192 protein-coding genes and 8 pseudogenes (1 of these 200 only partly in view) are annotated in these 230,686 nt (G+C 66.2%); 84 read left to right on the forward strand and 116 right to left on the reverse strand.

Annotated features, from left to right (window positions below; genetic code table 11):
• Positions 1–110: 110 nt before the first annotated feature.
• Positions 111–1,073 carry a heme o synthase gene (locus QFZ69_RS09850; RefSeq protein WP_306917717.1) on the reverse strand — a complete coding sequence of 321 codons (963 nt, stop codon included), beginning with the start codon at positions 1,071–1,073 and terminating at the stop codon, positions 111–113.
• Positions 1,074–1,595: 522 nt separating this feature from the next.
• Between QFZ69_RS09850 and tkt the strand changes: the two genes are divergently transcribed.
• The 6 genes from tkt to pgl all read left to right on the forward strand — a co-directional run bounded on the left by tkt (position 1,596) and on the right by pgl (position 9,864).
• Entirely contained in the window at positions 1,596–3,713 is a 2,118-nt protein-coding gene (gene tkt, locus QFZ69_RS09855; RefSeq protein ID WP_306917719.1) for a transketolase, read from the forward strand.
• A gap of 68 nt (positions 3,714–3,781) precedes the next feature.
• A complete protein-coding gene (gene tal / locus QFZ69_RS09860; RefSeq protein ID WP_306917721.1) occupies positions 3,782–4,900 on the forward strand; it encodes a transaldolase in 1,119 nt (372 codons plus the stop codon).
• Between the two features lie 6 nt (positions 4,901–4,906).
• Positions 4,907–6,541, forward strand: coding sequence for a glucose-6-phosphate isomerase (locus tag QFZ69_RS09865; protein ID WP_307000080.1), 1,635 nt, complete (start codon positions 4,907–4,909; stop codon positions 6,539–6,541).
• A 14-nt stretch (positions 6,542–6,555) separates the two neighbouring features.
• Complete coding sequence (zwf, locus tag QFZ69_RS09870; protein WP_306917722.1) at positions 6,556–8,118, forward strand: glucose-6-phosphate dehydrogenase; 1,563 nt, start codon at positions 6,556–6,558, stop codon at positions 8,116–8,118.
• On the forward strand, positions 8,115–9,056 hold the full coding sequence (locus QFZ69_RS09875) for a glucose-6-phosphate dehydrogenase assembly protein OpcA (protein ID WP_306917724.1): 942 nt from the start codon (positions 8,115–8,117) through the stop codon (positions 9,054–9,056). The genes zwf and QFZ69_RS09875 overlap by 4 nt, the downstream gene beginning before the upstream one ends.
• Positions 9,046–9,864 carry a 6-phosphogluconolactonase gene (pgl, locus tag QFZ69_RS09880; protein ID WP_306917726.1) on the forward strand — a complete coding sequence of 273 codons (819 nt, stop codon included), beginning with the start codon at positions 9,046–9,048 and terminating at the stop codon, positions 9,862–9,864. Before QFZ69_RS09875 ends, pgl begins: the two co-directional genes overlap by 11 nt.
• Here pgl and QFZ69_RS09885 read toward each other — a convergent pair.
• From QFZ69_RS09885 to QFZ69_RS09965, 17 genes and pseudogenes are all read right to left on the reverse strand, one after another.
• Entirely contained in the window at positions 9,835–10,212 is a 378-nt protein-coding gene (locus tag QFZ69_RS09885; protein WP_306917728.1) for an RNA polymerase-binding protein RbpA, read from the reverse strand. The genes pgl and QFZ69_RS09885 overlap by 30 nt on opposite strands.
• Before the next feature lie 119 nt (positions 10,213–10,331).
• Positions 10,332–10,589 carry a preprotein translocase subunit SecG gene (gene secG / locus QFZ69_RS09890; protein WP_018772994.1) on the reverse strand — a complete coding sequence of 86 codons (258 nt, stop codon included), beginning with the start codon at positions 10,587–10,589 and terminating at the stop codon, positions 10,332–10,334.
• A 49-nt stretch (positions 10,590–10,638) separates the two neighbouring features.
• Positions 10,639–11,454 carry a triose-phosphate isomerase gene (gene tpiA, locus QFZ69_RS09895; RefSeq protein ID WP_306917733.1) on the reverse strand — a complete coding sequence of 272 codons (816 nt, stop codon included), beginning with the start codon at positions 11,452–11,454 and terminating at the stop codon, positions 10,639–10,641.
• A 127-nt stretch (positions 11,455–11,581) separates the two neighbouring features.
• Positions 11,582–12,808: a phosphoglycerate kinase gene (pgk, locus tag QFZ69_RS09900; protein WP_306917734.1), complete on the reverse strand. Its 1,227-nt coding sequence runs from the start codon at positions 12,806–12,808 to the stop codon at positions 11,582–11,584.
• Positions 12,809–12,818: 10 nt separating this feature from the next.
• The gene (gene gap / locus QFZ69_RS09905; protein WP_306917736.1) at positions 12,819–13,829 is read right to left on the reverse strand and encodes a type I glyceraldehyde-3-phosphate dehydrogenase; all 1,011 of its coding nucleotides are present in this window, start codon (positions 13,827–13,829) and stop codon (positions 12,819–12,821) included.
• 265 nt (positions 13,830–14,094) lie between these two features.
• Positions 14,095–14,718 (reverse strand): superoxide dismutase, encoded by a 624-nt coding sequence (locus tag QFZ69_RS09910; RefSeq protein WP_306917738.1) that lies wholly within the window; start codon positions 14,716–14,718, stop codon positions 14,095–14,097.
• 165 nt (positions 14,719–14,883) lie between these two features.
• Positions 14,884–15,864, reverse strand: coding sequence for a DNA-binding protein WhiA (whiA, locus tag QFZ69_RS09915; protein ID WP_306917740.1), 981 nt, complete (start codon positions 15,862–15,864; stop codon positions 14,884–14,886).
• Positions 15,865–15,874: 10 nt separating this feature from the next.
• Complete coding sequence (gene yvcK, locus QFZ69_RS09920; protein ID WP_306917742.1) at positions 15,875–16,894, reverse strand: uridine diphosphate-N-acetylglucosamine-binding protein YvcK; 1,020 nt, start codon at positions 16,892–16,894, stop codon at positions 15,875–15,877.
• Positions 16,894–17,817 carry an RNase adapter RapZ gene (rapZ, locus tag QFZ69_RS09925; RefSeq protein WP_306917744.1) on the reverse strand — a complete coding sequence of 308 codons (924 nt, stop codon included), beginning with the start codon at positions 17,815–17,817 and terminating at the stop codon, positions 16,894–16,896. Before rapZ ends, yvcK begins: the two co-directional genes overlap by 1 nt.
• A gap of 117 nt (positions 17,818–17,934) precedes the next feature.
• Positions 17,935–19,959 (reverse strand): excinuclease ABC subunit UvrC, encoded by a 2,025-nt coding sequence (uvrC, locus tag QFZ69_RS09930; protein ID WP_306917745.1) that lies wholly within the window; start codon positions 19,957–19,959, stop codon positions 17,935–17,937.
• A gap of 43 nt (positions 19,960–20,002) precedes the next feature.
• A complete protein-coding gene (locus QFZ69_RS09935) occupies positions 20,003–20,671 on the reverse strand; it encodes a 1-acyl-sn-glycerol-3-phosphate acyltransferase (protein WP_306917747.1) in 669 nt (222 codons plus the stop codon).
• The gene (locus QFZ69_RS09940) at positions 20,658–21,455 is read right to left on the reverse strand and encodes an HAD hydrolase-like protein (RefSeq protein ID WP_307000082.1); all 798 of its coding nucleotides are present in this window, start codon (positions 21,453–21,455) and stop codon (positions 20,658–20,660) included. The genes QFZ69_RS09935 and QFZ69_RS09940 overlap by 14 nt, the downstream gene beginning before the upstream one ends.
• 152 nt (positions 21,456–21,607) lie before the next feature.
• Positions 21,608–24,577: an excinuclease ABC subunit UvrA gene (uvrA, locus tag QFZ69_RS09945; RefSeq protein ID WP_373461874.1), complete on the reverse strand. Its 2,970-nt coding sequence runs from the start codon at positions 24,575–24,577 to the stop codon at positions 21,608–21,610.
• A gap of 89 nt (positions 24,578–24,666) precedes the next feature.
• On the reverse strand, positions 24,667–25,059 hold the full coding sequence (locus QFZ69_RS09950) for a GntR family transcriptional regulator (protein ID WP_306917749.1): 393 nt from the start codon (positions 25,057–25,059) through the stop codon (positions 24,667–24,669).
• Positions 25,056–26,946 (reverse strand): annotated as a pseudogene (locus tag QFZ69_RS09955) (ABC transporter ATP-binding protein). Before QFZ69_RS09955 ends, QFZ69_RS09950 begins: the two are co-directional and overlap by 4 nt.
• A gap of 131 nt (positions 26,947–27,077) precedes the next feature.
• A pseudogene (locus QFZ69_RS09960) lies at positions 27,078–28,827 on the reverse strand (ABC transporter ATP-binding protein).
• Positions 28,828–29,013: 186 nt separating this feature from the next.
• Positions 29,014–29,790 carry a trans-aconitate 2-methyltransferase gene (locus QFZ69_RS09965; protein WP_307000085.1) on the reverse strand — a complete coding sequence of 259 codons (777 nt, stop codon included), beginning with the start codon at positions 29,788–29,790 and terminating at the stop codon, positions 29,014–29,016.
• 147 nt (positions 29,791–29,937) lie between these two features.
• On the opposite strand from QFZ69_RS09965, the gene QFZ69_RS09970 reads away from it, so the two are divergent.
• The 3 genes from QFZ69_RS09970 to QFZ69_RS09980 all read left to right on the forward strand — a co-directional run bounded on the left by QFZ69_RS09970 (position 29,938) and on the right by QFZ69_RS09980 (position 34,421).
• Positions 29,938–32,484 (forward strand): RNA helicase, encoded by a 2,547-nt coding sequence (locus tag QFZ69_RS09970; protein WP_306917752.1) that lies wholly within the window; start codon positions 29,938–29,940, stop codon positions 32,482–32,484.
• Positions 32,485–32,503: 19 nt separating this feature from the next.
• Positions 32,504–33,004, forward strand: coding sequence for a GNAT family N-acetyltransferase (locus QFZ69_RS09975; RefSeq protein WP_306917754.1), 501 nt, complete (start codon positions 32,504–32,506; stop codon positions 33,002–33,004).
• A 133-nt stretch (positions 33,005–33,137) separates the two neighbouring features.
• Positions 33,138–34,421, forward strand: a complete 1,284-nt coding sequence (locus tag QFZ69_RS09980) for an alpha/beta fold hydrolase (RefSeq protein ID WP_306919655.1) — start codon at positions 33,138–33,140, stop codon at positions 34,419–34,421.
• Positions 34,422–34,566: 145 nt separating this feature from the next.
• On the opposite strand, the gene QFZ69_RS09985 is transcribed toward QFZ69_RS09980, so the two are convergent.
• The 3 genes from QFZ69_RS09985 to coaE all read right to left on the reverse strand — a co-directional run bounded on the left by QFZ69_RS09985 (position 34,567) and on the right by coaE (position 39,189).
• Entirely contained in the window at positions 34,567–35,595 is a 1,029-nt protein-coding gene (locus QFZ69_RS09985; protein ID WP_306917756.1) for a TerC family protein, read from the reverse strand.
• A gap of 158 nt (positions 35,596–35,753) precedes the next feature.
• On the reverse strand, positions 35,754–37,835 hold the full coding sequence (uvrB, locus tag QFZ69_RS09990) for an excinuclease ABC subunit UvrB (protein ID WP_306917757.1): 2,082 nt from the start codon (positions 37,833–37,835) through the stop codon (positions 35,754–35,756).
• Positions 37,836–37,875: 40 nt separating this feature from the next.
• The gene (gene coaE / locus QFZ69_RS09995; RefSeq protein ID WP_306917758.1) at positions 37,876–39,189 is read right to left on the reverse strand and encodes a dephospho-CoA kinase; all 1,314 of its coding nucleotides are present in this window, start codon (positions 39,187–39,189) and stop codon (positions 37,876–37,878) included.
• Positions 39,190–39,211: 22 nt separating this feature from the next.
• On the opposite strand from coaE, the gene QFZ69_RS10000 reads away from it, so the two are divergent.
• Both QFZ69_RS10000 and QFZ69_RS10005 read left to right on the forward strand, forming a co-directional pair.
• Positions 39,212–39,910, forward strand: coding sequence for a YigZ family protein (locus QFZ69_RS10000; RefSeq protein WP_306917760.1), 699 nt, complete (start codon positions 39,212–39,214; stop codon positions 39,908–39,910).
• Entirely contained in the window at positions 39,894–40,415 is a 522-nt protein-coding gene (locus QFZ69_RS10005) for a GNAT family N-acetyltransferase (protein WP_306917762.1), read from the forward strand. The genes QFZ69_RS10000 and QFZ69_RS10005 overlap by 17 nt, the downstream gene beginning before the upstream one ends.
• Positions 40,416–40,904: 489 nt before the next feature.
• Here QFZ69_RS10005 and rpsA read toward each other — a convergent pair whose 3' ends face one another.
• The 3 genes and pseudogenes from rpsA to polA all read right to left on the reverse strand — a co-directional run bounded on the left by rpsA (position 40,905) and on the right by polA (position 46,606).
• On the reverse strand, positions 40,905–42,380 hold the full coding sequence (rpsA, locus tag QFZ69_RS10010) for a 30S ribosomal protein S1 (RefSeq protein WP_306917764.1): 1,476 nt from the start codon (positions 42,378–42,380) through the stop codon (positions 40,905–40,907).
• Positions 42,381–42,611: 231 nt separating this feature from the next.
• Positions 42,612–43,898, reverse strand: coding sequence for a GNAT family N-acetyltransferase (locus QFZ69_RS10015; RefSeq protein WP_306917766.1), 1,287 nt, complete (start codon positions 43,896–43,898; stop codon positions 42,612–42,614).
• A gap of 66 nt (positions 43,899–43,964) precedes the next feature.
• Positions 43,965–46,606, reverse strand: a pseudogene (gene polA, locus QFZ69_RS10020) (DNA polymerase I).
• Positions 46,607–46,829: 223 nt separating this feature from the next.
• On the opposite strand from polA, the gene QFZ69_RS10025 reads away from it, so the two are divergent.
• On the forward strand, positions 46,830–47,294 hold the full coding sequence (locus tag QFZ69_RS10025; RefSeq protein WP_306917768.1) for a hotdog fold thioesterase: 465 nt from the start codon (positions 46,830–46,832) through the stop codon (positions 47,292–47,294).
• A gap of 34 nt (positions 47,295–47,328) precedes the next feature.
• On the opposite strand, the gene QFZ69_RS10030 is transcribed toward QFZ69_RS10025, so the two are convergent.
• The 8 genes from QFZ69_RS10030 to QFZ69_RS10065 form a co-directional block, all read right to left on the reverse strand.
• Positions 47,329–47,880: a dihydrofolate reductase family protein gene (locus tag QFZ69_RS10030; RefSeq protein WP_306917769.1), complete on the reverse strand. Its 552-nt coding sequence runs from the start codon at positions 47,878–47,880 to the stop codon at positions 47,329–47,331.
• A 42-nt stretch (positions 47,881–47,922) separates the two neighbouring features.
• The gene (locus QFZ69_RS10035) at positions 47,923–48,144 is read right to left on the reverse strand and encodes a hypothetical protein (RefSeq protein ID WP_306917770.1); all 222 of its coding nucleotides are present in this window, start codon (positions 48,142–48,144) and stop codon (positions 47,923–47,925) included.
• Positions 48,144–49,355 (reverse strand): inorganic phosphate transporter, encoded by a 1,212-nt coding sequence (locus tag QFZ69_RS10040; protein ID WP_306917772.1) that lies wholly within the window; start codon positions 49,353–49,355, stop codon positions 48,144–48,146. Before QFZ69_RS10040 ends, QFZ69_RS10035 begins: the two co-directional genes overlap by 1 nt.
• 298 nt (positions 49,356–49,653) lie before the next feature.
• On the reverse strand, positions 49,654–50,322 hold the full coding sequence (locus QFZ69_RS10045; RefSeq protein ID WP_306917774.1) for a hypothetical protein: 669 nt from the start codon (positions 50,320–50,322) through the stop codon (positions 49,654–49,656).
• A gap of 107 nt (positions 50,323–50,429) precedes the next feature.
• The gene (locus QFZ69_RS10050) at positions 50,430–51,299 is read right to left on the reverse strand and encodes a universal stress protein (RefSeq protein WP_306917776.1); all 870 of its coding nucleotides are present in this window, start codon (positions 51,297–51,299) and stop codon (positions 50,430–50,432) included.
• 141 nt (positions 51,300–51,440) lie between these two features.
• Positions 51,441–52,754, reverse strand: a complete 1,314-nt coding sequence (locus QFZ69_RS10055; protein ID WP_306917777.1) for an erythromycin esterase family protein — start codon at positions 52,752–52,754, stop codon at positions 51,441–51,443.
• Between the two features lie 599 nt (positions 52,755–53,353).
• The gene (locus tag QFZ69_RS10060) at positions 53,354–58,879 is read right to left on the reverse strand and encodes a fibronectin type III domain-containing protein (RefSeq protein ID WP_306917778.1); all 5,526 of its coding nucleotides are present in this window, start codon (positions 58,877–58,879) and stop codon (positions 53,354–53,356) included.
• Positions 58,876–60,018 carry a peroxidase family protein gene (locus tag QFZ69_RS10065; protein ID WP_306917780.1) on the reverse strand — a complete coding sequence of 381 codons (1,143 nt, stop codon included), beginning with the start codon at positions 60,016–60,018 and terminating at the stop codon, positions 58,876–58,878. The genes QFZ69_RS10060 and QFZ69_RS10065 overlap by 4 nt, the downstream gene beginning before the upstream one ends.
• 807 nt (positions 60,019–60,825) lie before the next feature.
• Here QFZ69_RS10065 and QFZ69_RS10070 point away from each other — a divergent pair.
• A complete protein-coding gene (locus tag QFZ69_RS10070) occupies positions 60,826–63,183 on the forward strand; it encodes an FdhF/YdeP family oxidoreductase (protein WP_306917781.1) in 2,358 nt (785 codons plus the stop codon).
• A gap of 1,005 nt (positions 63,184–64,188) precedes the next feature.
• Here QFZ69_RS10070 and QFZ69_RS10075 read toward each other — a convergent pair.
• Positions 64,189–64,506, reverse strand: a complete 318-nt coding sequence (locus QFZ69_RS10075; protein WP_306917782.1) for a DUF6457 domain-containing protein — start codon at positions 64,504–64,506, stop codon at positions 64,189–64,191.
• Between the two features lie 264 nt (positions 64,507–64,770).
• On the opposite strand from QFZ69_RS10075, the gene QFZ69_RS10080 reads away from it, so the two are divergent.
• Positions 64,771–67,848 (forward strand): BTAD domain-containing putative transcriptional regulator, encoded by a 3,078-nt coding sequence (locus tag QFZ69_RS10080; RefSeq protein WP_306917783.1) that lies wholly within the window; start codon positions 64,771–64,773, stop codon positions 67,846–67,848.
• Here QFZ69_RS10080 and QFZ69_RS10085 read toward each other — a convergent pair.
• The 17 genes from QFZ69_RS10085 to QFZ69_RS10165 form a co-directional block, all read right to left on the reverse strand.
• Positions 67,775–68,959 carry a hypothetical protein gene (locus QFZ69_RS10085; RefSeq protein ID WP_306917784.1) on the reverse strand — a complete coding sequence of 395 codons (1,185 nt, stop codon included), beginning with the start codon at positions 68,957–68,959 and terminating at the stop codon, positions 67,775–67,777. The two genes, QFZ69_RS10080 and QFZ69_RS10085, sit on opposite strands and share 74 nt — an antisense overlap.
• 10 nt (positions 68,960–68,969) lie before the next feature.
• Complete coding sequence (locus QFZ69_RS10090) at positions 68,970–69,539, reverse strand: phage tail protein I (RefSeq protein ID WP_306917785.1); 570 nt, start codon at positions 69,537–69,539, stop codon at positions 68,970–68,972.
• Position 69,540: 1 nt separating this feature from the next.
• A complete protein-coding gene (locus tag QFZ69_RS10095; RefSeq protein ID WP_306917787.1) occupies positions 69,541–71,490 on the reverse strand; it encodes a putative baseplate assembly protein in 1,950 nt (649 codons plus the stop codon).
• Complete coding sequence (locus QFZ69_RS10100) at positions 71,490–71,903, reverse strand: GPW/gp25 family protein (RefSeq protein ID WP_306917789.1); 414 nt, start codon at positions 71,901–71,903, stop codon at positions 71,490–71,492. Before QFZ69_RS10100 ends, QFZ69_RS10095 begins: the two co-directional genes overlap by 1 nt.
• An 82-nt stretch (positions 71,904–71,985) precedes the next feature.
• On the reverse strand, positions 71,986–73,809 hold the full coding sequence (locus tag QFZ69_RS10105) for a VgrG-related protein (RefSeq protein WP_306917791.1): 1,824 nt from the start codon (positions 73,807–73,809) through the stop codon (positions 71,986–71,988).
• Positions 73,796–74,659 carry a peptidase M23 gene (locus QFZ69_RS10110; RefSeq protein ID WP_306917793.1) on the reverse strand — a complete coding sequence of 288 codons (864 nt, stop codon included), beginning with the start codon at positions 74,657–74,659 and terminating at the stop codon, positions 73,796–73,798. Before QFZ69_RS10110 ends, QFZ69_RS10105 begins: the two co-directional genes overlap by 14 nt.
• Before the next feature lie 17 nt (positions 74,660–74,676).
• Positions 74,677–75,111, reverse strand: coding sequence for a phage tail protein (locus tag QFZ69_RS10115; protein WP_306917795.1), 435 nt, complete (start codon positions 75,109–75,111; stop codon positions 74,677–74,679).
• An 8-nt stretch (positions 75,112–75,119) separates the two neighbouring features.
• Complete coding sequence (locus QFZ69_RS10120) at positions 75,120–78,038, reverse strand: hypothetical protein (protein ID WP_306917797.1); 2,919 nt, start codon at positions 78,036–78,038, stop codon at positions 75,120–75,122.
• Between the two features lie 3 nt (positions 78,039–78,041).
• Positions 78,042–78,200, reverse strand: coding sequence for a DUF6760 family protein (locus QFZ69_RS10125; RefSeq protein WP_306917799.1), 159 nt, complete (start codon positions 78,198–78,200; stop codon positions 78,042–78,044).
• On the reverse strand, positions 78,197–78,658 hold the full coding sequence (locus tag QFZ69_RS10130) for a hypothetical protein (protein WP_306917801.1): 462 nt from the start codon (positions 78,656–78,658) through the stop codon (positions 78,197–78,199). Before QFZ69_RS10130 ends, QFZ69_RS10125 begins: the two co-directional genes overlap by 4 nt.
• Positions 78,655–79,098 (reverse strand): phage tail protein, encoded by a 444-nt coding sequence (locus tag QFZ69_RS10135; RefSeq protein WP_306917804.1) that lies wholly within the window; start codon positions 79,096–79,098, stop codon positions 78,655–78,657. The genes QFZ69_RS10130 and QFZ69_RS10135 overlap by 4 nt, the downstream gene beginning before the upstream one ends.
• Before the next feature lie 24 nt (positions 79,099–79,122).
• The gene (locus QFZ69_RS10140; protein WP_307000087.1) at positions 79,123–80,562 is read right to left on the reverse strand and encodes a phage tail sheath subtilisin-like domain-containing protein; all 1,440 of its coding nucleotides are present in this window, start codon (positions 80,560–80,562) and stop codon (positions 79,123–79,125) included.
• Between the two features lie 245 nt (positions 80,563–80,807).
• Complete coding sequence (locus QFZ69_RS10145; protein ID WP_306917808.1) at positions 80,808–84,383, reverse strand: hypothetical protein; 3,576 nt, start codon at positions 84,381–84,383, stop codon at positions 80,808–80,810.
• An 18-nt stretch (positions 84,384–84,401) separates the two neighbouring features.
• Positions 84,402–85,181, reverse strand: a complete 780-nt coding sequence (locus QFZ69_RS10150; RefSeq protein WP_306917810.1) for a DUF4157 domain-containing protein — start codon at positions 85,179–85,181, stop codon at positions 84,402–84,404.
• Positions 85,182–85,320: 139 nt separating this feature from the next.
• Complete coding sequence (locus QFZ69_RS10155) at positions 85,321–87,405, reverse strand: ATP-binding protein (protein WP_306917812.1); 2,085 nt, start codon at positions 87,403–87,405, stop codon at positions 85,321–85,323.
• A gap of 19 nt (positions 87,406–87,424) precedes the next feature.
• Positions 87,425–88,081, reverse strand: a complete 657-nt coding sequence (locus QFZ69_RS10160; protein ID WP_306917814.1) for a DUF4255 domain-containing protein — start codon at positions 88,079–88,081, stop codon at positions 87,425–87,427.
• A gap of 66 nt (positions 88,082–88,147) precedes the next feature.
• Complete coding sequence (locus QFZ69_RS10165) at positions 88,148–88,771, reverse strand: response regulator transcription factor (protein ID WP_306917816.1); 624 nt, start codon at positions 88,769–88,771, stop codon at positions 88,148–88,150.
• 267 nt (positions 88,772–89,038) lie between these two features.
• Here QFZ69_RS10165 and QFZ69_RS10170 point away from each other — a divergent pair, with 267 nt between their 5' ends.
• From QFZ69_RS10170 to QFZ69_RS10180, 3 genes are all read left to right on the forward strand, one after another.
• Entirely contained in the window at positions 89,039–89,857 is an 819-nt protein-coding gene (locus QFZ69_RS10170; protein ID WP_306917818.1) for a hypothetical protein, read from the forward strand.
• A gap of 9 nt (positions 89,858–89,866) precedes the next feature.
• A complete protein-coding gene (locus QFZ69_RS10175; RefSeq protein WP_306917820.1) occupies positions 89,867–90,184 on the forward strand; it encodes a PAAR domain-containing protein in 318 nt (105 codons plus the stop codon).
• 1,275 nt (positions 90,185–91,459) lie between these two features.
• Complete coding sequence (locus QFZ69_RS10180) at positions 91,460–92,080, forward strand: L-threonylcarbamoyladenylate synthase (protein WP_306917822.1); 621 nt, start codon at positions 91,460–91,462, stop codon at positions 92,078–92,080.
• A 14-nt stretch (positions 92,081–92,094) separates the two neighbouring features.
• Here QFZ69_RS10180 and QFZ69_RS10185 read toward each other — a convergent pair whose 3' ends face one another.
• From QFZ69_RS10185 to QFZ69_RS10200, 4 genes are all read right to left on the reverse strand, one after another.
• Positions 92,095–92,400 (reverse strand): hypothetical protein, encoded by a 306-nt coding sequence (locus QFZ69_RS10185; RefSeq protein WP_306917824.1) that lies wholly within the window; start codon positions 92,398–92,400, stop codon positions 92,095–92,097.
• A gap of 209 nt (positions 92,401–92,609) precedes the next feature.
• Entirely contained in the window at positions 92,610–92,999 is a 390-nt protein-coding gene (locus tag QFZ69_RS10190) for a CBS domain-containing protein (RefSeq protein ID WP_306917826.1), read from the reverse strand.
• Positions 93,000–93,034: 35 nt separating this feature from the next.
• Positions 93,035–93,385 (reverse strand): P-II family nitrogen regulator, encoded by a 351-nt coding sequence (locus QFZ69_RS10195; RefSeq protein ID WP_306917828.1) that lies wholly within the window; start codon positions 93,383–93,385, stop codon positions 93,035–93,037.
• Complete coding sequence (locus tag QFZ69_RS10200; protein ID WP_306917829.1) at positions 93,382–94,800, reverse strand: DUF1538 domain-containing protein; 1,419 nt, start codon at positions 94,798–94,800, stop codon at positions 93,382–93,384. Before QFZ69_RS10200 ends, QFZ69_RS10195 begins: the two co-directional genes overlap by 4 nt.
• Positions 94,801–95,362: 562 nt before the next feature.
• On the opposite strand from QFZ69_RS10200, the gene QFZ69_RS10205 reads away from it, so the two are divergent.
• On the forward strand, positions 95,363–96,601 hold the full coding sequence (locus QFZ69_RS10205; protein WP_306917831.1) for a TerC family protein: 1,239 nt from the start codon (positions 95,363–95,365) through the stop codon (positions 96,599–96,601).
• Positions 96,602–96,705: 104 nt separating this feature from the next.
• On the opposite strand, the gene QFZ69_RS10210 is transcribed toward QFZ69_RS10205, so the two are convergent.
• The 4 genes from QFZ69_RS10210 to QFZ69_RS10225 all read right to left on the reverse strand — a co-directional run bounded on the left by QFZ69_RS10210 (position 96,706) and on the right by QFZ69_RS10225 (position 100,638).
• Positions 96,706–97,527, reverse strand: a complete 822-nt coding sequence (locus QFZ69_RS10210) for a universal stress protein (protein WP_306917833.1) — start codon at positions 97,525–97,527, stop codon at positions 96,706–96,708.
• Between the two features lie 1,178 nt (positions 97,528–98,705).
• Positions 98,706–99,377 carry a hypothetical protein gene (locus QFZ69_RS10215; protein WP_306917835.1) on the reverse strand — a complete coding sequence of 224 codons (672 nt, stop codon included), beginning with the start codon at positions 99,375–99,377 and terminating at the stop codon, positions 98,706–98,708.
• Positions 99,374–99,985, reverse strand: coding sequence for an RNA polymerase sigma factor (locus QFZ69_RS10220; RefSeq protein ID WP_306917837.1), 612 nt, complete (start codon positions 99,983–99,985; stop codon positions 99,374–99,376). The genes QFZ69_RS10215 and QFZ69_RS10220 overlap by 4 nt, the downstream gene beginning before the upstream one ends.
• Positions 99,986–100,230: 245 nt before the next feature.
• Complete coding sequence (locus QFZ69_RS10225) at positions 100,231–100,638, reverse strand: helix-turn-helix domain-containing protein (protein WP_306917839.1); 408 nt, start codon at positions 100,636–100,638, stop codon at positions 100,231–100,233.
• A gap of 421 nt (positions 100,639–101,059) precedes the next feature.
• Here QFZ69_RS10225 and QFZ69_RS10230 point away from each other — a divergent pair, with 421 nt between their 5' ends.
• The 4 genes from QFZ69_RS10230 to QFZ69_RS10245 all read left to right on the forward strand — a co-directional run bounded on the left by QFZ69_RS10230 (position 101,060) and on the right by QFZ69_RS10245 (position 103,271).
• Entirely contained in the window at positions 101,060–101,737 is a 678-nt protein-coding gene (locus QFZ69_RS10230; RefSeq protein ID WP_306917841.1) for an FMN-dependent NADH-azoreductase, read from the forward strand.
• Positions 101,738–101,884: 147 nt separating this feature from the next.
• Complete coding sequence (locus QFZ69_RS10235) at positions 101,885–102,076, forward strand: hypothetical protein (RefSeq protein ID WP_306917843.1); 192 nt, start codon at positions 101,885–101,887, stop codon at positions 102,074–102,076.
• 318 nt (positions 102,077–102,394) lie between these two features.
• Positions 102,395–102,547, forward strand: coding sequence for a hypothetical protein (locus tag QFZ69_RS10240; protein ID WP_306917845.1), 153 nt, complete (start codon positions 102,395–102,397; stop codon positions 102,545–102,547).
• Positions 102,548–102,857: 310 nt separating this feature from the next.
• Complete coding sequence (locus QFZ69_RS10245) at positions 102,858–103,271, forward strand: DUF6278 family protein (RefSeq protein ID WP_306919657.1); 414 nt, start codon at positions 102,858–102,860, stop codon at positions 103,269–103,271.
• A gap of 465 nt (positions 103,272–103,736) precedes the next feature.
• On the opposite strand, the gene QFZ69_RS10250 is transcribed toward QFZ69_RS10245, so the two are convergent.
• Together QFZ69_RS10250 and QFZ69_RS10255 are read right to left on the reverse strand one after the other, a co-directional pair.
• Complete coding sequence (locus QFZ69_RS10250) at positions 103,737–104,675, reverse strand: BTAD domain-containing putative transcriptional regulator (protein ID WP_306917847.1); 939 nt, start codon at positions 104,673–104,675, stop codon at positions 103,737–103,739.
• 350 nt (positions 104,676–105,025) lie between these two features.
• Positions 105,026–106,009, reverse strand: coding sequence for a S1C family serine protease (locus QFZ69_RS10255; RefSeq protein ID WP_306917848.1), 984 nt, complete (start codon positions 106,007–106,009; stop codon positions 105,026–105,028).
• Positions 106,010–106,203: 194 nt separating this feature from the next.
• Here QFZ69_RS10255 and QFZ69_RS10260 point away from each other — a divergent pair, with 194 nt between their 5' ends.
• Both QFZ69_RS10260 and QFZ69_RS10265 read left to right on the forward strand, forming a co-directional pair.
• The gene (locus QFZ69_RS10260; RefSeq protein WP_306917849.1) at positions 106,204–106,752 is read left to right on the forward strand and encodes an HtaA domain-containing protein; all 549 of its coding nucleotides are present in this window, start codon (positions 106,204–106,206) and stop codon (positions 106,750–106,752) included.
• A 244-nt stretch (positions 106,753–106,996) separates the two neighbouring features.
• Positions 106,997–108,460: a cell wall metabolism sensor histidine kinase WalK gene (locus QFZ69_RS10265; protein ID WP_306917852.1), complete on the forward strand. Its 1,464-nt coding sequence runs from the start codon at positions 106,997–106,999 to the stop codon at positions 108,458–108,460.
• On the opposite strand, the gene QFZ69_RS10270 is transcribed toward QFZ69_RS10265, so the two are convergent.
• The 3 genes from QFZ69_RS10270 to QFZ69_RS10280 form a co-directional block, all read right to left on the reverse strand.
• On the reverse strand, positions 108,426–109,136 hold the full coding sequence (locus QFZ69_RS10270; protein WP_306917854.1) for a response regulator transcription factor: 711 nt from the start codon (positions 109,134–109,136) through the stop codon (positions 108,426–108,428). The genes QFZ69_RS10265 and QFZ69_RS10270 overlap by 35 nt on opposite strands.
• A gap of 147 nt (positions 109,137–109,283) precedes the next feature.
• A complete protein-coding gene (locus QFZ69_RS10275; protein ID WP_306917856.1) occupies positions 109,284–110,459 on the reverse strand; it encodes a zinc-dependent alcohol dehydrogenase in 1,176 nt (391 codons plus the stop codon).
• Between the two features lie 113 nt (positions 110,460–110,572).
• Positions 110,573–110,839, reverse strand: a complete 267-nt coding sequence (locus QFZ69_RS10280) for a hypothetical protein (RefSeq protein ID WP_306917858.1) — start codon at positions 110,837–110,839, stop codon at positions 110,573–110,575.
• Positions 110,840–111,249: 410 nt separating this feature from the next.
• On the opposite strand from QFZ69_RS10280, the gene QFZ69_RS10285 reads away from it, so the two are divergent.
• Both QFZ69_RS10285 and QFZ69_RS10290 read left to right on the forward strand, forming a co-directional pair.
• Positions 111,250–111,552: a DUF4193 domain-containing protein gene (locus QFZ69_RS10285; RefSeq protein ID WP_306917860.1), complete on the forward strand. Its 303-nt coding sequence runs from the start codon at positions 111,250–111,252 to the stop codon at positions 111,550–111,552.
• A gap of 60 nt (positions 111,553–111,612) precedes the next feature.
• The gene (locus QFZ69_RS10290) at positions 111,613–111,966 is read left to right on the forward strand and encodes a hypothetical protein (protein WP_306917861.1); all 354 of its coding nucleotides are present in this window, start codon (positions 111,613–111,615) and stop codon (positions 111,964–111,966) included.
• A gap of 8 nt (positions 111,967–111,974) precedes the next feature.
• On the opposite strand, the gene QFZ69_RS10295 is transcribed toward QFZ69_RS10290, so the two are convergent.
• The gene (locus tag QFZ69_RS10295; RefSeq protein WP_306917863.1) at positions 111,975–112,322 is read right to left on the reverse strand and encodes a GNAT family N-acetyltransferase; all 348 of its coding nucleotides are present in this window, start codon (positions 112,320–112,322) and stop codon (positions 111,975–111,977) included.
• Between the two features lie 135 nt (positions 112,323–112,457).
• On the opposite strand from QFZ69_RS10295, the gene QFZ69_RS10300 reads away from it, so the two are divergent.
• Positions 112,458–113,123 carry an alpha/beta family hydrolase gene (locus QFZ69_RS10300; RefSeq protein WP_306917865.1) on the forward strand — a complete coding sequence of 222 codons (666 nt, stop codon included), beginning with the start codon at positions 112,458–112,460 and terminating at the stop codon, positions 113,121–113,123.
• On the opposite strand, the gene QFZ69_RS10305 is transcribed toward QFZ69_RS10300, so the two are convergent.
• Positions 113,120–114,403, reverse strand: a complete 1,284-nt coding sequence (locus tag QFZ69_RS10305) for a cyclopropane-fatty-acyl-phospholipid synthase family protein (protein WP_306917867.1) — start codon at positions 114,401–114,403, stop codon at positions 113,120–113,122. The genes QFZ69_RS10300 and QFZ69_RS10305 overlap by 4 nt on opposite strands.
• A gap of 284 nt (positions 114,404–114,687) precedes the next feature.
• Positions 114,688–115,716, reverse strand: coding sequence for a non-homologous end-joining DNA ligase (ligD, locus tag QFZ69_RS10310; protein ID WP_306917869.1), 1,029 nt, complete (start codon positions 115,714–115,716; stop codon positions 114,688–114,690).
• Positions 115,717–115,956: 240 nt separating this feature from the next.
• On the opposite strand from ligD, the gene QFZ69_RS10315 reads away from it, so the two are divergent.
• Entirely contained in the window at positions 115,957–116,088 is a 132-nt protein-coding gene (locus QFZ69_RS10315; RefSeq protein ID WP_306917871.1) for a hypothetical protein, read from the forward strand.
• A gap of 13 nt (positions 116,089–116,101) precedes the next feature.
• Here QFZ69_RS10315 and QFZ69_RS10320 read toward each other — a convergent pair whose 3' ends face one another.
• Both QFZ69_RS10320 and QFZ69_RS10325 read right to left on the reverse strand, forming a co-directional pair.
• Positions 116,102–117,115 (reverse strand): isopenicillin N synthase family oxygenase, encoded by a 1,014-nt coding sequence (locus QFZ69_RS10320; RefSeq protein WP_306917872.1) that lies wholly within the window; start codon positions 117,113–117,115, stop codon positions 116,102–116,104.
• Positions 117,116–117,234: 119 nt separating this feature from the next.
• Complete coding sequence (locus QFZ69_RS10325; RefSeq protein ID WP_306917873.1) at positions 117,235–117,504, reverse strand: DUF6480 family protein; 270 nt, start codon at positions 117,502–117,504, stop codon at positions 117,235–117,237.
• A 148-nt stretch (positions 117,505–117,652) separates the two neighbouring features.
• On the opposite strand from QFZ69_RS10325, the gene QFZ69_RS10330 reads away from it, so the two are divergent.
• On the forward strand, positions 117,653–117,805 hold the full coding sequence (locus QFZ69_RS10330) for a hypothetical protein (protein WP_306917874.1): 153 nt from the start codon (positions 117,653–117,655) through the stop codon (positions 117,803–117,805).
• 41 nt (positions 117,806–117,846) lie between these two features.
• Here QFZ69_RS10330 and rfaE2 read toward each other — a convergent pair whose 3' ends face one another.
• The 10 genes from rfaE2 to QFZ69_RS10380 form a co-directional block, all read right to left on the reverse strand.
• The gene (gene rfaE2, locus QFZ69_RS10335) at positions 117,847–119,391 is read right to left on the reverse strand and encodes a D-glycero-beta-D-manno-heptose 1-phosphate adenylyltransferase (RefSeq protein ID WP_306917876.1); all 1,545 of its coding nucleotides are present in this window, start codon (positions 119,389–119,391) and stop codon (positions 117,847–117,849) included.
• On the reverse strand, positions 119,388–120,791 hold the full coding sequence (locus QFZ69_RS10340) for an aldehyde dehydrogenase (protein ID WP_306917878.1): 1,404 nt from the start codon (positions 120,789–120,791) through the stop codon (positions 119,388–119,390). The genes rfaE2 and QFZ69_RS10340 overlap by 4 nt, the downstream gene beginning before the upstream one ends.
• A 256-nt stretch (positions 120,792–121,047) precedes the next feature.
• Positions 121,048–121,749 (reverse strand): SDR family oxidoreductase, encoded by a 702-nt coding sequence (locus tag QFZ69_RS10345; RefSeq protein WP_306917880.1) that lies wholly within the window; start codon positions 121,747–121,749, stop codon positions 121,048–121,050.
• Between the two features lie 92 nt (positions 121,750–121,841).
• Positions 121,842–123,299, reverse strand: coding sequence for a PfkB family carbohydrate kinase (locus QFZ69_RS10350; RefSeq protein WP_306917882.1), 1,458 nt, complete (start codon positions 123,297–123,299; stop codon positions 121,842–121,844).
• Positions 123,296–123,943 (reverse strand): SIS domain-containing protein, encoded by a 648-nt coding sequence (locus tag QFZ69_RS10355; RefSeq protein ID WP_306919658.1) that lies wholly within the window; start codon positions 123,941–123,943, stop codon positions 123,296–123,298. The genes QFZ69_RS10350 and QFZ69_RS10355 overlap by 4 nt, the downstream gene beginning before the upstream one ends.
• A 44-nt stretch (positions 123,944–123,987) precedes the next feature.
• Complete coding sequence (locus QFZ69_RS10360) at positions 123,988–125,244, reverse strand: glycosyltransferase (protein WP_306917884.1); 1,257 nt, start codon at positions 125,242–125,244, stop codon at positions 123,988–123,990.
• Positions 125,241–126,257, reverse strand: coding sequence for a glycosyltransferase (locus QFZ69_RS10365; RefSeq protein ID WP_306917886.1), 1,017 nt, complete (start codon positions 126,255–126,257; stop codon positions 125,241–125,243). The genes QFZ69_RS10360 and QFZ69_RS10365 overlap by 4 nt, the downstream gene beginning before the upstream one ends.
• Complete coding sequence (locus tag QFZ69_RS10370; protein WP_306917888.1) at positions 126,254–127,330, reverse strand: glycosyltransferase family 9 protein; 1,077 nt, start codon at positions 127,328–127,330, stop codon at positions 126,254–126,256. The genes QFZ69_RS10365 and QFZ69_RS10370 overlap by 4 nt, the downstream gene beginning before the upstream one ends.
• The gene (locus QFZ69_RS10375) at positions 127,327–127,878 is read right to left on the reverse strand and encodes an HAD-IIIA family hydrolase (protein WP_306917890.1); all 552 of its coding nucleotides are present in this window, start codon (positions 127,876–127,878) and stop codon (positions 127,327–127,329) included. Before QFZ69_RS10375 ends, QFZ69_RS10370 begins: the two co-directional genes overlap by 4 nt.
• Positions 127,879–127,984: 106 nt before the next feature.
• Positions 127,985–128,815: a sigma-70 family RNA polymerase sigma factor gene (locus QFZ69_RS10380; protein WP_373461881.1), complete on the reverse strand. Its 831-nt coding sequence runs from the start codon at positions 128,813–128,815 to the stop codon at positions 127,985–127,987.
• A gap of 271 nt (positions 128,816–129,086) precedes the next feature.
• Here QFZ69_RS10380 and QFZ69_RS10385 point away from each other — a divergent pair, with 271 nt between their 5' ends.
• A complete protein-coding gene (locus tag QFZ69_RS10385) occupies positions 129,087–129,434 on the forward strand; it encodes a LuxR family transcriptional regulator (RefSeq protein WP_306917892.1) in 348 nt (115 codons plus the stop codon).
• Positions 129,435–129,673: 239 nt separating this feature from the next.
• Positions 129,674–129,952: a hypothetical protein gene (locus tag QFZ69_RS10390; protein WP_306917894.1), complete on the forward strand. Its 279-nt coding sequence runs from the start codon at positions 129,674–129,676 to the stop codon at positions 129,950–129,952.
• A gap of 29 nt (positions 129,953–129,981) precedes the next feature.
• Here QFZ69_RS10390 and QFZ69_RS10395 read toward each other — a convergent pair whose 3' ends face one another.
• Both QFZ69_RS10395 and QFZ69_RS10400 read right to left on the reverse strand, forming a co-directional pair.
• A complete protein-coding gene (locus tag QFZ69_RS10395; protein ID WP_307000089.1) occupies positions 129,982–130,170 on the reverse strand; it encodes a Rieske 2Fe-2S domain-containing protein in 189 nt (62 codons plus the stop codon).
• On the reverse strand, positions 130,088–131,479 hold the full coding sequence (locus QFZ69_RS10400) for an FAD-binding oxidoreductase (RefSeq protein WP_307000091.1): 1,392 nt from the start codon (positions 131,477–131,479) through the stop codon (positions 130,088–130,090). The genes QFZ69_RS10395 and QFZ69_RS10400 overlap by 83 nt, the downstream gene beginning before the upstream one ends.
• Before the next feature lie 235 nt (positions 131,480–131,714).
• On the opposite strand from QFZ69_RS10400, the gene QFZ69_RS10405 reads away from it, so the two are divergent.
• Both QFZ69_RS10405 and QFZ69_RS10410 read left to right on the forward strand, forming a co-directional pair.
• Positions 131,715–132,344, forward strand: a complete 630-nt coding sequence (locus QFZ69_RS10405) for a TetR/AcrR family transcriptional regulator (RefSeq protein ID WP_306917899.1) — start codon at positions 131,715–131,717, stop codon at positions 132,342–132,344.
• Positions 132,341–133,963 carry an MDR family MFS transporter gene (locus QFZ69_RS10410; RefSeq protein ID WP_307000093.1) on the forward strand — a complete coding sequence of 541 codons (1,623 nt, stop codon included), beginning with the start codon at positions 132,341–132,343 and terminating at the stop codon, positions 133,961–133,963. The genes QFZ69_RS10405 and QFZ69_RS10410 overlap by 4 nt, the downstream gene beginning before the upstream one ends.
• A 150-nt stretch (positions 133,964–134,113) precedes the next feature.
• On the opposite strand, the gene hrpB is transcribed toward QFZ69_RS10410, so the two are convergent.
• The gene (hrpB, locus tag QFZ69_RS10415; RefSeq protein WP_306917903.1) at positions 134,114–136,771 is read right to left on the reverse strand and encodes an ATP-dependent helicase HrpB; all 2,658 of its coding nucleotides are present in this window, start codon (positions 136,769–136,771) and stop codon (positions 134,114–134,116) included.
• Between the two features lie 198 nt (positions 136,772–136,969).
• Positions 136,970–137,851, reverse strand: coding sequence for a LysR family transcriptional regulator (locus QFZ69_RS10420; RefSeq protein ID WP_306917905.1), 882 nt, complete (start codon positions 137,849–137,851; stop codon positions 136,970–136,972).
• Between the two features lie 149 nt (positions 137,852–138,000).
• On the opposite strand from QFZ69_RS10420, the gene QFZ69_RS10425 reads away from it, so the two are divergent.
• The 13 genes from QFZ69_RS10425 to QFZ69_RS10485 all read left to right on the forward strand — a co-directional run bounded on the left by QFZ69_RS10425 (position 138,001) and on the right by QFZ69_RS10485 (position 152,580).
• Positions 138,001–139,017 (forward strand): tripartite tricarboxylate transporter substrate binding protein, encoded by a 1,017-nt coding sequence (locus tag QFZ69_RS10425; RefSeq protein WP_306917908.1) that lies wholly within the window; start codon positions 138,001–138,003, stop codon positions 139,015–139,017.
• Positions 139,014–139,601 carry a tripartite tricarboxylate transporter TctB family protein gene (locus tag QFZ69_RS10430; protein WP_306917910.1) on the forward strand — a complete coding sequence of 196 codons (588 nt, stop codon included), beginning with the start codon at positions 139,014–139,016 and terminating at the stop codon, positions 139,599–139,601. The genes QFZ69_RS10425 and QFZ69_RS10430 overlap by 4 nt, the downstream gene beginning before the upstream one ends.
• Before the next feature lie 6 nt (positions 139,602–139,607).
• Positions 139,608–141,140: a tripartite tricarboxylate transporter permease gene (locus QFZ69_RS10435; protein WP_306917912.1), complete on the forward strand. Its 1,533-nt coding sequence runs from the start codon at positions 139,608–139,610 to the stop codon at positions 141,138–141,140.
• On the forward strand, positions 141,137–141,529 hold the full coding sequence (locus tag QFZ69_RS10440) for a universal stress protein (RefSeq protein WP_306917915.1): 393 nt from the start codon (positions 141,137–141,139) through the stop codon (positions 141,527–141,529). Before QFZ69_RS10435 ends, QFZ69_RS10440 begins: the two co-directional genes overlap by 4 nt.
• An 80-nt stretch (positions 141,530–141,609) precedes the next feature.
• Complete coding sequence (locus tag QFZ69_RS10445; RefSeq protein ID WP_306917917.1) at positions 141,610–142,905, forward strand: glucarate dehydratase family protein; 1,296 nt, start codon at positions 141,610–141,612, stop codon at positions 142,903–142,905.
• Positions 142,899–144,056, forward strand: coding sequence for a mandelate racemase/muconate lactonizing enzyme family protein (locus QFZ69_RS10450; RefSeq protein WP_306917919.1), 1,158 nt, complete (start codon positions 142,899–142,901; stop codon positions 144,054–144,056). Before QFZ69_RS10445 ends, QFZ69_RS10450 begins: the two co-directional genes overlap by 7 nt.
• Positions 144,057–144,167: 111 nt before the next feature.
• Positions 144,168–145,082: a 5-dehydro-4-deoxyglucarate dehydratase gene (gene kdgD / locus QFZ69_RS10455; protein WP_306917921.1), complete on the forward strand. Its 915-nt coding sequence runs from the start codon at positions 144,168–144,170 to the stop codon at positions 145,080–145,082.
• 11 nt (positions 145,083–145,093) lie between these two features.
• Positions 145,094–146,725: an aldehyde dehydrogenase (NADP(+)) gene (locus tag QFZ69_RS10460; RefSeq protein WP_306917923.1), complete on the forward strand. Its 1,632-nt coding sequence runs from the start codon at positions 145,094–145,096 to the stop codon at positions 146,723–146,725.
• Positions 146,722–148,050 (forward strand): enolase C-terminal domain-like protein, encoded by a 1,329-nt coding sequence (locus QFZ69_RS10465; RefSeq protein WP_306917925.1) that lies wholly within the window; start codon positions 146,722–146,724, stop codon positions 148,048–148,050. The genes QFZ69_RS10460 and QFZ69_RS10465 overlap by 4 nt, the downstream gene beginning before the upstream one ends.
• A gap of 126 nt (positions 148,051–148,176) precedes the next feature.
• Positions 148,177–149,097 carry an AEC family transporter gene (locus QFZ69_RS10470; protein WP_306917927.1) on the forward strand — a complete coding sequence of 307 codons (921 nt, stop codon included), beginning with the start codon at positions 148,177–148,179 and terminating at the stop codon, positions 149,095–149,097.
• A gap of 100 nt (positions 149,098–149,197) precedes the next feature.
• Positions 149,198–150,325, forward strand: a complete 1,128-nt coding sequence (locus tag QFZ69_RS10475) for a mandelate racemase/muconate lactonizing enzyme family protein (protein WP_306917928.1) — start codon at positions 149,198–149,200, stop codon at positions 150,323–150,325.
• A gap of 10 nt (positions 150,326–150,335) precedes the next feature.
• Positions 150,336–151,040 (forward strand): FadR/GntR family transcriptional regulator, encoded by a 705-nt coding sequence (locus tag QFZ69_RS10480; RefSeq protein WP_306917930.1) that lies wholly within the window; start codon positions 150,336–150,338, stop codon positions 151,038–151,040.
• 163 nt (positions 151,041–151,203) lie between these two features.
• Entirely contained in the window at positions 151,204–152,580 is a 1,377-nt protein-coding gene (locus tag QFZ69_RS10485) for an MFS transporter (protein ID WP_306917933.1), read from the forward strand.
• Here the strand turns inward: QFZ69_RS10485 and QFZ69_RS10490 are convergent.
• Complete coding sequence (locus tag QFZ69_RS10490; RefSeq protein ID WP_306917935.1) at positions 152,577–152,969, reverse strand: nuclear transport factor 2 family protein; 393 nt, start codon at positions 152,967–152,969, stop codon at positions 152,577–152,579. The genes QFZ69_RS10485 and QFZ69_RS10490 overlap by 4 nt on opposite strands.
• Positions 152,970–153,225: 256 nt before the next feature.
• Here QFZ69_RS10490 and QFZ69_RS10495 point away from each other — a divergent pair, with 256 nt between their 5' ends.
• The 3 genes from QFZ69_RS10495 to QFZ69_RS10505 all read left to right on the forward strand — a co-directional run bounded on the left by QFZ69_RS10495 (position 153,226) and on the right by QFZ69_RS10505 (position 155,415).
• Complete coding sequence (locus QFZ69_RS10495) at positions 153,226–154,269, forward strand: NAD(P)-dependent alcohol dehydrogenase (protein WP_306917937.1); 1,044 nt, start codon at positions 153,226–153,228, stop codon at positions 154,267–154,269.
• A gap of 36 nt (positions 154,270–154,305) precedes the next feature.
• The gene (locus QFZ69_RS10500; RefSeq protein WP_306917939.1) at positions 154,306–154,707 is read left to right on the forward strand and encodes a cupin domain-containing protein; all 402 of its coding nucleotides are present in this window, start codon (positions 154,306–154,308) and stop codon (positions 154,705–154,707) included.
• Between the two features lie 159 nt (positions 154,708–154,866).
• Positions 154,867–155,415, forward strand: coding sequence for a heme-degrading domain-containing protein (locus tag QFZ69_RS10505; RefSeq protein WP_307000097.1), 549 nt, complete (start codon positions 154,867–154,869; stop codon positions 155,413–155,415).
• A 48-nt stretch (positions 155,416–155,463) separates the two neighbouring features.
• On the opposite strand, the gene QFZ69_RS10510 is transcribed toward QFZ69_RS10505, so the two are convergent.
• Positions 155,464–156,345, reverse strand: a complete 882-nt coding sequence (locus tag QFZ69_RS10510; protein WP_306917943.1) for an SDR family oxidoreductase — start codon at positions 156,343–156,345, stop codon at positions 155,464–155,466.
• Between the two features lie 99 nt (positions 156,346–156,444).
• Between QFZ69_RS10510 and QFZ69_RS10515 the strand changes: the two genes are divergently transcribed.
• Positions 156,445–156,852 (forward strand): helix-turn-helix domain-containing protein, encoded by a 408-nt coding sequence (locus tag QFZ69_RS10515; RefSeq protein ID WP_306917945.1) that lies wholly within the window; start codon positions 156,445–156,447, stop codon positions 156,850–156,852.
• Between the two features lie 281 nt (positions 156,853–157,133).
• Here QFZ69_RS10515 and QFZ69_RS10520 read toward each other — a convergent pair whose 3' ends face one another.
• Positions 157,134–157,805: a DUF2306 domain-containing protein gene (locus QFZ69_RS10520; protein ID WP_306917947.1), complete on the reverse strand. Its 672-nt coding sequence runs from the start codon at positions 157,803–157,805 to the stop codon at positions 157,134–157,136.
• Between the two features lie 290 nt (positions 157,806–158,095).
• Here QFZ69_RS10520 and QFZ69_RS10525 point away from each other — a divergent pair, with 290 nt between their 5' ends.
• The 6 genes and pseudogenes from QFZ69_RS10525 (at position 158,096) to QFZ69_RS10550 (ending at position 162,742) form a co-directional block, all read left to right on the forward strand.
• Positions 158,096–159,073 carry a dienelactone hydrolase family protein gene (locus QFZ69_RS10525; RefSeq protein ID WP_306917950.1) on the forward strand — a complete coding sequence of 326 codons (978 nt, stop codon included), beginning with the start codon at positions 158,096–158,098 and terminating at the stop codon, positions 159,071–159,073.
• Positions 159,074–159,083: 10 nt separating this feature from the next.
• Positions 159,084–159,724 (forward strand): annotated as a pseudogene (locus QFZ69_RS10530) (hypothetical protein).
• Between the two features lie 468 nt (positions 159,725–160,192).
• Positions 160,193–160,555 (forward strand): hypothetical protein, encoded by a 363-nt coding sequence (locus QFZ69_RS10535; protein WP_306917955.1) that lies wholly within the window; start codon positions 160,193–160,195, stop codon positions 160,553–160,555.
• Between the two features lie 41 nt (positions 160,556–160,596).
• On the forward strand, positions 160,597–161,574 hold the full coding sequence (gene trxB, locus QFZ69_RS10540; protein WP_306917957.1) for a thioredoxin-disulfide reductase: 978 nt from the start codon (positions 160,597–160,599) through the stop codon (positions 161,572–161,574).
• Positions 161,575–161,691: 117 nt separating this feature from the next.
• Positions 161,692–162,369 carry a hypothetical protein gene (locus tag QFZ69_RS10545; RefSeq protein ID WP_306917959.1) on the forward strand — a complete coding sequence of 226 codons (678 nt, stop codon included), beginning with the start codon at positions 161,692–161,694 and terminating at the stop codon, positions 162,367–162,369.
• Between the two features lie 148 nt (positions 162,370–162,517).
• Entirely contained in the window at positions 162,518–162,742 is a 225-nt protein-coding gene (locus QFZ69_RS10550) for a hypothetical protein (protein WP_307000496.1), read from the forward strand.
• Positions 162,743–162,744: 2 nt separating this feature from the next.
• Here QFZ69_RS10550 and QFZ69_RS23325 read toward each other — a convergent pair.
• The 3 genes and pseudogenes from QFZ69_RS23325 to QFZ69_RS10560 all read right to left on the reverse strand — a co-directional run.
• Positions 162,745–163,032, reverse strand: a pseudogene (locus QFZ69_RS23325) (integrase core domain-containing protein); the annotation flags it as partial.
• Complete coding sequence (locus QFZ69_RS23330) at positions 163,028–163,225, reverse strand: helix-turn-helix domain-containing protein (RefSeq protein ID WP_373461882.1); 198 nt, start codon at positions 163,223–163,225, stop codon at positions 163,028–163,030. The gene QFZ69_RS23330 and the pseudogene QFZ69_RS23325, both read right to left, overlap by 5 nt.
• 66 nt (positions 163,226–163,291) lie before the next feature.
• Positions 163,292–164,032 carry an alpha/beta fold hydrolase gene (locus QFZ69_RS10560; protein ID WP_306917961.1) on the reverse strand — a complete coding sequence of 247 codons (741 nt, stop codon included), beginning with the start codon at positions 164,030–164,032 and terminating at the stop codon, positions 163,292–163,294.
• Positions 164,033–164,105: 73 nt separating this feature from the next.
• Here QFZ69_RS10560 and QFZ69_RS10565 point away from each other — a divergent pair, with 73 nt between their 5' ends.
• Positions 164,106–164,804, forward strand: coding sequence for a YafY family protein (locus tag QFZ69_RS10565; RefSeq protein ID WP_306917963.1), 699 nt, complete (start codon positions 164,106–164,108; stop codon positions 164,802–164,804).
• A gap of 45 nt (positions 164,805–164,849) precedes the next feature.
• Here QFZ69_RS10565 and QFZ69_RS10570 read toward each other — a convergent pair whose 3' ends face one another.
• The 9 genes from QFZ69_RS10570 to QFZ69_RS10610 form a co-directional block, all read right to left on the reverse strand.
• Positions 164,850–166,415, reverse strand: coding sequence for a rhamnulokinase family protein (locus QFZ69_RS10570; protein WP_307000100.1), 1,566 nt, complete (start codon positions 166,413–166,415; stop codon positions 164,850–164,852).
• Positions 166,412–168,502: a bifunctional aldolase/short-chain dehydrogenase gene (locus QFZ69_RS10575; RefSeq protein ID WP_306917964.1), complete on the reverse strand. Its 2,091-nt coding sequence runs from the start codon at positions 168,500–168,502 to the stop codon at positions 166,412–166,414. The genes QFZ69_RS10570 and QFZ69_RS10575 overlap by 4 nt, the downstream gene beginning before the upstream one ends.
• Before the next feature lie 4 nt (positions 168,503–168,506).
• Complete coding sequence (gene rhaI / locus QFZ69_RS10580; protein ID WP_306917966.1) at positions 168,507–169,673, reverse strand: L-rhamnose isomerase; 1,167 nt, start codon at positions 169,671–169,673, stop codon at positions 168,507–168,509.
• Position 169,674: 1 nt separating this feature from the next.
• On the reverse strand, positions 169,675–170,052 hold the full coding sequence (locus tag QFZ69_RS10585) for an L-rhamnose mutarotase (protein ID WP_306917968.1): 378 nt from the start codon (positions 170,050–170,052) through the stop codon (positions 169,675–169,677).
• Positions 170,049–171,497 carry an L-fucose/L-arabinose isomerase family protein gene (locus tag QFZ69_RS10590; RefSeq protein WP_306917970.1) on the reverse strand — a complete coding sequence of 483 codons (1,449 nt, stop codon included), beginning with the start codon at positions 171,495–171,497 and terminating at the stop codon, positions 170,049–170,051. The genes QFZ69_RS10585 and QFZ69_RS10590 overlap by 4 nt, the downstream gene beginning before the upstream one ends.
• A 111-nt stretch (positions 171,498–171,608) precedes the next feature.
• The gene (rhaS, locus tag QFZ69_RS10595; RefSeq protein ID WP_306917972.1) at positions 171,609–172,670 is read right to left on the reverse strand and encodes a rhamnose ABC transporter substrate-binding protein; all 1,062 of its coding nucleotides are present in this window, start codon (positions 172,668–172,670) and stop codon (positions 171,609–171,611) included.
• A 76-nt stretch (positions 172,671–172,746) separates the two neighbouring features.
• Positions 172,747–173,829, reverse strand: a complete 1,083-nt coding sequence (locus tag QFZ69_RS10600; protein ID WP_306917974.1) for an ABC transporter permease — start codon at positions 173,827–173,829, stop codon at positions 172,747–172,749.
• A complete protein-coding gene (locus QFZ69_RS10605; RefSeq protein ID WP_306917976.1) occupies positions 173,822–174,871 on the reverse strand; it encodes an ABC transporter permease in 1,050 nt (349 codons plus the stop codon). Before QFZ69_RS10605 ends, QFZ69_RS10600 begins: the two co-directional genes overlap by 8 nt.
• Positions 174,868–176,412, reverse strand: coding sequence for a sugar ABC transporter ATP-binding protein (locus QFZ69_RS10610; RefSeq protein WP_306917978.1), 1,545 nt, complete (start codon positions 176,410–176,412; stop codon positions 174,868–174,870). The genes QFZ69_RS10605 and QFZ69_RS10610 overlap by 4 nt, the downstream gene beginning before the upstream one ends.
• A gap of 246 nt (positions 176,413–176,658) precedes the next feature.
• Between QFZ69_RS10610 and QFZ69_RS10615 the strand changes: the two genes are divergently transcribed.
• Together QFZ69_RS10615 and QFZ69_RS10620 are read left to right on the forward strand one after the other, a co-directional pair.
• On the forward strand, positions 176,659–177,669 hold the full coding sequence (locus QFZ69_RS10615; RefSeq protein WP_306917980.1) for a LacI family DNA-binding transcriptional regulator: 1,011 nt from the start codon (positions 176,659–176,661) through the stop codon (positions 177,667–177,669).
• Between the two features lie 26 nt (positions 177,670–177,695).
• Positions 177,696–178,463, forward strand: a complete 768-nt coding sequence (locus QFZ69_RS10620; RefSeq protein ID WP_306917982.1) for an SDR family NAD(P)-dependent oxidoreductase — start codon at positions 177,696–177,698, stop codon at positions 178,461–178,463.
• 68 nt (positions 178,464–178,531) lie between these two features.
• Here the strand turns inward: QFZ69_RS10620 and QFZ69_RS10625 are convergent, their stop codons facing one another.
• The 7 genes from QFZ69_RS10625 to QFZ69_RS10655 form a co-directional block, all read right to left on the reverse strand.
• On the reverse strand, positions 178,532–180,037 hold the full coding sequence (locus QFZ69_RS10625) for a mannitol dehydrogenase family protein (protein WP_306917984.1): 1,506 nt from the start codon (positions 180,035–180,037) through the stop codon (positions 178,532–178,534).
• 4 nt (positions 180,038–180,041) lie between these two features.
• A complete protein-coding gene (locus tag QFZ69_RS10630; RefSeq protein ID WP_307000103.1) occupies positions 180,042–181,043 on the reverse strand; it encodes a carbohydrate kinase in 1,002 nt (333 codons plus the stop codon).
• A 28-nt stretch (positions 181,044–181,071) separates the two neighbouring features.
• Positions 181,072–181,737 (reverse strand): nucleoside/nucleotide kinase family protein, encoded by a 666-nt coding sequence (locus QFZ69_RS10635; RefSeq protein ID WP_373461883.1) that lies wholly within the window; start codon positions 181,735–181,737, stop codon positions 181,072–181,074.
• Entirely contained in the window at positions 181,737–182,798 is a 1,062-nt protein-coding gene (locus tag QFZ69_RS10640) for an NAD(P)-dependent alcohol dehydrogenase (protein ID WP_306917986.1), read from the reverse strand. Before QFZ69_RS10640 ends, QFZ69_RS10635 begins: the two co-directional genes overlap by 1 nt.
• 36 nt (positions 182,799–182,834) lie before the next feature.
• Positions 182,835–183,752 (reverse strand): carbohydrate ABC transporter permease, encoded by a 918-nt coding sequence (locus QFZ69_RS10645; protein ID WP_306917988.1) that lies wholly within the window; start codon positions 183,750–183,752, stop codon positions 182,835–182,837.
• On the reverse strand, positions 183,749–184,717 hold the full coding sequence (locus tag QFZ69_RS10650) for a carbohydrate ABC transporter permease (RefSeq protein ID WP_306917990.1): 969 nt from the start codon (positions 184,715–184,717) through the stop codon (positions 183,749–183,751). Before QFZ69_RS10650 ends, QFZ69_RS10645 begins: the two co-directional genes overlap by 4 nt.
• Before the next feature lie 62 nt (positions 184,718–184,779).
• The gene (locus tag QFZ69_RS10655) at positions 184,780–186,129 is read right to left on the reverse strand and encodes a sugar ABC transporter substrate-binding protein (protein ID WP_306917992.1); all 1,350 of its coding nucleotides are present in this window, start codon (positions 186,127–186,129) and stop codon (positions 184,780–184,782) included.
• A 276-nt stretch (positions 186,130–186,405) separates the two neighbouring features.
• Here QFZ69_RS10655 and QFZ69_RS10660 point away from each other — a divergent pair, with 276 nt between their 5' ends.
• The 21 genes and pseudogenes from QFZ69_RS10660 (at position 186,406) to QFZ69_RS10760 (ending at position 210,162) form a co-directional block, all read left to right on the forward strand.
• Positions 186,406–187,329 carry an AraC family transcriptional regulator gene (locus QFZ69_RS10660; protein WP_306917994.1) on the forward strand — a complete coding sequence of 308 codons (924 nt, stop codon included), beginning with the start codon at positions 186,406–186,408 and terminating at the stop codon, positions 187,327–187,329.
• Positions 187,330–187,398: 69 nt separating this feature from the next.
• Positions 187,399–188,124, forward strand: a complete 726-nt coding sequence (locus tag QFZ69_RS10665; RefSeq protein ID WP_306917995.1) for a FadR/GntR family transcriptional regulator — start codon at positions 187,399–187,401, stop codon at positions 188,122–188,124.
• Between the two features lie 23 nt (positions 188,125–188,147).
• Positions 188,148–189,209 (forward strand): asparaginase, encoded by a 1,062-nt coding sequence (locus QFZ69_RS10670; RefSeq protein WP_306917997.1) that lies wholly within the window; start codon positions 188,148–188,150, stop codon positions 189,207–189,209.
• An 8-nt stretch (positions 189,210–189,217) separates the two neighbouring features.
• A complete protein-coding gene (locus QFZ69_RS10675) occupies positions 189,218–190,633 on the forward strand; it encodes an aspartate ammonia-lyase (protein WP_306917999.1) in 1,416 nt (471 codons plus the stop codon).
• Between the two features lie 13 nt (positions 190,634–190,646).
• On the forward strand, positions 190,647–192,200 hold the full coding sequence (locus tag QFZ69_RS10680) for an amino acid permease (protein ID WP_306918001.1): 1,554 nt from the start codon (positions 190,647–190,649) through the stop codon (positions 192,198–192,200).
• Between the two features lie 395 nt (positions 192,201–192,595).
• Entirely contained in the window at positions 192,596–193,618 is a 1,023-nt protein-coding gene (locus QFZ69_RS10685; protein WP_306918003.1) for a Gfo/Idh/MocA family protein, read from the forward strand.
• 224 nt (positions 193,619–193,842) lie between these two features.
• Positions 193,843–194,340, forward strand: coding sequence for a 2-oxo-4-hydroxy-4-carboxy-5-ureidoimidazoline decarboxylase (gene uraD / locus QFZ69_RS10690; RefSeq protein ID WP_306918005.1), 498 nt, complete (start codon positions 193,843–193,845; stop codon positions 194,338–194,340).
• A complete protein-coding gene (uraH, locus tag QFZ69_RS10695; RefSeq protein WP_306918007.1) occupies positions 194,337–194,678 on the forward strand; it encodes a hydroxyisourate hydrolase in 342 nt (113 codons plus the stop codon). The genes uraD and uraH overlap by 4 nt, the downstream gene beginning before the upstream one ends.
• A 104-nt stretch (positions 194,679–194,782) precedes the next feature.
• Positions 194,783–195,211 (forward strand): annotated as a pseudogene (locus tag QFZ69_RS10700) (NAD-dependent malic enzyme); the annotation flags it as partial.
• A gap of 182 nt (positions 195,212–195,393) precedes the next feature.
• The gene (gene aceB / locus QFZ69_RS10705) at positions 195,394–196,992 is read left to right on the forward strand and encodes a malate synthase A (RefSeq protein WP_307000105.1); all 1,599 of its coding nucleotides are present in this window, start codon (positions 195,394–195,396) and stop codon (positions 196,990–196,992) included.
• A 94-nt stretch (positions 196,993–197,086) separates the two neighbouring features.
• A pseudogene (locus QFZ69_RS10710) lies at positions 197,087–197,257 on the forward strand (aldolase); the annotation flags it as partial.
• Positions 197,254–198,075, forward strand: a complete 822-nt coding sequence (locus QFZ69_RS10715; RefSeq protein ID WP_306918008.1) for a bifunctional allantoicase/(S)-ureidoglycine aminohydrolase — start codon at positions 197,254–197,256, stop codon at positions 198,073–198,075. The pseudogene QFZ69_RS10710 and the gene QFZ69_RS10715, both read left to right, overlap by 4 nt.
• Before the next feature lie 168 nt (positions 198,076–198,243).
• Positions 198,244–199,029: a hydroxypyruvate isomerase family protein gene (locus tag QFZ69_RS10720; protein ID WP_306918010.1), complete on the forward strand. Its 786-nt coding sequence runs from the start codon at positions 198,244–198,246 to the stop codon at positions 199,027–199,029.
• Between the two features lie 53 nt (positions 199,030–199,082).
• Positions 199,083–199,961 (forward strand): 2-hydroxy-3-oxopropionate reductase, encoded by an 879-nt coding sequence (locus QFZ69_RS10725; RefSeq protein WP_306918012.1) that lies wholly within the window; start codon positions 199,083–199,085, stop codon positions 199,959–199,961.
• Between the two features lie 97 nt (positions 199,962–200,058).
• Positions 200,059–201,837, forward strand: a complete 1,779-nt coding sequence (gcl, locus tag QFZ69_RS10730; protein ID WP_306918014.1) for a glyoxylate carboligase — start codon at positions 200,059–200,061, stop codon at positions 201,835–201,837.
• 106 nt (positions 201,838–201,943) lie between these two features.
• Positions 201,944–203,287 (forward strand): allantoinase AllB, encoded by a 1,344-nt coding sequence (gene allB, locus QFZ69_RS10735; protein WP_306918015.1) that lies wholly within the window; start codon positions 201,944–201,946, stop codon positions 203,285–203,287.
• A gap of 397 nt (positions 203,288–203,684) precedes the next feature.
• The gene (gene phnA / locus QFZ69_RS10740) at positions 203,685–205,034 is read left to right on the forward strand and encodes a phosphonoacetate hydrolase (protein ID WP_306918017.1); all 1,350 of its coding nucleotides are present in this window, start codon (positions 203,685–203,687) and stop codon (positions 205,032–205,034) included.
• Positions 205,035–205,226: 192 nt separating this feature from the next.
• A complete protein-coding gene (locus QFZ69_RS10745) occupies positions 205,227–206,495 on the forward strand; it encodes an MFS transporter (RefSeq protein WP_306918019.1) in 1,269 nt (422 codons plus the stop codon).
• An 89-nt stretch (positions 206,496–206,584) separates the two neighbouring features.
• Positions 206,585–208,024 carry an aldehyde dehydrogenase gene (locus QFZ69_RS10750; RefSeq protein ID WP_306918021.1) on the forward strand — a complete coding sequence of 480 codons (1,440 nt, stop codon included), beginning with the start codon at positions 206,585–206,587 and terminating at the stop codon, positions 208,022–208,024.
• Between the two features lie 24 nt (positions 208,025–208,048).
• On the forward strand, positions 208,049–208,942 hold the full coding sequence (locus tag QFZ69_RS10755; RefSeq protein WP_306918023.1) for a LysR family transcriptional regulator: 894 nt from the start codon (positions 208,049–208,051) through the stop codon (positions 208,940–208,942).
• Between the two features lie 68 nt (positions 208,943–209,010).
• Positions 209,011–210,162: a TIGR03364 family FAD-dependent oxidoreductase gene (locus QFZ69_RS10760; protein WP_306918025.1), complete on the forward strand. Its 1,152-nt coding sequence runs from the start codon at positions 209,011–209,013 to the stop codon at positions 210,160–210,162.
• Between the two features lie 20 nt (positions 210,163–210,182).
• On the opposite strand, the gene QFZ69_RS10765 is transcribed toward QFZ69_RS10760, so the two are convergent.
• From QFZ69_RS10765 to QFZ69_RS10775, 3 genes are all read right to left on the reverse strand, one after another.
• The gene (locus QFZ69_RS10765; protein ID WP_306918027.1) at positions 210,183–211,766 is read right to left on the reverse strand and encodes an NCS1 family nucleobase:cation symporter-1; all 1,584 of its coding nucleotides are present in this window, start codon (positions 211,764–211,766) and stop codon (positions 210,183–210,185) included.
• Positions 211,767–211,883: 117 nt separating this feature from the next.
• The gene (locus tag QFZ69_RS10770; protein WP_306918029.1) at positions 211,884–212,627 is read right to left on the reverse strand and encodes an aspartate/glutamate racemase family protein; all 744 of its coding nucleotides are present in this window, start codon (positions 212,625–212,627) and stop codon (positions 211,884–211,886) included.
• 8 nt (positions 212,628–212,635) lie between these two features.
• A complete protein-coding gene (locus QFZ69_RS10775) occupies positions 212,636–214,204 on the reverse strand; it encodes an NCS1 family nucleobase:cation symporter-1 (RefSeq protein ID WP_373461884.1) in 1,569 nt (522 codons plus the stop codon).
• Positions 214,205–214,467: 263 nt separating this feature from the next.
• Between QFZ69_RS10775 and aceE the strand changes: the two genes are divergently transcribed.
• Together aceE and nboR are read left to right on the forward strand one after the other, a co-directional pair.
• Positions 214,468–217,218, forward strand: coding sequence for a pyruvate dehydrogenase (acetyl-transferring), homodimeric type (gene aceE / locus QFZ69_RS10780; RefSeq protein ID WP_306918031.1), 2,751 nt, complete (start codon positions 214,468–214,470; stop codon positions 217,216–217,218).
• A gap of 21 nt (positions 217,219–217,239) precedes the next feature.
• On the forward strand, positions 217,240–217,848 hold the full coding sequence (nboR, locus tag QFZ69_RS10785) for a nicotine blue oxidoreductase (protein WP_306918032.1): 609 nt from the start codon (positions 217,240–217,242) through the stop codon (positions 217,846–217,848).
• Between the two features lie 55 nt (positions 217,849–217,903).
• Here nboR and QFZ69_RS10790 read toward each other — a convergent pair whose 3' ends face one another.
• The 9 genes and pseudogenes from QFZ69_RS10790 to QFZ69_RS10830 form a co-directional block, all read right to left on the reverse strand.
• Positions 217,904–218,554 carry a uracil-DNA glycosylase gene (locus QFZ69_RS10790; protein ID WP_306918034.1) on the reverse strand — a complete coding sequence of 217 codons (651 nt, stop codon included), beginning with the start codon at positions 218,552–218,554 and terminating at the stop codon, positions 217,904–217,906.
• A gap of 8 nt (positions 218,555–218,562) precedes the next feature.
• Positions 218,563–219,546 (reverse strand): aldo/keto reductase, encoded by a 984-nt coding sequence (locus tag QFZ69_RS10795; protein WP_306918036.1) that lies wholly within the window; start codon positions 219,544–219,546, stop codon positions 218,563–218,565.
• A gap of 32 nt (positions 219,547–219,578) precedes the next feature.
• Positions 219,579–222,416 (reverse strand): molybdopterin-dependent oxidoreductase, encoded by a 2,838-nt coding sequence (locus QFZ69_RS10800; protein WP_306918037.1) that lies wholly within the window; start codon positions 222,414–222,416, stop codon positions 219,579–219,581.
• Positions 222,417–222,418: 2 nt separating this feature from the next.
• A pseudogene (locus QFZ69_RS10805) lies at positions 222,419–223,469 on the reverse strand (FAD binding domain-containing protein).
• The gene (locus QFZ69_RS10810) at positions 223,460–224,728 is read right to left on the reverse strand and encodes an XdhC family protein (protein ID WP_306918041.1); all 1,269 of its coding nucleotides are present in this window, start codon (positions 224,726–224,728) and stop codon (positions 223,460–223,462) included. Before QFZ69_RS10810 ends, QFZ69_RS10805 begins: the two are co-directional and overlap by 10 nt.
• Positions 224,729–224,904: 176 nt before the next feature.
• Positions 224,905–226,455: an NCS2 family permease gene (locus tag QFZ69_RS10815; protein WP_306919662.1), complete on the reverse strand. Its 1,551-nt coding sequence runs from the start codon at positions 226,453–226,455 to the stop codon at positions 224,905–224,907.
• A gap of 15 nt (positions 226,456–226,470) precedes the next feature.
• Positions 226,471–226,965 (reverse strand): nucleoside deaminase, encoded by a 495-nt coding sequence (locus QFZ69_RS10820; RefSeq protein ID WP_306918043.1) that lies wholly within the window; start codon positions 226,963–226,965, stop codon positions 226,471–226,473.
• 394 nt (positions 226,966–227,359) lie between these two features.
• Complete coding sequence (locus QFZ69_RS10825) at positions 227,360–227,899, reverse strand: dihydrofolate reductase family protein (RefSeq protein WP_306918045.1); 540 nt, start codon at positions 227,897–227,899, stop codon at positions 227,360–227,362.
• 574 nt (positions 227,900–228,473) lie between these two features.
• Positions 228,474–228,662: a hypothetical protein gene (locus tag QFZ69_RS10830; RefSeq protein WP_306918049.1), complete on the reverse strand. Its 189-nt coding sequence runs from the start codon at positions 228,660–228,662 to the stop codon at positions 228,474–228,476.
• A 357-nt stretch (positions 228,663–229,019) separates the two neighbouring features.
• On the opposite strand from QFZ69_RS10830, the gene pucL reads away from it, so the two are divergent.
• Together pucL and QFZ69_RS10840 are read left to right on the forward strand one after the other, a co-directional pair.
• Positions 229,020–229,928, forward strand: coding sequence for a factor-independent urate hydroxylase (pucL, locus tag QFZ69_RS10835; protein ID WP_306918051.1), 909 nt, complete (start codon positions 229,020–229,022; stop codon positions 229,926–229,928).
• A gap of 189 nt (positions 229,929–230,117) precedes the next feature.
• Positions 230,118–230,686, forward strand: the 5' end (the start) of a protein-coding gene (locus tag QFZ69_RS10840) for a nucleobase:cation symporter-2 family protein (protein ID WP_306918053.1). Its footprint extends 928 nt past the window's final position; only the first 569 of its 1,497 coding nucleotides appear in the window; the start codon lies at positions 230,118–230,120; its stop codon lies off the right edge, out of view.

A 230,686-nucleotide genomic window follows, 5' to 3' on the forward strand; every position in this document is an offset into this window, starting at 1 on the left:
GCCCCCACCGCCCGAGAGGTGCCCTGGGATGACCGCCTCAGTCCGGCGGTACAACGAAAGACGCTCCCTTCCACCTGGTGGGGGAGCGTCTTTCGTAGCGGAGGGGGTGCTTAGCCTCCGACGATGGCGGAACCGACAAACGGGTCCACGGCCACGGCGATGAACAACAGGGTCAGGTAGCTGATGGAGCCGTGGAAGACCTTCATGGCGCCCTTGTTGGACACATCCCCGCCCTGCGCACGCCGGTACAGGGCGTGTGACTCGTAGAGGAACCAGGCCCCCGCGACGGCGGCGGTGACGGTGTAGACCCAGCCGGCGCCGCCGGCCGGAATCATCAGCAGGGAACACGCCACCATGGCCCAGGCGTACAGGACAACCTGCACCGAGACGACCTTGGCGCCGGCGATGGCCCCAAGCATCGGCACGTTGGCGTTCCGGTAGTCCTCGCCGTAGCGCATCGAGAGCGGCCAGTAGTGCGGCGGGGTCCAGAGGAAGATCACCATGAAGAGCACGACGGCGGGCCACTCCACGGTGTTGGTCACGGCTGCCCAGGCAATCAGCACGGGGAAACAGCCGGCGGCCCCGCCCCAGACGATGTTCTGCGCGGTGCGGCGCTTGAGGATCATGGTGTAGATGACCACGTAGAAGACGATGGCACCGAGACCGAGCCATGCCGAGAGCGGGTTGGCCCCGAACCAAAGGATCGCGATCGCGGCGGCGCCCAGCAGCCAGGAGAAGACCAGCGCCTCGCGGGGCGTGACTTCGCCCGTCACCAGCGGCCGGTTCTCCGTGCGGTGCATGAGCTTGTCGATGTCGCGGTCGATGTAGCAGTTGAAGGCACCGGCGCTCCCGGCGGCGAAGGCGCCGCCCACGAGCGTAGCCAGGATCAACCCGATAGGCGGAAAACCGCGCTCCGCATAGATCATGGTCGGCAGCGTGCTGACGAGCAGAAGTTCAATGACGCGGGGTTTCGTGAGCGCCAGGTAGGCCTTGGCCTTGCGGGAGAAGCCGATCCCAGCGGGGATCGGAGGGGCGTTCAGCGGCGTATCGGTTGTGCTCACGATGGCAGTCACTCTGTTCTGTCTGGCTGTTCAGTCCGGCCGGTTTCGCAACGCGCGTTGCATATCGAAGGGGTCCACGCGCAACGTACGGGCGTGTCCTCGCCCCCCTGGGTAGCCACGAACCATCATACCGTGGCCCCACGGCCCCACGGCCCCACGGCCCCACGGCCCCCGGGTCCGCCCGGACGGGCCCTGATTTCCGGCCGGTTAACGCTGTCTCACCGCCGCCGGGACGGGCGGTGATTCATATAAGCCGAAATCCGGTCCAATTAGTGAGATATACGGCACCCGACAGGCGGAATAGGGCTAAGCTATCTGCAGATCAGCGCGCACGGGCGGCAGTCGGAATGCCGGCCCGGATCTGCTCAGGTGTGTGTTTGCACACTGGCAGCTGCCCACGCGACTGAATGATAGATCAACGTTTCGATGGTGAACGGCTGGTACGTACCTCAGCGGGCACCGAACTGTGCCCGGACGGAACTGCCCAGTCCACCCGCCATCAGCACAGAGAGGGGCCCGGTTTTCGTGCCACATTTGGAAGAGCAAGACCTGTCATGGACCAGCTTGGATCAGCGTGCGGTGGACACTGTCCGCGTGCTTGCTGCGGACGCTGTGGAGAAGGTCGGTAATGGCCACCCCGGCACCGCGATGAGCCTGGCTCCGGCCGCGTATTTGTTGTTCCAGAAGCTGATGCGGCATGACCCGAAGAACCCGGACTGGCTGGGACGCGACCGCTTCATCCTCTCCCCCGGCCATACGTCCCTCACGCTGTACATCCAGCTGTTCCTCTCCGGTTACGGCTTGGAGCTGAAGGACCTGCAGGCGCTGCGCACCTGGGGTTCGCTGACCCCGGGCCACCCGGAGTACAAGCACACCGCCGGCGTGGAGATCACCACCGGCCCGCTGGGCCAGGGCCTGGCGTCCGCGGTCGGCTTCGCCTACTCACAGCGCCGCCAGCGCGGTCTGTTCGACGCCGACGCCGCCGAAGGTGCCAGCCCGTTCGACCACACCATCTGGGTGATCGCCTCCGACGGCGACCTGCAGGAAGGCGTCACCTCTGAGGCGTCCTCGCTCGCGGGGCACCAGGAACTCGGCAACCTCGTCGTGATCTACGACGAGAACCACATCTCGATCGAGGACGACACCGATGTCGCGTTCACCGAGGACGTCCTGGGCCGCTACGAGGCCTACGGCTGGCACGTCCAGCGCGTGGACTGGACCCGCACCGGCGAATACCAGGAGGATGTGCAGGAACTCCACGCCGCCCTCCTTGCCGCGAAGGCCGAAACGAACAAGCCGTCCATCGTGTCGCTGCGGACCATCATCGGCTACCCGGCACCGAAGAAGCAGAACACCGGCAAGATCCACGGCTCCGCCCTGGGCGCCGAGGAAGTCGCGGCACTGAAGAAGGTGCTGGACTTCGACCCGGAGCGTTCCTTCCAGGTTGACGACGACGTCCTGGCCCACACCCGGGAAGTCCTGCAGCGCGGCGCGTCCGCCCGCAGCGAATGGCAGGCGGCGTTCGAGGCCTGGCAGGCCGGCAACCCCGAGGGCGCCGCCCTGCTCGAGCGCGTCGAGGCCCGCAAGCTCCCGGCCGAACTCGACGCCGCCCTCCCCGTCTTCGACGCCGGCAAGGACGTCTCGACCCGTGCCGCGTCGGGGAAGGTCCTGAACGCGATTGGCCCGGTCATGCCCGAGCTGTGGGGCGGCTCCGCCGACCTCGCCGAGTCGAACAACACCACGATCGAAGGCGCGCCGTCGTTCATTCCGGCGTCCCGGCAGACCGCGGCCTGGAAGGGCAACCCCTACGGCCGGGTGCTGCACTTCGGCATCCGCGAACACGCCGCGGCGTCCATCGTGAACGGCATTTCCCTGCACGGCCGCACCCGCGCGTTCTCCGGCACGTTCCTCATCTTCAGCGACTACCAGCGCCCGGCCATCCGCCTCGGCGCCCTGATGGGTGTGCCGTCACTGTATGTCTGGACGCACGACTCGATCGGCCTGGGCGAAGACGGACCCACCCACCAGCCGGTCGAACAGCTCGCGTCGCTCCGCGCCATCCCGGGCCTGGACGTCGTCCGCCCCGGCGACGCCAACGAGGTCGCCGCGGCCTGGAAGGTCATGCTGGAAAACCACGAAAACCCTGCCGGAATCGTGCTGACCCGGCAGAACATCCCGACGTACGCCCGCGGCACCGGCGAGGCCGAGGGCGATACCTTCGGCTCCACCGCCGGCGTCGCCAAGGGCGGCTATGTCCTGGCCGAAGCCTCCGCCGACGGCGCCACCGCCGAGCCGCAGGTCATCCTGATCGGCACGGGCTCCGAGGTCCAGCTCGCCGTCAACGCCCGGGACGCCCTGCAGGCCGAGGGCATCCCCACCCGCGTCGTGTCGATGCCCTGCGTGGAATGGTTCAACAAGCAGGACGGCGCCTACCGTGAGGCCGTCCTGCCCGCCGCGGTCAAGGCACGCGTTTCGGTTGAAGCCGGCCTCGCGCTGGGCTGGAAGGAATTCGTCGGCGACGCCGGCCGTTCCATCTCCCTGGAGCACTTCGGCGCTTCCGCCGACTACAAGCGCCTCTTCCAGGAGTTCGGCATCACCGCCGAAGCCGTCACCGCGGCCGCCAAGGAATCCCTCGCCGGCCTCTCCGCCTGATTTCCACCCCGTTTTCCGGGCCGCCGCCCCAACTGCCGGCGGCGGCCCCAGACTTTCAGGAGCTTCACATGACTACCACCCCCACCCAGCAGCTTTCCGACGCCGGCGTTTCCATCTGGCTCGATGACCTCTCCCGCGGCCGTCTCGCCACCGGCACGCTGCGTAAGCTGATCGAAGAGAAGAACGTCGTCGGGGTCACCACGAACCCGTCCATCTTCCACGCGGCCATCACCACCGGCCACGACTACGACGCCCTCATCGCCGCCAAGGCCGCCGCCGGCGCGAGCGTCGAGGAGACCGTCTTCGCGATCACGACGTCCGACGTCGCCGACGCCTGCGACCTGTTCGCCCCGGTGGCCGCTGCCACCAAGGGCGTCGACGGCCGCGTCTCGATCGAGGTCGACCCGCGCCTGGCCTGGGACACCGCCGGCACCATCGCCGAGGCCAAGGAACTCCACGGCCAGGTCAACAAGGAAAACGTCCACATCAAGATCCCCGCCACGCTCGAAGGCCTCGGGGCCATCACCGCCACCATCGCGGCCGGCATCAGTGTGAACGTGACGCTGATCTTCTCCCTGGAGCGCTACCGCGCCGTCATCAACGCCTTCCAGTCCGGCCTCGAGCAGGCCAAGGACAACGGCCATGACCTCGCCAGGATCCACTCCGTGGCCTCCTTCTTCGTCTCCCGCGTGGACTCGGAGATCGACAAGCGCCTCGACGCGATCGGCACCGACGAGGCCCGCGCCCTCAAGGGCAAGGCCGGCGTCGCCAACGCCCGCCTCGCCTACCAGGTCTACGAGGAACTCTTCGCCACCGAGCGCTGGGCGCTCCTGGCCGAAGCCGGCGCGCTGCCCCAGCGCCCGCTGTGGGCCTCCACCGGCGTGAAGGACCCGGCCTACCCGGACACCCTCTACGTCACGGAACTCGTCGCCCCCGGCGTCGTGAACACCATGCCGGAGAAGACCCTGGACGCCACCTTCGACCACGGTGTGGTCACCGGGAACACGATCACCGGCGGCTACGCCGACGCCAACGCCACCCTCAACGCGCTCGACGCGCTGGGCATCTCCTACAACGACGTCGTCGCGGTGCTCGAGTCCGAAGGCCTCGACAAGTTCGTGGCCAGCTGGAAGGAACTGCTGGCCGACGTCGAGGGCGCCCTTGCCGCCGCACGGAAGGACGCCTAGTCCACGATGACGACTCTCAGCTACGACGCCACGGGCGCTGCCCGCCAGGCCCACGAACAGCACCTCCCGGCCCTGCTGGCGGACAAGGTTGCCACCCGGATCTTTGCCAAGGACCCCACGCTCTGGGGTCCCGACGCCGAAGCGGAGGCTTCCGTCCGGCTCGGTTGGGTTGAGGCTGCCACGGTCTCGCAGCCGCTCGTTGCGGACATCCTGACGCTGCGCGACGCCCTCCGTTCCGAGGGCGTCCACCGGATTGTCCTGTGCGGTATGGGCGGATCCTCGCTGGCCCCCGAGGTGATTGCCGGGACCGCCGGCGTGGAGCTGACCGTGCTGGACAGCACCGACCCCGATCAGGTCGCGGCCGCGCTGGCGGACCGGCTGACCGAAACCGCGATCGTGGTGTCCTCGAAGTCCGGCTCCACCCTGGAGACGGACTCGCAGCGCCGGATCTTCGAACACGCCTTCACCCAAGCCGGCCTTGACGCCAGGAACCGGATCATCATCGTCACGGATCCTGGTTCCCCGCTGGACAAGTCCGCCCGCGCGGCCGGCTACCGTGCCGTCTTCAACGCCGATCCGAACGTCGGTGGCCGCTACTCTGCCCTCACCGCGTTCGGGCTGGTGCCCTGTGGTCTTGCCGGCGTCGACATCCAGGCCTTCCTGGACGAGGCCGAGGAAGCCGCCGAGGTTCTCAACGATGACTCCGAGGAGAACATCGGACTCGCCCTCGGTACGGCGCTGGGCGGCACCCACCCGCTGCGCAACAAGATCGTCATCGCCGAGGACGGCTCGGGCATTGCCGGCTTCGCCGACTGGGCCGAACAGCTCATCGCCGAATCAACCGGGAAGCTCGGCACCGGTGTGTTGCCGGTCGTCGCCGGACCGGATTCGCCGGAAGCCACCGCAGGCGCTCCCGACGTGCTCGTGATCCGCCTCGTCGCCGCGGATGCTGGTATCGAACTCGGTGAGAACGAGGTGGCCATCGCGGGCGGGCTCCCCACCCAGATGATGGCCTGGGAGTTCGCCACCGCGGTGGCCGGCCGCCTGCTCGGCATCAACCCCTTCGACCAGCCCGATGTCGAGACCGCTAAGGTCGCGGCGCGCGGGCTGCTGGACGCCCAGCCGGAGCCGACCCCGGCGAACTATACGGACGGCGCCATCGAGGTCCGCGGCGGGGAATGGCTTGGCGGTGCCGGCACGGCAGCCGAAGCCGTCAGCGCACTGCTGGGAGAACTTGGCCCGGACGGCTACCTGAGCGTCCAGGCCTACTTTGACCGTCTCGCCTACGCGTCCCTGGAAGGTGTCCGGGACCAGCTGGCGGCGCGCAGCGGGCGTCCGGTCACGTTCGGCTGGGGTCCGCGGTTCCTGCACTCCACCGGGCAGTTCCATAAGGGCGGACCCGCGATCGGCGTGTTCCTGCAGGTGACGGCCGCGGCTGGAACCGATCTTGCCATCCCGGGCCTCCCCTTCAGCTTCGGCGAACTGATCTCCGCCCAGGCCGCCGGCGACGCGCAGGTACTCAGCGAACACGGCCGTCCGGTCCTCCGCCTGCACCTGACGGACCGCGTCTCCGGCGTGCGCCAGCTGCAGGAACTGGTCGCGGCCCTGGCCGGCCAGGCAGTATCCTCCACCGAAAGCTAAGGCACTTACGAACAATGCCAGAAACCTACAACGGCGGTAGGAATTCCCCGGGCCGGGTGCAGAACCCGCTCAGGGATCCCCGTGACCGCCGCCTGAACCGCATCGCCGGGCCGTCGTCGCTGGTCCTCTTCGGAGTGACCGGGGACCTCGCCCGCAAGAAACTCATGCCGGCCGTCTATGACCTCGCCAACCGCGGACTGCTGCCGCCGAGCTTTGCCCTGGTGGGCTTTGCCCGACGGGAGTGGGACGATGACGACTTTGCCGCGCAGGTGAAGCAGTCCGTCATCGCGTATTCCCGCACGCCTTTCGACGAAAGGGTCTGGGAACAGCTGTCCGAGGGCATCCGGTTTGTGCAGGGCGAGTTCGACGACGACGACGCCTTTGAGCGGCTCGGCAAGACGCTCTACGAGCTGGACGAGCATCGCGGAACGCGGGGCAACCATGCGTTCTACCTGTCCATCCCGCCGAACGCGTTCGAGCTGGTCTGCCGTCAGCTCTCGAAGCACGGACTGGCCCAGGCGGAGGGTGACAAGTGGCGCCGGGTGGTCATCGAAAAGCCGTTCGGGCACGACCTCGAGTCGGCCCGGCAGCTCAACGACATCGTCGAGTCGGTGTTCCCGCCGGACGCGGTCTTCCGGATCGACCATTACCTCGGCAAGGAGACGGTGCAGAACATCCTGGCGCTGCGCTTCGCCAACCAGCTCTTTGAGCCGTTGTGGAACGCCAACTATGTGGACCACGTCCAGATCACCATGGCCGAGGACATCGGCACCGGCGGCCGGGCCGGCTACTACGACGGCGTGGGCGCAGCCCGCGACGTCATTCAGAACCACCTGCTGCAGCTGCTGGCGCTGACGGCCATGGAGGAACCGATCTCCTTTAACGCGGATGATCTCCGCGCCGAAAAGGAAAAGGTCCTCGCCGCCGTCCGGCTGCCCCGGGATCTGTCCAGCCATTCCGCCCGCGGCCAGTTCACCGGCGGCTGGCAGGGTGGTGAGCAGGTGGTCGGGTATCTGGAGGAAGAGGGCATTCCGGCCGACTCCAAAACGGAGACGTTCGCGGCGATCCGGGTGGACATCAATACCCGCCGCTGGAGCGGTGTGCCGTTCTATCTCCGGGCAGGCAAGCGGCTGGGCCGCCGGGTGACGGAGATCGCCGTGGTGCTCAAGCGCGCCCCGAACCTGCTCTTCACGGACCACGGTGAGGACGACTTCGGCCAGAACGCCGTGGTGATCCGGGTGCAGCCCGACGAGGGCGCCACGATCCGTTTCGGTTCCAAGGTCCCGGGCACGCAGATGGAAGTCCGCGACGTCACGATGGACTTCGGTTACGGCCATTCCTTCACCGAGTCCAGCCCGGAAGCCTATGAACGGCTCATCCTCGATGTGCTCCTGGGCGAGCCGCCGCTCTTCCCCCGGCACGAGGAAGTCGAGCTGTCCTGGAAGATCCTGGACCCCTTCGAGGAGTACTGGGCCGGCCTGGACGAACGGCCGGAGCCCTACGCCCCCGGCAGCTGGGGACCTCCTTCGGCGGACGAGCTGCTTGCCCGTGACGGACGAACCTGGAGAAGGCCATGATCGTAGATCTTCCCGATACAACAACCTCCAAGATCTCCAAGAAGATCATGGCGCTGCGTGAGCAGGGCGGCGTGATTGCCCTGGGCCGGGTCCTGACCCTCGTGGTCGTCACCAAGTCCGGACTGGAGGAGGAGGCGATTGAGGCCGCCAACGAGGCCAGCCGGGAGCACCCCTGCCGGATCATCGTCCTCGCCGACGCCGGTTCCTCGGCCCCGACCCGCCTGGATGCCCAGATCCGGGTCGGCGGCGACGCCGGCGCCTCCGAGGTGATCCTGCTCCGCGGCTACGGTGAACTCGCGGAGGAAAGCGAGTCGCTCGTGGCCGCGCTCCTGCTGCCGGACGCGCCGATCGTGGCGTGGTGGCCGCACGGAGCACCGAAGAACGCCTGCGAGACATCGATCGGCCGGATCGCGCACCGTCGGATCACCGATTCCGCCAACGAGCCGGAACCGCAGGCTGCCCTGGACAACATCCGGCGTACCTACAAGGCCGGTGACACGGACCTTGCCTGGACCCGGTTGACGAACTGGCGGATCCAGCTGGCTGCGGCCCTGGACCAGGTGGACGACTCACCGGTGACGGCCGTCGCCGTCGAAGGCGCCTCGGACTCCCCCAGCACGGTTCTGCTCGCGGCCTGGCTCACGCTGGCCCTGGACGTTCCGGTCACGATCGTGGCGGATCCGGCCGGCACGGGCATCCGGCGGGTGCGCCTGAGCCGCGCCGGCGGTGACATCCAGTTGTTCCGCCCGGCCCTGACGGTGGCCGAGCTGACGCAACCCGGACAGCCCGCGCAGCGCATTTCGCTGCCGCGCCGGAACCTCAAGGACTGCCTGGCCGAAGAACTGCGCCGGCTGGATCCGGACGAAGTGTTCGGTGAAGTGATTACTATGGGACTTCCACGCACGAACCTAAGGAGTGTCCGTCCCAGTGAGCGATGATCCCAGAGTAAGCATCCATCCCGACTCGACCGTTCTGATGGCTGCGATCGCGGCCCGCCTGATAACCAAGCTCGTGGATATCCAGGACAAGCACGGCGAGGCGACTGTGGTACTTACCGGCGGCACGATGGGAATCGGTTCGCTCAAGGCTGTGGCAGAGTCACCGGCGGCCCCCGCCGTCGACTGGTCAAAGGTCAATTTCTGGTGGGGCGACGAACGCTTTGTCGCCGCCGACGACGCCGACCGCAACGCGCGGCAGGCGCAGGAGGCGTTGCTCGCTCACATCCCGGTGGATCCCGCCAGGGTGCACGTACCGGGAGCGGCAGGGGAATTCGGCACTCCGGAAGAGGCCGCTGAAGACTACGCCCGCCGGCTCGGCGAAGCCGCAGCGGCCGAACACGCCGCCGACATGTCCGACGACCGGCTGGAAAACCCCGGCACGCTCCCCCGCTTCGACATCGTCCTGCTGGGTGTGGGACCGGATGCGCATGTGGCGTCCCTGTTTCCCGAGCAGGCGGGCATCCGCGAGAAGGAGCTCACGGTAGTGGGCGTCCGCAATTCGCCCAAGCCGCCGCCGGGCCGGGTCTCCTTGACCCTGCCGGCAATCAATACGGCCATGGAAGTGTGGATGGTCGTAGCGGGCGAGGACAAGGCCGGCGCCGTGGGGCTGGCACTCGCCGGTGCGAATCCGGTGCAGGTTCCGGCGGCCGGTCCCCGTGGCCGGAAGGAAACCCTGTGGCTGATCGACGAAAACGCGGCCGCACGCGTCCCGGCGCAGCTAGTCAGGAAGGGTGCGTCCGGCTCGTAGTCGCTCCAGCGCTCCAGCCAGCACGTCTTCGGCGTCCTGGCTGGAGCGCCGTTCTTTAACGTATTCCAGGTGGCTCTTATAGCCTTCCACCGGGGATTCCTCAAGGCCGAACTGGGCCTCGTCGCGCGTGGCGGTGCAGCCGCAGCGGCGGCAGTCCCAGACTCCGGGAAGCTGTTCCTCGGGCATCTGGGCGAACACGAGGGCAGTCTCGTGGCCCTTGGCGCACCGGTAGGAGACACGGAGGCGGGGCTGGCCTACGCCAGCCCCGCCCAGTGGCTCGTGGCGGGGCGGGGCCCCTTCGGTCGCACCAACGCGGATGCCCCTGAATCCGGAAGCAGAATGCAGCATCGGGAACTCCTGGCTACTGGACTGTTGCAATGTGCATGCAACCAGCGACAGTGTAGTTCGGAGTTCCCGATGCCGGGAGGGCCATAAGGGCCGCATATGGAATTTTTGGAGAAGAATTCCTAGGAATCGGCTCCGGTGCTGAAACGCATCAGCAGGCCGAGGGCGATGATCACCACACCCCAGGTGATACCCAGAATGACCGTGAAGCGGTTGAGGTTCCGTTCGGCCACACCGGACGAGCTGAGTCCGGAGCTCATGCCGCCGCCGAACATGTCGGACAGGCCGCCGCCACGCCCCTTATGGAGCAGGATGAGCAAAGTCAGCAGGAGGCTGGTAATGCCCAGGAGGACCTGCAGAATGACATGAAGAACGTCCACGACGGCCTTTCAGAAGGATTGGATTGCGGGGGTCAAAGCTGTGTCCGGACTAATCCGTCAGCAAATGACTCTCGAACCTGACAATATTAGCAAACTCGGCAGCATCAAGGCTGGCACCGCCGACCAGCAATCCATCCACGTCGCGTTCCTTGAGGATTGACGCCGCGTTGTTGGCCTTGACCGAACCGCCGTACAGCAGCCGGGTCTTCGCGGCAACGTCCGCGCCGAAGAGGGTGGCCAGTTCGGCGCGGATGGCGGCGCACATCTCCTGCGCATCCTCGGGCCCGGCGACCTCGCCGGTGCCGATCGCCCAGACCGGTTCGTAAGCGACAACCAGGTCGGCGGCCTGCTCGGGCGGAAGGCCTTCGACGTCGGTGCGGAGCTGGGCCAGGGTGTGCTCCACGTGGGTGCCGGCCTGCCGGACCTCCAGGCCTTCGCCGACGCAGAGCACCGGTGTCAGGCCATGGCGGAAGGCGGCCTTCGTCTTGGCGTTGAGCACCTCATCGGACTCGTTGTGGATGGTGCGGCGTTCGCTGTGGCCCACCAGGACATAGCGGCAGCCGAGCTTGGCGAGGAACTGGGCGGAAACGTCGCCGGTGTAGGCACCGGAGTCGAACTGCGAGAGGTCCTGGCCGCCGTAGGCAACGTCCAGCTCATCGCCCTGGACGAGGGTCTGGACGCCGCGGAGATCCGTGAACGGCGGGAACACCGCAACCTCCACCCGGCTGTAGTCGTGCTTGGCGTCGGACAAGGTCCAGGCCAGCTTCTGCAGGAGGGTGATGCCCTGGACGTGGTCCATGTTCATCTTCCAGTTGCCTGCGATGAAGGGCTTGCGGTCGAACTTGCCGTTGGTGGACGTGGTCACATGGTCTCCAAAAGGTGCGGATTAAATTAGTCAGTCAGGGAAACAGCCGGCGGCGCGCCCGTGGAGTTGCGCTCCGCGAAGTGCGGGACGGGCGCGCTGCCGGCTGGAGTGCTTAGCGGTCCAGTACTTAGCGGTCCAGGACGCTCAGGCCCGGGAGTTCCTTGCCTTCAAGGTATTCGAGGCTGGCGCCCCCGCCGGTGGAAATGTGCCCGAACTGGTCATCGGCGAAGCCGAGGGTCCGCACCGCCGCGGCGGAGTCGCCACCGCCGACGACCGTGAACCCATTCGTTTCCGTCAGGGCCTGGGCGATGGCCCGGGTGCCCGCGGCAAACGCCGGGAACTCGAAAACGCCCATCGGACCGTTCCAGAACACCGTCCTGGCGCCCTTGATCCGTTCCGCGAACGCGGCCGCCGATTCCGGGCCGATGTCCAGGCCGATGCCCTGGCTGCCGAAGCTGCTGTCCTCGATCGCTTCGGCACGGACTGTCTCGTGCTCCGCGTCGGCGGCGAATTTGCTGGCCACGACAACGTCGGTCGGGACAACGAATTCGGTTCCGGCATCCGCGGCGCGCTTGAGGTAATCCTGCACCACCGGGATCTGGTCCTCTTCGAGCAGGCTGCCTGCCACCTTGTGGCCCGCGGCGGCGAGGAAGGTGAACAGCATGCCGCCGCCCACCAGGATGGTGTCAGCCTTGCCGATCAGGTTGTCGATCACGGCGAGCTTGTCCGAGACCTTGGAGCCGCCCAGGACGACGACATAGGGGCGCTGGGTTTCCGTGGTGAGCTTGCGCAGCACCTCGACCTCCGTGCGGACCAGGTCGCCCTGGTAGGACGGCAGCCGGGTGGCGACGTCGTACACACTGGCATGCTTCCGGTGCACCGCGCCGAAGGCATCGTCCACGAAGGCGCCGTTGGATCCCGTCAGGGCCACCAGTTCCTCCGCGAACGCACCGCGCCCGGCGTCGTCCTTGGATGTTTCGCGGGGGTCAAAGCGCACATTCTCGAGCACGAGGGCTTCGCCGTCCTGCAGCGCAGCAGCGAGTTCCTTCGCCGATTCGCCGACGGTGTCCTTCGCAAGAGAGACCTTGAACGAAGCAAGCCCGGCCAGCCGCGACACGGCGGGCTCGAGCGAGTACTTCTCTTCCGGGGCGCCCGTGGGGCGGCCGAGGTGTGCTGTGACCAGTACGCGGGCACCGGCGTCCGTGAGCTTCGCCAGCACTGGCAGGGAGGCCTTGATGCGGCCATCGTCAGTCACTGTAGAGCCGTCGAGCGGCACGTTCAGGTCACTTCTGACCAGAACGTACCGCCCGCGGACACCATCAGCGATCAGTTCGTTGAGGGTGTGGAATGTCATGTGTCTTACCCTAGCCCAGCTTGGCTGCGACAAGCTCCGTAAGGTCCACGAGGCGGTTCGAGTAGCCCCATTCGTTGTCATACCAGGCAACAACCTTGACCTGGTTGCCGATCACCTTGGTCAGGCCGGAGTCGAAGATCGACGACGCCGGGTCGCCGACGATGTCGGAGGAGACGATCGGCTCGTCCGTGTAGGTCAGCAGGCCCCGGAGCGCGTCGGTTTCGGAAGCGGCCTTGAGGGCGGCGTTGACTTCCTGGACCGTGGTTTCGCGGGCCACGGTGACGGTGAGGTCGGTGGCGGAACCGGTCGGGACCGGGACGCGGATGGCGTAGCCGTCAAGCTTGCCCTTGAGCTCCGGCAGGACCAGGCCGATTGCCTTGGCGGCACCGGTGGAGGTGGGGACCATGTTGACGCCGGCGGCGCGGGCGCGGCGGAGGTCCTGGTGCGGGCCGTCCTGCAGGTTCTGGTCGGCAGTGTAGGCGTGGATGGTGGTCATCAGGCCGCGTTCGATGCCGAACGAGTCGTTGATGACCTTGGCCAGCGGGCCGAGGCAGTTGGTGGTGCAGGACGCGTTGGAGATGATGTGGTGCGCGGCCGGGTCGTAAAGACCGTCGTTGACGCCCATCACGATGGTGATGTCCTCATCGGAGGCCGGAGCGGATATCAGGACCTTCTTGGCGCCGGCGTCGATGTGCTTCCGTGCATCCGCAGCCTTGGTGAAGAAGCCGGTGGACTCGATGACGACGTCGACGCCGAGTTCGCCCCAGGGAAGCTTTGCCGGATCGCGCTCGGCGAGGACCTTGATGATGTTGCCGTCGACGACGATGTTGCCGTCCTTGACCTCGATGGTCTCCTGCAGGCGCCCGCCGACAGAGTCGTACTTGAGCAGGTGGGCGAGGGCTTCCGGGCTGGTGAGGTCGTTGACTGCAACGATCTCAAGGTCTGCACCCTGGGCCAGGGCGGCACGGAAGTAGTTGCGGCCGATGCGGCCGAAGCCGTTGATACCAATACGGGTCGTCACGTTTTCAGTCTCCTTGGTGCTTTTGCAAGCACGACTAGTTGAGCGGGCGTTCAAGCCAACTAACAGATCCCGCACGCCATTGGGCAGAGATGATTACCAGATCGGAGGGCGACCAGCCACATTGCTGAAGGCTAACCGCCTTCCGTGACCTATCTTACGTTTAACTGAGCCTGCCCCCGCAAGTGCGGGGGCAGGCTGTCCACGATTCGGGCTCGACGGCGCGAATTGTGAGCTTTGTTACAAGTCGCTACGGGCTACCTCACAGTCAGAGGCTGATGAGGCTGGTGGCGTTCCTGCGTGCGGCCTCGAAGCGCTTGGCGACGTCGGCCCAGTTCACGATGTTCCAGAAGGCCTTGACGTAGTCCGCCTTGACGTTGACGTAGTCCAGGTAGAAGGCGTGCTCCCACATGTCGAGCATCAGCAGCGGAGTGGTGCCCAGTGCGACGTTGCCCTGCTGGTCGTAGAGCTGCTCGATGACCAGGTTGCCGCCGATCGGCTCGTAGGCGAGGAAACCCCAGCCGGAGCCCTGCAGCCCGAGAGCGGCAGCGCTGAACTGGGCGCGGAACGCGTCGAAAGAACCGAACGCGTCATCGATGGCCGCCGCAAGCTCACCCTCCGGCTTGTCGCCGCCGTCCGGGGAGAGGTTGTTCCAGAACACGGAGTGGTTGATGTGGCCACCGGTGTGGAAAGCGAGGTCCTTGGACAGCCGGTTGATGTTGGCGAAGTCGCCCTTCTCGCGGGCCTCCGCCAGCTGGGCCAGGGCGTTGTTGGCGCCGGTCACGTAGGCGGCGTGGTGCTTGCTGTGGTGCAGCTCCATGATCCGCGCGGAAATGTGGGGTTCCAGCGCTGCATAGTCGTAGCTGAGTTGGGGCAGTACGTACTCGGTCACAAAATCCTCCAATGTCGTGGACGGGTTGTCCGGTTTGGTAACTCTGGGATTGTGCATCCGGATGGTGTGGCACCCGGAAGTCTGTGGTGAATCCGGAACCGGTGGGCATAACCTCCGCTGCTGCTGAGGTATTTCCACCGTCTGGATCCGATTCTAGGGGCGCGCCTACTCGTCCAGCATGTCCGGAGTCACATTGGCCTCAGTGCCGGGGATGCCGAGGTCCTGGGCGCGCTTGTCCGCCATCGCCAGCAGCCGGCGGATCCGGCCCGCGATGGCGTCCTTGGTCATGACGGGATCGGCGAGCCTGCCAAGTTCGTCCAGGCTGGCCTGCTTGTGCGCCACGCGCAGTTCGCCGGCGTATTTCAGGTGTTCCGGGACGTCGTCGCCGAGGATCTCGAGGGCGCGGTCCACCCGTGCGCCCGCCGCCACGGCGGCCTGGGCGGAACGGCGCAGGTTGGCATCGTCGAAGTTGGCCAGCCGATTGGCGGTGGCCCGGACTTCCTTGCGCATGCGGCGTTCCTCCCAGCCCATCAGCGCGTCGTGGGCGCCCATCCGGGTCAGCAACGCGGCGATGGTGTCACCGTCGCGGATCACCACGCGGTCCACTCCCCTGACCTCGCGGGCCTTGGCCTGGATGCCGAGGCGCCGCGCGGCGCCGACCAGGGCCAGCGCCGACTCCGGTCCCGGGCAGGTGACCTCCATGGCGGAGGAGCGGCCGGGTTCGGTGAGCGAGCCGTGGGCGAGGAAAGCTCCGCGCCAGACCGCTTCGGCGTCGGAGGCGGAACCGTTCACCACTGCCGACGGGAGGCCGCGGACGGGTCGTCCGCGGGCGTCCAGGAGGCCCGTCTGCCGGGCCAGGGCTTCGCCGTCCCGCACGACCCGGACCACATAGCGGCTCCCGCGGCGTAATCCCCCGCCGGAGACCACAATGATTTCGCTCTGGTGTCCGTAGACCTCGGCGATGGCGGCGCGCAGCCGACGTGCCGTAGAGGCGAGGTCGACTTCGGCCTCGATCACGATCCGGCCGGAGATGATGTGCAGTCCGCCGGCGAAGCGGAGCATGGCCGACACTTCAGCCTTCCGGACGGAGGACTTCTTGATGTCCAGCCGGGAAAGTTCTTCCTTGACTGATGCTGTCAGTGCCATGGCACCTTTCCTAACTGTTCCCGAAAATGTCGTGGTAGGCCGTGGCCAGACGCAGCGTGTCGTGGATCGGCCGACGGCTCGACGCCCCCACTTTACCCAAGACGACCTCGGCACCAAGCATCCCGGCCGCCTGCTCGAACTCGCGGAGGTCCGGGACCGATGCCGGATCTGCCAGGACGATGTCGATCGAGAACTCCGGGGCGTACTCGCGCAGCACGCGGAGGTGGTCCGCGGCAGTCATTCCAAGGGTTTCCTTGGTGTCTGTGGCCAGGTTCATCGTGAGGCAGCGCCGCGCCTGGGTGTTGCAGAGCGCTTCGCGCATTTCCGGCAGGAGCAGGTGCGGCAGCACGGACGTGTACCAGGAGCCCGGGCCCAGGATGACCCAGTCCGCGAGTTCAATGGCCGTGAGGGCTTCCAGGCAGGCCGGGGCGTCCTCGGGCAGCAGGCGGACGTGCTCCAGCGAACCGGCAACCGCGCATTTCGCCTGACCGCTGAGGGTCTGCAGCACCGAGGTGCCGTCCGGGGCGGAGACGCGGACCTGGCCCTCGATGGTGAGCGGGACGCTGGACATCGGCAGGACCTCGCCGCGGGCGCCCAGCAGGGCACCGGCCCACCTGAGGCCGGCCACGGTGTCGCCGAGGAGTTCCCAGAGCGTCACGATCAGCAGGTTGCCCATGGCATGTTCGTCGAGGGACCCGCCGCGGCCCTTGCCGGGCAGGAACCGGTGCTGCATGACATCGCGCCAGGTGCGGCCCCAGTCGGTGTCGTCGCACAAGGCGGAAAGCGCCATCCGCAGGTCTCCGGGCGGGAGGACGCCGTACTCTTCGCGCAGCCGCCCCGAGGATCCGCCGTCGTCCGCCACGGTGACGATGGCGGTCAGTTCCGAGGTAAGCAGTCGCAGGGCGGACAGTGAGGCGGAGAGGCCGTGACCGCCGCCGAGCGCGACCACGGAGGGGCCCTTGTCCTGCTGGCTGGCGAAAGCAGGGCTGGCCGGCGGGACGAGCGGCAGGGGGCCGGTAAGCAGCGCCATTATTCCCGGCCCAGGTCCCGGTGCGTGGTGGTCACGGTGACGCGCGGATATTGCGCGAGCCGGCGGGAAAGTTCGACGGCGACGGCGACCGAGCGGTGCTTCCCTCCGGTGCAGCCGACGGCAATCGTTGCGTAGTGCTTGTTCTCACGCCGGTAGCCGTCCAACACCGGTTCGAGGGCCAGGACGTAGCGCTCCACGAAGTTGCTGACGCCCTGGGCCTCGAGCACGTAGTCGCTGACGTCCATGTCCAGGCCGGTGTGCGGACGCAGCGCCGGGACCCAGTGCGGGTTGGGGATGAAGCGGGCGTCCGCCACGAAGTTCGCGTCCACCGGAAGGCCGTACTTAAAACCGAAGCTCATGACATTCAGGCGCAACGCCACCGGTCCTGTTTCGCTGAACAGCTCGGTGATCGCGGTGGCCAGTCCATGCACGTTCAGGGCCGAGGTGTCCAGGACGATATCGGCAGAAGTCCGCAGTTCTTGGAGCAGTTCGCGCTCGGCGGCGATGCCATCGAGGATCCTGCCACCGCCCTGCAGGGGGTGCGGGCGCCGGCCCTGTTCGAAGCGGCGGACCAGGACGCCGTCGTCCGCGTCGAGGAAGAGCACCTGGAAGGTGACGCCGCTGGCCTCGAGGGCGCGGAGTGCGGCGCGGATGTCAGCGAACAGCTCCTTGCTGCGGACGTCCATCACCACGGCGAGCTTGGAGATGGAGCGGGGTGCGTGGGACACCAGTTCGGCGAGCGTGCCGAGCATCTGCGGCGGAAGGTTCTCCACGACGTACCAGCCGTGGTCCTCCAGTGCGTCCGATGCAGTGCTGCGCCCGGCTCCCGACATGCCGGTCACCACGAGCAGTTCCGCCTCATCGGGTTTGACCGGCGTCATGCGGTCCGTTTCCGTGCCGGATCCTGCCGTCGACTCTGCCATCTGTGAAGCCCCGTTCTGCTGAACAATTCTTTGCCGCGGCCATCCGGTCTGCCTCTTCCGCGCGACCGGACGTGCCGTTTCCCAAGTCCTTACCCTAGCTAAGTTTGCTGGGGCTAGCTAAGATTCCAGGATTTCGCCCGTCGTCATGTTGATGGCCGGCAGGGCGGGGGCCCCGGCGGCGTCCTCCTGGCTGAAGTGCCGCACGATCGCCTCGGCGAGGGAGGGTCCGATCCCCTTTGCCGCGGTGAGCTCCGCTGGCGTCGCCGCCTTGATGCTTTTGACCGAGCCGAACTGCGCCAGCAGTGTCTTGCGCTTGGATGCGCCCAGCCCCGGGACGCTGTCGAGGGCGGACACGGTCATGGCCTTGCCGCGTTTCTGGCGGTGGAAGGAGATCGCGAAGCGGTGCGCTTCGTCGCGGATGCGCTGCAGCAGGTACAGCCCGGCGGAGGCGCGCGGGAGTATCACGGGGAAGTCGCTGTCCGGCAGCCAGACCTCTTCGAGCCGCTTGGCCAGGCCGACGACGTACACGTCGTCGACGCCCAGTTCGGCCAGCGCACGGGCGGCCGCGTTGACCTGGGGCTTGCCGCCGTCGACCACCACAAGGTTGGGCGGGTAGGCGAACCTCGCCCGCGGCGTGGGCGTCGTGGTGTCGGTCAGGGCGCCGGTAAGCCCGGCGGCGTCGGCAGCGGCGTTGAGCGGCGCCTGTTGGCCGGGCTGCGCTGCGGCGTCGGCATGCTCCGCCTTCTCCTGCAGATAGTGCCGGAAGCGGCGGGTCAGCACATCATGCATCGCGGCGGTGTCGTCGTTGGCGGCGGCGCCGCTGATGGAGAACTTCCGGTAGTCCGACTTCTTCGGCAGGCCGTCCTCGACCACCACCATGGAGCCGACGACGTTGGTGCCCTGCACGTGCGAGATATCGAAGCACTCGATCCGCATCAGCGCCACGGGAAGATCCAGTGCCTCCTGCAGTTCCTGCAGCGCCTGGGACCTCATGGTCAGGTCGCCGGCCCGCCGCGACTTGTGCAGCTTCAGGGCGTGCTCGGCGTTGTCCCGGACGGTGGACAGCAGGGCGGCCTTGTCGCCGCGTTGCGGGACGCGGATATCCACGCGGGCCCCGCGGAGGCCGCTGAGCCATTCGGCGAGCTCGACGGCGTTGCTTGGTTCCGCGGGGACCAGGACTTCCCGCGGCAGCCGTCCCTGGCTTTCGGCCTCCTCGCCGTAGACCTGCTGGAGCAGGTGTTCCACCAGATCCGGGGTGGTGGAGTCCTCGACCTTTTCCACGACCCAGCCGCGCTGGCCGCGGATCCGGCCGCCACGGACGTGGAAGACCTGGACGGCGGCCTCCAGCTCGTCCTCGTGCAGGGCGAACACGTCCGCGTCGGTGCCCTCGGCCAGGACGACGGCGTTGCGCTCGAAGACCTTCTTCAGCGCGACGATGTCGTCCCGGATGCGGGCCGCCCGCTCGTAGTCCAGTTCGGTGACGGCGGCAGCCATCTCCTTTTCGAGCCTCGTGACGAAGGGCTTGGCTTCGCCGCCCATGAAGGTGCAGAAATCCTCGGCGAGGGCACGGTGGTCCTCCGCCGAGATGCGCCCGACGCACGGGGCCGAGCACTTGTCGATATAGCCCAGCAGGCATGGCCGGCCGCTGGCTTCAGCCCGTTTCAGGACTCCGGCGCTGCAGCTGCGGACCGGGAACACGCGCAGCAGCGTGTCCATGGTGTCCCGGATGGCGCCGGCGGTGTACGGGCCGAAATAGCGGGTGCCCTTGCGGCGTTCGCCGCGCAGTACCTGGACGCGCGGGTATTTCTCCGCCATGGTGACCGCAAGGTACGGATAGCTCTTGTCGTCGCGGAACATGACGTTGAAACGCGGTTTGAATTCCTTGATCCAGGTGTATTCCAGCTGGAGGGATTCGAGTTCGCTGCCGACGACGGTCCATTCAACGCTGCTCGCCGCATGGACCATCGCATAGGTCTTGGGCAGCAGTCCGGCAGGGTTCGCGAAGTAGGAATTCAGCCGCGAACGGAGGTTCTTGGCCTTGCCGACGTAGATGACCCGGCCGTGCGGGTCGCGGAAGCGGTACACGCCCGGATTGGTCGGAATCTCACCCGTCTGGGGTCGGTAACTCGCTGGATCTGCCACAGTTCAAGTCTACTGAGGCGGCGGGGGTGTCCGGGACAGCGCCCTACTCGATGGCTTTGCTCTGGTTGTAGCCTGTGGCGCGTTCCTGGCCGCTGAGTTCCGCAATCGCGTCCATGATCCGGTCGGTGACCTGGCGACGCGCCGGCAGGGAATGGTCCGGACCCGTCTTTTGGAAGTAGAGCGGCTCGCCGACCCTCATGGTGAAGTGCTGCGGCCTGATGGCCTTGCTGTCCGCAGGCTGCAGGTGTTCGGTGCCGATCAGTCCGACCGGGACAACCGGGGCGCCCGTGGTCAGGGCCAGCCAGCCGACGCCGGTACGGCCGCGGTACAGGAGGCCGTCGCGGGAACGGGTGCCCTCGGGGTAGATCCCGATGCCCCGGCCCGAGTCCAGGATCTCCAGCAGCGTCTTCAGCGCCTGCACGCTGGCAGCCTGCTCGCCACGCTGAACCGGGATCGAACCGACGGACTCGAAGAAGGATTTCATGACCTTCCCCTTGACGCCGCCGGTGTTGAAGTACTCGGCCTTCGCGAAGAACGCCACCGGGCGCGGCATGAGGGCCTGGACGATCACGCTGTCCAGGAAGGAAAGATGGTTCGGGGCCACGATGAACGGACCCTCCTTGGGCACATTTTCCAGGCCGATGACGGTGGGCCGGCAAGTCGAGGTGAGGAGTCCGCGCGTGGTCCAGCGGATTGCATCAAACATTGGCATCGGTGTACACCTCGGTCCGGGCTTCGGTCCGGGCAACGTACGCCATCGCGGCCGCCGCCCGGGCGGGGGTCAGCCCGGCAACGGTCCCGGCTGCGTCCCGTCGGAGGATCGTCTCGTGCAGGGCGGTGGTGGTCTGCACGATCTCGACGGCGCCCGCCTCGTCGAGTTCGCCGTCGAGAGCGAAGCCCCAGCCCACGCCGATGCATTCGAGGCCGTTGGCCGCCGCCCCGGCCACGTCCTGCGCGCGGTCCCCCACCATAACGGCCTGCCGCAGTTCCCCGGCGGATTGGGCTTCCAGATCGGCCAGCGCGGCGGCGACGATCCCGGTCTTTCCCGCCGGAGCGGCGGCATCCGCCTCGGCCGCCTCATCGGCGGCGGAGCCGCGGATCGTGCCGAAGTGGTCCGCGATGCCGTGGTGTTCCAGCACGGTCCGTGCCAGCCCCTCGGGCTTCTGGGTGGCGACGGCCACCGGACGTCCGGCGGCGGCGAAGGATTCCAGCAGGTCCCGGACGCCGGGGTACAGCCGGCTCTGGGCAATGCCGGTGGAGACGTAGTGCGCGCGGTAGATTCGAATGGCGGCCTGCAGCTGGTCGGCCGGGACGCCGGCGATCTCGGTGAGGGAATGACTGAGCTTGGGTCCGATCATCGCGTCCATCCGGGCCTTGCCGGGAACGGGAAGTCCAAGCTCGGTGAGGGCCGCCGCGATTCCGTCCGTTATTCCGCCGGCGGGATCGACAAGAGTGCCGTCCAGGTCAAAGATCACGGGCACTGTTGTTTGGGTCACCGGCCTAGTTTCTCACGAGTGCCGGGATGCCAGAAACTCGCATTCCCCGCAGGGAATACATCGGCGGGACTTTCCCCTGCTGTGCTGGCCCTGCCGGGCCGGCGGCGTTCCGGAACGCGGCCGGCTGCCGCCGGGCAAGGGCCCGGGCGGGCTCAGGCCAGGATGTCGGCCAGGAAGGCTGCCGTGTGGCTCTCCGTCGACTTGGCCACCTGCTCCGGGGTGCCGGAGGCAACGACGCGTCCGCCGCCGGATCCGCCGTCGGGTCCCAGATCCACGATCCAGTCGGCGCTCTTGATGACGTCGAGGTTGTGCTCGATGGTGATGACGGTGTTGCCCTTGTCCACGAGGCCCTGGAGGACCATGAGCAGCTTCCGGATGTCCTCGAAGTGCAGGCCCGTGGTGGGTTCGTCCAGCACGTAGATGCTGCGGCCGTTGGAGCGCTTCTGCAGTTCCGCCGCGAGCTTCACGCGCTGGGCCTCGCCGCCCGAAAGCGTCGTGGCGGGCTGGCCCAGCCGCACGTAGCCGAGGCCGACGTCGACGAGCGTGGACAGGTGCCGGGCGATCGGTGAGAAGGCCGCAAAGAACTCGGCGCCCTCCTCGATCGGCATGTTCAACACGTCCGCGATGGTCTTGCCCTTGTAGTGCACCTCCAGGGTTTCCCGGTTGTACCGGGCTCCGTGGCATACCTCGCAGGGGACGTATACATCCGGCAGGAAGTTCATTTCAATCTTCAGCGTGCCGTCGCCGGAGCAGGCTTCGCAGCGGCCGCCCTTGACGTTGAAGGAGAACCGGCCCGGCTGGTAGCCGCGGACCTTCGCCTCGGTGGTCTCGGCGAAGAGCTTGCGGATGTTGTCGAACACGCCCGTGTAGGTGGCCGGGTTGGAGCGCGGCGTGCGCCCGATCGGGCTCTGGTCCACGTGCACGACCTTGTCGAGGTGTTCGAGGCCCTGGATCAACTTATGCCGTCCGGCCACCTGCTTGGCGCCGTTGAGCTTGTTGGCGAGCACCTTGTAGAGGATCTCGTTGACGAGGGTTGACTTCCCGGAGCCGCTGACCCCGGTCACCGCCGTGAACAGGCCGAGGGGGAAGGTGGCGTCCACGTTCAGGAGGTTGTTCTCCTTGGCGCCGACGACCTTCAGTTCCCGCTTCTTGTCGTACTTGCGGCGCTTCCGGGGAATCTCGATCTGCTTCCGGCCGGAGAGGTAGTCGCCGGTCAGCGATGCGGTGTTTTCCAGCAGTTCCTTGTAGGACCCGGAGTGGACCACCATGCCGCCGTGCTCGCCGGCGCCCGGTCCGATGTCCACTACCCAGTCGGCCTCCTGGATGGTGTCCTCGTCGTGCTCGACCACGATCAGGGTGTTGCCAAGGTCCCGCAACCGGGTGAGCGTTTCGATCAGGCGGCGGTTGTCGCGCTGGTGCAGCCCGATGGACGGCTCGTCCAGGACGTAGAGAACGCCGACGAGGCCGGAGCCGATCTGGGTGGCGAGCCGGATCCGCTGCGCTTCGCCGCCGGAGAGCGTGCCGGAGGGCCGCTCCAGGTTCAGGTACTCCAGGCCGACGTCGAGGAGGAAGGTCAGCCGCGCCTGGATTTCCTTCAGGACCTGGTGCGCGATCTGGGCCTCGCGGTCCGTGAGGACCAGGTTGTTCAGGAAGTCGGCGCATGCGCGCATCGGCAGGGCGGCGACCTGCGCGATGTTATGGCCGTTTATCAGCACCGAGAGCGACGCCGGATTCAGGCGCGCGCCGTTGCAGACCGGGCACGGGATCTGCCGCATGTATTCCTCGTACCGGTCCCGGGCCTTGTCCGAGTCGGTTTCGAGGTGCTTGCGGTGGACGTACTGGATGACGCCCTCGAAGCCGGTGCTGTATTTGCGTTCCCGGCCGAAGCGGTTCCGGTACTGCACCACGACCTTGTGGTCCTTGCCGTGCAGCACGGTCTGGCGGATGTCCTCGGCGAGCTTCTCCCACGGGGTCTTCATCGAGAAACCGAGTTCCTTGGCGAGCCCGCCGAGCAGCCGGTTCCAGTATTCCGTCGTCGCGGTCCCAAGGGACCAGGGCGCGATGGCGCCCTCCGAGAGGGACAGCTCCCCGTTGGGGATGATGAGCTCCTCGTCCACTTCCAGCTTGGTGCCGATGCCGCTGCAGGCGGAGCAGGCGCCGAAGGGGTTGTTGAACGAAAAGGAACGCGGCTCGATCTCATCGATCGCGAGCGGGTGCTCGTTGGGGCACGCAAGGTGTTCCGAGAACGCCCTGACGCGTTCCGGGTCGTCCGCCTCGAGGTCGACGAATTCGGCCAGGATGCGGCCCTCGGCCAGCCCGAGGGCCGTTTCCACCGAGTCGGTGAGGCGCTGGCTGATGCCCTCCTTGACCACCAGGCGGTCCACCACTACTTCGATGGTGTGCTTGAACTGCTTGCCCAGCTTGGGCGGATCGCTGAGCTGGATGAGCTTGTCGTCCACCCGGGCCCGCGAGTAGCCCTTGGCCGTCAGTTCCTTGAACAGGTCGACGAATTCGCCCTTGCGTCCGCGGACCACCGGCGCCAGGACCTGGAAGCGGGTGCCCTCCGGCAGCTCCAGCAGCTGGTCCACGATCTGCTGCGGGGTCTGCTTTGTCACCGGCTCCCCGCAGACGGGACAGTGCGGGCGGCCGACACGGGCCCACAGCAGGCGCATGTAGTCGTAGATCTCCGTGATGGTGCCCACGGTGGAGCGCGGGTTCTTGCTCGTGGATTTCTGGTCGATCGAGACCGCGGGCGAGAGGCCTTCGATGAAGTCGACGTCGGGCTTGTCCACCTGGCCCAGGAACTGACGGGCGTAGGCGGAGAGCGACTCGACGTAGCGGCGCTGGCCCTCGGCGAAGATCGTGTCGAAGGCGAGGGAGGACTTGCCCGAGCCGGACAAACCGGTGAAGACGATCATGGAGTCCCGCGGCAGGTCGAGGTCCACGTTCCGCAGGTTGTGTTCGCGGGCGCCCTTGACCACCAGGCGGGACATGTCCGGACGCTTGACCGCGGGGCGGGAGTCGATGGCGGGGCCCGGTTTTGAGGTGCTCATCGGCGCGGAGCCCATCGGAACGGAGGTCTGGTCATCAACGGCGGGATCTTCAGCTACGGCTTTAGGCACGCTACCAATGCTAATCGAAAACTTCTTCGAACATCCATTCCCTGCTGTGTCCCACCCCGGTAAATGCCGTCCGGTGTGTTAACGGGCTGTCATGCACGGTCATAGGCGGCGGCAAGCAACTGGACGGCCTCCGCGAAGCTGGCGCCCTGGGCCTTGGCCGCGGCCGCAAAGTCGGCGGCGGCTGCCGACAGCGAACTCCAGGCTTCGTCCCGGGCGCAGACGACGGTGCCGTTCCGGCCCCGCGTCGCGACGATTCCGGCCGCCTCCAGTTCCTTGTAGGCACGGGCCACGGTGTGCGGTGCGACGCCCAGTTCGGCGGCAAGGTTGCGGACTGCCGGCAGCCGGGTGCCCGGGACCAGTGTGCCGTTGTCCGCCCGTTCGATGATGTTGAGCCGGAGCTGTTCGAACAGCGGGACCGAGCTGGCCTGGTTTGGTTTCCAGACGCCGGGAAAACGGTCTGCAACGTTCTCGGCGGCATTCACTGCTCCGGCCCCTGGCGGTCCTGGCGCTGTTCGCGACTGGCGAACTGCGCTTCATAGAGATCGGTGTAAAGCCCGCGCCCCGCCAGCAGCTGGTGATGGGTGCCGTGTTCAACAATCCGTCCGTGGTCCATGACCAGAATTAGATCAGCGTCCCGGACGGTGGACAAGCGGTGGGCAATCACGAAGCTCGTCCGGCCGTGCCGGAGGCGCTGCATCGCCTTGCGGATCTGCACCTCTGTGCGGCTGTCCACGGAGCTGGTGGCCTCATCCAGGACCAGGATGCTGCGCCCTGCCAGATGCGCCCTCGCGATTGAAACGAGCTGCCGCTGCCCCCGGCTGAGGGAGTCGCCGTCGTTGCCGAGCATGGTGGCGTACCCGTCCGGCAGCGAGCGGACGAACCGGTCCGCGTGGCTGGCCTGCGCGGCGGCGAGGATCTCGGACTCGCTGGCACCCGGCCGTCCGTACTCGATGTTCTCCCGGATGGTGCCGGTGAACAGCCACGCGTCCTGCAGGACGGCGCCGACGGCGGAGCGCAGCTCGTCGTGGGGCATGCCCGCAATGTCGGTGCCGTCGAGCCTGATCCGTCCGGCGTCCAGTTCATAGAACCGCATGAGCAGGTTCGCCACGGTCGTCTTGCCGGCGCCGGTGTGGCCCACGACCGCAACGGTCTGCCCCGGCTCCACGGTGAAGGTGAGATCCTGCACCGCTGGTGTACCCGGGCGGTAGCTGAAGCCGACCTGCTCGAAGGCGATTCGCCCCCTGGCTCCCGGCGTCCCGGGTTCGGACGTTCCGGGTTCCGGCGTCGCGGGTTCCCGCGTGCCGGGTTCCCGCGTGCCGGGTTCCGGCGTGCCGGGTTCCCGGGCGGGCCCAGGCAGCGGCCCGGCCGTAACCTCGGCGGCGTCCAGCAGGGCGAAGACCCGGTCGGCCGAGGCCAGGCAGGACTGCAGAAGTGTCAGCATTCCGCCGACCTGGCCCATCGGCTGACTGAAAAGCCGGCTGAACTGGATGAAGGCCTGCAGACCCCCGATCGTCATGGCCCCGGCCGTGACCTGGAGGGCACCGACGACGGCGACCGCGACGTAGTTGAGGTTGGAGACGAACACCATCAACGGCTGCACCACGCCCGAAACGTACTGGGCGCGGGCGCTGGCCCGGCTGAGCCTCCTGTTGCTCCCGCTGAATGCGGCCGCCACGGCGACCTGCCGGCCGAACGCCTTGATGACCTCATGCCCGGTGAAGACTTCCTCCAACTGCGCATGCAGCTCCCCACTGCTCCCCCCACTGTTCGGTGAAATTGGCCTGCGACTTCCGGGCCACCAGGACCGTGATCAGGGCGGACACCGGGACGGAGACCAGGGCGATCACCGCCAGGGCAGGTGAGATCCACAGCATCATCACGAGTGCGGCGGAGAGCATCAGCAGGGACATGATCAGCTGGTTCAGTAACTGGTTCAGGGCCTGGGAGATGTTGTCGACGTCGTCGGTGGCTCGGCTCAGGACCTCGCCCCGGTGCTGGTCGTCGAAATGGCCGGACGTCAAAACATGCAGTTTCTCCTCGACGGAGGAGCGCAGACCGTAGCTCAGTCGCTGCACGGCCGTGGCGGCCAGCGCTCCCTGGATCCAGCTGAAGACCGAGGCCCCCAGGTACATGAGGGAGACAGCGGTCAGCAGTCCCGCCAGCTTCGCCTCGTTGAAGGTTCCGCCCAGGACGCTGACAACCACGACATCGGTGGCGTCTCCCAGGTACTTCGGGGCCAAGACATTGAGGGTCACGAAGGCGCAGGTGGCCGCGATGACGCCTGCCATCCGCCACTTGGACGGCCGGAGCAATCCGAGGAGCCGGCGCCCGGTGCGCCGGCGGGACCCGGAGCCGGCCCGGGACGCCACCGGGTCAGCCTGCCCCGATGCGTAGCGGACAGACGGCGGGGAATCGGACGGCGTGGAATCAGGCAGCGTGGAATCAGACGGCGGGGCCGCGGCCGCTCCGGCCAGGAACTCTTCGAGGCCGGGTTTGTGGATCACGGGGTCTCCTTCAGCACGAGCTGGGAAGCTGCGATCTCCTGGTGGCTCGGTGAGGACTCCATCAAGTCCTGGTGGCTACCTTGCGCCACGAGGCGGCCGTTTTCCAGCACAAGGATCAGTCCGGCGTCCACGATCGTGGCCACGCGCTCGGCGACGACCAGTACCGTAGCGGCGCGCAGCAGCGGCTCCAGGGCTCTCCGCAACCGGTAATCGGTGCCGTAGTCAAGAGCCGAGAAGCTGTCGTCGAACAGGTAGACGGGAGCGCGCCGCAGCAGCGCACGGGCGATGCAAAGCCGCTGCCGCTGGCCCCCGGAGAAGTTGGTCCCGCCCTGGCTGACCGGGGACCGCAGCCCCTGCGGCAACCGGCGGACGAAGCCAGCGGCCTGGGCCGTGGCGAGCACGTCCCAGAGTTCCTCGTCAGTGGCCTCCGGCGACCCCATTCTCAGGTTGTCGGCGAGAGTCCCGGAAAACAGGTAGGAGTGTTGCGGCACCAGCGCGACGAGGCCCCGGAGCGTTGCCAGCGGCAGGTCCCGGACCTCGCGGCCGCCGATTGTGATCTGCCCGGCGGTGGTGCCCAGGAACCGGGGCAGCAGGTTCAGCAGCGTGCTTTTGCCGCTGCCGGTGGCGCCGATGATCGCCGTCGTTGTGCCGGGAAGTGCCTTGAAGCTGATGCGCTCAAGCACCGGCGCCTCGGCGCCCGGGTAGGCGAAAGAGACGTTCCGGAACTCCACGATGCTGCCCCCGGGGCCGGCGTCCTCCGGGGCGGGGCAGTCTCGGCCGGCTTCCGCCGGGGCGGGGCCGTCTGCGATGGCGGGTTCAGTATCCAGGACCGCCTGGATACGTTCCGCGCACGCCGCCGCACGCGGGGCGGTCATGAACACGTACATGGCCATCATGATCGCGATCAGAATCTGCAGGATGTAGGCGATGAACGCGGTCAGGGGCGCCGAGCCTCATCTCGCCGGACTGGATGCGGTGCCCGCCGAACCCCACGACGGCGACGGCGGACAGGTTGAACACGAGCATGATCATCGGCATCATCCCGGCGACGAGCAGGGCCGAGTGCAGGTTGTTCCGGGTGAGTTCCCTGTTGGCGCCGTCGAACCGGCGGATCTCGTGGCCCTGCCGGACGAAGCCGCGGATGACGTTGGCGCCAATGATCTGCTCACGCAGTATCCGGCTGATCCGGTCGATGAGCCCCTGGCCCGCCCGGTAGAGCGGAACGAGGCGCCGCACGATCGTGACCATGATGATGGCGAGCACCGGCACGACGGTGGCGACGATGCCCGACAGCGCCAGGTCCTGCTGCATGGCCAGCACAATGCCGCCGAGGAAAATGGCGGGCGCGGCGACCAGCATGGTGAACACCAGGATGGCAAGGTTCTGGATCTGGGCAACGTCGTTGGTGGCCCGGGTCACCAGGCTGGCGGTGCCGAACGCGGCGACTTCCTGGGAGGACAAGGACTGGACCTTGGCGAAGAGCTCTTCGCGCAACTGCCGGCCCACGTCCATGGCCAGGACGGCGCCCAGGTAGCAGGCAGCAACGGCCGCCGCGACCTGAACTGCGGCGAGCACGGCCATCCGGACGCCGAAATCCGCGATGATCGCCGGATTCCGGCCGACAATCCCGTCGTCGATGATGGCGGCATTGAGGGTGGGCAGCAGCAGATTGGCGGTGGTCTGCGCGAGCTGCAGTAGAACGATGGCAAACACGATCACCTTGCGGGCAGCTAACAGGCGCCCCATCAGGCCAATAAGCACCGAACCTCCATCACTGCATCAGGGCACGGACCCGCGACCAGTCTGGCGGCCGCCCCCCGGCCGCTTCGCCATTCTAAGCCCGGTCACAATATGCTGCTCCTTGTCATACGCTGTCCTACGCTCCGGGGTGCGAACCGAGGGCGACGCGAGGGCCAGGCGGGCCGGGAATCGTCACTCGCGCTTGCGGGCCACGGCGAAGATCCGGCGGAACGGGAAGACCGTTCCGTGCACCGAGGGCGGGTAGGCTTCGGCCAGCCGCGCGGAATACTCGGCCTCGAAGACGCGGGCTTCCTCCGGGGACAGAGCGGCCAGCACGGGCCGGAGTCCGGCGCCGCGGACCCACTCCAGAACCGCGTTTTCGCCCGGCAGGAGCTGCAGGTAGGTGGTCTCCCACGCATCGGCGTCGCAGCCGGCGTCGAGCATGATGCGGAGGTATTCGGCGGCTTCGCCGACGACGTCGTGGCGGAGCACGCCGGTGAGCCGGCCGGACCACGACTCGGACTCCGCCAGTCCGCGCATCAGCGTGTGGGATGGCGAGTCGAAGTTTCCGGGGACCTGCAGGGCGAACCAGGCTCCGGGTCTGAGGGCGCCGAGCCAGCGCGGCAGCAGCTCACGGTGGCCGGGAATCCACTGCAGTGCGGCGTTCGTGACGACAACGTCCGTTCCTGCCGAGGGCATCCAGCCGGTGATGTCCGCGAGGCCGAAGGAGAGGTTGGGCGTGGCGGCCGACCGTCCAGCGGCTTGAGCCAGCATCTCCGGTGAGGAATCCAGGCCCAGCACCTGTGCCGAGGGCCAGCGCGCCGCAAGTGTGGCAGTCAGGTTGCCGGGGCCGCAGCCAAGGTCCACCACGAGCCCGGGATTGTCCGCATGGATCCGGGCCGTCAGGTCAAAGTAGGGCCTGTCGCGGTAGTCTCCGAACTGCACGTACTTGGCGGGATCCCATTTCACGATGTTCCTCCATTGGCCGGCAAGGATGCGACCTCCGAAGCCTAGCCGCGTCCGGGGACGGGTCCAAGCAGGCGCGCACCCGGCAGCCCGGGGCGAACTCTGGGAGGAGCATCCGCCGCAGGTTTCCGCCCACTAAGCTGGACAGTGATGAAACTTGTTGATCAGCTCCCCGCCCCGGCCGCGCGAGTCCCAGGCAGGACCGGAATGGATCCGGACGAGCTGTACACGCGCTTCGTCGAGTGGACAGAGAGCCGCGGGCTGGCCCTCTATACCGCCCAGGACGAGGCCGTCATGGAACTGGCCTCCGGCTCCAACGTGATCCTGGCCACCCCCACCGGTTCGGGAAAGTCCCTGGTGGCGATCGCCGCTCACTTCCAGGCCATGGCCAGGGGGCAACGCAGCTACTACACCGCCCCGATCAAGGCCCTCGTGTCGGAAAAATTCTTTGCCCTGTGCGAGATCTTCGGGGCGGAAAACGTCGGGATGATCACCGGCGATTCCGGGGTCAACCAGGACGCCCCGATCATCTGCTGCACCGCGGAAATCCTTGCGAACACGGCCCTGCGCGAAGGCGCCGCCGCGGAACTGGGTGCCGTCATCATGGACGAGTTCCACTTCTACTCCGACCCGCAGCGCGGCTGGGCATGGCAGGTTCCGCTGCTGGAACTCCCCCAGGCCCAGTTCCTGTTGATGTCCGCGACGCTCGGTGATGTCAGCCGCTTCGAGAAGGGCATCAGCGAACTGACCGGGCGTCCGACGACGACCGTCAGTTCCGTGGAACGCCCCATCCCGTTGCACTACTACTACGAGCAGACGCCCGTCCACGAGACCCTCGAAGAGTTGCTCGCCACGAAGCAGGTGCCCGTCTACGTGGTGCACTTCAGCCAGGTGGAGGCCATCGACCGCGCGCAGAACCTGATGAGCATCAACGTCTGCACCCGCGAGGAAAAGGACAAGATCGCCGAGCTGATCGCCGGCTTCCGGTTCGCCGCCGGCTTCGGCAAGACCCTCAACCGGCTGGTCCGCCACGGCATCGGCGTCCACCACGCCGGCATGCTGCCGAAGTACCGCCGGCTCGTGGAGCAGCTGGCCCAGGCGGGTCTGCTCAAGGTCATCTGCGGCACCGACACTCTCGGCGTCGGCATCAACGTGCCGATCCGCACGGTGCTCCTGACCGCCCTGAGCAAGTACGACGGCGTCCGCACCCGGCTGTTGAACTCCCGGGAGTTCCACCAGATCGCGGGCCGGGCCGGCCGTGCCGGCTACGACACCGCCGGGACTGTCGTGGTGCAGGCGCCCGAGCACGTCATCGAAAACGTCAAGGCGATGGCCAAGGCAACGGCAAAGTTCGGCGATGACCAGAAGAAGCTGCGCCAGGTGGTCAGGAAGAAGCCGCCCGAGGGATTCGTGTCCTGGGGCGAGCCCACCTACAAGCGCCTCGTCGAATCGGTCCCGGACCCGCTGACGTCGAGCTTCACCGTGACCCACGCGATGTTGATGAACCTGATGGAACGGCCGGGCGATCCGTTCAAGGCTGCCCGGCGGCTGCTCACCGAGAACCACGAGCCGCGTGCCTCCCAGCTGCAGCTGATGAAGAAGGCCCTGGGCATCTACCGGGAGCTGCTGGCGGCCGGCGTCGTGGAGCGCATACCCGCCGGGGAGCAGGGCCGGGACGGTCGCACCGTCCGGCTGACGATCCATCTGCAGGCCAACTTCGCGCTAAACCAACCGCTGTCCCCGTTCGCCCTCGCGGCGCTGGAACTGCTGGATCCGGAGTCGCCGTCGTACGCCCTGGATGTGGTGTCCGTGATCGAGTCCACCCTGGAGAAGCCGCGGCAGATCCTCTCCGCACAGCAAAAGAAGGCCCGTGGCGAGGCGATCGCGGCGATGAAGGCCGACGGTATCGACTACGACCAGCGCATGGCCATGCTCGAGGAAGTCAGCTATCCGCAGCCGCTGGCGGAGATCCTGGGCGAGGCGTTTGACGTCTACCGCAAGGCGGCTCCCTGGATCGGCGACTTCGAGCTCGCGCCCAAATCCGTGATCCGGGACATGTACGAACGCGCGATGAACTTCGGCGAATTCGTCCAGTTCTACGGCCTGGCGCGTTCCGAAGGCATTGTGCTGCGCTACCTTGCGGACGGCTTCAAGGCGCTCCGTCAGACCGTCCCGCAGGACTTCCTGCGCGAGGACCTCGAGGACCTGATCGCCTGGCTTGGCGAGCTGGTCCGTCAGGTGGACTCGAGCCTGCTGGACGAATGGGAGGAGCTAACGTCCGGCGCCGCACCGACCCCGCACGACGCTCCCCCGCCCCCGCCGCCCTCGCTGACCTCCAACATCCGGGCTTTCCGGGTGATGGTCCGCAACGAAATGTTCCGCCGGGTGGAACTGTTCGCGGACGAGGACGCCGCCGCGCTGGGCGAGCTCGACGGCGGATCCGGCTGGGACGCCGAACGCTGGGAAGACGTCCTCGATGACTACTTCGATGAACACGAGGACATCGGCACCGGACCCGACGCCCGCGGACCGGGCCTGCTGATCATCACCGAGGAACCCGGGATGTGGAAAGTCCGGCAGATCTTCGAGGACCCGGCCGGCAACCACGACTGGGGCATCTCGGCCCAGGTGGACCTCGCCGCCTCCGATGAGAGCGGTACCGCCGTCGTGCGGGTAACCGACGTCAACCGGCTGTAGGGACTAGTAAACTCGAACAATGAGTGTAATTCGGCCTGCGACGGCGAACGATGTCCCCGCAATCCTGCAGATGATCCACGACCTGGCGGTCTACGAGAAAGAGCCGGACGCGGTCCGGAACACCCCCGAGATGCTTGCGGCCGCGCTGTTCGGGGAGAACCCGCGGATCTTTGCGACGATGGCCGAGAACGAAGCCGGCGACATCCAGGGCTTCGCGCTCTGGTTCCTGAACTACTCCACCTGGGAAGGTGTCCATGGCATCTACCTCGAGGACCTGTACGTGACGCCCGAGGCCCGCGGTGCGGGCCACGGCAAGGCCCTCCTGCAGCACCTCGCCGCGACCGCCGTCGACCGTGGCTATGCGCGGGTGGAATGGAGCGTCCTGGACTGGAACGAACCCTCCATCAGCTTTTATAAGAACCTGGGTGCCGCGCCGATGGAGGAATGGTCCACCTTCCGGCTCACCGGAGCCGCGCTGGAATCCTTCGGCACCTCCCGCCGGGCCCAAACCTTTGGCTGACCGTCCGGTGGCTGATCTGCCGCTGACCGGGCGCGCCGCCGCGGACCTGTATGAGGCAGAGGGCGGCCGATCCTCCGGCACCGTCCCGGGCACCGTCCCGCATACCGTCAAGGCGCGGCACGAGTATCGCGGCATGCGCACCGTGGAGCACTATTTCGAGGTGCCGCTGGACCACTTCGGCGGCGCCGACCCGAGTCCCGGCTGCGAAGAGACGATCACCGTGTTCGCCCGCGAGTATGTCGCCGCGGAACACAGCGAGGAGGAGGCGGCCGAGCTGCCCTGGCTGCTTTACCTGCAGGGCGGTCCGGGCGGGCGCGGCAACCGTCTCCCCGCCCTCGGCGGCTGGAGCAAGGCAGCCGCCAAGGACTTCCGCATCCTCATGCTGGACCAGCGGGGCACCGGCCTGTCCTCCGTCATCGACCGCAACACGCTCCCCCTGCGGGGCAACGAAGCGGACCAGGCCGGGTATCTGTCCCATTTCCGCGCGGACTCCATCGTCGCGGACGCCGAAGCCATCCGGCGGGCCCTGGGCTCGGCGCCCTGGACCATCTACGGCCAGAGCTATGGCGGGTTCTGTGCCCTCAGCTACCTCTCCTCGGCCCCTGAGGGCCTTCGCGAAGTCCTCATCACGGGCGGGCTGGCTCCGCTGACGGGATCCGCGGACCGCGTGTACCGGGCCACCTTCCGGCGTGTCGCCGCCCGGAACGCCGAATACTTCGGTTGGTATCCCGAGGACCGGCAAGCTGTCAGCAGCATTGCCCGGCACTTGAGGGAGACCGAGGAGATCCTGCCGGACGGCTCACGGCTGACGGTGGAGCGCTTCCAGATGGCGGGCGCATGCCTGGGCGGAAACACCCGGGTGGACGCGCTGCACCACCTGCTGGAGGACGCTTTTGTCAGTACTCCCGACGGCGAGAGGCTCTCGGACGCCTTCCTGGAACAGGTCCGCTGCCTCGTCACCCGCTCCCGCAACCCGCTGTACGCGCTGATGCACGAATCCATCTACGGCCAGGGCGAGGCCACTGACTGGGCCGCCTGGCGGGTCCTCCAGGATTTTCCCGAGTTCCAGCCGGACGTACCGGAGCCGCTGCTGACCGGTGAAATGGTCTATCCGTGGTACTTCGAACAGGACCCGGCACTCCGCCCGCTTCGGAAGGTCGCGCAACTGCTGGCGGAAAAAGCCGACTGGACGCCGCTGTACGACCCGGACCGCTTGGCCCTCAACAGCGTTCCGGTGGCCGCCGCCGTCTACACCGACGACATTTACGTCGACCGGGACCTCTCGCTCGAGACCGCGGCCGCTGTCCGCGGGCTGCAGGTCTGGGAGTCTGCGGACTTCCACCATGACGGCATCGCGGATGACGGCGAGGGGATCTTTGCCCGTCTACTGGGCATGACCCGCTCGGTCCGGCACTGACCCGGTCGGTCCGGCACTGACCCGGCCGCCTCAGCCGGCGAATACATAGCCGGACGTAGGCTCCGGCCCGGAAACCTGGCCGGCAAACAGGACGGCGCCGGACCCTTGAGGGTCCGGCGCCGTCCTGTCTTGCACTGCTGCGGAGTTACTCGGCGTCGCTGAGGCTCTTGCGGGAGTCCTCTTCGAGGCGGGCGTCGAGCTTTGCCTTGGACGCCTTGGAGCTGGCCAGGCTGGCAATGACGGCCACGACGATGGTGCCGATGATCACGCCGAGGGAGACGAACGTCGGGATCTCAGGAGCCCACTCGATGTGCTGGCCGCCGTTGATGAACGGCAGTTCGTTGACGTGCATGGCGTGCAGGACGAGCTTGATGCCGATGAACGCGAGGATCACGGACAGGGCGTGCTTCAGGTAGATGAGGCGGTTCATCAGGCCGCCGAGCAGGAAGTACAGCTGCCGCAGACCCATCAGGGCAAAGATGTTCGCGGTGAAGACGATGAAGGCGCTCTGGGTGAGGCCGAAGATCGCCGGGATGGAGTCGACCGCGAAGAGCAGGTCCGTCATGCCGATGGTCACGAAGACGATCAGCATCGGGGTGAAGACCTTCTTGCCGTCCACGACGGTGCGGAGCTTGCCGCCGTCGAACTTCTCCGACATCGGCAGGACCCTCCGGATCCGGGCGATCAGCGGGTTTTCCTTGTCTTCCTCGTCCTCGCCATCATCCTGGGCCTGCTTCCACGCCGTCCATAGCAGGAAGGCACCGAAGATGTAGAAGACCCAGCTGAACTGTTCAATCACGATTGCGCCGAGAAGAATGAAGATGCCGCGGAGGATCAGCGCGATGATGATGCCCACCATGAGCACTTCCTGCTGGTACTTACGCGGTACCGAGAAGCGCGCCATGATGATGATGAACACGAACAGGTTATCGATGCTGAGGCTGTATTCGGTCACCCAGCCGGCGAGGAACTGTCCGCCGAACTCCGGGCCGGTAAAGGCGAACATGGCGCCCGCGAAAACGAGGGCGAGCGCGATGTAGAAGGAAACCCACAGCCCCGCCTCCTTCATGGAAGGCTCGTGCGGGCGCTTCAGGACCAACAGCAGGTCAATGGCGAGGATGATGCCGAGAGCGACAAAAGAGCCGACCTCGAACCAGATAGGAAGTTCGGGCACGAAGATACCTTTCGCAGGGTGCGGATTAGCGGTGTAAGTCTCTCCGACTGCCGGCGTCGTACTGCCTGGCTGCCCGCTACGCCCGGCAGGGCATCTGTGCCGTGCGTGTTGACGATCGTAGCGCTTGGGATACTCCCCTACGTCCGAACCACTTTACCCTAGGCGTGCCCGGCGGACTGCATCTGCCGGAGTTCCTTCTTCAGCTCGCCGACCTCGTCGCGCAGGCGGGCGGCGAGTTCGAACTGGAGCTCCGCGGCGGCGGCGTGCATCTGTTCGGTCAGCTGTTCGATCAGTCCCACGAGGTCCTCGGCAGGAGCGGCCGCGAGCCCGTCGGCCCGGACCTTGGAAGCGCCCTTGCCCTTGCCGCGTGCCTTGCCCGCGGCGGCCAGCAGTTCGCGGGTGTCCGCATCCTCCTTGGCGATCTGATCCGTGATGTCCGCGATTTTCTTCCGCAGCGGCTGCGGATCGATCCCTTTTTCGGTGTTGTACGCGACCTGGATCTCGCGGCGGCGGTTGGTCTCGTCGATCGCCTTGGCCATGGAATCGGTGATGCGGTCCGCGTACATGTGGACTTCGCCGGAGACATTGCGTGCGGCACGGCCGATGGTCTGGATCAGCGAGGTCGCCGAGCGCAGGAACCCTTCCTTGTCCGCGTCCAGGATGCTCACAAGCGATACCTCCGGCAGGTCAAGGCCTTCACGGAGCAGGTTGATGCCCACCAGGACGTCGAAGACGCCCATCCGGAGTTCGCGGAGCAGTTCCACCCGGCGGAGGGTGTCGACGTCCGAGTGCAGGTATTCGACCTTGACGCCGTGGCCCAGCAGGTAATCGGTAAGATCCTCGGCCATCCGCTTTGTCAGGGTGGTGACCAGGACGCGTTCATTCTTTGCCGTGCGGGTCCGGATCTCACCCAGGAGGTCATCGATCTGGCCCTTGGTGGGTTTGACGATGACTTGGGGGTCGATCAGGCCGGTGGGACGGATGATCTGCTGGACGAAACCGTCGGACTTGCCGAGCTCGTACTTGCCCGGGGTGGCAGACAGATAGACGGTCTGGCCGACGCGGTCCTGGAACTCGTCCCATTTGAGCGGCCGGTTGTCCATTGCCGAGGGCAGCCGGAAGCCATGGTCCACCAGGTTCCGCTTGCGGGACATGTCGCCCTCGTACATGGCGCCGATCTGCGGCACCGTCACGTGGGATTCATCAATGACCAGGAGGAAGTCGTCCGGGAAGTAGTCGATGAGGCAGTGCGGCGCGGTCCCGCGGGCGCGGCCGTCGATGTGCGAAGAATAGTTCTCGATGCCGTTGCAGAAGCCCATCTGCTGCATCATCTCCAGGTCGTAGGTGGTGCGCATCCGGAGCCGCTGGGCTTCCACGAGCTTGTTCTGGCTCTCAAGCACCGCGAGCCGCTCGGCCAGTTCGTCCTCGATCCGCTTGATCGCCCGGCCCATGCGTTCCGGACCGGCCACGTAGTGCGAGGCCGGGAAGACGTACATCTCGGTCTCGTCCCGGAGGACCTCCCCGGTGAGCGGGTGCAGGGTGTAGATGTTCTCGATCTCGTCCCCGAAGAACTCGATCCGGATCGCCAGCTCCTCGTACATCGGGATGATTTCCACGGTGTCGCCGCGGACCCGGAACGTGCCGCGGTGGAAGTCCATGTCGTTCCGGGCGTACTGCATGGAGACGAACTTGCGCAGCAGGGCGTCCCGGTTCATCTCCGCCCCCTTGCGGAGGGTCACCATGCCGGCAATGTATTCTTCCGGGGTGCCGAGGCCGTAGATGCAGGAGACGGTGGCCACCACGATCACGTCCCGCCGGGTCAGCAGCGCGTTCGTGGCGGAGTGCCGGAGTCGTTCCACCTCCTCGTTGACGGAGGAATCCTTCTCGATGAAGGTGTCCGTCTGCGCGACATAGGCCTCGGGCTGGTAGTAGTCGTAGTAGGAGACGAAGTACTCGACCGCGTTGTTCGGGAGCAGTTCGCGGAATTCGTTGGCCAGCTGCGCGGCGAGGGTCTTGTTCTGCACCATCACCAGGGTGGGCCGCTGGACCTGTTCGACCAGCCAGGCCGTCGTAGCGCTCTTGCCGGTACCGGTGGCTCCGAGCAGCACCACGTCCTTTTCGCCGCCCTTGATGCGCTCGGTCAGTTCGGCGATGGCAGTCGGCTGGTCACCCGCCGGCTGGAACTCGCTGATGACCTCGAACGGCGCCACGACACGGTTGATCTCCTGGGCAAGACTCATGCATCTAATTTACCGCCGGGCGGCGACAAGAATTCGGGATTCAGCTTTGGGCGGTACCGGGTCCGGCTCCCGAGGAGCCCCGGGTCCCCGTGCCGGTTCCTTCCGCTGTGCCGCCCGCTACGCCCGCCGCTGTTCCGGCGGCTGCGCCGTACGACGGCGGCTGCCAGCCCGTGCGCTGCGCCCAGGCCTCCATCCGTGGGGCGGCATAGTCGGTGAACCAGCTCTCCTTGTCGGCAGCGTATCCGGCAGTGGACTTGTCCGCGACGTGACGCCTGGCAACCCGGCGCTTTTCGGCCAGGTAATCAACCCGGGCGGCGGCGTCGTCGCGCAGCCAATCGCGGAAGCAGAGCGCAAAACGCCAGCCCGGCGACCCTGCGGCCCGGATGTGGACGTTGACGGCCCGGCCGGGGTCCGCATTGCCGTGCAGCCGCTTGACCCAGTCGGCCGGGTCCGGATGGGCCGGCTTGGGATTGTCCGAGACGGTCCCCGGCCAGCGCGGGAACCCGGCTTCGGCCAGCAGCGGTGCGATCCGGTCCGCGGCGGCCATGTCCCACACGCCGAGCTGGAGGTCGAGAACGTCCTTGGCGTCGAGCCCGGGAACGGCAGTGGAGCCGACGTGGTCCAGCGCCACGATCTCCTGCGGGGCCGCTGCCTGCAGGCGCGCGATCAGCCGTCCGGCCTGCGCCGGCCAGTCCGGTTTGGCCGTCGTGATCACTGGCCCGCCCGTCCGGGGGGCGACACGGCGGTCCTTCAGATTTGCTGCGAAGGGTACCAGCCGGAACTTCCAGAGCCGGTCCACGGCGTCGCGCAGTTCCTCTTTTGAACCCGAGTTGTCCAGCACGACGTCGGCAGCGGCCAACCGGTCCTCCCGCGAGGCCTGGGCAGACATTCTGGCGTGGGCGTCCTCTTCGGTCATATGCCGGTGTTGCACCATCCGCTGCACCCGGACCGCGTCCGGAGCGTCCACCACCAGGACCAGATGGAAGTGGCTTCCCTGCCCGGTTTCCACCAGGAGCGGGATGTCCTGGACCACGACGGCCCCCGCCGGGGCACCGGCCACCAGCGCGGCGGCGCGCTCCCGGACGAGGGGATGGACGATGCCGTTCAGCACCGCGAGGCGTTCCGGGTCGCCGAAGACCAGGGCTCCCAACCGGGGGCGGTCTAGGTGGCCGTCCGGTGTCAGGATTCCGGAGCTGAACGCTTCGACGACCCGCGCCAGTCCGGAACTCCCCGGCTCGACGACTTCCCGCGCAAGCGCGTCGGCGTCGACCAGCACCGCGCCGAGATCGCGCAGGCGCGAGGCAACCACTGACTTCCCTGAGGCTATGCCGCCCGTTAACCCGATCTTCAGCACTCCCCCAGACTAAACTGATCCGGTGGCAGATGATGCAGTGATCGCGGAGAGCCGGGCCACGGCGTACACGACGCTGGCCGAACCGGAGTTCCGGCACGAGTTTGAGGTCAAGCGTTCCCGGTTCATCACCGTGCTGCACCGCACGGGAGACGAGGAACGGGCCCGGTCGGTGCTGGCCGGGCTCCGCAAGGAATTTTACGATGCACGGCACCACTGCTCGGCGTTCGTCCTGGGGGCAGACCGGAGCGTGCAACGCTCCAATGACGACGGCGAGCCCTCCGGGACGGCCGGCGCCCCGATGCTGGAGGCGCTGCTCAAACGTGAGACCGCTCCCGGGGTGACGGACCTCAGCGACGTGACGGCCGTCGTCGTACGCTATTTCGGCGGAATCCTGCTCGGCGCGGGCGGACTGGTACGGGCCTACTCCGAATCCGTGTCCGCTGCCCTGGACCAGACGCGGCTGGTGAAACGGCGACGGCTGCGCATCTGCGCCGTTCCAGTGCCGCACACGGCGGCGGGCCGGCTGGAAAATGACCTGCGCGCCGCGGGCTATGTCATGGCGGACACGAGTTACGAGGCGCAGAATACTACTCTCAGGATCGCCCTGCCGGACGATCCGGCCGGGCTGGACGAGGCCGCTGAGCGGCTCGCGGGCCTGTCAGCGGGACGCGCGGTGCTGGTGCCCGGAGAAACGGAGTGGGTCGATGTCCCCATCAGCTGAGTTGTCCCTTACCGTGTCGCTCGTGGATGTCGGGGAGGACGTGCTGGAGCACCTCCTGGCTGTCGCGATCCGGGACGCCGATGCCGACGAGGTGACGCCACCGCTGGGCAGCGGGGCCGGCTGGAGCTCGGAGCGGATCAGCTGGTTCCGCGGATACCACCACGCGGCGTCAGGGCTCGACGGCCCCGCACAGCAGAAGAGCTGGGCCATCCGCTGCGACGGGGAGCTGGCCGGCTCCATCCGGCTCAGGTGGACGGGACCGGGGACTCTCGAAACCGGGATCTGGATGGCGCGGGGCTGGCGCGGCCGGGGTATCGGCCACGAGGCCCTGCGGCAGGTGAAGGCCCACGCCGCGGCCTCCGGCGCCACCGGATTGGACGCTGACACGACCGCCGGCAACGGCGCGGCGCTCGCCCTGCTGCGCGGGGCCGGCGCCGAGCTGGTGTTCGCCGCAGCATCCGGCGCCGCGGCGGTGCCGGTGAAGGCCCGCATCCCGCTGCTCTGACGCGGGCTCCCCCACGTGCACCCCCGGGGGACATGCCCCATGCTCCCCTCGACCGCTGGACACAGTGCCCAAGTGCCCATTCTTCGAGCCCAGGACTGGGCATGTCCTCCCGTGATTCCTGCCAGGGGCATGTCCTCCGGGGCCACGCCCGCGGCATGGACATGCCCAGCCTTGGGCCATGCCGCTGGGCATAGACCCATGGTGCCCATTCCCCGGACCCAGGACTGGACATGTCCCCCCCGTAGGTCCCACACCCGTGGCATGGACATGCCCAGCCTTGGGCCACGCCGCTGGGCATAGACCCATGGTGCCCATTCCCCGGACCCAGGACTGGACATGTCCCCCCGTGATTCCTCCCAGGACTGGACATGTCCTCCCGAGTTCCGCGAGGGTCAACGCGGCCCGGGCGTCTTGATGCAAAAGCGGGCCCCTGCATATGGCAGGGGCCCGCTTGAGTCAGCCCTCGATCGCTCGGGAGCTGGCGGCAAATTAGTTGCCGGTCAGCTTCTCGCGCAGTGCTGCAAGAGCCTCGTCCGAAGCAAGCGTGCCTGCACCGGTCTCGGTTGCAGCCGGCTCGGAGGAGTAGCTGGTGGTGCCGGAGTCGCTCTCGCCGGACGTTGCAGCTGCAGCGTCGTCGGCAGCGTGCTGGGCAACCTGCTTCTTGTGTGCTTCCCAGCGGGTCTGGGCGTCAGCGTACTGCTGCTCCCAGACGGCGCGCTGCGTCTCGTAGCCTTCAAGCCACTCGTTGGACTCCGGGTCGAAGCCCTCCGGGTACTTGTAGTTGCCTTCTTCGTCGTACTCAGCGGCCATGCCGTAGAGAGCCGGATCGAATTCGGTGCTCTCAGCGTCAACGCCCTCGTTAGCCTGCTTGAGGGAGAGGGAGATGCGGCGACGCTCGAGGTCGATGTCGATGACCTTGACGAACAGCTCGTCACCAACGGACACAACCTGCTCGGCCAGCTCAACGTGGCGGACTGCGAGCTCGGAGATGTGGACCAGGCCTTCGATGCCGTCTTCAACGCGGACGAACGCGCCGAACGGAACCAGCTTGGTGACCTTACCCGGAACAACCTGCCCGAGGGCGTGGGTGCGGGCGAAGGTCTGCCACGGATCTTCCTGCGTAGCCTTGAGCGACAGGGAAACACGCTCGCGGTCCAGGTCGACCTCGAGAACCTCGACGGTGACTTCCTGGCCGACTTCGACAACCTCGGACGGGTGGTCGATGTGCTTCCAGGACAGCTCGGAAACGTGTACCAGGCCGTCTACGCCGCCCAGGTCCACGAAGGCACCGAAGTTGACGATGGAGGAAACGACGCCGGGACGAACCTGGCCCTTTTCCAGCTTGTTGAGGAACGTGGAGCGGACCTCGGACTGGGTCTGTTCGAGCCAGGCACGGCGGGACAGCACAACGTTGTTGCGGTTCTTGTCCAGCTCGATGATCTTGGCTTCGATCTGCTGACCGATGTACGGAGCAAGGTCGCGCACACGGCGCATCTCGACGAGGGATGCGGGCAGGAAGCCGCGCAGACCGATGTCGAGGATAAGACCACCCTTGACAACCTCGATGACGGTACCGGTGACAACACCGTCTTCTTCCTTGACCTTCTCGATGTCGCCCCAGGCACGCTCGTACTGAGCACGCTTCTTGGAGAGGATCAGGCGGCCTTCTTTGTCTTCCTTGGTGAGCACCAGGGCTTCGACCAGATCGCCGACGGAGACGACGTCTCCGGGATCAACATCGTGTTTGATGGAAAGCTCACGGGAGGGAATGACACCTTCGGTCTTGTAACCGATGTCGAGCAGAACTTCATCGCGGTCAACCTTGACGACGGTACCTTCGACGAGATCTCCGTCGTTGAAGTACTTGATGGTGGCGTCGACTGCTGCGAGGAAGTCCTCAGCGGTACCGATGTCGTTAATGGCGACTACGGGGGTACCGGGCTTCTCGGTGGAGGTGATGGTCATGTAGTAGGGGCTCCGTTGTGGATAGTTAGTCGGTCAGGGAAACCACTTCGCCCGCACTATGGAATGCAAGCCAAACGCACGGCGTCTCAACTGCGATCAGCCGGGTCTTCCTGATTTGTGGATTGTAGATGCGCGCACGTAGTCCACGCCCGCTTAGTCTAGTCGTTTACGTCAACGCCGGTCAAAGCGCAACGGGTGGCCGAGCGGTCCGGCGGGGCGCCCGTTTTCCGTTCAGAAGTGGGTGAGGCAGTGCGGTGCGCGCTCGACGGCGAACATCCGCCGGGCGGTCAGCGCTGCTCCGGCGGCGCGCTGGCTGATCCGGCCGGCAGCGGCAAGCGTGACCGGGCAGACACCGCCGAGGTAGATGGAGCCCAGCGCCGCGACGTCCATGACCAGATCCGTTCCGCGGTCCTCCCCCACCCGGGTGACGGTGGCGTCGCCGTCGCGCACCACCAGCTCGAACGTCCCGCCGGCAAGTCCGAGGCCGTCCAGGATCCGCAGGACGAGGGTGCCGTCCGCGGTATAGCGGCGCGCCGCCAGGGCCGCCGCGGTGTCCAGGATCCTGAGCCAGAGCATGTCGCGGTGGTCCGAGGCCTCGATGCAGCGCGCGTCCTCCAGCGCCCAGCCCAGCGGATCGTCAACCGGTGACTCCTGCCAGCTGACCCGCTCCACCAGGTCGATGCTGCCCAGGAACTGCCACAGCTCCAGATACGCTGCGTCGGTGGCAGCCAGCAGGTCCACAATCTTGACCATCGGAGGTTTGGCCTCCCAGCCGGCAAACTTGTAGGAAACGTAGCCGTCCACAGTACCGTCGGCGTCGTAGTGCAGGGCGCACTTGACCGCGCCGTCCTCGGAACCGTCTTTGGACCAGGCCCCGGAAACCCTTTGCCGGTACGCCTCCTGACGGCCCAGCGAACCGGGAGTATGCCGGTGGACGCGGGCAAACACCTCGGGGGCGAGGTCCAGCAGAACCCTGGGGTCGGCGATTTCCACCCGGCCGGTGGCGCCATGCCGGAGCCGGAACCGCGGCCCGGTATCCACCTGGATGATGCGTTCAAAGGTGGCGACGCCGTAGCCGAATCGTTCGTAGATCGACGCTTCCGAGGCCGTCAGGGCGGCTACGGCCATCCCGTCAGCGCGGGCGGCCGTCAGGTCCTCCGTCATCATCCGGCGCAGCAGCCCCTGGCGGCGGTGCGTGCCGCGCACCGTAACGGAGGTGACCATGTGGGCCGGCAGCTGCCGGCCGTAACCGATGTTCAGCTCCTTCCGAAAGGTCGCGAAGGTGGCGACTGGAACGTCCCTGGCCAGGGAGTGGGCCGCCACCTCACCCTGGTAGACCCCGGTCAGTTCCCGGTTGTCCACCCGGTTCATGGCCAGGAGCTTGTCCACGAACTCTTCCTTGTGCCGGTCGTCGTAGAAGCCGACGCCGACGCCGCGGAGCCACTCCGCGCCCGCGGCGTAGCCCGGTCCGTCCTTCTCTGCCGCCCGGAACCGCCTGATCTCGTACTGCCCTGCCACGTACTTCCCCCTGTGAAAAGAACTGCCGGTGAATCCCGCCGCCCGGCAAAGCCGGGGCGGAACAGCCTAATGCCCGGCGTCGTACCAGGTGGGGCCGACGCCGATCTGGACTTCCAGCGGAACGCTCTGAGGTCGGCCGCAGCGCCCATCTGTTCGGTGACCAGCCTCTCCACGGCCTCCCGCTCCCCGGTGGCGACCTCAAGGACAAGTTCGTCATGGACCTGCAGGAGCATGCGCGATTTGAGCCCCTGCTCGGCCAGCGCGCCGGAGACGCCAAGCATGGCCCGCTTGATGATGTCGGCGGCCGATCCCTGGATGGGTGAGTTCAGCGCGATGCGCTCCGCGTTCTCGCGAAGTTGCCGGTCCGAGCTGGTGAGATCCGGGAGGTAACGCCGGCGGCCTTCGATGGTGGCCGTATAGCCGTCGATGCGTGCCTGGTCCACGACGCCGCGGAGGTAGTCGCGGACAGCGCCGAACCTGTCGAAGTATTCCTTCATAAGGGTGCGTGCCTCATCCACGGAAATCTCCAGCTGCTTGGAGAGACCGAAGGAGGTCAGCCCGTAGGCAAGGCCGTAGGACATGGCCTTGACCTTGGAGCGCATCGCGCTGGTGACCTCCTCGGTGGGCACATGGAAAATGTTGGAGCCCACGAAGCGATGAAGGTCCTCGCCTTCCCTGTAGGCCGCGATCAGCCCCGCGTCGCCGGAAAGGTGCGCCATGATCCGCATTTCGATCTGCGAGTAGTCCGCCGAGAGCAGGCACTCGTAGCCCTCGCTGACTACAAAGATGCCGCGCACGCGGCGGCCCTCCTCACTGCGGATGGGGATGTTCTGGAGGTTCGGGTTGTTGGACGAGATCCGCCCCGTCGCGGCCACATTCTGCGCGTACGTGGTGTGGATCCGGCCGTCCTCGGCGACGGACTTCTTCAGTGTCTCCAGCATCTGCCGCAACTTGGCGGATTCGCGGTGCGCCATCAGCTGGACCAGGAATTCATGCCCGGTCTTTTCCAGGAGGTTCTTCAGCGAGGCCGCGTCGGTGGTGTAACCGGACTTGATCTTCTTGGTCTTGGGCAGCTGGAGCTCGTCGAAGAGCACCGTCTGCAGCTGCTTGGGCGATCCCAGGTTCACCTCGTGGCCGATCGCGGCGAACGCCAGCTCCTGCGCGTTGTCGATCACCTTGGCAAGATCGGACAGCTGCTCGTCCATCCGCCGCATGTCGATGGAGATCCCGGCGAGTTCCATGTCGGCCAGGACCCGGCTGACCGGAAGCTCGAGGGTGGACAGGAGCTCCTGCGCCTGGCGTTCCTTCAGCTCCGCCTCGAAGTAGCAGCTCAGGGCGTGGACGACGGCGGCAACCTGGACGAGTGCGCCGGCGGCGGCTTCATCGCCATCAAAGTCCAGCTCCAGCTGCCCCGCTTTCGCCGCGGCGGTGGAGATTCCGATGTTGAGGTGGTGCTGCGCCAACTCCGCGAGCTCATAGCTGCGGCGGTCCGGCTCGATGAGATAGCCGGAGATCGAGGTGTCATCCACCACGCCCTCGAGGGCCAAACCACGGGCCGTCAACGCCTTCAGGGCAGCCTTGTACCCGTGCATCACCTTGGCCGACCCAGGGTCCCGGAGCCAAGCTGCCAGGGCGTTCTCGGAGTCGGCGTCCTGGCTGGCCAGCTCGATGTAGGCGGCGGCGCCGTCACGGACGATCGCCAGTGCCGCGGCATCCTCGCCAATCCGGCCCGGGACGAGATCGACGGCTACCGCGGATCGCTGCCCGGCGCCTGCGGCCAGGAAGGCACGCAGCTCAGCCGCCCCGGTGGGGGTCACGAAATGCGGCGTGTCGAGGCTTTCCCGCTCCGCGCTTTCCGGCACCTCATCGCCGTAAAGGGCAAAGAGCCGGCTGCGGATGGTCTTGAATTCGAGGGTGTCGAACAGCTCCTCGAGGGCTGTTTGGTCCGGCCGCGGATCGGCAAGCTCGTCCAGCGTTACCGGGAGTTCCAGATCGGTGTGGAGCCTGTTCAACCGCCGGTTGCGCCTGACCGACTCCACATGTTCGCGCAGGGCGTCCCCCACCTTCCCGCCGATCGACTCCAGGTTCTCGAGGACTCCCTCGAGCCCGCCGTAGAGGTTGATCCACTTGGCTGCCGTTTTGGGACCGACGCCGGGAACACCGGGGAGGTTGTCCGCCGACTCCCCCACCAGGGCGGCAAGGTCCGAGTACTGCGCGGGGCTGACGAAGTACTTCTCCTGGATGGCTGCCGCGTCCATTCGGGGAATATCGCTCACCCCTTTTTTCGGGTAGAGCACGACCACGTTTTCCGTGATGAGCTGGAAGGCGTCGCGGTCGCCAGACACGAGCAGCACCTCGTAGCCGGCCCGTTCTCCCATGGCGGCCAGCGTGGCCAGAATGTCGTCGGCTTCGTAGCCGGGCAGCTTGATCGTCTTGATGCCCCACGCGCGCATGACCTTGTCAATGAGGTCGATCTGGCCGCTCATCTCCCGGGGGGTTTCGTTGCGACCACCCTTGTAATCGCTGTACTCGGCCTTGCGGTGGGTGGTTTCATCCGAGACGTCGAAGGCTACGGCAATGTGCGTGGGCTTCTGTTCCTTGATGAGGTTGATGAGCATGGACGTAAACCCATGGATCGCGTTGGTGTGCTGACCGTTGGCAGTGGAGAACTTGTCCGCCGGCAGCGCGAAGAAGGCCCGGAAGGCCATGGAGTGGCCGTCGAGGACCATCAAGCGGGGCTGGTCCGTGATGGGAACCACCGGCGCCACCGTCGCTGAAACCTCCGCGTCAGAGCGGCGGGGCCTCTGAACCGGTTCAGCGACCAGGACGGATGCGTCCCCTGCCGCTGCTGCGTCTGCCGGGAGGGGGGAAGGGGGGAGGGCGGAAGGGGCAGGTTTGGTAGTTTCACTCACAGGTGCCAGCCTAGTTGGCATGATGGACAATTTCACGCCCGGCCCGTTTGCGGCAGAGCTGGCGGCCGCGGGAGTTCCCGAGGAAATGCATGGTTGGCTCGGCCAGTACGGCGTTGGCACCCTCGTGGTCAAGATGGGGATCCATTTCCTGGAGATAAGCCCCGAGCGCACGGTGGCCACCATGCCGGTGGAAGGCAACACCCAGGTGGCCGGCATCCTGCATGGCGGGGCTCATGTGGTCCTCGCCGAAACCCTGGGTTCCTTTGCAGCCGGAATGCACGCCGGCCCCAAACGCCAGGCCCTTGGGATAGAGGTCGGGGCGACGCACCACCGGGCCATCGCGAAGGGCACCGTCACGGGGACGTGCATTGCCATCCACCTCGGCCGTACCCTCACCACACATGAAATCGTGATGACCGACGAGCAGGGCCGCCGGCTGTCCACTGCGCGCATCACCAACCTGATCCGGGACATCGCCGCGTAAAACCTCAACACCGGCGCCTCAGACCCGCGGCGCCTCAGACCCGCTGACCACCGAAGCCGTAACGCAACTCCAGGATTCCACGGCCCATGGCGTGGGAGGCGATCAACTCCAGCGGCTGCGTCGGGCCGGTCATCGGAAGCACCGCCTTGCCGTTGCCAAGCACCACCGGGATGATCGAGATGATCAGTTCGTCCAGCGCTCCGGCGTCGGCGAACTGCGCGGCGAGTACGCCGCCGCCCACTATCCAGACGTTCCGCCCGCCGGCCCGCTCCTTGAGGTCCTCGACGAACTCCCCGACCGGCCCGCGGACGAAGGTGATGTCGGATCCTTGAGGAGCCGAAAGTTCGTGGTGGGTGAAGACCCAGCACGGCGTGGTCGGATAGGGCCAGTTGCCGGGTTCGTGCTCCATCAGCCAGGCGTACGTTCCGCCGCCCATGACGATGCACCCGACCTCGGCCATGAACGCGTCGTAGCTTTCCTTGCCGCCGGCGAAGCCGTCGAACTGCAACAGCCAGTCCAGATTGTCATCGGCAGTCGCTATGAATCCGTCCAGGGACGAGGCCACAAAGTACTGGAAGCTCGGCATGGCCCCAGCCTAGCGATTCCGGACCGGAGTGCCCAGAGCCGGCTACTTGCTGAAATAGGGAATGATCAGGTACAGCCCGAAGAGGACAGCGACGCCGCACAGGCCGAAGCACACGTAAGACAGCGGCCGCACCCAGCCCGGCCTGCTCTCCTGGATGTCACCGGCAATGGCGGTGAGCCGGACTCCGAGGGAGTAGAGGACGACGACGGTCACCGCGGCGACGAGCGTTGCGCCCGCGACCTGCACGAGTTCCAGCCACTTCATTACTGGCCGCCCTTCGGCTTGTTGTTTCTACGACTGACGGCAATGGCCTTCTTCTTGCGGAAGCGCACGGCCTGGCCGGCTTCTTCGACCTCGACGGCGTTATGGTGTCCCACATGCGACTTCCTCGAGTGGAGGAACATGTACAGCACAGCACCGGTGCCCGCGACGGCGGCGATGACCACGCCGACGACGCCGGTCTTCACCAGGATTGCGGTGAGCGCGCCGACGATTCCGGCGGCCGGGAGGGTGAAGAGCCAGCCGAGCGCAATTTTTCCTGCGGTTCCCCAGCGGACTGACGTGCCGCGGCGGCCGAGGCCCGATCCGATTACGGAGCCGGAGGCTACCTGCGTGGTGGACAGTGCAAATCCCAACTGCGAGGAGGCAAGGATTGCGGAGGCCGTGCTGCTTTCCGCGGCGAAGCCCTGGGCGGGCTTCACGTCGGTGAGTCCGGATCCCATGGTCCGGATGATCCGCCAGCCACCGGCATACGTGCCGATCGCGATGGCGAAAGCGCAGGCGGCGATGACCCAGAACTGGGGACCGGAGCCGGTCTGCTGGGTGCCCGCCGCGATCAACACGAGCGTGATGATGCCCATGGTCTTCTGCGCGTCGTTGGTTCCGTGGGCGAGGGCGACCAGGCTGGAGGTGAAGATCTGGCCGGTGCGGAAGCCGCCGCGCTTCTGGGTGAGCTTGCTGCCGGTTTCCGGGTCGTGGCGTGCGGTCAGCGCGTAGGCCAGCTTCGTGCAGAGGTAGGCGACGCTGGCGGCAATGACCGGAGCGAAGATTGCCGGGAGGATCACCTTCTGCATGAGGCCCTCGAGGTTTATCGAGTGGATGCCGATGCCGGCGATGGCGGCGCCGATCAGGCCGCCGAAGAGCGCGTGCGAGGAACTGGACGGCAGGCCTTTCAGCCAGGTGATCATGTTCCAGAGGATCGCGCCCATCAGTCCCGCGAAGATGATGTCCGGGGTGATCTGAATCCCGTCGGAACCTTCCTTGATGATGCCGCCGGACACGGTCTTGGCCACTTCCGTGGAAAGAAACGCGCCCACCAGATTCAGCACCGCCGCCAGGGCGACTGCCGTTTTGGGTTTGATGGCACCGGTCGCGATGGGCGTGGCCATCGCGTTGGCGGTGTCATGAAATCCGTTGGTGAAGTCGAAGAAAAGCGCCAGCGTTATAACCAGCGCCACCATTACGGTGATTTCCACCTGTTGCCCAATCTGCAGAGTCGACGGTCAGCAGTTTCAGTTATCCGTTGCCGCACAGAGTTAATCCGGTCGTCGACCGGGAGGACTTGCGGCGCTGGGCAAAGTAGCTTGAAACCCTATAGATCGTACGCGGGAATGACAGCAGGGCAAAACAGCAGCTTCTACAGAAATGCCCGCACAGAGTCCAGCTCGGCTCTCGACAGCCCCGTCCGGGGGCGGGGTGAAATCGACAGAGGCGCACCCTCAAGAACGCAGCCCAGGATGTGCCTCCCGCTCAAAATCGAGGTACCAGACGCCGTTACCCCTTTGGCCCGGCTTCCAGCACCCCGGCTATCTTTTCCTCGAGGACCGCCAGCGTGACGTCCGGCAGCACAATCAGGCCGTCCAGCTCACGCCGGGCCCGTTTGTAGGCCGTCTGCCGTTCGGCCGGTGTGGCGGCGGCGTCGGAAGCGATCCTGAGCAGTTTCCGCGCCGTCTCCAGCCGCTCGCGCTCCGGACCGGTGAAGTTGCTGTCTTTGATGCGCCGCGCCTCCCGCTCCGCCACGTCGAAGGCCACCTCGAAGCTGCGCACTGCCGCGCGGTAGTCCATCAACCGGGCCGGCGTGGTGATAGCACCCGGCGTGGCCGGCCGCAGCCCGTCAGCCTCCCGCTTGGCGCGCAGGAACGCCACGGTGAGCGGTTCACGCACATCCGTCATTACGGGGAAATCAATGAGTTTGCCCACGTCCAGCTCGTAGGCCAGCCAGCGCCGGCTCACCTCGTCGTGGGCCGCCAGCAGCGACTGGACCTCGGCCTGGCTCGCCGCCTCGGCTTCCGCCGCCCGGTTGCGCAGCTGGTATAGCTCCACCCGACGGCGGTGCCGGCGTTCGCTCGCCTTGGACCACGAGCGGGCCCAGCCGCCCATCAGTCCGCTCAGCGGAAACACCAGCCACCAAAAATCACTGACGAAATCGAAAAAGGGATCCACCGCATCATCCTCCCACCCGCCGCTGACCGCGGAAACCCCTCTTCCCGGTGGTGGTCCGAGCCTGCATTTCGCCGCCGCGGCCGGACAAACCGGATCCCCACCCGGCGTCAGTCCTCGTGCTGGACCTTATGTAGCCGGGTGACGACGGTGGGGCACGGCACGTGCAGCAGGACCGCGTGGGCGGTTGAGCCGAGCACCAACCGGGAGAAGCCGCCGCGCCCGCGGCTGCCCATGACCAGGAGGCGCGCCCCGGTGGCGATGTCGACCAGCGCCTTGGCTGGCTCGGTGTCCGTTTCCAGGCGCTGGTGGATCGTCAGGTCGGGATACGTCTCACCCAGTCCGACCACGGATTCGGACAGGACGACCCGTTGTTCCTCAATGATGGTTTCGGCGAGTCCGCGCGACGGCAGCTGATTCTCAAACCACCGGGCGGGACTCTTGAACGCAAGCACCACGGTCAGCTCATCGCCGCCGCGGTCGGCTTCGGCGGCAGCGAACCGGACTGCCTGCAGCGCCTCCTCCGAGCCATCCACGCCGACGACGACGCCCCTGTCCCCGGTCCCCTGCCCGGCCGGGATGACGGCGACCGGGCTGTCCGAAGCGGAAGCGATCTGCAGGGCACGGTCCTTCAGCGGCCCGCCATCCATCCAGTGCCTGTCATGCGCGCCGACCACCACCATCGACGCCTCCTTGGACGCCTCCCGCAACGCCGCGCCGACGCTGCCATGACGAAGCTCCACCTCCACCTTGACGTCAGGGGCCTGCGCGGTGGCGGTGGACTGTGTTTTCTTGAGCAGGTCCATCCCCGATTCCCGGATGAGCTCCTGGTACTGAAGCTCCGGGGACATCCAGCGGTCGTCCACCGCGTGAATGATGATGAGCGGAAGCCTGTGCCGCGACGCCCGCTGGAGGGCCCAGGCCAAAGCAGCCTGGCTTCCGGCAGAGCCGCTGATCCCGACGATGATTGGTTTGTTCATTCTGAGCTCTGCTCTTCTCCGTAGCACGGTGGCGTTTGCAGCGCATGACACGTCCAGCGGCGCCAACGGTCCGCCGGCACTCCAGTGTGCGCCGCCAGCCAGCTGCGGGGTCAGGGCCTTAAGCCCCGCACGCTTTGCGGGCTAAAAACCCGTGGGTTCGGTCTCGAATTCGGCGTGCCGCGCGGGTCCTTCATGGTGCAGCGGGCGCAGGGCGGCGGTGTGCTCAAGCCAGACCAGCGCGTCGTAGCGTTCACCCATCACGGTGGGGACGTAATTTCGCGACTCCCGTTCCGGGTGGTAGACCACGCCGATCGCACGGTGGCCGAGCCGGCTGGCGAGCCACGACCCGGTCCTGTCTTCGCCGAAGTCCAGCACCGCAGGGACGCCCAGCGCCTCGTGCAGGAAGTCCTCGTGACTGCCGGACCGGGCCGGGGGTACGGGCAGGATCCGCTCGGGGCTGCCCCAGTTGCCGGCAGCGATGACCTCGCCTCGATGGGAGGCGAAGCCCACCAGCATCACGCCCTCCGCGGCGTGCCGTTCGCGCAGCAGTTGCCCCAGGTTGACCAGTCCGTCCTGGGCCATGTCGGTGGCCCGCGCGTCCCCGATGTGCGTGTTGTGTTCCCAGATGATGCCCTTGGATTCCGGACCGAGGTGCGTGCTGAGCCGGTCTACCGTGTCAGCCATATGGTGGTCGCGGATGTTCCAGGACTGCCGGTCACCGCGGACCATGATCCGGTAGTAGTGCTCCGCGTTCGCGGCTACCTCCGCGTTCTGGACGGCATCGAACGCCTGTTCATCATGGTCGCCCGGCGAGGACACCCGGTTCCTGACCTCCGCGAGGAGGGCGACGACGTCGGCCTCGCAGGACTGCGGCACCAGCCGCGCGCTCCGGGCGTACTCGTGCGGGTCCTCGTGGTGCGGCACGAAGCATTGCCACGCCCGCAGGGCGGTGGGGACGGCCTCTGGGACGTTCCCTTCCAGCCAGCCGATGATCTCCCGGAGCGACTCCCACAGCGAATAGACGTCAAGCCCGTAGAAGCCGACCCGTTGACTCATCGGACGGCTAAGATTCCAGCCGCGCAGCCAGTCCAGGAACGACGCCACTTCTTCATTCGCCCACATCCACGTGGGCCACCGTTCAAACCCCGCGAGCAGGGCGTGGACGCCCTGCTCCTGCCCGCTGTAACCCCGGACCCAACGGTTAATCCGCCAGCAGTCCGGCCAGTCCCCCTCCACCCCGATCCAGTTGTAGCCCTCCTCCGCGATCAGGCGCCGGCTCAGGGTATCGCGCCAGGTGTAGAACTCGTGCGTGCCGTGGGAGGCCTCGCCGATGGCGACGTAGCGGCTCTCTGCGGCGCGCCGGACGAGCCCGTTGAAGTCCTGGTCAGTCCGGAGCGGACGGGCGAGGGCATGGATCTGTGCCAGCACGGAGGCCTTCGGGACCGAGGGACTCATCGAGGCTCCTCAACGAAGATGTGTTCCAGAGGCAGGGGCACCCGGGTCGCAAGTCCAGCTCGCGCCTCAACAACGCGCCTCAACAGGCGGCTCCGCTGCGCACGCGGCCTGGGTACACCCAGCTTGCGCCGAAGACGGGCCCGAACCTAGGGCCGAAAGTCACGTGCGCCCCCAGGACCTCGGGCTGTGGCGACAGAACGATCCATCGGGCGGCGCGGGCGGACCTCAAACTTCCAAAGGGCCCGCTCGCGCGTTACAGTCGGGGCCTCATCGCTCCGCACGTGAGGCGGAGCCGGACACAGCGGAATCCCACGGCGCCAAGGAGGAATGCCCTCGGCGCCGCGGGATCGTTTGATGTTCTGAGACCTTCCGCGTCCCGGTCCACACGGCCGGCGACGCAGGCGCCCGGGTACTGACCACCCGGGTTGCTGCTGGTGTTTTCCGGCCGGGTACTTGATACCTGCCGGTGATCTACTTATGCGCGGGATGGTGGGCCTGATGGTGAGTCCAGTGCCGTGTCGAACAAAAACCCTTCCGAAAACGAAGACACCGGCCGGCGGGCCGTGGTGGCCCGCCAGCCGGCAGTCTCATACTGCTGCCTAGAGCGCCGATCCGGTCGTGAACGTCCACGTCCGGGTGGTCAGCGGGTTGCCGGCCGTATCCCGGACAGCAGCCGTGCCACCCGTGATCTGGACGCGGTACTGGGTGCCTGCGGCCAGGGTTGCGGACGGGTTGATCGTCAGCACCCTGGTCAGGGGGTTGAAGGTGAGCGCCGAGGTTACGACCGCACCGCTGGCGACATTCGTGATCTGCACTGTACTGGTTGAGAACCCCGTGATGATCTCACTGAAGGTCGCCGTGACGTTGCTGTTCCGCGGGACAGCTGTGACAGCCGACGTCGCCGTGACCGTTGGCGCCGGACCGGTGAGGAACGACCAACTGCTCGCCGCCATCGTGTTGCCCGCTGCGTCGCGGATTCCGGAGGCGGTAGCCGTGTACGTCCGGTCGGCAAGCAGCGTCGCGGTCGGGTTCAAGGTAGCAACCCGGGTCGTGGCGTTGTAGGACACGACGGCGGGAATCACCGTCGTGTCGAGCCGAAGCACGATGTTGGTGCTGTTGACTCCGGTCACCGGTTCGCTGAAGGTTGCCGTGACGTCGGCTACCTGGCTCACCGAACGGGCGCCCGTTGCCGGGGTCCGCGCCGTTATCGTCGGAAGCACAAACTCCGCGCGGGGGGTCACAAACAGCAACGTTGTAGCCGAAGCTGCTCCGGTGCCGGCCGCATTGATGGCTGCCACGTCGAACCTGTAGGAGTTCCCATTGGTGAGTCCGGTGACCACTGCGCTGCCGACGTTGCCGGTGACCGTCTGGGTCCTGGACAGCGTCGTTCCGGCGTAAGCCCGCACCCGGTAACCCGTGATCGCCGAACCGCCGTTGGAGGCCGGGGCGGTCCATCTCACGGTTGCCGAAGCGACCCCGGCCGTGGCCGTCCCGATGGTCGGAGCCCCGGGGACGGTCACCGGCGTTGCCGGTGCTGCCGGCGTTGCCGGGTTAGAAGCAGCCGAGGCAGCTCCCGTACCGACGCCGTTGGTGGCGGCGACGTCGAACGTGTACGCCGTGCCGTTGGTGAGCCCGGTGACCACGACGGTGCCTACGTTTCCGGTCACCGTCTGGGTCCTGGCCACCGTGGTGCCCGCGAAGGCGCGCACCTGGTAGCCGGTGATCGCCGAACCGCCGTTGGAGGCCGGTGCGGTCCAGGTCAGGGTTGCCGAAGCGTTCCCGGCCGTTGCCGAACCGATGGTCGGGGCTCCGGCGAGGGTCGCCGGCCTCACCTGGTTGGAGGCCGCCGAGGCCGCCCCCACGCCCACCGCGTTCACCGCGGCCACGTCAAAGGTGTACGCCGTGCCGTTGGAGAGCGCCGTGACTACGACGGTCCCTACGTTCCCGGTGACCTCCTGGGTCCTGACCACCGTGGTGCCCGCGAGGGCGCGCACTCGGTACCCGGTGATCGCCGAACCGCCGTTGGAGGCCGGGGCGGTCCAGGTCAGGGTTGCCGAAGCGTTCCCGGCCGTTGCGGTACCGATGGTCGGGGCTCCGGCGAGGGCCGCCGGCGTTGCCGGATTGGAAGCAGCCGAGGCAGCTCCTGTGCCGGCTCCGTTGATGGCTGCGACGTCGAACGTGTACGCCGTGCCGTTGGTGAGCCCGGTGACTAGGACGGTACTGATGTTTCCGGTGACCGCCTGGGTCCTGACGAGCGTTGTGCCGGCAAAGGCCCGCACACTGTAACCGGTGATCGTCGAACCGCCATTGGAGGCCGGGGCCGTCCAGGTCAGGGTTGCCGAAGCGTCCCCGGCCGTGGCTGTACCGATGGTCGGGGCCCCGGCGAGGGCCACCGGTGTGGCGAGGTTGGAAGCAGCCGAGGCCGCTCCCGTCCCCACGGCGTTGATGGCGGCCACATCGAACGTGTACGCCGTGCCGTTGGTGAGCCCGGTGACCAGGACGGTGCCGACGTTTCCGGTGACCGTCTGGGTAGCGGCCACCGTTGTGCCGGCGAAGGCCTGCACCCGGTAGCCGGTGATCGGGGATCCGCCGTCAGAGGCGGGAGCGGTCCAGGTCAGGGTTGCCGAAGCATTCCCTGCCGTCGCCGTTCCGATCGCCGGGGCCCCGGGGGCCGTCGCCTCGGCCAGCAGCGACGGCGTCACTGCGTTGGAAGCGGCGGAGAAAGGGCTGGTTCCGTGGTCGTTGGTAGCGGCTACCTGGAACTTATAGGTGGAACCATTGTTCAGGCCGGCTACCACCAGGCTGGTGGCGTCAGCTGGCGCGGTCCGTGGCGTGCCAACTTCGACACCGGCCGGGTCCGTCGTGACGTCCAACACCCTCACGGAGAAGCTGTTGGCGGTACCGACGGTCGGAGCCGTAAAGTTGACCGTTGCCCGGCCGTTGCCGGCCGTTGCGGTGCCGATGGCCGGTGCGTTGGGAGCAACGCTGTCGGAGAACTGGAGTACCTCGACATTGCGGAGGGTATCCGTACCATCGATGCCTGCCCCGTTGTGGACCACCGTGGTGACCGACCCGGGCGAGCCGAGGGCGGCGTCGACAGGGGTCGTGGTGACCGTGTAGTTCGCCCGGACATCCGAGAAGACCGCCGTGTCGGTTCCGCCGGAGCCGGTCAGGATCTCCCGGACGGCCACGATGTTTCCAGGGTCGACGGTGCCGGCAAAGACAGCTTCCTGGAGCGTCGGCCCGGTCAGTGCACCGTCGCCGTCACGAAGGTACTGCGTGGTCATTCCCGTGGCACTGCCGATCTCGGTCGCCGCGACGGCGGCGTCCGTCCGAACACTCAGGCGGACATTGAAGTAGGCGTCACCGTCGATGATGTCGTCGAAGCCGCGTCCCTCCATCAGGTCGCTGCCGCCACCGCCGAGGAGGATGTTGCCATCGCCCCAGACGTTCGGACCGCTCAGGAGCGGGCAGTCGTTCGATGCCGACGCCGCAACTACGGAACCCAGCGGAGTGTTCAACGGCGGCACCAGTGCGTCGAGGCCGGCGATGCGGTCAAGGCCTGCCTGGTCCAGCACATCGCACCCGATGAACCCGCCGCCGCCTACGGCCTTGGGATCCAAGTCGTCGCCACGGAGCGTGTCATTCAGACCCGCGCCGGACAGCGCCTCAACCTCGTTGAACTTGTCGCGGACACCGGCCTGCAGGATGTCCAGCGGAGCGATCGGGAGGGCCAGGTCAGCATCCTGTGGCTGTGGGTCACCCTGACCGATCTCCCAGTCGTAGCCCGAGGCTCCGGCGACCTTCTCGACGCCCGGACCGGCAACACCGACGTCGTCGCCGCCTTCCATGTCGTAGTCGTCGTCACCGCCCTGGCCGATCAGGATGTCGTGTCCGGGCTTCTGGGAGTCGTCCAGGAAGAACAGGTTGCTGCTGTCCCCGATCATGAGGTCAGGTTGGTCCCCGCCCTCTTCCCAGTCGTCGCCGCTGTCGCCGAAGGCGGCATCGATACCTTGACCGAGGCTAATGAAGTCGTCGCCCACCCCACCGAAGGTCTCGTTGGCGTTGGCACCACCGTTCGTGAAGTCCTTGCCATCGCCACCCATGATGATGTCGAGGCCCGGGCCGGCGTTGATGGCGTCGTTACCGGGACCGCCCTTGTGCACGTCGTCGCCGGCAAGGTCGGTGATGATGTCATTGCCTTCGCCGCCGAGTGCGACGTCGGCTCCGTCACCACCTTCGATGATGTCGTTGCCGAGTCCACCCCAGAAGGTGTCGCTGTCGTTTCCACCGGAGACGCGGTCGACGCCGGCAGTGCCGTTGTAGACGCTCTGTCCGTTGATCCCGGAGGGATCGATGGTGTTCCTCGCACGATACTTGATCGTGCCGTCAGGCATGCGGATCAGCAGATCCGGCTCGCTGCATTCCGAATCCGGGTCGTCTGCAACCCTGTTGCCGCCGGAGTCAATAAAGCCCTGGGCAGTCCCCGCCAGCTTTTTCAGCTCGAACTTGCAGTCCGCCGTGGCGAACGCATCGGCCTTCAGAGTATGCGCGTTTGTGTTGCGCATCATCAGCTCGGCGAACGAGTTGCCCTCGAGTTGCGTCCTCAGGTTCATGCCCGGGGTGCGCGCGAGATAGTAGAGGCGGTCGCCGTTCTGAAGGTCCGTGAGTTGGTTCTCGAACACGTAGTTGAAGGTGCTTCCCAGCAGGCCACCGAACACAACCGTCTGCTCCGCGAGTCCGCCGATCCAGAGGTCGACGTTGTCCAGGCCGGTAACCGACTTGGTGCCGTCGTTGGCCCAGGGGCCGATGCTGTTCATGAAGTCGGCAGCATCAGCAGGAGCAACGTCCCCGGCTGTGACATCAGGGCTGACAATCGCCCGTGCAGCCGCCCGCCGAGAGGCCAGGGTTGCCGGACCGTCGTCGGGAGTTCCCACGGTGACATCCGGACCGGCGTCCGTGAGGATCGTCGGGTGCTGTCCGTAGGCCGCGACGAAGTTGACGAGTGACTCAGGGTGCTTGATTCCCTCCCCGAAATCGATCCAGTTGGTGTAGGGCTTCAGCTGCCCGTCGTTTGTCGCGTTGAACAGCTCCCGCCGAAGTGCATTCAACCGCGGGACGCCCTCGGACCGGGCCCGCGTCATGTTGATCGTTGCCAGGTCCAGCGGCAGGCCCAGCAGGTTGTTGCGCAGCGTCTCGGTCACGAACTCATCGAGTTCGTTACCGACCTGATCGGACATGCCCATGATGATGCTGCCCGCAGCCTCCTCGGAGGTGAGCGGACCGGCAGGGCCGCCGTCGGTGTACTCCGGAGGGTTGAGGAACCCCTCGAGCAAGGAGACGTCGTTCTTAGTCCCCAAGATGTCGTCGGACGTGCCGAACTGGTCGTCGCCGCCGGGCCTGTCCTCGTTTCTGCGGTCGATCGTCTCGGTCAGCATGGAGTGGCCGAAGCGGTACACCGCGTGCGCAAACTCGGCCTTGACCGCCGGGTTGAGCTCCGTCTGAGTGAACGCAAACGGCTCGAAGGGGTTGATCGCCGGCTGGATCTTGCGGGCGAACTCCTCGAACACGAGGTGCTGGTACTCCATCTCGGTGATGAACCGTGCCGCCTGGAAGAGGCGCTCACCGTTCCAGTCGGCCGCGCCCGCTGCCGACTGCCATTCGGCCAGGGCAGCTACCCCGCGATCTGAGGTGTCGGTGGTCAGCACCCTCTTGATGTCGTCGACGAGCCGGTCGTGCTCCGAGTGGAACACCTGGTGGATTGCCGTCAGGCCGATGTTCTCGTTGACGCGCCCGTCACCGGCGGCGAAGTGGGCGTCGAGCATCTCGTTGTCGTATGTGCCTGCGGGCTGGTTGGCGAAATCTGCCGAGGCCGATTCATCGATATCGGGAGTCAGGCAACCGGCCGGGTCCCGAGGCTCGACATCGGTAGCAGTGAGGCAGGGCTTGCCCGGGTCGGCGTTGTGCGCGATGTCTGTCAGGAAGGGCGTTTCGAAGTACTTCACGTCGGTGGGAACCTTCACGGGGAAGGCAAGGTTGCCTTCCACCAATCCGTGCCCCGTGACGTACTGCGGCAGTCCGTTGTCGCCGGGGATGAAATTCCCGTACGCGTCGGCAGCGATCATCGGGTGTTCGTGACGTCCTTGTCCTCGAGCTGGAGGCCGAGGAGTGTTCGGGCCTGTTCCTTCACCGTGTGCCAGGTGGCCATGCCATTGGCGGCCTTGGTCCCGGCGATGCCGCCGAGCAGCTTGCCGGTGGAGACCGGCTTGCCGGCGGGGTTGTTGGCGTACTCCCGCAGGAACACCTGGTGGGAGGAGTGGGACGTGTAGGTTTGGCTTTGATCAACCAACGGCGTGTCCGTGTTGAGTGCGTTCTGGACGTCGTCGGCGCTTTCGTCGGCAGGCGTCAAGGGATTGTCGCCAGCGACTCCGTCCGGGCCGGGCTGGTTCTTGCCCCGGGTCAGCACCATGAACCGCAAGTCCTGCCGCAGATCGTCGGTGTTGCCGAAGATGTGGTCCGGGCCAGCGACCAGCGGATCGTCGTCCTTGAGGGGAACAAATACCGTCCCGCCGCCCTTGACAGTCTGGTCCACACCGTGGTCGAAGAACTGACCGAACAGGGTGAAGAGGGAGTTGTAGGGCGGGGAGAGTCCGACGTCGGTGGTGACGTTCGGGATGAACATAGTCTCTCCCGCCGGGACACAGTCTGCGACCGGCGGGTCGGGCTGGGGAACGGGGCACTGGACAACGCCGGTGTTGCCCTGGGTCCGCACCGGATTGCTGGCGGCTGCCACTGCGGCAGGATTGCTCGCGGTCTGGTCCACGATCAGGTTGCTGATCGTCCGGGGCTCAGAGTCGAAGACCAAGCCCTTCTTTTGCGCATACGTGCTTGTACCTGGCGGGCCGAAGCCCTCGGGCACTGCCTCGGCGGCCTTAAATTCGGGCTTCGCAAGGCGCGGGAACGTCTGATCAGCAGCGCCGAACGTTTCCTGGCCGGCCTGAATGTTGGTGCACGAGCCGTCCACCGTCCGCAGCCCCGCGGAGACGAGGGGGTTCGGGATCTGACTGGGCCCGGTGCCGACGAGGGCGCCGCACGGCCCGGTGGCCAACGTGGTGTTGGCCACGTGGGCTTCGGCGATCTTGATCTGCTTGAGGATGAACGCCAGGTCGGACGCCGTGACGGTGAAACCCGCGCCAGCCGGGGCGACTTCGGCGCTGGCCGTCACCGCCGTCGTGGCGAGTCCGATAAATCTGAGCAGCGCCATTGCTGTCCCTGCCGCAACTATGCGGGTCGGCTTGCCGAAGACACGTCTTTGGCCCTCGACCTCGTGCTCGCGAACACATTCATGTCGCACCTGTCTCTTTAGAGTGAATGATGATGCAACAGTGCTGGGCATTTCTTGGAGAAATCTTGAAGGAGCTAGTTTCCAGCAATCCCGACCGAAATATGACAATTAAGTCGCGCGGAAGAGGCCTATTCTGCACCCTTCATTATCGGTCGAAGGCCCGTATTCGCAGGTAAAAGAAAGGGAAGTAATTGTGACTTCCTACTGGGGAAAATGGCGTCCTGTCCCTTGAAGATCTGCCTGAAGTGCGCTTCTTCCATGGTGCACGAGTAGTCACTACCCTAATTCAGCGCCATGATCTCCCGAATACTTGGAGAACGAAACCCGGCTACTGGGAAATTGAATTCTTACCAAGTGGTCCACAGGTTTCAGGTCCCCGCTCCGAATTCGAGGCTGCGGTCGAACGAACTACCCGCCGGGCCGGAGGGATTCCAGTCACCTCATGGATCATGAATTACCGCCGGACCGCAGCCGCCCGGAACACCATGGCGGAAATAGAATACTTGCCAACCTCGAGCGGCCCTGGCCCGATCAGACACGGTACCGCCCCTCCCGTTATCGGGTCCTTCGGCTGCTCACTGGACACCAGGCGGAACCGCAGTGCCGCCGTCGGCGCCTGATTCCTTGCGGCACTCCGGAACAGCTGATAGGCCTGAGGGTATGGTGCGCAGTGGTAGCCGAGCGCACCATCCAAACCCCGAGGTGTTTGTAGAAGGGAAGTTCGACGTGACGCGCAAGAATCCTCACGTGGAGGAAACTGACGAAAAGGACCTTGAAGTCGGCCACGGCCCGAAGGATTGGGCCGCCGGAATCCCGGGCGTCCTGCACTCCATGAAGCCCGCGATCGAACACATGGGTCTGAACCGCACGCGTAAGACCGTCCTGGCGATGAACCAGAAGGACGGCTTCGACTGTCCCAGCTGCGCCTGGCCGGATCCGCACCACCGTAAGGCCTTCGAGTTCTGCGAGAACGGCGCCAAGGCTGTCACTTGGGAGGCGACGCCGGTGGTCATCGCCCGGGAGTTCTGGGAAGAGCATTCGGTGACCGAACTGCGCGGCCGCTCGGAGTACTGGCTGGGCATGCAGGGCCGGCTCACCGAGCCGGTCTTCAAGGCCGCTGGCGAGGATCACTACAAGCCGGTCAGCTGGGACGAAGCGATCCGCATCGTCGCGGACAAGCTCACCAGCCTGGAGTCCCCGGACCACGCCGCGTTCTACACGAGCGGCAGGACGTCGAACGAAGCAGCCTTCCTCTACCAGTTGCTCGTCCGCGGCTACGGCACCAACAACCTCCCGGATTGCTCCAACATGTGCCACGAATCCTCGGGCTGGGCGATGGGCCAGACCATCGGCATCGGAAAAGCCACGGTGTCCTTTGACGACTATGCCAAAGCGGACCTGATCATCATCATGGGCCAGAACCCCGGCACCAACCACCCGCGCATGCTCACCGAGCTGGAGGCCTGCAAGGAAAACGGGGGCGAGATCGTCGCCGTCAATCCCCTGCCGGAGGCCGGCCTCCGCCGGTACAAGAACCCGCAGAAGGTCAAGGGCATCGTTGGCCGCGGTACCGAGATCGCGGACCAGTTCCTGCACATCCGGATCGGTGGCGACATGGCCCTGCTGCAGGCGATCTCCAAACGTGTGTTCGACGCCGAGGAACGTAACCCGGGGACTGTTCTGGACCACGCCTTCCTGACCGAACACTGCGAGGGCCTGGCGGAGCTCAAGGAACACCTCGGCCGCCTGGATGAGCAGTCGGTACTGGAAGCGACGGGGCTCCGCGTCGAGGAAATCGATGAGCTCGCCGCCCGGTACCTGAAGGCCGAGAAGGTCATCATCACCTGGGCCATGGGCATCACGCAGCAGAAGAAGGCCGTGGCGACGATCAAGGAAATCATCAACCTGCTCCTGCTCCGCGGCAATATGGGCAAGCCGGGAGCGGGCGCCTCCCCCATTCGAGGCCATAGCAACGTCCAGGGCGACCGCACGATGGGCATCTGGGAGCAGATGCCGCAGGCCTTCATGGACGCGCTCGGCAAGGAGTTCGATTTCGAGCCGCCGCGCGAACACGGGGTGGACTCTGTGGAGACCATCAGCCGGATGCGCGACGGCGGGATCAAGGTCTTCGTAGCGCTCGGCGGCAACTTGGTGGGCGCCATATCGGACACCAACGCGGCGGAGTCGGCCATGCAGAACACTGAGCTGTCCGTCCAGATCTCCACGAAGCTCAACAGGTCCCACACGGTGACCGGTGCTGCAGCCCTCATCCTCCCGACGATGGGCCGGACCGAGATCGACATCCAGGAGTCGGGGCAGCAGTTCGTGTCCGTCGAGGACACGGTCTGCGCCGTCCACCCGTCCTGGGGCAGCGTTGAACCGGTATCCCATAATCTCCTGTCCGAGCCGGCGATTGTCAGCCGCCTCGGGAAGGCCGTGGTCGGCAATCGGATCAAGGCCGACTGGGATGGCTTCGAGAAGAACTACGACCTCATCCGGGACCACATTTCGCGGGTCGTGGGCGGCTGTGAGAACTACAACGAGCGGATCCGCCACGAAGGCGGCTTTGTCTTGGCGCATGGCCCGCGGGATTCCCGCACTTTCCCGACGCCGACCGGCAAAGCCGTGCTGACGGCCAACACCCTGAAACACGTGGAACGGCCAGAGGGCACGCTGATCCTGCAGGGCATCCGCTCCCACGACCAGTTCAACACCACCATATACGGCCACAACGACCGCTACCGCGGCATCAAGAAGGGGCGCCACGTGGTGTTCGTGAACCCGGACGACATCGCCGAGCTGGGGTTGGCCGACGGGATGTTCGTCGACATCCGCAGCGAGTACAAGGACGGCGCGGAACGTATGGTTCGAAAGTTCCGGGTGGTCTCCTACCCCACCGCCCGCGGCTGTGCGGCCGCCTACTACCCCGAAGCGAACGTGCTGGTGCCGCTGAACCATACGGCCGAGGGCAGCAACACCCCGGTGTCCAAGGCGGTGATTGTCCGGCTCGAACCCAGTCTGGACCAGTCACCGGACGGTTCCGCTACGCTGGCGTCCGGCGCGACGCCTCCCGCGTCACCCTGACCCTCCGCGGGACATGCCCCACCGGGGTCACCTGCTACCCCGCGGGACATGCCCAGTCCTGGCCGCGGGCACTGGACATATTGCCAACTTGTCCATCCGCCGCGGTGAAGGGAGGGCATGTCCCACGGGGGTGACTTGCTGCTCCATGGGACACACCTAACCAGGGTCACCTCCTACTCCGCGGGACATGCCCAGTCCTGGCCGCGGGCACTGGACATATTGCCAACATGTCCATCCGCCGCGGTGAAGGGAGGGCATGTCCCACGGAGGTGACTTGCTGCTCCATGGACACGCCCAACCAGGGTCATCTGCTACCCCGCGGGACATGCCCAGTCTTGGCCACGGGCACTGGACATATTGCCAACATGTCCATCCGCCGCGGTGAAGGGCGGGCATGTCCCACGGAGGTGACTTGCTGCTCCATGGGACACCTAACCAGGGTCACCTGCTACCCCAGGGGACATGCCCAGTCCTGGCCGCGGGCACTGGACATATTGCCAACATGTCCATCCGCCGCGGTGAAGAAAGGGCATGCCCACGGAGGTGACTTGCTGCTCCATGGGACACGCCCAACCAGGGTCATCTGCTACCCACGGGGGACATGCCCAGTCCCGGCCGCGGGCACTGGACATATTGCCAACATGTCCATCCGCCGCGGTGAAGGGCGGGCATGTCCCACGGAGGTGACTTGCTGCTCCATGGGACACCTAACCAGGGTCACCTGCTACCCCAGGGGACATGCCCAGTCCTGGCCGCGGGCACTGGACATATTGCCAACATGTCCATCCGCCGCGGTGAAGAAAGGGCATGCCCAACCAGGGTCACCTGCTACCCCAGGGGACATGCCCAGTCCTGGCCGCGGGCACTGGACATATTGCCAACATGTCCATCCGCCGCGGTGAAGGGAGGGCATGTCCCACGAGGTGACTTGCTACTCAGTGGACATGCCCCACCAGGTCACCCGCTACTTCACGGGACATGCCCAGTCCTGGCCGGCTAGTGCGGCTACTGTGCCCGCTTGGCCCAGCCCTTTTCGTCGGGGCCGCCGGATTCGCCGTGCTTGCACAGCTCGAGGACCTTGTTCGAAGCGGCGTCAGCCGCTTCCTTGGTGCTCTTCCTGCCGTCGGTCGAAGCGGTGCCGGCAGCGTAGCCGACCAGGAACGCGCTGATGGCGTCCGCATGAGGCCCGACGGCCTTCGTGGATTCATCTGCTACCTGGACGATCTTCTCGTGGTCGACGTCCAGATCAAGGATCTGCAGTGCTTGGATCAGGCGGCCGCTCCAGTGGCGCAGTGAGCTGTCTTCATCCCGGGACAAGGTCATTGGTACTCCTCTTCGTAAGGTGCATGAGTCGATCGTCTACCCCACTAGGGTTAGCACCGAGACCGTGCGGGTGCAATGCGCCACCGCGGCTGTGCCCGCCAAGTCCCTGGCGCCGATCACCCCTTCGGCGGAGTCGAGCCAAAGTGGTCAGCCCACGGTAGGACAATTGTCGCGGAAAGAGGTCACCCACTCGATCCATAGGCACAGGAGCCCTACACTGTAAGCCACGCTGGGGACCCGATCCTTCTGGGAAGCAGGGACGGCATGACAGCCACACAGCACGGGGATTGCATGGGGCCGGAAATCACCGGCCTCGTGCGGCCCCGACTGATCCCCGCCGGTGAAGGCACGTCCAACACGCGGCTTGGGCTCGTGATTGCACCGCCTGGCACCGGGAAAACCACTCTCCTGGCGCACTGGGCGGCGCGGCGGTCCACCACCGTGGCGTGGTACCGATCGAGTCCGGGTGACTCAAAGCCGGGCCGGATGCTGGCACGATTCGCCAGCGCCCTGGCCTCGGCCCTCGATGAGGAATTTCCCCGCACTTTTCCTGAGCTGGAGCTCTTGGCCCGGCGGCTGGACGAGCCGCTCGTCTTCGTCGTGGATGATCTGCATGCCCTGGCCCACACCTCCGCGGAGTCGGAGCTCGAGCGACTTCTCACACTCAACTCACCGCTGGTGTACTTCCTGGTGGGCAGCCGCCGCCCCCCATTCTTCAATTTGGCCAGGTCGGAGCTGCCTGCTGCAGTGACTGTTTGCGGGGACGACTTGCGCTTTCGCCCCAGCGAAGTCGACCAGCTCTTCCGGACCACTTACAAACAACCACTGACTTCCGCAGGCGCCCTGAACCTGACCCTGAGGACGGACGGATGGGCCGCGGCGCTGCACCTCTTCCACCTCGCGACAAAGAACCGATCCTCCGTTGAACGGCGGCGGGCAGCGGAGTCCTTCGGCCCGGCGTCCCGCCATGTCCAGGATTACCTGACACACCATTTCCTGGCCGGAGTCTCCGAGGACATGGAACTGCTGCTGCGCCGCAGCTGCCTTTTCGACGTGCTGACACCCTCCCGTTGCGACGCACTTCTTGAGGGCAGCGACAGCCGGCCGCTGCTGCACCGCCTTGAGCAGCTCGGAGTACTTTCGAGAGAGGACGACGGCGCTACGCTGCGGGTCCCGGAATTGCTTCGGCAGTACCTCGTCGCCACCGTTGACGCGCGGCACGCAGACCGGGACGGCGGCACCCTGGAGCGCACAGCCACGATCCTCGAACGGGAAGGCGCCTTCGGACCGGCGTTGGGCGTGCTGGCCCAAGGCAAGGACTGGGGCAAGGTGCGCAACCTTCTGCAAAGGGCGCGGAAAAATGCGGTGCAGCCTGGGGCGTGCGGATGGGCAGCCCTGATTCCTGCCCCGCTGCTGCGGGAGGATGCCGGGTATGCCGTCGCCGCGGCGCGGCAGTTGCTCGACGACGGTTGCCTGGCAGCCGCCCACAGGACCGCTGCGGAGGTCCCGGCACTGACGAGCGATCCCGAGTGGCTGGCACTGGCCCTGGACCTTCAGCTGACGGCCGCGCGATGGGGCGGGAACGCAGGTGTCGAGGGCCCGGGTCCGGCCGGCAGCCTGCGGGAAGCGGCCCGTGGGAACCCCGGCAGAGCGGCCCGGTCCATGCGCGTCCCCTACCGGCCGCAGGAATTGCTGGCGCAGGGTTTGTCCTTTCTCCTCGGCGGTGATCAACGCTCTGCCCTCGATCGACTGCGGCAGTGTACCGGGCGGCTCGCCGACGAACCGGGGCCCGCACTGGCGGCCCAGCTTGCGCTTGCCGTTTTTGGGCCGGAAACATCTGCTTGGGACCTGGACGCTCCTGCCGCGGAAGTGGACGCCGTGCAGCGGCAGGCTGAACGGCGCGGATTCACATGGCTGGCGCGCCTGGCCCGGGGAGTCCAAGCCGCGCTCTCCGGAACCTCCAGTTGCCAGGAGTCCGTCCGCTCCATCGTCGACAGCTGCCAGCAGCGAGGTGACGAGTGGGGTGCGGCGCTCGTCGCTGCCGCCGCTGCCCTGATGCGGTTGCGGGCGGGTCGCCCTGACGTGCGGGGGTTCGAGGCACTGGCAGGGCGTTTCCGCAGGCTCGATGCTGGCGCACTGGAAGCCTGGGCACAGTCGGCACAGGCGCTGGTCAGTGCCACGCTTGACCTGCCGGGAGCCGCTGAGGAGGCGCGAACTGCGGAAGCATTTGCCCGGGCGGCGGGAGTGCCCGGAGCGCATGCGGTCGCCTACGCCGCTATGGCACTGCAGTGGCCGGAGCACCATGGCGAACTTATGTGTGCGGCCCGCGAAACCGGTGCCTCTGCGGGCTTGATGTGCCGTCCATGGACATGGATAGCACCCGAACCGCGCGCCCGGGCGAGCCAACGCGCCCTGACGCAAGTTTCGGCAATCGGCCCTGCGGATTCTGCCGGCCGGACCCCGGGTGGCACCGCCGTGGAGGTAGTGGCCGGTGCGCCCCAGCCATCCCTGCAGGTGGGCTGCTTCGGCGGATTCACGCTCCGCAACGACGGGGCCGCCGTGGATCTGTCCAGAGTGCGGCCCCAGGCCAGGACCGTGCTCCGGATCCTCTCACTCAACGCCGGCCGGCCGGTGCACCGGGAACGGCTTGCGGGCATCCTGTGGGCAGACTTGGACACCCCCGCAGCACTCCATGCCCTGCAGGTGAGCGTATCCAGTCTTCGCGGTGCCCTCCAGACCGGGTGCCAGGCGGAGGGCCAGCAGCTCCTCGTTCGGCAGGGTGAGGCCTATGCCCTCGTGCTCGCCAGCGGATCGGCCTTCGATCTGGCGGATTTTGACCAGACCCTGCATGCTGCCTCGCGGGCACGGTCCGTGGGAGACCACCCCAGCGCCGCCGAAGAGCTCCGCCGCGCCCTCGAGCTGTATACCGGTGAGGTGCTCCCGGAAGACGGGCCGGCGGAGTGGGTTGCCGACACCCGGGAGAGGTACCGCCTGCGGGCCGCCGAAGCTGCGGCGTCGCTTGCCGGTCTTGAACTCGTTTTGGGGAACCCTGCCAATGCGGCCGCCGCCGCGACCCGGAGTGTCGAGATCGATCCCTGGCGGGACGAATCCTGGCGGACCCTGGTCGAGACATTCCGCCGTCTCGGCGATCCGGCCGCCGCGGAACGCGCGCAAAGGCGTTACGAGCTCATCCTCAACTCCTTGGGGGTACCAGCTTCATCTGGGCCTTTAGGCCCGGCTGAGCCTTTAGGCCAGGCGTCGGGCATCGCTACCGGCCGGCGAACTGGACCTCCGCTACAGACACGCGTGCCCCCGCCGGACCCTTCGATTCCAGGATATTGAGCCTCACGGTGGTGATCTGGTCCGCCCCAAAGTAGAAGTTTTGAGGTGCGGACACATCGCTTAGGTCAACCGTCAGGGAGGACCGGCTTCCATCGTCCCGGGCGGCGATGATCTCCACCTTGGCCGGCCGCCGTTCCTTGTCGAAGTCCTGCTTCACGCTGGAGGCGCCGCCGTTAATGATCACATACGTCAGGCGGAACGGCGTGTCGAAGTCTGCCTCGAGATAGGCAACGCCCGCATCGTCCGCGCCGTTCGAGGCCCAGGAGCGGACAGCGGAGCCGTCGAGCGCCAGTTCCGGTTCCCGTCCCGGTGCGAAGTTCAGAGCCTTCATGGTCCGGGCAGAAACTGGTTTCTCCCAGATTTCGTCCACGGCGCGCATCACGGCGGCGGTAATCACGTGACGGCCCAGGTAGGCGACGCCGCCAAAAAGCCCCAGCACCGTGAGGACCGAGACCGCCCCGGCGGGAAATCTCTTCTGTTTACGCCACTGGGGCCGGGTTCCCGCCGGCAGTGCGGCAGGCTTGCTGCGGCCCAGGAGTTGCCGCCACCACGGCGGAACGGGTACAACGACGGCTTCCTTGAGGCTGGCCCCGCACTGTCGGCAGAAGCTCCCTTCCGGCTTGTTGTCCGCGCCGCACCGACGGCAGGTGAGTCCGCCGGGAGACCGCGGAGCTTCATCGCGCCGCGGGTGTGGCTCAGGCTCGCGGGGAGGGCGGCCGGCCGCCTGACGGGGCTGGCGCTCTTCCAGTACTTCGCCGTGGGGCTGAGCGTTCGCAGTCGCCGTGGCCCCGAAGCTGCCGGGCGCGGACACTCGGGCCCTGCCCGTGATAGGGGGCCCCGGCGTCGGGCCGTCCGGCTGGACCGGGCTCTGACGGTCCCCGGACCCGGTGACCGACGGTCCACGGGCCGGCGTCCCTGGCGGGCCGTAAACTATCGGAAGCTGCGCCGTTGTCACCTCCGGGCTTCGTCCCGTGCCCGACCCCGTCGTCCGCGTCGGGCGCTTTTCCTCCGCCTCGGCGGGCGTCTGCTGCCAGACCAGATAGGCACCGCAGTTGCTGCAGAATTGCTCGCCGTCGTTGTTGCGGGCATTGCAGTCTCCACAGATCAGCATCACGGCCTCCTCAGGAATCGTCAGCCTCAGGGGCTACTGTCGGCACGATCTCCAGGGTGTGGGGAACATGCGCGGGTTTCACGGCATTGATGATGCCTTCCAGGCGACGGAGGTTGACGTCCTCCCGCGCCGCGGCGTACACCCGTACGTGCAGCATCGCGGCCGCCCGGCCGGGCAGTTCCGCCCCAGGTGTGGAGGACCACACGACGCCCCCGTTGTCTTCAACCTCGACGTCCACGACCCCTCCCACGGCGAGCCTGACGGCGTCGGCGACGCCGGGGAGGGTGCCGCGGCGCCGGTGGATCGCGGCTGCATGCGCCACCACGTCGCGGCGCCGTGCCGTGGTCCAGGACTCGTCCAGGCGCACGCCCACCCACTCGGCGAGCCAGTTCAGGAAATCTTCGGGGGCCAAGCGGGGATTCAGGTAGGCGTCAAGACCATCAAGGGTTGTGAATACCGGGGCCAGGGCATCGTCGAAGGCCAGCAGAAACCTCTGGAGGAAAGCATCCTCCTGCAGGACGGCCGGCAGTCCGGCGCCCAGCGGCACCGCGCTGGGCAGACCCTTCACCATGCCACGCATCTCAGGCCCCTTCCGACACCCGAACACGGTGGTCAAAGGAGAACACCAACGCATTCCGTTCCAGTTCAACCCGTTGCAGCGGCTCACCCCGCCGGCCGGTGACGGGATCGGCAGCGAACACCAGCACCTCGTCGACGATTTCGGTTCCGGCCAGCTGTTGAAGCACCGCATGCACTTCGCCGGCCTGCACGGGACGGCCGAACGGCCATCCTCCTCCATCCGGGCCTCCGCTGATCGGGTCAAAATACTCGTAGAGGGCCCGCAGTGCGTCGCGCTTCAGCGTCTCCCGCGACATCCGAGGGCGCGCAGTGAGCTGGGCGACGACGGTCACCCCGCGGTAGTAGGGCGGTTCCACCACGACCCTGGTGCCCACCGGACGGCGTGCATCGAGATACGATGCGACCTCTGAGAGGGTCTCCTCGTCCGGCACCAAGTCCTCAAACGTCAGCCGCCGATCGCGGTTTGGGACGGCCGCAGGAACCACCAGCACCCTGACTCCGCCAGCTTCGTCCGGACCGCCGGCCGGGATGCACCGGACCCGGGCAATGTCCGGGGCGGCGCGCTTCGCCAGTTGCTCGTAGTCTTCGGCGGTAATCGCCCGGTCACGGGTCCTTAAGGCAAGCGGCCCCCGAAGCTTGGCCTGTTCTATTGTTTCGGGAGCCACCCCGCCTTGGGCGGCACGGCGATTCTCCACACTGTTGACAAAGGGGATGCTGGACCGAAGCACCGACAGGGCCCGGGCAGCAACATTGCCGGTCGGGCCCCCGCCCGTACGGTACTGCGGGATCCTCACGGGGCTGCCGACCGGCGGCACGGCACCGTAATGGCGCAGGGAGCCGTCGGGCTCCCGCACTGCCGGGGGAAAGTGGACGATGCCCGCCGTACGGTCGATCGCAATGACGCGGTCCTTCGCACCGCACCCCGCGAACGAGTCCACCTCCGTCCAGGCATCCCAGCCGGAGCCGGATGCGATCTCAACCACGAACGGCTCGCCGCCCGGCACTACGGGGTGCCGCCCCAATTCGAACGACTGGCCCGGGACGCCTTCGGACATCCCGATGACCTCATCGGTGATGGTCTCGGCGTGGACGGCCGGAACGGACCCGCCGATCGTGAATCCCTGTGCGGAACGCACGGTGGGGGAAGCGCTGTAAGGCGGGTACCCGTCCGTCGGGTCCACTACGCGGCATCGCAGCCAGCCGGCGCGGACTCCCCCAAGCAGTGACGCCGCGTGGGTGTGCGGGACGTGGATGACGACGTCGCCTGGCCGGTTGAGCCCGCCGGTCCCGTCGCTGTCGAGCTCGCATGCTGCCCACCCGGCGCCGTCCCAGGCCTCCCAGACCAGCGGCGGATTGCGGGGGTTGACGCCCACGCCCCGGACCTCGCACTCAAAACGCAGGGCCACCGCACACGAAGGCGCCTGATCGTTCAGACCGAGGAGCAGCACCTCCCCCGGCAGGGGCGGCGTGCCGAAGCAGGCGAAGTCCCCGTCCCCCTGCAAAGCCTCGGAATGCGGCACTGGGACGCCCCCGCGCCCCTGCGTCATGACGTAATCCAGCCGCCGGGGCGGCACGGTCAGTTCCCTCGTCGTGGCGAAGACCACCGCCTCGTCATCTTCGGTGCGCCGGGTCGAGACCTCGGTGCCCTTTGGAATCACGACGGTGTCCGGCTGGGGCGCTGACAACCACATCAACAGGTCTACGGAAGCGGCCGTCGGCGGATGCAGGGTGACGCCGAGGAGCTCCAGGAATGCGACGTAGAGGCGGTCCGGTACCCGGTTCAGCCGGTAAAACAGTTGATCGACCATGAAAGCGAACGATTCGATCAGGGTGACGCCCGGATCGGAGACGTTGTGGTCCGTCCACTCCGGGCAGTAATGCGCCACCATGCGTTTGGCGTCGTCCACCAGGTCCTGGAAGCGGCGGTCATCGAGATTTGGTGATGGGAGCATCAGGAAGCACCCTCCTCTCCGTTGCGCGGGATGATGTAGAAGGGGAAGACCAGGTTTCGCGGGTCGTTGGTGCCTCTGATGGTGTACTGCACATCGATGAGCAACACTCCGTCTTCGGCGCCGTCGAAATGCACCAGCACGTTCTCGACGTCGATCCGCGGTTCCCAGCGATCGAGGGCCACGCGGACCGCGTACGCGATGTCGCCGGCCGTTGCCGCGTCCGCCGGCGCAAAGACGTAATCGTGGACGGCGCAACCGAATTCCGGGCGCATGGGCCTTTCCCCAGGGGAAGTCGCCAGGATGAGATGGATGCTCTCCTCGATTTCGCGCTGGTCGCGAACCAGCGCAATGCTGCCGGTCCGGTCGGTGCGCAACGGAAACGCCCACCCGGCACCAATGAACTCCTGTCCCATGCCAGTTCCTCCTCTCGCCAGCCGGACTGCCCTCCGGATTGGGACTCCGGTCCGGACTCAGGGTTCGGAGTCCGGTTCGGACTCAGTTGATCCGCACCAGCCCACCCTTGACCGTGGTTGTCGCACCGCCGGAGAGCTCAGCCGTCGCGTCTCCGGACACTTTGACGCTCGGTGCCTTGAGTTCGGCCGAGGCGCCGCCCGTGATTTTCACGGTGGCGCCCTTCAACTCCAAGCCGGCGGTCGCCTCCACCGTTACTTTCTTGCCCTTGATGGCGACTTCCCCCGTCGTCGTTGTCACCGAAACGTCCTTCTGGGCAGTGACCTTTAAGGGGCCTTCGGAAAAAATCTCGATCCCTGCGTCGGGCTTCTGGACCAGGGAGATCTTCTGCTTGCCGCCGTTGCTGCTCACGGTGAGCTGTTCGCCGTCGGGCGATTCCAGGAACTCGACCAGCATCCCCGTCCGGGAGACAAAGGCGCGCCGTTGGACGGCGCCGTCGGTGCCGCCGATGTGGTCCGCCCACGGTTTGTCCGGCTTGTCCTTGCCGTTGTAGAGCCCGCCAAGGACAAACGGCTGCTGGAAGCTGCCGTGCCCGAAGGCGACGAGGACCTCGTCCCCGACCTCCGGGAGGACGACGGCGCCCCGTGAGGCCCCCGCGCCCGCTTGGACGGTGCGGGCCCACCAGCTCTCGTAGTTGTCCGAGAGGACCGGAAACTTCACCTTGACCCTCCCCTGGTTCTCCGGATCCTTAGCCGCCGTCACCACGGCATTCACGATGCCCGGGAGCGCGGCCGCTTTTCCGCTCGCGCCGGCCGCGACTCCATACATCGACCGCTCAGACTCGTGGCTCACGACGAACGTGGTGAGGTAGCCGCTGTGCGGGCTGAAATCGTGCCGGGATGAGCTCAAGGTGTACCTGCCATCGAAGGGCTTTCCGGCACCCTTCAGCGACACCGCGGTGCCGGCCCGCAGCTTGGGATTTCCGCGGGCGACACCTTCCAGCTCCGCGAAGGCCCCGCTCAGGTGCGAGGCGAGGGCGGCGGCCGCCGCGTTGCACTGCGCGGCCTGCTCGAAGGCCGTTGCGGGGGCAACGTAACGCGGGCTGGTGAACGTCTTGGCCAGGGCCGCGGGCTCCACGTCGGGCAGCTTGGCGCTGAGGGTTTTTGCCGGCGCGACGGCGACAATCGCCCGCTTCGCCGCGACGTCCCATCCCCTGACCTCCACATCAGGCACCTGGTCCGCCGACGTCACCGTTCCGCGCAGGGACACGAGGTTCACACCGCGCTGGAGGACCAGGGGTTCGTTTCTCGCCCCGCCGGTGTCCGCCGGTGCGGTCGCGGCATCGGTGGAGGCCGTGAAGTGCAGCGCGCCCTCGGACACGGTCAGGAACACGCCGGCCTCCACCGCCAGCCGGTGCAGGAAGTCCCAGTCACTGATGCCGTCCTGTGCGACGTGCTGCAGCACGGGGCCTTTGGCGTCGATCCTGCCCGCCTTGATGCCGGCCCGCTGGGCCACCTTGCGGGCGATGTCCGCGGCGGTGCTCTGCAGATAGGCCTCAACGCGGCGCCCGCGGAACAGGCGGTGTGAATGGTCCAGGCCGCGGACAATCGTATACAGGCCGTCGTGGTCCATTTCCGTTTCGAGGGCCGTAACTTCCCCGGACAGCAGGGGGGACGGCCCGCCGGGACCGCTCTGCTGCACGAGCAGCTTGACCGGCACGCCGATGCTGATTCCTGCCTTGTCCAGGACTGTTGAGTGCTCATCGCTGAAGCGAAGCAGAAACAGGTCGGGCACATTGCTGCTGTCATCTACGTAGCCGGATACGAGCCGTGCGGCGATGTCCGGCGGAAGCGGCTGGCCGGCAACTTCCACCAGCAGCATGTTGCTGAATTCTTCACCGTGCGCCACGCAGCACCTCCCTCCCACCGGCAGGGGCCCCCAGCAGCGCCGCGGACGGCAGCTCGCTGACTGCCGGCAGCAGCACAGAGGTGCCGGGCCGCAGCCGCAGGGGATCATCGATCCGGTTCGCGGCCGCAACCGCTCGCCAGAGGGACGCGTTCCCGTATTCGTTGTAGGCGATGCCGGCGAGGGTGTCTCCTTCAATCAGGACATGCACGCGGCGCGGCACCAGGCCGCCCGACGTCGGGTTCTGCTTCGGCGGGCTCCCCGCTATCTCTTCCAGCGTGACCGTGCAGGTGGCCCGGACGGGAAGCCCGGCGGCTGTGAACAGCGTGTACTTCACCTGCACACTGGCCACGTAGGCAAGGAAGCCCGTCAGCTCGCCCCAGCGGAAAAGCACCCAGGGCGGCGATCCCTTGTTCTGCTTCAGGGAGGCATCGGTGGGCACGCAGCAGGCAAATAACTTGTCCACGCGCTGGACCACGGCATCATCCTGCTTTCCCGAGGCGTCGAAGAACATCTCGAGGGTCAGTTTGGAGGGCATGGGGCCGTTGTATTGCGGGGGTCCGGCCTTCTGGTTGGCCTTGGCGGTCTGGCGCGTCCAGGATGCCGTCTTGCCCATGCTCAACTCCTTGGGGTTGAACTGGAATTCGATGCGCCCGATCTGCGGGCCCGCCTTGTCCAGGGAGCCGTCCTTGGACGGTTCATACAATTCCAGGTACGCGTGCGAGAGTTTCAGCGCCCCCTCGCCGCCGGGGCTGGATGAAGCGCCGGCGCTGGAGGCCGCCGCAGCCGGCCCGGCAGCCGGGGCAGCTCCCGCTGCACCGGATGCCCTGGCCGCTACCGCACTGGTGGTCATGTCCAAACTCCTCCGCGCTAGCGCATCTTCGAAACGAAGCCGTGATGGGCGATTTCGAGCGTCTCCATGATGACCTTCGGCTGGTCCGGGTTGAGCGATGGCCCCTTCCACCGCACGGGAACGACGTCGTACAGTTCCCAGCCCGCGATTTTCCGGCCGCTGCCCGTCATCGCCTCGATGATCCCCGTGCAGCGCGTGTACCCGGTGGCCATGTCCGCGAACCACTTGGCGATCTTTTCGGTGTCCCGTCCCAGCGGCCTGGTCAAGGTGATGTTGGGATATTTGAGCCGGGTGGGGAGTTGCCAGATGAAGGAGTTGTTACCACCCTCCTCCCGGGATTCGATCACCACTTCGCAGCCAAGGCCTTCGCAGGTGCTGAACGTCCCCAGTTCCATGTTGTCCAGCGCTACGTGGAACCGGACACTTACGGCAGTATCCACATCCTCGAGCATGATCTTCCTCAGTTCGCGTCGGTCCGCAGACCGCGGCGCTCGCGGTCAAGCAGCATTTCGGCCTTGATACGTCGAATCAGCGGCCCGGCGAGCCGCTTGGCAAGTTCTTCCAGCTGTTCCGGGCTCGCCTGGGCAGCGTTTCCGGCGGCCGTTGCTCCCGCCGGGGCGGCTCCCGCCGAGGCCTGTCCCGGTAGCCCCGGCCCGGCTGTTACCGGCTCCGCCCCCTGAACAGCCGCACCGCCATCCGCCCCTTCCGGTGCGGACGTTGGCGGTATCACCGGAGCCGGTACCGCCGTTGCAGAGTCCGGCGGAGGGATCTCGGCGTCCCGCTGCAGGACATTCTGGTTATGCCCGCGGTCCGCGGACGCGGCGGCGGCCAGGCCCAGGGTCAGCGGTCGTGAGATCGCCGGGCGGGACTCGGTGACTGTCGCCGCCGGCCCGGCGAGGAATACGGCCGGGGCCGGCATTGCGAATCCGGATTCCGGGGCCCAGGGCGAATCCGTCGACCGCGTCGTTTCCGGAACGGCGGTGATGGAGGCACCTGAGCGTTGCAGGCTGACCGACGGCGTCCTGGGTCCGGTGGGTGTTGGGTCCGGCATCGCGGTGCCCGTGGCCGTGCGGGCCAAGGGCCCTGACGCTGGCCACGCGGAAGTTTCCGCAGTGCCGTTGCCCGGCAGTGCAATCGTCCGCTGAATGGCCTTTCCGACGGCCACGCTCGGAGCCGGTGACGCACCCGTCGCCACGTCGAAGATGGCAACAACCTCCGCGTCCGGAGCGGGCGCGCGGTCGCCCGAGGTGAAGCCGGCGTCGGACTCGGTTGAGCCTGGCCCTGCGGCGACGCCCGTGTCGCCGAGCCCGGACCACGCCATTCGGGCGGCAGAACGTTCCTGTTGCGGCCCCATGGCCGGCCGTGAGACTGAGTCGCGCGTCGGGATCGGCGCCACCACCGGCATCGATGCCAGCCGCTGCCACGTCTCCGGAAATGACTCCCCCGCCGCACTGTCCACGACCCGCAGGACAACCGGTCCCACCGAGGTGGGGATTTCCCGGGCTTGCAGAGGGTTCTCCGAATCATGGGCACGCTGGACTTCGGCAACGGACGACGGAATGGACGGGGTAGGGGCCTCGGGCTTCCCGGCGTCGGCTTGGGCGCTGCCACGCGGGCCGTCTGCGGATCTGCTACCGACAAGCATGTGCGGCCGCAATGACAAGCCTGCAGGGGAAGCGTGGTCCTCCACCGGGTCCCCACTCGCGGCCGGGGCAGTGTCCGCGAAATTGCGCTGCAGTGGAGGGCTGCTGTGAGGTTCCGGGCTGTGCTGCAGCAGAGGGTTAGCGGTTTGCGCGGCTCCATCTACCCCGACCGCGTTAGGGCCGGGCGTGGGCGGGCGACCGGCCTCGACGACCCGAAGGTCGTTGGGTGGGACGTCGCCCGGATGTGCCACTAAGCGTTCCACAAGTGGGCGCCCGTGAGGCTCCGCCACTGAGCCGGTATCCGTTTGTTCCCCGAGGTGTGCCTCACCGACGTCCGGACCGCGGCCAACTTCGCCGTCGTCAGTCGGCGAGTCGTCGACGCTGAGGCGGGAGACGATCGGCAGAGCTGGCCCTGTCCCGGTGGTCTGCAGTGCTAGACCACCCTCACCGGCGTGGCTGCGGCCGGCAGGTTCAAGGGTTCCAGCCGGCCCTGCAACTGACAGTAGCGGCGCGGTCTCGTCCTCTGATGGTTCCGAAACCGCTGCTGCGGCCTCGGACCCGAGCTCAGCCTCGGGGAACAAGTCCTGAGCCGAGGCAAGCTGCTCCGCAGGGCGATCAAGGCTCGCCGGATCATCCGTGCCGGCTATGGCCGTTGCTTGCTCGGATGTTGCTTGCCCGCCCGATGCCTCTTGCGCGGTGCCGGCTTCGGTGCCTGGAGGGACTGTCTCCAGGCCGTCATTCTTGCCGCCGTAAACCGCCGGGTGCGGTGTGGGCGGGGCGGGAAGATCGGGTGCCAACGCCCGCTGCACCGGCAAAGGAAAGGGCTCGGGAAAATGACCGGGAGTGGGTTCCGTAGCGGCTGTCAGTTCGGGACCCGGCTCGGAGAAGGACAGCGGCATGCCCAGGCCGAGCCTGGCGCGACGCGGGACCTGCCCGAATGACGGCGTGCTGTCCGGCCCGGACGAGGTCCGCTGGACGGCCGGTGGCGACGGTATCTGAACATAGGTGGCACCCCTGTCGGAGGTACTGCTGTCCTCAAGCCGGGGCGGGCTGGACTCGCCGGGCAGCCTCGACCAAAAGGCTTCGGGTGCCGGGGTTGGCGCAGACGTCTCAGATCCTGGGAGGGAGGCCGCTGGCCCGGTTACTTCGGTGTCCGGAAGTGACCGGGTCAGTGTCATGGGGTCGGCGTCCGGGCCTGAGTCAGAGCGCTGAAGCGGACTCGGGTCAACGTGCAGCACCGGGAAGGTCGTTGGATCCGCGGCCAGCAGGGAACGCCCGTGCGGGGAGCCGCCGTCGAGGGACACACCGTCCGGGGAGCCGCCGTCGGACGTGGAGCGCTGTGCCGTTGCGGGCACGCCGCCGTACCCAGCCGGCGTCGGACGGACCCGAGGCGCCGGCGGCGGAAGCAGCGTCATCTCCCCGGACCCCGACGGGTACTCGGCGGCAGCTGGCACCGGGCCGCCGCCGTCGACGTCGATCACACCCGGCGGCGCCTGCGCGCTGACCAGATGGGACATACGGCCGGTGAAGGACGGATCACCCCAGGAGGAGAGCGCCCCGGCGAACCGTCCGGGATCAGAGGTCAGCTGAACGCTCCCGATGGTGCGTTGCAGTGGCGGCAGGAAGGCCCAGCCGGCGGGCGGAACCCGATCGGCTGCGGCCGTCGGTGCTGCCGGCTCGCGCGGTGCCTCACCGGGCGGATGCTCGGGCCGGTCCCGCTGCCACGGCCACCGCATGGTTCAGCGCTCCTGGCTGAGGCGGGTGTTGATGGCCGCGATCTCACGGACATAGCGAAGCCGCTGCGCGTGTTCCAGGTCCAGGATGTCATCGAGGGGCCAATGGAAGTGATAGGCCACGTACGACACCTCCTCATAGATCCGGTCCGGCGCGTACGTCATGATTCCCCCAGGCGGCCACCGGCGAGGTCGGCGGTGAACCGGTGGGAGCATTCCGGGCAGGAGACCGCGATCCGGGTATGGCCCTCGGCGTTGATCCGCCGGTAGAAGTCCTGGAGGAAGGCGACGTCGGAGGCGAACATGTTCTCGACGACGGCCGAGGTGACGGCTCCGAGAGTGCCGAGGGAGGTGATCACCCTGCCCAGCAGGACCACCGTCGTATAGGCGGCGTTCTCCTGGACCCGGGCGTCATAGAGCGGCAGCAGCTCGTCCCGCGCGGTCGCGAGCCGCATGACACCGGATTTGTGGACGGTCCCGTCCTGGTCCACGTAGCCGCGGGGCAGCTCGAAGCCGAACTCGGTGCGGAGCGGCTGGCGCCCGTTCTCCGCCGTCCGGTCGGCCGAAGCCCCGGACACATCCGGCTCCGGCAGCACCGCGACGCCATGGGTCCGCTGCATCATGAGACAGTGGATTCGTCGTAGCAGATGACGAACTTTTCGGTGGCCTGCTCCGTGGCGCCGGCCTTCAGGGCATTCAGTTCAACGCTCTTCACCCAGCAGTTGACGAAGTTGTAGGTCTTCAGCGTGTCGCCCTTGTAGTCAAGCAGTGCGACGGCGGCAGTCTTGCGTGCCCCGGCGACGTCGCCCTCCATGACGGTCTTGAGCCAGTCCGTGATGGTTTTGCTTTGCGTCAGACCCCGCGTGACGGTCAGCTCCCCCGCCTTGGGCCGGCCTATGAGTTGCCGGACGACATACTTGCCGTCCTTGGTCTGCTGTTTCAGTTCGATCTTGTCGACCTCGGACTTGAGGCCGCTCACCTCGATCACCCTCGGCACTTCGATGCCGTCAATGGTGACCGTGAATCCATTCGCTGATGAGTTGTCAAAATCGCCGAGCGCCATGGTCTTGCTCCTTTTGAACTGGGATTACTCACTCACGAGGCTGGTGCCGCCGGAGAACTGGGACAACTGGAAAATGACGAACTCGGCCGGCTTCACCGGAGCAACACCGATCTGGCAGACCACCTGGCCCAGGTCAATACCTTCGGCCGGGTTGGTCTCCGCATCGCATTTGACGAAGAAAGCCTGCTCGGGGGTGACGCCGAAGAGCGCCCCCTTGCGCCATTCGTTGGTCAGGAAGGCGCTGATGGTGCGGCGGATGCGCGCCCACAGGGCCGGATCGTTCGGTTCGAAGACCGCCCACTGGGTGCCCTGCAGGATGGACTCCTCCAAATAGTTGAAGAGGCGGCGGACGTTCAGGTAGCGCCATTCGGCGTCGCTGGACATGGTACGCGCTCCCCAGACCCGGATGCCGCGGCCGGGGAAGGCGCGGAGGCAGTTGACGCCGACCGGGTTCAGCAGTTCCTGTTCGGTTTTGGTGATCTGGGTCTCCAGGCTCGTGACACCGCGGATCACCTCGTTGGCCGGGGCCTTGTGGACGCCGCGGGTGTCGTCGTTGCGGGCCCACACGCCGGCCATGTGACCCGACGGCGGGATGAACCGGTTTGTGCCAGTGCTGGGGTCGAAGACCTTCACCCAGGGCCAGTAGAGCGCGGCGAATTTCGAGTCGAAGCCGCCGCCGTCCATCCGCCAGTTCTTGATTCCCTGGGCGTTGAGGTTGGGTGGAGGGTCGATGATGGCGACCCGGTCCCCCATCAGTTCGCAGTGGGCGATGACGGCGCTCTGGACGGCCTTGACCGTTTCCGCATCAATCGATCCCTGTTCCAGGGCGGCCATCAGGTCCGGCACGGCAACCATGGTGACGTCGTCGACGGCTTGCAGGCCGCTGAACCCTGTGCGGTCCCCAGCATCGCCGACGTAGTCGTTTGCGTTGAGCGCCTCGGTGGTGGGCGGCTCGGCCTCAGGCTCGGGGGCTACCAGCTGGATGGTGCCCTTGTCCGGCTTCACGACGGCGCCGCCGGTGGCGACTTCCTCGATGGTGACCACCTTCGATTCGGCGCTGACCTTGGTGGCAACATTGTTGGCGCCGCGCTTGGTGGTGACGTTGTCCCAGACCTCCGGTGCTTTGCCCTCTGCGGTGATGACGATCTTGAACTGGTCTTCGGGGGCGTTCTCGCCGCCCGGATCAGCGATTTCGACGGTCACGGGTTTGGGGTTGGCTGCCGCGGATTTGGCGGTGACGCGGTAGCCGCCCAGTTCCGCCATCGGAGCAGCGGTCACAGCTTTCGGTGCCTGCCTGGGTTTGTCTTCCTGCGTTCCGTTGGCGCCGATGCGCACCACGTAGCAGTTCCCGCCGCCGTTGAGGAAGTAGCCGTAGACGGCGTGGGCGAGATACGAACCCGGGATGAAGTCCCCGAATTTCTCGGTGAACTTGGTCCAGTTGGACACAAGAGTTGGCTCGTTCACCGGACCCTTCAAAGCGAGCCCGACGAAAGCAGCCACTGCTGTGCCTACGCCCTCGATGGGACGAGTGCCCGCTTCAACCTCTTTTACGTACACACCTGGGGAAAGATAGCTTGGCATTGTGTCTCCTCGTTGAACCCAAAACGTGGTTCAAGGGTCCCGCGGGGAGGAGTGGGCGTCACGGCTATCTGGATCCGCTGACGGGAAAGGTGGGGTGCACGAAGGGGCAGCTGTACCAAAGGGCAGGCCTAGATGATCCCCCGTTTGGACGCGAGTGCGAGGATCTCCGCCTTCTGCGCCGCGGCTGCCGACTGGATCCTGCCCTGGTCAGGCGCCGGCGGCTCGTCCTCATCGTCGACCTTTCGCACGTCCTTGAACATGCGATAGTCGCCGGCCACGGCAGCCACCGACCGGCCGAGGGCATTCGCGGACAGAATGTCCCAGGATTGATTGATGTCGGCGATTTGCTCGGGCGTGTTCTTGATCCCCCGGCCTCCTTCGGGCAGGTTGTTCCTGAGGACCGCGAGCATCTGCAGGTCGCCTGCACCATGGTCCTTGATCCTGCTGGCGGTCTTGTAGGTCAGGACAGTTGTCATCTTGTTGTATTCGGAGTCGGTGATGCCTTTCTTTCCCAGCATCATGAAGAACTTGGTCACAAGGTACCGGGGGATGACGTGTTCGGACCAGGTCTTCCTCAGCCGCCCCTTGCCTGGCCTGGGATCGGGCTGGGAGCTGTGGAGGGCGACATTGCCCAGCTGCGCCGGTGCCCTCTCCTGGTTGAACTCCTTCGCCACCAGCACCACGATGCGGCCGATGATGAGCGTGGCTTCGAGCGGCATGTCCTTGGCCAGTTGGTCGACCACCGGCTTCGATGCATTCGCCGGCAGGCTTGCGATCCTGGTCTGAAAACTCTTGACGAGATTGCCGTATTTGACGATCAGTTCCTTGATGTCGGGTTGGCGTAACGCGCTCACTAGTTTGCGCTCGGAAGCGACCCACAGTTGTTCGGGCCGGCCCTTCTCGGTGAAGACACTGTGTTTTTCGCCGGCGGCAGTGAAATTCTTCTTGAAGACAATGGCCAAAAGCTTCTTCTTCATCTTCTCCACAAATTCGCCGGCTTTGGCGCCGGTCTCGCTGGCAAGCTTCTTCCCCTTTTCGACCTTGCCTTTGATCCACTTCTTGCCGGCCTCGACCTTCCCTTTGATCCACTTCTTGCCGGCCTCGACCTTCCCTTTGACCCACGCTTTGCCCTGCTGGAGTTTCTTCTTTCCGTATTCCTTTGCCTGCTTCACTTTCGCTTTCGCCTTTGCGACCCCGGCGCGGACCTTCTTACCGAGCTTGGAATTGGCGATTTTCTTCAGGATGCCCTTGCCGAACTTCACGGCCTTGCCCACCACCCAGTCGACGACTGCGTTGACCGGCTTCTTCACAGTCTCGAGAATTTTCTGGATCTTGCCCGAAATCCCGCCCAGTCCCAGGAGGGAGGCCAGGAAACCGATGATGACAGGAAGCATCTTTGCGAGCGTCTTCTCGATGTACCCCGCAACGGCGCCCACGCCGCCCGCCGCTATCGACTCCACCGAATCGAGGATCGAGTCGACGAATGCCTTGATCTGGTCTGCCTTCTCCACAAAGAACATGACGACGTCGTAGATCATCTTGCAGGCCTTCACAAAGGCCGACGCCGGGTTCAGCAGGGAGATCAGCCAGACAATTCCGGCCTTGACGATCTCAATCGAGACCATCTCCTTGATCTTCCCCATGATCATTTCCTTGATGTCGCCGACTTTTTCCAGCACCCACTTCCACAGGCCGCCAATCCCTTCGGTGACCAGGATCCTGATCACCTCGAAGCCTTTCTCCAGCTTGCCCATCACCGGCTCGCCGATCTTGGCAACGATCCGCGCCCGGATGTGCGCCCACGTCATCCCGAAGATGGACATCAGAAGCTGGACAATGCCCTTGAGGTCGAATTTCCCGGGCAGTTCGAGGCCGCCTTCGGCCAGGGCACCCAGGAGCCATCCCTGCAGGCCCTTCTTGAGGTGTTCAACAATGTTTTGTCCAAACTGGACGATTCCGCCTTTGACGGCGTTGACGAAGTTGCCCAGGAAGCCGATGGGGTCCTTGATGATCTTTCCGACGGCGCTGGCTGCCCGGGCAAGGACAGTCAGCAGCATGTCCTTGAGCTGCAGGACGGTCTTGATTGCCCCACCTACGGCGTCCTTCGCCTCATCCCACAGGCCCTTGTTTTCATCCTGCATCGCCGTGATCTCCGCATCAACGGCCGTCTTGGATTCGACGTACTTCGCTGCGAGGTCCTCAACCAGGGCGTCCTTCTTCGCGTCGACGTCGCTTTCCAGTTGGGCGAACTGGTCGGCAAACTGCGACGCCGCCGCCTGCGCGACCTTTTGCAGGTTCTTTGGCTTGGAGTCCACGTAGGCCTTGATGTCGGTACGGCCCTTCGCGATCCTGTCCTTGGCCTCGGTGAGCTTGATGCCGATGGTGTCGGCCACACGGCCGATGAGGGCGGCCATATCGCTTTCATATTTCAGCCGGGCGGCGACGTACTCCTGGTCCGCCTCCTTGGGCAGGTTGAAGATCTTGTCCTTGGCCCAGAGCAGGCCACCCTCCAACCCCGAGTAGCGCCGGTTCTTGTAGTCGGCCATTCGCTTTTTCACGTCGGCGGTGAAGGCGGCACGGACAATCTTTTCGCCTTCCGAGAACTGCTGGTTGACGGCCCCGTCAAGACTTCCCAAAATGGCGGTGACGTCGTTTTTCGTTGCGTCGAAGATCGCCTTAACCTCGCCTGCCACTTTGGCGCGTTCTGTCTCGTCGTTGGCCTTCGCGGCACCCTTGCCGGCGGCGGCTTTGCCGAGCGCGCCCTTCTTGGCTGAGAGCATGCCCGCAAGCCCGGAGGCGCCTGCGCCCTGAGCCGCCTGTTTGGCCTGACCGAGCTGGGCGGCTTCCTTTTCCCTGAAGGCCGCAGGTGCTGACCCTGAATGCTCTTCACCTTGCTTCTTTGCGGCCAGGGCCCCGACGAATGCCGGCTCATTGGAGTTGGCCAACTGCTGTTCGGAGACGTCCGCCTCGGCCATCGCCGCCTCGGTATCACGCTTGCCGCCGCTGAGGTCGGTCTGGGCGGGCGGGGCCGGAGCCGGCATGGCCGCTGCAGCATCGACTCGGGCAGAGGCAGGTTGTGGCTCAGGGGCCAGCGGCGTCACGGGCTTGTCCACGGCCTTCGACTGGTCCGGCGCTGCCGCTGTTTTGTCCGCAATGTCCTTCGCGGAGGCCGCCTTTCCGTCGGTGACCTTGCCGGCCACCTGGTTCTTGACCGACTCCGCTTTCCCCGAGTTGCCGAATTCCTCCGCCTCTTCGAGGGTCTTGGGGGCCTGGGCCGCGATTGCCGCTTTCACTGCGGCAATGAAACCGGCCTTGTCGAAGCCGGCAGGTTTAGCCCCGGCCATCGTTGCGGCCTGGGCTTCCTTGGCCTGAGCTTCCTTGTCCCCCGCAGGGGGCACCGCCGCATTCTTGACCTTTTCGACTTCGGCCCGGGGCGACGGATGCCCACGCAGTGCCCTGCCCTGCGAAGCGACCTTCGTGGTGACGGCAAGAAAGCGCGGATCGCTGCTGGGTGCCAGGCCTGTGGGCTTGGCCGGGCCAGGGCTCTCGGCCAGCCGTTGAACGTAAGCCGCAACGGCGGCGTTACCGGCGCTGCGCTGCATCACCTGGAGCATGGCCGGCGACCCACGTGCCTGGCGCGCGGCGGCGGGCCCGGCGCGTTGCGCCGGGACCTTCCCCGGTCCGCCCTGAAAGGTCGTCGCCATGGACCGCTCCCGCCGGGATCAGCCCGGCTCTTCCTCTTCCGCCTCGTCCCGCTGCACGGCCTGCCCGTCGACGAAGGTCCCCTGGGCAGTTTCTTCCTGTTCCTCCTCCTCGCGTTGGACAGCGGCGCCCGCAACAAAACTCCCCTGCGCAGTGTCCTCGTCAGCATCGCGCTGGACGACGGCGGACCCCGCCTCGATCCGCTGCGCCACCGCCGGAGCGGCGGGCCCGGACATGGCCCGCTCCGCCGTCGCGGCTGCCTCGCGTTCGAAACGGTCGGAGGGATCGCTGACCCGAACGCCGGTGCCTGTCGCTGTCCCGTCCACCGGGCCGCTCCGCTGCTGGACCACATGCGTGAGTTCGTGGGCGAGCATCGTCCGGCCGCCGTCCGAGCCGGGTTCGTATTTGTCCCGCTGGAACACGATATTGGAGCCGACCGTGTAGGCGTGGGCGTTCACGGAGGACGCAGAATTGTGCGCCGCTTCCCCGGTATGCACGCGGACGTCGGAGAAGCTGTGGCCCAGGCGGCCTTCCATGTCGGCGCGCACCGGCTCCTCCAGCGGCTGACCGCCTCCGGAAGAGACGACGTCGAGCACCGGGGACCGCTCCTCTTCCGCCAGCCCGCGGACGCCGCTGTTGCCGACGGCGCGCTGCAGCGCCAGCAGGCCACGGGATCCGACGACGTCGGACCGGCCGGCGGCCGCCGCCCGGTACAGCGTCGCCGGGTCCGTGCTTTCCGTCCGGACCGGTTTGGTCCGCAGGCCGTCGACGTCGGACTGGTCGTGGTCATGACTGTGCATGGCGCACCCCTTTCATCAGAGCTACACCGACGATGCGCCCGGCAGTGACGGCCCACAAGCGCCGCTACGGCGTACGAACGGGCAGCTGCTCCTGCCCGAAGGTGCAGGCGCCACGGCTCAGCCGTGATTCAGCCGCGGCTCAGGTGCCCGATCGGCGCGACGCCGCCAGCATCCCCCAGTAGGGGCCGAATTCGCTCTCCAGCGTCAGCCGTCCCAGCTTGCGGTACTCCCGCTGCACGGCGGTGACGAGGTGCTTCATAGTGACCGTCCCGCCGTCGTCTGCTGCCAGATACGCTGCGGTCACCGCGGCGGAACGGATGGCCCCACCGGCCAGCTCGAAGGCCAGCCCGAGGAAGGCCAGGTCGATCCCTTCTTCCCGTTCTAGGGTCCGCCCGAGGCAGCGGTCCCACAGCACGCGGCGGTGCGCCGCGTCAGGCAGCGGGAAGTCCACGACGACGTCCAGCCGGCGGGTGAAGGCCTCGTCGATGTTCGCGCGCAGGTTCGTCGCCAGGACGGCCAGTCCGTCAAAGGTCTCCATCCGCTGCAACAGGTAGGCGCTTTCAATGTTGGCGTAGCGGTCGTGGGCGTCCTTGACCTCGGAGCGGCGCCCGAAGACGGCGTCTGCTTCGTCGAAGAGCAGAACCCCGTTGACCCCCGCAGCAGCTGTAAAGATCCGCTCCAGGTTCTTTTCCGTCTCCCCCACGTATTTGTCGACGACGGTGGCCAGGTCCACGACGTACAGATCCAGTCCCAGGTCCCGGGCCACGACCTCTGCAGACATCGTCTTGCCGGTCCCCGAATCCCCGGCGAAGAGCGCCGCCACCCCGTGCCCGCGGCCGGCTCCCGGCCGCATGGCCCAGTCGCCGAGGACACGCTCGCGGTGCTTTGCCCGTAACGCCACTTCCTGCAGGGCCAGCAGCACGGCGTCGGGAAGGACCAGGTCATCCCAGCCGACTACCGGTTCCACCCGCCGGGCCAGCCGGTCCAGGGCGGAGCCGTTTTCGGCCCGGGCCCCGGCCCCGAGGTGCGGGGCGGTGAGGCGGCCGTCGGCGGTCAGGGTGGCCTGGACCTGGGCGGAACCGGCAGCGCGGGCAACTTGTTCCGGACGCAGCCGGAAGGCCGAGGTGGCCGCCTCCACGTCCAACCCATTGGGCGATCCCAGGGCGGTCCGCCACAGTGCTGATCGCTCGGCCGATGTACTGACGGGAACATCCACCAGCAGGGGCGTCCGGGTGGTCCATGCCGGATCCCACGCGGCATCGCCGACCAGCAGCACGGGGTGCGGCTCGGCGTGCAGCGCCTCCAGCACGGCCGGCCGGTCCGCCACGGCGGCGAGGGGACCCGCCACCAGTCCTGCGCCGCGCAGCCGCGCTTCCCGCACGGCGAGCTCGACGAGCTGGAGCGGTTCCCGCTCGGCGGCCAGGCGGGTCAGGTCGAGCAGCACCGCTTCATGCCCCGTGGAGCTCAGCGCCCGCGTGGCCAGCGCGCGTCCGGAACCTGTGGCAGGCTCCCTCAGATAGGCCAGCAGGACACCCGCGCCGAGTGCCCGGGCCAGCGGCGCGGCATTTCCCCAGACGACGGCGGGAGGATCGGCCAGGACGGCCTGAAGAGCCAGCTCGGGGGTGTCGTCGCCCAGGAGATGCCCGACGACGCGGTCCGGCACCCTTAACGCCCTTCCCGGCAGCGGGCGGTCCGGATCCTCGACGACCAACAGGCCGCCGGTCAGGAGCGGACCGGACAGCAGACGCGCCCTGCCGTCCGCGGCAGACAGGGGCGTGCCGCAGAGCGCCAGGCCGACGGCGACCGACGGCCGGCGCCGGGTGACGTCGTCGTTCAGGTAGCCGAAGAGCTGTTCGAAGCGCGGATCCAGGTCGGCGGCGAGCGCGACGAGCAGCAGATCGACGTCGAGAGGCGACAGGCCGAAGGTTGATGCCAGCTCCCGGAGCCGGATCCGGTGCCCCTCCTCCTGGGCCGTGTCTGCCAGCTGTTCGCACTGCAGCCGCCGGGGAGAGTTCCCGCCCGGGCCGGCTTCCTGCCACCCCTCCAAGGTTGGGGATGGACCGCGGAGCAGGCGGTCAACGGCCTCATCGCTGAGGTAGAGTCCGCGGAACGGGTCATCAGGCTGCGGGTCCTCGGCGCGGCGCGACGCCACGAGGAGGCGGATGCGCTCCTCCACCACCCCTACGCGGGCCAGGAGGTAGGCGAGACCGGGGTCCGCGGTCATGTTTACCTCCACGGGAGAGTCACCTCGAGGGCCGATGGCGCGGCCCTCGGACCGACGCTGGCGGTGCGCTGTGCTGATGGCGCCCCACGTCGGCGCGACCACCCGCAAGGTCTGCCATGTCCACATGAGTGCCCTGCGACGCCGGGGGGCCGGCCGGGTAGAGGATGCCCGTGTCGACCGGGGCGATGATCACGATGTCGAGAGACGGTTTGAGCTCGCCGCCCAGCGCGGACCACACGTCGGCAAATGCACGGTCCTCGGGCGGCGGAAGCCCTACCGTCAGCGGCACCGCAAGGCCGGTTTCCGCGAGGGGGCCGACCACAAGGTCATCGGGAAGCGCCTCGTACTTGAGGAAGCAGCGCAGCAGTTGGTCCAGCAAACGGTGCTCGTCTTCCGGTCGCTGCGTCCACGCCGTGACAAGGTACGACATCTTGAAATGGCGCGGAGCGGGCCGCCGGGCATGGACGTAGCCGTCGTCTCCGCGCTGTTCGGAAAAGCCCCGCTCCCGGCGCCTCACGTCTTCCCGGATGTCATAGAGGTACAGGTTCACCGTGGGAGCGTTGCGGCGGGCGGCCCAGTCTTTGGTAGGCGCGTCGAAGTCCACTTCCACCTCCGAGCCGCCCAGGGCCTCGTTTCGAACCAGGGTGCGCAAGGCGTCGTCGATCTGCGCTATCACGGCCAATCTCCTTTCCGAGGGGTGGGCCCCTTCCGGGACCCCTTATCGGCCTGTTAGGGCAACCGCCTAGATCAGCCCCTCCCGCAGGGCGTAGGCGACGGCGTGGGAACGGTTACGGAGCTGGAGACGCGTGGTCACGTCATGGACGACGTTTTTCACCGTCCGCTCCGAGTACGCGAGCTGGTGCGCGATCTCGGAAGTGTCCAGCCCGTCCGCCAACAGCCTCAAGACCTCCACTTCCCGGGGTGCCAGGCCCGTGAACATGATTCCGCGCGGACCCAAAACGTGTCGCTGCAGTTTGCCGACCTGGTCCAGCAGACGGCCGAGCAAATCAGGGGGCACGCTGCCTTCACCGGAAGCGGCCGCCATGATGACCGTGACCAGGCGGTCCGGTGTCGCCTCACTGCGCCGGACTAACCCGACGACGCCGGTTTCAACTGCCTTGACCAGGTCGCCGTCGTCGAGATGGCCCGCCACGAGGACGGCGCGGGACAAACCCCGCCGCTGGACTATCCGGAGCAGCGTCAGCGCGTCGTCGTCCACCGAGTCCGTCACGACGACGACCACCCGCGCCTGTTCGGTGTCGGCGGCCCTGACGACGCGGACTTCGGGACGCGCCCGCAGCTCGCTGGCGACACCAGCCTCGGATATCGGGTCACGGGCGTGCACCCGGACGGTTATTGGTTCCACGAATCCTCCCATCGAGAATGCGGGGCGGCTGCCATGGGTGCGGCACGGATCTGCCGTATGCCTGTTCCCCGCTGCGATGAACATAGCGGACGGTGCTCTTCGTGCAGTCAACATAAGCTCAACGGGCAACCGCGATGCCCGCAAGTCCGGCCGGCAGGGGTGCCCTGCCCGTAAGGGTCCCGGTAGCCTCGGAGTACGGACGAGCGCCGGCCGTGGTTGGACGCAGCGCAATTCCGCAAAGGCAGCGCAATTCCGCAAGGAGGAGCCATGAGCACCACTGCAACGCTGGATTCACCCCTCGTCAGCCTTGAGGCCGGTGCCGAAGCGGTCGTCCCGCTCCACATCCGCAACGACGGCGAAATCGTCGAGGAGTACAAGCTCCGGGTAGTGGGGCCGAGTGGTTCCTGGACGGAAGTGGTGCCCGGAATTGTGTCGCTCTTCCCGGGACAGAACACCACCGCGTCCGTGGAGTTCCGGCCGCCGCGGTCCTCCGAGGTCCCGGCCGGCGAGTTCCCATACGCGGTTCAGGTGCTCCCGACCGAGCATCCCGAAGAGGCGGTTGCGCCCGAGGGTGTTCTTCAGCTTCTGCCGTTCCACCAGACAACCGCTGAGCTGATGCCCCGGCAGTCCCGGGGGTGCTTCGGCGCCCAGCATCGCGTAGCCGTGGACAACTACGGTAATGTGCCCATCACAGTCACGCTCGCGGGTTCCGATCCGGGCGATCTGCTGAACATATCCTGCCGGGAGCCGACCCTGACCGTTGGTCCCGGACTCGTTGAATTTGCCCGTGTCCGGGTGCACCCGCGCAGCACGATCTGGCGCGGAATGCCTGCGATGCACTCCTTCGCGGTGGCTGCCAAACCCGTGGACGCACCTCCGGTGGTGCTGGATGGAACCCATTTGCAGGAGCCTGTCCTGCCCCGATGGATCATCAAAGCCGTCCTCATCCTCGTGCTTTTTGTGTTGATCCTGGTGGCCCTTTGGTTTGTGCTGCTCAATCCGCCAGGCGAAACCAGGTCTGCAGGGGTAGCGCGGGACCCCGTAGCCTCAGTCAGCCAGTCGTTCGCTGCTCCGGTGCGGCTGTAGGCGCCCGAGATGCCGACCGGGCCTGCCCTCCGCACCGGAGACACGGCACTGTGCCCGTTGCTCGACGGCCCCAAACCGCATGGCGGCGGGCCCGTCACGCCCGCCGCGGCCGTGGTGACGGTTCTTATCGGAGGGATGCCGGCCGCCGTCGCCAATTCCCTGCCCGGCGGCATCGTCTGCGTTTCGCCTGCACCGAACGGAATCGCCAGCGGCAGCCTTACCGTGATGATCGGCGGTTTTCCCGCCGCGAGGGTGGGCGACCTGAGCCTGCACGGGACACCCATCGCCCCTGGCCCGGGATGCCCCACCGTCATCATCGGCGGATAACCGATTCGTCCGGCACTTCGTCGCGCCGATATTGGCGGCGGATACGAAGCCAGCCCGGCCGTCACTCCCCCCGATGTTCCGACTGCTGACTCAGGGCGACGGGCTGGAGGCGGCCGAAGACGGACATTGCGACGCTGTCGGCGTCTCGGTGACACCCAATGCCTCTGAAGGCCTCGCTCCCAGCGTCGGCGTCGTGCTCGGGGAAGCGCACGCCCCCGCCTGCACTTCGGCGGCGGTCGTGCAGGGAGCGTCCGTCCCACCGGGAACCACCGCAGGACACGTCACACAGGCGGCCGGCGTCCCACCCGGAACCACCGCAGGACACGTCACACACGCGGCCGGCGTCCCAGCCGGAACCACCGCAGGACACGTCACACACGCGGCCGGCGTCCCATCCGGAACCACCGCAGGACACGTCACACACGCGGCCGGCGTCCCACCCGGAACCACCGCAGGACACGTCACACACGGCGCCGGCACCCCACCCGGAACCACCGCAGGACACGTCACACACGGCGCCGGCACCCCACCCGGAACCACCGCAGGACACGTCACACACGGCGCCGGCACCCCACCCGGAACCACCGCAGGACACGTCACACACGGCGCCGGCACCCCACCGGGCCCGGGCGGGGAGCACGTCACGCATGGCGCCGGGGTACCATCCGGCCCGGGCGGCGGACACGTAATACAGGGCGGCGCCGGCGTCGAGCCTGGTACCGCTGTGGGGGACGTGCACGGTGGCGCCGGGGGCTCACTGGTGGGCTTCGTGGGTTCATCAGTGGATGGTTCGGTCGGCTTAGTGGGCGGCGTCTCGGTGGGTGGATCACTCGGTTCAGAAGGCGGCGGCTGGCTCGGCTCAGAAGGAGGAGGCACGGTAGGTTGGCCAGTCGGAGCAATTACCGGGGCCGAGGGAACATCGGACGAAAGCGGCCCGGTAGGGGGTCCGCAGCCCGCAAGGCCCAGCTGGAGCAGGAGGACCAAGCAGATGCAGGCAGTGCCTCTACGACGAGTACCCATATTGCGTCCTGCTCCGCTCGTAAACGGTCAGCCAGCAGAGATTCCTGCGCGCAACGGTGCTGGCCCACTACGCATCCAGCGTGGGGCGAGCATCCGGTTGAAGCACGGGGCGGCGGGGCAGACTTTCGGGCAGACTCCGACGACCGTCATTTTCGAAGCCGGGGACGGACTGGGTCACGGCCCGGCCGGCAGCCAAGCTGAAGGCGCGCTGGCCGGCTAAGGGAGCCCGGCCGCCGTCGGGCGTAAGCTCGTGGGATGGCGAGATACTTGGACGTTCATCCCGAAAACCCGCAGCCGCGCTTAATCAGCCAGGCGGTGGAAATTGTCCGTTCCGGCGGCCTGATCGCCTATCCCACCGACTCCTGCTACGCGCTTGGCGCGCAGCTGGGGAACAAGGACGCTCTGGACCGGATCCGGGCCATCCGGAACCTCGATGACAAGCACCATTTCACGCTGGTCTGCAAGGACTTCGCGCAACTGGGCCAGTTGGTGCAGATCGGCAACGACGTCTTCCGCAGCATCAAGGCCGTCACCCCGGGCAGCTACACGTTCATACTGCCCGCCACGAAAGAAGTCCCACGCCGGCTGCTGCACCCGAAGAAGAAGACCGTGGGCGTGCGCATCCCGGACCACCGCGTGGTGCATGCCCTGCTCGCCGAACTGGGCGAACCGCTGCTCTCCAGCACCCTGCTCCTGCCCGATGAGGAGGACCCGCTCACCCAGGGCTGGGAAATCAAGGAACGACTCGAGCACGTCGTGGATGCAGTGATCGATTCCGGTGACTCCGGGTCCGAGCCGACGACTGTCATTGATTTCTCCAGCGGCGACGCCGAAATCGTCCGGCGCGGAATGGGCGACCCGTCCCGGTTCGAATAAGACCAGCGGGCTTCCTAGGACCGGCCGGGCCGCTCCGCTTCGCGCCGTCGGTTGCGCTGCCAGCGGCGGGTGAGATCGACGGCGGCCAAGAGTCCCGCGAGGGGTGAGAGTACCGCTGCGGCGTATACGAACAGCAGCCAGGTGAGCGTGGTCAGCAGGGTCTGGTTCGTGCTCAGCAGTGACAGACCGCCGAACAGGCCGAGGGTCCAGAACAGGACGACTCCGAACAACACCGCAGCCCCGGGGAAATACTGGTTCGTGACGACCTTTTTTGCCGCCAGGAAGTACTCGTGCGTGACGATGCTTTTCAGAGCTTTCATGGACCCTCCTCTTACCTGGCGGATGGGGGAAGGCCGCCGGGAATATTCCCAGTATGGGGCCCCGCGCAGCCGGATCTACGAAGAACGCGCGCCACGTGATCAAGCTAACTCCAGGGCCTGCACAGCGCAGAATGTCGGCACTTGGGACTGCACTGGAACTGTCGAAATAATATTCGAATAAAGTGAAGACGGGCCGGTGACCTTCCCCGTTATGCCAGGTCGTCCATCAGGCGGGCCAGGATGTCGTTCATAGCGAGCAGGCCGACAAGCTGGTTGCCTTCCACCACCACCAGCCGGCTCAGGTGGTAACGGCTCATCAGCGCCGCCGCCTGTCGCACAGAGAGATCCTCGTTCACTGTGATGGCGGGGATCGTGGCGGCGTCGTACACATTAAGAAGGTCGACGTCACCCTCTTCGGCGACGACGGTTTGCAGGAGTTCCCTGTAGCTGAGCATCCCGTAGGCGTCATGGGCATGCTGCTGCTCCACGACAAGGCTTTTCACGTGACGCTCCTTCATCATGGACAGCGCCTCACGCAAGGTGCTGTAGGGCGAGATCGTGACGACCTCGGGAACCATGACGTCTTTAACAGTGAGCATCCCATCTCCTCCTCGTACAGTGTTCCGTGCCGGCTTCAGGCGCCCTCACGGCGCAGGTGCTCCTCGAACCGGACCACCTGGCGCAGGTCAATCCCGGTCAGGTGCTCGATCGGGATCGCGAACGCAAGGCCCCGAGACTCGGTCCCCTTGACCAGAATCCGGTGCAGTTCCTTCAGGATCGGCGCGGTCAGGTGTTTACCCACTACCAACAGCAGCACGGACTGTGTCCCTTCAAACGTCAGTCCGAAGAAGGTCTTCCTGGCTTCACCCCCGATGCCCTTGCCCGGCAGGATCGTCACCCCCGTGGCCCCCGCCCGCTGGGCATGTTCAATCACCTTGTCTTCAAGCTCATCCGGGGCAATAACCACAATGGCGGTAAACTTCACGACACTTCCTTCCGAAGCCGGGGAAATCTCTCCATCACCATGGCATACACCATGACGGAGATCACAGGGAAGATGGAGGCATAGGCGATCAGTCCGAATCCGTCGATCAGCACGTTTCGTCCCTCCACGGCCGCAGCGAGGCCGATGCCAAGGGCTGTGACCAGCGGTACCGTCACCTCCGACGTCGTGACGCCGCCGAGGTCGAACGCCAGGGCGATGATGTATTTCGGGGCGAAAAACACCAGCACGATCGCGACCGCGTAGGCGGCCATGATGAAGTAGTGGAACGGCCCTCCCACCAGGATGCGGTAAACGCCGAACCCGATCCCCAACGCCACGCCCACAGCGACGATGACCCGGACGGCGAACGCACTGATTTTCCCCGGCGAGGCCTCCTGCGCCTGCTCACCGATGGCCACCAGGGCAGGCTCGGCCATGGTGACCGCAAAGCCAATCAGCAGCGCGAAGAGCAGAATAAGGGCCGGTGCCCCCTGCTCAATCAACTGCTCCGCCATGAGCGTCCCGAGCGGGAACAACCCGAGCTTGAGGCCCGCAACAAAGGCATACAGACCAACCAGGACCATGGTGAAACCGACAACGACCCGCAACGGGTGCGGCAGCCTGCGCCGCAGTGCAACCCATTGGAAGAAGAGGACCACGGCCACGATGGGCAGGACCTCCCGGACCATCTCGGCCAGCCCCAGGATCATGCCGATCACCCAGTCCTCCGGATCCGCCCCCGACTCGCCGGCCGGCGTCGCGCCGGCGTCGCCGAAGGTATAAACCCAGATCCCGTATAGCTGGACGCCGATCAAGGGAACCATCACGCATAGGGCCACAAGACCAAAGCCGTCAGCCAGCAGGCTGCGTCCCCGGATGGAGTTCGCCAGGCCAAGGCCGATGGCAGCAATCAGGGGAACGCTCACGATGTTGGTCGTGACCCCGCCCGAGTCATAGGCAAGGCCAATGATCTCGGCCGGAGCTGCGTAGCTGAGGGTCAACGCCACGACATAACCGGCGATCAACAGTTTGTAGACCGCCCACCCCCGCAGCACCCGCAGGACGCCCAGGACCAGCACGAGCCCCACCGACACGGCGATGACGAAGCGCAGGACCAGGGCGTTGATCCTGCCTTCGCTGACCAGTTGGGCCTGCTGCGCGACGGCGATCACCGCCGGCTCCGCGATGGAGGCGGCGAAACCAATGGCAAACCCAAACGGCAGAAGCAGGCCGAGCGCACCGCGGCGGACGAATTGATTGGCCAGGTTCTTGCCCACCGGAAAAATACTCAAGTCGAGGCCATGCAGGAACAGGGCGATACCGACCGCCACGATCAGCAGTCCCGCCACCAGGCCCAGGAAGTCACCCGGAATTGAGCGGAACACCAACAGCTGGAACAGGACAACTACGGTCACGATGGGCAGGAGGTTCTTGAGCGCCCTACGAAATTCAGCTGCGAATCTGCTGAGGTGCTCCATCGGGTCCTCTCCCGGTTCTACCGTGAGTACCTGGCCTTTTAGTCTGCCGGTCCCGCCAAAACGTGTCTACCGCCGACCAGCTGCGGATGGTTCGGAAGAGTGTCCGCGGGTGTTGCATCACCGCTTGGAGTCACCCTTTCCCATGGTGCACCCCGCTGTAGTCGGTGCCGCCCTGCATCCTGAGCCCTGCGATCCTGAATCCTGTGGCTCTCGGATTCTCTGCTCAACGGCTCGATATCACTGCTGCTTGGACGGCCGCTCACTCGGTACAGTCCCTCGGTGCAGCCAAGGACCTCGGCTTCATGTCCTCAACGAGCTCCAGGCCAGATTGACGTGACCAGATGCCCTGGTGTGTCTGCTATTCCTCGCTGTGAATCAAGTTCGGTGCGGTGTACTCCGGGAGCGGCAACAGGGGTAGCCTTTTCCGCAAGGCGGGAAACGGGTACAACCCCGGTGCACGCTGCATCGTCCTGCCGTGCGTCTACCGGGAGCAGGAGTGATGGACGTTCCTCCACTGATTTGGGTACTGACCATCGCGGGAATCATTGCGCTGCTGGTCTTTGACTTCATCTTCCACGTCCGTCGTGCGCACGTTCCAACACTGAAGGAAGCGGCCATCTGGTCCTCCGTCTATGTAGGCATCGCGCTCTGCTTCGGGGCCGGCATTTTGGTCTTCGGAGGGGCATCACCCGGCGCAGAGTATTTCGCGGGTTTCATCACGGAGAAGGCACTGTCCGTGGACAACCTGTTCGTCTTCCTGGTGATTATGAACAGCTTTCGGGTGCCCCGCGAAGACCAGCAAAAAGTGCTGCTCTTCGGCATAGCGTTCGCGTTGGTTGCACGCACGGTGTTCATCCTCGTCGGGGCTGCGCTGACTAGCACCTTTGCCTGGGTCTTCTACCTCTTCGGACTTATCCTGCTAATCACCGCGGGCAACATGCTTAGACCCGAAGGCACGGAGGAAAAATCCGCGGACAACATCATGATCCGGATAGCCCGGCGGTTGTTTCACACCACGGACTACTACGACCGCGACAAGCTGTTCACGTTGCAGGACGGCAATCGGGCGCTGACACCGATGCTGCTCGTAATGGTCGCCATCGCCGGCACTGACATTCTCTTCGCACTGGACTCGATCCCAGCGATCTTCGGCTTGACCCAGGACGTCTTCATCGTGTTCACGGCGAACGCGTTCGCGCTCCTTGGCCTTCGCCAGCTGTACTTCCTGATCGACGGCCTACTGAACCGTCTCATCTTCCTCTCCTACGGCCTGGCGCTGATTCTGGGATTCATCGGTGTGAAACTCATGCTCCACGCCCTGCACGAAAACAATGTGCCGTTTATCAACGACGGCGATCCGGTGCCGGTAGTCGAGTTCGATACTGGGCTTTCGCTCACGGTCATCATTGCAGTTCTGTCCGTCACTGTCCTCGCTTCCCTGCTCAGTCCTGGTGGAAAGGCTCAAGCGGTCACGTCCGCCGCCCGCCGCGATGCCGCTAACTACCTGAACCCTGATTACACCGCGGATGTTGGCGAACGGAACCGGATCTTCGCGAAGCTGCTCGAGGAAGAACAACAGATCAGCAGTTTCGGACCCAAACACCGTCAACAGGCAAAGCACGAGAAGGAACTGATAGACCTGCTCGCCCGGGCCCACCAACAACATGACGAGAAAAGCCTAAGCAAGGACACGCCCAGGGAGGATCGCTTCGAGGATCCGAAGGAGGGCAGTGGTTGAATCATGCACGATCCGGTAGGGCTGACCAGCTGCGCCCGGGCGCCCGCGGGCTGCCGACACCAGCTTCTGAGCCCTGCCGTCACAGGGCGAGGCGACGCACCTTGTTACCTGGCGATCATGACGTTGCAACGTGCGTGCGTCAGAACTGTGTTAAGGGTTCCGGGATGGTGGCCTTCACGCCTGTGCGCCCCCAATACCAGCAGTTCCGCGTCAGCGCCGGCGTCGACCAGTGCAGTGGCCACGGAGTGGCCCGAGAGAAGTTCCTCCGTTGCGGCCAGTCCGGGGTCGAGTTCCTGCATGCGGAGCATGGCGTTGCGCAGGACGTCGCGGCCGTGGAACTGCGAGGGAGCATGGCGCCCCCAGGCCGGCATCGGCGGGTCCACGTGAACGATACGCAAATTCGTCTCCAGGGCCTGCGCCACACGGACTGACTGCTCCAAGACCTTACTGCTCCTCACTTGCCCGTCCACGCAAGCGATCACTGGTTTTCCTTCCTCGCGCTCGGCTCGGATCACCACCACAGGGCAGGGGCACGCGGCCGCCACGTCAGCGGAAACAGAGCCGACCAGTTTTCCAAAGAAGCCGCCAAGCCCGCGGTTGCCGACGACGAGCAGGTCCGCATCACGGGATTCCTGCCGCAGGACGTCCGCGGGCAGGCCGGCAACCATCCGCGGTTCGATTTCCATATCAGGTGAGATTTCGCGGGCGAGTTCCACGCCCTCGGAGAGAATCGCTTCGGCCGCGTGCCGAAGCCCGCTGTCGGCGACACCCTTCACCGGTCCCACGTCGTGGGTGAATATTGGCCAGATCCAGGCGTGTATGATGCTCAGCACGGCCTTTGACGGCATGGCATATTCGGCCGCCCAGCGCAGGGCCAGCTTGGATGGGTCCGAGCCGTCGTAGCCGACTGCCACTTTGATGCCCATTGTTGCTGCCCCCTGACTTCCGGCGCCAGCTCACCCGGACCTCCATTTGAGGCCTCCGTCTCGACGGCTGGGACGTACTGAATTAACGTCTCAGTGGCCCCAGATCTTCCCAATGTGAGGGGTTGGACGCCCGAACCCCGGCAGGCAGCTAATTTGCAGCCCAGAAAGTCCCTTTCCTTGAACCGGGACGGGCAGCATTCACCAGTGCGTCCCGGTCATGCCTGTCACGTTCGCGGCGCCAAGTGCCCTAGACGAGGCCAATCGGCGTCTGTCACGATGGCGAGACCCAAGCAGGTCCGCAAGCATTCCGTGATGGGCACGCGCCGCACAGCCAGACTCATTGGGTAACTGGGAACGAGTCCCATTGAAATGCCTCACATCCACTGAACCGCGTCGCGATCGATGACGTACCCATAGTTGCTGACCGACTTACGCGGTGGTCTCGGGGGGATCGTCCCCAGCTACCGGTTCGCCAGGCGGAAATCGGTCTGTGGCTCACCCCGTTCAGCGCCGCCTGATGTTGTCGACCATGTGCTCCAGACGAGTCTCCGGGTCGAGTCCGTCTGTTACTCCGCCGCTCAGCAGCATGTTTCGCTTCATAATGAGATCGTCGCACTCATAATGATGTCCATATTTTCTCGTAGGACAGCGGGGAAAACCATGTCGACGTGCACCACCATTGCCTCCATGTAGGGGCGGGCAGCGGCGACGGCTGGACGCTTTCGTGGGCCGCGACAATGAACTCCTTGGCATCGGCAGTCCCCGACTTCTTGTCCTCCAGCAACGCTGCTGAGGTCAGGGCCACGCGCGCCACCGCGCGATCCCCGAAGTTGCCGCTGAACTCCCCAATCGTCGCAGACCTGGGACAGTGTCAAGAACGGCAGTCCCAGCAAGCGCGATCGACGTCCCATAGAAGACCTCAAGCGAAGCTGTTGGTGCGGGAAACTGTCTCTCAGCGGCTGGTGCGGGCTTGTTTCGTCGGTTGGGACTTCGTTCGCGGTCCAGCTGCGCAGCAATCAGGACTATTGGCAGCGGTGAAACAAATCCCCTCGGATGCGGCGCACTCGTTCCCGGGGCCTCGCATTGAGCGGCGTAGCGATGGCGCCAAGAGGTAGGAGCGGCCCATGAAGTCCGCCCCTACCTCTTGGAGCCCCATCGTTATGCTCAGGTAGCTTCCGCTATTTCTCAAGGGCGGGGATTCCGAGTTGGGCACATACCTCGGCCGGGCCGGGGATGACGGCGACGGTGTTGTCTACGACGCACGCGGTTAGGAATGGAACGTAGTGCCCCAATGCCAGATTGTCCGGTCCGGGGTAGAGAGGATTACCGTTCTGGTCCATGTTCGCCTCCTCAGGGACGAAACGGTCGCCCCGGGGGCCGTAGGGAGGAGACACGAAACCGTCCGGGATGAGGTGATCGGTGATTCCGTATGGGTTCATTTCTCCCATACCCCAAATCTTGCTGCACTGGTTTATGGGGTCGTTGACCTGTTTCATTCCGGCATTCTTATCGTCCGGGTTGGGGTTGTTTTTGGTGTCGAATCCTGTGATGAAGATCCCGGTGGTGATGTAGGGGGGCCTTGTTACTCCGGGCGCCCCCTCTAGAACGGGATATGTGGTGGTGAGGTCGGCGTTGTAGTAGCAGCGGATGTCCCGTTTATCCTCCACTGGAGCCAACGCCACGTAGACCCCGGCGGCCGTGGTGCCGGCCAGTGCCAGCCCGGCGAAGGTCAGCATTGCCGGTTTGCGCCACCGCGGGATTGGCTTCGGCGTCCGGCGGGCTTCCTGGACGAGGAGGTTCTGGACGCGGCTTTTCGTGTCTTTCGGGTAGGTCACTTCAGACAGGTTCATGACAGCCTCGCTTCAACGATCGTCGTGTCGAATTCTTCGACGGGCTCCATTGCCCGGTTCACGGCGGCCAGCTTGGCCCGTGCACGGTGCAGTCTCGATTTCACTGTCCCCCGCCGTATCCCGAGGGCCTTGGCGGCATCTTCCTGCCCGACGCCGTTCATCAGGCACAGGACGACGACGTCCCGTTCCCCGTCGTTCAGCCCCGCGGTGGTCTCCAGCAGTTCGCGGACGGCACGTTCTGCGTCGAGCCTGGAAGCGACCGCTTCCGCATGGTCTGCTTGGTGTTCGCCGTGCCGGGGATCCGAGTGCGGAAGTCTGGCAAGGAAATCGGCGTGCCGCCGGGAGCCCCTGGCGCGGTTGCGGTTCGCGTTCGTTGCGACTCCGAGCAGCCACGGCAAGACCGTGTCCCTCTCCGGCCTGAGCCTGTTCCGCTGCCGCCACGCCTCCAAGAAGGTGATCGAGACGAGTTCCTCCGCGTCATGCCAGGAACCACACCGGGACAGGCAATACCGGAAGACCGCATCGGCGTGCCTGTCGAACAGGACCCCGAATGCGTCAGCGTTGCCTGCGGTGCACTCTCGCCACAGGTCTTCGTCGGTTTCCCCCATTAGCCTCATACCTTGTAGTGTCCGCAGGCCCCGAAAAGGTTCCCGATCCGACAAACAGTTTTCGCCGTACCCAGGGAGGGCGGGAACCATATTCCCGGCCGCCACTCAAAACTACGGCAGCCGGGGCACGAAGACGGAACCGTGGAAGCCGCAGCGCGGATCCGGCAAGCAATTCCACTGCCAATTTACGGTGGTTCCGCCGGGCGCCATGGAGGCAAACCAGATGCGCGCCGGAGTCCCAGGCGCTAGTTGAAGGCGAGCTTGTGCCTGTCGTGCTCCATGCGGGAGGCAGCCACATCATCCATGTTCTCCTCGGCCCATTCCTTCATTTCAAAGACGACACGGAGAAGCGAGTGACCGCGGGGCGTGAGCGCGTAATCTGTGCGCACAGGAACTGAGATCGTCACGTGCCGGGAAACCAGCCCGTCACGTTCCAACGAACGCAGCGTGGAAGTAAGCATCTTCTGGCTGGCACCCGGAATCCTCTTGCGGAGGTCACTGTGGCGCTGCTGCCCATCCACCAAGGAGAGCATTACAAGGGTCACCCATTTGCTGCTGATGGCCTCAAGCAGTTGGCGTGCCGGACAAAGGTCCAAGGAAGCGTTGTAGTGCTTCTGTGCTGTCTGACGTTTCTGTTCAGCAGTGAGAGTCATTTCCCCAATACTCTTCTCATCCATCGACTCGTGGAGCCCAGCATACTTGGCCGCCCATTAGAAGGGGGCCATTGGCGTCGGACCGTGGCTCGCCGTCCCTGGCCGCAGCGCGCAAGTCAGCCAGGAAGTCCTCGGCCTCATATAGGCGGAGACGTTCGGCGGCGTCGAAACGAAGAAGCTAGAAGATGATGTTGTGGGTTACCACTGCAGCATCAAAGTCGGCGTTGGCAGCGTGGGCGGGGGCCGAATTCTTCCACAGGAGAATCCTAGGTTGCCTTCGGCGGGCTGGAAGCCCTTTCAGGGAGGGCACCTCGAAGTGCCCTAGGCACAAGATAGTGCGTTCTTACGCAGCGCAGAGGTCTGCCTCAGGATCGATAACAGGGCACAAAGTGCCCGTCAGTAGAGCTTTGAAAGGAAGCCAATGCCTAAGATCCTCCACGTCAATGCCTCTCCTCGCTACGCCCACAGCGACTCTCTGCGGTTGGCCCGGCATTTCATCGATTCCGTCCAGGCCGCCGGTCCGGAGAGCTTTGATCTGGAGACTTTGGACCTGTTCAACGATGGTGCTTTGCCGGTTTTCGGCCGCACTGCAGCGGCTGCCAAGATGGCTGCGTTCTCCGGCCAGGACCAGACGCCGGAGCAGATCACAGCGTGGGAATCAGCCCGCGCCGTGTTCGACCAGTTCGCCGCTGCCGATGCCTACGTCTTCAACATTCCCATGTGGAACGCTGGTGTTCCTTACGTCCTGAAGCAGTGGATCGACATCATTACCCAGCCCGGTTGGAGCTTCGGGTTCGACCCGGAAAAGGGCTACCGCGGCCTGATGGAGGGCAAGCAAGCCCTCGCCATCCACACCAGCGGTGTTTACGCCCCCGGCGTACCGGCCGCCTTCGGTTCTGATTTCAGCAGCACCTTCTTTGCTGACTGGCTTAACTTCGTGGGCATCGAGGATGCCACCCATGTCCGTTTCGCCCCTACGGTCCTCAACGGCGACGTGGACGGCACGCGCAAGATTGCCGAGACAGAGCTCACCGACGCAGCCTTCGGGTTTGCCGGCAAGCTCAGCGCCGTCGGAACCCTCCAGCTCGTCAATGGCTAAGCCTGGTGCAATACGCACCGGCATTTCGGGTACCCATTCTTCAAGCGGGATTCTCTACAGAAGACTCAAGGAGTAACCATGCCCAAGCAACCTTCAGCTACCCGTGTCTTACAGGTCCCCCCACCAAATAAGAATCAGTCGGCGCTGATGATCTGGATAGCAGTATTCCCTACCCTGACCGCTATCAACCTTGCTATCGGCGACTGGCTCGGAACCCTGCACCCGGTACTGCGCACCTTTGTCCTGGTCACTGTCGCAGTCCCGATCGTGATTTACGGAATAATGCCCTACTTGCAACGACTACGAGCCAGCCTCATCACTCGTGCCGGCGACAGCTAGCTTCCTTGCTTTGGGAAAGATTAGTTAGGTCCAACAGGAGGATGCCAACAGGTAGCCGGCCTGGGCACCTTCCGGTCAGCCGGGCCAGAACGACCGGGGGCAGCTGCATCGCAAGTTGACTTATACATGAGCAACAAACCTGCTGCTGGACGAAGGGCCGGGTCCAGTTCCCGGAACGTCCCGTCTGAGGGGGTGGCCCAGAACCTGCTGGGCCACTCATCAGTCGCGACCGGAAGTCGCTGGCATCGGCGGGCTGGCTGCCTGACAAGCCGGAGACCGACGGTGATACTTTCGGTCCGAACAAAAGGGGGGCGGCTGATGACCGGGCGTGAAGTCAGGGGTGCTTCCACCGGCCAGGGCGACGCCCTGCCGCGGATGCGTCTTGCCCTTTCGCCACAGTTTGATGCCGCTGTGATTGTGCTCGATGACGCTGATCTGGCCGCGAACCTGTTCCCGGTCTGCGGCTTGTAGGGTGCGTCCGATTCCTCAGTACCAAGCAGCTCCGCCAGACGCACCTCTACCGGTGGAAAAACTCGGCCAGCCTGTCAAGACAAACCTAGATCTCAACGAGGAATTGCAGCGCAAGATGGTGGTTCTCATCGATCTCGCTCGCAGAATTCTTAGCAGCTGAAAAAGGAACCCTGAACGGTCAGATATTTTTTAGCCTGAAGGTTCCATCATCAGGAAAGTGGCCGTCGCAAACCAAAGCACTCGGCGTAGGGTTTTGGGCATGATGCACGCGGATGATTCTGAAGAGCCTCTGCAGTCGCTTCCCGCCGGGATGCCCCGGCGATATGCCCAGTACAAGCCTGCATCTTCTGTACCCTCAGTCCCCGAGCCTACGAACGTCGGAGGATACGAGGACCTGAAGGCCTACTTCCATTCCAAAGGGGAAGAGCTTCACCGGTCGGCTCATGGCCTCGCCGCTGTCGACAGCCTGATCGGCAGCCCCACTGACAAGGCGTCTCTTGCCCAAATGACTTGGGCGATTGGGATGTTCTACGGCGACGTCCTTACCCACAGCATTGACGGGGCGCACTGGCACGTCACGACCGAAGATAGCCCTGAAGTCCGCATAACTCCGGACACTTCGATCGCTGTCATCTTTGTTGCTCCAAGACGCGTAACCCTCGGAGCACCAACCCTCGTGCAGAACTACAACCGGGCACTCGAAATTGTCGCCCGTGAAGGCTGACCAGCGGGCAACCGCCCACAGGACATCCGTAGAGGGTTCCCCAAACAGGGCCGTATAAAGCTCGATTTCGCGAACTTTCCCGGCAAGAACGGCTTCCCGGGATCCCGGTGAGGGCGCGGATCCGGTTTCCGAACTGCCGGTTTCCGAACTGCGCCGGGCCGGTGGACCGAGGTCTATGCCTGGACGGCCAAGGCTGTAGAAGTGACATGGAGGACGGTCCGGTGACCTACCGGACCTGGGTGTGGAGTTCAGGCGTCACCCGCCGGCCGTGACAGCAATAGCGAATGAAACAAGTCTGGACGTTGCCGTGGACGTCCGGGTTACCCGGGGCGGCACCCCCTGGCCGTCCGACATGACGGCCGGATCCGGGCCGTTGCGCCGACATGCACTGGGACGGGGCTGCCGATCGTCAGGGCCGCCTGGGCCGGGGCCGGGCCACCGGTGCCGAGGGAACGAGTTCCTTGTTCAGACGGCAGCCCGCACCCGCTGAAGGAACCTATCAAGAACTCTGCCGGCGTGCTCATGCAGGCGCCGGGACTCCGCTGCAGGCAGCATGTGGGGCTTGGGTTCATCCAGCCGTTCACCGAGGTATAGCAGCGCGGCCAGCACCTCGGACAGCTCTGAGTTCCCCTCGGCGCGCTGGCGGAGGAGCCTGAGGTGCGCGTCCTGCAGCGCGGGGCCAGGCGCACAACCCAGATCGCGGTCAAAGAGCCTGCGGCACCGGTCGTACGCGGACAAACCCTCCGCAGGCAGGCCGGCTTGTTCATAGGTGGTCACCAAAACGGTCCAGGCCCGTTCGTTGAGCGGCTCTGACCGGATGGCAGCCTGCGCCCAGCGGATTGCCTCGTCGGTCCGCTCAAGAATGGCGGCCGTTTCTGCGGCGAAGATCTGCGCCGCAACTTTCTCGGCGGAATGGCGCGTCCTTGCGTCATCGGCCCAGTCAGCCACAAGCTCGAATCCCAGCAGCGGCTCGGCGGAAACTTCCAGCGCCTTGAGCAGCAGCGGGTAGGCCTCGGCCGGCGAAGACTGGGTGGCCGACCTAACCAGCTGCTTGAAGTCCCACAGATCCAGATCCACGAGCTGCGGATCCAGAACGTAGCCGCTGTTGGCCGTGCGCAGTGGTCCGGTTTTCGTCTGCCCGGGCTGGATGGCCCGGCGGATGCCGCTGACGTAGCTCTCCAGGGTGGCTACCGCACCTTCGCTGGCACTCGCACCCCAGAGGATGTCGATCAATTGGGTTTTCGAGACCGGCGTACCCAGGTTCAGAAGCAGTATTTCCAGAATGTGCCGCGGCTTGCAACCGCCCAAGTCGGTCGCCGTGAGCGTCGCTCCGTTACGCCGTATTTCAAAGGTTCCGAAAAGACGGACTGAAATTGACGGTGAAGGTCCGGCTGAATTTTCCACGATGTTCTCCGATTTCCCCAGCTCTAAATCTCAACCACTTTTGCGAAGATCGGAGTGTGTTCGGAACTATGAAAGTGTTGAGACTGTGTTCCTTCCGGTCTTCTAAGGAAACCGTGACACGCCTGACCTGCGACAACAAGCAACGAAGCTACCCGACTTGGCACCGGAGGAAAGTCGAGTACCGCGGCAAGTATGGCCAAGTAGCCACCCCAAGGTTTTCCCAAGTACTACGTGCGTAGTACAGGTGTTCCGCACCCAGTGGCGGAACACCTCCGCAGACGCTGAGGGTCAGAAAGCGGGCCGGACCCACGCCGGCAGGGAGGACCGGGGCCGGGACCCGTCCGGCCTGCTCAGTTCCTGTCCGTCATCTCTTCGGGCACAGCCACGGTTCGCATTTCGGTGCCGTCGCGCATCAGCGACACCTCCAGCGGCACCCCGATCGCCTCGGCGAAGAGCAGCTTCTGCAGGCTCTCGGCGTTCGCCACGGGTTTCTGGCCGACGCTCAAGAGGATGTCTCCCGCCCGGAGCCCGGCACGTTCGGCGGGCGATCCCGTGAGGACTTCAACAACGAGAAGGCCCTCCCGCCGTCCGGTCCGGACCACGGTGCCGGCTGGTAGCTGGACAGGCGTGTTGACCAGCCCGAGGTAGGCGCGCCTGACGCGGCCGTCCTTGAGCAGCGAGGCGATGATCCTGCGAGAGGTGGCGTTGACGGGCACCGCCAGGCCCAGCCCGGCGCCTGCCACTGCCGTGTTGATGCCAACAATCCGGCCACGGGCGTCCGCGAGCGCGCCGCCCGAGCTGCCCGCATTAAGGGCGGCATCGGTCTGGATGACATCCTCGATCATGCGGCGGTTGCGTCCGGACCAGACCGGGATGGAGCGGCCCAGCCCGCTCACCACGCCGGCCGTCACCGAGCCGGACAGGCCGAGGGGGTTGCCGACAGCAATCACCAACTGGCCGACTCTGAGCGTCTCCGCGTCGCCGAATTCCGCCGGTGCCGCGGTGGGTGCCTTGCCCTGCACGACGGCGAGATCCGAGAGCGGGTCGGCGCCAACGACGTCGACCGCAGTCCGGGTCCCGTCGGCAAACACAGCGTTTCCGCTCTGGGTGCCGGCCACCACGTGCGCGTTGGTGACGAGGAAGCCGTCGGAGGTGAACAGCACGGCTGAGCCTGCCCCCACCCGGAACCTTCCGCCGCGTCCGTGGCCGGCCATTTCGATAGCGGCGACGTGCGGAGTGACCGTCTCCGCCACCCGGACAACCGTCGCTGAGTATGAATCCAGCGGGTCCTCGGCCGCCTCATGGCCAGACGTCCGGCCTATCGCAGTTGCCACGGTGCACCTTCCTTGACTGGTAGGTATCTAAGTCAACCACCGGCGCCGCGCCCGTAGTTCCGGGCGCCCTACGCCCACAGAGAAATGCGGTTCCCAGGCCGCGGGGGGCACCGCCGGAGGGCAGCAGTTCATTCCCCCGGCAATCCGCCACTAGGCTCAGATGCAGACCAGCCTTTCAGCCACAGGAGATCTTCGTGAGTCCAGCGACCGTTTCGCCCGATCCACTGCCGCCACTCGGCCTCAGCTGGGGCATCAAACGCAGCTTCATCGACTACATCAACGGCCTGCCGGACGCGTCGGTGGGGGCGGTCGATGGTGCAACCGTAGATGAGGCAGGTCTCTTCCGCTTCGCCCCCGACAGTTCCGACTATGACGTCGTCCGGGGCACCGGCATCCTGCGCTTCCGGGGCGACGTCCGCCTCTCCGGACACCATGGGATGATGTTTGTCCGGTTGCTGGATCCTTGGATCGCCTTCACCGGCGGACGCGGGATCCTCTCCATCAGCGCCGGCGACGACGTCGGTCAGGATCGCACTGCTGTTGCCGCTCTGCGCGCCGGAGCACCCCGCCAAGCAGCGGACGGCTCGCTCGTCTGGTCGGATGTCGAGGTGGCGATCACAGACGAAGGGTCCGAACTCTTCGACGGCCAGTACGCAGCCGGGCAGCCGATGGATCCCCTGTTAATCCGGTTGGCCGGAGACACAGGACCATCTCTGCGAATGAAAATCTCCGGCACAGGATAACCGGCCGCACACTGGTTGAGGAGAGTGCGCGGCCGGTCGTCTGTCGGGGCCCGCGGCGTGCGGCCGGGGCGGTGGTTCGGGATTCTGTCCTTAGCCTGTGAGATTTGTCCTTCTGTACTTACTGTCCCGCAAAGCACCTGAGAGGACGCTGAGAAGCCGGAGACCTGCACGGCCGCCCCGGACGGGCGGGAGAAAAAAGTTGGCTTTGGTTGTCGCGGACGCGCCGTTGGCCCATTCTTGGAACATGCAACAGGTCCCGTCCGACTCCCGGGGCGGCGGCTCCCGCCGTCGCCGGAACCGCTGGGGAGTGCGCAAGCGCTCCACTGCGGCCGCCGTCGCTGTGGTCGCCATGGCACTGGTGGCGGGCGGACTGGTCCTACTGGCATTGCTGGAGACGACCCTGACCGCTTCGACGGAGTCCGCCGCGCGGCAGAAGACACAGGATGTCATAGCCCAGCTGGTAGTGGACCAGGACCTTGAGGACGCGAGCGAATACATTAAGGCCACCGGGTACGCTGGCCAGTACGTACAGCTCCTCGATGCCGCCGGCACCATCATTGCCGGTTCCGAGCCCAGGGCCGTCGGCCAGCCACTATCCGGACTGCGCCCGGAACCCGGGTTTACCTTATTCCAGCGCGTCACCAGCCTGCCGAACATCGGCAACGACGACGACTTCCACGTCGTCGTGACCGGGGCGCTGGTGGGCCGCGACAAAGTGTTTGTCGTCGTCGCGTCCTCAGTGCAGCTCCAGGCGGATACCGTCGCCACCGTGGCCAGGCTCATGCTGTGGACGGCACCCCTTCTCTTGGTCGTCGTGGCCGTCTCTGTCTGGCTCCTGGTGGGCCGGTCCCTCCGGCAGGTGGAAAAGATCCGCGGCCAGGTGGCACGGATCAACGCCGAACGCCTGGACGGGCGGGTCGACGTCCCGCCCACGAGGGACGAGCTGGAGGCCCTCGCGCTGACCATGAACACCATGCTTGAGCGTCTGCAGGCCTCGGACCGCGAGCAGCGCCAGTTTGTCTCCGACGCCAGCCACGAGCTCCGCAGCCCGCTCGCAACGCTGAGTGCCGGGGTGGAGATCGCGGCCGCGGATCCGTCGGGGTCGATGTGGCTGCAGTTGAAGGACGATCTGGCCGATGAAACGGCCCGGATGCGCTACCTCGTGGACGACCTGCTGGCCCTGGCCCGCACGAACGACGGCGGCCTCACCCGGGAGGACGCCGATGTGGATCTCGACGATGTTGTGGATCAGGAAGTCCGCCGGCTGCGCGCGATCAGCAGGCACAAGGTCATCGCCGACCTCACCCCGGTCAAGATCACGGGAGATGCCCGTCGGCTGGCGCAGGTGTTGCGGAATGTCCTGGACAACGCGGAACGGCATGCCCTGTCCCGGATCCGGATCAGCCTGCACGCATCCGGCGACTGGGCTGTCGTCGCCGTCGACGACGACGGCGACCCGATCCCGGAAAAGGACCGGGAACGCGTATTCGAGCGTTTTGTCCGGCTCGACGAAAGCCGGTCCCGGGAGGGCGGGGGCAGCGGTCTTGGCCTCGCCATCGCCGCAGGCATCATGGCCGCACACCACGGCTCCATTCGCGCCACGGAAACGCCCGCCGGGGAATGCCGCTTTGAAATGATCTTCCCGCTTGCGCAACCCTCAGCCGAGGCGCCGGTCACGCGCGCGGTTGTGGCGCGGCCGCGGACTTAGCGATCGGGTCGGCGCTGAGCAGGTACCCCACACCTCGAACCGTGGCCAGCGTCTGGACGCTGAACGGAGCATCGATCTTTCGCCGCAGGTATCCGATGTAGACCTCCACGACGTTGTCGCCGCCCTCGAAGGCTGAATCCCAGACGTTGTCCAGAATGTCCGCCTTTGACACGATCTGGTCGTGCCGGCGCATCAGGTACTGCAGGAGCCCGTACTCCCGGGCCGTGAGGCTGATCGGCGTTTCGCCCCGCCGGACACGGTGGTTGACCGGGTCCAGCGTCAGGGTTCCGAGCGTCAGGACGACGGGCCGCTCCGGGGCTCCCCTGCGCATCAGGGCCCTGATGCGGGCTACCAGGACGAGGAAACTAAACGGTTTGGTCAGGTAGTCATCGGCTCCGAGATCGAAGGCATCCGTCTGGTCGTACTCGCCGTCCTTCGCCGTCAGCATCAGTACCGGAGTCCAGATCCGGCGTTGACGCAGTTCGCGGAGGACGTCATAGCCATTCTTGAGCGGCAGCATCAGATCCAGCAGGATCACATCGTAGGCGTGCTCCGTCGCCGCCGAGAGCCCGCTGACGCCGTCGTGGGTCACGTCCACGACGAACCCCTCATTCACCAGACCCCGGCGCACGGTATCGGCCAGAACCTTCTCATCCTCGACCAACAGGATCCTCAATGCCGGACTCCTCTCCCCGGAGACAGTATGGTGCCGTGCACCCAGCATAGGCCCATTGACGGCACCACTCACGGAGACGGGCTGCGCCGCGGGGCCAGGTTTGCCCGCGGGGCCGGTCCAGCTGACCGGAACCGTGTGCGTCGGACTCTAAGGCTTGAGGACGACCTTAATGCAGCCGTCTTCCTTCTTCTGGAACAGCTCGTAGGCGGCGGCGGCGCCGTCGAGGGGCACTTCGTGCGTTTTCAGGTCCATGACGCCCAGCGGATCAGCGGCATCCTCGACGATCGGCAGCAGCTCGTCGGTCCAGCGGCGGACGTTGCACTGGCCCATCCTGAACTGGAGCTGCTTGTCGAACATCGTCAGCAGCGGCATCGGGCTGGCGGTGCCGCCGTAGACGCCGCTCAAGGACACGGTGCCGCCGCGCCGGACGGAGTCGATGGCGGCGTGAAGCACCGACATCCGGTCAACCCCCGCGGTCTCCATGGCCTTCTTGGCCAGAGCGTCGGGCAGGAGTCCCACGGCGTGCTGGGCGAAAGCACCCACCGAGGAGTTGTGCGCCTCCATGCCGACGGCGTCGACGACGGCGTCCGGCCCCCGGCCGTCGGTCATGTCGCGGAGCTGATCACCGATGTGCTTGCTGAAGTCAAGTGTCTCAATCCCGTGGCGCTCCGCCATCTGACGCCGCTCCGGAACCGGCTCGACGCCGATCACCCGGTGCCCAAGGTGGCGTCCGATCCGGCTGGCGAACTGCCCGACCGGGCCGAGCCCGAAGACGGCCAGGGTTCCGCCGGCGGGGACGCCCGCATACTTCACGCCCTGCCAGGCGGTGGGGAGGATGTCCGAAAGGTAGAGATAGCGCTCGTCGGGGAGTTCCTGGCCTACCTTGACGGGACCGTAGTCCGCGTGGGGAACCCGCAAGAACTCGGCCTGGCCGCCTGGGACCGAGCCGTAAAGCTCGGTGTACCCGAACATGCTGGCACCGCTGTTATGCGAGTGCACCTGTGTGGTCTCGCACTGGGACTGCAGTCCCTGCTTGCACATCCAGCAATGCCCGCACGAGATGTTGAACGGAATGACCACCCGGTCGCCGGGCGTGAGGTTCCGCACGTCGGCCCCGACTTCCTGCACGATTCCCATCGGCTCGTGGCCCAGAATGTCGCCGGCCTGCAGATACGGTCCCAGCACCTCGTACAGGTGAAGGTCCGAGCCGCAGATCGCCGAGGACGTGATCTTGACGATCGCATCCGTCGCGTCCTGGATTACCGGGTCCGGCACATTTTCGACCCGTACCGACCGCTTGCCCTGCCAAGTAAGTGCCCTCATCAGAACCCCTTCGGGAAACATTAACTACTAAGCTTGCTGAGTATTTAACGTAACCCGGTCAGACACCGGACACAAGGAGCGGCCCGGCCGCGCCGCAGCAGATATGCCGGCGGCTACGCCTCTCCCTGTGGCAACGGAAGCTGGGCTGCGGTTCCGAAAAGCCAGCCGGAGACGTCGCTGCGCAGGACAAGGTGGGGGCCGCCGGTAGGACTGACGCTACCGCTCGGAACGTAGTACCCCCGTCCCGCTCCAGGCCCGCCCGCGGCACGGTCGAGGGCATCCGTGAGCGGTCTGGTCAGATGCCCCTGGGGGCCAACGGCACGGAGCCCATCCAGTTCCTCTGGAGTGAGCCGGCCCAGCACTGCGGCAATATCGGCCATGATGGTTCCCTTCTGGCGGACGGTTCTGGCGGACGGTGCTCGAACCACCAGCCTAGGACGCCGGAATTAACGGCGAGTAAAATCGCGACGAAGATCAGTGAACGGGGCAAGATCACCCGGGGATCAGCACCGCGCGTCACGCGGATTCCGCGTTACGGGCGGCAGGCGGTCTACGACGTCGCGGCCCGCGCAGACAAGTGGGGACGCTTCTGTGCAGTGAAATACCGGCAGCTCCAAATAGGCTTCCGACGACGCTCATGGCAGGTACCGCAGCTACCGACGTCGGATCCCTCCCACTGATGAGGTGAGGGTCACGGGGTCGTTTCCGGTTTTTCCCAGTGAGTACACGGCTGCGTGCGGTACGGTTCATTCCCGGGGATCCCAGACCAACAGAATCGAGAATCAACCAAGTGGCAACCGACTATGACGAAGTTCGATCCGACGTCGCTGAATCACGCAACGCTTCGCTGGAGGCCCTTCGCTCCGCCAATGCGCCGGACGCACGGAGCGTAGCCCGTGACCTCGATGAGGCCGATACCTCCGAGGGCGTGGAACTGCCCGGCGCCGACCTCTCCGGCGAGGAACTGACCGTCACGGTCATCCCGCAGAAGGAAGACGAGTTCACCTGCTACTCCTGCTTCCTCGTCCGGCACCGCTCACAGCTCGCACGCGAAAAAGCAGGTTACTCGTACTGCGCTGACTGCCTCAGCTAGCCTCACCACAATCTGCATCTGCTGTTCTGGTTGTCGCTGTTTCCCTTTACCACCCGTTGGATGAACAACAGCGACCTGGCGGAGGTTCCAGTGCTTGTGTACGGGCTGAACCTGCTGCTTGCGGCGATCGTTTTTTACATTCTGAAGACGGCGCTGGTCCGGCGGCAAGGACGGAACGGCCCCTTGGACGTGGCGATGGGCCGGGATTGGAAGGGCAGGGCATCCCCCTTTCTTTACGTCGCGGGGATGGCGCTCAGCCTCGTGCATCCGGCGCTGGGCGTCGCCGTCTACTCCGGCGTTGCCGCCATCTGGTTAATTCCGGACCGCCGCGTGGAGAGGTTTCTGTCCCGCCCGGGGGGAGCCTCCGGCCAGTCCAGCAGCCCCGGTTCCCACACCGCTGAACCCGGCGGCTAAGGTCCTGCTCACCGACGGGCGCGCCGCTCCAGGTACGCGCTGAGAAACTCCAGGGTGGCCGGGGTTGGCTTCTGGACGTTCGCCGAGTACTCGGAATGCTTCTGCAGGTACTTCTTGATGTACGGGCAGACGGGAACGATTGCCAGGCCCGCGGCAACGGTCCCGTCGAGTGCCTTCGCCGCCAGACGACCCGCCAGGCCCTGGCCTTCATATTCTTCATTGATGACCGTGTGATAGAAAATCCGCTGGCCCTCGTCGACGCGGTCAACGTAGGCAGCCCGTCCCATGACGGTGTCAGCATCGAGAACTTCGAAGCGGTTCCCATCGGGATTGTGGCGGATGGTGATCGGGCTCATTGCGCTCGCTTCTCTGGTGGTGGGTAGGACACCCGGCATCGGTTTCGCCGGAGTTTCAAAGCCGGTAGTCGGTATAGCTCGTAATGACAGCCTAGCCACCGGCGCCCGGGCCCGCGGGGACGGCATGATGGAGTCATGCCGACACCCGAATCCCCCGTCTCAATCACCACCGGCGATACAGCGGTCTCCGCCGTCTACGCTCGGCCCGCCAGCCCCTTCGCCACGCTCGTGGTTGCGCACGGTGCCGGTACCGGCATGGACCATCCCTTCCTCGCCGGCTTCACCCGGGCCTTGAACGAGGAGTCCGTCGCCACCCTCCGCTTCAACTTCCCCTACCGCGAGGCCGGGAAAAAGTTTCCGGACAAGCCGCCGGCTGCGATCGCGGCCTGGCGCGCCGCCATGGAGGAAGCTGCGGCCCGGTCGACGGGCGAGCCGCTGTGGGCCGCCGGCAAGTCGTTCGGCGGCCGCATGGCCTCGATGGCCGTCGCCGAGGGCATGGCCGCTGCGGGGCTCGTCTTTCTCGGTTATCCGCTCCATCCGCCGGGGAAGCCGGAAAGGCTCCGCGACGAGCACCTCTATGGGCTGACCCTGCCGATGCTCTTCCTGCAGGGGACCCGGGACGCTTTTGCGACCCCGGAGCTGCTGGAGGCAGTGGTAGCCCGCATCGGGCCTCCGGCAACCCTGGAGTGGTGCGAGGGCGGCGGCCACACCTTCGAGGTCGCAGGCCGCAAGCGTCCTCAGGAGGAAATAGGCGCATCCCTGGCGGGCGCCGTCGCGGCGTTCTTGAAGGTCCGCAGCTAGACCCAGCCGGTCCGGCGCAGCGGCGGTTCGGCGCCGCCGTCCCGCTGCACCAGAACCTGGTTGACCCCCGTCAGTCCGGCTTCGAAACCCAGGGCGCTCGCTGCCATGTACAGCCGCCACACCCGAGCCCGTCCCGCGCCCACGGCCTCCACAGCCTCCGTCCAATTCTCCTCGAGGTTCTGAACCCAGGCCCGGAGGGTCAGTGCGTAGTGCCGGCGCAACGCCTCCACGTCGAGCACCTCGAAGCCCCCGGCTTCCAGCGCGCCCAGCTTGTCGGCGAGGCTGAGCATCTCGCCGTCGGGGAAGACGTAGCGGGGTATGAAGGAATGCGGGTCCGGGTCAGTGGGGCCGGCGTTCCAGGAGATGGCGTGGTTCAGCAGCCGGCCGCCCGGGCGGAGAAGCCCATGCAGCCGTGAGACGTAGGCGGGCATCTGTTCGCGGCCGACATGCTCCGACATGCCAATGGAGCTGATGGCGTCGAACGGGCCATCCTCGATGTCGCGGTAGTCCTGCACCCTGATGTCGACCCGATCGGTCAGGCCGGCGTCGGCCACCCGCTTGCCGGCCAGCACCGCCTGTTCCGTGGAGAGGGTGACACCGACGACGTCGGCTCCGTAGCGCCGGGCCGCGTGCAGCGCAAAGCTGCCCCAACCGCAGCCAACATCCAGCACCCGCATACCCGGCACCAAGCCCAGCTTGCGGCACACCAGGTCGAGCTTGGCCTCCTGGGCAGCCTCCAGCCCCATGTCCTCGTCATCCCAGACCGCGCAGGAGTACACCATGGAGGGGCCCAGGACGAGGGCGTAGAAGTCGTTGCCGACGTCGTAGTGATGCGAGATGGCCGCAGCGTCGCGCTTCTTGGAGTGACGCCGGCCGGTGCGGATGACCTTTGCTTCTTCCGGGGGCGGCGACGGGTTCGGCCCCAGTGCACCGAGCAGGATGGCGGTCCCGAGAATCGTGCCCAGTTCCCGGACGGTGGGCCGGCGGAACGGTCCGGGCTCCGCGAACTTGCCGGCAGATCGTAGCGCGGCGAAGCTCGCAAAGATGTCGCCGGGAGCATCGATATCCCCGGACACGTACGCCCGGCTGAGGCCCAGCTGCCCGGGCGACCACAGTATCCGGCGCAGGGCCCGCCGCGACCTGAACACGATCAGCGGCGCCCCTGCCGGGCCCGCCTCCGAACCGTCCCAGGCCTGCAGCCGCAGCGGGATTTCCGGGGCGCCAAGAACAATGGCCAGCGCTTCGGCCAGCCGTGATGCTGCATTTGTAGGTGTCCCCATGTCCCCAACCTCTCATCCCGTGGCTTCCGTGGCCCTAATATATGTGCACGCTCAGCATTCGGAAAGGGGCCGGACGACCCTGGATCCTCCGTTTGACTGCCCTGCCGGTGAGGTGGCTCGGGTGCCCCGCGCGCGCATTGCCTATCGTGGCTGAGTTATTCACGTCGGCAGCGGGCCGGTGCCGAGAGCCGGTTTCACCGGTCCGGACAAGCTGGAAGGCGTGATGCGACGGCATCCCGGGCCGCCGTCGTCTGCTGCTTCAACGGCGAGCGTCTGATCGAGCTCTAGTCTTTGTCCTTGACGCGGGCCCGGCTGGGCTGGACTCTCGAGGGTTCGCCTGGCATCTTGGGATAGTCCGGCGGGAACGGCAGTTCGCCCAATCCGGCCGCTAGGTCCCGCTCCCACCATTCGAGGAGGGCGTCGATGGTTCCCGGCTTGGAATGCATGTCGGCCCAGGGATCCCCGGTGGCCTTGAGCCGCTCGGGGACGCTGAGGATCGTGAAGGCCTTCGGATCGGCGTTCTTGAGTTCCTCCCATCGGATCGGGCAGGAGACCGTGGCGCCGGGGAGGGCACGCGGGCTGTAGGCACCGGCTATGGTGCGGTCCCGGTTCGCCTGGTTGAAGTCGACGAAGATCCGTGGGCCGCGCTCCTCTTTCCACCACGCGGTGGTGACCTTTTCGGGCATGCGCCGCTCCAGTTCGCGGGCCGCCGCGATCACGGCATGCCGGACGTCCAGGAACTCGCGTGTGGGCTCGATCGGGGCGTAGACGTGCAGCCCACGGTTCCCGGACGTTTTGATGAACGCCTCCAGCCCGGCCTCGGCCAGCACCGAGCGCAGTTCCTGGGCTGCCGGGATGGCGTCTCCGAACCCGGTGCCAGGCTGCGGGTCCAGATCGATCCGGAGCTGGTCGGGGTTGTCCGGGTTGCCCGCGCGCGAGGCCCAGGGATGGAACACCACCGTGTTCATCTGTACCGCCCAGACCGCGGCGGCCACGCCGTCAAGCACGATCTGCGGGTGCGCGCGTGCGCTGGGATACTTCACCATGACCGAGCGAACGAAGTCCGGCGCGCCCTTGGGCGGATTCTTCGAGAAGAACTGTTCCCCGTCGATGTTGTCGCCGAACCGCTGGAGGGTCACCGGGCGGTCGCCGTTGGCCGCCAGGAACGCGTCTCCGACGTCGACCACGTACCGGGCGAGGTCCAGCTTAGTCAGGCCGTGCTCCGGCCAAAGGACCCTGGACGGGCTCGACAGCCGCACCTCGCGCGGGCCGTGCGGGCTGTCGACGGTAAGCGTGGTTTCTTCCCTGGCCATGTGGACAAGCTACCCGCTGACGTCGCCAATGGATAGCCTGCCCCCGCCGCACGGAGTGACTGTTGTTCCCCGGCGATCCCGGTCAGGACTCGAGAACCAGCAGCCGGCCCTGTCCGCGTCCGGCCCACCCACAGCTCTTCATCGGGCCGGAACCTACTCAGGCTGCAGGGGAAGGGCGGCCATCGCGAAGCGGGCACCGTGCAACGACATCCGGAAGGGTGCGGGTGTCGAATCACCGTCATGAGCAAGTCGGAGAAACAGAACCTGCGCTACGTCGACTACTACTGCTTCATGACGCTGGCAGAATTCACCGCATGGGTTCAGGCGGACGGCGACGACGAACCGCACACAGCCTGGTCACCTCGTCAGTAGGGAACGCGCGCCGTCAGCCCTTCAGCAGGTCTTCGTGGTGGGCCGCGACGACGTTCGGGTGGGCCCGCAGCCGGTAGCGGAGGGCGTTGTCGCCGTAGGTCTCCAGGATCGGGCTGTTCGTTGGGTCCACCGACAGGCCGCGGGCCTTGTCCTGGAATTCCCGGGCCACCGCCAGCCGCGGCATGGTCGCATCCAGGGCCGGGTTGTAGAAGAAGGGAAGCGAGATCCGGTCAGTGCCGCGCAGCGGCGAGATCACGCGGTGCAGCGTCGCTTTGAGGTAGCCGTTCGTGGCCAGCTCCAGCATTTCACCGATGTTCACCACGAAGGTTCCCGGCACCTGCGGTGCGTCGATCCAGCGGCCCTCGTGTTCAACCTGCAGCCCGCCTTTACCCGGCTCCACCAGCAGCAGCGTCAGCACCCCGCCGTCGCGGTGCGAACCCACTCCCTGCTTGGGCTCCGGGTCGGATTCCCCGGGGTACCGCACGATCTTGAGCAAGGGAAACGCCCGCTCGGCAAAGGCCTCATCGAAAGTGTCCTCGGCCGCCCCCAGGGACACGGCCACGGCCCGCAGGAGGGTGAGCGAAATGGTACTCAGCCGCTCGGTCCACTCCGAAACAATCTCCCGCATCTCGGGCAGCGCGTCCGGCCACAGGTTGGGTCCCTCGAGTCGCCAGTAATCCGCGACGCCGGGACCGGGCTGCACGGCCCCGCGTTCGACGCCGATATCGATCTGCTCGCGCCAGTCGACAGCGCCGTCCGTCAGTTCGCCGCCGACCCGGGTGTAGCCCCGGAACTGGGCACTGAAGACATTTTCGACGGCGAGTTTCTGCTCCTCGGGAAGGTCAAAGAACCTTCGTGAGACGTCCAGGATCGCGTCGGTCAGTTCCTGGGGAACGCCGTGCCCCGCCAGATAAAAGAACCCGACGTCGTGCATCACCTCGCGCAGTTCGTTCCGGAACTGGGCTGCTTCTTCCGCACCCGCATTCAAACGGGAAAAGTCGAGGACGGGCAAGGATTCGAGTGGCAAGGTGCGTAGTCCTTTTCAGTGAACCTGGCAAGCTGACGCCTGCTATTGCCTCAATGTTACGGACTGAACGATCCGCTTGAACATCAAACGTGTCGAAATGTGTCATCCGGCGCCGCAAGCTACTCGTCGTGACCTTGATCGCCGCTCATCTGGTCCTCGGCGGGTGGTGTCTCGCCCGGCGGGACTCCGCCGCCTGGCTCGAGGCCCGTGATGTTCCCGTTGAGCGGGTCGGGATTGGCGGAACCGGCCTGGTCCCGGGCGTCGCCGGCACCGGCTTGCGGCCGGTCCGCTCCCCCGGGTTCGTCGGGGTTGTCCCCCGCGGTCGGATTGCCGGGTTCCTGTGGCCGGTCCGGGTTGGCCGGGTCGTTTTCAGGGTGGTAGCTGCTCATTCGTGGGACCTCCGCCGTTGGGTAGCTCAGGGCCATTCGTGCCTCTGGACTATTTCTAAGCCTGCTGATAATTCTGTAACAGTCAAGGCCTGAAGGTTCCGGATAGCCCCTGCCTGACCGGCCCAGCCAGCGACTCCAGGAGCCCCCGATGACCGAAATTCCAGACGAGGACCAGACCCGTCGCGACACGCAGGAAGCAGCAAGGGACTCCCTGGCCGGAGATCCCGCGCGTGAGATCGAACCTGACATCGAAGAACCCCAGGACGCGGACCGCGCCCGCGAAGCCGGCACCGGGGATTAAGGCCGAGCGAACCTGAGGAGCCGGCCCACAGCCAGGCCGCATCATCCCTCACCAAGTGTGACGCCTTCTCCGCTGCGGATGCGTGCCACCACCGCCGTAGTGGACAGCTCCGCCACGTAATCCAGAATCGCCACGCGTCCGCCGTAACTTTCCACGGCACTGGTCTCGGCGAGCATCTCCGGGCTGTAGTCGCCGCCCTTGGCATAGATCTCCGGCCTGAGTTGGTCGATCAGCGGAATAGGGGTGGCGGTGTCAAACACCGTGACGTAGTCCACGCAGCTGAGCGCGGCGATCACGGCGGCCCGGTCTGCCACCGTGTTGATGGGCCGGTCCGGTCCCTTGAGCAGCCGGACGGAATCGTCGCTGTTCAGTGCCACGACCAGGATGTCCCCCAGTTGCTTCGCCTGGTTGAGATAACGGGTGTGGCCGCGGTGGAGCACATCGAAGCAACCGTTGGTGAGTACGATTGTCTCCCCCTCCGCCCGATGGCCTGCGAGGTGCTGGGCGAGCTCTTCGGCATCGAGCGCGGTGTCGGCGAAGCTTTCCAGGTACCGGCTGAGGTCGGCGGTGCCGCAGACGGAGGTGCCGGGGCGGTGGACGGCGATGTCGGCTGCTGCCTGCGCAAGGTCCACGCTGGTCGTCAGCGGCAGCGAGGCGGCCCGGGCCAAGGTCAGCGCAGCCACGAACGTGTCCCCCGCCCCCGACGCCTGCTTCTCCGCCACGGGCTTCGCCCAGGTCCGGTGGACCTCACCGACGGCGGGCAACAGCACTGTTCCGTCCCGGTCCAGGGTGACCACCACGGCAGCTGCGCCGGTGGCGTCGAGCAGTGCAGCCCGGTGCTCCACGAGGAGGGTCGAACGCTCCGCGCCCTGCGGCAGTTGGAGGCCCAGCATTCCGGCCGCTTCGCTGGCATTCGGAGTGGCCAGGTCGGGCCGGAGCGGCGCCCAGGGCCGGGGATCGTGGGCATCGACCACGGCCAGCAGGGACGCCGGGCGTGCCTGCAGCAATTCGAGCAGGACGCGCCGGACCGGACCGGTCAGGGCTCCGGCTCCGTAGTCGCACAGCACTACCCCGTCCTGCTCCCCCAGCGCGTCGGGAAGGGACTGCGCGACGGCGGCAAGGGCCTCTTCCGGGAGATCGGCGGCCACCTCATCAAAGCGCAGCAGCAGTTGGCCGGCGCTGCTGATGCGGGTCTTGGTGGTGGTCGGAACGCCCGGCACGCGGTGGATATTCGTGGTGTCCACCCCGGCAGCATCCAACTGGCGTATCAGTTCCAAACCGGCGTCATCGCACCCCACGACCCCGACGAGCCTCACCCGTGCCCCCAGGGCGGCCAGGTTCATGGCCGTGTTGGCGGCACCGCCCGGGGCGAAGCTGCGCCGGCGGATGTCCACGACGGGGGCGGGCCCTTCCCGGCACAGCCGATCGATGGTTCCGGTCCACCAGCCGTCCAGCATCACGTCGCCGACGACAGCAATCGACGGCGCCACCGTGGCGAGTTCCCCGGGAAGCCAGTCCTCAAGTCCGCGCTGCTCGGTCAACGGCCCGCGACGGTTGCCGGCGGGTTCCGGACGGGCCGGGCTCACGGCTGCCGGTCCCCGGGCGGCGCAATATGCACCACCTTGACCCTGGTGAACTCATCCAGCAGTTCGGGACCATAGCCGAACCCGCTGCCGCTGTCCCCCCGGGGTTGCGCCGACCCTCCGGGGGCGCCACCGAAGACCTCATTGATTTTGACGGTGCCGACCGCAAGCGCCGCGATGGCCCGCTGGGCGTGGGCAATCGTACCGGTGAGGACGGTGGCAGCCAGTCCGTAGCGGCCTGCGGCGGCGAGCCGGAGACCGTCGTCGAAGCTGTCCACAACCTGTACCGGCGCCACGGGGCCGAACGTTTCCTCCGCCATGACGCTCATCTCCGCCGTGCAATTGAGCAAGACGGTGGCCGGGTAGTAGGAGCCGGGCCCGTCCGGCATGGTTCCTCCTTCCACGGCCTGCGCCCCCTGCTGCAGGGCATGGGCGACCTGGCGGTGGACGGCGTCCCGAAGCTCGCGGTCCACGAGTGGCGCCAAGCCTCCATCCCCGTTCCGGCGCCGGGCTTCCTCCTCGAGCGCGGCACAGAAAGGCGCTGCGATGGCGCGGTGCACGTAGATGCGCTCCACGGACGTGCAGATCTGACCGCTGTTGCTGAAGGCACCCACGGCCGCCTGCCCGGCCGCCCAGACGGGGTCGACGTCGTCGTCCACCAACAGCGGATCGTTGCCGCCGTTTTCCCGGATCACGTGCGCACCGCTGAGCAGGGAACTCCGCCCGATCCGGGCGCCGGAGGCGCTGGAGCCGACGTGCGCCACCATGGACACGCCAGCCTGTTCGGTCAGCTGCGTACCCACCGGAGCCCCGCCGGTGAGCGTCAGAAGGACATCGGGCGGAAAGGCGGGCGACAGGACTTTGCCCAGCAGAATGCCGAGGTGCGGGCAGCGTTCACTGGGTTTGTGCACCACAGTGTTGCCGGTTACCAGGGCCGCGCCGATCAGGCCGCAGGCCACCGCCACCGGGTCATTCCAGGGGGTCAGCAGGACGGCGACACCACGGGACTCGGCAATGGTGAAATCCGCGGCCAACGGGTCGCCCCTCAGGCTATGCCCGCGGTGGACCGGCCCAAGCTCCGCGTACTGCTCCAGGGTTGCGACCCCCGCGGCTATGCCGGCCGCTGCCTCGGCCGCCGGGCGGCCGGTTTCACGGCTGTTCAGTTCAGCGAGCTCCGAGCTGGCCGCCGCGAGCGCCCTGGCGGCGTCTCTCAGACGGCTTCCCCTCGCCGCGGGGGCTGTCGCGGACCAACCCGGGTGTGCTGCGCGCGCAGCGTTCACCGCCCGCCGGATGGCGAGCGGCCGAGCAACGGGAAGGCTGCCGACGGTCTCGCCGCTGCGCGGATCGGTGATGGTCAGCAGCTCCGGAGAGCTGTTGCGTGCGTGCTGGACTATCGTGGACACGGGACTCCTTCCCAGCGGTGGCCAGGAACTCCGGCGCGGCCGGCTGCCAGCGCGGCAGCCGGCGGTTTCGGGTGGCTCCTATGACCGTTCCGTACCCCGGCGCCAGCGTCTTTACACGCTGCGCGGGTAGGTGATTTCCCTGCGGGTGCCCTGCCGACCGCGCGTCCGAAGGCGCGAGCCGGCGGGGTGCTGGCAGCCGGGAGCCGGGACGAAGCGCGGCTGGCCGCGGAGGTGGCGAAGGCAGCCGTGAGGCTCGTTACGGCCATGAGCCCTCCTCCGCATGACAGATGAGCAGTTCGCGGACTTCACAGCCGGCCGGCTGGGACAACGCGAACAGCACGGCACGCGCCACGTTGGCCGGATCGTTCAGCCTGGAATCATCCTGTGGCCTGTACTGCTCCGCCCGGTCGTCGAAGAACCGGGTCTTCATTCCGCCCGGGATCAAAGTGGTTACGCCGATCTCGCCGCCACTTTCCGCGGCCAGTGCCTGGCTGAAGCCCACGACGCCGAACTTGGACGCGCAATACGCGGAGGCTTCCGGCAGCGCCCGTTTGCCCAGCGTTGAGGCCACCGTGACCACCCGTCCCCGGGAAGCCTTCAGGTAGGGCAGCGCGGCGCGCACGACCGACACGGTCCCGAGCAGGTTCACGAAGATGACCTGCTCCCAGTCCTCCGGCCGGACATCCTCCAGCCGGCCGCAACGGTCTATCCCCGCCGCTGTCACCACCGCGTCCAGGCCGCCCAGCATCTCGGCCGCCTGCTGCACGGCCGCAGTCACGGCCATCCTGTCCGCCACGTCCACTTCGATGGCCTTCACCGCGGACACGTCCCGAAGGTCCCGGTCCAGCACAACCGGTGTCCCGCCGGCCTGCAGCACGGCCTCAACGACGGCGGCGCCAAGTCCGGAGGCACCTCCGGTGACCAGCACCCGGCCGGGGAAAAGTATCTCGTGGTTCATGGTGTTCCTTTCACTGTATGGTCTGCGTTCTACGTCCGTCCTGCGGGGCCGGGATCCTGCGGGCCGTGCCAGGAGCGTGATTGGCGGCTGGCTCAACCGACCCGGGCCAGCGCGTCGGCAAGATGTGTTGTGGAGCGGGCAGGGTAGTGCGGCACGGTAAGGCAGCGGCCGCCCCAGCTCTCCACCAACGGCGTTTCCGGCAGGTCACGCACGTCATGGTCGCCGCCCTTCACCCAGATGTCCGGGCGGAGTGCACCGAGGCAGGTTTCCGGGGTGTCCTCATCGAAGACCAGTACGGCGTCAACGGATTGGAGCGCCAGCAGCAGTTCCGACCGGTCCTGCTCGTTGATGATGGGACGGGACGCGCCCTTGATCCTCCGCACCGAGGCGTCGGAATTCAGGCACACGATGAGGCAGTCACCGAGGCGCCGGGCGGCCGCGAGGGACCGGGCGTGCCCGGCGTGCAGGAGATCGAAGCAACCGCCCGTTGCAACCACGGTCCCGCCCGCCCGGCGTACCCGCCGGGCCAGCGCCAAGGCGTCCGGATCCGGCCGGTCCGCGCCGGGGACCGCATGCGGGAACGAACCCCGGCGGCCACCCAGTCCCGCCACGCCGCCGCCGGCCAGGAACGCGGACGCCTCACGGACCGCCAGGACGGCCGAGCCCTCGAGGTCCCGCCCCGCCGCAAGATGGACCGCGAGGCTCGCGGCGAGCCTGTCCCCTGCGCCGCACGGATCGGTGACGGTGGTCCTTGGTACCGCGATTTGAACGGGTTTCCCCCCCGAGCCCTGCACCAGGACGGCGCCCCGCTCCCCTTGCGTCACCAGCACCGCCTTGCTCTGCCAGCGGCGCAGCAGCGATACCGCCAGCGCACCTGCGGCATCGGGCAAGGTGTCGGGCCCGGCATGGCGCCGGGTGTCCGGCCCCGCGGCGGGCAAGGTGTCGGGCCCCGTGGCGGGCAAGGTGTCGGGCCCGACGGCGGGCTCGGCGGCGCGGGCTTCGGCCAGATTGGGCGTGACCACGTCGACGCCGGGAACCGGAGTCGACCCGGCCGGATGAGGGTCCCAAACGATTGGCACACGCCCGGCAAGCCGCGACAGCGCAGCCCGGAGTGCGGCATTCGCGGTCAGGCCCCGTCCGTAGTCGGCGACCACGACCGCGGACGCGCCGTCCAACGCCTGCAGCATGGCGGCGGTGACCTTCGGGACAGCAGGGCGTTCACAGCCCTCATCAAACCGGACCAGCGGATGGCCGCCGGCACGGACCCGGGTTTTGACCGGGGTAGGGGCACCGGACGGCCCCGCGACCACCGTGACACCGGACAGTTCCTCCTCGACCCGGCTGGACGCCTCATCCGCACCCAGCACCGTCACCAGGACGACGGAATGGCCGTCGGCGGCGAGCATCCGGGCCACCAGCCCGGCACCGCCGGCGCGCCGCCGGACGTTGGACACGTCAACGACGGGCACCGGCGCATCGGGGCTAAGCCGGGTGGCCTGCCCGTCGAGGTCCACATCCAGCAGCACGTCACCGACAACGACGATGCTCATCGCGCGGTCCCTTCCGGTGCGCCCTGGCGTCCGCTGCGCAGTACCTCGGCGTCGAACGCCCGGCACACGGCATGAAGCGCAATCAGATGGCACTCCTGGGCGTTGGCGGCCGGACCGTCGATCGTCACGGCCTCGTCACAGCTCAGGGTCAGCGGATTCGGGCCGGGACCGGTCAGCGCCCAGGTGACGACCCCAAGCCGGGCGGCGGTTTCCGCAGCCCGGAGCAGGTTGGGGCTCTTTCCGCTGGTGGACAGCAGCATCAGCACGTCGCCGGTGCGGGCATGCGCGCGCACCTGGCGGGCGAAGAGTTCCTCGAAGCCATAATCGTTGGCGATCGCGGTGACGGCCGAGGTCTCCGCATGAAGCGAAATCGCCGAAAACGGCACCCGGTCGCCGTCGAACCGGCCCACCAGCTCCGCCGTCAGGTGCTGGGCCTCGGCCGCGGAGCCGCCGTTGCCGGCAGCGAGCAGCCGCGAACCCCGCAGCAGTCGCCGCGCCAGTTCCTCGCCCCACGCGGCCAGGTGGAAGGACTGGCCGCGCAGGGACTCAAACGCCGGCAGGACGTTGTCCAGGTGACTGCGGACCGCAGCGACAGAGTCCGGCAGGGATACCGCGGCGCTAACGGCGGCGCCGGTTTCAGGCATCAGCAGGAGCTGGGCTGCGGCGTCCTTCAGGGGCGAGTCCGGAGTCACAGCACGGCCCCTTCCACTGCATCGAGCCGCCGGGCATCAGCGCTCGCAGCAACCGTCTGCAGATACGCCCTCTCGGTTTCGGCGGCCACGCGAGCCCAGGAATAACGGGCCCGGGCGCGTGCCTCGCCACCGGCGCCCAGTGACCGGCGCAGGCCTGGATCGGCCAGCAGGGCGGCGAGGGCGGCCGTGATGGCCGCCGGATCCTTCGGGGGCACGTGCAGGCCGGTCCGCTGGTCCACCACGGTGTCGCGCAACCCGCCCACGGCCGCGGCCACCACCGGCACGCCGCAGGCCATGGCCTCCAGCGGCACGATGCCGAACGGCTCGTACCACGGCGCGCACACCACCGCGTCGGCGCTGCGGAAGATGGCCGGCATGTCGGCGCGGGGCACCGGGCCCCGGAAGGCGACCCGGTCCTGCACCCCCAACGCGGTGGCGACATCAAGCAGCCGGCGAGCTTCGGCGTCGTCCGCCAGCGCCGCAGCGTTCCCGCCGCCGCCGACGATCAGGAGTTCGACGTCGAAACCCGCGTCCCGGAGGGCTGGCAGCGCCTCAATCACCAGATCGACGCCCTTCCGCGGAACCAGGCGCCCGACCGAAAGGATGCGGTGGGGGCGGTTGCGCGGCTCCGCCGGGCCGGTGCCGGAAAACAGTTCCAGATCCACGCCGCAGGGGGCGACGGCGATCCGGGCCGTATGGATCCCCATGGCCTTGAGTTCAAATACCTCGTCGGAACACGTGGCGATAATCCGGTCCACCGACCTGCCCACGGACGGCTCCAGCCATTGCCGCTCCAGCGGGCTGGTGTCCTCGGCGCCCTGATGGCGGCGCTTGACCGTTCCCAGTGCGTGGAACGTCTGCACCACCGGGACGTGGGCGCCGGCGGGTCCCCGGCGGGCCGCGTCGAGGGCGGCCACGCCCGACATCCAGAAATGTCCGTGGATCACGTCGGGCGGGCGGCGCTGCCAGTCCCGGGAGATGCCGTCGGCCAGTTCGCCCATGTACGGGAGGAGTTCGTCCTTGGGCACGTGGCGTGCCGGACCGGCATCGAGGTGGACGACCTCCAGCCGCGGCAGGATCCGCACCCGCCGCGGCAGCCCGGCTGAGTCCCGGCGGGTGTAGACGGTGACGTGGTGCCCGCGCCGGGCCAGTGCGGTCGAAAGCGCCGCCACGTGGACATTCTGACCGCCGGCGTCCACTCCACCCAGCGCCGCCAGCGGACTGGCGTGCTCCGAAACCATGGCTATTCTCACTGGTTCTTCCCTTTCTGCGATGGAATCAGAATCCGCCCGGTCCGGAAACGCGGGGCGGCCAGCTCGTCCAGCAGCGCATCCCATGCCTGCAGGAAGGCCTCGAGGCCGTAGCGTTCCAGGGCAACCCGGCGGGCGACGTCTCCCCGGCGGCGGGCTTCCTGCGGGTCGTGGACGAGCATCGCGGCGCTGCGCACGAGTTCATCGACGCTGGTGGAAATCGCGCCGGCCTCCGGCGGCACGGCGCGGGCCGCTTCGGTGGTACCCAGTACGACGACGGGCATCCCGAGCTGCATCGCTTCCAGCAGGGCCAGCCCCAGGGACGTCCAGCGCAGCGGATGGACGTACACCCGGCAGCGGGCCAGTTCGCGGTGCAGCTGAGCCGTGGGCAGATCCCCGCGGATTGTCAGCCGCGCGGCCGGCAGCCCCGTCGCCTCCCGCAGGCCCGCGCCGCCCATGCCGAACATCTGCAGCGGCGCCGCCGCCGCGAAGCGGCCCAGCAGGTCGGTGCCGGTGACCCGGCCGCGCCGCACGGGTTCGTTGACCACCGCCGCCAGTTCCGGGACCTCACCGGTGTACAGATGCCCGGGATCGGGGACACCGTGCTCGATGACGACCGTCGGTGCCGCACCGTTGTCCCAGAACAGCTCGTTGAAGTGGGTGACATGGACAATCGGTATGGCCTTCTGGTCCGCGAGCGGATGCACAGAGTTCGGAACGCCGGCCTTGGGCGTGTTGTGTTCCAGGTACACGGCCGGCAGGTCCTTGCCGGGCCGGCGGCCCAAGGCCCGGGCGACCTCCGCAAGTTCCTCCGGCCGCTGCAGCACGACGGCGTCCACGCTGTCCGGTTCGACCGTGTCCAGGCTCACGTCCCGGACCGAATCCGGCCAGTTCCGGCCGGCGCGGCCCATCCCCCAGGGACCGCCGTCAGGAAGCGCCGGGAGCAGGTATTCGTGCGGCCCCCGGATAAAGGAGTCCGTCCAGCCCCCGTGCACATGCCACAGCAGGATTCTCATGGGTGCCGCACTTTCCGGCGGGTGGACAGCGAGGAGACCCCGCTGATCAGCCGTTCCACGGCCTCCACCAGCTGCTCCGGGGCAACGGACGCCAGGCACGGGTGTCCTGGCACAGGGCATACGGTGGCGCGGGTCAGCCTGCAGGGGGCAGCCTGATCCCCCAGAAGTTCCAGCGGCACTCCGTAGGGTGCCCAGCGGATTGCCGGCACCACCGGTGAAAAGAGGCAGGCCACCGGGGTCCCCACCGCGGCGGCAAGATGCGCCGGGCCGGTGTTGCCGGTGACCAGCACCTCGGCGCGGGCAAGGACACCGGCCAGGGTCTTCAGGTCCGTGCGTCCGCCCAGGTCCACCGCAGAGGGCCCGGCGACCGTTGCCGTGAGCTTGGTTTCCCCGGGACCCCCGGTAACGACCACCCGGTGCCCGCTGCCCACGAGGAGCTCCACCGCGGCGGCATGGTGCAGGGCCGGCCAGGCCCGGGCGGGGGCGGAGGCGCCGGGGTGGACCACAATGTACGGTTCCTCGCCCACCAGTTCGCGTACATCCGGGTAGCCGCTGATCCGGAGCCGGCCGTCGTCGCCGGGCGGCAGCGTGAAGCCGGCGGCGGAGGCAATGCCGAGGGCACGTTCCGCCTCAGGCTGGTCTTCGGCGAGGTCCTCGCCGGGCCGGAGGCGGACGTCCAGCAGGCTGCCGGCATAGTCGGTGGACACCCCGGTGATCCGGCCGACGCCGGCCAGCCGCAACAGCAGGGCCAAGGGCAGCGGCGACTGGTGGAAGGAGGTCAGGATGACCGCCTCAGCGATCCGCGAATCCGTGATAAAACCCTGCAGCGCGTCCAGCTGCTCTCGTGCCACCGCAGGTGCCGGCTTCACGATCCACGGGCACCTCCAGCTGTACACCTCGGTGACACCGGGAAGAAGTGACGCCGCCGGTTCCCCTTCGGGCCCGCACAGCAGGACGACGTCGTTCGGCTCGCCGCCGTCGCGCCGCCGGCCGTGGGCGACTGCCCGGACGGCGGGACCTGCCAGCAGAACATCGCCGACGCTGTCGAGCCGGGCTACCAGGACGGCCGTCATGAGACGGGCCCGGCGGACGGATCGAGGAGCAGCTCCACTGCGGCGGCAAGGTCCGTGGCAACCTCGGGCGCAGCATCCACTTCCGCTGGCCGGGTCACCGGCGTCGGCACCAGCACGCCCCGTGCTCCCGCCGCCTCCGCTGCCGCCAGGTCGCTGCCGATGTCCCCGATGTACGCGGCGTCCGCGGCGGCGATGCCCAACAGGCGGCAAGCATTGATGATCATGCCCGGCGACGGCTTCCGGCAGCTGCAGAGATCCTCCGGAAGATGCGGGCAGAAGTCCCAGACGTCGAAGGGCCCGAGCAGTTCCTCGACACGGCGGTTGACGGCTAACACCTCGTCGACCGTGAGGATCCCGCGGGCGATGCCGGACTGATTGCTCAGCACGCCGGTGGCAATGCCCCGTGCCCTCAATAGCTGCAGGGATTCGCGGGCGAACGGCATGATCCGCACCCGTGCGGGATCCCCGTTGTACGGAACGTCATGGACCAACGTGCCGTCCCGGTCAAACAGGACAGCACGCAAGGACGGAAAACCGGAACTTCCCATACCCTCCTTGTTCCCCGTTCGGGTCCGGCCTAAACGCCCGGTAGCCGCTGATCTGACGAACCGCACTCCGCCCCGGACTGCTGAATGCGGGGACGGCCCTCATGGCTCAGGAGGTTACGGAAGCCGTCCGCTCGCCCGGATCGCCCTGGGCATCAGCCGCCGACAACAGTTGTTGAAGCCGCACCAGCACTTTCGAAAGCCGCCGAGAGACCTGCATCTGCGACACGCCGAACCTCCTGCCCGACTCCGCCTGGCTTTCTTCGCAGAAATAGCGCCGGTAGAGCAGTTCCCGGTCGTCTTCCGAGAGTTCCCGGATTGCCTGGTCGAGGCACATGAGTTCCTCCAGCCGCTCGAGCGGGAGGTCCTGCGAGGCCAGCGCCTCCGCGAGGACCGGGCGGCCGTCACCGTTGATCCCGACGGCGTCGAGCGAATCAGGGCGGAGACTGGAACCGGCTGCCGCCGCTTCGCGAACAACTGTTTCAGGCACGCCCAGTTGCCGCGCCAGTTCGCCGGCGGTCGGCCGGCGCCCCAGCAGCTGGGTCAGTTCCGGCTCCGAGCGCAGGATCTCGGTTCGTAGATCCTGAATCCGACGGGGCGGTCTCACCACCCAGCAGCGGTCCCGCAAGTAGCGCTTGAGTTCGCCGGTGATCGTGGGGGCGGCGTAGGCTGTGAAACTGACCCCGCGGTTGTCATCAAACCCCCGGGCGGCTTTGATCAGCCCCAAATAGGCGACCTGGTTAAGGTCCTCGCGTTCCCGGCCGCGGCCCGCGAAACGCGCCGCCAGCGCCTCCGCCAGATCCAAATGGTCCAGAACCAGCCGGTTCTCAAATGTTTGCCGGATCTGGCCTGCTGGAGCCTGCACCGTTGGAAGCCTGCCCGTGCGGGCGGCAGACAGACTACACGGATTCACGGATGGCGACTTCTGGAGTTCTGCCATGATTGGTCATTCCTTTGAACCTGGAGCATTCAAAAGCTTGTGGCAAGACTTAGGAGAAGAGAACCACAGGGCGTGCCTGCTGCACAATGGCCCTGCACCCTGAGGGCAAACTCCTGCCCACTCTCTGGACAGGGGTAGTCAGCAGGCTTAGTGTTTCAAGAAAGGACCAGCCGCCCAGACGGGACGATTCTGCAGGCCGGAACAGGCTCGCGGTGCATCCTGAGGCGCGTTGACCACCCTTATAACTCCAGCCACCGCCGAGGAGCGACAGATGCACCGGATCTTGACCATTGCCCTGGCTGCAATAGCGTTATGCGCCGGCGCCCTGCTGACCGCCGGCGTCGCCAGTGCCGCGCCGCCGGAGAGCAGCCAGGCACTGAGCTTCCACAGCCAATCCACCGCTACCCCAGGCAGCGCTACGCCCACCGACTCCGCCTCACCCGGGCCGGTGAATCCCGGGACCGGTGAAAGCGGCGAGGCGCAGGCGACCCGGGTCGACTATGCGCCGTACGTGATCGGGGCCGTCGTCGTTGTGGTTATCCTCGCCGCCGTGCTCGTGTGGCGGCGCACCGGAGGTGCCGGACCTTCGTCGAAGGGACCCCGCCGGGCGGACAGCTAAGTGGAGCGCCGGGGCTGGGAACAGACGCAGCCGGGACAGCCAACGGGACAATTTCGACCTCAAAATCTCCTGATTGATGATCCTCAGATCGTGGTTTCGGTGCCGGGAACACACCTCTGGACAACCACCCGCAAAGGGCCTAAGTTCGCATCAGAAACCCGTTCCGTTCTGCGGGACCAAGGCTTCATTGCCGCTGAATGCTGGCGGCGGTACCGGTCATCGAACCTTGAGGGTCCAGCATGGAATCTTTGCTTTTTAGCCGTTTCCTGGAAGCCTGCACCTGCACCCGCAGTGACGCCGACGTGGGCCTGACGGAGGACGAGCTGTATGGCATCTACACCAGCTGGTGCGTCCTGCATGGCTCCGATCCGGCGCCGGCCGAGGAGTTCTGGAACGCCATGCGGGAACTCGGGATACGGCGGCACTTCGTCGACTCCAGATTTATCTGCCCGCATCTGCACATGACGGGTCCGGCGGCGGTCGACTACATCCTGAGCAGCCAGCCGGATCTTCTGTAGCCGCAGGTCCGGCTTAGCTGCAGGTGCCGCTAGTTTTCCGCGGCCGGGAGATTTTTGGTGGCGGGGCCTTGCAGGACCTCCCCGCTGGCGGAGAAGCGCGAGCCGTGCAGCGGGCAGTCCCAGCTCTGCTCCGCGTCATTCCAGCTCACGAGCCCGCCGAGATGGGTGCAGACAGCGGACAGCCTGCACGTGGCGCCCTCGACAGTGGACACCGCCACCGGTCTGCGGTCCTTCCTGACTACCGTTCCCTCGCCTTCCGCCGGGACGGTGCGGGCACTTTCGGGGGCGGCCAGTTCGGCTTTCGCCCAGCTCACCACCAGGGTCTTGGCCACATCCGCGTTCAGCGTGATCGCCGCCGCGGCTCCGGCCGGCGAGGTGACGCGCCGGCGGATGGTGCGCGCCCAGTGCAGATTTCCGCCCAGGATCTGGGCGCTGAGGTCCAGGGCGGCGGCAATGCTGTTGCTCATCCCCCACTTGTTGTAGCCGGTCGCGAAGAAGATCTTTCCGCCGCCGCGCGGGAGTTTGCCGATGAAGGGCATCAGGTTGGTGGCCCGGTAGTCCTCGCCGGACCAAGGAGTGCGTGACCTCCGCTCCGGGGAAATGAAAGCGTGCCCAGTCCAGCAATTCATCCAGGCGGCGCCGTGGCGACGGCTCCCGCCCGACCTGGTGTCCGTTGCCGCCCACCACCAACAGTTCCCCGGCGGCCGCCGGGTAGCTTCGCAGCGACCGGCCGGGTGTCTCGGCCGAGAGGTACATGCCCGAAGGAATGGGGGCCGAGGCCGGCAGCCGGAGGGCTGCGGCGTAGGACTGCGAGGCCTTGAGTTTTGCAAAATACAGGCCCCGATCCAGAATCGGAACGCCGGTGGCCAGCACCACGAGGTCCGCGTGGATGGTGCCGGCGTCCGTTTCGACGGCGGCACCCGCGCCGGTCTTCACGTTCCGGACCCGGGCTCCCTGGACCAGCACACCGCCGTGGTCCCGGAAGTCGCCGGCGAGGGCCCCCAGCACGTCCATCGGATTGAACTGAGCTTGTCCCCGGAGGGCGATCGTCCGGCGTGTGGCGAATGGCAATTCGGTGTCCACGCCTTCCTCGACGTCAAGGCCCGCCGCCTTGGCCACGGTCAACTCGGCTGCCACCCGTTCGGAGCCGCCGTCCGTCACCGAATAGGTGTACGCGTCCCGTTGTTGGAAGGGGACTCCCCTTTCCGCCAGGAACCGGAGCAACCAGGCCTGGCCTTCGCGGTTGGCCTCCACGTAGGCGGTGACGACCTTTTGCGGGTACTGGCGGCGCAGCGCGGACAGCACCGTGCCTTGCAGCAGGCTGAGCTTGGCCGTGGTGTGGCCGGTGGTTCCGGCACCCACGGTCCTTGCCTCCAGGACCGCCACTTTCATGCCCGAACGTGCGAGCAGCAGGGCGCTGGACAGCCCGGTGATCCCGGCCCCCACCACCACCGCGTCGTAGCGGGACTCCGGAATCAACGGGTCCGTTATGAAGAGCCCCGCAGTGTCGAGCCAGAGTGAAGTCATGGTCGGTCCCCTTCCTTGTCTTCTCTTCCGAGGGACATGTGCCAGTTCATTCTGGAGCCCGGCCGGGGCTACCCGTCAAGAGGCGGCACGAAAGTCCGCTTCCCGGCACCGCGTTTGTCCGTCCCGATAGTCCCCATGCACGTATCGGCTGTCAGCACTCCACTTTCCCGCGGAGCTGATGCACTGCTGCAAACATGCACTTGTGAACTACTTGCACTCGTGCAAGGATATCTCTATGAGAGCGACGATTTCCAGCCCTTTGCGTGAGCGCAGGAAGGCCGAGACATGGACGGCCCTTCACGAGGCGGCCGCGTCACTTGCCGTGCAGCACGGCATCGAACAGACCACCGTGGAAGCCATCGCGGAGAGCGCCGGGGTTTCCCCTCGCACGTTTTTCAATTACTTCCGTGCCAAGGAGGACGCGATTTTGGGCCTTCACGAGCCGCACGTGGATCCTGACGAGCTGTCCCGGATCTCCCCGGCCGCCGACGATCTTCTGGACCAGGTGTCCCGGCTGCTCGTGACGGTTGTCCGGTCCGCGTTCGGCGGCACGGATCCGGCCCGGCGCCGCCAACTGCTGGTCCGCTATCCGAACCTGGGCCGTCACAAGATGGAGCAGATGGTCAAGGCGGAGGCACTGGTCTGTGACGCGGTGGCGGGCCTGCTGGCCGCCGACCCCACGTGGTCGTCCCCGGCCGCAGGCTTCGGCCCGGACGACACGGCCCGCATGCTGGTGATGATCGCCGGCGTCCCGCTCCGCTTCACCCTCACGTCAGCCGGCTTCGACCCGGCCAGAGGTGTGCAGCCCGAGGACCTCGGGCCCTCCCTCGCTCTCCTCCACCACTTGCAAAGGAAACTCTCTTGACCACTGCCCCTAACTCGGGACCAGCCGAGGGAAAGCAGCACATCGTGCTGCTGTTCGTGGGCTTGATGCTCTCGATGCTCCTCGCGGCCCTGAACCAGACGGTGCTCAGCACCGCCCTGCCGACGATCGTTGGCGAACTCCACGGTGTCAACGACATGTTGTGGGTCATCACGGCCTTCATCCTCGCCTCCACCGTCACCATGCCCATCTACGGCAAGCTCGGCGACCTGATGGGACGCAAGGCCCTGCTGATCGCCGCCATTCTGCTGTTCATGGCAGGCTCCGTCATCGGCGGCCTGGCTAACGACATGGGCGTTCTTATCACCGCCCGAGTCATTCAGGGTCTGGGCGGCGGCGGCCTGATGATCCTCTCGCAGGCGGTTATCGCTGACGTCATCCCCCCGCGGGAGCGTGGAAAGTATATGGGCATGATGGGTGGCGTCTTCGCGATCGCCTCCGTCGCCGGACCGCTGCTCGGCGGCTGGTTTACCGAAGGACCCGGCTGGCGCTGGGTCTTCTGGATCAACATCCCCCTCGGCCTGCTGGCACTGGCCGGCGCCGCGTTCTTCCTGAAGCTACCCAAGCACAGCGGAAAACCGCGCCTGGACCTCGGCGGCATGGTGCTTCTGGCGATCGCAACGACCTGCCTCGTCCTGTTCGCCACATGGGGCGGCAGCAAGTACGAATGGAACGATCCGATCATTCTGGGCCTGATCGCCGGAACGGTCCTCAGCGCTGCCGCCTTCGTCCTCGTGGAGCACCGCACCCCCGAGCCGATCATTCCGCTGCACCTTTTCAAGGACCTGAATTTCAACCTCTCCACCATCGCCGGCCTGCTGATCGGCGTGGCCATGTTCGGCGCGATCGGCTACCTCCCGACCTATCTCCAGATGGCCTTCAGCGTCAACGCCACCGATTCCGGGCTGCTCATGATCCCGATGATGGGCGCACTCCTGGTCGCCTCGGTCGTCTCCGGCCAGCTGGTCAGCCGGACCGGCCGCTACAAATGGATGCCGATTGCCGGCGGCGTGTTGGTCGCAGCCGCCCTTGTCCTGCTCTCAACCCTCAAACCCGGCGCGCCGCTTTGGGAAATCTGCGCATACCTGGCAGTCATGGGCCTGGGCCTCGGGCTGAGCATGCAGATCATGGTGCTGATCGTCCAGAACTCCTTCCCGCTGCGCGAGGTCGGCACCGCAACGGCGTCGAACAACTTCTTCCGGCAGATCGGCGCCACGCTGGGCTCGGCCGTCGTGGGCAGCCTTTTCGCCGGCAGGCTGGCGGATTTGCTTGTCGAGCGGCTGCCTCCTGCCGCGGCAACGGGCGGCGGCGCGCCCGGCGGATCGAACTCGCTGACACCAGCCGTCGTAAGCACGCTGCCCGCCCCGATCAAGGAGGCCGTCATTTCCTCCTACAACGACGCCCTGACCCCGATCTTCATCTGGATGGTCCCGCTGGCGCTGATCGCCGCGGTGCTGATGTGCTTCATCAAGGAGCGGCCGCTTGCCACCGCCATTGAGCACGATGTGCTGTCCGAATCGATCTCGGAAGGCAACATCCTGGTGACCGCCGACGACGCCGCCGCCGAGGCCACGGTTCGGGCCGGCGGTCCCCGGAGCTAATACCGAGGACTCTTATCGAGCACACACCGCGTGCAGCGCGCCCTCCCGGCGCAGCTGCACGCGGTGTTTCTTTCGTGCCGATAGGGCGATGGGCTGACGGCCCGCTTCGCTGGCACCGCCGCCGGCGTCGCGCCGGACACCACGAGTGCATCACATGCGGCTCTTGGTCCTGGCCGTTGCCGGGGCCGTCCACGGGTCTTCCGGCCAGGGATGCCGGGGGTAGCGGCCGCGCATTTCCGCACGGACCTGCGCATAGGTCCCCGACCAGAAGGACGCCAGATCGTCGGTCACGGCCAGCGGCCGCCGGGCCGGTGAGAGCAGGTGGAACAGCACCGGCACTGCCCCGCCCACCAGCCGCGGCGTCCGGTCCCAGCCGAAGCACTCCTGCAGTTTGACCGCCACAACGGGCCTGCCACCCGCGTCCCCCACGTCCGGGTAGTCGATCCTGATCCGGGAACCGCTGGGCACTTCAAGCCGCTCCGGCGCCAGCTCGTCCAGCCGCGACGCCGCGGGCCACGGCAGCAACCTCCGTAGCGGCTCGGCCAGGTCAATTCCGGCGGTGGCGGCGCCACCGGCCAGGGCCTCGAGCTCGGGGGCCAGCCACTCCTGCAGCCTGGCCAGCAACGCCGGCTCGGAGACATCCGGCCATGGATCCCCCAGTTCCCGGTGCAGCAAGGACAGACGCCGGCGCAAGGCGTCCGCCGCCGTCGACCATCCGATCGCCCCCAGCCCGTCCCGCTCCAGCGCGGCGGCTACCGCCGGACGTCCTTCTTCGGCGGACGGCCGGACCGGCGTGGAGGACAAAACGATGGCGCCGAGCCGGCGTTCCCTCCGGGCCGTCACCTTGCCCTGGCTGAACCGGGCCGCCACGGCGTCAGTAAGCAGCTGCCCGGCGGCGGCCTCTGCGGTGTCGGCCGTAAGCGGCGCGGCGGAACGGATCACGGCGCCGGTCCCGGCGGCATCCCACCCCTGCGCGCGGGACACTTCGGCCACCGCGAGCCACTCATGCCCGGAGAGGGAACTGCCGGCCGGCAGCCCTGCCCGGGTACCGGACGAGAGGAGGTAACGCTCCGGCCCGTCGCCGGGCACACGGCGCGCCACGCGGTCCGGGAACGCGAGGGCAACAACGAAACCAACTGCCTCTGCCGCCGCCAAACCGGGGGGCAGCACTGAGGGAACGACGCCGGATTTCTCCTGGCCGGCGATCGCCTCCATCCGACGGACGTCCTCCGCCCAGCGCCGGGATGACGGTTCCCTCCCGGTCCGCAGCGCGCTCATCAGCCGCGTTAAATCGGCGGCGGGCGCACGCTGGTCTCCGGCCACGAGGGCGACCGCCTCGGCCGCGGTGCGTGTGCCGACGGCGGCGGCGCCGTCCAGCAGGGCCCGGGCCAGGCGCGGGTCCGCCGGGATCCGGGCCAGGGTGCGGCCCAGATCCGTGGCGAAGCCGTCCTGTTCCACGGCGCCGAGTTCCCGCAGCACCTCCACGGCGTCCGCCATCGCCGCCGGTGGCGGTGCGTCCGGAAGTGCCAGTCCCCGCCCGCCCGGCGATCCCCAGCAGGCCAGCGTCAGCGCGGCGGCCGTCAGGTCCGCCACGGCGATCTCCGGGGTCTGATGCGCGGGCGCGGCGCCAAACGTCCTCTGGTCGTAGCAGCGCACGACTTTGCCGGGCCCCTGGCGGGCAGCGCGTCCGGCGCGCTGTTCCGCGGAGGCCCGGGAGCAGGACACGGTCACCAGTCCGGACATGCCGCGGCTGGCGTCGCGGCGAGGCTCCCGGGACAGCCCGGCGTCGATGACCAGCCGGACTCCGGGCACCGTGATGGAGGATTCGGCGAGGCCCGTGGAGACGATGATGCGCGCGGGAGCACCGGGCTCGCGCCCGGAAACGGCGCGGTCCTGCTCCGCCGGTCCGGACTGGCCGTGCAGCTCCAGGACCTCCGGGCCCCCGCGCGTGCGGAGGCGTGCGGCCACGTAGGAAACCTCCCGGGCCCCCGGGACGAAGACCAGCGCGTCGATGTCGTGTCCGGCTGCCCGGGCATCGGCGTGCGCGGCCGCAGCCGTGTCCGCCACATGGTCGAGGAAGGCCCGCGTCACGCCGCGTTCGTCCAGCCTGGCTGCGGCCCCGGGAGCCCATTCGACCTCCAGCGGGTGGAGGGCGGACGGACAGTCAACGACCGGTGCCGGGCCGCCGTCGTGCTCTCCGATGAGGCGGGCGAAGCGCGCGGCGTCCAGGGTGGCGGACATGGCGATAAGGGTGAGGTCGCCGCGCAGCTGCCGGACTTCGCCGAGCATGCCGACAAGCAGGTCCGTCTCCAGCCCGCGCTCGTGGACTTCGTCAAGGATGATAACGCCGGTGGACTCGAGTCCCGGATCCGTGAGCAGCCTGTTCAGCAGGATCCCCGGGGTGACGAACTCGATCAGGGTCCCCGGGCCCGTCTGGCGTTCGCCCCGGACCGTGTAGCCGACGCGGTCTCCAAGCCGGCTGCCGTCAAGGGCGGCCAGGCGTCGGGCGGCCGAGCGGACCGCGACGCGGCGCGGCTGCGTGACCACCACACGCGGCGCAGGACCATCGTCCGGTGGCAGCGTCCCCGGCGCGGCGGCGGCAATATTGGCCAGCAGCGGCGGGACCAGCGTTGTCTTACCCGTACCCGGAGGGGCCTGCACCACCGCCGCACCGGCCGGACCTGCCAAACGCAACGCGGCAGCAAGCTCGCCCAGCGAGGCAGCAAAAGTCAGACCGGTTCCGATGACACGCAGATCGAAAGGCCCGCTGGCAACGAGAGGGTCCACGGGGACGGGAGCGGGAGTCACGACTCCATTGTGCCCATAAAGTCGGACCGGCAAGGTCGGGCACCCGCGGGCGGGGGCGGATCAGGCGTGGCCTCGGTCATGCCGGCCCCCTGTGCCGAGGGCCAGTTCGCCGGAAACGCGCAGGTTCGCCGTGAGGTTGCGGCGAATTCGCAGGCTTCCCGCGAGCTCGGATGGAATGGGGCCCGCCGGGACGGCTGTCTACTCGGCGGACCCAGTGATCAGATCCAGCACGCGGTGCAGGGCAGGATTGCGGGCGTCACGCCGCCAGATCGCATGCAACTCGACCGGGTCCGTCTCCAGTCCGCTCAGTTCGATGTATTCCACCCCTTCGATTCCCAGCACCGTTGCGGACTGCGGGACCAGGGCGACTCCCCGACCCGCCGCGACGAGGAATATCATCGTCAGAATTTGGCTCACCGTATGAACAAAAGTGCGGTGGGACGACACCAGGCTGATCACGAGGTCGTAGAAGTATCGGGCCTGGGTTGGAGAGTGCATAATCAGATCTTCTCCCTGCAGATCCTCGGCAGTCACCGGGCGGTCCAGGAGCGTAAGACGGTGGCCCAGGGGAACCGCCACCACAATCGGTTCCTTGTACAGCAGCCGCGAGTCAAACAGGTCCTCATCAAATGGAGGTCGCGCCAGCCCGAGGTCGATCTCGCCCGTGATCAGCGACGCCGTCTGATCCCTGGTGACCATTTCGCGCAAGTCGATCTCAACGTCAGGGAGTGCGCCGGAGATTTCGTTAAGGAGCGCTCCCAGCAGGCCAAACGTTGACGCGGCAGTAAAACCGATGCGGACGGAACCCGCGGAACCCGACGATATCCGGCGGGCCAGACTGGGTGCGGCTTCGGCCAGTTCGAGTAGTTTGACCGCGTCGGCGAGAAAGACCGAACCGGCAGCAGTCAACGCCACGCCCCGGTTGTCCCGCTCAAACAGCTGCACACCGATGGACTTCTCAAGCTTTTGGATCTGACGGCTGAGGGGCGGCTGCGTCATATTGAGCCGGGCTGCCGCCCGCCCGAAATGGAGCTCTTCGGCGACCGCGACAAAGCCACGCAATTGGTCCAAGGAATACATAATACCCAAACCGTATCACGCTATGCAGAAAACGACTTGGACAGGCATAGCGGAAGCCCTCTAGGGTTCAGGAACGGCCGATTTAGTGACGGAACTCACCGACTGTAGAGTCTCCGTCCGATCCGGCGAACATTCAAGGGAGAATCTTCATGACCAAGACCACCTTCAGCCGTCGAGCTGCTTTGGGAACCGCGACCAGCATCGCGCTCGCGCTGGCATTGACTGCCTGCGGCGGCAACGTTGCCAGCACCAGCACGCCTACGGACTCCAGCAAGTTCCCGGCTGGCCCCGTCACCCTCACCATCGGAGCAGCCCCGGGAGGAAGCACCGACTTGATCGGGCGTGCACTGGCCGAAAACGCCAGCGCGGGTTTGGGTGCACCGATCCCGGTCGTCAACAAGCCCGGCGCCAACGGCGCGCTGGCCACGAAAGAGGTGGGTGGCGCCAAGCCGGATGGCCAGACGCTCGTCATCCTCAACGCTTCGCTCTTCGCCATCACTCCGCTGGCCGTGTCCGCCAATGAAGCAGTCAAGATCGAAGACTACGAGGTCATCACCGGAATTTCGCAGGATGACTACGTGCTGGTGACGAATGCCAGCACCGGGATGAAAACCATGGAGGATCTGACCAAGGCGGACAAGAAGTTCAACTTTGCCACTACCGGCGTTGGCACGGGCAGTCAGCTCGCCCAGGCCCTGCTGTTCAAGCAGGCCGAAATCGAAGGCACTGACGTGCCGTTCGACGGCGGCGCTCCCGCCATGACTGCGCTGCTGGGCAAGCAAGTTGATGTAGCGACCATCCAGCTGGCCGAAGCCATGCCACAGATCAAGGCCGGCAAGCTCAACCCGGTTGTCGTCTTCTCCAAGGAGCGGAACCAGTACCTGGCCGATACGCCGACCGCCATCGAAGCGGGCTACGACGTTCCGGTTTCACAGTTCAGGGCCGTCGCCGCACCGAAGGGCACCCCGGAACCTGTGCTGGAGAAACTGCGGGCAGCGTTCAAGACCGCCTTCGAATCGGATGCATACAAGGCGTTCAACAAGCAGAACCTGTTTACGGCAGCGGAAAACGACGGAGCAAAGGTCGCCAAAGACTGGGCGGCGGATGCGGCCAAGTTCAAGGAACTCGCACAGAAGTACGACGTTGACCTGGGTGGCGGGAAGTGACTTCAAGCTCCCAACAGGAGGCTCCCACGGGCACTTCCACCCCGACCGCTGCGTCCGCAATCGAATTCCTTAAAGCCGAGGCCGGCCCCGTCGAACCGTTGACGGCGGAGCAGCTGGCCGCCGAATGGGACGAGGAAAGACCCCCGCATGCCGGCCCCCTGGCCAACGTGGCAGCCGGTGTCGCCACGGCCTCGCTCGGAATTGCGGGAGTTGCGCTGTCGGTCTCCATGGGCATCGGGACGCCAGAACGGCCGGAAGCCGGTATGTGGCCACTCATCATCAGCGCTGTGATGGCGGTCCTGTCCGTGGCCCTTCTGCTGTTCGGGCGCAAGGCCCTGGATGCCGAGGCCTTCTCGTCCTCCAGTTGGCAGGTCGCTGCCGGCGTGGGGACCCTGATCGGGTTCGTCCTGGTCATTGGTGTGACCGGTTTCGAGATCCCGACGTTGCTCCTCACCTTCTTCTGGCTGAGGTTCCTTGGAAAGGAAACGTGGCGGATGTCCACTCTCCTCAGCGTGATCGTCACCGGAGCCTTCTACCTGATCTTCGTCGTCGCACTCAGCGTGCCTATCCCCCACCTTTTCTAGGAAATCATGGACATTTTCGGACCAGTTCTCAACGGATTCGGCGTCGTGCTGGAACCAACGAATCTGCTGTATTGCCTCATCGGTGTCGTCATCGGGATGCTCATCGGCGTTCTTCCCGGCCTCGGCCCCGCGGCGACCATCGCCATCCTCCTGCCGTTGACGTACGGTGTGGAACCGGTGACTGCCATCATCATGCTTTCCGGTATCTTCTACGGCGCGCAGTATGGCGGCACCATTACTTCCGTTCTGCTCAGGCTGCCAGGTGAAGCTTCGTCCGTGGTTACCGTCTTTGACGGCTACGCTCTGGCCCGGCAAGGCCGGGCAGGAACCGCCCTCGGGATAGCGGCCATCGGTTCCTTCTTCGGCGGGACGGTATCCATCATCGGGTTGACACTGCTGGCGCCAATCGTTGCCGGCTTCGCCCTCAGCTTCGGGCCTCCCGAGTACACCGCGCTCGCCATGTTGGGCATCCTGCTGGTCGCCACGGTGAGCAACGGCAGCAAAATTAAATCGATCATCGCCGCTTCCCTCGGATTGCTTCTGGCCACGGTGGGCCGGGATGGCTTCACCGGTGAATCGCGATTCACCTTTGGAAGCCTTTCCCTCTCCGACGGCCTGGACTTCGTCCCTATCGCCATGGGTATCTTTGGTCTCGGCGAAATTCTCTACAACCTGGAGGAACGCCACAACAAGGTTCAGGCGCCCGCCAAGGTGGCCAACGTCTGGCCCTCGCGCAAAGACCTGAAGGATTCGTCCGGAGCCATCGGCCGGGGCTCGCTGCTGGGCTTCTTCCTGGGAATTCTGCCCGGTGGCGGTGCCACTATCGCCTCCCTGGCCGCCTATGCCATGGAGAAGAAGCGCGCCAAGAACCCTGAGCGGTTCGGCCGGGGCGCAGTCGAAGGTGTCGCCGCACCGGAAAGTGCGAACAACGCAGCAGCTACATCGTCATTCATCCCACTCCTAACCTTGGGCATCCCTGCCAACGCCACCATGGCGATCATCTTTGGCGCACTGCTCATCCAAGGAGTCACCCCCGGGCCGCAGCTGGTCCAGGACAATCCGGAACTCTTCTGGGGTGTCGTCAACTCGATGTACATCGGGAACATCCTGCTGCTGATCATGAGCATTCCGCTGGTCGGCGTCTTCGTCAAAATCCTCCGGATCCGGGCCGCAATCCTGGCACCCATCACGGTGCTCATCACCTTGATCGGTGTTTACACAATCAACAACAGCATCTTCGATATCTGGCTGGTCATCGCCTTCGGTGTCGTCGGCTACCTCATGAAGAAGTTCGGCTTTGAGCCCGGCCCGCTGGTGCTGGCCTTCGTGCTCGGATCGCTGCTGGAAGAGAACCTTCGGCGTTCCCTGCTTCTGTTCGGCGGAGACACCGCCGGCTTCGTAACCCGGCCCATCTCGGGGGTTCTCCTGCTGCTGTTCGTGCTGGTCGTACTGCTGCCTCTCATCCAGAAAGCCTTCAAGAAGTCCCGGGCCGGTAACGCCGTGGACATCGCGCCGCAGAAAGAAAAGGAAACAGTATGACAATCCTGATCGGCTACGTGCCGACCCCCGAAGGTGAGGCCGCCCTTGACGCCGGGATCGCCGAGGGCAGGCTCCGCAACGAAACCATCGTCATTCTCAATTCCCCCCGCAAGGGCGCGCCCGTGGACGCCGCCCTCGCCTCGGCCGAACAGGTTGCCGCCCTGGTCAAGCGGGCCAAGGACGCCGGAGTGGCGGCGATGATCCGCCAGCCGGGGCACACGGACGACCTGACCGACGAATTCATCGACATCGCGGACGAAATCGATGCCTCCCTGATCGTGATCGGGCTCCGCCGCAGGTCCCAGGTGGGGAAATTCATTCTCGGCAGTCATTCCCAAAGGATCCTGCTGCAGGCCGATCGCCCCGTCCTTGCGGTCAAATCGCAATAGCAGTCTGTATCCGCACGGCCGCCAACCACCCGGAAGGTGGGACACCGGCCTTCGCCCCAAAATGAGGAGTTACAAAGCCAGTGAACAAACCACTTCCGCCTTCAACCGGCCAGCACCGGGTCAAGGACATTATCATTACCCCCGTAGCCTTCAAGGATCCCCCGCTTCTGAACGCCGTGGGAGTGCACGAGCCATTTGCGCTGCGGGCGATCGTGGAGGTGACGACCGACAGCGGGGTTCTTGGACTGGGCGAAACCTACGGAGACGCCCCCCACCTGGAACGCCTCAGGCTTGCCGCACAGGCCCTGGCCGGGGCTGACGTCTTCAACATCAACGACATGCGACGGCGGGTCGTCGGCGCGCTCGCCGCTGACACCACTGTCGGCGGGCATGGTATGTCCGGGATGGTCACGGGTTCCAGCACACCCGACAGGGTCCTGTCCCCCTTCGACGTCGCGGCCCTGGACATCCAGGGAAAGATTCTTGGCCGTCCGGTCAGTGACCTGCTTGGCGGCGCCATCCGGGATGAAATAGCTTTCAGCGGTTACCTCTTCTACAAATGGGCTGGACATCCAGGACACGAGGAGGACTCGTGGGGGGCTGCACTTGATCCCTCGGGGATCGTCGGTCAGGCCAAACGGATGATCACCGATTACGGTTTCACCGCGCTGAAGCTCAAGGGAGGCGTGTTTGCCCCCGAGCAGGAAATCGATGCGATCCTCGCCCTGCGGGCGGCGTTCCCGGATATTCCGCTGCGCCTGGACCCAAACGGCGCCTGGAACGTGGAGACGTCCATCAAGGTCGGCACGGCGCTGGAAGGCGTCCTGGAATATCTGGAGGACCCGACCCCCGGCATACCAGGGATGGCTGAAGTACGTCGTAACGTCTCCATGCCGCTGGCCACCAACATGTGTGTGGTCAGCTTCGGCGACGTGGCACCCGCCGTGGCCGCCGGTGCCGTGGACGTGATCCTCTCGGACCACCACTTCTGGGGAGGACTTCGCAGGTCGCAGTCGCTGGCGGGAATCACCGAAACCTTCGGCCTTGGCCTGTCGATGCACTCCAATTCGCATCTGGGCATCAGTCTGGCAGCCATGGTCCATCTCGCCGCGGCCACCCCGAACCTGGACTATGCCTGCGATACGCACTGGCCCTGGAAGGATCCGTCGGAGGACGTCATCGAACCCGGACCCCTGGTTTTCAGCAACGGTGCCGTGGCAGTTCCCACAACACCCGGGCTGGGCATTGAACTGGACCGGGACGCACTTGCCCGACTGCACGAGCAGTACGTTCAGTCCGGCATGCTCAACCGGGACGACACCGGCTACATGCAGAGCCTCCACCCCGACTACGAACTGGAATCCCCCCGATGGTGAATGACCGCATCACTTCCGTCAAAGTGTCCTTGGTGATCCTGCCCCTGCAGACGCCGGCCAGCGACGCCAAAGTGCTCACCGGGAAGCAGAAGCCGCTCTCCGAAGTCGCGTTCCTGTTCGCGGAAATACAGTCCGAAGAGGGCCACGAAGGCGTCGGCTACAGCTACGCCTTGCGGGCAGGTGCCCCGGCCCTGTACGCCCACGCCAGGGAACTCGCTCCCGAACTGATCGGCGAGAACCCCAACGACATCCAGCGGATCTGGAGCAAACTGGCATGGTTCGGCCAGTCGGTGGGCCGCAGCGGGGTGACCGCCCAGGCCGTCGCGGCCTTCGACGTTGCCCTTTGGGACCTGAAAGCCAAGCGCGCCCGCCTGCCCTTGGCGCAACTTCTCGGCGCACACCGGGATTCCGTCCCCTGCTACAACACCTCCGGCGGATATCTTTCCACGCCCATCGATGAGTTGATCACGAACGCGCAGGCATCACTCGCCGCCGGCATCGGCGGGATCAAGATCAAGGTCGGCCAGCCCGACCGGCGGCTGGACCTCAGCCGCGTTGCTGCCGTCCGGTCGGCCCTGGGCGAGGATGTCCCGCTGATGGTCGACGCCAACCAGCAGTGGAACCGCACCACCGCCATCCGCATGGGCCTCGCCCTTGAGGAACACGGCCTGACGTGGATCGAGGAGCCGCTGGACGCCTACGATGCCGACGGCCACGCTGATCTCGCCCGCCAGCTTGCGACGCCTATAGCTACCGGTGAAATGCTTACGAGTACCGCCGATCACCACCAACTCATCCGGCGGGGCGCCGTGGACTTTATCCAGCCCGATGCTCCACGGGTCGGAGGCATTACCCCGTTCCTGAGAATCATGGCGCTGGGAGAACAGGCCAAGATGAACATGGCGCCGCACTTCGCCATGGAAATTCATATCCACCTTTCGGCCGCCTATGAACTGGACGCGTGGGTGGAGCACTTCGACTGGCTGGAGCCGCTATTCGACGAGCGCCTGGAGATCCGTGGCGGGCGCATGCAGGTGCCCTCCCGACCCGGCTTGGGATTCAGCATCAGCGAACAGGCCCGGCGCTTGACGGTCCAGACGGACACGTTCATGGACACCCGCCAGCTGGCACGGCAGCACAGCGATGCATAACGGGTATCACCTAATACATAAATAGGCTTAGACAGACATGGAACCACTACCTAGTCTGAAAAGGAATCAACAGCACCCGCCCATCACGGCGCTCACCCGGAGGACCACATCGTGGCAAAATACACACCCCAGGAACTGGCGAACGTCCTCAAGGACGGCCTGCTCTCCTTCCCCGTCACCTCGTTCGATGCAGAGCTGCAGTTCGACGAGGAGAACTACCGCAAGCACCTGGCCTGGCAGGCCAGCTTCCCGGTGGCCGGGCTCTTCGCGGCAGGCGGAACCGGTGAAGGCTTCTCGCTGACCCCGGCCGAGTCCGAGCGCGTTGTCCGTGCCGCCGTCGAGGAAGTCGGCGGCATCGTTCCCGTCCTTGCCTCCGCCGGCGGATCCACCGCGCAGGCTGTCGAAAATGCCCGCGCCGCCGAGGCCGCCGGCGCCGAGGGCATCCTGCTGCTCCCGCCCTACCTGACCGAAGCGGACCAGGCCGGCCTGATCGACCACGTCAGCGCCATCTGCCGGTCCACCTCCCTCGGTGTCATCATCTACAACCGTGCCAACGCGATCTACAAGGACACCACCGTCGCCACGCTGGCCGACCGCCATGAAAACCTGATCGGATTCAAGGACGGCGTCGGGGATCTCGAACACGACGCACGCGTCTACGCCAAGCTCGGCGACCGCCTGTTCTACCTCGGCGGCCTTCCCACGGCCGAGACGTTCGCCCTTCCGCTGCTGCAGCTGGGCATGAGCACTTACTCCAGCGCAATGTACAACTTCGTTCCGCAGTTCGCCCTGGACTTCTACCAGGACGTCCGCAACCAGGACCGCGTCGCGGTGAACCAGAAGCTCAACCAGTTCGTGATTCCCTACCTGGACATCCGCGACCGGGTCAAGGGCTACTCCGTCTCGATCGTCAAGGGCGGCCTCGACGCGATCGGCCGCTCCGCCGGCGGAGTCCGGCCGCCGCTGCAGAACCTGGCGCCCCAGGATCTCGCGGACCTCAAGTCCCTCATCGCCACCGTTTCCTAGGAGGACGCACCGTGACACTCACCGGACACTCGCTCATCGCGGGCCAGCCCGTCGCCGGGGACGGCAAGACGGCGTACGGCTTCAACCCCGCCACCAACGAGCAACTTGAACCCGGCTACACCTTGATTACCGAAGAGCAGCTCAAGGCAGCCACCTCCGCCGCCGCCGAGGCCTACGCCTCCTTCAGCACGCTGGACCCGGAAACCCACGCCCGGTTCCTGGAGGCCATTGCCGAGAACATCGAGGCGATCGGCGGGGAGCTCACCACCCGTGCCCGCCTCGAGACCGGGCTGCCGGCCGCCCGGCTCCAGGGCGAGCGGGCCCGCACGACCGGCCAGCTCCGCCTCTTCGCCGCCGTCGTCCGCCAGGGCGATTTCCGCGGTGTCCGGATCGACCCTGCGCTGCCGGACCGCGCTCCCCTGCCGCGGGCCGACATCCGGCAGCGGCAGATCCCGCTCGGCCCCGTCGCGGTCTTTGGCGCCAGCAACTTCCCGCTGGCCTTCTCGACGGCGGGCGGCGACACCGCCTCCGCCCTCGCCGCCGGCTGCCCCGTGGTCTTCAAGGCCCACAACGCCCACCCCGGCACCGGCGAACTCGTCGGCCAGGCCATTGCCAAGGCAGTCCGCGACGCCGGGCTGCATCCCGGCGTCTTCTCGCTGATCTACGGACCGGGCAGCAGCATCGGCCAGGCCCTCGTCGCCGATCCGGCCATCAAGGCCGTCGGCTTCACCGGCTCGCAGTCGGCCGGTATCGCCCTGATGCGCACCGCCGCTGCCCGGCCCGAGCCGATTCCGGTATATGCGGAGATGTCCTCGCTCAACCCGGTCTTCGTCTTCCCCGGAGCCCTGAACGGCTCCGCCGAACAGATAGACGCGCTCGCCCGGCAGTACGTCACGGCCGTCACCGGCAGCTCCGGGCAGCTCTGCACTTCCCCCGGCCTGTTGTTCGCCCCTGCCGGTGAGGCAGGCGACGCCTTCGCCGCCGCCGTCGGCCAGGCCGTGTCCGCCTGCGCCGGGCAGACCATGCTGACCGAAGGCATCGCCGGGTCCTGGAACGCCGGGGCCGAGGCCCTGGGCTCCGCCGACAACGTCAGTGTCGTCGGGCAGGGCGCCCAAGGGGCCACGAAGAACGCCCCCGCCCCCGCCATCTTCGGGACTTCCGTCGCCGAGTTCGTGTCCAACCACGTGCTGCACGCGGAGATCTTCGGCGCCGCGAGCCTGGTGATCCGCTATTCGACCACCGAGGAACTCGTCGACGCCGCCAGCCGGCTCGAAGGTCAGCTCACGGCCTCCCTGCAGCTCACCGAAGAGGACCACCCTGCGGCGGCAGGCCTCATCCCTGTGCTGGAGCAGAAGGTCGGCCGGATCATCGTCAACGGCTGGCCGACCGGCGTCGAGGTCGGGCACGCCATGGTCCACGGGGGCCCGTTCCCCGCAACCTCGGACGCCCGGACCACGTCCGTCGGTACGCTGGCCATCAACCGGTTCCTGCGGCCCGTCGCATACCAGAACCTGCCGCAGGAACTGCTCCCGGCACCGCTGCAGGACGCCAACCCGTGGCGGCTGAACCGCCGGATCGACGGCGTCGTGGAGACCGCTGCAGCAGTAGAGGCAGCATCAGAGAAAGCAGAGGTCAACGCGTGAGCACCCAGCCCACCATCGCCCGCGTTGAAGTGGTCCCGGTCGCCGGGCACGACAGCATGCTGATGAACCTCAGCGGCGCGCACGGCCCGTTCTTCACCCGCAACATCGTCATCATCACCGATTCGGACGGCCGCACCGGCCTCGGTGAAGTGCCCGGCGGGGAGAAGATCCGCACCACCATCGAGGAAGCCGGCACGCTGCTCGCCGGAAAGCCGGTGGCCCGCTACCGCTCCCTGCTGCGGGACGTCGCGGCGGAGTTCGCCGACCGCGACGCCGGCGGCCGCGGCCAGCAGACCTTTGACCTGCGCACCACCGTCCACGCCGTCACCGCGGTCGAATCCGCCCTCCTCGACCTGCACGGCCAGTTCCTCGCAGTTCCGGTCGCGGAACTGCTCGGCGACGGCCAGCAGCGCAGCTCGGTACCCATGCTCGGCTATCTTTTCTTCATCGGAGACCCCGGCCGGACGGATTTGCCGTACCTGGTAGAGCAGGCTCCGGCCGACCGGTGGGAAAAGCTCCGGCGGCAGGAGGCAATGACCCCGGAAGCCGTCGTCGCCCTGGCCGAAGCAGCCCAGGAACGGTACGGCTTCAGCGACTTCAAGCTCAAGGGCGGCGTGCTCGCAGGCGACGCCGAGGTGGACGTGGTCACCGCCCTGGCCAAACGTTTCCCGGACGCGCGCGTCACCCTTGATCCCAACGGCGGCTGGCTCCTGGACGAAGCCATCCGCCTGGGCAAACGCATGCAGGGCGTGGTGGCCTATGCCGAAGACCCCTGCGGCGCGGAAGGGCGCTTCTCGGGACGTGAGGTCATGGCCGAATTCCGCCGCGCCACCGGGCTGAAGACCGCCACGAACATGATCGCCACGGACTGGCGGGAAATGTCCCACGCCATCCGCAGCAACGCCGTGGATATCCCCCTCGCGGACCCGCATTTCTGGACCATGCACGGCTCCGTCCGGGTGGCCCAGTTGTGCAACGAGTTCGGCCTCACCTGGGGCTCGCACTCGAACAACCACTTCGACATTTCGCTGGCGATGTTCACGCACACCGGAGCCGCCGCGCCGGGTGAGATCACGGCATTGGACACGCACTGGATCTGGCAGGACGGTCAAGGCCTCACCAAGGAGCCGCTGCAGATCAAGGACGGCGCCATCGAGGTTCCGGACGCGCCCGGCCTCGGTATCGAACTGGACCGCGACGCCCTGGACAAGGCCCACCGGCTGTATCTGGAACACGGCCTCGACGCCCGAGACGACAGCATCGGCATGCAGTACTACATCGACGGCTGGTCCTTCGACCCCAAGCGGCCCTGCCTCGTCCGCTAGGCCACATCCCCCAGGGGATCCCCCACTTCCGCACGGCCGGCCCTCCTTCCGCAACGAGGAGACGGCCGTGCGGAAACCCACCTCCGGCGTTCCCGGCGGCAGGCACCTGACGGAAAGGCATGAAACTTGGGCGGCGTTGTCACCGGAATACTGATTGTGGCCTCCGTCATCGCCGTCGGATACCTCGCGGCCCGGCTGCGGATCCTCGGACCGGAGGTCCAGGGCGCCCTGACCCGCACCGCCTACTACGTCACCAACCCGGCACTGCTGTTCACCGTGGTGGCCGGAAGCGATATCCGGGCCGCGCTCGGCACCGATGCCCCGCTGGCGCTGCTGTCCGCAGCGGCAGTGGGGCTGCTTTATTGCCTGCTGAGTCTCCTGTTCTTCCGCCGGCCGGTGGCGGAGACCGCCGTCGGCGCCATGTCGAGCAGCTACGCGAACGCCAACAACATCGGCATCCCCGTCTCCCTGTACGCCGTCGGAACGGCCCAGTATGTGGCTCCCGTGCTGTTGGTGCAGATCCTCGTGCTGGCACCGTTCTATCTGACCGTACTGGGCCTCGCGTCCGGGTCGAAGATCTCCTGGCGTAAGCTGCTGCTCCAGCCGTTCGCCAACCCGATGATCATTGCCTCCGGCCTGGGTGCGGCCGTCGCACTGACAGGCTGGACCGTCCCCGGACTGCTGCTGAAACCTGTCGACATGCTCGCCGGCGGCGCCGTCCCCATGGTGTTGCTGGCCTTCGGACTGTCCCTGGCGGGCAAAGCTCCGCTGCAAAAGGGCGACGGCCGCACTGAATCGCTCGTCGCCACGTTCCTGAAGATTATCGGCATGCCCCTGATCGTCTGGGCCCTGGGCCGCTTCGTCTTCGGACTCGAGGGGCAGCATCTGCTGGCGAGCGTGATCATGGGCGCGCTGCCGACAGCCCAGAATGTGTTTCTCTTCGCCGCCCCCTACGGCCGGGGCGTGATCGTTGCCCGCGACGTGATCCTGTGCACCACGCTGCTCTGCGCCGGCTCCCTGCTGGTCATCGCCTGGTTGCTTGGCTGATTGTGGCGTAATTGCGGGCGAGTACTTGTTATACAACTAGACAACTTGTAGCATAAGTTGAGCGGGGCGGAGTTGCCCCGCAGGAACTTCAGGGAGAACCATGACCAGCGTTGATCTCATCCGCCACGTAAAGCTGTCCACGGCCAGGCTTCCGCTCGCCGTCCCGATCAGCGACGCGAAGGTGTTCACCGGACGCCAGAAGCCCATGACCGAAGTCGTGTTCCTCTTCGCGGAAATCACCACCGAACAGGGCCACAGCGGAATCGGCTTCAGCTACTCCAAACGGGCCGGCGGCCCGGCCCAGTACGCCCACGCCAAGGAAGTCGCCGAAGGCATCATCGGCGAGGACCCGAACGACATCGGCAGGCTCTACACCAAGCTTCTCTGGGCCGGGGCCTCCGTCGGCCGGTCCGGCGTCGCCACCCAGGCCCTTGCCGCGATCGACATTGCGCTCTACGACCTCAAAGCCAAGCGCGCCGGCCTGCCGCTGGCCAAGTTCCTCGGCTCCTACCGGGACTCCGTGCAGACCTATAACACCTCCGGCGGCTTCCTGAACGCCTCCCTCGACGAGGTCAAGGCCCGCGCCACCGTCCTGCTGGACGAAGGCATCGGCGGCATCAAGATCAAAGTCGGCCTCCCGGACACGGCCGAGGACCTGCGCCGGGTCGCCGGCATCCGCGAGCACATCGGCTGGGACGTGCCCCTCATGGTCGACGCCAACCAGCAGTGGGACCGCGCCACCGCCCTGCGGATGGGGCGCCGGCTGGAGGAGTTCAACCTCGTCTGGATCGAGGAACCGCTGGACGCCTACGACTTCGAAGGACACGCGGACCTCGCCCGCGCCCTCGACACGCCCATCGCCACCGGCGAGATGCTGGCCTCCGTCGCGGAGCACAAGGGACTGATCAACGCCAACGGCTGCGACATCATCCAGCCCGATGCGCCCCGCGTGGGCGGTATCACGCAGTTCCTGCGCCTCGCGGCCCTGGCGGACGAGCGCGGGCTGGGCATGGCCCCGCACTTCGCGATGGAAATCCACCTCCACCTCGCCGCCGCCTACCCGCGCGAACCGTGGGTGGAGCACTTCGACTGGCTCGATCCGCTCTTCAACGAACGCCTCGAAACCAAGGGCGGCCGCATGCTGGTACCGGACCGTCCCGGACTCGGCATCTCCCTGAGCGAGCAGGCACGCGCCTGGACGACAGAGTCAGCTGACTTCGGCAAGTAACCTTGAAGCCATGAGCCGGAACCTGACCGCGGACCTCGCCACCGATCTTCGCAGGCGCATCGTCGACGGCGTCATCCAGCCGGGCGCCAAGCTGCCCAGCGAAAACGCGCTGATCAGCGAATTCGGCGTCAGCCGGACCGTGGTCCGCTCGGCCCTGACCCGGCTGCAGGCCGAGGGACTGGTGGAAACCGAACGGGGGCGGGGCAGCTTTGCGCTGACCCCGCCGCCGGACGGACCGCAGCAGGCCGCCGGAAGCCGCCCCGTGGCCAGCCTGGAGGACCGCCTGTGGCAGCTGGAGTTCCGCATCGCCGTGGAGTCCGAGGCCGCCGCCCTCGCCGCCCGAAACCACACAGACCGGCAGCTGAAGGCCGTCCGGAAGGCGTTTGAGGCCTTCACGGAGAGCGCGGCGCACCCGGCACACGCCATGAAGGCCGACTACGAGTTCCACCGGGCCATTGCCGCGGCGTCCGGAAATCCCTTCTATTCCGACTGCCTGGCATCCCTCGGGCAGACCATGATCGCCATGCCCCGCGCCCGCCTTCTGGGCGGAGATGGGCACTACGCGCGCGAGCATTTCGACCAGGTGGTGCAGGAGCATCAGTCAATCGTCGCCGCCATCGCGGAGGGCGACGGGCCGTCGTCGTCGGCGGCAATGCGGAGCCATCTGGCAAACTCCCGACGCAGGTTGCGCACCGCCGCTCCCGGCAACGGCTGAGGTCAGCGCTTCAGGGGAGGATTCAGTCCCTGAGGGGCTCCGGTAATGCAGCATCTGAGTTGGACGGGCATTGCCGGCGCCGAATAAAGTGAGGAATCGCTGTGGCGCGGCCCACAACCAATCCGCCCGGCCGGCCAGCTTCGCCGATTCTAAGGAAATCCCCATGCAGTCTGTAGACACCGCCGTCACGGACGTGGTCGTTGCCACGAAAAAGTTCTTCAAGCGGGTGCTGCCCATCATGCTGATCATGCTGGTGTGCAACCAGCTCAACCGGTCCAACATCGGCTATGCCCAGGAACATCTGCAGGCGGATGTCGGCATCGGTGCTGCCGCATACGGCTTCGGGGCCGGGCTGTTCTTCATCGCCTACGCCATCTTCGAACTCCCCAGCAACGTAATGATGGAGAAGTACGGCGCCAAAGTCTGGCTGGCCCGGATCATGATCAGCTGGGGCATCGTGTCCTTCCTGATGGCGTTCGTGCAGAACGAGTCGATGTTCTACCTCCTGCGGTTCCTGCTGGGCGCCGCGGAAGCCGGGTTCTTCCCCGCGGTGATCTTCTATTTCGCCCGCTGGGTGCCGGCAGGTCAGCGCGGCAAGGCCACGGCGATCTTCATCGCCGGTTCGTCGATTGCCGCGGCCCTTTCGGGCCCGATCGCCGGTTTGCTGCTGAGCCTTCACAATGTGCTCGGCCTACGCGGCTGGCAGTGGCTGTTCGGCCTCGAAGGATTGCTGTCTGTCGTCGTCGGCGTCGTAGTGTTCTTCCTGCTGGACGCGAAGATCCAGGACGCCAAGTGGCTGAGCGCCGGTGAGAAGGACGCCCTGTCGGCCGCGATTGCCCAAGAGGACGCCCAGCACGCCGCTTCCTCCCCGGGCAAGGGAACGCTCAACCGCTGGAAGATGCTCCTGAACCCGCAGATCCTCCTGCTGTGCGCCATCTATTTCGCCGTCCAGCTCTCCATCTACGCCAATACTTTCTGGTTGCCCACCATCATCAAGCGCATCCCGGGAACCACCGACCTCAGCGTCGGCTTTCTCTCCGCCATTCCCTGGGTCTGCGCCGTGATCGCCATGTACTTTGCCGCCCGATGGCAGGACAAGGCCAAGTCGAAGCGGCCCTTGCTCGTAGCGGCACTGCTGGTCGCCGCAGTGGGTACCCTCGCAGCCGCCGTCGCCTCGCCGGTGCTGGCACTGGTCTTCCTGGCGGTCGCCGCCATGGGCTTCAAGAGCGCCTCACCCTTGTTCTGGACCATCCCGCAGTCGGACCTGCACCCCATGGTCCTTGCCCCGGCCATCGCCATCATCAACTCGCTCGGTAACCTCGGCGGCTTTGTGGCGCCCTTCGGCTTCGGTCTGATCAAGGAACAGACGGGCAGCGTCGTCCCCGGGCTCTTCGCCCTTGCCGCGGCGTCGACGATCGCCGCCGGTCTGGTCTACTTCCTGAAGGAACGCAGGACGCAGGCTGAGACCGATCAAGGCACCGACGAACGCACCGCCGAGGCCCCGGACGAGGCCGCAAGGGAACTCGTCGCGGCCCGCTAGCCCCAGAACGCGTCGCCCTGCGCAGTGTCAACGTAGAATTCGCGGCCTTCGGTGATCTTGCCGTTCCGTACCTGGAAGGCGACTACGCCGTCCATGTCCAGGCTCCTGCCGCTACTTTCTGCCTGGTTATGCTGCAGGGCGACGGTGTAGTTTTCGCCGTCGATGATGTCCTGCAGGGTCACTTTCAGCTGGCCTTCCGAGCGTGTCCCGAGTTCCCGGAAGTAGGTCAGGATGGCGTCGCGTCCCTCCTTCCTGCCGGAGAGCGTGCCGTTTCCCGGAGCGAGCCAGAAGGCGTCTTCGGCGAACAACCCGCTGAGGGTCTCCATGTCGCCTGCATTAAAGGCCTCATACCCGCGTCGGATCAGTTCAACGTTCTCTTCTGTGCCCATTTCGGCCACCTCTCCGTTCGTCGTTGTCGGGTCCGTTGTTCGAACGGGTTAACGCTATTCCGGGCTGTTCTGCTTGTCGATGGGCCGCGGGTCGGGGCCATTGAGTGTTCGGTGCGCGGGAACTAGGGCGGTCGAGAAGGGGGTACTGGCAGTACCTGTCACAGCAGGGCCTCCCGCGCGCGGTAAGGCCCCTGTTTACTGGATAGGGTCCACGAGACCCACCACTGACGCAATCACCAAGAAGCACTGGAGACACATGCTGACCGTTAACGCCTATGCCGCCCCGTCCGCTGACGGAGCCCTCGTCCCGACCACCATCGAGCGCCGTGACTTGGGAGCTCACGACGTCCTGATCGAGGTCAGGTACGCCGGCATCTGCCATTCCGACATTCACACCGTCCGCGGCGACTGGGGGCCCCAGACCTACCCGCTCGTTCCCGGCCACGAGATCGCCGGCATCGTCACCGAAACCGGCTCCGCCGTCACCAAGCACCAGGTCGGCGACCGGGTCGGCGTCGGCTGCATGGTCAACTCCTGCCGCGAGTGCGTCAACTGCCTGAAAGGCGAAGAGCAGTACTGCCTCAACGGAATGACCGGCACCTACGGGGCCGTCGACCGCGACGGCACCATCACCCAGGGCGGCTACTCCACCCACGCCGTCGTGACCGAAGACTTCGTCGTCAGCATCCCCGAGGGCCTCGGGCTCGACGTCGCCGCACCCCTGCTGTGCGCCGGCATCACCACCTACTCCCCGCTGCGGCACTGGGGTGCCGGGCCGGGCAAGAAAGTCGCCATCGTCGGGCTCGGCGGTCTGGGGCACATGGCCGTCAAGCTCGCCCACGCCATGGGCGCCGAGGTCACCGTCCTGTCCCAGTCGCTGAAAAAGCAGGAGGACGGGCTGCGCCTGGGCGCGGACCACTACTACGCCACGAGCGACGAGGGGACCTTCGAGACGCTCGCGGGGACCTTCGACCTGATCATCAACACCGTAAGCGCCCCCATCGACATCAGCTCCTACCTGCAGCTGCTGACCCTCGACGGCGCCCTCGTGAACGTGGGCGCACCCGCGGAGCCGCTTCCGGTGAACGTGTTCGCCCTCATTATGGGACGCCGGTCCTTCGCCGGATCCGCGATCGGCGGTATCCGCGAAACCCAGGAAATGCTCGACTTCTGCGCCGAGCACCAGCTCGGAGCCGAGATCGAAGTCATCCCGGCCGAGAAAATCAATGAGGCCTATGAACGGGTCCTGGCCTCCGACGTGCGCTACCGCTTCGTGATCGACACCGCGACGCTGGGCTAAACCACCCCACGACACATCAACGCAGAAGGAGGCACCGTGGAAATCCAAGCTAAGCAGCCAAGCACCAAGGGTCCGGCGGACATGTTCACCGGCGACGTCTGGTTCGACGTCATCGCCAGGGGCGAGGAGCCCTCGCGGCTGCGTGTGAACGCCGTCCGCTTCGCCCCGGGTGCCCGCACCGCCTGGCACACCCACGCAGCCGGACAGACCCTGCACGTCACCGAGGGCGTCGGGCTGGTCCAGTCGCGGGGCGGCGACGTCGTCGTGATGAAGCCCGGCGACTCGGTTTACACCCCGCCGGGCGAATGGCACTGGCACGGCGCGGCCCCTGAACATTTCATGACCCACCTGGCCATGTGGGAAGCCCTGGGCCTGGGTCAGGGTCCCGAAACCCAGTGGGGCGAACACGTCAGCGACGCGGAATACCACGCCGGCTAGCGCCGCCCACTCCGTCGGCCGGGGGTCCGTCCGATAGGAGAGGGCCCCGGCGCTCGGGCTCCCGCTTTACCTGACCTTCGTGGCACGATCTTTACATGGGATCGGCGAAAGGCGCCGGACTGCTGACGGACCCTCCACCCACCACGAAAGGCACCACTCATGAGCCTGGAACAGCCCGACCTGACTCCCGGACCGGATACCGAATACGATCCGGACTCCGCGGCTGAACAGCCGGAGGCCGCTCTCCAGTCCCTGATCGGCCGCATCGAACACGAAATGGCGACACTCCAGTTCGGCAGCTTCAGCCAGACCGACGCCCTCGACCTCGGGCTGCTCTTTGTGGAGCTGGGCACCGAGCGAAACCTGCCGATCGCCATTGACGTCCGCAGAAGCGCCCATATTCTCTTCCACGTTTCCCTGCCCGGGGCAACCCCCGACAACGAGATCTGGGTCGAAAGAAAAAGCCGAACCGCAGAACAGTATGCGGAACCCTCGCTCCTGGTCGGCCTTCGCGGGCGGCTCGGCGGCGGAAGAATTGAGGACAACGGCTGGTTTGACCAGTCGCGCTATGCCGCGCACGGCGGTGCCTTTCCCCTCTATATGAAGGGAACCGGCCCCGTTGCAACGGTGACAGTGTCCGGGCTGCCGCAGAAAGCGGACCACGATCTTGTCGTCGAGGCCCTGCGCACATTCAAAGGCACCGCGTAGACGGCCGCGACCGCGCCCTCGGCGCCAGGTCCGTCCGCCGGGCTCGGGTCAGGCGACCTGCCCGTCAGTAACGGCCCCGGCGGCAGTGCGGATCGCATCGCGCATCGCCGTGGCGGGCCGGCCGAGGAGGGCGCTGAGGTCTCCGCTGGTGACCAGCAGCTCGCTCCGTGCGATGCCGAGGTCGCTGTCGGCCAGGATGGCAGCGTAGCCCTCCGGCAGTCCGGCACCCACGAGGATTTCCGTGTACTGCTCCACCGGAAGGTCCTGATAGCGCACTGGACGGGCGGTGGCGGCGCTGAGTTCCGCAGCGAGCTCGCTCAGGTTGAACGGTTCATCGCCTCCGAGCTCGTACACTTTTCCGGCCTGGTCCTCCAGCAGCAGGACGGCTGCGGCAGCCCCGGCGTAGTCGGCCCGGGTGGCTGCGCTGACCCGCCCGTCGCCGGCGCTGCCAAGCACGGCGTCGTGCTCGAGGTAGGTGGCGAATTGCCCGGTGTAGTTCTCCAGGTACCAGCTATTGCGGAGCAAGGTGAAAGGAACTCCGGAAGCCCGCAGGGCCTCTTCCGTGCCTTGGTGCTCGGCGGCCAGCTTCATTTCCGCGCGGTCGGCATTGGCGATGCTGGTGTACGCGATAAGACCCACGCCGGCTTCCTTGGCGGCCGCAATCGCGTTACGGTGCTGCTCGACTCGCTGGCCGGTCGCCGTCCCGGAAACCAGCAGCACCTTGTCCGCTCCAGCAAAGGCCTGCCGCAGGGAATCGCGGTCGTCGAAGTCGATTGACCGGACCTGCACGCCGCGGTCGGCGAGATCTTCAAGCCGCGCCACATTCCGGCCGGCGGCCACGATCTGCCCCGCCGGCATATCCCGCTCGAGGAGTTCTTCAACGACAAGGCGGCCGAGCTGACCGGTTGCGCCGGTAATAACGATCTTCATGGTGGTCCTTTCCAAACGGGTGACTGACACCCATGCCAACGGTCCCGGAACTGGATTACTTCCCAGGAGAGAGTACGCACTTTAAAGTAAGCTACTGATATGAAAGTAAGTACTGACCCCATCCCCGCTGGCTCCCTGGCAGCAGACGAGATTTTCCCCGCGGGCTGTCCGAGCCGGACCGTCCTGGATCACGTCTCCAGTAAATGGGGCGTGCTGATCCTGGTCGCCCTATCGAACGGCCCGCAACGCTGGAGCGAGCTGCGCCGCAGGGCTGAAGGCATCAGTGAGAAAATGCTCGCCCAGACCCTCAAGACGCTGGAAGGCGACGGGTTCGTCCGTCGCGATGCCCAGACGATCATTCCGCCCCGGGTCGACTACAGCCTGACAGGCCGCGGCCAGGAGCTCGTTGCCCTGCTGCTCCCGCTGGTCAGCTGGATAGCCGGGCACGCTGCCGAAATCGTCGCTACCCGAGGCTCCGTGCAGTCCGCTCCGCCCAAGATCCCCTAATGAGGGAATCTGGTCGTCGCTGATCTCGATCTGGACGTTGGCTGGTACGCGGGTACGCAAAACCCATCGGGGCAATGCTGCTCCCCACCCAGGTCCCGTCGGTCGGCCAAGCGCACCGCTATTCGCGGCCAACGTCCCGCCGGCGGTTTTCGGCCCGACGCCGACACTCCCGGCAGGCTGCTCGGCATGCTGAGTTCTTCCATCGCAGAGGAAGCCCACCCGGCACAGCCGCTGTAGCAGGCGGCCAGATAGCGCCGGCAGCAGAGCGTGCCCCCTGTCCGTCAGGACGTCCGCGCCGTCGGACGGGCGCGGCGGTAGATGACGTACTCGGCCACCGCCAGGTTGATCAGCCACGCCGCCCCCAACAGCACCGCCCGGGTCACCTCATCGGCGGGGCCGACGAGAAGCAGCCTAGGGATACTCACGAGTGCCTGCGTTCCCGCCGCCACACCGATGGCGTAGCCACGAGTCATCCACGCGCTGTGTCGGACGAAATCCCGACGGCGGACCGCTAAGAGCCCAAACACGATGCTCACGACCATTCCCGAACCGAAGAACAGCCGAAGGGCGAGGAGAATCTCGCCGTCGCCGGGCGGAAGCGGATAGAACACCGACATCCACAAGCCGGAGAGAGCGGCAAGGAGGCCGGCCGGGATGAGGATGCTTCCGGCGATACGGTGCCAGCCGCGCCTGCCCCGAAGCGAGGGAACGAACTGGAACGCTCCGAGCAGGCTGTAGACGGTGACGCTGACGATGTGCGCCACCACAGGGCCGGGCGAGGCGAAGAACCGCGCGTTCTGCGGTGTAATCACGGCCCCGCCCGTCAACTCGGCCAGGCGCAGCGCCCCGAAGTTGACCGGTATGAGGCTAAGAAGGATCAAGGCGGTGGGTTCGGGCCACTGGCGTCCGGAACGCCGGACGGGAGTGCGAACTCGACTTCGTTCCAGCGTCATGACCTTGTCCTCTGATCAGCGGTGTACGGCGTACACCGGCTACGCCCAAGGGTAGGTATACGCAGTACACCTATCAATAGCAGATTGCGACGGAAAGGTTGCCGCGACGATTCAGCCGCCGGAGACTTCCCGACGGGCGCCTTTGAACCGCCAGCGGGTGCTGCAGACCGGGGTCGAACTTGCCGACGAATTGGGCTTGAATCGGGACAGCTGATAGCAACGCTGTCCCGGGCTCTTGCCTGAAGCCGCACTTCGGAGGAGGATGTGCGGCAAACTCCAGGAGGCCCGACATGACCCAGCTTGGCAAGTTCGAGAAGTACCTGATCGAGGAATTCTTTGACGATTACCGCTCCGGCGCCCTGTCGCAACGCACCTTCACGCGCCGCGTGGCGTTCATTACGGGCAGCATGGCGGCTGCGGCAGCGGCGATGCTCCTGGTCGGCTGCACGCCGGAGGAAGTTCCGCGCAGCACCGATCCGATGCCGACCCCCAGCACTCCCGCCTCATCCCCGGAGTCCGGCAGCGTTACCCCCGGGCCGGTACCGGGGGCCAAGAGCCCGTTGTCCGTTCCGGAGGGCGCGCCAGGACTGGCCACGGAGACGGTGCGCTTTCCCTCCGACGAAGCCGAGATCAGCGCCTATCTGGCCCGGCCGGAGGGAGGTGCAGCCGGACCTGCCGTGTTGGTCTGCCACGAGAACCGCGGGCTGACCCCCCACATCCAGGACGTGGCACGACGCTTCGCCAAGGCCGGATACGCGGCTCTGGCGCTGGACCTGCTCAGCAGGGAAGGTGGAACGGCGAGCTTTGACCGGGACGCCGTCCCCGGAGCCCTGACCCAGGCTGGCGCACAGCGCCATGTCTCCGACTTCACCGCCGCCTTCGACTATCTGAACTCACAGACCTACGTGGACCAGGGGCGGATCGCCATGACCGGCTACTGCTTCGGCGGCGGCATCACCTGGCAGGCTGCCACCGACCTGCCCGGACTAAAGGCCACCGCGGCGTTTTACGGTCCCTCCCCCGACCTGGCCAAGGTTCCGACGATCAAGCCGGCGGCGTTCGGCGTGTACGCCGAACTCGACCAGCGGATCACCGGCGCCATGCCCGCTCTCCGGGATGCCCTGGCGGCCACTGACGTCCGCCACCAGCTCACCGTCTATCCCGGCGTCGACCACGCGTTCCACAACGACACCGGGGATCGCTACGTGGAAGCGCAGGCTACCGCCGCGTGGAACGACACGCTCGCCTGGTTCACCAAATACGTCTGAACCATCAGGCCTGGTCGAGGGCCAGCGACGACGACAGACCGCGGGGGCGTCAACCTGGGCGAGCAGTTCGTTCGCCCGCTCCTTCTATCCCAACTGGAACAAGGCAGCCGATGACACCGTCGCGATCCTGCACACCACGGCCGGGCGCGACCCCTACGACCGCGCACTGACGGACCTGTCGGCGAATTGTCCACCCGCAGTGACGGCTTCCGCACCCGCTGGGCCGCGCCCAACGGGTGCCAGCATTTCACCGGCCGGAAGCACTTCCACCACCCGATTGTCGGAGAGCTCCATCTGCTCTTCGAGGCGATGGAACTTTCAGCGGACTCCGGCTTGTCCCTGTTCGTCTACAGCCCCGAACCCGGCACCCCTCCGACGATGCGATTCGGCTCCTCGCCGGCTGGGCCGCGACGAACGCGCTGTCCCGGCGGACAGAGCCCGGGCGGACAGAGTCCGGCCAGTCCACCGACCGGAGCATCCCGGGCCACACCCTCGCCTGAGCCGGCGGCAATCCAACAGCGCCCGCTGGCCTGGACCGCGACGACCTACCGCCGGTGCTGCTGCGGGACCTCGGGCTCTACCCCCGCAAGGAGCCACTGGACGTTGCGGAAGTTTGCCAAGGGTTTACCTGCCTGGTCTTGGAACCTGTAGCGGGAGCCGACCAGACTGGTTACTACTTGATGAACCGGTCACTTGTGATCGCTCAACCAGACCAGCGGGATACGGACGCAGCGGTGCGTTCCGGCATGCTTCGCGGCGACACTATGCAGGGCCCGAGGCCTTGAGCACGGTCTGAGCGGACCGTCCGGCCCTACTGTCAGGTCCGACGATGAGTCAGCCTGGCTAGCTGCCCGGCGTCACAACATCCTCCAGCATTGTCCTGTCGAAGAATCGAACCTCGCCCGTGGCCTGGAAGAACACCGGAACTACTGATGTACTTGGGTCCTTCGAGGTTTCATAAATCTCCGGGGCGCCCCCGTGTTTGCGCGCAATGGTTCCGACCAGATCTGTGCCGCGAACCCGGACAGTCCGATACTTGTAGCTCATGTGGTGACCCCTTCGTCAGTTGGTGCAAACCCTACACCAGCGTCTTTAACGGGAACCCGCCCAGATACAGGAGTGGTCGTAGTCGAAGCCGCCCGACGCATGCTGGGTGAGCGTGCCCTGGCCGCCGGCGGTCAGCCAATCGACGGAGAGTCGAACCTCGTCGAAGCTGTGGGCCCCTTGATCGAAGTTCCCATTCTTGTTGCACTGGTCTATGTGGCCCTGCGGGTCCGCAACGCTACTTCATCCCTGCCGCCCCTCTCTAATCCTCAAGGCCCTCGATCCTCAAGAGACCTGATGAGCACCGAAGCCATCCGAAGACCCTCCGTCCTCTTCGTCTGCGTCCACAGCGCCGGCGACGGGATCAAGTCCCGCATTGAGGGCTCATCGCTTTCCTCACCCCGCCGCCAAGTAGCCGGAACAGGAGCCTTACCGTGAGCGCCGCATCCCCTAAAACGGAAACGCCAACGCCTGCCGCCGTGAGCACCGAACAGCTGATCATCATCGGATCCGGCCCGGCCGGCTACACCGCGGCGATCTACGCCGCCCGCGCCGGGCTGAAGCCGCTGGTCCTGGCCGGATCGGTCACCGCCGGCGGTGCCCTGATGAACACCACCGACGTCGAGAACTTCCCCGGCTTCCCCGAAGGAATCCAGGGTCCCGAACTCATGGACGGGCTGCAGCAGCAGGCGGAACGGTTCGGCGCCCAGGTGGTGTTCGACGACGTCACCGCAGTCACGCTCGCCGGACACCTCAAGCGCGTGGTCACCGGCGCCGGCGAGACCCACGAGGCCCCGGCAGTCATCCTGGCCACCGGTTCCGCGTACAAGGAACTCGGACTGCCGGAGGAGAAGACATTCAGCGGCCACGGGGTCTCCTGGTGCGCCACCTGCGACGGTTTCTTCTTCCGCGACCAGGACATCATCGTGGTCGGCGGCGGCGACTCCGCGATGGAGGAAGCGACGTTCCTGACCCGGTTCGGGAAGTCCGTGACCGTCGTGGTCCGCAAGGGCGAACTCCGGGCCTCCCGGATCATGGCCCAGCGCGCCAAGGACAATCCCAAGATCCGATTCGCCTGGAACTCCGCCATCACGAAGATCCACGGCGACGGCAAGGTCACCGGCGTCACCCTGAAGGACACCGTCACCGGTCAAACCCGCGAGCAGTCCGCCACCGGCATTTTCGTCGCAATCGGGCACGTCCCGCGCACGGAGCTGGTGGCCGGGCAGGTGGACCTCGACGCCGAGGGCTACATCAAGGTCGATTCCCCCACCACGGTCACCAACCTCTCGGGCGTCTTCGCCTGCGGCGACGCCGTGGACCACCGCTACCGCCAGGCCATCACCGCCGCCGGGACCGGCTGCGCCGCAGCCCTCGACGCCGAACGCTACCTCGCCGCGTTGGATGACGCGGACAGCATCGCCACCGCCCTGGTGGAAGAACCCACCCACGCCTGAGCTCCGCCGGTCTGCTGGAGGACCGAGAGGAGGTGCGCCGCAGGCGACAACTGAAGGTACTTCCCCAACGGCGTCCGGCGTGGTTGAGTCACTGTACCGAACGAACAAGGGGGCTCCGTGTTCAGAAGAACCAAGCAGCGCGTGCCCCGGGCGGCCGGGGCCGCTGCCAGCGCGCTGCTGCTCGTAGCCTGCGGGGCCGGGCAGCCTACGGGCGCTGATGATCGGAAGCCGTGCGTGGTCGCCACGACCGGCGAAACTCCGGAACCGTTCCAAGGCCCTATCTACGACTACGATCCGCGCCGGTCGCCGGACGAGCTTGCCCAGCTGAGCCAACTGGTAGTTTCCGGGACCATTTCTGCGGTCCGGGAGGGACGGACGATGGTCTACCCGGCAAACGCCCCCGGGATTGAAGGCCCTACAACCATTGTTCTGGTCATCACCGATGTCACCGCCGTCAGCGGGCAACAGCAGGCGGGCAATGATGGGAGCGTCTATCTCGAGTTGCAGGGCGCCAAGCTTCCCGACCCTGTCAATTACAGCCGGGCACTTCCGGCCGGAGCACGCGTCGCCGCCTACCTGGTCCCCGCGGGCGAAGGCACGCCAGATGAGCGAACAGACGTCGCGATAGCAAACCCGGCGGCCGGAAGGCCGGCAGGACAGGCGCTTTATCTGCCGGCAGGTCCGCAAGGTCTTGCCATCCAAGCGCAGGGAAACGTGGTGTGGCCGCTCATCGGGGCACAGGCACCGGGGTGCATCGAAGATGCGCTGCCGGGTGGCCACCTGATCGGACAATGACCCCGCGCTCGGCCGCCGTCGGCCGTTGGAAAGCACGGCGGATCAGGCCCGAGGGAGGAGTAAGGCCGGGATGCGGCACATCGGCTGCCCCGGACGGTTCCCAACAGCGGGCAGAACGTGAAGTATGGGTCCATGACTTCAACTTACGATGCCTCCCCGCCCGGTCGAGTCCGACGCTCCCGAAGCAGTAAACGCTGCCGTCCGGGACGCCACCAGCGAACTCAGCGAAACGCTCCGGCGCAAGGGCCTCGACGTCGCCTTTGAGGACATTGCCCGGCTGGGGCACACCGAATCCTGGGACGACGAGGGCCAGCGCTGGGTCCAGGTAACCTGGACCAACGAAGAGCCCGGCGAGGCTGCGCCGGAAGCGTAGATGTACTGACCGGACACGTTGATCAATCGTGAGAAGGGCGGCTGGCTGCCGCATGCGGTGTGGGGTCGGTGATGGTTGTAGTGGTGCAGCCAGCCATGTAGCTCCCCACGACGCTCAGCCTCGGAGGTATAGCAGCGGGCGTAGGCCCAGCCGTCGGCCAGGGTGCGGTGGAAGCGCTCAATCTTGCCGTTCGTCTGTGGGCGATACGGGCGGGTGCGCTTGTGCTTGATTTCAAGTTCGGCGCATGTGTCCCGCCACAAGTGTGAGCGGTAGGCGCCCCCGTTGTCAGACCGAGTGGTGTGGCCGCGAGAATCGGTCTTGCATCGACTGGCCTACCCGGTATCTCTCGACCCATCTCTTGACCGTGGGCCACGAGACCTGGAATCGGGCGGCAACTTCGCTGATCGGCCAACCGTCATCGACGACGAGGCGGGCGACCTTCAGCCGGTGGCGTGGTGTGAGAGCAGCGTTTGGGTGTGCCATGAATTCCCTCGGAGACGGAAAGGGGCCAGCCGGATTCGGCTGACCCCTTCAGGTTGTACGTGCAGTTCAGTTGGTTCGAGAAGCCGCTGACTGAATGGCCTTGGCGAGGTCGCGTGGACGGCTCCACATAGGCCAATGCCCCGTCGGGAGGTCAATGACGTCGAGGTACTCGATGTTCGCGACTTCGGCAAACATGGCATGGCCTGCGCGGGCCAGCTCCAGCACCTGCGCACTCGGGATCGAGCAGCACACCAGGGTGGTCCGGACCTTGCGGCGGGCATCGTTCGTGAGCTCGACGGGCTGACGAAGCACGGGGCCGGGCTCAGGGACGGCCCGGGCCCGAAAACGCTCGAGGACCTCTGCGCTCAGGCCTTCGAGGCTCGCCTGCTGTGCGAGGACGTCGAGGGACGGCAGCGGAAGCTCCTCCAACTCCTCCGGGATGTCTGGGGCGAAGGCGCTTCCCGTCGCCACAGGGCCGGAGTCGACCCACACCACTCGAGGGACAAGCTCAGGGTGTCGGTCAAGGACGAGGCTGACGGGGGCGTTCGCCCCGCTGTGAGCGACGAGAGTTACGGGCTGATCCTCGGAGACCCCGAGTTGAGTGATGACGTCTAGGACCGCTGCGGCTTGATCGTCGAGAGTCTTCGCCGCACGCTCGGGATCGTCCCCGTCGAGACCGGGCAGTGTCATCGCGATTGCACGAGAGTGGTCGGTTGTCAGGTGTTCAAGCACTTCATCCCACGCCCAAGCGCCCAGCCAGTGGCCGGCGATGAGAATGATGATCGGACTGCTTGTAGTAGTTGTCATGTCACTACCCTCGCAGGCACTACGGACAAGGGTATGTCACTATTTGTGTCATGAATTTGTCGGGGTCTGAACTGTGAAGCGAGTCGAACGGCTCCATGCTCTATCCGAGATGTTGCGCCGCAGCGGCGCGCGGGGGGTTTCCGCCGAACGGTTGGCGAGAGAGTTTGAGGTGTCCGTGCGCACAATTAAGAGAGACTTCGATGCGTTAGAGAACAGCGGTGCGCCTATATGGTCTCGCCCAGGTCCGGGCGGTGGCTACGGATTGGCTATAGGCGCGTCCCTGCCGCCTGTCAGCCTGTCCCCAGCGCAGGCCGTGGCGCTCATGGCAGCCGTGTCCGCTGCGCCCGATGCCCCCTACGCCGATCTGGCAGCAGCAGGTATCCAGAAGATCCTGGACGTCCTCGATCCCAAAACCCGAGCACGAGCCGACGAGCTGGCCCACCGCGTCTGGGTCAACGCGCTTCCCTCCTCTTCGCGCGCAATCAAGTCGGCACTGGAGGAGGCGATGGCCGAGCAGCGAGTGATCCGCATTCGCTACACATCGAGAGACGAGACCACGACCACCCGCGACGTTGAGCCAGTGCTGTTCGCCTCCACGAACGGCCAGTGGTACCTAGTTGGGTGGTGCCGACTGCGCAACGCAATGCGATGGTTCACCGTGTCGCGCATCGAGCGAGCCAGCGTAACCAAGACGGCTTGCGGCGGCCATACCATCCACGAGGTCGGAGAACCCCCAGCGAACGCCAGACCGGTGCACGGTCGAGGCGAGTGAGTCACTCAATCAACCTCTCCGGTCAGTACACCTAGATATCCCGGCTCAGCGTCCCCGGTTCATGGCCGACCGGCCAGTGCCTGCAGGTGTCGATGGCGCAGACGACGACGCCACGGGTTCGTACCGCTCGAGGGCCGTGCCGCCGGCGACGATCTTCCGCAGTTCGGCAAGCCCTCCGGCCAGCTCACCGGCTGCCCGCGCCTGCACCAGGACATTGCCGAGTGCGGTGGCTTCCACCGGACCCGCAATGACCTGTTTGCCCGTGGCGTTGGCCGTCAGCTGGCAGAGAAGCCGGTTCTGCGAACCGCCACCGACGATGTGCACGACGTCGATGCTGCGGTCGGCGAGCCGTTCGGCGTCGCGGATCGTCCGGGCGTAGCCGGCAGCCAGGCTGTCCAGAATGCAGCGGACGATCGCCGTGGCCTGGTCCGCCAGGTTGGCGCCGGTATGCCGCACAGCGGCCCGGATCCGTTCGGGCATGTTCTCCGGCGCAGTGAAGGCCGGGTCATCGGCATTGATCCTGGGTCCGCCGGACGGCAGCGCCGCAGCACCGTCCAGCAGCTGGGACAGGGAGAGGGTCAGGCCCTGGGCGGCCCAGGTCCGCTGGCATTCGCTCAGCAGCCAGAGGCCGCCGACGTTCCGGAGGTAGCGGATGGTGCCGTCGACGCCGCGTTCATTGGTGAAATTGGCCAGCCGGCTTGCCTCGGTGAGGACCGGATGCTGGAGTTCGACCCCCACCAGCGACCATGTCCCGGACGAGATATAGGCGAAATCCCCTGTTTCCGCCGGCACGGCCGCGACGGCCGAGGCGGTGTCGTGCGAGCCGACCGCGACGACCGGGGTCTGTTCGGGCAACCCGGTCCGGGCCGCGATGGCCGGCAGCAGGTTACCGACCGCTTCCCCGGGCTGGACCAGCGGCGGGAACAGGTCCTGCGGCAGGTCCAGGGCGGTCAGGAACTCCGTGGCCCACTCCCCCGCGACGGCATCGAAGAGTCCGGTGGTGGAGGCATTGGTGGCCTCCGTTCGGCGGACACCGGTGAGCAGGAACGCGATCAGGTCCGGGATGAGCAGTGCCTGCAGGCCGTCCAGGTCCGGTTCGGCGGCGAGCTGGTAGATCGTGTTGAAGTCCAGGAACTGCAGCCCCGTTGTGCCGTACAGCCGGGCCGGATCCAGGCGCTCATGGACCTGGGCCACGGCGGCGCGGCTTCGCTCGTCCCGGTAACTGTAGGGCTGCGCGACGAGCTCGCCGGCGTCATTGACCAGGCCGTAGTCCACGGCCCAGGTGTCGATGCCGATGCTCGTGATCCGCGCACCGCGTGCCGCGGCCGCCCTTGCGGCCGCGGCGAGTCCGTTGAGCACTTCCGCGAACAGGGCCTCGAAGTCCCAGCGCAGGCCGCCGCCGGACTTCACCACACCATTTGGGAAGCGGCGCACCGTCTCCAGTGAGACACCAGGGTTCCCGGTGTCATCGGTAATCCTGCCCAGGATCACCCGGCCGGAGGAGGCCCCGATATCAACGGCCGCGAAGAGCCTGCCGGCGGACTCCGCCCCGGCGGTGACCGGGACGGCGCCGGCGGGGACGGCGTCGGGGGCTGGTCGTGGCCCGGTCATCGGAGGAAGGCGGTGGCGACGCCGGCGTCGACCGGGATGTGCAGGCCGGTGGTGTGGGACAGTTCGCTGCCGGTGAGCACGATGGCGGCGTTGGCGACGTTTTCGGGCAGGACTTCGCGCTTGAGCAGGGTGCGCTGGGCGTAGTACTCGCCCAGTTTTTCCTCGTCGACACCGTAGACCGCGGCGCGTTTGGCGCCCCATCCGCCGGCGAAGATCCCGGAGCCGCGCACGACGCCGTCGGGGTTGATGCCGTTGACCCGGATGCCGTGCTCGCCGAGTTCGGCCGCGAGGAGCCGGACCTGGTGGGCCTGGTCGGCCTTGGTCGCGGAGTAGGCGATGTTGTTGGGGCCGGCGAAGACGGAGTTCTTGGAGGAGATGTAGACGATGTCCCCGCCCATGCCCTGGTCGATCAGGACCTTCGCGGCGGCCTTGGAGACCAGGAAGGAGCCCTTGGCCATGACGTTGTGCTGGAGGTCCCAGTCCTTCTCGGTGGTCTCGAGCAGCGGCTTGGAAATGGACAGGCCCGCGTTGTTGACCACCAGGTCCAGGCCGCCGAAGGCCAGCACCGCGGCGTTCACCGCGGCCACGACCTGGGCCTCGTCGGTGACGTCGGCCTGGATCCCGACGGCGACGTCGGAGCCGCCGAGCTCTTCGGCGACGGCCCGGGCGCTGTCCAGGTTCAGGTCCGCGATCACGACGCACGCGCCTTCCGCGGCGAGCCGGGCGGCGATGGCCTTGCCGATGCCCGACGCCGCCCCCGTCACCAGGGCGATCCGGGTGGCATGCGACTTCGGCTTCGGCATCCTGGCCAGCTTTGCTTCCTCCAGCGCCCAGTATTCGATCCGGAATTTCTCGGCTTCCTCGATCGGGGCGTACGTGGAGATGGCCTCGGCGCCGCGCATGACGTTGATGGCGTTGCGGTAGTACTCCCCGGCAACCCGGGCGGTCTGCTTGTCCTTGCCGTAGGAGAACATGCCCACGCCGGGGATCAGCACGATCGCGGGGTCCGCGCCGCGCATGGCCGGGCTGGCTGGGCCCACGGCCGCACGGTTCCCTGGCCGAGCTTGCGAGGTCAGGGAGCGGCTGGGGACGGCGTGGCGGTCGTAGTAGGCCTGGTAGTCCTCCCGGTAGGCGGCATGGAGTTCCTGCAGCCGGGCCACGGAGTCCTCGATGGACGCGTCGGCAGGCAGGTCCAGGACCAGCGGCTTGACCTTGGTCCGCAGGAAATGGTCCGGGCAGGACGTGCCCAGGGCCCCGAGGCGGGGGTGCTCTTGCCCTTCCAGGAATTCCAGGACCGCGGCGTCGTCGCTGAAGTGCCCCACGACCGGCTTGTCCGTGGAGGCCAGCCCCCGGACCACGGGCGCCAGCGCGGCGGCCTTCGCGCGCCGTGCGGGCTCCGGCAGGGCGGCATAGCCGGGGAGTGCAGGTCCGAACGGCTCGGGGCGGCCGTGCTCGGCGATGTACTTTTCGGCCTGCTCGATGATCCACAGTGAGTTGGCTTCGGCTTCTTCGCTGGTGGCGCCCCAGGCGGTGGTGCCGTGCCCGCCGAGGATGGTGCCGATGGCCTGCGGGTTGGCGTCCTTGATCGCGGCGATGTCCAGGCCCAGCTGGAAGCCCGGACGGCGCCACGGCACCCAGGCGACCTTGTCGCCAAAGATCCTGGCGGTGAGGGCTTCGCCGTCGGCGGCCGTGGCGATCGCGATGCCCGAATCCGGGTGCAGGTGGTCCACATGGGCGGCATCCACGAGTCCGTGCATCGCGGTGTCGATCGAGGGGGCGGCGCCGCCCTTGCCATGCAGGCAGTAATCGAACGCCGCGACCATCTCATCTTCCCGCTCGACGCCGGGGTAGACGTTCTTCAGCGCCAGCAGCCGGTCCAGGCGGAGCACGGCGAGTCCGGGTTCGCTCAGCGTGCCCAGGTCGCCGCCGGAGCCCTTCACCCACAGCAGCCGGACGTCCTCACCGGTCACCGGGTCCTTTTCGGTGCCCTTGGCGGAGGTGTTGCCGCCGGCGTAGTTGGTGTTCCGCTTGTCCGCGCCGAGGCGGTTGGAGCGGGTGATCAGTTGTTCAACTGTTGGATTTGTCATGGTCTTAGGCTCCCCATCCGGCCTGGTGGCCGCCCTGGCGGTCGGCATTGATTTTTTCCTGGTATCCGCTGGCGGCGAAGGCGGCCATCGGGTCCGCGGGCAGTCCGCGGGATTCGCGCCACTGCGCAAGGTCGGGCCGGACGTCCGTGTAGAAGGCGTCCATGAGGACGGCGTTCGCTGCCAGCACATCGCCGGCATTCTGCGCTGCCGCCAGGGCGGCCGTGTCGACCAGCAGTGCCCGGGCGGTCATCTCCTGGACGTTGAGCACGGAACGGATCTGGCCCGGGATCTTCCCCTCGACGTTATGGCACTGGTCCAGCATGAACGCTACGCCGACGGCGGGATCCAGTCCGCCGCCACGGACCACCTCGTGCATGATGCGGAACAGCTGGAACGGATCCGCGGCGCCGACAATCAGGTCATCGTCGGCGTAGAAGCGGGAGTTGAAGTCAAAGGAACCGAGCTTGCCCAGGCGCAGCAGCTGCGCCACGATGAACTCGATGTTGGTGCCCGGAGCATGGTGCCCGGTGTCCAGGCAGACCATGGCCTTCTCACCGAGGGCCGCGCAGTGCACGTAGGAGGTTCCCCAGTCCGGAACGTCCGTGTGGTAGAAAGCCGGCTCGAAGAACTTGTACTCCAGCACCATCCGCTGGTCATCTCCGAGGCGGTCATAGACCTTGCGCAGCGAGTCGGCCAGCCAGTCCTGCCGGGCGCGCAGGTTGCCCTGGCCCGGGTAGTTCGTGCCGTCCGCCAGCCAGATTTTCAGGTCGCGCGACCCGGTCTGGTTCATCACTTCCAGGCACTCGTACATGTGGTCGATGGCCTTCGAACGCACCGCAGGATCGCTGTGGGTGAGGCTGCCGAACTTGTAGTCGTCGTCCTGGAACGTGTTGCTGTTAATCGTTCCCAGTTTCACCCCGAGGCCGGCGGCGTACCCGGCCAGGGCCGCGTAGTCGTCCGCCTTGTCCCAGGGAATGTGCAGAGCCACGGAGGGCGCCAGCCCGGTGAGCGCGTGGACCTGGGCGGCGTCGGCGATCTTTTCCTCGATGCTGCGCGGGGTCCCGGGGGTCGCGAAGACCTTGAAGCGGGTGCCGGAGTTCCCGAACGCCCAGGAAGGCAGTTCGATGCTTTGATGCTCGAGCGTGGTCAAAACGTCAGTGGGGATAGACACGTCAGTCTCCTTTGGATTTGGAGTGGGTGAGGCCTGGCGCAGAGGCGGCCAGCTGGTCCTCGAGGTTGAATACTTCAGTCAGTTGGAGGAAACCCTCATCGGGGGCTCCGTCCAGGTCTTCGAAGAAGCCGGACATTTCGGCCTGCCAGCGGGCGTTGATGTCGGTGGCGGCCATCCGGGCCTGCGCTTCGGGAAGGCTGTCGGTTTCGAAATACCCGATCAGCAGCCCGTCGGGTCGGAGGAAGAGCGAGTAGTTGTGCCAGCCGGAACTCTTCAGGGCCGCGAGCATCTCCGGCCAGACGGCGGCGTGCCGCCGGGTGTACTCCTCGATGAGTCCGGGCTTGACCTGGAGCTGGAAGCAGACACGCTGGCGGCTCATGACAGCACCACCTGCCGGTGTTCGATACCCAGGAGGGACGCTGCGGCCTTGATGTCGGCCGCGCGGTGCCCCACGCAGAGGGCCCAGTGATGGCCGATGCCTGTCTGGCTCCATTGGTCCACCCACAGTCCCGGGTCCCCGCCGAAATCGACGCGGGAGGTCGTGTTGCCGATTGCCAGCAGCGGGCCGGGCACCACCACACCCTCGGAGGTGACAAAGACAAAGCTGCCGTCCCGGTCCTGGCCGAGCCCGAAGGTGGTGACGGGTCCGTGCCGGACATCGAATTCAACCGAGACGCCCCAGCCGCGTTTGCCGTGGTACACGCCGAGCCCGCGGAGCAGCGGGTCTTGGGCGGACACCGCCAGATGCGCGGGGCCGTCGTGGCCCATCTCCACAACATTGTCGAAGAAGTTAAGGGCCTGGATTTCGGTGAAGGAGCCGCCGGCGCCGATCGCCTCGGCGGCGAGCATCGCGATGGAAGTCCGCAGCTCGAATTCGCCCGCCATCGGGATTCCCCGGGCGGTGACGATGGAGGAGCCGAGGATCATCCCGGCGCCCAGCCGCTCGTGCTGTTCGCCGGCGAGGCCGCGGTGGTAGTAGGCGACGGAGTCCAGATCGAAGTCCTCCACCAGCCGGTCGAGGCCCACCGAGACTTTCGCGCCCCAGGCGAAGTCGTCGTCATTCACGGAATCGTCGACGACAAAGAGGGCCCGGGCCACTTCGAGCCGTTCGGAAACCTGTGCCCCGGTGACCGCGTTCACCCGTTCACGCAGGTCATCGAATTCGAGCACCTCCACGTGGGAGCCGAAAGTGGTCGAGACGGTTGTCAGGTCGGTGGCGACATCCAGCATGCCCGGATACACGTGGCCCATGAGTCCGTGCCGGGCGCTGCGCAGCCGGGCACGGACGCCCGCGGCGTGCACCCATTGGGTGATCCGTTCCCAGGCGGACTCCTGCTTGAGGTGGCCGGAGACGGAGCGGAAATCGATTCCGGCCCGGCGGAAGACGTTGGCGACTTCGGGGACCGGGCATTGGCCGCAGTAAGCCAACCATTTGCCGGTGTCGAAGTTCGCGTGGTCCATCGCCTCCGTGGGTTGCAGGTCAATCACCAGCACGGGGGTCTTGGTCCGCTGGGCGATGGGCAGCACCATGGAGGACGTCAGGTACGTGGTCAGGAAGATGACGATCAAATCACAATCAGCGACGCGCAGTTTCTCACCGGCGGTCGCGGCTTCCTGCGCATCGGAAATGAAGCCGGTGTCCACAACGTCGGCGTCGAGGTCCTGGAAGCGTCCGGTGACGTACGCCACGGACTCCTGCAGCTGCGGGAGCAGGTCCGGAAACTGGGGCCAGTAGGCGCCGAGGCCGCCGGAGACCAATCCGATGCGGGTGGGGCGGCGCCGGTGCGGCTGCAGCAGCCGGGCGGCTGATTGTTTCTGGTTCATTGAAGGGGCCTTCCGGCATGAAAAGGGAACTCGCGGCTCGGTAACGCCAGGGTGAACGTGGGTGGCGCCGGGCGGGCTGTCGGTACGGCCCGCCCGGCTGCCGGATATGGGTCAGAAGTTGTACTTGTCGACGTTCTCGGCATTGAAGACCGTCGGCGGCCCCACGATCACGAGTCCGCCCTTTTCGACTTTGCGTTCGCCCAGCTCGCCGGCCGTGAAGGTATCGCCTTCGGCACCGGTGATTTTGCCGTCCTGGAGCGCTTTGCCGGCGAATGCGGCAACGTATCCGAGCTGCGCCGGGTCCCAAAGAGCGAACTCCTTGACGGTCCCGTCCTTGACGAACGGGCGCATTTCATTGGGCAGGCCCAGTCCGGTGAGCGCGACTTTCCCCTTGTACGCGGAGGTGGAGAGGTACCGTCCGGTCGCTGCGATGCCGACGGTGGTCGGGGAAATGATGCCCTTCAGGTTCGGGTGGGCCTGCATCAGGCCCTGGGCCTCCTGGAAGGACTTGGTGTCGTTGTCATCGCCGTAGACCTTCGCCACGAGCTTGATGTCCTTGTACGCCGGGTTGGAAGCCAGTTCCTCCTCCATGAACTTGATCCACTCGTTCTGGTTCGTGGCGTTCGCGGTGGCCGAGAGGATCGCGATCTCGCCGCTGCCGCCGATCTGTTCGGAGATCAGCTTGGTCTGGATCAGGGCCACCTCCTTGGCGACCACCTGGCTGATGAAGACGTCGCGGCAGTCCGGGTTGGCATCCGAGTCGAAGGCGACGATCTTCGCGCCGGCGGCTCGGGCCTCGCCGAGGGCTGTGCACACGGCGTCGGGGTCGTTGGCGGCAATCACAATGACATTCGTGCCGGCCTGGGTCTCGGCGTTGACGAAGGAAACCTGGCTGGACGCGGAAGCCTCCAGGGGGCCGACGATCTGCGAGGAGGCGAAGCCCGCCTCCTGGGCGCCCTTCTTGCCGCCGCCCAGGACAACGTCCGTATAGGGGTTGTTCAGCTGCTTCGGGATGAAGGTGATTTTAAGGTCCCCTCCCGCCGCAGGGCTGTTGCCGCCGGTTGATCCGGTGCCGCCATTACAGGCTGTCAGGGCCAGGGCGGCCGCGGCGGTGATCGCGATCAGGGACGCCAAGCGGCCGGTGGTGCCTGTGTTTTTGCGGTTCAACATCATTGTTCTTCCTTTTTTTGCGGCGGATACAACTGGTTCCGTGTGGACGGGGCTGGAGTGGAGGTGGGAGGGCAGCCGGTCAGCTTGCTTTCTGGCTGAAGCTGCGGCGGACGCGGCGGGTGTGTTGCCATTCTTTGACGGCGGACCCGATGCTCGGAGCAACCACGGAGAAGATGAGCAGCAGCCCCGTGACGGTGATGAGGACGACGTCGGAAACCCGGGCCAGCCGCAGGGCGTAGTTGAGTGTCCCGATCAGCAGGACCCCCGCAATGACGCCGGGGATGGACCCCTTGCCGCCGAAGATCGACACCCCGCCAAGGAGTACGGCGGCGATGACGGCCAGTTCCAGGCCGGAGGCGTTGTCGCTGCGGGCGCTGGTGTAGCGCAACGTCCAGTAAATGCCGGCCAGGGCCGAAACGGCGCCTGATCCCACGTAGAGCCAGAACTTGCTGCGCGCAACCTTGATCCCGACGAAGCTGGCGGCTTCCTTGCTGTAGCCCATCGCGAACAGTCCGCGTCCGAAGGGCGTGAAGTGCAGCAGCACCCCGAAGAAGACCATCACCAGGACGACGCCGATCATCACCGTTGGAATGCCGGTGGCGCCAAGTTTGGAGGTGAAGAAAGCGGTCAGGGGCTTCGGGAAGTTCGCCACCGCATTGTCGCCGATGATCACCAGGGCAAGGCCGCGGAAGAGTGCCAGGGTGCCGATGGTGACCGCCAGTGAAGGCAGACCGAGGACGGCGATCAGGAGGCCGTTGAACATCCCGGCCGCTACTCCGGCCAGCAGGCTGGTCGTCAGGACCAACCAGATATCCATCCCGCTGGCCCAGAGGACGCCCATCAAGGCGCTGGTCAGGCCGGCGGTGCTGGCGACGGAGAGGTCTATTTCACCGGTGATGATGATCAGGGTCATGGGCATCGCGATGAGCAGCACCGGGATGACGTCCAGCAGGAGGAAGCCGGTGGTGACCGGCGAGGCGAAGCGCGGGATGGCGATGGCGGCGTAGAGGAGGAAGGCCAGGAGGGCGTAAACCGTGATGGCGTCCCTGCTGGTCAGGATCCGTGCGGCGCCGGTCCTGCCTTTGGGTTCGCTGGCAAGCGGCTTGGTGCTGTCCGCCACGGGAGTTGGTGCAGTGCTGGTGGGCGACGTGGTTTCAGACATTCCGGGCCTCGCTTATCCGCAGTTTCTTGGCTGTGCGCAGGCTTGCCACGCGGTCGATGATGATGGCCGTGAGGATCAGCACCCCGACGATGGCCTGCTGCCAGAACTTGTCGACCCGCAGCGCGGTCAGTGAGCTGGTGATGGTCGTGAGCAGCAGCGCGCCGAGGGCTGCCCCGGCCACCGATCCGCTGCCGCCGAAGATCGCCACACCGCCGACGACGGCGGCGGCAACGACCGTCAGTTCCATGCCGGTTCCGGTGGTGGCGCCGACGGAGTTGAAGCGGCTGGCGTAGAGCACGCCGGCCAGGCCTGCCAGCGCCCCGTTGGCGAGGAAGGCCAGGAACACCCGTTTGGAGACCTTGATGCCGAAGGCGGTGGCCGCGTCCGGGTCCGAGCCAATGGCGTACAGGTCCCTGCCGGGCCGGGTTCCGGACATGTAGACGGCAACGCCGAGAACGACGACGATGGCCAGCAGGGTGATGATGGGGAACCCCAGCACGGTGTCCACCGAGAGGGCTCCGAAGGCGTCCGGCCGGTCACCGGCAAAGAACTGCTTGCCGCCTGCCCACGCGTTGTTCAAGCCGCGGAATACGTAGAGGGTCCCCAGGGTGATGACGAGGGCGGGAACTTTAGCCACGGTCACGAGGATGCCGTTGAAGGCACCGAGAACCGCTCCGAAGGCCATGCCGATAGCGAAGACAGCCACAATCGGGATGCCGGGCATGCTTGAGAAGATGGACCCGGTGCCGAAGGCCACCAGACCCAGCATGGACCCCACGGAGAGATCGATGTTCCGGGTGATGATCAGCAGGGTCTGCCCGGCCGCCAGGATGATGATGATGGTGGCATTGAGCAGCAGGTCTTTCACGCCCTGGGGGGTGAGGAACAGCGGGTTGATCAGGTACGTCACCAGGACGAGAACGGCGAGGGCGATCAGCACCGGCAACTCGCGCAGCCGCAGCACCGAGGCGAGCGCGCCCTGGCCGCGGCCGGCGCCGGGTACCGGCGTGGTCACTTTCTTGTGGTCCAGAGCGGAGCTCATGGGGTACCTCCTGCGGACGAAGTTGCGGCGTGCATGACAGTTTCGGGATTGGCATCGGCCCGGTCGAGTTCGGCGCTAATCCGGCCCTCCCGCATTACCAGAACCCGGTCCGCCATGCCGAGCACTTCGGGCAGCTCGGACGAGATCATCAGGATCGCGATGCCCCGGCCGGCGAGGTCCGAGATGAGCCGGTGGACCTCGCTCTTGGTGCCGACGTCGATGCCCCGTGTGGGTTCGTCGATGATGAGCAGCCGCGGGTCGGTGGCCAGCCATTTGGCGAGGACCACTTTTTGCTGGTTGCCGCCGGAGAGCGTTGACACGGCGTGCTCCTGCGACCCGGTTTTGACCTGCAGCCGCTTGCTCCACTCCTCCGCAGCACGGCGTTCGGCGGCGCCATTGATCAGCCCCGCCGTCGCCAGTTTGTTCCGCAGCGTGAGGGTGACGTTCCGGGCCACCGAAAGGTTCATGACCAGGCCCTGCTTGCGGCGGTCCTCGGGGACGAAACCCATCCCTGCGGTGATGGCAGCCTGAGGGTCCCCGGCCTTCAGCTTCCGGCCCTCGAAGCTGATTGCACCGGCGTCGTAGGGGTCGATCCCGAAGACGGCACGCGCCACCTCGGTTCGGCCGGCGCCCACCAGGCCGGCCAGTGCCACGATCTCGCCAGCGCGGACTTCGAAGCTGATGTCCCGGAAGACCCCGGCCCGGCTCAGGCCATCGACCTTCAGGACAACGTCGCCGGTTTCCGCCTCGGCCTTAGGGAACAGGGCTCCGATGTCCCGGCCGACCATCTCACGGACTATCTGCTCCACAGTCACGTCGACGGTCCGGTGCGTGGAGATGTACCGGCCGTCCCGCATCACTGTGATCCGATCGCACAAGCCGAAGACCTCGTCGAAGCGGTGCGAGATGAACAGGATGCCGGTTCCCTTGTCCCGGAGACTGCGGGCGACGGCGAACAGCCGGTCCACTTCCACGCCGCTGAGGGCGGCGGTGGGCTCGTCCATCACGAGCACTTTGGCGTCCAGCGAAATGGCTTTGGCGATTTCGATGATCTGCTGGTCAGCAATGGACAGTCCCTCGGCAATTCGCGTCGGATCGATGGGAACACCGAGCCGCTCGAAGAGCCTGCTTGCCTCCCGGACCATGGCGGCCTTGCTGATCAAACCAAACCGGCCCTTGGGCTGGCGGCCGACGAAGATGTTCTCGGCGACGGTCAGGTCCGGAAAGAGCGTGGGCTCCTGGTAAATGACGGAAATTCCGGCGGCCTTGCTGTCACCGACGTTGCGGAACTGTACGCTCTCGCCGCCGACTTGAAAGTCGCCCGAATCCGGATGATGCAGGCCTGCCAGGATCTTGACCAGCGTCGACTTGCCGGCACCGTTTTCTCCGACCAGGGCATGGATTTCGCCGGCCTGGATCTCGATGGTCCCGTCGGCCAGGGCGACTACCGGCCCGAAGGTCTTGGCCGCGTGGTGAAGGGAGAGTACCGGCCGTGGCCCGTCCCCGGAGGGGCCGGACCGGGGGCTGTCTGTCTGCTGCATGAATTACCGCACCTTTGGGGCTGTCTGAACTGCACAATGAATCGTTTCATGACTGCTTGTGATTTGAAGCATAAACGCCTTGGGAGGAGCCCGTCAAGAGGTGGCAGCGACGGCCGGTCGGTATTTTGATACGTTTCATTGAAAGGGTTCAAATCCGTTCCCGAGCAGGTATCCTAAGGGCACCACCTTGGTAACGCGTCGCAATGTTCGGCAGCGCAGCGACGCCCGCAATCAGGAGCTCAGCACATGGTTTCAGCCAGCGTCAAAGACGTCGCGGCGTTGGCCGGCGTCTCAGTCGGGACGGTTTCCAACGTCCTGAACCGGCCGGAGAAAGTTTCGGCGGACGTCATGTCCCGCGTGCAGGCCGCGATCGACAAGCTCGGCTTCGTCCGCAACGATGCGGCCCGGCAGCTCCGCGCCGGCATGAGCCACAGTATCGGCCTGGTGGTCCTCGATGCCGCCAACCCCTTCTTCACGGAGCTGGCCAGAGGCGCGGAGGACAAGGCCGCCGCCGCGCATTTCACTGTCCTGGTCGGCAACAGCAACGAGGACGCGAGGCGGGAAGCAGCTTACCTGGATCTCTTCGAACAGCAGCGCGTCCGTGGAGTGCTGTTGTCCCCCGTCGGTAACGTGATCCCGCGGCTGGAACAGCTGCGCGGAAGAGGCATCCCCACGGTTCTTGTCGACCGGCAGACGGACAACCTGAGCTTTTCGTCCGTGGCGGTCGACGACCTGGCAGGCGGCGAGATGGCTGCTGCCCATTTGCTCTCCCTTGGCCGCCGCCGAATCGCCTTTGTCGGCGGCCCGTCGAGCATCCGTCAGGTCGCAGATCGACTCTCCGGTGCACGGAAGGCGATTCAGAATGTAGCCGGCGCCACCCTGGAAGTCGTCGAGACTGAATCCCTGACAGTGCTGTCCGGCAGGGCGGCAGGCGAGGCCATCAGGCTCCGGCCCGCAGCGATGCGTCCCGACGCGATCTTCGCGGCCAACGATTTGCTGGCCATGGGAGTCCTCCAGGGGCTGATGCTGATGGGCGACGTGCAGGTTCCCCAGGAGATCGCGCTTATTGGCTACGACGATATTGAATTCGCGGCCGCAGCGGTGGTCCCGCTGTCCTCCATCCGGCAGCCAAGCGCGCTGATTGGTTCCACCGCCCTGGAATTGTTGCTCCGGGAGGCCGGCTCCGACGCCGGGTTCACGCCGACTCAGATAGTTTTTCCTCCTGAGCTGGTGATCCGGGCGTCCACGGCGGGCTGACTGTGCACCGGCGAAGGGACCAGCCGGTGGCGCGCGTCTTCATCACCGGCTCCGCTGACGGGCTTGGCCGCGCCGCAGCACGCACCCTCCTGGACGAGGGGCACGAGGTCCTCCTGCACGCCCGGACACCCGAGCGGGCGGACGCGCTCGCCGATCTGGCCACGCGGGCCGCAGGCATCGTCGTCGGCGATCTCAGCAGCGCGGCGGACGTCCGCCGGCTGGCCGGCCAGGTAAACGGCTTCGGCAGAATGGACGCAGTCATCCACAACGCCGGCGTGTATCTGGAGCCCGCACGGGCCGCGACGCCGGAGGGGCACGCCCGGACCCTGGCGGTGAACACGCTGGCGCCCTACCTGCTCACCGCACTGATCAACCGTCCGGACCGGCTGATCTACCTCAGCAGCGGAATGCACCGGGCCGGCGGCGGCTCCCTGCATGACATCGACTGGACCCAGCGGCGCTGGAACCCCGGCCAGGCGTACTCCGAGAGCAAGCTCCACGTCGCCACCCTCGCCCTGGCGATCGCGCGCCGCTGCCCGGAGGTACAAAGCCACGCCGTGGACCCGGGATGGGTCCCCACCAAAATGGGCGGCGCCGGCGCGCCGGACGATCTCGAGATGGGACACCTCACCCAAACGTGGCTGGCCACCAGCCACGATCCGGCGGCAACCGTCAGCGGCGGCTACTGGTACCACCGGAAACGCCAGGCGCCCGCTCGGGCGGCGCTCGATCCGGGCTTCCAGGACCTGCTCCTGGACCGGCTTGCCGAACTTACCGGCGTCACGCTCTTGTGATCCGGGTCTTCAGCGCTGCACCGAGCGAGGCGACCGGGACCGTGCCCGTCGTCTCCGCCCAATACGCTTCACCACCGGCTTCGCTGATCGGGCCTGCGCCGCAGCGTCAGGGATTCCAAAGCAGCCTTGGCTCCGTGGTTGTGAAGATCGTCCAGGGCCTGGGTGTAGGCGGTGACGAACCGCGCGTTCTCGGCCAGGTCGCCGAAGATCTCGCGGTTGGAGATGAAGGCCAGCGGTTCCTCGCGCTGTCCTGCTGCGGCCGTCATCAGTGATTCTTTCAGCCGGTCGACGACGTCGATGGGGTTTCCCTGCTCATCGACGCCTTCGTCATAGCGTGCCCAGCTGGCGACGATGGCCGCCGAGCGGTGGATTTCACCGCCCCGGTCGAGGTTGATGCGGATGACGGGCAGCAGCCATTTGGGGATCCGGTCCGAGCTTTCGGCACACAAGCGGGCCAGGGTGTCCCGGATGTGCCCATTCGAGAACCGTTCGACGAGGGTGTGCTTGTACTGGTCCAGGTCGATCCCGGGTACAGGCTGCAGGGTCGGGGTGGCTTCCTCGTCCATGTAGTCGAGCAGGAACCCGGCGAACAACGGGTCCTGGGCCACTTCGTGGGCGTAACGGTAGCCGGCGAGGTAGCCGAAATAGCACATGCCCTGGTGGCTGGCATTCAGCAGGCGCAGCTTCATCAGCTCGTAGGGCTCGACGTCGGCCACGAGCTGGACCCCGGCGTCTTCGAAGGGAGGGCGCCCGAGGCTGAAGTGATCTTCGAGCACCCATTGCTCGAAAGGCTCGCACACCACCGGCCAGGCGTCCTCGACCCCGAAGTCCTCGGCGACGGGGTCTCGATCCGCCCCGGTGGTGACCGGGGTGATCCGGTCCACCATGCTGTTGGGGAAGGGAACGTTCTCCGCGACCCAGGCGCCAAGCTCCGGGTCCTTGAGGTTTGCGAAGGCGGCGAACATCTTGCGGGCAACGTCGCCGTTGCCCTGGATGTTGTCGCAGGACATCACCGTGAAGGGCGCCAGCCCGCGTGCCCGTCGGCGGGAGAGGGCCTCGGTGACCAGACCGAAGGTGGTCCGCGGAGCGGCTCCCGGCTGGAGGTCATGGAGCACGTCAGGGTTTTCCGCGTTGAAGCCGCCGGTGACGTGGTGGAAGTTGTACCCGCCCTCCGTCACGGTGAGTGAGACGATGCGGATTTCCGCGGACGCCATTTTCTCGACGACGGCCTCCGGGTCGTCGGGGGCGAAGAGGTACTCAATGATGGAACCGATGACCCGTCCTTCCCGGGTTCCGTCAGGGTTCTTTACCACCAGGGTGTAGAGGCAGTCCTGTTGGTCCATCACTTCCTTCATGCGGGCATCCCCGGGCAGGACCCCGACCCCGCAGATGGCCCAATCGTGGGCCTGGTCGGCGTTCATCAGCCGGTCCAGGTACATGGCTTGATGGGCGCGGTGGAAGCCGCCCACGCCAAAGTGGACAATGCCGGCGGTCAGGCCGGAGCGGTCATAGCCGGGAACGGCCAAGGATAAGGCGGCCGTGGCGGCTGTGGTGCTGTTGAGGGGATGCAGCATGACTTCAGCGCTCCTGGGCCGGTGATGGGGTGGGCAGCGGACCGAGTTCGGCCGACAGCGGCGGATTGGCGCCCTGCCGGGTGCAGGTGATCGCCGCGGCGCGGTTGGCGTATGCGGCGAGTGCGTGCAGCTGATCCGGGGTCAGGGTCCGCAGCCGCTGTCTGCCGTTGGCCCCGAGCGCTTCGAGTTGGGCGAGTCCGGAGATGAGTCCGGCCATGAAGGAGTCGCCGGCGCCCACGGTATCGGCCACGGTGATGGGTTCCGCTGCCATTTCCACCCGCCCGTTGCGGGAGAGGATGACCGGCCCGGAGGCTCCTCGTGTCAGGGCCACGATCGCGGGTCCGAGTGCCAGCCAGGCTGCCAGGGTTTCGTCCGGGGTGCGCTCCGGGTAGAGCCAGGCCAGGTCTTCGTCGCTGGCCTTGACGACGTCGCTGGCCGCCACGAAGAGTTCAGCCTGCTGGCGTGCCGCGGCAGCATCGGGGCTGATCGCGGGCCGGCAGTTGGGGTCGTAACTGATGGTCGCGTGCTCACGGGCCGCCTCTACAAGGACCAGGGTGGCCTGGTCCCCCGGAGGGAGCACCGTGGCGATTGATCCGGTGTGGACGTGGGTGGAAGCTTCGACCGCGGCGAGGGCAGGCAGGGAAGCCCCGTTGATTTCCCAGGTGATGGAGAAATCGTATACAGCGGCGCCGTCGGCACTCAACGTGGCGAGGGCCGTCGATGTCGGCGTGGTTCCGCCGTTGATCACGGTGACGCCGTTTGACTGCAGGTGTTCTTCGATCAGGAGGCCGTACCGGTCTTCGGCGTAGTGGGTCACCAGGCTCGTCCGAAGGCCCAGGCGCGCGGCCCCTACGGCCACGTTCAGGGGGCTGCCGCCAGGGTGGACCTGGATTGCCGACGGCCGGTGAAAGTCACTGATGATATCAACGAGGGACTCGCCGACAACAGTCAGGATGGTGTTCCCGACAGTGGGGAGGCCTGCGGGGGTGGGGTCATTTGCTGGCATGGCTGCTTCCTTGCAGTATTAGTCCCGGTCAGGACCAGGGGATGATTCTGTCCGCCAGGTGGCGGGTGGCTTCGATCAGCCGGGCATTGGCCTCATCGCTTCCGTGAGCCCACGATTGGGCGGCGTCCCGGTCCTTGCCGAACAGCACGTGTCTGTCCACCAGGCGGGAGAGGCGCAGATCCTTGGGTGCGTCCAAAAACCAGACCTCATCGAGCTGGGCCCGGACCTGCCACCATTGTGGTTCGTCGGCCAGCAGATAGTTTCCCTCCGTGATGACCAGGGGTACGCCGGCGGGTATGGCGATCGACGCGGCCACCGGTTCCTCGATCGAACGCCGGAAATCGGGTGCGTAGACGACTGCCTCGTCCCGGCGCGCGAGGCGCTGGAGCAGCGAGACGTAACCGCCGACGTCGAACGTGTCGATGGCGCCTTTGCGCGCCTTCAGTGCTGTCCCGTCGATGACGGCGTTTCCCAGGTGGAATCCGTCCATGGGGACCACCACCGCAGAGCCGGGCCCGAAAAGCTCACTGAGGTACGCCGCGAGGGTGGACTTTCCTGAACCGGGTGCGCCGACGATGCCGAGCAGCGTTCTGTTTCCGTCGGCGAGGCGGAGTCGAAGGTCCGCCACCGCCTGCTGAAGTTCGGCCGAGAGCACGGCCTTCGCACCCGGCTGCCCGGCATCGCTGACGTTCATCAGCGGCCGGGGTAAACGACGGCTTTGAGTTGCCCGGCCTGTTTGCCCGCTTTCAGTGCTTCTTCGGATTCGGCCAGGGAGAACTTTCCGGTGACCAGGATGTCCAGGTCCACCTTGCCGTCCGCGAGCAGCTGAATGGCCAGCGGCCAGGTGTTGGTGTAGCGGAACACGCCGGAGAGCCAGATTTCCCGGTTCTGGATGTACGAGACGGGGAGTTCGACATCGTCGGCCCCGAGACCCACCAGGATGACCCTTCCGGCCGGTCCGACAGCCTTAATTCCGGAGCGCACGGCCTGCGCCGCGCCTGAGGCGTCGATGAAGGCATCGACGTCCAGGCCCTCCACACTGTCGGTCCTCGCGTTGAGCGCGTGGGTTGCGCCGTGCTCCAAGGCGAAGGCCAGTCGGTCCTCGGCGATGTCCGAGATGTAGATTTCGCTCGCACCGAAGGCGCGTGCGGCCTGGGCGGCGATGATGCCGATCGGGCCGGCTCCGGCGATCAGCACGCGGCTGCCGGGCTTGATACCGGCGCGTTCGCAGGCCCAGAGGCCGACGGAGAGCGGCTCGATGAGGGCGGCTGCCTCGTCGCTGACGCTGTCCGGAATGTCGTAGGCGAAATCGCTCTGGATCGTCACGTATTCGACGAAGGCGCCATCAATCGGCGGGGTGGCATAGAACTCCATGTCGGGGCACAGGTTGTAGCGACCGGCTTTGCACTGCCTGCACGTGCGGCAGGGCCGCTGCGGTTCGACGGCGACCCGCTTGCCGATGCGGGAAGGGTCAACGGAGCTTCCGACGGCGGCGATCCGCCCGGAGAGCTCGTGGCCGAGGATCAGCGGGTGGTCCACGACGTAGTCGCCGATCCGGCCGTGCTCGTAGTAGTGGACGTCGCTGCCGCAGACGCCGACGGCGGCGACCTGCACCAGCACCTGGTCGGCCTCCAGCTGCGGGACCGGCAGTGTTTCCATGGCCATGTCGCCCTGGCGTTTCAGGACGGCGGCGCGCATGGTGGCCGGCAGCTCCGGCTGGCCGAGGAACTGGGACTGTGCGGTTGATGTTGTCATGAGGTTGGTCCTTGAATTCGGGGTGGAGCGAGCCGGTTACTTGACGGCGCCGAGGGAGAGGCCCTGGACGAGTTTGTCCTGGGCAGCGAAGCCGGCGAAGAGTACCGGCAGGGAGATGACGACGGCCGCGGCGCAGACCTTGGCCAGGAAGAGCCCCTGGCTGGAGACGAAGCCGGTCAGGAAGACCGGGGCGGTGCCGGCCATCACGCCGGTGAGGACGCGGGCCAGGAGCAGTTCGTTCCAGCTGAAGATGAAGCAGATCAGGGCCGTGGCGGCGATGCCGGGCATCGCCACGGGAGCGACGACCTTCCGGAGCGTCAGCAGCAGGCCGGCCCCGTCAATCTGGGCAGCTTCCAGCATTTCCACCGGGACCTCGGCGAGGAAGGAGCGCATCATCCACACGGCGATGGGCAGGTTCATCGAGGTGTACATCAGGACCAGGAACCAGATGTTGTCCAAAGCACCGACGTTTTTGGCGAAGAGGTAGAGCGGCAGGATGGCGGCCACCACGGGCATCATCTTCGTGGAGAGGAAGAAGAACATCACGTCGGTCCACTTCTTCACCGGCCGGATGGACAGCGCATAGGCGGCCGGAATGGCCAGGACCAGGACCAGCACGGTGGACAGGATGGAGGCGGTGGCAGAGTTGATCAGCGGCGGCCACGGGCTCACTCCCGAGCTCGCCCCGAAGAACTCCTTGTAGGCATCCAGCGTGAGGTTCGCAGCGAGGGACGGCGGGTTGGTCGCGGCGTCGGTTTCGGAGTGGAACGACGTCAGGATCATCCAGAGGACGGGCGTCGCGAAGAGCAGGGCCATCAGCCAGGCCGCGATGCCGGCGGCCGTGTTGTTGCGGGTGGGGTCCATCCGGGACTTGCCGCGGCGCCGTGAACCGGTGTTGAGTGCGGTCGGTCCGGGGACAGAGGCCTTGGGTCCGGCCGGGGTGAGGGTGCTCATCGTGCTGCCTCCTTCTTGAAGAGCGAGAATACGGTGCGGAGTGCGAAGGTTGCCACGATGATGGTGCCGATGACCACCACGACGCCGGCGGCGGAGGCCAGACCGTATTCGTTGGCGAAGTAGAACGTCTGGTAAATGGCGTAGGGGAGGTTGGCTGTGCCCAGCCCGCCCGAGGTGAGGGTGAAGACGGCGTCGAAGTTCTGCACGATGTAGATCGCCCCGAGCAGACCGCCGAGCTCCAGGTATTGGCGCAGGTGCGGCAGGGTGAGGTGGCGGAAGATCGCCCACGGCGTGGCGCCGTCCATCTGGGCGGCTTCCACGGTGTCCATCGGCCGGGACTGCAGCCCGGCGAGCAGGATGAGCATCATGAACGGTGTCCACTGCCAGACCAGCGACACGATGACGGCCATCAGGGGTGCCTGGGACAGGAAGTCCGGCTGGGGCGGGGTGTCGCTGCCGAAGAGCGACCAGATCCAGGTCAGGGCGCCGTTGATCAGCCCGTACGTGGGGTTGAGCAGGGCGTGCTTCCAGATCAGGGCCGCTGCGACCGGGACCACGAGGAACGGTGCGATCAGCAGGGTCCGGGCCAGGCCCCGGCCGATGAATTTCTTATCCAGCAGCAGGGCCAGGCCGAGGCCGATGACCAGGCTGGCCAGGACCACGGAGACGGTCAGGATGATGGTGGTAAAGATCGCCTGGCGCAGATCGGGGTCGGTGAGGACTTCGACGTAGTTGCCGAAGCCGGCGAATCCGGTCTGGTCCGGGCGCAGGCTGTTCCAGTTCAGGAACGAAATGACCAGGGTCACCACGAACGGAAGCTGGGTGACGATGATGAGGAAGATCAGGGCCGGCAGCAGCGGCGCACGGCGTGCCCAGGCCAGAGCGCGCTCCCGCGATCGGGCGTTCTTGGAAGGTTGAGGTGCGCTGTGCCCAGGGCGGGAGATGCGCGCCGTTGCGTTAGTCATGATGGACTCCTGTGCTGCTGTGGCCCGCACTAAGCGGGCCACAGCACCGGGTGGTGGGGATGTTACTTCTTGTACTTGTCGCCGATTTTCTGGGCGGCTTCCTGGCCCTTGGCCAGTGCCTCGGCAACAGTGCCTTGACCGGCGATCGCGGAGCTCACGCCCTGGGAGACGGTGGTGCCCAGATCGGCGAACTCGGGAATGCCGACGAACTGGATGCCGACGACCGGGCGTTCCTGCACGCCGGGATTCTTCGGATCGGCGTTCTCAATGGCGGAGCGTTCCGCCTCGAAGAACGGCGCGGCCTTCTGGAACTCGCCATTCTCGTACGTGGAGATGCGCTTGCCCGAGGGAACCTTCGCCCAGCCCAGCTTGGACGCGACAAGTTCCTCATACTTCTTCGAACTGGCCCAGGCAATGAACTTCCCGGCAGCATCCTGCTTCTTCGACGCTGCCTGCACACCCCAGGACCAGGTCCACAGCCAACCGGAAGACGCAGTCTTCTTCACCGGAGCCTGGGCGTAACCGATCTTGCCCTTGACCGGGGACGCATCGGCTTCCAGGGCACCGGCCGCGGAGGTCGCGTCGTACCACATCGCGACCTTGCTCTGGCTCATGTTGTTCAGGCACTCGGTGAACCCGGCCTGGGCGGCACCTGCCTCACCGTGCTCGCGCACCAGCTTGGTGTAGAACTCGGTCGCCTCAGTGAATTCGGGTGCGTTGACCTGCGCGTTCCAGTCCTTGTCGAACCAGGTGCCGCCGAAGGTGTTGACGACGGTGGTCAGCGGGGCGAAGACCTGGCCCCAGCCCGGCTGGCCACGCAGGCAGATGCCCTTCATGCCCGGAGCCGCCCCGTCGGCCTGGGCGGCCAGTGCGGCGACCTCGTCCCAGGTGGGCTTCTCCGGCATGGTCAACCCTTTGGCTTCGAGGATGTCCTTGCGGTACATCAGGAAGGAGGACTCTCCGTAAAACGGTTCGCCGTAAAGCTTCCCGTCCTTGCCGGTGAGGGACGCCGTGTACGCCGGAAGGATGTCCGCCTGGTTGAACTCCGCGTCCTTCGCCACATTGTCCAGCGGTGCCAACCAGCCGTTGGCTGAATAGAACGGGATCTCGTAGTTGGACAGCGAGGCAACGTCGTACTGCCCGGCCTGGCTGGAGAACTCCTGGCTGATCTTGGCCCGGACATCGTTCTCCGGCAGCACCGTGTAGTTGACCTTGATGCCGGTGTCCTTGGTGAAGTTATCCGCGGTAAGCCGCTGCAGATCCTCCATCTGGGGGTTGTTGACCATCAGGACGTTGATGCTGTTCTGATCGCCTGCCGCCGAGCCGCCGCCGGCTCCGGAACAGGCCGAGGCGCTGAGGGCCACGCACAGGGCACCTGCGGCCAACGAGGCGACGCGTATTTTTGCGCGCATTAAGGACTCCTTTGTTCTTCGTGGGGGTGCAATGCTGCCCCACGACCCGACTGCTGTGTCGGAGTACGGGGCGGGAAGCGGGACGTGGGCCCGAAACCGGGGTGCCTCACTTATGTTCCTCAAGATTAGGCCTGTGGCATAGGGCACAACTAGCGCACTGCTTGCGCTTTTCTGATACTTATTTTCCTGCGTAGCGACCATGGCAGGCGCTAACCTAAGGGAAGGCACTATGGGGACTGTCCCCATTGCATAATCCCGAATGATGGGGAGAACCGAATGAGCACGGCGGACCAGAGCGAAGGCGCGGCGGCCAGGCTGGCCCAACGGCTCGTCGGCATGCGCGCCAACCGGGAGGTCATCCCTGCCGATCCGCAGCATTCCGTGCGGTGGACCGAACATGACTACCCCAGCCCGCTTGCCCGGTGGAACTATCATCCGGAATACGAGATCCACCTGATCCGGAAGGGAACCGGGAAATTCATCGTGGGAGACCACATCGGCACGTTCGAGGCCGGGCATGTCTCTCTCGTGGGATCCGGGCTTCCGCACGACTGGGTCAGTGACCTTGAACCCGGCGAGGTGCTGGAGCGGCGCGATGCCGTGGTGCAGTTCGACGGGAAGTGGATCCGGCAGGCAGCTGCAATGGTTCCCGAACTGTCCGAAGTCGAGCCGCTGCTGGAACAGTCGGCGCGCGGCATAGAGTTCCTGGGAAGGTCGGCCGAGTCGGCCGCGGCGGCCCTCGAGGCGATGGGCTCCTCTACCGGACTGGAACGGCTGCACCACATGTTTGAGCTCTTCACGGTTCTTGCCCGTGCCCCGGAGGGCGAGAGGCGCTACCTGGCGGAAGAATGGTTCAGGCCGCAGCTGGATGGCCAGGCTGCGGCCGTGGTCGACATCGTTCTGGAATACGTCTTCAGCAACCACGCCGGCACCGTCAAAATGTCCGAGGCGGCGGGCCTGGTTGGAATGTCAGAACCCACCTTTTCGAAGTACTTCAAGCGTGCGACCGGCCAAAACTTCAGCGATCTGGTGCGCAAACTTCGGCTCGCCCATGCCAGACGCCTGCTGGAAAGCAGCGACAAACCCATCTCCGACATCTGCTTCGAAGTGGGCTTTTCCAACCTGTCCAATTTCAACCGGCACTTCCGCAACGAGGCGGGCGAGACACCGCGGCACTACCGGCAGCGCCTGCAGGGCTGACAACCGACGAAACCGCCGGCGGCTGAACCCACGTTGACAGGCTCCTGTGATCCGTGCCATATTCGAAGAATGAACCTGTCAGACAGCCGGACAGCAGGACAGCCTGCCTCAGATGCCGGGGTATCCACCCCGCCACTGCTCCGCCTCAGCGCCGCCGAAGCCGTCTTTAACGCCCTCCGGACGGACATCGAGTCCGGCATGGTGGCGGTGGGCGCGAAACTCAGTTCCGAAACTACGCTCGCGCAGCGGTACGGGGTAAGCCGCTCGGTGGTCCGTGAGGCGCTGCGCTCCTGCACCGCACTCGGTCTGACCGTGACGAAAACAGGCAAAGGCACGTTCGTGGTCGCCAACCAGGTGGCCAAGGACCTTGTCCTGGGCGCCTACTCCGCCCGGGATCTCACGGAAGCGCGGCCCCACATCGAAGTGCCCGCCGCCGGGCTCGCCGCGCAGCGCCGCACTCTTGAGGAACTGGAGAGCCTCCGGGACATCGTGGCCGCCATGGCCGCCGAGGACGATCCCGAGGCTTGGGTCAGCCTCGACTCCAGCTTCCACGCTGCCATCGCCCGGGCCAGCGGCAACAAGGTCTTCGAAAGTGTCGTGGCTGATATCCGCGGCGCACTCGTCCATCAGTCCGAAACCCTCAACATGGTGGCCGACCGCCAATTGGCTTCGGACCGCGAGCACCAGCGCATCCTCCAGGCCATCGAATCCGGCGACTCCGCCGCAGCACGCACCGCCATGGGCGAACACCTTTCCGCCGTGGGCGCGGCGCTCGAATCCATTCTCAGCCAGTAGCCAGCCACCACTCCAAGGACTCCATGCCTTTCCCTGCCCTCACCGAAACCACCCCTGTCCCGGAGCGCGGCGCGCTGCCGCAGCACGTACCCCTTGCGGCCCAGACGCGTGACGGATTGGTGGAAAGCATCCACTACGGTTCCCTGATCGCCGTGTCCGGGGAAGCCACCGGCACCCGGACGCTGCTCGCTGCGGGCGATCCGCTGGCGCCCTTCTACCCCCGCTCCGCGCTCAAACCCCTGCAGGCCGTCGCCATGGTCCGCGCCGGCCTGGACCTGCCCGCTGACCTGCTGGCACTCGCCGCCGCCAGCCATTCCGGCGCCGCCGGGCACCGCGACGGCGCCGCCCGGATCCTGCAGCTCCACGGCCTTCCGGCAGGAGCGCTGGAAAACAGCACCGACCTCCCCTACGGCGTCCGCGAACGTGAAGAATGGCTCCGCGGCGGCGGGACGCCGGCCCAGCTGACGCAGAATTGCTCGGGCAAACACGCCGCTATGGCCGCCACGTGCACCATCAACGGCTGGCCGGTGCGGGGCTACCTGGACCCCTCCCACCCCCTGCAGAAGCTCGTTGCGGAAACCGTCCGTGAGCTCACCGGTGAGGAAACGTCCGGCACCAGCACGGACGGCTGCGGCACCCCGCTCTTCGCCCTCACACTCCGCGGGATCGCCCGTGCCTTCGGCCGCCTGGCCGCGGCGGAGCTGTGCTCCGGCGCCTCCGCCGCCGAAAACGCCGAGGCAGCGGTCGCCCACGCCATGCGCCGCCACCCGGAGATGGTGGGCGGCGAGGAGCGCGACGTCACCGAATTGATGCGCCGGATGCCCGGCCTGCTGGCCAAGGACGGCTTCGAAGGCGTACAGCTGGTCGGTCTGCCGGACGGTCGTGCCATTGCTTTGAAGATTTCCGACGGCGGCGACCGCGCACGCATGCCGATCACCGTCCGCGCCCTGGCGGCGCTCGACGTCGACACCGCGCCCGTCACCGGCCTCGCCACCGGCACGGTCCTGGGCGGGGGCCGGCCGGTTGGCCTGCTTCTGGCCACCGAGTTCCTCCCCGCCGCCTCCCCCGCCCCCGAAACCCTTTGAGGACAGCCATGACCGAACCCGACGCCCGCACGGCATTCCGCTCCGAACACGACCTGCTGGGGGACCGCGACGTCCCCGTCGACGCCTACTGGGGCATCCACACCCTCCGCGCCGTGGAGAACTTCCCCATCACCGGCCAGCCCCTGTCCTCCAACATGCATCTGCTCCGCGGGCTGGCCGCCGTGAAACTGGCAGCCGCCCGAACAAACCACGAGCTCGGGCTCCTGGATGGCGGGCGCGCCCAAGCCATCGAGGACGCCTGCACGGACGTGATGATCGGCAAGTTCAGCGAGCAGTTCGTGGTGGATGTCATCCAGGGTGGCGCCGGGACGTCGTCGAACATGAACGCGAACGAGGTCATTGCGAACCGGGCGCTGGAAATCCTGGGCCACCCGAAGGGTGACTACGCGCGGCTGCATCCCAACGACCACGTGAACCTCAGCCAGTCCACCAACGACGTCTATCCCACCGCCGTGAAACTCGGCACTATCTTCGCCGCCCGCGAACTGCTGGCAGCACTCGCGGAACTGGAGGAGGCCTTCGCCGCCAAGGCCCTGGAGTTCCGCACCGTCGTAAAGATGGGACGCACGCAGCTCCAGGACGCCGTCCCGATGACCCTGGGCCAGGAGTTCGGCAGCTACGCGGTGACCATCGGCGAGGACAGGCTGCGGCTGGCGGAGGCGGACCTCCTGATCCACGAGATCAACCTCGGCGCCACGGCCATCGGCACCGGACTGAACGCCCCCGCAGGCTACGCCGAGGCGGCGTGCCGGCACCTGGGCGAAATCACCGGCCTGCCGCTGGTCACCGCCGTGGACCTCATCGAGGCCACCCAGGACGTGGGCGCATTCGTGCACCTGTCCGGGGTCCTCAAGCGCGTCGCCGTCAAGCTCTCCAAGATCTGCAACGACCTCCGGCTGCTCTCGTCCGGACCGCGGGCAGGCTTCGGCGAAATCAACCTCCCGGCCGTACAGTCCGGGTCCTCCATCATGCCCGGCAAGATCAACCCGGTGATCCCGGAAGTGGTCAGCCAGGTGGCCTACGAAGTCATCGGCAACGACGTCACCATCACGATGGCCGCCGAAGCCGGACAACTCCAGCTCAACGCCTTCGAACCCATCATCGTCCACAGCCTCCACAAGAGCATCACCCACCTCGAAGCAGCCTGCCGCACCCTTACCGCCCGCTGCGTCCGGGGCATCACCGCCAACACCGAACACCTCCGCCTGACCGTGGAACAGTCCATCGGCCTCGTCACGGCGCTGAACCCCCACCTTGGCTACGCCACCGCAACCGCCATCGCCCAGGAAGCCCTCGCCACCGGCAAAGGTGTTGCCGAGCTGGTCCTGGAACACGGACTGCTCACGGCCGGGCAGCTCCAGGAACTGCTCAGCCCCGAGCGCCTCGCCAACCTGAGTAAATAGACAAAGGACTTTTATGATCCAGCCTCAACCGGCCAGCACCCAGAAACAGGCCATTACCGACCACACCATTCCGGCGCATGCCCACGCCTCCGAGACCGCCCTCCATGTCGAGGATGAGGGCTACCACAAGGGCCTCAAGCCCCGCCAGGTCCAGATGATCGCGATCGGCGGCGCCATCGGCACCGGGCTCTTCATGGGGGCGGGCGGCCGGCTGGCCACGGCCGGACCGGCCCTGGTCCTCAGCTACGCCGTATGCGGCTTCTTCGCGTTCATGATCCTGCGCGCGCTCGGCGAACTCGTGATGCACCGGCCGTCCTCAGGCTCGTTCGTGTCCTACGCACGCGAGTTCTTCGGTGAGAAGGCCGCCTTCGTCACCGGCTGGCTCTACTGGCTGAACTGGGCCATGACGGCGATCGTGGACATCACCGCCGTCGCGCTCTATATGAACTTCTTCAAGAAGTACTGGGCCCCCATCGCGGACGTGCCGCAGTGGACCTGGGCCCTCGCCGCCCTCATCCTCGTGCTGGGCCTGAACCTGGTCTCCGTCAAGGTGTTCGGCGAGCTGGAGTTCTGGTTCGCCCTGATCAAGGTGGTGGCCTTGGTGACCTTCCTGGTGGTGGGCATCTACTTCGTTCTCTTCGGCACCCCGGTGGCAGGGCAGGAGGTCGGCTTCAGCCTGATCCAGGACAACGGCGGACTGTTCCCGAACGGCCTGCTGCCGGCGGTCGTGGTGATGCAGGGCGTCGTGTTCGCCTACGCCTCGATCGAGCTGATTGGCACCGCGGCCGGCGAAACCGAAAACCCCGAGAAGATCATGCCGAAGGCCATCAACACGGTGATCGTCCGCATCGCCGTCTTCTACGTTGGCTCCCTGGTCCTGCTCTCCCTGCTCCTGCCGTACACCTCCTACACGGCCGGCGAAAGCCCTTTCGTCACCTTCTTCGGTTCCATCGGGGTGGAAGGCGTGGACGCGATCATGAACCTGGTGGTCCTCACCGCGGCACTGTCCTCGCTGAACGCCGGATTATACTCCACCGGGCGCATCATGCGGTCCATGTCGGTCACGGGCTCCGCCCCCAAGTTCGCCGCACGCATGAACAAGGCCGGCGTACCCTACGGCGGCATTGCGCTCACCGCGGCCGTGGCGGTCCTCGGCGTCGTGCTTAATGCGCTGGTACCGGCAGAAGCCTTCGAGATCGTCCTGAACGTCGCATCCCTGGGCATCATCAGCACGTGGGGCATGATCGTTCTGTGCCAGATGCAGCTGCAGCGGCTGGCCGGCCGCGGCGAACTGCTGCGGCCCAGCTTCCGGATGCCCGGCTCGCCCGTCACCGGCTGGCTCACGCTCGCGTTCCTGCTGGCCGTCCTGGTGCTGATGGCTTTCGACTCGCCGGTAGGCACCTGGACGATAGCCTCGCTGCTGGTCATCATCCCGCTGCTGATGCTCGGCTGGCGCCTCTGCCGCCACCGGATCCTGGAACTGGCAGCGGTGCGCGACGGCTTCACCGGACCGTACCCGTTGGTGGCCAACCGGCCGGCCCGAGGCGCCGGCGGGGACGACAGCTAGCACCGCACAGCGGTTTGAACCGTTGGACTTCCACGCGGCACTGCGACATCCGGATCATCGGAATGTCGCAGTGCCGCGGCATGGGTCAGTCAGGGCGCTTGGGGGCCCAGAGCAGGAGATCCCCCGGCCGGGGCGGTTGGAGCCGTCGCCTTGAGCCCTACGAAGAAAGAGTGGGTGGGAGTGTTTCCGATGTTTTCTCCGGAATGCTCCTGCGCCGGTATCCAGCGGGCCACACCGGCCGGTATCTCACCCTCCAGCTCTCGGCCTCCGGTGAAAAGGCGGCGGTGGACGTCGCTCAGGGGTGGCATACGATACGAACAGGTCCTGGAAGAATTGAGCCCACCGCGCGACTCACGACGCTTTCGTGACCGCCTGCCTGAAGGGAAACCGAACAAATGTCGCACACCACCGTTGATTCCGGTGCAGGCTCTGTCCGTCCTGTCCGATGGGGAATCCTAGGCACAGGCTTCATTGCCGACCTGCAGGCCTCGGACCTGATCGAGCACGGGTTCACCATCCAGGCTGTGGGCTCCCGAAACGTCGCATCGGCCGCCGAATTCGCCGCGAAGTTCCACATCACCTCGGCCCATGGGAGCTACGAGGACCTGGTGGCTGACGCCGAGGTGGATGTCGTGTACATCTCGACACCGCACCCCTTCCACTACGAAAACGCCTTGCTCGCCCTCAACGCGGGCAAACATGTGCTGATTGAGAAGCCCTTCGCCATGAACGCCTGGCAGGCCCGGGAAATCGTGGACCTCGCCGAGTCCACGGGACTGGTCGCCCTTGAAGCCATGTGGACCCGGTACCTTCCGCACATGGTCCGGATCCGCGAGCTGGTCAGGTCCGGCGCCCTGGGCGAAGTCCGGACGGTGATCGCGGACCACAACCAGAATCTGCCAAAGGATCCGCTCCACCGGCTCAACGACCCGGCGCTGGGCGGTGGCGCACTCCTGGACCTGGGCATCTACCCCGTTTCCTTCGCCTTCGACGTGTTCGGGGCACCCGTCAATATCCGGGCCATGGCCAGCATGACCGCCACCGGCGTGGACCGGCAGACCGCGATGATCTTCGAATACACGGAGGGGCAGCAGGCCCTGTTGCACTGCGCGCTGGACACGGCAGGGCCAAACCGCGCCTCGATCATCGGCACCGGAGGCAGCATCGCCATCGATTCGGTCTGGTACACGCCATCGCCCTTCACCCGATACGACGCTGGCGGAAACGTCGTGGAGAGATTCGATGAGCCGGTCACCGGCCGCGGGATGCAGTACCAGGCGTGGGAGCTTGAGCGGCTTATTGGCACCGGAGCCATTTCCAACGACATCCTGTCGCCGCGGGACAGTGCACTCGTCATGGCGACGATGGACGACGTGAGACGCCAGATCGGACTCACCTACGAGGGTGACCGAAGCTAGGCAGCCCGGTGCGCATAGACCGAGCACTTGGCGCCGGTGCCATTGGCTGGCAGTCGGAGGACCGGCTCTCGGACGGAGCGGGCTCGCCTCGCGGGAGTTGACACGTGTTGGAGCATAGGGTTGACTTTTGCATATGCTGAAATAACAGTTCCACGATACGGAAATTGTTTCCCGTATAGCCCGACACCCGTGGATGCCAGCATCGAGCTTTTAGGACCTGGCCCATGCTAGTTGACGAGTTTAACAAGGCTGACCGGCCGGACGTTGTTGCGTCCTTGCGACCCTGTCTGGACATTGAGCGCTGGATTGACGAAGTGGCCGACTCGCGGCCCTACTCCGACCTCGACTCACTTCTGGAGGCCGCTCGACGGGCGGCGGATCCGTTCACCGCGGACGAGCTGGAAACGGCCCTGGCCCACCATCCCCGCATTGGGGAGCGCGCGGCGGGCACGAGCATCGAGGCACGCCTCTCCACCTCTGAACAAGCCGGGCTCGGAGCGGAAAATCCGGCGATCGCTCAGGCCCTGGCGGACGGCAACCGTGTCTACGAGGAGAGATTCGGGCAGGTGTTCCTGATCCGTGCGGCGGGCCGCAGCCGGGAAGAGATCCTGGCGGCGTTGCACGCCAGGCTCGCCCACACACCGGAGCAGGAAGAACGAATCATAGGCGAGCAGCTGCGTGAAATCGCCGTGCTCCGACTCGAAGGACTGGTGAGCAAGTGAGCGTCTCGCACGTAACTACCCACGTACTGGATACCGGATCTGGCAGGCCTGCGGCCGGAATCTCCGTGACGCTGCACGTCCTCGATGGCGGGCGCTGGGTCCAGATTGCCACCGGTTCCACGGACGCCGATGGGCGGGTCAAGGACCTTGGCCCCGAGCGGCTAACCTCCGGGACGTACCGGCTGGGCTTCGATACCGGGTCCTACTTCGCTGCCACCGAAACGGAGACGTTCTTTCCCGAAGTGATCCTCACTTTCGGGGTGGACGGTGATCAGGCGCACTACCACGTGCCGCTGCTGCTGAGCCCCTTCGCCTACTCCACTTACCGGGGCAGCTAGGCCCACGTCCCCGCGGGCCAGTCCGTCCGATAGCTTGAAGCAAAGAAACTCAGGCCAGCATTCAAAGATGAAACGAGGCTGCCGTGGCTGCTGGAGAAGGGACCACCTTCCTGATGCACCTCGGCGGTAAGCTCGAGATCGTCCCAAAAGTAGCCCTGCGCAACCGCGACGATCTTTCCCGGGCCTATACCCCCGGCGTCGCCCGCGTTTGCCAGGCCATCGCGGAGAATCCCGACGCCGCCCGGAACCTCACCGTCAAGCGGAACACCATCGCCGTGGTCACCGATGGTTCCGCCGTTCTGGGCCTCGGCAACATCGGCGCTGCCGCGGCCCTCCCGGTAATGGAAGGCAAAGCCGCGCTGTTCAAGCAGTTCGCGAACGTCGATGCCTGGCCGGTCTGCCTCGATACCCAGGACACCGAGGAAAACATCAAGATCGTCAAGGCCATCGCCCCCGTCTACGGCGGCGTGAATCTTGAGGACATCGCCGCCCCTCGCTGTTTCGAGATCGAAAACCGGCTCCGCGCATCAATGGCCCAGGACGCGATCGCCAAACAGGTGGCTGACGACGAGCTCAATGCCAGCTACATTATCCCCAGTCTCTTCGACCCCCACGTGGCCGCTGACGTCGCCGCCGCGGCCGCAAAATGCAGCCGCAGCAGCACACACTGCAGCCCACGCCCACGCCTGATTATCCGTCTCGGAAGGACCACCCAATGGCTATCTCAGTCACAGATCCCCGCCCTATCGAGCGTGCGGAGGAGATCCTCAACCCCAAGGCCCTGGCGTTCGTGGAAGCTCTCCACACCCGCTTCGCAGGGACGCGCGCCGAACTTTTCGCAGCCCGTCGCGTCAAGCGCCAGCGTGTTGCCGAGACGGGCAAGCTGGACTTCCTGCCTGAAACCAAGGACGTGCGCGACCGAGACTGGACGGTTGCGCCGGCACCGGCTGCTCTGCAGGACCGCCGGGTGGAAATGACCGGCCCGGCCTCCCCCGCGAAGATGGCCATCAACGCGCTCAACTCCGGGGCCAAGGTGTGGCTGGCGGACCTCGAGGACGCCAGCACGCCCGCGTGGTCAAACGTGGTGGGTTCCATCCTCAACCTGCGCGACGCGGCTGACGGCACGCTGAGCTTCACCTCGGCGGAGGGCAAGGAGTACAGGCTCCGCACGGACGCGCCGCTGGCCGTCGTAGTGGCCCGGCCGCGCGGCTGGCACATGCCGGAAAAGCACGTACTGCTAGACGGCGAACCGGCCGTGGGTGCCCTGGTGGACTTCGGCCTGCACTTCTTCCACCTGGCCGAACGGCTGCTGAAGAACGGGCAGGGTCCGTATTACTACCTGCCGAAGATGGAGAGCCACCTCGAGGCCCGGCTGTGGAACGATGTGTTCATCTTCGCGCAGGACTACCTGGGCATCCCGCAGGGCACGGTCCGGGCCACGGTGCTGATCGAGACCATCCCGGCCGCGTTCGAGATGGACGAGATCCTCTATGAACTGCGTGATCACGCCTCCGGCCTCAACGCCGGGCGCTGGGACTACCTCTTCAGCATCATCAAGTATTTCCGCGATGCCGGCCCGGAGTTCGTCCTCCCGGACCGCGCCTCGGTGGCGATGACAGCGCCGTTCATGCGCGCCTACACCGAGCTCCTGGTCAAGACCTGCCACCACCGCGGTGCCTTCGCCATGGGCGGGATGGCAGCCGTGATCCCCAACCGCCGCCACCCCGAGGTCACCGCGGCGGCCTTCGAGAAAGTCCGTGCGGACAAGACCCGCGAGGCCAACGACGGCTTTGACGGTTCGTGGGTGGCCCACCCGGATCTGGTCCCCATCTGCCAGGAAGTGTTCGATGCTGTCCTCGGCGACCGCCCGAACCAGCTGGACAAGCAACGCCCGGAGGTCTCGGTGACCACCGAGCAGCTGCTGGACATCGCCTCCGCGAAGGGGCAGGTCACCGAAACCGGGCTGCGGCTGAACCTGTACGTCGCCGTCGCCTATACGGCCGTCTGGCTCTCCGGAAGCGGCGCAGTGGCCATCCACAACCTGATGGAAGATGCCGCTACAGCGGAAATCTCCCGGTCCCAGGTCTGGCAGCAGATCCGTAACAAGTCCGTCTTGGCGGACACGGGCAACACCGTGACCCGCGAGCTGGTGGAGCGGATCCTGGGCGAGGAGACCGGACGGCTGCGGGCCGAGTTCGGCGACGAAGCCTTCCGCCTGTACTACGGCCCGGCCAGCAACCTCATCGCGGATATCTGCCTCTCCGAGGAGTACACCGATTTCCTCACCCTTCCCGCCTACGAACTGGTGGGCTGACGGATGGCGGTATCCCCCACGCCCTCTCTTTCCAGGAAGGATCTGGCCAGCGTCGACGCGCAGCTCACCGCCACTGACACGCTCATGGACGAACCCCGCTGCCGCCCGGGCCCTCGCCGCCTTCGTCCTTCGGGGCGTCCAGTGCGGCGCTGCAGGTGCCGCTGACGTGCAGGCGCTCACAGGCGTCGAACTTTCCCAACTCATTGTGCTGGCCCACCCAAGGCTCGCCGCGCAGTCCTCACAACCGCAAGGAGCAAACTCATGAGCAACTACTTTTCCCCCGAAGGCGGCCTGCCCCCGCAGACACAGCTCCTCACCGACCGGGCCGTGGTCAAGGAGGCCTACACGGTCATTCCGAAGGGCGTCATGCGTGACATCGTCACGTCCAATCTGCCCGGCTGGACCAAGACCAGATCCTGGATCATAGCCCGGCCCATCGCCGGCTTCGCCACCACCTTCAGCCAGCTCATCGTCGAGGTGGCCCCCGGCGGCCGCAGCGACAAACCGGAGGTGGAGGCCGGCGTCGAGGGCGTCATCTTCCTGACCAAGGGCTCGCTCTCGCTGACGCTGGACGGCGACATCCACCGGATTGAAGAGGGGGGCTATGCGTACCTCGCAGCGGGTTCAGACTGGAAGGTCAGCAATGACGCGCCTGCCGGCGGTGAGGCGGCGTCGTTCCACTGGGTCCGCAAGGCCTACGAACCGCTCGAGGGGTACATCGCGAAGTCCTTCGTCACCCGCGACCAGGACGTGGAGCCGCGGCCCATGCCCGGGACGGACGGCGCCTGGGCCACCACGCGGTTCGTGGACCCGGACGACCTGGCGCACGACATGCACGTCAACATCGTCACCTTCAAGCCGGGCGCCTCCATCCCGTTCGCTGAAACCCATGTCATGGAGCACGGGCTGTTCGTCCTGGAAGGCAAGGCCGTCTACCGGCTCAACGACGACTGGGTGGAAGTGGAGGCCGGCGACTTCATGTGGCTCCGCGCCTTCTGCCCGCAGGCCTGCTACGCCGGCGGCCCGGGCAACTTCCGCTACCTGCTGTACAAGGACGTCAACCGCCAGATCCGGCTGACCTAGAATGCCAGGCACCCCGGCCACGGTCCGGGCGCCTGTGCCCAACCGGCCGCGCCTGAGGACTCGGGGTTGACGGGCAACCATTACCACCCTAACCTTTTCATAAAGCAAGATAAAGATTCCGTATTATGAAATACATCGTTTGCCGATAGAGCCAATAAGGACGGATCAATGACGTACTCCGTAAACTGCTCCATCCTGCTGACCGAACTGCCGCTCCTGCAGCGCCCCGCCGCAGCCAAGGCAGCAGGCTTTGACGCCGTCGAATTCTGGTGGCCCTTTGACACCTCGGTCCCGGGGGACGCCCACGTTACCGCTTTCGAGCGCGCCATCACCGACGCCGGCGTCCAACTCACCGGCCTGAACTTCAATGCCGGCAACATGCCGGGCGGTGACCGCGGCCTGGTGTCCTGGCCTTCGCGATCGGCCGAGTTCCTGGACAACATCGATGCCGTCGCCGGCATCGGCGCACACCTCGGCTGCAAGGCGTTCAATGCTCTCTACGGCAACCGCATCGACGGGGAATCTGCCGAAAAGCAGGACGCCGTCGGCGCCGAAAACCTCGCGGCCGCCGCCGCCGGTATCGCCCGGATCGGGGGGACCGTATTGCTGGAGCCGGTCAGCGGAGCACCGAGATATCCACTCCTGACCGCCGCCGACGTCCTGGACGTGATTGCCCGGGTCAAGGCCGAATCCGGTATGGAGAACGTCAAGCTCCTCGCGGACTTCTATCATCTGGCGGTCAACGGTGACGACGTCGCGGCGGTCATCGAGAACCATGCCAAGGACTTCGGCCATATCCAGATTGCCGACAGTCCCGGCCGCGGAGCCCCCGGAAGCGGTGATCTGCCGCTCGGCGAATGGATCGAACGCAGCCGCGAACTCGGCTACGCCGGCTATACCGGCCTGGAATACAAGGAACCCGCCGAAACAGCCTTCGGCTGGGTCCTCCGCTAACGGGCCTCGCATCAACGCCCAGCCGGTCAAACGAAATCAGCAAAGGAATCGTTATGAGCAACGTTGCAGTCATCGGTCTCGGAATCATGGGTCTTCCCATGGCCATCAATCTGGTCAAGGCCGGCCACAGCGTCACGGGCTTCAACCGGAGCCAGGACAAGATTGACGCGCTGATCGCACAAGGCGGCCGCGGCGCCGTGAGCATCGCTGATGCCGTGAACGACGCCGACATCGTGATCACCATGGTCCCGGACTCCCCCGACGTCGAAGATGTGGTCAGCGGGCCCGGGGGTCTGTTCGCCAACGCCAAGCAGGGCACCTTGTGGATCGATGCCAGCAGCATCCGCCCGGACGTTGCGAAGCGGCTTGCAGACGACGCCAAGGCCGCCGGCATCCGCGCCCTCGACGCCCCGGTCTCCGGCGGCGAACAGGGCGCCATTAGCGCCGCGCTCTCCATCATGGTGGGCGGCGAAGCCGCCGACTTCGATGCGGCGCGGGACGTCCTGAACGCTGTGGGCAAGACCATCGTCCATGTGGGTCCGTCCGGCTCCGGCCAGACCGTGAAGGCCGCCAACCAGCTGATCGTCGCCGTGAACATCGAGGTCCTCGGCGAGGCCATCGCCTTCCTTGAGGCCTACGGCGTGGACACCGACGCCGCCCTCAAGGTTCTCGGCGGGGGCCTTGCGGGCTCCAAGGTCCTGGAGCAGAAGGGCCAGAAGATGCTGGACCGCGACTTCGAGCCCGGCTTCCGCCTGGCCCTGCACCACAAGGACATGGGGATCGTCACCTCCGCGGCCCGCGAAGCCAACGTCGCCATCCCGCTCGGCGCCGTCGCAGCCCAGCTGGTCGCCGCCGCCGTCAACCAGGGTGACGGCGGCCTGGATCACTCCGGGCTCTTCAAGCAGACCCTGAAACTCAGCGGCCGCAAGTAACATCGCGGCAATACCGCAGCACCAGCAGCCACCCGGCATCCCTCGCTCGGCGCTTCAGCGCAGCACCAACCCGCCAAAGACTTTCAAGGAGAACACCATGACGAAGATGCGCACCGTAGACGCAGTCGTCGCCATCCTGGAAAAGGAGGGCGCCACCGAGGCGTTCGGCCTGCCAGGGGCGGCAATCAACCCGTTCTACTCTGCCATGCGGGAGCACGGCGGCATCCGTCACACCCTGGCCCGGCACGTTGAAGGCGCCTCCCACATGGCCGATGGCTACAGCCGCGCGAAGGACGGCAACATCGGCATCTGCGTCGGCACCTCAGGACCCGCCGGCACGGACATGATCACCGGCCTGTATGCGGCGTGGGCGGACTCCATCCCCATGCTCTGCATCACCGGCCAGGCCCCTGTGGCCAAGCTGCACAAGGAAGATTTTCAGGCCGTGGACATCGAGTCCATCGCCAAGCCCGTCACCAAGATGGCCATGACCGTGCTGGAACCGGGCCAGATTCCGGGTGCGTTCCAGAAGGCCTTCCAGCTGATGCGTTCCGGCCGGCCCGGCCCGGTGCTGCTGGATCTGCCCTTCGATGTGCAGATGGCCGAGATCGAGTTCGACATCGACACCTATGAGCCGCTGCCCGTGGAAAAGCCCAGGGCCAGCCGCAAGCAGCTGACCAAGGCGCTGGACATGCTCACCGCTGCCCGGCACCCGCTGATTGTGGCAGGCGGCGGCATCATCAACGCCGGCGCCTCCGCGCAGCTGGTGGAACTGGCCGAGCTGCTCAATGTTCCCGTGATCCCGACCCTGATGGGCTGGGGCGCCATCCCGGATGACCACCCGCTGATGGCCGGCATGGTGGGCCTGCAGACCTCGCACCGCTACGGCAACGAGACCATGCTGGCGTCGGACTTCGTGATCGGCATCGGCAACCGCTGGGCCAACCGCCACACCGGCGGCCTGGACACGTACACGGCCGGACGCACATTCGTGCACGTGGACATCGAGCCGACGCAGATCGGCCGCGTGTTCTCCCCGGACCTCGGCATCGCCTCCGACGCCGGTGCGGCGCTGGAGGGCCTGGTCGAGCTGGCCCGGGAACGCAAGGCCTCCAGGACCTTGCCGGATTACTCCGGCTGGGTAGCCGAATGCGCCGAGCGCAAGGGCTCGCTGCAGCGCAAGACGCACTTCGAGAACGTCCCGATCAAGCCGCAGCGCGTCTACGAGGAGATGAACAAGTCCTTCGGCCAGGACACCACCTACGTGACCACCATTGGCCTCTCCCAGATCGCCGGCGCCCAGATGCTGCACGTCTTCGGTCCACGGAAGTGGATCAACGCCGGCCAGGCCGGCCCGCTGGGCTGGACCGGTCCTGCCGCCCTGGGCGTTGTCCGCGGCAAGCCGGGCGAGACCGTGGTCGCGCTGTCCGGCGACTACGACTTCCAGTTCATGATCGAGGAACTGGCCGTGGGCGCGCAGTTTAATCTTCCCTATGTCCACGTGGTGGTGAACAACTCCTACCTGGGCCTGATCCGCCAGTCCCAGCGCGGCTTCAAGATGGAACAGAACGTGTCCCTGGCGTTCGATAACATCAACTCCCCGGAAACGAACGGTTACGGCGTGGACCACCTCAAGGTCGCTGAAGGACTCGGCTGCAAAGCCATCCGCGTGTCAGACCCCAGTGATCTGCCCGCGGCGTTCGAGAAAGCCAAGGCGCTGATGAGCGAGTTCAACGTCCCCGTAGTGGTCGAAGTAATCCTGGAAAAAATCACCAACATTTCCATGGGCACTGAAATCAACGCCGTCAACGAGTTCGAGGACCTGGCCGAACACGGCCAGGACGCCCCGACCGCAATCATCGCGCTGCTGGACTAAACGCGCTGCTGGACTAAACAGGCGGCCACGACAATCAGCGGACAGCTCCGCAGCAACCCACCCTCAGCCGGCCCGTCGGCAAACATAATCCCCAAGGAGCACCTCAATGTCTAAGGAAACCTTTGACCTCGTCATCCGGGGCCAGCGAATTCTTACCACCGCCGGGATCGCGGCGCGTGAAGTAGGCGTCCGGGGCGGCAAAATTGTCGCCATCGAGCCGCTCGGCAACGGCCTGTCCGGTGCTCAGCTGATCGAACTTGCCGACGACGAGACCGTCATCCCGGGCCTCGTGGACACCCACGTGCACGTCAACGAACCGGGGCGCACCGAGTGGGAGGGTTTCGCGTCCGCCACCCGTGCCGCGGCGGCCGGTGGCGTCACGACCATCATCGATATGCCGCTGAACAGCATTCCGCCCACCACCACGGTGGAAGCGCTCAAGCTCAAGCGCGAGGTCGCCCAGGAGCAGGCGTTCGTGGACGTCGGGTTCTGGGGCGGCGCCGTGCCCGGCAACAAGGCGGACCTGCGCGGGCTGCACGACGAGGGCGTGTTCGGTTTCAAGTGCTTCCTGCTGCATTCCGGGGTGGACGAGTTCCCGCACCTGGAAGCGGACGAGATGGAGCAGGACATGGCCGAGCTCAAATCCTTCGACTCCCTCATGATCGTCCACGCCGAGGACTCCCACGCGATCGACCACGCGCCCCATCCCGGCGGCGACCAGTACGCAACGTTCCTGGCCTCCCGCCCCCGCGGCGCCGAGAACAAGGCCATCGCCGAAGTCATTGAGCGCGCCCGCTGGACCGGCGCCCGCGCCCACATCCTGCACCTCTCGTCCTCCGACGCGCTGCCGATGATCGCCACCGCCAAGCGCGACGGCGTCCACCTCACCGTAGAGACGTGCCCGCACTACCTCACCCTCATGGCCGAGGAAATCCCCAACGGCGCCACCGCGTACAAATGCTGCCCCCCGATCCGCGAGGCCTCCAACCGCGAGCTGCTCTGGAAGGGCCTGCAGGACGGCACCATCGACTGCATCGTCTCGGACCACTCCCCCAGCACCCTGGACCTCAAGGACCTGGAAAACGGCGACTTCGCCGTGGCCTGGGGCGGCGTCTCCTCACTGCAGCTGGGCCTGTCCCTGATCTGGACCGAAGCCCGGCACCGCGGCATCCCGCTGGAGCAGGTGATCAGCTGGATGGCCGAGAAGCCCGCCGCGCTCGCGCGCCTCTCCAACAAGGGCAAGCTCGCCCTCGGCTACGACGCCGACTTCTCCGTCTTCGCCCCCGACGAGGCCTTCGTCGTGGACGTATCCAAGCTCAAGCACAAGAACCCCATCACCCCGTACGACGGCAAGGCCCTCTCCGGCGTGGTCCGGAAGACGTTCCTGCGCGGACACGAGGTCGACGGCCGGACACCAAGCGGCAAACTGATCCGCCGCGGCGGCGTGTAAAGAACCCCGCCCTGGCGGTACACACCCACTCCCCTGGCCGCCCTCCCGACCAGGGAATCCCTCGACGAGTTCCCTTGGTCCTGCTGGCCGGTGTGGTGGCCGGTGCCGACTCGAGCGATGACATGGCCTGGTTGCGCCACGGCGGGATAAACGTGTTTTCAACGCCTGCTACGCGCCATCCACCCTGGCCTCGTTCCTGCGGCCTTCACCAGCGGGCACGTGCCAAAAACGATGTGGCTCCAAGTATGTTCGCCATAGCATCAGCCGATACCCAGCATAGTTTTTTGGGGTCTATCGGGTTCAGTGGTTCCTGCGGATGCTTAATCTCACCAGTTACGAACCTTGCCGTACGTCGCCAGGCGATGATGAACCGGCAGACCCCGAGAGTAGGAACCCTATGTCATCGACGGAATTTTCAGTGAACGGCCGCAGCTATGCATTTTCGGATGCGCCTGTCGTCGTCATCTGCATTGACGGCAGTGAGCCCGCTTATCATGAGGAAGCGCTTGCCGCGGGGCGGATGCCGTGGCTAAGCGAACTTTTGGCTTCGCGGGGCACCTCCTGGGCCGCCCACTGCGCCGTCCCCACCCTGACAAACCCGAACAACATGTCCATCGCCACCGGCCGCCCCCCTGCTGTCCACGGAATTTGCGGCAACTACATCCTGGACCCCGAATCAGGAGAAGAAGTCCTGATGAACGACCCGAAGTTCCTGCGGGCTCCGACGATCTTCGCCGCCGCAGCCGCAGCAGGACTCTCGGTCGCGGTCGTCACGGCCAAGGACAAGCTCTCCCGGCTCCTCGCCGCCGGCCTCACCCAGCCGGGCCTGGACCCGGCCGGCTCCGGTGCCATGGTCGAACCCATCAACAAGGGCATTTGCTTCTCAGCGGAGAAAGCGCATCAGGCCACGAAGGAATCCAACGGCATCGACGCCGTGATGAAAATGGTCGACATGAATCTTCCGGAGGTATATTCGGCCGGACTCAGCGAGTTCGTGCTCGCTGCAGGAGTGCGAATCCTGCAGGACCGCACCCCTGACCTGATGTTCCTGACCTTGACTGACTACATTCAGCACAAGAACGCCCCCGGAACTGAGACGGCCAACGACTTCTACTCCATGATCGACCACTATGCCGCAGCTCTTGATGAACTCGGCGCCATTGTCGTCATCACCGCCGACCACGGTATGAGCCCCAAGCACAAGAGCGATGGCACCCCTCAGGTCATCTACTTGGAGGAAGAAGTTAACCGCGTTCTGGGTGTCGCCGGTGACGCCCCCGAAGGCGGCAGCCGTGTCATTCTTCCCATCACCGATCCCTACACTGTCCACCACGGCGCCCTGGGTTCCTTCGCGAACGTATACCTGCCCGACAATGCAAACCGCGACACAGTGTTGGCCGCGCTGGAGGGCCGGGAGGGCATCTCCGGCGTCTACCGATCCGAGGAAGCAGCCAAACTGTTCGACATGCCCTTGGACCGGATGGGTGACCTCACGGTGCTTTCGGACAAGAACACGGCGCTGGGACGCTATGCTGCCTGGCACGATCTGGGCAACCTGGAGGTCCCGTTGCGTTCGCACGGGGGCCTGGGCGAGCTGAACATCCCGTTCTTCGTCAACCGGATTTTGCCGACACCGACGGCGACAGCAAGTACGGCCCCTAACGGTGATACGGCCATCGCCCACAACTACGACGCGTTTTGGGTCGCTACAACCCACGCCTCCGTGGAGCTTGCGGAAATCAGCTGATTCATCTGTCGCAGGGCCGGCCGTAACGGCGGCCCAACAGGCGCTGCCCTGCGAGGGCACGCCGACTCACAGGTTTGCATGACGAGAGGACTAGCAATGTCCGATTCAAGCCCACCCCAGACCCCAGTACAAACCCATCCCTCAGAAGCTCTTTTAGGGGACCCGAAGACCTCCACGAAACGGCAGGAGCTGTTGAAATGGCAAATCAGGATCTTCGCGCTCTCCTGGCTCGCGTACGCGGCCTTTTACTTCCCCCGGTCAGCATTTTCCGCCGCTAAAGTCGGAATCCTCGAAGAAGGCTTCCTCACCCGCCAGACACTCGGACTCCTCGACTCCGCTTATCTGGCTGCCTACGCCATCGGCCAGTTTGTCTGGGGAGCGTGCGCAGAAAAATACGGTACCCGTGTCGTCGTCGCCGGAGGAATGGTCATGGCGGCCGTCGCTTCACTGCTGATGGGCGTTGTCCCGGCCGTGGCACTGTTCCTGCCCCTGATGATCGTCCAGGGCTTGGCTCAATCAACCGGCTGGTCCGCACTGAGCAAGAACATCGCTTCGTTTTTCACCATCAGCAAGCGTGGACGCGCCATGGGCTTTTTCTCCACCAGCTATGCTTTCGGGGGCCTCGCAGGCGCACCGGTGACCGGCTGGGTCGCCTACTCGCTTTTTGACAGTTGGCGGTGGGCCTTCGTCGCGGGCGCCAGTATCATCATGATCGCTTTCGTCCTATTCCTCATCTTCCAGCGGAACTCTCCGCAAGAGGTGGGACTGCCGGGAATCGACGAGGACCCCTCGCTGCTGGATACCGAGCATGAAAGGGGGTCAAAGTCTCCGCCAGGCAGCGGGACCAGGACGAAGTTCTCAGCAAGCGACCTGCTGGCCGCGGTCCGGTATGATCCCATGGTCCTCCGGCTCGGCATCGTGTACTTTCTGATTAAACCCGCGCGGTACGCGATCCTGCTCTGGGGTCCGGTGCTGGTCCTCGAAGCCATGCCTGACCTGAGCGCCATGACAGCCATCATGCTACCCGTTGCCTTCGGTGTGACCGGAATGATCGCACCTGTCCTGGCCGGCTGGATGTCTGACACCGTCTTCGGTGCCCGGCGCGTCCCGCCCAGCGTCCTCTGCCTGTTGCTGATGGTCGTGGCACTCGCACTCTGGCAGGTCGTCACGCAAACCGGCTCGCTACCCCTGATCGTGGCGCTTCTCGCCTTCATCGGACTGACCGCCTATGCCTCCGATGCGATGATCTCGGGCGTCGCCGCAGTTGACTTCGGCACCTCCAAGTACGCAGCCGGTGCCACTGGATTCGTCAACGGCTGTGGCTCCCTCGGGGCAATCCTCGGCGGGCTCCTTCCCGGTTTCTTTTCCGGCATCGTGATCTTCTACATGTTCGCAGGCGCAGCCCTGGTTGCCGTTCTAGTGCTCCTGCCCTCCTGGAACAAACGGCCTATCAGTGTCTGATGACCCTGCACCAGACAGTGCCTTCACGACCTGCGCGTCCAGAAACCAACAGAGGAAAAATGAATATATTAAATGATTCAGAACTGAACTTGAATTACATTGACGGCCAATGGCGGCCAGCTTCCGGGGGTTCCACGTTCGCCAACACGAATCCGGCTGACGCCCGGGACCTGATTGGGCACTTTCCCGACTCTTCCAGTCAGGATGCCCTTGACGCGATAGGCGCAGCAGACAAGGCCCGGCAGCACTGGGACTCCCTCGGCTCGATCAAAAGGGGCGACATCCTGTTCTCCGCCGCCGAGATCCTAGTGCGTCGAAAGGACGAACTGGCGCGTGCCGTCACCAGGGAACAGGGCAAATGCCTGCGTGAATCGCTGGGCGAGGCCCAGCGAGCCGTCGACATCCTGCGGTACATCGCCGGAGAAGGCCGCAGGCTCTCGGGTTCAACACTTCCCGCCGACGAACCGCGGAGCATGGCGCTGACATGGCGAAAGCCGATCGGCATCGTGGCGCTGATTACGCCCTGGAACTTTCCGCTGGCCATCCCGGTGTGGAAGATGGCCCCGGCCCTCCTCTCCGGCTGCACCGCAATCCTCAAGCCGTCCCCCCTGGCGCCGCACACCGCTGCCCTGCTCGTGGAGATTTTCGTCGAGGCCGGGGTGCCGCCCGGTGTACTGAATCTGGTCCAGGGCGACAGGGAACCTGGTGAAACACTGAGCAATCACCCGGACGTGAAGGGCATCTCCTTCACCGGCTCGCTGGGGGTCGGTCTGGAGATCCAGAAGGCAGCGGCGCCCAGGCTAGCCAGAACCCAACTCGAACTGGGCGGGAAAAACGCACTGATCGTGCTGGCTGACGCTGATCTGGACCTCGCCGCGGACGCCGTTCTCCACGGGGCTTTCGGCCAGGCAGGGCAGCGCTGCAGCGCCACGAGCCGGGTCGTCGTCGAACGCCAGGTCCGCGAACAGCTGGTCGGCAAGGTGCTGGGCAGGATTGCGGAACTGACCATCGGTGACCCGCTCGACAGCGCCACACGGCTTGGACCAGTGGTGAACGAGGACCGCCTGAGCGCCTGTGTGCGGGCAATTGAGCAAGCCCGCAGTGAAGGAGCCTCGGTACGCACGGGCGGCTCCGCAGTTGCGGCCGGGAACCTGGCCCACGGCTACTTCATGGAGCCCACACTCCTGACGGATGTGGCCCCATACTCCGAACTGGCCATGGAGGAAGTCTTCGGACCTGTCCTGGCAGTAATCGATGCGGAGAACTTCGACCATGCCATGGACATCTCCAATTCCGTCCGGTACGGGATGTCCGGGACGATCTTCACCAACAACCGCAGCCACATTTATGACGCGTTGCATCGCTTCGAAGCGGGCATGCTGCACGTCAACCGCCCGGGTGTTGGGGCATGGCCGCATATGCCGCACATGGGGGCGAAGCTTTCCCAGTACGGCGCACCGGAATGCTCGCCGGAAACCTGGGACTTTTACATGGAGTGGAGGTCCGCGTGCATCAGCTTCCCAGCGTGAGAACCACCGGCTAGGTTCATGATCATGAATCTGAGCATCCAGGGACTGCGGATCTTTCTGGCCGTTGTCGAGACAGGAAGTTTCTCGGCAGCAGCCCGCAGGCTCTTCATGAGCCAGCCGTCGGTATCGGCCCAAGTACGCAGCCTCGAGACCTCCCTGGCCGCGCATCTTTTGGACCGGGGCCCTGCCGGTGCCTCACTGACACCGGCAGGGCAGGTTCTCGCCGATCACGCACGGGCGATCTTTGAGGTCATGGACCAGGTCGATGCGGACGTCGCAGCCGCTCAAGGAATCCAAGACCGCAAACTCTCCGTGGCTGGCACCAGCACGCTCGGGTCCTACCTGCTCCCCCGGGCGCTAAGCCGCTTCTTGGCAGAGAACAACGGGCTTAGAACCGAGTTGCGGGTAGGAAACACCGAGAGAGTTGCCGACTGGCTGATCAATCGGGAGGTGAGCCTTGCCATCTGCGCCGGTGAAATCGACCACGAGCAGCTGGAAGGGACCGTGATCTTTGATGACGCGCTGGTGCTGGTTGCCGGCAGGGCCAACCCTCTGGCCGGACGCGACCTCACCCCCGCCGACCTTGAAGGCGAACGGTTCCTGTTACGGGAGATCGGCTCCTCAACCCGGTTTGATCAGGACCAATCCCTGGCCGAATGGAAGCTCACCCAGACCGAGCAGTGGACAATCTGGACCTCGGAGGCGGCAAGGGAATCGGTCCGTGCCGGACTTGGCCTGGCGCTGATATCCGAACACGTCGTAGCACCGGACCTGCGGTCCGGTGAACTCGTCAGACTCAATATCCATCCCGCACCGCGCCACCGCCCCGTATCACTCGTCCGGATGGCCGGGCAGTTGCTGACCCCGGTTGAGCAGTCATTCGTTGAGATGATCCAAAAGATGCACGGATGGCCCTGACCACGCACCGTTCAGGACCGACACTTCCCGCCGGCCGGCACAACCCCCTTGTCAGAAAGGCAGGACCCATGACCACCCCCGATCCCACAGACAACCTCAAAGACGAGCACACGGATCTCATCATTATCGGAGCAGGCATCGTCGGCCTGGCCCACGCCTTCCAGGCCCACCGCAAGGGCTATACCGTGCGGATCATCGAACGGGACGCCAAACCCAACGGTGCCTCCATTCGAAACTTCGGTCACTGCTGCATCACAGCCCAGGACGGCGAACACCTCGATACCGCCTACAGGTCCCGGGAAGGCTGGCTCGCGGCCGCCCAAGCCATCGGTTTCTGGGCGCCCGAGGCCGGAGCCGTCGTCGTTGCCCGAAGCCAGACAGAACTGGCCGTCCTCGAACAGCTCAGCGACAAACGAGGTACCGATAACGTGCAGCTGCTGACAGCCGAGCAGACGACGAGGCGGCTCACGTCAGCTGGCACCCCCGACCCCACCATCTGCGGCGGGGCGTTCCTCCCTGCAGACCTGCGTGTGGACCCGCGCACCGCCGCCCCCGATATCGCCGACTGGCTGCAGAACCAGGACGGGATCAAATTCCTTTGGGGGACAGCGGTCAAGGACATCCAGGAGGGCGGCAGCGTCATCACCAGCCGGGGCGACTTCCACGCCGGCAAAGTCCTCGTCTGTGTCGGTCATGACCTGGACTACCTGCTACCGGACGTCGCCGCCCGTTACCAGGTCCAGCGCTGCGCCCTGCAGATGGCGATGGCACCTGCACCGCCAGGCTACAAGCTGGACTCGGCCGTGCTGACGGGAACATCCATGACCCGGTATGACGGCTTCACCACCATGCCTGCGGCGGACGCGCTCCGCCAGGAAATTTACAGCCACAGCCCGGAACTGATCGACATGGGTGCGAACGTCATGTTCACCCGCCGCCCCGACGGGACAGTCCTCCTCGGCGACAGCCACGTGTACGGCCAGACCATAGGTCCATTCCAGGACGAGTGGATGACCTCACGGCTTGTACGCGAGGTCGAGAAGCTTCTCGGCTCGCCTCTGATCGTCACCCAGCGCTGGCAAGGAATATATGCCTCCAGCCCGCTGACCTCCCTGCTCGTCGAAGACATCGGTTCCACCACAACCGCCATCACCGTAACCTCCGGAATCGGCATGACCCTGTCTTTCGGCATCGCCGCCGAAACGATCGAGCGACTCTAACTGGGAAGTGACCGGGCCGGTCAGTGCTTCGGCGCGACGGCGATCTCTTCGCCGTCGACGGCGTGGAACGGTGCGTGGCGGTCCATGATCAGCAGGTACACGACGGCGGCCAGGATCGCGCCGACGAACCAGGAGAAGCCGGAGACGTAGGTGAACTCAGGGACGAGAGCCAGCACCAGGGCGACTATCGCAGCCGGTGTGCCCGCGATGACAGCCTTCCGGTTGACGCCACGCGTGTACGCGTACTCCCCGTCAGGCGACTCCGAGTACAGTTCCGGAACGTTGACCCGGCCCCTCCGGACCAGCCAGTAGTCGGCCATGATCACGCCGAACAGCGGCCCCAGGAGGGCGCCCAGCCCGCCGAGGAAGTAGACGATGACCACGGGCGAGTTGTACAGGTTCCACGGCAGGATCACCAGGCCGATCACCGCGGAGATGATGGCTGCCCGGCGGAAGTCCAGGGTCCGCGGGAAAAGGTGGGCCAGCGTGTAGATGGGCGCCACGAAGTTGGCCATGAGGTTCACGGCCACCGTCAGGATGATCAGGGCCAGGCAGGCCAGCACCAGCAGGAATGTGTTCGGGATGGCGTTTACGACGTCGGTGGGCGACTCGATGACCGTCCCGTCGATCTTGTACCGGGCGCCGCAGAGGACGATGACAATGGCGGCGAAGAAGATCATGTTGATGGGGATGCCGAAGAAGTTGCCGCGCACCACCGACCGTTCCGAGGGCGCGCCCCGGGTGAAGTCGCAGAAGTTCAGCACGAACGTCCCGTAGACGACCACCCAAAGCGCTGCGGACTGGAAAATCCGCACCCACATCTCGGTGCCGGTCAGCGAATCGGCGGTGGACCAGGCGATGGACCCGCCGGCCTCCACCAACATCCAGACGGCCAGCGCGAGCATGGTGACCAGGATGATGGGGCCGGCGAAGGCCTCGTACCTGCGGATCATCTCCATCCCAAAGCTCACGATTACGGTCTGCACCGCCCACAGCGCAACGAACGAGATCCAGCCCAGCGTCGAGAGTCCGAGGAACGAGTCCGCATCGAGCGGCGCCAGGGCCGGCGCGAGGGCCAAGATGAGCACCCGGAGCACCACCGAGGCCAGGTAGGTCTGGATGCCGAACCAGGCCACGGCCACGGCGCCGCGGATGATGGCGGGGATGTTGGAGCCACGGATGCCGAACGCGATCCTACTCATGACCGGGAACGGCACGCCCGTCCGCTCGCCCATGAACCCGGAGAGGTTCAGGAGCAGGAACAGCAGGACGGCGCCGAGCAGGAAGGCGAGCATGATCTGCCAGGCGCCCAGTCCCAGGGCGAACAGTCCCATGGCGAACACGTAGTTGCCCAGCGAGTGCACGTCATTCGCCCAGAGCGTGAAGATGCTGTAGGCGTGCCACGTGCGGCCCTTGCGCGTGGTGGGAGCCAGGTCCTCGTTGTAGAGTCGGGGGCTCACGCCCGCAGGCACCTGCTCCGGGACGGCTGGCTCTCCCCTTGAGATTTCCTCGACCGCGGGGTCACCGGTGCCCCACGGCTCCGGGTCAATCAGATGCGGATGCCCGTGCTCGTCGTGCGAGCCGGGACCGTGCTGGTGGGACATGGTGCAGACCTCCGTGTTGCGGTAAAGGGCGTTGCCCGGGTTGGGCTGGTGTTTGACCGGCAGAGCCCCCGCCCGGATGATCCGTGCGGGGGCCTCCCGGTTTAGTCGGGGCTTCGCCTACCGGCCGGCGAGAACGTCCCCGGCTGTCAGCGGCCAGCCGAGCACTTTCTTGGGGCGGGGCGGGGCGTAGGTGCGGACCTTGGAGGTGGAGAGTCCCAGCCGGACGAGGGATTCCGCGATGGTCACGGCGGCGGCCACGCCGTCGACCACCGGGACACCCGCGCGCTGGCGGATTTGCTCGTCCAGGCCGGCCATCCCCCCGCAGCCCAGGACGATGACTTCAGCCTTGTCCTGCCTGACAGCAAGCAAAGCCTGTTCGATGATGGCTTCCACGGCGCGCTCGGGTTCCTCCTCGAGCTCCAGGACGGCCATGCCGCTGGCACGTACGGAAGCGCAGCGGCTGTCGAGCCCGGCAAGCTTCAGCCGGTCCTCGATGAGCGGCACGGTCCGGTCCAGGGTGGTGACCACCGAGTACTTGTGCCCGAGGAACATCGCCGTGCTGGCGGCCGCTTCGGTGATGTCCACCACCGGAACGTTCAGCAGCTCCTGCAGGCCCTCGCGGCCGTGTTCGCCGTAGCCGGCCTGGATGACGGCGTCGTACGGTTCCGGGTAGGACAGCACCTTGTCCATCACGGCGATGGCGGCAAGGTAGCTTTCAAAGTTGCCTTCGCAGGATTCGGCTCCAAAGCGCGGTGTCAGGCCCACGATCTCCGTGCCGGGTGCCGCTGCCTGCCGGGCCTGTGCGGCAATGGAATCAGTCATGGACTCGGTGGTGTTTACGTTTGCAACAAGAATGCGCATGGTTTTCCTTAGTGGGTGCTGGCGACGGCGATGGCTTCACCGGAGATGTCGTCGTGGTGCTGCCTGCGGTCGGAGATCTGGTAGTAGACGACCGCTGCGATACCTGCTGCAACGAACCAGGCGAAGGGGGCCGCCGCCGCAAAGGCCGGAACGAAAGCGATCAGGAGAGCGACGGCTGCCGCGGGCACCATGGCGATGATTGCCTTGGGGTTGTAGCCCTTCGTGTAGAAGTAGGCACCAAGGGGCGATTCGGTGTAGAGGTCGGGGACGTTGATCTTGCCGCGGCGGATCAGCCAGTAGTCGGCCATGACGACGCCGAACAGGGGGCCGAGCAGCGCGCCCAATCCTCCGAGGAAGTAGACGATGACCAGCGGATTGTTGTAGAGGTTCCATGGCAGGATCACCAGGCCGATAGTGCCGCTGACCCAGGCAGCCTTGCGGAAGTTGAGCTTTTTCGGGAACAGGTTGGTCAGTGCGTACACCGGAGCGACGAAGTTGGCCATGAGGTTGACGGCGATCGTCAGGATCAGCAGGGCGAGGCAGGCCAGGACAAGGAACAACGTGTTCGGGATGGTCTGGACGATGTCCGACGGGCTCTGGATGATGGTGCCGTTGATCTTGAACTGGCCTCCGGCCATCACGACGACGATGGCACCGAAGACGAGCATGTTGATCGGGATGCCCCAAAAGTTTCCGCGAACGACGGCCTTCTTGGAAACGGCGGAGCGGGTGAAGTCGCAGAAGTTCAGGACAAAGGTGCCGTAGATGGATACCCATAGGGCGCCGCCGGCAAAGATCGTAAGCCACATGTCTCCGCCTTGGAGTGCGTTATCGGAGGACCATGCGATGGAGCCTCCGGCTTCGGCGAAGATCCAGACGGCGATGGCGGCCATCGTGACGAGAATGATCGGACCGGCGAAGGCTTCGTATTTGCGGATCATTTCCATGCCGTAGCTGACAATGACGAGCTGGACGACCCAGAGGACCGCGAAGGAGATCCAGCCCAGCGTTGACAACCCGAGGATTGAATCACCGTCCAGGGCCGCAAGGGAAGGCGCGACCGCGACAAGCATGACGCGGAAAACGACGGACGCCAGATAGGTCTGGATGCCGAACCATGCAATGGCAACGGCACCGCGCAGCAGGCTGGGGATCTGGGCTCCCCTGATGCCGAAGCTTATCCGGCTCATTACGGGGAACGGCACGCCGGTTTTAACGCCCATGAAGCCTGAGAAATTCAGCAGGGCAAAGAGCAGTGCCGCACCGATCCCGAGCGCCAAGAGGATTTGCCAGCCGCCCAGGCCAAGAGCGAACAGGCCGATGGCGAAAGCGTAGTTGCCAAGGCTGTGGACGTCGTTGGCCCACAGGGTGAAGATGCTGTAGGCAGTCCACCGGCGGCCGTCGGTTTTGGTGGGAGCAAGGTCGGTGTTGTACAGCGACGGGCTGACGGAGCCACCGGCGTCAACCGCGATATCAGGCCAAAGGGCGTCGGCGCCGGGAGCGGGATAGGTTTCAAATTCTGAGGATGCCGGTCGGTTGACCTGGTCGACACTGACCGGCGGAGTCTCTTGCATCATGCGACTTCCACTTCTGAGAGGCTGATCCCGAAGCATGTCCTCCGCCTCTTTGCGTAAGAATTTCCGCTTCGTGGAAAAGCAATTTTGGATAATGAAAGAAGTTTATGACCCAGATCACGCCCGGTCAATAGCCGCCCCTAGTCCGTCGGCCCTGCCGAGTCAATTTTGACCCGCCGGGGTGATCGGATATTCTCGTCAGGTAACAAAGTTTTTTCATATGATGAAAACTTAGCCCAGACATTCAAAGATGAAACGAGGCTGCCGTGGCTGCAGGAGAAGAGACCTCCCATATCCTCAGCGGGTTGACAAACCAGCTGCCTGATCGTGATCCGGAAGAGACCGCCGAATGGCTGGAGTCCCTGGATGACCTGATTCAGGATCAGGGCACCGAGCGTGCCCAGTACATCATGCGCGCGCTGCTCCAGCGGGCCGGTGCGCAGAGCGTCGGGGTTCCGATGGTCACCACCACGGACTACGTGAACACGATCCCGGTGGACCAGGAAGCGCCGTTCCCCGGCGATGAGGAAATCGAGCGGAAGTACCGGGCCTGGCTGCGCTGGAACGCCGCGGTGATGGTGCACCGGGCGCAGCGGGCCGATATCGGCGTCGGCGGGCACATCTCCACCTACGCCGGGGCCGCGACCCTGTACGAGGTCGGGTTCAACCACTTCTTCCGCGGCAAGGACCACCCCGGCGGCGGGGACCAGGTCTTCTTCCAGGGCCACGCGTCCCCCGGCATGTACGCCCGCGCGTTCATGGAAGGCCGGCTCTCCGAGGAGGACCTGGACGGCTTCCGGCAGGAGAAGTCCAAGGAAGGCCACGCCCTGTCCTCCTACCCGCACCCGCGCCTGATGCCGGAGTTTTGGGAATTCCCGACCGTCTCGATGGGCATCGGCCCGATGAACGCGATCTACCAGGCCCAGTCCAACCGGTACCTGCACAACCGCGGCATCAAGGACACTTCCGACCAGCAGGTCTGGGCGTTCCTGGGCGACGGCGAAATGGACGAGCCCGAGTCCCGCGGCCTGCTCCAGCTCGCCGCGAACGACAAGCTCGACAACCTCAACTTCGTGATCAACTGCAACCTCCAGCGCCTCGACGGGCCCGTGCGCGGCAACGGCAAGATCATGCAGGAACTCGAGGCGTTCTTCCGCGGCGCCGGCTGGAACGTCATCAAGGTCGTCTGGGGCCGGGAGTGGGATTCGCTGCTGGCCAAGGACGAGGACGGCTCGCTCGTGAAGATCATGAACGAGACCGTCGACGGGGACTACCAGACCTACAAGGCCGAATCCGGCGCGTTCGTCCGCGAGCACTTCTTCGGGAAGACCCCGCAGACCAAGGAACTGGTCCAGGACCTCTCCGACGACGAGATCTGGAACCTCAAACGCGGCGGGCACGACTACAACAAGGTCTACGCCGCGTACAAGGCCGCGACCGAGTTCAAGGGCAAACCCACCGTCATCCTGGCCCACACGGTCAAGGGCTACGGCCTGGGCACCCACTTCGAGGGCCGCAACGCGACCCACCAGATGAAGAAGCTCACCCTCGCGGACCTCAAGGCCTTCCGCGACCACCTCCGCATCCCGGTCACCGACGACCAGCTCGAAGCCGACCTCTACCGGCCCCCGTACTACCACCCCGGCATGGACTCCCCCGAGATCCAGTACCTGATGGGCCGCCGCAAGGAACTCGGCGGCTTCGTCCCCGAACGCCGCGCAGGCCATGCGACGGTGGAGCTGCCGGACCCCAAAACCTATGAGGTTGCCAAGCGCGGTTCCGGGAAACAGCAGGCCGCCACCACCATGACTTTCGTGCGCCTGCTCAAAGACCTGCTCCGGGATAAAAAGTTCGGACACCGCATTGTCCCGATCGTTCCGGATGAGTCCCGCACCTTCGGCATGGATGCGTTCTTCCCCTCGGCCAAGATCTACAATCCGGACGGCCAGGGCTACCTCTCCGTGGACCGGGATCTCGTCCTGGCCTACAAGGAATCGGCCCAGGGCCAGCTGATCCACCCGGGCATTAACGAGGCCGGTGCGGTGGCGGCCTTCACCGCCGCCGGAACGTCCTACGCCACGCACGGCGAACCGCTCGTCCCGGTCTACGTGTTCTACTCCATGTTCGGCTTCCAGCGCACCGGCGATTCCTTCTGGGCCGCCGCGGACCAGATGACCCGCGGGTTCATCATCGGCGCGACCGCCGGCCGCACCACGCTGACCGGCGAAGGCCTGCAGCACGCCGACGGGCACTCCCCCATCCTGGCCTCGACCAACCCGGCCGTGATCACCTACGACCCGGCGTTTGGGTACGAAATGGGCCACATCATCCGCGACGGCCTGGAACGGATGTACGGCCCCGCCGCGGGCAGCACCGGCGACCGGAACCTCATGTACTACCTCACGGTCTACAACGAGCCGATCTTCCAGCCGGCCGAACCTGAGAACCTCGACGTCAACGGCGTGCTGAAAGGCATCTACCGGGTGTCGGCGTCGGACGTCGAAGGGCCCAAGAGCCAGATCCTGGCCTCCGGAGTCTCGGTGCCGTGGGCCCTGGAGGCCCAGCGGATCCTCGCCGAGGACTGGGGCGTCTCCGCGGACGTCTGGTCCGTCACGTCCTGGAACGAACTGCGCCGCGACGGGCTCGCCGCCGAAGAAGAAGCCTTCCTCAACCCCGGCCAGCCCGCCCGCGTGCCGTTCGTCACCGAGCAGCTCGCCGGCGCCAGCGGACCGATCGTCGCCGTCACGGACTACATGAAGGCCGTCCCGGACCAGATCCGCCAGTTCCTCCCGCACCAGTTCGCTTCCCTCGGCGCCGACGGCTTCGGCTTCTCCGACACCCGCGCCGCAGCCCGCCGCTTCTTCAAGAACGACGTCCACTCGATTGTGGTGAAGACCCTGCAGCTGCTGGCCTCGCGCGGAGAGGTGGATGCCGGGGTACCCGCCTACGCCATGGACCGCTACAAGCTCCTGGACGTCAACGCCGGAACCACCGGCGGAGCGGGAGGCGACTCCTGACCGGCGCGTTAGGGTGGGACGATGAACGACAGCGGAGCTCTCCGCACGACGGCGGTGCTGCTCGCGGCCGGGGCCGGCAGGCGCTTGGGACTCGGGCCCAAGGCGCTGCTGCCGTTCCGTGGCCGCACGCTCGTTGAAGTGCTGGCGGACGAGCTGCTCGCAGGCGGCTGCCGGGAAGTAGTGACAGTCCTCGGCGCGGACTCGGCAACGGTCCGCGCCGGCACCGACCTCAGCCGGCACCGGGTCATCGAAAACCCGGACTGGGCCACCGGAATGGGCAGCTCGTTCCGGCTGGGAGTTGCCACGGCCGCGCCGGAGGATCACGTGCTCTTCGCGCTGGTGGACCAGCCCGGCCTGACCCGGGACACAGTCGCCCGTGTGCTGGCGGCCCACCGGCCAGGCCGAGTGACGGCCGCCGCCTACCGGGAGCCGAATGGTGAGCTCAGGCGGGGACACCCGTTGCTGCTGGATGTCACCTTGCGGTCCGAAGCCGCTGGAATGGCAACGGGTGACGCCGGCGCGCGGTTGTTTCTGCAGGCCAATCCGGAGCTGATCGACCCCGTGGACTGCAGCGACCTCTCCGGCGGCGAGGACCTCGACAGGCCCGAACAGCTGCACCTGCTCGATTAGTCGAGCCGCAACTGCCTCACCGGCACGGGCACAGGGCACGGGGCACGGCCGCGTGCTAGTGCACCAGTCCGGCCGACAAAAGTTCCTGCAGGCCCTCCTTGAACCCCGCCCGGCCGCCGTGGGCGGGATGCCTGATCTTCGGCACGGAAATGCCGTTTCGCTGCAGGCTGCGGCAGGCCACGTTCCCCACGGCTACCACCGTCGGGATCTCGAACAGGTCCAGCAGCTCCTGCCAAAAAGGGACTCCAATGGCTGTCTCCGTCAGGGTCGGCGTCCGGTTGGACAAGGGACGCCCGGGGACGTGGGTGTGAAAGGGGTACGCGCTCCACAGCAAGGGCAGGAAGTCCAGCTCGGCCAGGACCTGCCACATCACGGTGGCCGTCGGTTCCGACGCTATTCCCTCGGACTCGGCCGGCAGCACATAGCCTTTCCCCGGCCCGAACAGCCCGAAAGAGTTGGCGGGGGCTGCCAAAATGGAGCGGTTGGTGAAGGGAATCCCGGTGATCCTCATGCCCCGGAAACCGGGCGCCTCCCCCAGGAGCAGCACCGCCGGGCGCCGATCCAGCATTTCGTGCAGATAGGTCTCCAGGTTCCGCCGGCGCTGGGCATTCCCCGGAACGGCACGATCGAAGAAGTTGTGGCAGCCCGGCCCCGTCTCCACGGCAGCTAGCCGGTCAGTGAAGCCTTGGATCGCGGAAGTGGTCATCCACTGCGCTACCAGCGGGGGTGGATCGACGCGCGGAAGTGGCGGTCGTAGATCTCCCGAACGCCGACGTCGAACGTGGCGTCAATTCCGCTGGCCCCGGCCGCCTCCGCGTTGGACCGCACCTGGTCCACGTTACGGGCACCCGGGATGACGGTGCTGACGCCGTCCTGCGCGGTGATCCAGGCGATGGCCGCCTGCGCCGTGGTGACGCCGTCGGGCACCAGTTCCTCGAACTCCGCCACAGCCTTCAGTCCCTGTTCGTAGTCCACGCCGGAGAACGTCTCCCCGACGTCGAACGAGGAACCGGAGCGGTTGAAGTTCCGGTGGTCGTCCGCCGGGAAGGACGTTTCCCCGGAGTACTTTCCGGACAGCAGTCCCGAGGCCAGCGGCACCCGGGCGATGATGCCCACCCCGGCAGCCGCGGCGGCCGGCAGCACCTCATCCAGCGGCTTGAGCCGGAAGGCGTTAAGGATGATCTGCACGGTGGCCGTGCCCGGGTGCCGGATGGCCTCAAGGGCTTCATCGGTGCGCTCGACGCTGACGCCGTAGTTCCTGATCGCCCCTTCCGCCACCAGCGTGTCCAGGGCGTCGTAGACCTCGGCGCTGCTGTAGACCGCGGTCGGCGGGCAGTGCAGCTGGACCAGGTCCAGGCAGTCGGTCCCCAGATTGCGCCGTGAGCGGTCCGCCCACTCACGGAAGTTGGCGAGGTTGTAGTTGCCGGGGCGCTGCTCCAGCCGCCGGCCCATTTTGGTGGCCACGGTGATGTCCAGCCCGGGGTTGCCCGCGAGGAACGCGCCGATCGCCTGCTCGCTGCGGCCGTCCCCGTACACATCCGCGGTATCGAAGAACGTGACGCCTGATTCCACCGCGGCGGCCAGGACTGCCTGCGCCTGCGCGGGGTCCACGGAGCCCCAGTCGGCGCCCAGCTGCCAAGTGCCCAGACCCACGATGGAGACGTTCCGCCCGGTTTTGCCCAATCTGCGCTTTTCCATCGTTCGACTATAGAACGTCAGCCACCGCGTTGTTAACCGCGCGGCACAAGCCCCGCTTCCTTCATCCCCAGGTAGATCTTGTCCCGGGCGATGGGCAGCTCGGCGAAGCGGACTCCGGTTGCGTTCCGGATGGCATTGGCAAGCGCCGGCGCCACCGGGTTGAACGGGCTTTCACTCATGGATTTCGCCCCCAACGGTCCCAGTTTGTCGTTGGTGTCCGCGAAGTACACCTCACTTCGGGGCACGTCCGCAAAGGAAGGGATGTGGTACTGCCGGAGGATGTCCGTGGTGACCCGGCCGGCGTCGTCCACCACCACCTCCTCGTACAGCGTGGCGCCGAGCGCCTGTGCGATCCCGCCCTCGATCTGTCCGCGGCACTGCCGTGGATTGACCACTACGCCGGCGTCGGCAGCCTGGACGCTTTGCAGGATCCGCAGCTCCCCGGTGCCGCGGTTCACCGCTACCCGGAAGCCGTGCACGTTGAACGCCACGGACCGCGGCGTCCCTCCCCAGCGCCCTTCAGCGGCGAGTTCGACGCCGGCTTCCGCAGCGGCGTGCGCGAGGTCGGTCAGTGGCACCGGAGTTCCCTCGCACAGGACTGTTTCGCCGTCGAGGACGCAGCCGGAGGCCTGGATCTGCCGGATCCCGGCGGCGAACGCCCGGATCCGGACGGCCAGTTCCTCGGCGGCGGCCAGCGTCGCCTTTCCCGCCACCACCGTTCCCGCGGAGCCGAACGCCCCGGTGTCGTGCTCGATCAGGTCTGTGTCCGACTGCCGCACCGCGACGCGGGATGCCGCCGTGGACAGCGCCGTGGCGGCCAGCTGGGCGTGGACGGTGGTGGTCCCGTTGCCGAACTCGGCGGTCCCGACGTCGGCCTGGTACGTTCCGTCCGGCAGGAGCCGGAGCTTCGAATGGGCAAAGTGCCCCCGCGGCGGGACGGTGTCGATCATGGACAGCGCGGCACCTTCGCCGGTGACCCAGTCCGGGCCGAGCTGGTCCAGGCCGGCCGCGCGGTACCGTTCCTTGCCCCGGTCCAGGGCATCCCGCACCAGCCGGAGGCATTGATCCAGGCCGTAGCTGCCATAGTGGACGTCCTCTTCCGGCTCCGCGTGCGTGGACAGCATGCGGTCCCCCTCACGGACCATGTTGCGGCGGCGGAACTCCAGCGGATCCATCCCGATCCCCACGGCGAGCTCGTCCATGGCGGACTCGATGGCAAAGATCATCTGGCTCAGCCCGTAGCCGCGGAACGCGCCGGACGGGACGGTGTTGGTGTACACCGCCTGCGCGTCCACCTTCTTGTTGGCGCAGTTGTACACGCCCAGCGATTCGCCGCAGCCATGGAACATCACGCCCGGACCATGGTTCCCGTACGCCCCGGTGTTGGTCAGGACGTCCAGCTCCAACGCGGTCAGCCGGCCGTCGGCACTGGCGCCGGCCTTGAGCTTGATGGTGAAGGGGTGCCGGGTGGTGGTGGCGGTGAACTGTTCGGTGCGGGTGAGCTCCAGCTGCACGGGACGGCGCAGTTTCAGGGCCGCGAGCGCCACGATGTCCTCCGTGAGCACCTCCTGCTTGCCGCCGAAGCCCCCACCCACGCGGCCCGCCACCACGTGGACCCCGTCCTCGGGCAGCCCGAAAACCCGGCACAGGGTGCGGCGGACCAGGAACGGAACCTGGCTGGACGTGCGGACCTGCAGCCGCCCGCCGCTGTCCACGGAGGCGATGGCGGCGTGGGTCTCCAGCGCGACGTGCTGGACCCGCTGGGTCCGGTAGGTCTGTTCATGGATGAAGCTGGCGGCCGCGAACCCCTGCTCCACGCTTCCGAGCTCGGAGTGGAGTTCGGCCACGACGTTCTGTGCCGGCCGGGCAATCCTGGATGAGGAGCTGTCCTTCTCCGCATGGAGCGTCGGTGCCCCGGGACGGATGGCATCCTGCGGCGTGAACACGGCGTCGAGCACCTCGTACTCCACCGCCAGCGCGCGGACCCCGGCCTCCGCCGCAGCAACCGATTCTGCCACGACGGCCGCGACCCGTTGCCCGATGAACCTCACCACGTCATCCAGCACCCTCGTGTCGTCGGGGTCATCCGTATAGAGCTCGTGCTGCGCCGTCGAAAACAGCTGGGCGGGCGCATCGTGGTGGGTGAACACCGCCACCACCCCGGGAACCCTGAGAGCCGCCTCCGTGTTGATCGACAGTACCCGGGCGTGGGCGTGCGGCGAGCGCAGGAGCTTCAGGTGCAGCAGCCCCTGGAGCTGGTCCGCCGGAACATCCAGTGTGTAGCGCGCGGCGCCGGTGACCACGGCGAGGCTGGCCGGGGCCGGTACGTCGTCCCCGAGCTGCCCGGGCCGTGGTTGGGGCTGGCCTTCCCCGGCGATGCCGGAGCCCGGACCTGCCGGATCCTGGTGGCCGGCGTGCCCGCAAACGGCATCCGCGATCGCCCGGTAACCGGTGCAGCGGCAAAGGTTGCCCTTGAGATTGCGGGGCAGGTCGCCCTTCTGCTCTTCTGTGAAGGTGGCCGCGGTCATCAGCATGCCGGCCGTGCAGAAGCCGCACTGGAAGCCCTGGCGCTCAAGGAACTGTTGCTGGATGGGGTGCAGCGCCTGGCCCGTGGCGGAGGCTGTCCCGTCCGCGCCGGAGGCATCGCCGAGCCCTTCGATGGTGGTGACGGTGTGCCCCTGGGCCCTGACCGCGGGGTAGATGCAGCTGTGGACCGGGATGCCGTCCACGTGCACGGTGCACGCTCCGCAATCGCCGCCGTCGCAGCCCTTCTTGACGCCGAAGTTGCCCTGCTCGCGCAGGAAGGTCCGCAGGCACTGGCCGGGGCGGGGCGCAGCTTCCGCGGGAACGCCGTTGATCTCGATGGCCATCGTCAGGCCCCTTCCTGCCGGAATGTCTGCGGCGCGAAGGCCGGCCGCGGGCGCGCCGGGCCAGCGGTAGTGCCCTGCGGAACCGGTGGCGGCCAGAAGTCACCGGGAAACCTGCACCGGACGCCCGCCGCGGGGTGCCTGGCCTGCCGGCAACGACAGCTCCGCCCGGATCTCCTCGGCCAGCCGGTATGTCATGTCCCGGCGCCAGGCCGGCAGCCCGTGAATATCGTCGTGATACAGTCCGGCCGGCACGGCATCGTCCAGCGCAGCGGCCAGCTCGACAGCTTCCGGCACGTCCCGGAAGCGCAGCTGCACCGGCCGCTTGGTGGCAGCGGTGACGGTCAGGACAAGGGAGGCACCGCCGTCGAGCCTTCCGATCAGCAGCACCCCGGAGCGGCCCATGTTGCTCAGCGACAGGCGGCGGAACGCCACCCGGGAGGACAAGGACGACGCCGGGAGATGGACACTGCGCAGCAGCTCGCCCGGCGCCAGGGAGTTCCTCCCGTCACCGGTGACGAATTCGGCCACCGGCACCCGGCGCGTTGTGCCGCCGGGGCCGAGCAGGGTCGCCACGCCGTCGAGCCCCGCGCAGAGCGAGATGACGGGCCCGGCCGGCAAGGACGTGCAGAGGTTCCCGCCCACAGTGGACATGTTCCAGACCTTGAAGGACGCCACGAAGGAATCGCAGCAGGGACGCACCAGATCCAGGGCGGGCCACGCGGCACGGCCCGAGTCTCCCAGCGATTCCGGAAGCGCGTACAGCTCCGCAATTGTGCAGGTGGCGGCCAGCTCGATCCCGGCGGCAGGTTCCCCGGCGTCGGTCCCGGCGGCAGGTTCCGCGGCGTCGCTCCCGGCTGCAGGTTTCCCGTCCGCCACGGTCACGGGAGCCCAGCCCGCGGTGCCGAGGTCCAGCAGGCGCTTCAGCGGCTCGGCCCCGAACGCGCAGCTGCCGTAGGAAAACAGGACCGTGCCGCCGGCCAGCCAGGCGTCGCCGGCGCGCCACTCGGCCGGGTCCGTGGTGGGAACCACCGCCTCGATGCTGTTCATGTCCATGCGATCTCCTGGTGCGTGTCGAGTGAGGCTGCCAGCTCCGCGGCGGGCTGCGAGTGGATGGGGTTTCGGTGGATGGGTCCGGACGTGTCCCGGAGCGGCAGGCCGGAGCCGGTCCGGCTCCGGGCCGCGATGATCTCCGCGGTGACGGAGACGGCGACCTCGGCCGGGGTCACTGCGCCGATGTCCAGCCCGATGGGTGAGTGCAGTCGGGCGATCCGTTCAGGACGGACGCCGGCGTCCAGGAGGTCCTCGACCCGCTGGAGGTGGCTCCGCCGGGACCCCATGGCGCCCACGAAGGCAAGGTCCAGATCCAGCGCGGCTTCCAGCAGCGGGAGGTCGAACTTGGGATCGTGGGTGAGGACGCAGAGGACGGTGCGCCGGTCGAGGCGGCCCGCTGCGGCCTCTGCTGCGAGGTATCGGTGGGGCCAGCCGGTGACCACTTCATCGGCGGTGGCGGTTAAACGGGCCTGCGCAGCGAACGCGGGACGCGCATCGATCAAGGTCACGTGATAGCCCAGCAGTTTCGCGGCAGGCAGCAGCGCCGCACTGAAGTCGTTGGCGCCACAAACCAGCATGCGCGGCGCGGGCAGCCGGCTCTCAACGAGCAGGGTGACAGGCTCTGGGGATTCAGCTTCCCGGGACGCGGTGCCCCTGCGGCAGGAGCCCGGTCCGGCCAGCCGTATCAGGCCGGTTCCGATGCCGCGCAACACGGATTCGAGCTGTGCGGCAGCCGCGGCGTTGTCTTCGTCCGCCGGCCAGGTCAAGCCAAGAAGGTCGGCCATCTCTGCCGATCCGGCCGCCCGGAAGTTGACCGGATCCGGAACCACGACGGCGCCGCTGCCGCCTGCGTCCACGCGGCGCACCAGGGCCACCGGGTCCGCGGGCCCGTACGAGGCGATCTGGCCGAGGGCTGCCCGCAGCGGTCCGCCGCTGCTGCATTCCCCGCCGAAGGGCTCGATGTGGACCTCGAGCTCGCCGCCACAGGTGAGGCCGGCCGCGAAGGCGTCGGCGGTGCTGTAGCCGAAGGTCTCCAGGCGGGTGCCGCCGTCGTCCATGGTCTCCAGTGCCAGGGTCAGCACGGCACCTTCCACGCAACCGCCGGACAGGCTGCCGAGGACGGCGCCGGTCTCTGAGACCAGCATGGAGGTGCCCACGGGCCTCGGGACGGAGCCGCTGGCCGCCACGATGGTGGCAACGGCGAGTCGTTCACCGGCCAATGCCGGCGGCCAAGCGCTGAGCGAAGCTATCAGATCCAGCATGGCGGCACTCCTTCATCCGGCGCTGCGGTCATTTCCATATTGTCGTTCCTGCCGGGGGCCGGACAAAGCATCGGCCCGGGGTAGTTGCCGGATGCGCGGCGGTTCGGACAGCCGCGGCGCGGGTCCGCGGTGCGGAAGTCCGAAACCGCCGCGGCTGTCCGAAAGCAACGCGCGGCTCAGGCCCCGAGCAGCAGGTTGATGGGGCCGCGGGCGAAATACACCAGGAATCCGGCGCTGACCACCCACATCAGCGGATGGATCTTCTTCGCTTTCCCGGATGCTGCGCCGATGATGGCCCAGGACACAAAGCCCACTCCGATGCCGTTGGCGATGGAATAGCTCAGCGGCATGGTGACGATGGTGAGGAACGCCGGGAGCGCCACGGAGAATTTGCTGAACTTGATTTCGCGGATCTGCGCCATCATCATCGCGCCCACCACCACCAGGGCCGCCGCCGCCACTTCGAGCGGAACCACGCTGGTCAGCGGCGTGAGGAACATGGAGCCCAGGAACAGCACCCCGGTGACAACCGAGGCCAGGCCGGTGCGGGCACCCTCCCCGATCCCGGCCGCGGAGTCGATGTACACCGTGTTGGAGGAGCCCGAGGTGGCGCCCCCTGCCACGGCGCCGACGCCTTCGACGATGAAGGCCGACTTGAGCCGCGGGAAGGTCCCGTCCTTGTGTGACACTCCGGCGCTCTTCGCCAGGCCGGTCATGGTGCCCATGGCGTCGAAGAAGTTGGTAAAGACCAGCGTGAACACCAGCATGGTGGCCGCGAGCCCGCCGATCCGGCCGAAGGCGCCGAACAGGTCGAACTGGCCCACCAGGCCCAGGTCCGGAGCGGAGACAAGCTGGCCGGACAGCACAGGCGTGTTCAGGTGCCAGCCGCCCGGGTTGGTGGCGCTTGCCGGCCCGATCTTCAGCACTGCCTCCACGACGGCAGCCAGGGCCGTGGTGGCCACGATGCCGATCAGCAGCCCACCCTGGACCTTGCGCGCCACGAGGATTCCCATTGCGAGCAGTCCCACCACAAATACCAGGGTGGGGACGGAGGTGATGGAGCCGTCTGTGCCGAGCTGGACGGGCGGTCCGCCTTCCGTCGCCCGGACAAAGCCCGAGTCCACGAAGCCGATGAACGCGATGAACAGGCCGATCCCCACGGTGATGGCGGCCTTAAGCTCCTTGGGCACGGCCCGGAAGATGGCGGTGCGTGCCCCGGTGATGCCGAAGAGCACAATCAGCACGCCGTTGATGACCACCAGGCCCATGGCCTCGGCCCAGGTGACTTCCTGGATCACCGAGACGGCGAGGAAGGAATTGATGCCCAGCCCTGCCGCGAGGCCGAACGGGAGGTTGGCCACGAGTCCGAAGAGGATGGTCATGACGCCCGCCGTGAGTCCGGTGACCGCGCCGATCTGGGCCGCGGAGAGCCAGCCGCCGGCCACGTCCGTGGGCGCGTTGTCCGCCGTGAAACCGCCCAGGATCAGCGGGTTGAGGATCACGATGTACGCCATGGTGAAGAAGGTCACCAGTCCGCCCCGGAACTCGCGGGCGACCGTGGAGCCGCGTTCGGTGATCTGGAAGAAGCGGTCCAGGTAGGACTTCGGGGCCGGCGGCCTGTCCGGGCCCGCCCCTTTGGTGGCACCCGGGGCGGGTAATTGTCCTACACCTGCAGTGCGGGCGGCCTTGGGAGCGGAATGCTCCTCGTGGGAATCCAGGATAGTCATCTCAGCCACCGCGCCCTAGTAGTCGATCCTGGAATCGAGCTTGTTCCAGGTGTTGAACGGCTCCAGCGGCGCGGGGGCCTGGGGATCGCCCAGTTCCAGCTTGTCCACCGGCATCAGGGAATTCCTGTCCCGGTTTTCGAAGTATTCGTAGAAGACGGCGTCGTCGAAACCCACGGACGCGGCGTCGTGGCGGTCTGCGGCGAAGACAACGCGCTGGACGCGGGCCCAGAGTGCGGAGGCCAGGCACATCGGGCATGGCTCGCAGCTGGTGTAAAGGACGGCGCCGGTGAGATCGAAGGTGCCTAGTTCCCGGCAGGCCGTGCGGATCGCGGTGACCTCGGCGTGGGCGGTGGGATCATTGTCGGCGGTGACGCGGTTCACGCCCTCGAACGTCTGGCCGCCGGCCGTGACGATCAGGGCCCCGAAGGGGCCTCCGTTGTTCAGGACGTTGGCCGTTGCCAACTGGATGGATCTGGCCAGATACTGTTCGGCCGTGACGGTGGTACTCATGATGCGACTCCCTTTTCTTGGAAGCCGATACCCGTTGCGGGTCCAGTAAAACCAGGTGCGACGGTTACCAGGCTTCAGCATGTGCTGTGAAGGTTAAGTTGCGCCTGGTAGATAGCTTCCCGGAGTCCGGGTGCCCGCCTTTGGCAAGATTGAGATTAGCACCGGAATGTGACCTGCGCCATCGTTTTCCGGAAATTTAATTTCGCAATGTGAAATCAACGTTTCAGGGCGCTCTCCTCGCCGATCGCGCACGCCTCACGCCGCGGGATCTGGAGCTTGCCCCACCTCGGCGCCCTCCGGTACTCCCCCGGCTGCACCACGCCGGCATACCACCACCTTCCCGGACGGCCTGGGAAATGCCATCGACATTGAAAGGACTGCCCCAAGTGACTCCTCATGCCACTGCCGGCGTCATCCGTAGTGCCAGCATCCCGCCTTCGAGGAGCCGCGGTTCGACGATCCGCAGCGTGTGCCGGCTCCCGTCCTCCGGCAGCATCTTCTTGCCGCGCCCGAGCACGATGGGCGAGACCAGCAGAACGTACTCGTCGACGAGATTCTCCTCCATGAGCAACTTGACGAGCGTCGGGCTCCCCCACACGATCACGTTCTCCCGCTCCCGAAGGACGCGGATCCGGCCCGGTATGTCGTCGGCAATAATCGTGCTGTTGTTCCAGTCGGCGTGATCCATCGTCGTCGACACGACGTACTTGGGCATGGCGTTGAACTTGTCGGAGGTGAAGTCGCCCGATCGCGACGGCCAGGCAGCGGCGAAGCCGTCATAGGTGACTCTTCCGAGCAGCATCGAGTCCGCCACGGCCAGCACTTCGTCGTTGAACGCGCCGGTGGCGTCGCTGAAGAACGGGCCCGACCAGAGCTGGGGCTCCTCGGCGACGTTGTCCAGAGTGGTAAAAGCGGTGACGGTGAGCTTGCCCATAAAGATCTCCTTCAGGTTGGTGACGCTTGGATTGACGTGCCCCGACGTTCGGAACGGGATTCGATCCTTACAGCACATTGAACGCCAGTTCACGCTGGTCGTCACCCGCCAACTTCCGAATCCGGATGGCGCTGATCGATCGGACCTAGCTCCCTCCACCGGGTAATTATCACGAAAACACGTCCCGCTGGGGGACCGGCCGGTGGGCATTCCTTGGGTGGGGAGGCGAAAGGACTTAGCTCCGTTTACCTCCTGGAGGCTTCGCCCCGACCGGGGCCTCTGGCTCCGGTCGCGCTCAGGTCGCGGTGCATGCGAGGGCGACGGCCGGAAGTGAGTGTCAGGATCGCACGACGGCGATCAGCTCGGCACCGCCGCTCCCTGGTTTTGTTGACTCTTGTCCTGGGACAGCATCTCATCGGACTTAGCCCTTGGACTCACCCTCGTCGCAGGATGCGCAACCTGCCCTAGGACACGCAAAAGGCGTGGCGACACCCGAATCCGGGTGTCGCCACGCCTTTTGCGTGTCCTAAAGAAGTTTGCGTGTCCTAAAGAAAGTTACGCGTCGGCGCGCGTCCTACGGGCGCCGGCGGCCGAAGACCGGTAGCGCGTGGATCCAGCGTGAGAAGCGGCCTGGCACGTGGACCCGATCCTCAGGCAGGTAGAAGTCCGGGTCCGCTCCGCCTCCCCGGGGGAGGTAGAACTCCTGGGCTGAAGGTGCGGCAGCCTGTGCCGGTGCCACCGTCGTCGTATCCTGCGGGTACATCTTGTCCTCCTCTGCGTGAGTGATGATTTGAACTTCCGCTGTACGGAAGTTATTTTCTGCTATATGAAAGAGGATAGAGGCGGATCATCCGGGGCGTCAATGGCCGGTGGTGGAGCTCGGGACCGAAGGGGTCTAAAAATTGTTATGTACAGCACCTCTGTGTTGCGCTACTCTGGATCTCAATTCGTGGCGCAGGTCACGTAACCTGGGAGCAGCAGGCAGGGTTGTAATGAGCTGGCGTCAACTGACGTCGGCTCATTTTTTGTGGGGCCGACGCGGAAAGAAGCGCACGCGAAACGCGTGCGAAATTTCTATGTGGGCATTTGATTCCACATACCGGAAGTTGGGAAAACCACCATGAGCAACAAGTTCATCCTCGGCGAAAACCAGTACGGAAAGGCCGAAGTCCGCGTCGTCAAGATCACCCGCGACACCGACCGCCACGGGATCGAAGACCTGAACGTCACCTCGCAGCTGCGGGGCGACTTCGCCGCGGCCCACCTCGAAGGCGATAATGCCCACGTCGTGGCCACGGACACCCAGAAGAACACCATCTACGCCTTCGCCCGTGACGGTATCGGCTCCCCCGAAGCGTTCCTGCTGCGCCTCGGCGAGCACTTCACGTCCAGCTTCGACTGGGTCACCGGGGGGCGGTGGGAAGCCGAATCCTACAGCTGGGACCGGATCCAGGCCCACGGCAGCGCGCACGACCATTCCTTCGTGCGCAACGGCCAGGAAGTCCGCACCGCAGTGGTGGTCCGGAATGGCGCCGCCACCCACCTGATCTCCGGGCTCAAGGACCTGACCGTCCTGAAATCCACACAGTCAGGCTTCATGGGCTACCCGAAGGACAAATACACCACTCTCCCGGAAACCGCGGACCGTATCCTGGCCACCGATGTTTCCGCCCGCTGGCGATTCAGGACCGGGACCGACCTCGGCACGCTGGACTTCAACAAGAGCTACGACGACGTCAAGGGCCTCCTGCTCGAGGGGTTCACCGAAAAGTACTCGCACGCCCTGCAGCAGACCCTGTTCGACATGGGCACCAAGGTCCTGGAAGCCCACAGCGAGATCGACGAGATCAGGTTCTCCATGCCCAACAAGCACCACTTCCTCGTGGATCTCACCCCGTTTGGCCTGGACAACCCGAACGAGGTCTTCTTCGCGGCCGACCGCCCTTATGGCCTGATCGAGGCCACCGTCCAGCGTGACGACGCTACGCCCGCGGACATCGCCTGGTCCGGCATCGCCGGCTTCTGCTAGAACCGTCCGACAACCACTGCCCCGACGCGCGCAAGACCAGCCAATGACAGCCGGTCTCTGGTCTCCCGGGCTGCACCCATCACTGTGCAGCCCGGGAAGGGGCACCCCTGTACACCCCACTTTGTTAGCCAGACCTGTTAGCCAGACAACGATGTCTGCCATGAACCAAGAAAGTCTGCCACGAACATTATGAAGAAATTTACCGCAGGAAGCGGCACCGGCCGCAAGCCATCCACCCGGCCCGAGGACGAACGGCTCTCCATTGGAAGCAGTTTCGCTTACGGTTTCCAACACGTCCTGACCATGTACGGCGGCATCATCGCCGTCCCACTGATCGTCGGCCAGGCCGCCGGATTGTCCCCGTCCGACATCGGAGTCCTGATCGCCGCCGCGCTCTTCATGGGAGGGCTGGCCACCATCCTCCAGACGGTCGGCATCCCGTTCTTCGGCTCCCAGTTGCCGCTGGTCCAGGGAGTCTCCTTCGCCAGCGTGGCGACCATGGTCGCCATCGTCACCGGCCCGGGAGGAATCCAGTCTGTCTTCGGCGCCGTGATTGCCTCGGCGGCAGTCGGTTTGCTGATCGCCCCGGTATTCTCCAAAATCATCCGGTTCTTCCCACCGGTAGTCACCGGAACCGTCATCACCACCATCGGCCTGACCCTGATGCCGGTCGCGGCCAACTGGGCCATGGGCGGCAACAGGAAGGCAGAGAACTACGGAAGCATGGAGAACATCGGCCTCGCCGCTATCACCCTGGC

It is taken from the genome of Arthrobacter sp. V1I7 (genome assembly GCF_030817015.1).
In the GTDB taxonomy this organism is placed as follows: Bacteria; Actinomycetota; Actinomycetes; order Actinomycetales; family Micrococcaceae; genus Arthrobacter.

Coding starts and splice junctions, on each gene's coding strand:
- tal (WP_306917721.1), top strand. CDS start 3,782: ATGACTACCACCCCCACCCAGCAGCTTTCCGACGCCGGCGTTTCCATC.
- QFZ69_RS09865 (WP_307000080.1), top strand. CDS start 4,907: ATGACGACTCTCAGCTACGACGCCACGGGCGCTGCCCGCCAGGCCCAC.
- zwf (WP_306917722.1), top strand. CDS start 6,556: ATGCCAGAAACCTACAACGGCGGTAGGAATTCCCCGGGCCGGGTGCAG.
- QFZ69_RS09875 (WP_306917724.1), top strand. CDS start 8,115: ATGATCGTAGATCTTCCCGATACAACAACCTCCAAGATCTCCAAGAAG.
- QFZ69_RS09885 (WP_306917728.1), bottom strand. CDS start 10,212: ATGCTGCATTCTGCTTCCGGATTCAGGGGCATCCGCGTTGGTGCGACC.
- pgk (WP_306917734.1), bottom strand. CDS start 12,808: ATGACATTCCACACCCTCAACGAACTGATCGCTGATGGTGTCCGCGGG.
- whiA (WP_306917740.1), bottom strand. CDS start 15,864: ATGGCACTGACAGCATCAGTCAAGGAAGAACTTTCCCGGCTGGACATC.
- yvcK (WP_306917742.1), bottom strand. CDS start 16,894: ATGGCGCTGCTTACCGGCCCCCTGCCGCTCGTCCCGCCGGCCAGCCCT.
- rapZ (WP_306917744.1), bottom strand. CDS start 17,817: ATGGCAGAGTCGACGGCAGGATCCGGCACGGAAACGGACCGCATGACG.
- QFZ69_RS09935 (WP_306917747.1), bottom strand. CDS start 20,671: ATGCCAATGTTTGATGCAATCCGCTGGACCACGCGCGGACTCCTCACC.
- QFZ69_RS09970 (WP_306917752.1), top strand. CDS start 29,938: ATGAAACTTGTTGATCAGCTCCCCGCCCCGGCCGCGCGAGTCCCAGGC.
- QFZ69_RS09975 (WP_306917754.1), top strand. CDS start 32,504: ATGAGTGTAATTCGGCCTGCGACGGCGAACGATGTCCCCGCAATCCTG.
- QFZ69_RS09980 (WP_306919655.1), top strand. CDS start 33,138: ATGCGCACCGTGGAGCACTATTTCGAGGTGCCGCTGGACCACTTCGGC.
- uvrB (WP_306917757.1), bottom strand. CDS start 37,835: ATGAGTCTTGCCCAGGAGATCAACCGTGTCGTGGCGCCGTTCGAGGTC.
- QFZ69_RS10005 (WP_306917762.1), top strand. CDS start 39,894: ATGTCCCCATCAGCTGAGTTGTCCCTTACCGTGTCGCTCGTGGATGTC.
- rpsA (WP_306917764.1), bottom strand. CDS start 42,380: ATGACCATCACCTCCACCGAGAAGCCCGGTACCCCCGTAGTCGCCATT.
- QFZ69_RS10025 (WP_306917768.1), top strand. CDS start 46,830: ATGATGGACAATTTCACGCCCGGCCCGTTTGCGGCAGAGCTGGCGGCC.
- QFZ69_RS10030 (WP_306917769.1), bottom strand. CDS start 47,880: ATGCCGAGCTTCCAGTACTTTGTGGCCTCGTCCCTGGACGGATTCATA.
- QFZ69_RS10035 (WP_306917770.1), bottom strand. CDS start 48,144: ATGAAGTGGCTGGAACTCGTGCAGGTCGCGGGCGCAACGCTCGTCGCC.
- QFZ69_RS10050 (WP_306917776.1), bottom strand. CDS start 51,299: ATGAACAAACCAATCATCGTCGGGATCAGCGGCTCTGCCGGAAGCCAG.
- QFZ69_RS10055 (WP_306917777.1), bottom strand. CDS start 52,754: ATGAGTCCCTCGGTCCCGAAGGCCTCCGTGCTGGCACAGATCCATGCC.
- QFZ69_RS10060 (WP_306917778.1), bottom strand. CDS start 58,879: ATGATCGCTGCCGACGCGTACGGGAATTTCATCCCCGGCGACAACGGA.
- QFZ69_RS10065 (WP_306917780.1), bottom strand. CDS start 60,018: ATGGCGCTGCTCAGATTTATCGGACTCGCCACGACGGCGGTGACGGCC.
- QFZ69_RS10075 (WP_306917782.1), bottom strand. CDS start 64,506: ATGACCTTGTCCCGGGATGAAGACAGCTCACTGCGCCACTGGAGCGGC.
- QFZ69_RS10080 (WP_306917783.1), top strand. CDS start 64,771: ATGACAGCCACACAGCACGGGGATTGCATGGGGCCGGAAATCACCGGC.
- QFZ69_RS10085 (WP_306917784.1), bottom strand. CDS start 68,959: ATGCTGATCTGTGGAGACTGCAATGCCCGCAACAACGACGGCGAGCAA.
- QFZ69_RS10090 (WP_306917785.1), bottom strand. CDS start 69,539: ATGCGTGGCATGGTGAAGGGTCTGCCCAGCGCGGTGCCGCTGGGCGCC.
- QFZ69_RS10095 (WP_306917787.1), bottom strand. CDS start 71,490: ATGCTCCCATCACCAAATCTCGATGACCGCCGCTTCCAGGACCTGGTG.
- QFZ69_RS10100 (WP_306917789.1), bottom strand. CDS start 71,903: ATGGGACAGGAGTTCATTGGTGCCGGGTGGGCGTTTCCGTTGCGCACC.
- QFZ69_RS10110 (WP_306917793.1), bottom strand. CDS start 74,659: ATGACCACCAGTGCGGTAGCGGCCAGGGCATCCGGTGCAGCGGGAGCT.
- QFZ69_RS10115 (WP_306917795.1), bottom strand. CDS start 75,111: ATGCTCGAGGATGTGGATACTGCCGTAAGTGTCCGGTTCCACGTAGCG.
- QFZ69_RS10120 (WP_306917797.1), bottom strand. CDS start 78,038: ATGCGGTGGCCGTGGCAGCGGGACCGGCCCGAGCATCCGCCCGGTGAG.
- QFZ69_RS10125 (WP_306917799.1), bottom strand. CDS start 78,200: ATGACGTACGCGCCGGACCGGATCTATGAGGAGGTGTCGTACGTGGCC.
- QFZ69_RS10130 (WP_306917801.1), bottom strand. CDS start 78,658: ATGATGCAGCGGACCCATGGCGTCGCGGTGCTGCCGGAGCCGGATGTG.
- QFZ69_RS10135 (WP_306917804.1), bottom strand. CDS start 79,098: ATGGCGCTCGGCGATTTTGACAACTCATCAGCGAATGGATTCACGGTC.
- QFZ69_RS10145 (WP_306917808.1), bottom strand. CDS start 84,383: ATGGCGACGACCTTTCAGGGCGGACCGGGGAAGGTCCCGGCGCAACGC.
- QFZ69_RS10150 (WP_306917810.1), bottom strand. CDS start 85,181: ATGCACAGTCATGACCACGACCAGTCCGACGTCGACGGCCTGCGGACC.
- QFZ69_RS10155 (WP_306917812.1), bottom strand. CDS start 87,405: ATGACCGCGGACCCCGGTCTCGCCTACCTCCTGGCCCGCGTAGGGGTG.
- QFZ69_RS10170 (WP_306917818.1), top strand. CDS start 89,039: ATGAGCACCACTGCAACGCTGGATTCACCCCTCGTCAGCCTTGAGGCC.
- QFZ69_RS10175 (WP_306917820.1), top strand. CDS start 89,867: ATGCCGACCGGGCCTGCCCTCCGCACCGGAGACACGGCACTGTGCCCG.
- QFZ69_RS10180 (WP_306917822.1), top strand. CDS start 91,460: ATGGCGAGATACTTGGACGTTCATCCCGAAAACCCGCAGCCGCGCTTA.
- QFZ69_RS10185 (WP_306917824.1), bottom strand. CDS start 92,400: ATGAAAGCTCTGAAAAGCATCGTCACGCACGAGTACTTCCTGGCGGCA.
- QFZ69_RS10190 (WP_306917826.1), bottom strand. CDS start 92,999: ATGCTCACTGTTAAAGACGTCATGGTTCCCGAGGTCGTCACGATCTCG.
- QFZ69_RS10205 (WP_306917831.1), top strand. CDS start 95,363: ATGGACGTTCCTCCACTGATTTGGGTACTGACCATCGCGGGAATCATT.
- QFZ69_RS10210 (WP_306917833.1), bottom strand. CDS start 97,527: ATGGGCATCAAAGTGGCAGTCGGCTACGACGGCTCGGACCCATCCAAG.
- QFZ69_RS10215 (WP_306917835.1), bottom strand. CDS start 99,377: ATGAACCTGTCTGAAGTGACCTACCCGAAAGACACGAAAAGCCGCGTC.
- QFZ69_RS10220 (WP_306917837.1), bottom strand. CDS start 99,985: ATGGGGGAAACCGACGAAGACCTGTGGCGAGAGTGCACCGCAGGCAAC.
- QFZ69_RS10225 (WP_306917839.1), bottom strand. CDS start 100,638: ATGACTCTCACTGCTGAACAGAAACGTCAGACAGCACAGAAGCACTAC.
- QFZ69_RS10230 (WP_306917841.1), top strand. CDS start 101,060: ATGCCTAAGATCCTCCACGTCAATGCCTCTCCTCGCTACGCCCACAGC.
- QFZ69_RS10235 (WP_306917843.1), top strand. CDS start 101,885: ATGATCTGGATAGCAGTATTCCCTACCCTGACCGCTATCAACCTTGCT.
- QFZ69_RS10240 (WP_306917845.1), top strand. CDS start 102,395: ATGACCGGGCGTGAAGTCAGGGGTGCTTCCACCGGCCAGGGCGACGCC.
- QFZ69_RS10245 (WP_306919657.1), top strand. CDS start 102,858: ATGCCCCGGCGATATGCCCAGTACAAGCCTGCATCTTCTGTACCCTCA.
- QFZ69_RS10265 (WP_306917852.1), top strand. CDS start 106,997: ATGCAACAGGTCCCGTCCGACTCCCGGGGCGGCGGCTCCCGCCGTCGC.
- QFZ69_RS10275 (WP_306917856.1), bottom strand. CDS start 110,459: ATGAGGGCACTTACTTGGCAGGGCAAGCGGTCGGTACGGGTCGAAAAT.
- QFZ69_RS10280 (WP_306917858.1), bottom strand. CDS start 110,839: ATGGCCGATATTGCCGCAGTGCTGGGCCGGCTCACTCCAGAGGAACTG.
- QFZ69_RS10290 (WP_306917861.1), top strand. CDS start 111,613: ATGAACAACAGCGACCTGGCGGAGGTTCCAGTGCTTGTGTACGGGCTG.
- QFZ69_RS10295 (WP_306917863.1), bottom strand. CDS start 112,322: ATGAGCCCGATCACCATCCGCCACAATCCCGATGGGAACCGCTTCGAA.
- QFZ69_RS10300 (WP_306917865.1), top strand. CDS start 112,458: ATGCCGACACCCGAATCCCCCGTCTCAATCACCACCGGCGATACAGCG.
- QFZ69_RS10305 (WP_306917867.1), bottom strand. CDS start 114,403: ATGGGGACACCTACAAATGCAGCATCACGGCTGGCCGAAGCGCTGGCC.
- ligD (WP_306917869.1), bottom strand. CDS start 115,716: ATGGCCAGGGAAGAAACCACGCTTACCGTCGACAGCCCGCACGGCCCG.
- QFZ69_RS10315 (WP_306917871.1), top strand. CDS start 115,957: ATGAGCAAGTCGGAGAAACAGAACCTGCGCTACGTCGACTACTACTGC.
- QFZ69_RS10325 (WP_306917873.1), bottom strand. CDS start 117,504: ATGAGCAGCTACCACCCTGAAAACGACCCGGCCAACCCGGACCGGCCA.
- QFZ69_RS10330 (WP_306917874.1), top strand. CDS start 117,653: ATGACCGAAATTCCAGACGAGGACCAGACCCGTCGCGACACGCAGGAA.
- QFZ69_RS10345 (WP_306917880.1), bottom strand. CDS start 121,749: ATGAACCACGAGATACTTTTCCCCGGCCGGGTGCTGGTCACCGGAGGT.
- QFZ69_RS10350 (WP_306917882.1), bottom strand. CDS start 123,299: ATGAGCATCGTCGTTGTCGGTGACGTGCTGCTGGATGTGGACCTCGAC.
- QFZ69_RS10355 (WP_306919658.1), bottom strand. CDS start 123,943: ATGCCTGAAACCGGCGCCGCCGTTAGCGCCGCGGTATCCCTGCCGGAC.
- QFZ69_RS10365 (WP_306917886.1), bottom strand. CDS start 126,257: ATGAGAATCCTGCTGTGGCATGTGCACGGGGGCTGGACGGACTCCTTT.
- QFZ69_RS10370 (WP_306917888.1), bottom strand. CDS start 127,330: ATGACGGCCGTCCTGGTAGCCCGGCTCGACAGCGTCGGCGATGTTCTG.
- QFZ69_RS10375 (WP_306917890.1), bottom strand. CDS start 127,878: ATGGGAAGTTCCGGTTTTCCGTCCTTGCGTGCTGTCCTGTTTGACCGG.
- QFZ69_RS10380 (WP_373461881.1), bottom strand. CDS start 128,815: ATGGCAGAACTCCAGAAGTCGCCATCCGTGAATCCGTGTAGTCTGTCT.
- QFZ69_RS10385 (WP_306917892.1), top strand. CDS start 129,087: ATGCACCGGATCTTGACCATTGCCCTGGCTGCAATAGCGTTATGCGCC.
- QFZ69_RS10390 (WP_306917894.1), top strand. CDS start 129,674: ATGGAATCTTTGCTTTTTAGCCGTTTCCTGGAAGCCTGCACCTGCACC.
- QFZ69_RS10400 (WP_307000091.1), bottom strand. CDS start 131,479: ATGACTTCACTCTGGCTCGACACTGCGGGGCTCTTCATAACGGACCCG.
- QFZ69_RS10405 (WP_306917899.1), top strand. CDS start 131,715: ATGAGAGCGACGATTTCCAGCCCTTTGCGTGAGCGCAGGAAGGCCGAG.
- QFZ69_RS10420 (WP_306917905.1), bottom strand. CDS start 137,851: ATGTATTCCTTGGACCAATTGCGTGGCTTTGTCGCGGTCGCCGAAGAG.
- QFZ69_RS10425 (WP_306917908.1), top strand. CDS start 138,001: ATGACCAAGACCACCTTCAGCCGTCGAGCTGCTTTGGGAACCGCGACC.
- QFZ69_RS10435 (WP_306917912.1), top strand. CDS start 139,608: ATGGACATTTTCGGACCAGTTCTCAACGGATTCGGCGTCGTGCTGGAA.
- QFZ69_RS10440 (WP_306917915.1), top strand. CDS start 141,137: ATGACAATCCTGATCGGCTACGTGCCGACCCCCGAAGGTGAGGCCGCC.
- QFZ69_RS10450 (WP_306917919.1), top strand. CDS start 142,899: ATGGTGAATGACCGCATCACTTCCGTCAAAGTGTCCTTGGTGATCCTG.
- QFZ69_RS10475 (WP_306917928.1), top strand. CDS start 149,198: ATGACCAGCGTTGATCTCATCCGCCACGTAAAGCTGTCCACGGCCAGG.
- QFZ69_RS10480 (WP_306917930.1), top strand. CDS start 150,336: ATGAGCCGGAACCTGACCGCGGACCTCGCCACCGATCTTCGCAGGCGC.
- QFZ69_RS10485 (WP_306917933.1), top strand. CDS start 151,204: ATGCAGTCTGTAGACACCGCCGTCACGGACGTGGTCGTTGCCACGAAA.
- QFZ69_RS10490 (WP_306917935.1), bottom strand. CDS start 152,969: ATGGGCACAGAAGAGAACGTTGAACTGATCCGACGCGGGTATGAGGCC.
- QFZ69_RS10495 (WP_306917937.1), top strand. CDS start 153,226: ATGCTGACCGTTAACGCCTATGCCGCCCCGTCCGCTGACGGAGCCCTC.
- QFZ69_RS10505 (WP_307000097.1), top strand. CDS start 154,867: ATGAGCCTGGAACAGCCCGACCTGACTCCCGGACCGGATACCGAATAC.
- QFZ69_RS10510 (WP_306917943.1), bottom strand. CDS start 156,345: ATGAAGATCGTTATTACCGGCGCAACCGGTCAGCTCGGCCGCCTTGTC.
- QFZ69_RS10515 (WP_306917945.1), top strand. CDS start 156,445: ATGAAAGTAAGTACTGACCCCATCCCCGCTGGCTCCCTGGCAGCAGAC.
- QFZ69_RS10520 (WP_306917947.1), bottom strand. CDS start 157,805: ATGACGCTGGAACGAAGTCGAGTTCGCACTCCCGTCCGGCGTTCCGGA.
- QFZ69_RS10525 (WP_306917950.1), top strand. CDS start 158,096: ATGACCCAGCTTGGCAAGTTCGAGAAGTACCTGATCGAGGAATTCTTT.
- QFZ69_RS10550 (WP_307000496.1), top strand. CDS start 162,518: ATGCCTCCCCGCCCGGTCGAGTCCGACGCTCCCGAAGCAGTAAACGCT.
- QFZ69_RS23330 (WP_373461882.1), bottom strand. CDS start 163,225: ATGGCACACCCAAACGCTGCTCTCACACCACGCCACCGGCTGAAGGTC.
- QFZ69_RS10560 (WP_306917961.1), bottom strand. CDS start 164,032: ATGACAACTACTACAAGCAGTCCGATCATCATTCTCATCGCCGGCCAC.
- QFZ69_RS10570 (WP_307000100.1), bottom strand. CDS start 166,415: ATGACCGGGCCACGACCAGCCCCCGACGCCGTCCCCGCCGGCGCCGTC.
- QFZ69_RS10575 (WP_306917964.1), bottom strand. CDS start 168,502: ATGACAAATCCAACAGTTGAACAACTGATCACCCGCTCCAACCGCCTC.
- QFZ69_RS10585 (WP_306917968.1), bottom strand. CDS start 170,052: ATGAGCCGCCAGCGTGTCTGCTTCCAGCTCCAGGTCAAGCCCGGACTC.
- QFZ69_RS10590 (WP_306917970.1), bottom strand. CDS start 171,497: ATGAACCAGAAACAATCAGCCGCCCGGCTGCTGCAGCCGCACCGGCGC.
- rhaS (WP_306917972.1), bottom strand. CDS start 172,670: ATGATGTTGAACCGCAAAAACACAGGCACCACCGGCCGCTTGGCGTCC.
- QFZ69_RS10600 (WP_306917974.1), bottom strand. CDS start 173,829: ATGTCTGAAACCACGTCGCCCACCAGCACTGCACCAACTCCCGTGGCG.
- QFZ69_RS10605 (WP_306917976.1), bottom strand. CDS start 174,871: ATGAGCTCCGCTCTGGACCACAAGAAAGTGACCACGCCGGTACCCGGC.
- QFZ69_RS10610 (WP_306917978.1), bottom strand. CDS start 176,412: ATGCAGCAGACAGACAGCCCCCGGTCCGGCCCCTCCGGGGACGGGCCA.
- QFZ69_RS10615 (WP_306917980.1), top strand. CDS start 176,659: ATGGTTTCAGCCAGCGTCAAAGACGTCGCGGCGTTGGCCGGCGTCTCA.
- QFZ69_RS10625 (WP_306917984.1), bottom strand. CDS start 180,037: ATGCTGCATCCCCTCAACAGCACCACAGCCGCCACGGCCGCCTTATCC.
- QFZ69_RS10630 (WP_307000103.1), bottom strand. CDS start 181,043: ATGCCAGCAAATGACCCCACCCCCGCAGGCCTCCCCACTGTCGGGAAC.
- QFZ69_RS10635 (WP_373461883.1), bottom strand. CDS start 181,737: ATGAACGTCAGCGATGCCGGGCAGCCGGGTGCGAAGGCCGTGCTCTCG.
- QFZ69_RS10640 (WP_306917986.1), bottom strand. CDS start 182,798: ATGACAACATCAACCGCACAGTCCCAGTTCCTCGGCCAGCCGGAGCTG.
- QFZ69_RS10645 (WP_306917988.1), bottom strand. CDS start 183,752: ATGAGCACCCTCACCCCGGCCGGACCCAAGGCCTCTGTCCCCGGACCG.
- QFZ69_RS10650 (WP_306917990.1), bottom strand. CDS start 184,717: ATGACTAACGCAACGGCGCGCATCTCCCGCCCTGGGCACAGCGCACCT.
- QFZ69_RS10655 (WP_306917992.1), bottom strand. CDS start 186,129: ATGCGCGCAAAAATACGCGTCGCCTCGTTGGCCGCAGGTGCCCTGTGC.
- QFZ69_RS10660 (WP_306917994.1), top strand. CDS start 186,406: ATGAGCACGGCGGACCAGAGCGAAGGCGCGGCGGCCAGGCTGGCCCAA.
- QFZ69_RS10665 (WP_306917995.1), top strand. CDS start 187,399: ATGAACCTGTCAGACAGCCGGACAGCAGGACAGCCTGCCTCAGATGCC.
- QFZ69_RS10670 (WP_306917997.1), top strand. CDS start 188,148: ATGCCTTTCCCTGCCCTCACCGAAACCACCCCTGTCCCGGAGCGCGGC.
- QFZ69_RS10675 (WP_306917999.1), top strand. CDS start 189,218: ATGACCGAACCCGACGCCCGCACGGCATTCCGCTCCGAACACGACCTG.
- QFZ69_RS10680 (WP_306918001.1), top strand. CDS start 190,647: ATGATCCAGCCTCAACCGGCCAGCACCCAGAAACAGGCCATTACCGAC.
- QFZ69_RS10685 (WP_306918003.1), top strand. CDS start 192,596: ATGTCGCACACCACCGTTGATTCCGGTGCAGGCTCTGTCCGTCCTGTC.
- uraD (WP_306918005.1), top strand. CDS start 193,843: ATGCTAGTTGACGAGTTTAACAAGGCTGACCGGCCGGACGTTGTTGCG.
- aceB (WP_307000105.1), top strand. CDS start 195,394: ATGGCTATCTCAGTCACAGATCCCCGCCCTATCGAGCGTGCGGAGGAG.
- QFZ69_RS10715 (WP_306918008.1), top strand. CDS start 197,254: ATGAGCAACTACTTTTCCCCCGAAGGCGGCCTGCCCCCGCAGACACAG.
- QFZ69_RS10720 (WP_306918010.1), top strand. CDS start 198,244: ATGACGTACTCCGTAAACTGCTCCATCCTGCTGACCGAACTGCCGCTC.
- QFZ69_RS10725 (WP_306918012.1), top strand. CDS start 199,083: ATGAGCAACGTTGCAGTCATCGGTCTCGGAATCATGGGTCTTCCCATG.
- gcl (WP_306918014.1), top strand. CDS start 200,059: ATGACGAAGATGCGCACCGTAGACGCAGTCGTCGCCATCCTGGAAAAG.
- allB (WP_306918015.1), top strand. CDS start 201,944: ATGTCTAAGGAAACCTTTGACCTCGTCATCCGGGGCCAGCGAATTCTT.
- phnA (WP_306918017.1), top strand. CDS start 203,685: ATGTCATCGACGGAATTTTCAGTGAACGGCCGCAGCTATGCATTTTCG.
- QFZ69_RS10755 (WP_306918023.1), top strand. CDS start 208,049: ATGAATCTGAGCATCCAGGGACTGCGGATCTTTCTGGCCGTTGTCGAG.
- QFZ69_RS10760 (WP_306918025.1), top strand. CDS start 209,011: ATGACCACCCCCGATCCCACAGACAACCTCAAAGACGAGCACACGGAT.
- QFZ69_RS10765 (WP_306918027.1), bottom strand. CDS start 211,766: ATGTCCCACCAGCACGGTCCCGGCTCGCACGACGAGCACGGGCATCCG.
- QFZ69_RS10770 (WP_306918029.1), bottom strand. CDS start 212,627: ATGCGCATTCTTGTTGCAAACGTAAACACCACCGAGTCCATGACTGAT.
- QFZ69_RS10775 (WP_373461884.1), bottom strand. CDS start 214,204: ATGATGCAAGAGACTCCGCCGGTCAGTGTCGACCAGGTCAACCGACCG.
- nboR (WP_306918032.1), top strand. CDS start 217,240: ATGAACGACAGCGGAGCTCTCCGCACGACGGCGGTGCTGCTCGCGGCC.
- QFZ69_RS10790 (WP_306918034.1), bottom strand. CDS start 218,554: ATGACCACTTCCGCGATCCAAGGCTTCACTGACCGGCTAGCTGCCGTG.
- QFZ69_RS10795 (WP_306918036.1), bottom strand. CDS start 219,546: ATGGAAAAGCGCAGATTGGGCAAAACCGGGCGGAACGTCTCCATCGTG.
- QFZ69_RS10800 (WP_306918037.1), bottom strand. CDS start 222,416: ATGGCCATCGAGATCAACGGCGTTCCCGCGGAAGCTGCGCCCCGCCCC.
- QFZ69_RS10810 (WP_306918041.1), bottom strand. CDS start 224,728: ATGCTGGATCTGATAGCTTCGCTCAGCGCTTGGCCGCCGGCATTGGCC.
- QFZ69_RS10815 (WP_306919662.1), bottom strand. CDS start 226,455: ATGACTATCCTGGATTCCCACGAGGAGCATTCCGCTCCCAAGGCCGCC.
- QFZ69_RS10820 (WP_306918043.1), bottom strand. CDS start 226,965: ATGAGTACCACCGTCACGGCCGAACAGTATCTGGCCAGATCCATCCAG.
- QFZ69_RS10825 (WP_306918045.1), bottom strand. CDS start 227,899: ATGGGCAAGCTCACCGTCACCGCTTTTACCACTCTGGACAACGTCGCC.
- QFZ69_RS10830 (WP_306918049.1), bottom strand. CDS start 228,662: ATGTACCCGCAGGATACGACGACGGTGGCACCGGCACAGGCTGCCGCA.
- pucL (WP_306918051.1), top strand. CDS start 229,020: ATGAGCAACAAGTTCATCCTCGGCGAAAACCAGTACGGAAAGGCCGAA.